The organism is Nonomuraea sp. CA-141351 (assembly GCF_050944675.1).
In the GTDB taxonomy this organism is placed as follows: domain Bacteria; phylum Actinomycetota; class Actinomycetes; order Streptosporangiales; family Streptosporangiaceae; genus Nonomuraea.
The window spans coordinates 1,163,380-1,388,468 of the sequence record NZ_CP191982.1 but is presented as its reverse complement, the minus strand read 5'-3'; the positions used below and the strand labels follow the sequence as shown (position 1 = coordinate 1,388,468).

The window sequence follows — 225,089 nt, the reverse complement described above, 5'->3', positions numbered from 1 at the left end:
TCGAAGATCGCGATGTAGAACGACTCCTGCTCCTTGTACTCCAGGGAGCCGTACACGCGGCCGTCTTTGGCGTTGAAGTCGAGATCGCCGAGGTGCCCGGTGAAGCCCGTCACCGACCCGATGAGGTTGCCCTTGAGGTCGGTCTTGACCAGGACGTTGGTGAACGAGAAGTACATGTACCCCTTGCGCTGGTCGATGGCGATGCCCTGGACGTGCCCTTCGGTCCAGGCGCCCCCGTAGATGTCGGCCGGCAGCTCCTGGGGGCGGTTGTCGGCGGCGGCCGGAACGGCTAGCAAGGCGAGCGAGGCGGTGGCGGCCACGGCTAGCGTCAGGACTTTGCGCATGTTGCGGTACCCGTCTTCAGTTAAGGAACAGACCGAAACCAGACGTTATACCGGCCAGATGCCGTTGTCTGACATATGCATGAACTCGCAGTGAAGTACCCCAAACTGCCCATCCAGCTCCTTACGGCCGATACAGCCGCTCGAGCCCGACCAGAGCCACACGAGGGTCATCACCGGCAGCCGCGCCCAACTCATCGCTGAATCCGGACCCTCCATAGCAGGTGAGCACGGTGTCGCGCGTGTCGTATCCCTTCTGTCCCAGCAGCTCGCGCGCCCTCGCCAGCCGCTTCAAGTGGTGGCGACTCATCACCTCCCCCCACTTGGCCTCACCGAGCGACAAGATCCGCCGCGGCCGCCCCGGCTCCTGCGCGGCCAGCACCACCACGTCCACCTCGATCTGACTCCTGTTGGCCGGATCGGGCACGACACCCGCTCCGATCTCGGCCGGGAAATCACCGAAAACGGAGTCCCCGGCCTCCAGCGCGAAATCACGGCACAGCGTCTCGAAGTGCGGCCCGACCACCTGGGCGAGAAACGTCTGCCTGACGGCCTGCCATACGGTTTCGGCCCGGTGGATCTCCAGCTCTGACCAGCGACGCCGCATGATCGCCTCATAGAATGTGATCAACGGCTCCACGATGCGGTAGCGGGCCCGCCCCGAGCGGAACAGGTCCGGCTCCCGCCTGACCAGGGCACAGTCTTCCAGCACCGTGAGCGGATGCGTGATCTGATCGGACCTGCGCCCCACATAGTTGGCGATCCCCCCATTGGTGGAGTTCCCGCTCGCAATCGCTGCCAGCACTGAGTGATAGAGCGCCGGATCGCGAATGTCCGACTCTTCCGCAAGCAGATACCGCGCCTCGCGAAAAAGCGGCATCTGTGGATTGAGTACGGTGCGGACAACCCAGGAATCGAAGTCGTCGAGACTCTTGGGCACGTCACCCTGCGTGAACTCGTACCTGTAGGCAGGCGTGCCACCGACGATCGCGTGCACCTGTACGGCCAGCCGAGGATCCATGATCCCCCAGAACTCCGCCGCGTCCCGATAGCGAAACGGATGAATCATGAGTTCCAGACCAGCCCGTCCGCGCAGTGGCGCGGACCCGGAAAGAAGCCTGCCCATCACGGACATGGCCGATCCACAGAGAATCAGCCGTGCGGCGCTCTCCTGCCCGCTTCCGCCAGGCCCGAGCTCTCGCTGAATGATCGACGGCAGCGCGGGCGAGGCTCTGAACAGGAACGGAAACTCGTCGATGATCAGCGGCACCGCCCGGCCGCGAAAGGTGCGGAACATGTAAGGGATGGCGTCGTTCCAGTCCCGGAAAGGCAGCTCCACAACCTGCCGGGTGAATCGTGTGAGAGCTTCAGTGAAGAACCGCAGCGATTCGGCCTCCGTCGCCTCGGTGGCAGCGAAATACAGTCCATCGGTCGCTTCCGCCAGGGCCTGCAGCAGGAAGCTCTTCCCTTGCCGACGTCGCCCGCTGACAACCCCGAGCGTCGCGCCGGGCATTGCGACCGCTCGGTGTCGCGGTGCTACGAAGTTTGCCAGGCCCTGCCACTCCCTCACGCGGTCGAAGACGCGCTCCGGCTTCCGGATCAAGACCCCTCCAACTGTGACGACTCTACAGAAGTATGCCTCTCAGAAGTACAGTTCTGTGATTTGCGCCACTCACTGGGGCTACCCGCATTCGGCCGGTCGCTCCGTCACGGAACCTCAGGTGCCTGGTGCGTCAGCGGCGACCAGTTCGACCTCGAACCCGTCCTTGTCCTCCAGATAGGCGGCATAGTGCTGCTCCCCGCCGGCATGAGGGTGACGGTCCGGGAACATCAACGTCCAGCCGTTCGCGGGCGCCTGGTCGACCAGGGCATCGACCATGGTGCGGCTCTCCACATGGAAGGCCAGATGGTTCAGACCGGGCCGGCGTCGGTCGTGCCGGTCGGCGCTGAGCGCGGGCGACTGCTCCAGGACCAGGTACGTGACCCCGAGCCGCCAGCTACGGCCGTGACTCCAATCCTGGAAGACGGTGTAGCCGAGGGCCTCCAGCAGCCATTGCCAGCTCGCGACGGCTCGTGGCAGGTCGGGCACCCAGATCTCGACGTGGTGCAACATTCCAGTGGTGGGCTCGCCGCTCACGCCTTGCCTCCATCCTGTCGTTGACCGAATGCCAACGATCACGGCGATGATGCCGCGAGTCACCGAAGGGCCGCTAATCCTGAGGAAGGGTCATCGAGTCGGCGTCATCTCGTGACGGGGCGTTTCTGCGGCGGAGGTAGTGCAGGAGATCGAGCTCGCTGCCGATGCCGAGCTGGGCCCGGCTGTGCCGCAGCGTCTCTGATACCCGCATCCCTCGATGATGACGCGGGAGCAGTGGGTCAGAGCGCGCAGCAGATTGACACGAATCCAGTGGCCGGATGCGGACACCGTCGATCGCCAACCTCGGAATGGCCGCAATCGTCCCATTGATGTCACGTTCCATCTCTAGCTCTTTGGAGCCCATAGTGCTCAAGCGTCTACTCGCGGCGACAGGCGTCGCGGTCGTGGTCCTACCGTCGGCCTCTACGTCCGCTCAGGCCGCGACCCCGGTCGTTCAGATCGTCAAGGTCTACTACGACTCGCCGGGGTCCGACCGGGGCGGCAACGTCTCCCTCAATGGCGAATATGCGGTGCTGCGCAACACGTCCAAGAAAGCCATCCAGCTCGAGAAGTGGATCCTGCGGGACGAGACCGGTTACAAGTACAGATTCCCGAGATTCACCCTCAAGCCGGGCAAGTCGGTGACTGTGCGCTCGGGTCAGGGGGCCGACAGCACAACCACCTTGCATTGGGGACGTAAGTGGTACGTCTGGAACAACGACGGGGACTCGGCCAGCCTCTATCGAGGCAGTGACCTCAAGAAGATCGACACCTGCACTTGGGGACGCGGGGGAATCTCCACCCTCTGCCAGTAGCCCGGCAGAGCGCTGAACACCACTCCCACGGGATCAGGCGCTTTGATGACGACCCACCTGGGATGACTTTCAGCGCCCCTCTGAGCTTCTTCTTTATCCGTACAGTCGGGCGCCGCCAACTCGGTCCCGAGGCAATGCCCGTCAGCCTGTGGGGGCGCCGACCTGGTTGCCCTCGAGCACGGAGCGCAGCTTCGCGAGGGCCTGCGCGGCGGCCGCTACCGCGGAACGGTCGAGGGTGCCTCCGATCAGCTCGGCCAGTGCTTCAGTGAAGGTCTCCTCCGCCGCGTTGACGAGCTGCGAGCCGTCGTCGGTCAGAGCCAGCAGTGAGGACCGGCGGTCGGATGGGTTCGGCTGCCGGACGGCCCATCCCTGCTTCTCCAGACGGTCGGCGCTCTTACTGGTCGCCCCGATGCCGATGGCGAACTCGGCGGCAAGGTCAGCCACGCGGGACCCGGGGTGGTCGCGCAGGTAACGCAGGGCCTCGAATTGCGAAGTGACGATCCCGTGCCGTTCACGGAGACGGTCATTGAGGGCGTTGTACAGACGCGTCTCGCATCGGACCAGGTCGGCGAAGAAGCTCGGGAGGTCGAACGTGTCGCCGCTCAAACTAGATGCCATAGCATATAGTGTAGTGGAAGATACTTCCTAGGAGAGCATACGTGAGCAAGGAACAGCGCGCCCAGGTCGACGCGATGATGCGGCAGCCGCGTCCCGAGGGCCCCCGGTCGGTCGAGGCGATCCGAACCGGCTTCAAGGCGCTGATGGCCCAGATGATCGTGCCCGACAGCATCAGCACCACGCAGACAACGCTCGGCAACCGACCTGCGCTGCATGTCGAGCCGGACAACGGGCCGCGCGCCGGGACGATCCTGTACTTCCACGGCGGCAGCTGGGTGTTCGGCTCCCCCGAGACCGCCCTGCCGCTGACGGGCCACCTCGTGGCCAAGACCGGCTTCGAGGCGTACTCGCTGGATTACCGGCTTGCCCCCGAACACCCGTTCCCGGCCGCGATCGAAGACACACTGGACGCCTACCGCGCCCTCCTCGACAGCGGCCAGGACGCTTCGACCATCGCGTTCGCCGGGGACTCCGCCGGCGGCGGCCTCACCGTCACCACCTGCCTCGCCGCCCGCGACGCGGGCCTCCCCCTGCCCGCCGCCATCGTGGCGTTCTCCCCGGGCCTGGACGCCACCCGAACGGGCAAGAGCATGGACACCAAGGAAGGCATCGACCCGATCTTCACCCGCACGGCCGTTGAACACACCGGAGCCATGTACCTCGCCGGAGCCGACCCGCACCAGCCCCTGCTCAGCCCGGCCATCCTTGCCGACCTGACCGGCTTTCCCCCGCTGCTGATCCAGGTGGGCACCAACGAGATCCTGCTGGACGACTCCACGCGCCTGGCCGCACGTGCGAGAGAGGCCGGAGTGGACGTCATCCTGGACGTCACCGCCGACGTGCCACACGTGTTCCAGGTGTTCACCGGTGTCCTGGACGAGGCAGACGAGGCACTGGACCGCGCGGCCCTCTTCCTCAGCCAGCGCATCCACGCCGGGGGCACAGCGCACACGTCAGCAGGGTAGGGCCGACCCCAACCTCACTCGGGCTACGACCTCCACCCCGGGCCTTGCTCGCCATTCCCTTCCAGGCCGTCGGCCCGGGGCCTGTGCGGCTGCAAGAAGGGACTTCCGGCGGATCGTCACGACAGGTGGAGGTCGTCAGAGCAACGCGGCGAGATCCGCCGGTCGCGAGAACATCGGCCAGTGGCCGGTCGGCAACTCGACAAAGGTCCATTCGGGCGTGCCGAGCGGGGCGAACGCCGGGTTCCCTGAAGCGATCAGCTCGCGGATCATCGCCGTCGGCATCGTCGAGGCGACCATGGTCTTCGGCGTCGCCGGGATCTGCTGCGGCCGCAGCACCGACTGGGTGACCGCGCCCCACGGCTGCGGCGTCGCCTTCGCGCGGATCTGCGCCCAATACTCCTCGGTCAGTCCCGCGAACTTCCCCTCCCCCCGCTCGAAGGAGGGCACGTCGAGCGCATAACCGTCCCCGACCTGAGCGCGCCAAGCCTTCTGAGTGTCCTCGTCATTGAAGTCGATCACCGCCACACCGGACGGCAGCGGCGCGGTGTCGACGTAGACGACCCGGCTGAGCCGCTCGGGATGCCGGTCGGCGACCGCGGTCACCGGGACACTCGCCCCGCTGTGCCCGACCAGGACAACCTCCTCCCATCCGTCCATCGCCGCGAGGATGTCGACGACATGGGTCTCTACGCCGACCTCCGGCGACAGCTCCCCAGCCCTCTCCGCCAGCCCCGTCAGGGTGACCGCCCGCACCTGGTGTCCGGCGGCGCGCAGCTTCTGCGCCACCTGGTCCCAAGCCCAGGCGCCGAGCCAGAAGCCGGGAACCAGCACGTAGTTCGCCATCTCATCGTCCTTCCAGTGAGCCGATGTCGCTACGCTAAAGCCGATAGCGGACAGAAACCGCCCGGATTAAGTGGGTGACCTATGTCATATCCGGCGACCCGGATGCTGGCGATGCTCGAACTGCTCCAGGCGCACCACGGACTGGGCGGCCGCGACCTGGCGCAGCGGCTCGGTGTGGACGAGCGGACCGTCCGGCGCTACGCCGCCCGACTCGCCGAACTGGGCATCCCGGTCGCAGCCGAGCGTGGCCGCTACGGCGGCTACCAACTGATGCCCGGCTACAAGCTGCCACCGCTGATGCTCACCGACGACGAGGCCACCGCCGTGGTTCTCGGCCTGCTCGCCGGACGCCGCCTGGGCCTTGCCGCCGAGGCCACCGAAGCCGCCCTGGCCAAGATCCGGCGGGTGCTGCCGGCCACGCTGCGAGAACAGGTCGGCGCGCTGGAGGAGACCTTGGACTTCACTCTCGCCGAACGTGCGGCGCCAACGCCCGCGAGCCGGGCCGTGCTGACCCTGGCCGCCGCGATCCGCGACCGCCGCCGGGTCACACTGCGCTACCGCTCCTGGAAAGGCGCGCAGACCGAACGCGAGCTGGACGGCCACGGCCTGGTCTTCCACTCCGGCCGCTGGTACGTGACCGGCCACGACCACCGGTCCGGCGAGATCCGCACCTTCCGCCTCGACCGGATCTCCTCCGTCGTGCCAGGGACGGCTTCCTATGAGATCCCCGAGGAGTCCGACCCGGTGCGGCAGGTCACCGCGTCGCTGGCCCAGGTACCGTATGCGCACATTGTCGAGGTCATTCTGCACGCTCCCCTCGCCGAGGCGTCCCGCCGCATCCCGCCGTCGGTGGCCACACTCACCGAAACACCGGACGGGGTCCTCCTGCGGACGCGTGCCGAGTCTCTGGACGGCATGGCCGCCATGCTCGCCGGGCTCGGCTTCCCGTTCACGATCTTGTCGCCGCAGGAACTACGCACTGCCGTCCGGCGCCTGGCCGAGTGCCTGCTGGAACAGACATTGGAATGAACACTCCCTGCGACGGCCGCCGGGAAGCTGACGGATACACGAAAACCCGGGACCGTACGCGCTCAGTCCCGGGTTTCTGCAGGTCATAGACCTACTTGAGGAGCTGCCGGGCCATCACCATGCGCTGGATCTGGTTCGTGCCCTCGTAGATCTGGGTGATTTTGGCGTCGCGCATCATGCGCTCCACCGGGAAATCCTTCGTGTAGCCGTAGCCCCCCAGCAGTTGCACCGCGTCCGTGGTGATTTCCATGGCCGCGTCCGAGGCGGCGCACTTCGCGGCGCTGGACAGGAACGTCAGGTCCTTTTGGGGCTCGCCGTTCATCGCCCGCTCCGACTTCGCCGCCGCGTGGTACGTGAGCTGCCTGGCCGCCTCGAGTTTCATGGCCATGTCGGCGATCATGAACTGCAGGCCCTGGAAGTCGGCCACCGGGCGGCCGAACTGCTTGCGTTCCTTGACGTAGCCGATCGCGTAGTCCAGGGCGCCCTGAGCGATCCCCAGGGCCTGGGCGGCGATGGTGATGCGGGTGTGGTCCAGCGTGGCCAGGGCGGTTTTGAAGCCGGTGCCAGGGGCGCCGACCATGCGGGTGGCCGGGATACGGACATTGTCCAGGATCACCTGGCGGGTGGGCGAGCCCTTGATGCCGAGCTTCTTCTCCTTGGGACCGAAGGAGACGCCCTCGTCCGATTTCTCCACGACGAAGGCCGAAATGCCCCTGGCGCCGGCTGACGGGTCTGTCACGGCCATCACGGTGTAGTACTCCGAGACCCCGGCGTTGGTGATCCACATTTTGGTGCCGTTGAGCACGTAGTGGTCGCCGTCCTGTACGGCCTTTGTCTTCATGGCCGCCGCGTCCGAGCCCGCCTCCGGCTCCGACAGCGCGTACGAGAACATGGCGTCGCCGCTCGCCACCCCGGGCAGGTAGCGGGACTTCAGCTCCTCCGAGGCCGACAGGAGGAGGGGGACCGTGCCGAGCTTGTTCACGGCGGGGATCAGGGACGAGGAGGCGCAGGCACGGGCCACTTCCTCGATGACGATGACGGTGGCCAGAGCGTCCGCCCCGGCGCCCTCGTACTGCTCAGGAATGTGTACGGCGTGCAGGTCCGACGACACGAGCGCCTTGTAGACGTCCCAAGGGAACTCCTCGGTCTCGTCGGCCGCGGCGGCGTGCGGGGCGATCTTCTCGTCGGCCAGGGCCCGGACCGTCTCCCTGAGCAGGTCGTGCTCTTCGGCGGGCGCGTAAAGAGGGAAGCTCATGCGCTAGATACTAGGATGTCCGAGCATTTGTTACCAGCTAGTACGGTTTGCGAAGAGGTGCAGGTGGCACGTAGGAGAGCGAGGACCGGTAGCATGCCTGCGCGACCGAAAGGAGCTCACTCGTGCCATATCGCCTCACGGTGATCGGGACCGGATACCTGGGCATCACGCATGCGGCGTGCATGGCTGATCTTGGATTCGAGGTCCTTGGCCTTGATATAGACGCAGACAAGATCCGCCAACTGAACCAAGGTGAGCTTCCGATCCATGAGCCCGGGCTCGAACCGGTGCTCCGCCGCGGGCTCGAATCCGGCCGTCTTCGCTTCACCACCTCCTACGAGGAAGTCGCCGCCTTCGGCGACGTGCACTTCATCTGCGTGGGCACACCGCAGAAACGCGGCGAGTACGCCGCGGACGTCACGTACATCGACAGCGCCATCGAGACCCTCGCCCCGCTCCTCGACCGGGAGTGCCTGGTGGTCGGCAAGTCCACCGTGCCCGTCGGCACCGCCGAGCGGCTCGCGGACAAGCTCGCCCGGCTCTCCCCCGCCGGAGGCCAGGCCGAGCTGGCCTGGAACCCCGAGTTCCTGCGTGAGGGGTTCGCGGTCGAGGACACCTTGCGCCCTGACCGCATCGTGCTCGGCGTTCGCACCGAACGAGCGGAGAAGGTGCTGCGCGAGGTGTATGAGCCGCTGGGCGAGGTTCCGTTCGTGGTGACGGATTTCGCCACCTCCGAGCTGGTCAAAACTGCCGCCAACGCCTTCCTCGCCACCAAGATCTCCTTCATCAACGCCATGGCCGAGGTCTGCGAGGCCGCTCACGCCGACGTCAAGCAGCTCTCCGAGGCGCTGTCGTACGACGACCGGATCGGCGGGCGGTTCCTGAACGCGGGGCTCGGGTTCGGCGGCGGCTGCCTGCCCAAGGACATCAGGGCGTTCATGGCGCGGGCCGGGGAGCTGGGCGCGGATCAGGCGCTGACGTTCCTGCGCGAGGTGGACGCCATCAACAAGCGGCGCCGTGCCCGCATGGTCGACCTGGCGAGGGAGCTGGCCGGAGGCTCGTTCCACGGCTGCACGGTGGGCGTGCTGGGCGCGGCATTCAAGCCCAACTCGGACGACATTCGCGACTCCCCCGCGCTGGACGTCGCCGTGACCATCGGCCACCAGGGCGGACAGGTCACCGTGTACGACCCGATCGCGCTCGGCAACGCTCGTAAGGCTCACCCCGAGCTGAACTATGGCGAGTCGGCCCTTGAGGCGGTCCGCGGGGCACACGTGGTGCTGCTGCTCACGGAGTGGCAGGAGTTCGTGGAGCTCGATCCGGAGGAGCTGGGCGCGGTGGTCGCGACCCGGCGCATCGTGGACGGGCGTAACGCCCTGAACTCCGAGACGTGGCGGTCCGCCGGATGGCACTACCGCGCCCTGGGCCGCCCCTAGCTCTGCAGGGGCCGGGCGGCCGCCCTAGCTCTTCAGCTGGGCGGCCTCCGCGCGGAGCTTCTCGCCCTTGGCGTACGCCTGCTCCTTCAGCCGCGCCTGGAACTCCTCCATGCGCTCCCGCAGCTTCACGTCCGACGCGGCGAGGATGCGTACGGCCAGCAGCCCCGCGTTGCGAGCGCCGCCCACCGCCACCGTGGCCACCGGCACCCCGGCGGGCATCTGGACGATCGACAGCAGGGAGTCCATCCCGTCGAGGTATTTGAGTGGCACCGGCACCCCGATCACCGGCAGCGGCGTGACGGAGGCCAGCATCCCGGGCAGGTGCGCCGCCCCTCCAGCCCCGGCGATGATCACCTGGAGGCCGCGGGAGGCGGCGCTGCGGCCGTACTCGATCATCTCGGCGGGCATGCGGTGCGCCGAGACCACGTCCGCCTCGAAGGGCACGCCGAACTCGGCGACGGCCTCCGCGGCGAGCTTCATCACCGGCCAGTCGGAGTCGCTCCCCATCACTATGCCGATGGTCATGTGTACTCCCCGGTGGTGAGGTAGACGGCGGCGTGGTGGGCGCGGGCGCGGACCTCTTCGAGGTTGGAGCCGAGGGCCGTCACGTGGCCGATCTTGCGGCCGGGACGCACTTCCTTGCCGTAGAAGTGCAGCTTGATGCCCGGATCGTGGGCCAGCACGTGCTCGTACCGCTTGAACAGGTCGGGCTCCTCGCCCCCGAGCAGGTTGGCCATGACGACGACCTGGGCGGTCATCTTGGGTGAGCCGAGCGGCAGGTCCAGCACCGCCCTCAGATGCTGCTCGAACTGCGACGTCGTCGAGCCCTCGATCGTCCAGTGGCCGCTGTTGTGCGGGCGCATGGCCAGCTCGTTGACCACCAGCCCGTTGGGGGTGTCGAACAGCTCCACCGCCAGCAGCCCGGTCACGCCCAGCTCGTGGGCGATCTTCAGGCCGATGCGCTGCGCCTGCGCCGCCCCCTCGGGGTCCAGCCCGGGGGCGGGCGCGATGACCTCCACGCAGATGCCGTCCTGCTGCACGGTCTCCACGACCGGGTAACTGACGCCCTGCCCGTGCGGCGAGCGGGCCACCAGCACCGCGAGCTCCCGCTCGAACGGCACGAACGCCTCGGCGAGCAGCTCGACTCCGGTCGCGAACGCCTCCGCGACGTCCTCCGGGGACCGGCACACCCACACGCCGCGGCCGTCGTAGCCGCCGCGCACCGACTTCAGCACCACCGGCCAGCCGTGCTCCTCCGCGAAGCGCGAGGCCTCCTCGGCCGACGACACGCGCGCCCAGGCCGGGCAGGGCACGCCGATCGCGGTCAGCCGCTCGCGCATGACCGCCTTGTCCTGGGCGTGCACGAGCGCGTCGGCACCGGGATGCACGGCGTGGCCGGCGGCGGCCAGGGCCCGGATGTGCTCGGTGGGAACGTGCTCGTGGTCGAACGTGATCGCGGCGCAACCCTTGGCGAACTCGCGTAGATCGCCCAGATCGCGGTAGTCTCCGATGCGCGTGTCGACGATCACACGTGCGGCGCTCTCTTCAGGGGTGTTGGCCAGCACCCGCAGCTCGATGCCGAGCGCAATGGCGGGCGGCTGCGACATCCTGGCCAGCTGGCCCGCGCCGACGATGCCGACGACCGGTCCGATGGGGCTGTAGGAACTCACGCCAGGTGAGCTTACCGGGACGGAACGACTTTCCCGGACGCTCCCGGGCTGGGCGGCCGTTCCGGGTCGCCTTCGCAGGCACGACCGCCCAGCGCTCTCCCCTGCCCGCGTATGCCGGATGGCACGGGAGGTTGCAACGCAGCGTAATGCCCGTCTTTCGTAAATGCCGGGCATAGGACGGTATTTCTAAGCAGGATGTTCGCGAGGCGGACTTCGACCCTACATCGTGACCGGTACGCTGAAGGGGTCAGGCGCCGCGAGGGAGAGGACCGAGCAGAGACGTGAATGTCGTAAGACGCCTCTACGAGCGGTTCGCGGCCCTCGTCTATGAGCTGGCGAAGTTCGGCAGCATCGGGGCCATCGCCTTCGTGATCGACTTCGGCATGCTCAATCTCTGCAACGTCGTTGTGGGATTGGGCCCGCTGACGTCCAAGGTCGTGGCGACGGCGATCTCCACGACGTTCGCCTACCTCGGCAACCGCTTCTGGACCTTCCGGCACCGCGAGCAGAGTGGGCTGGGGCGCCAATATTTCCTGTTCTTCCTGCTCAATGGCATCGCCCTGCTGTTCGGCATGCTGACGATCGGGTTCACCACCTACACCCTCGACCGGCACGACGCCCTCAGCATCAACATCGCCAACATCGTGGGCGTCGGGCTCGGCACGCTGTTCCGCTACTGGTCGTACAAGAAGTGGGTGTTCCTGGAGGCCACCGAGCCCATCCCGGTGGAGCTGCCCGAGGCCGGGGTCAAGCAGGACCGCTGACCACCCTGCCCCTGTTGCCGTCGTCCTCCACCGGGCGCAGGAAGATGGCGAACGTGGCGGGGCGGCGCCGTACCAGCTCCAGCCTGCCGCCGTCGGCCGCGGCCAGCGCGCGGGCGAGTGTCAGCCCCAGGCCGGTGCCCCCGCCGCCGCTGACGTTCCGTTCGAAGATCTTGGGGGCTATCTCGTCGGCGATCCCCGGGCCCTCGTCCGAGACCTCGATCACCACGTAGTTGTCGCCGCTGGTGGTCGTGACGGTGACGGCGCCGCCGCCGTGGCGCAGGGAGTTCTCCAGCAGGGAGGCGATCACCTGGCCGAAGCCGCCGGTGGTGGCCAGCGCCTTCAGGCCGCGCCCGCCTTCGAGCCGCAGGAGGCGTCCGGCGCCCTTGAACACCGGGTCCCACTCCCTGATCTGCTGGATGAGAACCTCGTCGACGGCGATCGGCCCGGCCTGGGCGTGTCGCTGGCGCCGGGCCGCGGCCAGCAGCTCGTCGATCACGGCGGTGAGCCGCTCCGCCTGCACGATCGCCGCCTCACCCTCCTCTCTTACGACTTCGGGCTCGTCCGCGGCGGACACGATCTCCTCAAGGCGCATGGTGAGACCGGTCAAGGGGGTGCGGAGCTGGTGGGAGGCGTCGGTGGCGAACTCGCGCTCGCGGGTGAGCAGGTCGGAGATACGGGTCGCGCTGCGGTCGAGCACCTGCGCCACCCGGTCCAGTTCGGGGATGCCGTAGCGGTGTTTGCTCGGCCGTGCGTCGCCCGAGCCGAGCCGTTCGGCGATCTTCGCCAGGTCCTGAAGGGGTAGCGTCAATCGCCGGGACTGTACGACGGCCAAGCTCACGGCCACCGCAAGGGCGGCGACGGCCAGGGCCACGATGAGCAGGAGACGAGCCCGTACATCCTGCTCGACCTTATCCCTGTCGCGACTTATCCGAACGTAGACGCCGGTGTTGGTCTGCGCGTCCTCAGTCATGAGGTGACCGGACGGCGGCGCGGTGCCGACGACGGTCACCCTGAGGGGGGTTCCGCGCTCCCATATCTGTATGTACCGGCCCGGGTATTTCTGTTCCAGCTGCTGGGGGTCGAGCGGTGTCTCCTGAACACGGGCATACTCGACCTCTCCCACGAGGCGTTTGGCTTCCGCCCCGAGCTCCTGAGCCGCCTCGTCGACGATCAGACGACTGACGACGACGCCCAGGGGGACCCCCAGCAGCAGGACCGCGATGACCGCGACGAGCAGCGTGGAGGAGAGCAGTCGGCGGCGCATCTCCTACTCGCGTTCGAACCGGAAGCCGACTCCCCGGACCGTAGTGATGTAGCGCGGTTTCGCGGCGTCGTCGCCGAGCTTGCGGCGCAGCCAGGAGATGTGCATGTCGAGTGTCTTGGTCGAACCCCACCAGTTCGTGTCCCAGACCTCTCGCATGATCTGCTCGCGGGTGACGACCTTCCCGGCGTCACGTACGAGCACGCGCAGCAGGTCGAACTCTTTCGTCGTCAGATGCAACTCCTTGTCTCCCATCCACGCACGGCGTGAATCGGCGTCGATACGCACGCCCTGGACGACGGGCGTCTCGGAGGTGCCGCGGCGGAGCAGCGCGCGTACCCGGGCGAGCAGCTCAGCCAGCCTGAACGGTTTGGTCACGTAGTCGTCCGCGCCGGCGTCGAGTCCGACGACCGTGTCGACCTCGTCGACGCGGGCTGTGAGAATCAGTACCGGGGTGCCGTGCCCCTCGGCCCGGATCCGGCGGGCGACCTCCAGCCCGTCCATTTCGGGCAGGCCGAGATCAAGAACTATGAGGTCTATACCGCCCGACAGTGCCCGCTCCAGTGCTTGCGGGCCGTCCGGGCTCACCTCGACCTGGTAGCCCTCGCGGCGTAGCGCACGCGCGAGCGGCTCCGAGATCGAGGTGTCATCCTCGGCGAGAAGTACGCAGGTCATGAAGCGATCGTAGGACCTTAGGCGATCGTTTCCCGGGTACAGCGCCGGGTTTGACTCGTCGTTGACCTATCCATTGACCTGGGCAAACGCGGCTAAATATCGGTTAGTCCGGATTAAATTACCGCTGTTGGGAGGGGTAGCGGGACGCGCCGATCATGGCGTTAGCGTTCCGCGTCATGACCAACCCTCCCGATGATCTTACCCTCGGGCACGACACGCCGGCGACCGGTGGGGAGAGCCGGGCTGTCCCCGATCAGAACAAAAGGGGAATTGCGCGCGTCTCAATGATCAACAGCTCGCAGAAAGGTCATCGACGTGGTTGCCATTCCCAAGAAAATCTTCGCCGTCGCCGCGACCGCCGCCATGGCGCTGTCCCTGGCCGCCGCTCCCGCCTCGGCGGCGAGCAGGTCGCGCCTGATGAACGCCGCCACCGGGCTCTGCCTGGCCGTGGGCAAGAGCGAGGTGAAGGCGGGCAAGAAGGTCATCCAGTGGACGTGCTCCACCAACAAGGACCAGCAGTGGATCTACAAGGGGCGCAAGCTCATCAACGCCAAGACCGGCATGTGCCTGGCGATCGCGCGCGGCGCCCAGGTCAAGGGCAGGTACGCGATCCAGTGGCCGTGCACCGACGGCGGTCTCGAGCAGGAGTGGATCTACGACAACCAGCAGCACCTGCAGAACAAGGCCACCGGGATGTGTCTGGCGGTCGGTAAGAGCGAGCGCAAGCCGGGCAAGTGGATCATCCAGTGGACCTGCAAGGACATCTCCGACCAGGTCTGGATCATGCGCTAGAGCCGGCTTTCGGGTGGGCTTCGGCAGGCCCACCCGGCAACCGTGGTCAGTCGTCGGACGGCGACGGCGGCTCGGCGTAGCGGGCCAGGTAGAGTTGCTCGCCCAGGCTCCGGATGAGCTCGAGCTCCGTCTCCAGGTAGTCGATGTGCTCTTCCTCGTCCTCCAGGATCTCCTCGAAGATCCGGGCGGAGGTGATGTCGCCCTTCTCGCGCATGAGCGCGATCGCCGGGCGCAGGCGCTGCACGACCGAGAGCTCGACCTCGAGGTCCGCCTTGAGCTGCTCCTCGACGGTCTGGCCTATGTGCAGCGTCCCCAGACGCTGGTAATTGGGCAGGCCTTCGAGGAAGAGGATGCGATCGGTGAGGCGCTCGGCGTGGCGCATCTCCTCGAACGACTCCGCGCGTGTGTGCTCGGCGAGCTTGGTGTATCCCCAGTTCTCCTGCATCTTGGCATGAAGGAAGTACTGGTTGATCGCGGTGAGCTCAGCGGTCAGCTGCTCGTTGAGCAACTCGATGATCTGCTTGTCGCCCTGCATGAAACGGGCCTCTCGCTATGCGGTCGTCAGTTCTTCAGACCTTTTCAGGATCGCACAGATCTTCCGCACACATCGGGCACAGTCACCACCGGCACCAGTGGTGTCGCGGATCTGCTTCGCGCTCGTGGCCCCGGCGGCGATGCAGTCGTGCACCTCATTCTCGGTCACAGCACGACAAATGCACGCGTACATCTGGGGGCAGGCCTCTCGACAAGCGGAACTAAGGTGGTGGCGCCTTTAGGTTAGGCACACCTAAGGTAGCTCACTTTGGTAAGGCTTGCCTACGTTAGTTAGGCCACACTCGGCTATCTGAGCTGTGAAGCCTCCGCGCCGATTGTGGTCGAGTCGCCGTGCCCCGTGTGCACGACGGTCTCAGGTGGCAGCTTCAGCAGCCGTTCCCTGATCGACTCCATGATCGTGTCGAACGAGCTGTACGACCGCCCGGTCGCCCCGGGCCCGCCCTTGAAGAGGGTGTCGCCGCTGAACAGGGCCCCGAGGTCCGGCGCGTACAGGCACACCGCCCCGGGCGAGTGACCGGGCGTGTGGAGCACCTCCAGCGCGATCCCGCCGACCTCGATCTTGTCCCCGTCGGCCAGCGGCTGGTACGGCACCGCGTCGCCGTACTGCTGCTCCCACAGCACCTGGTCGGCGGGGTGGAGCCGGATCGGCGCGCCGGTGAGGTCGGCGAGCGGCTTGGCGGCGTTGATGTGGTCGTTGTGCGCGTGGGTGCAGACGATGGCCTTGACCGTGCGCCCGCCCACCCGCTCGGCGATCCGGGCGGCGTCGTGGGCCGCGTCGATGACGATGACCTCGCGGGCGCCGCCGACCAGCCAGACGTTGTTGTCGACGTCCCAGGTGCCGCCGTCCAGCGAGAACGTGCCCGAGGTGATGACTCTGTCGATCATCAGAACGTCACCACCGAGCGCAGCACCTCGCCGCGGTGCATCTTCGCGAACGCCGCCTCGACCTGGTCGATCCCGACCGTCTCGGTCACGAACTTGTCGAGCGGCAGCCGGTTCTGCAGGAACAGGTCGATGAGCATCGGGAAGTCGCGCGACGGCAGGCAGTCGCCGTACCAGGAGGACTTCAGTGAGCCGCCGCGTCCGAAGATGTCGAGGAGCGGGAGCTCAAGGGTCATCTCGGGGGTGGGGACGCCCACCAGGACGACCGTGCCGGCCAGGTCCCGGGCGTAGAAGGCCTGCTTGTACGTCTCCGGGCGGCCCACGGCCTCGATGACGACGTCGGCGCCGAAGCCGCCGGTCAGGTCGCGGATCGCCGTCACCGGGTCGTTCTCGCGGGAGTTGACGGTGTGGGTGGCGCCGAAGTCGCGGGCCCAGGCCAGCTTGCGGTCGTCCACGTCCACGGCGATGATCTTCGCGGCGCCGGCCAGCGAGGAGCCGAGGATCGCGGCGTCCCCCACGCCACCGCAGCCGATGACGGCGACGGAGTCACCGCGGCTCACCCCGCCGGTGTTGATCGCGGCGCCGAGGCCCGCCATGACGCCGCAGCCCAGCAGGCCCGCGACCTGCGCGGGCGCCTCGGCGGAGACCTTGGTGCACTGCCCGGCGGCGACCAGCGTCTTCTCCAGGAACGCGCCGATGCCCAGCGCCGGCGACAGCTCCGTGCCGTCCTTGAGCGTCATCTTCTGGGCGGCGTTGTGGGTGTTGAAGCAGTACCAGGGCCGGCCGCGCAGGCACGCGCGGCACTGTCCGCACACCGCGCGCCAGTTGAGGATCACGAAGTCGCCGGGGGCCACCTCGGTGACGCCGGGGCCGACGGCCTCGACGACGCCCGCCGCCTCGTGCCCGAGCAGGAACGGGAAGTCGTCGCTGATCCCGCCCTCGCGATAGTGCAGGTCGGTATGGCAGACCCCGCAGGCCTGCACGTTCACGACCGCCTCGCCGGGGCCGGGGTCCGGCACCACGACCGTTTCGAGTGAGACTTCCTGGCCCTTGGCTCGGGCGATGACGCCCTGCACTTCGTACGGCATGCCAGCCATCTTGTGTCAGGAGGATGATCTCCGCAAGACATAGGGCTGCACCACGCCGAGGCCCCTTGCGGGACGACGTCTGATCTTGTGGATCTCGAACCCGTCGAGCCCCTCGGCCAGCGAGGAGTCGACCAGGATCGTGCCCGGCCTGGCGATGGCGGTGAGCCTGGCGGCCAGGTTGACGGTGGTGCCGAACACGTCGCCCATCGTGGGCAGGACGGGCCCGTACGCCATGCCGATGCGCAGCTCGACACCCGACTCGACCAGGTCGAGCGCGATCTCCGCGGCCTGGGCCGCGGTCGGCGCGGTGAACAGCACCTCGTCGCCCAGCGTCTTGACCAGCCTGGCGCTGTGGGAGGTCACCACGTCGGAGGCCCGCGCCTCGAACCCCTCGACCAGCTCGGCCAGCTCCTTCTCGTCGAGCTCGCGGGCACGCCTGGTGAACGACACCAGATCCGCGAACCCCACCGCCATCGACACCCGTGTCGGCACCAGCTCGTCGTTGCCGTCGGCGATGGCCAGCAGCCGGGTGCCGGCGGCGGCGAGCTGGGCCCGCCAGACATGGATCAGCACCTGCTCGAAATCGGGCCTCAGCTCCAGCGCCGCGTCGAGCACGTGGGCCAGGTCGTCCTCCGAGGGCTCCTGCGGCAACATCGCGCCGATGATGATCTCGGCCTGCCACTGAGCCAGCCTGGCCGTGGTCTGGCCGAGCGCGCGGGCCATGCGGATGACCGTCTGCTCGTCGAGCACGCCGCTGTCGAGCATCCTGCGCACCCGGCGCAGCGCGTCGACGTCGGCGTCGGTGAACGCCACGGCGCCGTCGGCCGGCTGCGCGAACCCGAGCGCGCGCCAGATGCGCTCGGCCAGCTCCTGCGGCACGTCTGCTTTGTCGGTGATCTGGTCTTTCGTGAAGCGGGCCGGCGCGCCGACGAGCATCCGCTCGATCTCCTCGGCGGTCGGCCTGCCACGACTGGAACTGCTCACGCGTCAGCGGCCGTCGATATCGCCGTCGGAGGCGTCCTCGACGAGCCTGAACAGGTCGGTGCGGACGTCCTGGATCCTCGGGATGTCGCGCAGCACGATCTCGCCCCGGTCGCCCGCCGACTCGACGGTCAGCGTGCCGCACCCCAGCAGACGCTCGGGGAACGTCTGGTCGGAGCTGACCGTGTTGACCTTGGCGATCGGGATCTCGTCGGTGGACTTGTTGAGCACGCCCATGCTGATCGTGAATCGGTGGGTGGTGAGCACGTAGCCGGTGTTCACCCAGCGCAGGTACGGCACGAGCGTATAGATCGTCAGCAGGATGAGGCCGATGACGACGGCGGCGATCCTGGCGTAGAAGGCGTACTCCCACTCGCCCGGGATGAAGAACAGCGCCGCGCCGACGGCCCCGACGATGAGGATCAGCGCGAGGAAGGGGCCGATGAGCCGCTTCCAGTGGGGGTGGAAGGATCGGACGCGCTGCTCACCCTGCGTCAGATGGTGGTCGGGAAGGGTCATGGCCCAAATCGTGCCATCATCGCCGCCCGGCGGCCATGCTCATTCCGCTGGACGTACATGTACGACATCTCCGGCGCTCAGTGTGTAGCGCTCGCCCTCCGACTCCACCTGCAGGTGCCCGGCCGGGTCGATGCCCGTGGCCAGCCCGATCACCGCCTGCTCTCCCGGCAGCTCCACCCTGACCCGCCGCCCTACCGTGGCACTGGCCGCCAGGTACGCCGAGCGCAGCCCCGACGTCTCCGCGTCGCCATCGGCCGCCGTCCACTCCCTGTAGTGGCTCTCGACCTCCCTCAGCACGGCCCTGAGCAGCGGGTCCCGGTCGACGCAGGCCGCCTTCTCGATGGCCAGCGACGTGGCTGTCTCGACGGGCAGCTCCTCCTGCCTGAGCGACACGTTCATGCCCATGCCGATGACGACGGCGTCATCGGCCCGCTCGGCCAGGATCCCGGCCAGCTTGCGCTCGCCGATCAGCAGGTCGTTGGGCCATTTGAGCCGTACGTCCACCTCGGCCAGGCGGCGCACCGCCGAGGCGGCAGCGACGCCGTACAGGAGGGGCAGCCAGCCCTGCGTGGCGATCGGCAGGTCCGGCCTGAGCAGGATCGAGAACGTCAGGCCCGCGCGCGGCGGCATCGACCAGCTGCGCCCGAGCCGGCCGCGGCCCGCGAGCTGCGACTCGGCCACCAGCACCGCCCCCTCACGCGCTCCGCCGACGCCGGCCTCGGCGAGGTCGGCGTTGGTGGAGCCGGTGCTCTCCACGACAGTGATGCCCGTCCACAGGGAACCGGGGTGGACGAGCGCGCGGTTGAGCGCCGTCTCGGAGAGCGGCGGGCGTTCGAGGTCGGAATAACGCGAGTCGGGCATCCCCCTATCTTGGCAGGTGGGAGGAAGATAAAGAGATGAGCAAGCCTTTGGATCCGCGTAACTGGGCGTCCTGGCGGCCGTTCGGCATCGGGCTGCGCAAGCCGAACAACTACCTTGAGCTCTGGAAGGCGTTCAAGTCGGTCAAGGGCAACCGGCGCTACGCCTGGCGGATACTCAACCAGGGCACCTGCGACGGGTGTGCGCTGGGCACGCAGGGCATGCGTGACTGGACGATGGACGAGATCCATCTGTGCAACATCCGGCTGCGGCTGCTGCCACTGAACACCATGCCCGCCCTGGACACCTCACTTTTGAGCGACGTCTCGGAGCTCGCGGGCAAGAAGAGCGCCGAACTTCGCGAGCTGGGGCGGTTGCCGTACCCGATGCTCCGCAAGCAGGGCGAGCCCGGCTTCACCCGGATCAGCTGGGACGAGGCGCTGCGCATCGCCGCGAACGGCCTGCGCGACGCGCGCTTCGGCGCGTATCTGACCAGCCGCGGCATGCCGAACGAGAACTACTACGCGGCCCAGAAGGCCGTGCGCGCGCTCGGCACCAACAGCATCGACAACGCCGCCAGGATCTGCCACTCGCCCTCGACGGTGGCGCTGAAGCAGACTATCGGCGCCGCGGCCACCACCTGCTCGTACACCGACTGGATCGGCTCCGACCTGATCGTGTTCGTCGGCTCCAACCCGTCGAACAACCAGCCGGTCGCGATGAAGTACCTCTACCACGCCAAGAAGGCGGGCACGAGGATCGCGATGGTCAACGCCTACCGCGAGCCCGGCATGGACAAGTACTGGGTGCCGTCGAACGCCGAGTCCGCCCTGTTCGGCACGAAGATCACCGATGAGTTCTTCGGCGTGAACGTGGGCGGCGACATCGGCTTCCTCAACGGCGTGCTCAAGCACCTGATCGAGAACGACTGGGTGGACAAGGAGTTCGTCGACCAGCGGACGACCGGCTTCGAAGAGCTACGCGCGAAGGTCGCGGGCCAGTCGTGGGACGAGCTCGAGGCGCTGTCGGGGGCGTCCAGGGACGACATGTACCGTCTGGCCAGGCTGCTGGGCGAGGCGAAGTCGGCGGTGCTGGTGTGGTCGATGGGCATCACGCAGCACACGTACGGCGAGGACAACGTCCGCGCGATCGTGAACCTGGCACTGGCCAGGGGCTTCGTGGGGCGGGACAAGTGCGGGCTGATGCCGATCAGGGGGCACAGCGGCGTGCAGGGTGGGGCGGAGATGGGCGCGTACGCGACCGGGCTGCCCGGCGGCCTGCCGATCACGCCAGAAAATGCCGCGAAATTTACGGACATGTGGGGATTCGACGTCCCGACCACGCCCGGCCTGACCGCGACCGACATGATCGACGCCGCCCACAGCGGCGACCTCGACGCGCTGGTGTCGAGCGGCGGCAACTTCCTTGAGGTCCTGCCCGACCCGGCCTACTGCCGCGAGGCCCTGTCGCGGCTCAGGCTCCGGGTGCACATCGACATCGTGCTGTCGTCTCAGATGCTCGTGCCGGGCGAGGGCGACGTGCTGCTGCTGCCCGCGCAGACCCGCTACGAGATGGTCGGCGGCGTGACCGAGACCTCCACCGAGCGGCGGATCATCTTCTCTCCCGAGGTCGAGGGCCCGCGGATCGGCGAGGCGTGGCCGGAGTGGAAGATCTTCACGGAGCTGGCCTCCCGAACACGTCCCGAAATTTCGGCAAAAGTTCGCTTCGCTGGCACCCCGCAGATCCGCGCCGAGATCGAGCAGGCAGTCCCCTTCTACCGGGGCATCGCCGACCTGAGGAAGTTCGGGGACAACGTCCAGTACGGCGGGCGCCACCTGTTCGCCGACGGCCGCTTCCAGACCTCCGACGGGATGGGCAGGTTCTCCGCCGTCGCGCTGCCCGCGCTGAAGCGCCCCGACGGCGCGTTCATGGTGGCCACCAGGCGCGGCAAGCAGTTCAACAGCATGGTCCACGAGCGGCTCGACGGCTTCAACGGCGCACCGCGCGAGGCCGTGCTGATGAGCGAGTACGACGCCGACCGCCTGGGCCTGGCCGACGGCACCCCCGTCGAGCTGCGCTCCGGCGAGCGCTCCTACCAGGGCAAGGTCCTGCGGGCCCCGCTGATGCCGGGCAACCTGCAGATCCACTGGCCGGAGGGCAACGTCCTGCTGGACGAGTCCCGCCGCTCGCCCGACGCGCGGATCCCCGACTACAACGCCCTCGTCACTGTGCGGCCGCTGTGAAGTCGCGCCCGGGACCCACCAGCCGCATCAGGATCAGGGAGCTCTCCGGCTCCGCCGCCAGGGACCGCCGCGACGACCTGGCCACGGAGGAGCCGCTGGAGATCCGCCTCACCGCGCCGGACGGCACGCGCAAGACCGTGGCCATCACCATGCGCACCCCCGGGCACGACTTCGAGCTGGCCGCCGGGTTCCTGCACGGCGAGGGCCTGGTCGGGGCCGGCGAGATAGCGGCCATCGCGTACTGCGTCGACGAGGACCTCCCGCCCGAGGCCCGCTACAACACGGTGACGGTACGCCTGAACGGCCCCATCCCCGACCTGCCCGCCCTCGACCGTCATTTCCTCACCTCGAGCGCCTGCGGCGTCTGCGGCTCGGCCAGCCTGGAGGTGCTGCACGACCGCTGCAAGCCGGTCCCCAGGGGCCTGCTCGAGCTCACTCCCGAGCTCCTGTACGGCCTTCCCGGCCGGCTGAGGGAAGCACAGGGTGTGTTCGGCAAGACGGGCGGGCTGCACGCGGCGGGGCTGTTCTCGGCCGCCGGGACGCTGGTGGCGCTGCGGGAGGACGTGGGACGGCACAACGCGGTGGACAAGCTGGTCGGCTGGGCGGCGCTGACCGGGCGGCTGCCGCTGGCCGAACACGTGCTCATGGTCAGCGGCAGGACCAGCTACGAGATCATGCAGAAGGCCCTGGCGGCGGGCATCCCGGTCGTGTGCGCGGTGTCGGCGCCGTCGTCGCTGGCGGTCGAGCTGGCCAGGGAGTTCGGCATGACGCTGGTGGGCTTCCTGCGCGGCGAGCGCTGCAACGTCTACGCGGGCTCTGAACGGATCCTTGTGGAATAAAGCATTCCGTTCTGATACTCTTGGAACAGAACGAACCGTTCCCCTTCTCAAGAGGAGCTTCGCCGTGAGCATCCGCCCCTTCCGCATCGAGATCCCGCAGGCCGACCTCGACGACCTCCAGGCCCGCCTCGCCCTGACCCGCTTCACGGACGAGATCGCCGGCGCCGACCAGGGCGTCAGCGTCGAGCGAGTGAAGCGCCTGGTCGGCTACTGGCGCGACGGGTTCGACTGGCGCGCGCAGGAGGCCAGGCTCAACGCGTACCCGCAGTTCACCACGGAGATCGACGGACAGAACATCCACTTCATCCACGTTCGCAACGACAACCCCGACGCCCTGGCGCTGATCCTCACCCACGGCTGGCCCGGCTCCATCGTCGAATACCTCAACGCCATCGAGCCCCTGTCACGCCACTTCCACCTGGTCATCCCGTCGGTCCCCGGCTACGGCTTCTCCGGCCCCACCCACGAGCTGGGCTGGAACAACCTGCGCATCGCCAGGGCGTGGGCCGAGCTGATGGCCCGGCTGGGCTACGAGCGCTACGGCGCGGCCGGGAACGACGGCGGCTCGATGATCTCGCCCGAGGTCGGCAGGATCGACCCGGACCATGTCGTTGGCGTGCACGTCACCCAGCTGTTCTCCTTCCCCTCCGGCGACCCGGCGGAGTTCGCCGGCCTCAGCGAGGAAGAGCAGGCGGGGCTCGCCGTGCTCGACTGGTTCTGGAAGGAGAAGGGCGCCTTCAACGTGCTGCACTCCCAGCAGCCGCAGACCCTCGCCCACGCCATCGCCGACTCCCCCTCCGGGCTGCTCGGCTGGCTCGCCCAGCTCTTCGAGGAGGACCTGGACGACGACTTCGTCCTGACCAACGCCTCGATCTACTGGTTCACCGGGACCGCGGGGTCGGCGATCCGGCAGTACTGGGAGAATGCCCGCATGGAGCAGCCCAAGGAGCCCACCACCGTGCCGACGGGGCTGGCGATGGGCGAGGGCGACTTCGCGTCCATACGCCGCTTCGCCGAGCGGGACCACTCCAACATCGTCTCCTGGAAGACGCTGCCGGCCCCGGCGCGCGGGCACTACACCGCGCACACCGCGACCGAGACCCTCACGTCCGACGTCATCGCCTTCTTCGAGGGGCTCGGCTAGAGCGCCGGCCCGCGCTCCTCCGCGACCCGCCGGGGGCGGCGCTGATCGCTCACAGCGCCGCCGGAACCGTGACGGGCCGGCTCAGCCGGTGTTCTGCAGGCCCGCCGCGACGCCGTTGACCGACAGCAGCAGGAGCGTGGACAGGCGCTCGCGCTCCTGCTCCGACGGGTTGCCGGTGCGCAGCGCGCGCAGGGCACGCAACTGGAGGTGCGACAGCGCGTCCACGTACGGGTCGCGGAGCTGGACGGCGCGCGAGAGCACCTTGCGGTTCTCCAGCAGCCGCGTGTGGCCCGTGACCCGCAGCACCAGGTCGCGGGTCCTGTCGTACTCCTCCAGCACCTGCCGGCTGAAGTCGTCCCTGCCGCCGAGCGCCAGGTAGCGCTTGGCGATCGAGCGGTCGGTCTTGGCCAGCGACATCTCCGCGTTGTCGAGCATCGCGTTGAACAGCGGCCACTCCGCGTACGCCGCCCGCAGCTCGTCGAGGGAGCCGACCGAGGCCAGGCCGGTGCCGAGGCCGTACCAGCCGGGCAGGTTGACCCGCGTCTGCGCCCACGCGAACACCCACGGGATCGCCCGCAGGTCGTCGAGCGAGCGGGGCGCGCCGAGGCCGCGGCGCGCGGGGCGCGAGCCCAGGCGGAGCGTGCCGATCTCCTCCAGCGGGCTGACGAGCCCGAACCACTCGGGGAAGCCCGGCGCCTCGGTCAGCGCGCGGTACGCCTCCTCCGACGCCGTGGCCACCTGTTCGGCCAGCCCGCGGAAGCGCTCGGCGGCGGCGGAAGTACGGTCGCTGACGGTGGGCGAGGAGGCCAGCAGCACGGCGTTGGCCACCTGCTCCATGTGGCGGCGGGCGATCGCGATGTGGCCGTAGCGGGCGAAGATGACCTCGCCCTGCTCGGTGACCTTGAACCGGCCCGCGACCGAGCCGGGCGCCTGAGCCAGCACCGCGCGGTTGGCCGGGCCGCCGCCGCGCCCGAGCGCGCCACCGCGGCCGTGGAACATGCGCAGCTTCACGTCGTGCTTGGCCGCCCATGCGGTCAGCTCCTCCTGCGCCTCGTAGAGCCGGAGCGTGGCGGCGGCGGGGCCGAGCTCCTTGGCCGAGTCGGAGTAGCCCAGCATGATCTCCATGCGCCTGCCGGTGGTCGCCAGCCGCACCTGCACCTCGGGAATGTCGAGCATGCCGGTCAGCACGAGCGGCGAATTGGCGAGGTCCTGGCCCGACTCGAACAGCGGCACCACGTCGAGGACGGGAGCCCGCTCACCGAGCGCGTGCCTGGCCAGCTCGTAGACGGCCGCGACGTCGTCGGCCGAGCGGGTGAACGAGACCACGTACCGGGAGCAGGCCGTGACGCCGAACCGCTCCTGGATCCAGGCGATCACCCGGATCGTGGCCAGTACCTCCTCGGTCCGCTCCGACAGCTCGCCGCCGGCCCGCAGCTCCTCCAGGGCCGCCGCGTGCACCTGGGAGTGCTGGCGCACCTCCAGCTCGGCCAGGTGGAAGCCGAACGTCTCGACCTGCCAGATGAGGTGCTGCAACTCGCCGTACGCCTGACGGGGCGCCGAGTCGGCCAGCGACTCCTGCACCAGGCGAAGGTCGGCCAGCAGCTCGGCGGGCGAGCGGTAGGCGAGGTCGAGGTCACGGCGGTGGGTGGCGGCGATGCGCGCGGCCACGAACAGCAGCCACTGCCGGTGCGGCTCGCGCGGCGAGCGGGTGGCCAGCTCGGAGACCACGTCGGGGTAGGCGTCCACGGCCGCGGCCAGCCCCGACTTCAGCCCGGGCGAGGGCGGGGCGAGCTGGACGGAAGCGGTCAGCGTGCGGGCGATGCGCGTGCAGGCCGTCTCGAGAGCCGACAGCACGTGCTCCGACTGGATCTGGATCGTCTCGCGGGTGACCCTGGCCGTGACGTTGGGGTTGCCGTCACGGTCGCCGCCGATCCAGCTGCCGTACCGGATGAACGGCCTGGCCTGCGGCGCGCGGGTGCCGGTGTGCTCGTCGAGCGCCGCGTCCAGCGAGCGGTAGACCTGGGGCACCATGCGGAACAACGTCTCGTCGAAGGCCGCCATGGCCGTGCGCACCTCGTCGAGCGGGTCGAGCTTGGTCGAGCGCAGCTGGGCCGTACGCCACAGGACGTCGATCTCCTCCAGCAGGCGGCGCTTGCTCTCGGCGCGCTCGGAGGCGCCGCGGCCCGGCGCGTTGTACTCGGTGAGCTGGCCGCTGATGCGCTGGATGGCGGTGACGACCGCGCGCCTGCGCGCCTCGGTGGGGTGCGCGGTGAGCACCGGGTGCAGCTCCAGTCCCTCCAGCAGCTCGGTCACGCGCTCATGGCCCAGCTGCTGGACGGCCTGGGCCAGCGACTCGCGCTGGACCCTGCCCTCGGCGTCGCGCTCACGCAACGTGCGGATGCGGTAGTGCTCCTCGGCCAGGTTGGCCAAGTGGAAGTAGCAGGTGAACGCGCGGGCGACGGCCACCGCCCGCTCGATCTCCCATCCCTCGACCATGGCGGTGATCTCGTCGGCGGATACCTCGCCCCTGCGTGCTGCTATGACGGCCTTGCGCAACCGTTCGACGTCTGACAGCAGGTCTTCGCCACCCTGTTCGGCGAGCACCTGGCCGAGCAGTTTGCCGAGCAGGCGCACATCGTGGCGTAGCTCGTCCGGCATCTCGGTAACGGCGGCGCTGCGACGCTCGAACCCCTGGTCAATCATGTTTTGAAGGGTATCGAGTCGTTCGGGGAAGCCGTAGACCGGTCTCGCCCATTGGACTAGACCACTGCTCAGGAGCCCTTCGACACGGCTCCGACCAGGTCCGGCAGCCGGGCGTGGCCAATCTTGGCGGCCAGCCGCCGGCCGAGCATCTCGGCCAGCAACCCGTAGAACGGCGCCGGCGCGCACACCCACAGCCAGCCGAGCACCAGTGGCACCACGAACGGCAGCGAGAGCAGCGCGATGCCGAGCGTCGCCCCCATGGCCGAGACGAACGCCTGCCCGCCCTGGCCGGGCGCGGCGCTGCTGAAGGCGTTCATCCGCTCGGGCACGGTGTACGGAACCACCACGCTGGTCACCGAGCCGACGCCGAGCCCGACCCCGAGCGCTCCCCACCCGGCCAGCACCGCGGGAAGGATCGTGCCGGGATGGCCGGTGAACAGGCCGGTGGCGACGGCGATCATGGCGAGCAGCGGCACGGCGATCAGCGCGTTGGCCAGATGGCGCCCGGCCAGGTCGGTGGCCAGGCCGCGCTCGGAGCCGAAGGCCACGGCGTTCATCCACAACGAGCGCCCGTCGATGCCGAACGCGTTGCCCGACTGCAGCGCGATCATCAGGGCGCCGACGGAGGTCAGCACGATCGGCAGCCCCTCCCCGGCGTCCGCGTTCCTGGTCAGCGAGAACGCCAGCACGGCGGTGACCACGACCGAGCTGAACCAGCCGACGCGGAACCTGGGCTCGCGCCTGATGTACTTCAGCTCCTTCGTCACCACGGCCGCCAGCGGCCCGTCCGGCAGGAACCTGTCGACCAGCCCGCTCTCCTTGCGTACGGAGGCGGCCTGGGTGGAGACGTCCGGCGTCACAAGGGCCCTGCTCAGCGACTTGATCCACAACCAGCCGAGCACCACCACGACCACCGCGACAAGAGCCAGCTCGGCCAGCCCGACCAGGCCGCCGTCCGCCATCGCGTGCGCGGCCATGCCCGGCGGGGTCCACCTGAGCACGCCCGCCAGCCGGTCGATCATGGCCGCCGGGTCGCCGAGGCCGCCGTTCATCACGAGGTTGGGCAGCTGCGCGAGCACCACCACCAGCAGCGCGGCCACGGCCAGCACGTCGCGGCCACGCCGGGTGCGCAGTGCGCTGGAGAGCGAGGTGGTGATCAGCCGCGACGTCACCACGCAGAGCGCGAACTGCAGCAGCACGGCCGGCACCCCGAGCAGCACGCCGCCCACGCCCGTCGCCAGGCCGACCAGCGCACCCGCCGTGACGACCAGCATCGCCACCGGCCAGACGCCGGTCACGGACGCGGTGAACATGCCGATCGCCAGCTCGCGCGTGCGCAACGGGAGCAGCGACAACTTCGCCGGGTCGAGCGTGTCGTCCAGGCCGAACGCGAGCAGCGGCACGGTCATCCAGCCGATGAGGAAGATCCCGAACGCGATGATCACCAGGTCGGACGCCGTGTCGTGGGGCGCGAGCCGGAGCAGGCTCATCAGGAAGAAACCCAGCACGGCCAGGCCCGTGGCGGCGATCAGGGTGAAGACGAAGCCGAGCTTGCGCTGGAGGTCGCCGCGCAGGTTTCCGGCCAGCAGCCGCAGCTTGAGCCGCGCGAAAAGAGCGACGGTGGTCACTGGTGTTCCCCGGACCTGGCGCCGAGCCAGGTGAGGCCGGCTTCGCCGTTGTCGCGCGGGCCGCCGACCAGCTCCAGGAACGCCTGGTTGAGGCTGCGCCCGCCGCGCACGTCCGCCAGCGGCCCCTGAGCCACGATGTGGCCCGCGCTCATCACCGACACCCAGTCGCACAGCCGCTCGACCAGGTCCATCACGTGGCTGGAGAAGATCACTGTCGAGCCGGACGCGGTGAAGCGCCGCAGCACGTCGGTGAGCGTGTTGGCGCTGACCGGGTCGACGCCCTCGAACGGCTCGTCGAGGAAGAGCACCGACGGATTGTGCAGCAGCGCGGCGGCCAGGCCGATCTTCTTCCGCATGCCGGTGGAGTAGTCGACGACCAGCTTGTCGGCAGCGCCGGCCAGGTCCATCACGGCAAGCAGCTCGTTCGCGCGCTGCTCGACGTCGGCCTTGGGGATGCCGCGCAACCGGCCGTTGTAGAGGAGCAGCTCACGGCCCGACAACCGCTCGAACAGCCGCAGGCCCTCCGGCAGCACGCCGATGCGCGCCTTGACCTCCACGGGGTCGCGCCAGACATGGAACCCGTCGATCTCGGCCGAGCCGCCGTCGGGACGGAGTAACCCTGTGATCATGCTCAGTGTGGTCGTCTTGCCCGCGCCGTTGGGTCCGACCAGCCCGGCGAAACTCCCCGCCGGGACCACCAGATCGACGCCCGCCACCGCGACCTGCGGCCCGTACCGCTTGAAGAGACCATGCGTGCGAACCGCATCCGTCATGGATCCACTCTAGGAGGAGGGACTAGCCTTGCGCGCATGAGCACTGCCGCGGAACCTCTACCAGAACAGCCGGATATCCACACCACCGCCGGAAAGATTGCTGACCTGGAGCGACGGCTCGACGAGGCTGTGCACGCCGGCTCCGCGGCCGCGGTGGAGAAGCAGCACGCCAAGGGCAAGATGACCGCCAGGGAGCGGGTGCTCGCGCTGCTGGACGAGGGCTCGTTCGTGGAGTTCGACGAGTTCGCCAGGCACCGGTCCACAATGTTCGGGCTGGAGAAGCGGCGGCCGTACGGCGACGGCGTCATCACCGGGCACGGCACGATCGACGGCCGGCAGGTGTGCGTGTTCTCGCAGGACGTGACGGTGTTCGGCGGCTCGCTCGGCGAGGTGTACGGCGAGAAGATCGTCAAGGTGCTCGACCTGGCGATCAAGACCGGGTGCCCGATCATCGGCATCAACGAGGGCGGCGGCGCACGCATCCAGGAAGGCGTGGTCGCGCTAGGCCTCTACGCGGAGATCTTCAAGCGCAACGTGCACGCGTCCGGCGTGATCCCGCAGATCTCGCTCATCATGGGCGCCGCGGCCGGCGGGCACGTCTACTCCCCCGCCCTGACCGACTTCGTCGTGATGGTGGACCAGACGTCCCATATGTTCATCACGGGGCCCGACGTGATCAAGACGGTGACGGGCGAAGAGGTCACGTTCGAGGAGCTCGGCGGGGCGCACGCGCACAACACGAAGTCGGGTGTGGCCCATTACCAGGCCGCCGACGAGAACGACGCGCTGGAGTACGTGAAGGCGCTGCTGTCGTACCTGCCGTCGAACAACCTGGACGAGGCCCCGACCTTCGAGGCCGCCGCCGACCTGGAGCTCGACCCCGAGCTCGACGAGGTGATCCCCGACTCGTCGAACCAGCCGTACGACATGCACCAGGTGATCGAGCACGTGCTGGACGACGGGGAGTTCCTGGAGGTCCACGCGCTGTTCGCGCCGAACATCGTGGTCGGGTACGGCCGCGTGGACGGCCAGCCGGTCGGGGTCGTGGCCAACCAGCCCATGCATTTCGCGGGATGTCTGGATATCCACGCATCGGAGAAGGCAGCCAGATTTATTCGAACATGTGATGCTTTTAATATTCCGATACTGACTTTTGTTGATGTACCGGGATTCCTTCCCGGGACCGATCAGGAATGGAACGGAATCATCCGCCGGGGCGCCAAGCTCCTCTACGCCTACGCCGAGGCCACCGTGCCGCTCATCACGGTGATCACGCGCAAGGCGTACGGCGGCGCGTACGACGTCATGGGCTCCAAGCACCTCGGCGCGGACGTCAACCTGGCCTGGCCGACCGCCCAGATCGCGGTCATGGGGGCACAAGGCGCGGTCAACATCCTCTACCGGCGCGAGCTGGCAGCCTCCGACGATCCCGAGGCCGAGCGCGCGCGGCTCGTCACCGAGTACGAGGACACGCTGGCGAACCCGTATATCGCGGCGGAGCGCGGCTACGTGGACGCTGTGATACGGCCATCCGAAACCCGGTCCCAGGTCGTCAGGGCGCTGCGGGCGCTCAGGAACAAGCGGGCGACGCTCCCGCCGAAGAAGCATGGGAACATCCCGCTATGACGGCAGATCTGCGAATTGTCCGGGGCGACGCCACGCCCGAGGAGATCGCGGCGTTGGTGGCCGTACTCGCGGCACGACAGAGCCCGCAGGCCCAACCGGAGAAGTCTCCAGTACCGCGTCGCCAAACATGGCGAAACCCGGCCAGAGGTATGCGTAAGCCTGTCGTCCCAGGGAAGTCGGCTTGGCGGATGAGCGCACTACCCTAGATAGATCCTGGGAATCGGGTGTCAAGGACTCCGGGAGTTGGGACTATCTAGAGAAAGTAGGCGTATATAGTCGGCCGATCAACTAACACCGCGGCCTGGAGGACGACATGGCCATCCCAGACCTCATGCCGCATCCTGTGGCAGCCAAGTACGCCGTCCTAGTGGATGTCGGTTATCTGTACGCGGCGGCGGGTGAAGTGCTGCTCGGTGCGAAGGAGCGCAAGGAATATCGGGTGGCCGCCGATGAGCTCATCCAGAGTCTACAGAAACATGCAGAGGAACGTATTTCCGGCGAACTTCTGCGGATCTATTGGTATGACGCAGCCCGCGACCGCGTGCCCACCGTCGACCAGCGAGTCATCGCCCAACTGCCCTGGGTCAAGGTGCGACTTGGCAACCTGAACGCCCGTGGCCAGCAGAAAGGCGTGGACGCGCAGATCAGGAGTGATCTGGAGGCACTGGCGAGACATCATGCGGTCACCGACACGATCCTGCTGGCGGGCGACGAGGACATGGTTCCGGCGGTCGAGGCTGCGCAGGCGTACGGCGTGCGCATCCACTTGTGGGGCGTCGAGCCGCCTTATGGCACCAACCAGGCCGAGCGCCTGGTGTGGGAGTCCGACACCGTGGAAGTGATCTCCGCTGATTTCCTGAGGCCCTTTTTCAGCCGTGCTCCACAGCCCGTCCCGGTCACCCCGCCCGTCGCCGCTCCCTCGCCCGCGCAGGTCTTCGCCGGGCGCACGCCCGTCAAACCGCACGCCAAGCCCGGTCAGGTGGCCAAGCTCGGGCCGAGCCGCCCCCGCGTGGAGGACGTGGGCGAGCACGTGGCACAGAAGTGGATTCTCACCCGTGGCCGCGACAACATCCGCGACCTGCTGCCCGGGCCGATCCTGCCGACCGTGATCGACACCGAGCTGCTGATCGAGGCGGAGAAGGAGCTCGGCCACTCGCTGCGGCCGTATCCGGAGGCCCGGGTGTGGCTGCGTGACGGCTTCTGGGCGAGGGTCTACCGGGAGTTCGACCTGGGAGTGGGGGTCTCGTCCAAGTAGGGGTTCTCAAGGAGGGCCTCGGCTATCGCCGTACGGGCGTACATGACGTACCGCCCCGTACGGTGGGCCGAGCACAGTCCGGCCTGGGCGCGCTGCTCGCGGGCGCGCTCGGCGAGGTTTGGGGCATACGTTCAGCGCTGTGGCTCGGCGCGCTGATCATGGCCTTGAGCTGGATCCCGTTCCTGTTCTCCCCGATCCGCCGCCACCCCTGAGCAGTGACGTCCGATTCCCGCCAGTCACCGCCTCCGACCTGCTGACCTGCTATTTGACGTTGACGTCCGATTTCCGCCAGTCAGGGCCCCTGGGGAGCGAATAATGTCGGAGGCATGTCACCACTAGAGCTCGACTTCGACTCCTGCTACCGGGCCGTCTCAGCCAGGGACGCCCGGTTCGACGGGCGCTTCTACACGGCGGTGACGACAACACGCATCTACTGCCGTCCGATCTGCCCGGCCCGCACGCCCTCGTCCCGCAACGTGCGCTTCTACCGGCACGCGGCGTCGGCCGAGGCCGCCGGGTTCCGGCCATGCAAGCGCTGCCGTCCCGAGCTCTCACCCGGCGATCCCGGCTGGGACTTTCGGGGCGACCTCGTCGGCCGGGCTCTGCGGCTCATCGACGACGGCGCGGCCGACGACGACGGCGTCGCAGGGCTGGCCAAGCGGCTGCACATCACGGAGCGGCACCTGCACCGGCTGTTCGTGGCCGAGCTGGGCGTCGGGCCGTTGGCGGTCGCGCGGACGAAGCGGCTGCTGCTGGCCAAGCAGTTGCTGACGGAGACGGGACTGCCGGTCACGGAGGTGGCGTTCGCTTCGGGGTTCGGGAGTGTGCGGCAGTTCAACTCGACGATGCGGGAGACGTACGGCTTCACGCCCAGCGAGCTGCGTGCCACGGCCGGCCCCCGGGTGTCCGACGCGACGCTCCGGCTCCGGCTGCACCGGCGGGAGCCGTACGACGTGGACGGGGTCTTCGCGTTCCTCGCCGCTCGCGCCATTCCCGGACTGGAGGAGGCGACGCGTACGTCATACGCACGAGCCGTACCAGGCGGGACGATCACGCTCACACCCCGGCGAGACCACATAGCCCTGGACGTGGCGGTGGAGGACACGCGGCAGCTCGCCCGCATCGTGGCGCGCTGCCGCCGCCTCCTCGACCTCGACGCCGAGCCCGGCGCCATCGCGGAGATCCTCGGCCAGACCTCGCTCGGCCCCCTGGTGGCGGCCCGTCCCGGGCTGCGGGTGCCGGGGGCGTTCGACGGCTTCGAGCTGGCGGTACGCGCGGTCGTGGGCCAGCAGATCTCGGTGGCCGGCGCCCGTACCCTCCTCGGGCGCATCGTCGCCAGGGCCCCCGGCCCCCTCTTCCCCACTCCCGACGAACTCCTGGACACCGACCTCACGGGCCTGGGCCTGACGACCCGCAGGATGGCCACCCTCAAGTACCTGGCCGCCCACCTGGCCGATGGCCGCATCGACCTGGACGGCGGCCAGGACCCGGGCGAGGCGGTGGCGGCCCTGCTCGAAGTCCCCGGCATCGGCCCGTGGACGGCCAGCTACATCGCGCTGCGGGCGCTCCGCGACCCGGACGCGTGGCCCACGGACGACCTCGTGCTCAAGAAGCGCATGGCCTGCTTGGGCATTCCCGACGACCACATCGAGCGGTGGCGGCCCTGGCGGGCCTACGCCGCCCTGCACCTTTGGAGCTCATCATGATCGCAGCCCAGCTCGTACCGACCCCCATGGGGCCGCTGTCCCTGCTGTCCCGCGAGGGGGTCCTGGTGGCGGCCGGCTTCACCGCCGACCCCAAGGAGATGTTCGTACGCCTCACGCCTGCCCTGCAGTCGGAGGGCCTGGAGGTCGTGGACGACCTCGGGGACGCCGCATCGGCGGCCCGGGCGTACCTGGCCGGAGACCTGGACGCCCTGGACGCCATCCCGGTCTCCCAGCCCGGCACGCCCACCCGCAAGCGCCTCCACCAGGCGCTGCGCGAGGTCAAGGCCGGGACCACCGTCTCGTACGCGGAACTGGCCGAACGCGCCGGTCTCCCGCGGACGGCCGCCCGGGCGGCCGGGTCGGCCTGTGCGCAGAACCTGATCGCGCCCTTCGTGCCGTGCCACCGGGTGTTGCCCAGCGGCGGGGGATATGGCGGGTATTACTACGGCGTACCGGTCAAGGAGTGGCTTATTGCCCACGAAAACGGAGGAATCGCCAACGTAGAGTAGTCGACCGGAAACATTCGGTAATGTGTTCGCCATGCCGACGCAGGAACACGAGTTCCTCATAGAACTCGTACGCCAGCGCCCGTCTCTCGTCGTCACCCTGCTGACTGAGACGGGCGTCTCCGTACCCCCCTTCCAAGTGGCCCAACTGGCCAACTGCGACTTCACCAGCTTCAGGCCGACCGAATACCGGGCCGATTCGGTCGTCGTGCTGACGCAGGACGGCAGGCCGGTGTCAGCGGTCGTGCTGGCGGTCCAACGCTAATACGACAAGCGGAAACGCTGGTCCTGGCCCGTCTATCTCGCGACTCTCCGCGCCCGCCAGAAGTGCCCAGCGTTACTCCTGGTGTTCTGCGACGACGCGGCGACAGCCCGCAAGCACACGGAGCCCATCGACATGGGACACCCGGGTTGGGTGCTGCACCCGATCGTCATCGGCCCGGGCGAAGTGCCCGTGATCACCGATCTGGCCTGGGCCGTGTCTGCCCGATTCGATGAAGATCAAGGTTAGGGAGTTCGTGATGACCATGGCACCTGAGTCCAGAAGCGAACTGCTTCTCGAGTGGGTCGCCGAAGGCGAAGCCAAGGGCGAGGCGAAGGGCGAGGCCAAGTCGATCCTCCTCGTCCTGGAGGCACGCGGCATCTCCGTCCCCGACGAGGCACGGACACGCATCACCGAGTGCACCAACCTTGACACCCTCGAAGCCTGGATCCGCAAGGCCGCCACCGCCAAAGGCGTCGACGAGTTGTTCAACTGAGCCGATCAGGGCTGGAGCGGCACTCCATACCAGCCCTGATCGTGGTCAGGCGGGCACAAGGCGGCGGGCCTGGACGCCCGCCGCTCCCGCCACCGCCAGCCCCACCAAGCCCAGCAGGGCGGCGGTCCAGGCCGGGGCCGTGTAGCCGAGGCCGGCGTCGATGGTGAGGCCCGCCGCGAAGGAGCCGATGGCGTTGCCCAGGTTGAAGGCGCCGATGTTGGCCGCCGAGGCGAGGGTCGGCGCGCCGGCGGCGGCGTCCAGGACGCGGGTCTGCAGGGGCGGGACCGTGGCGAAGGCGGCCACACCGAACAGCGTGATGGTGACCACGAAGGCCACCTGGCTGCTCGACACCAGGGCGACCACCGCGGACAGCACGGTGAGGAGGGCGACCGAGCCGTAGATGCTGGGCATGACGGCCCGGTCCGCCAGCTTCCCGCCGAGCAGGTTGCCCACCACCAGGCCGACCCCGAACAGGGCCATGACCACGGGCACGGCTCCAGGCGAGAAGCCGCCCACGCCGGTCATGATGGGCGAGATGAACGTGATCACGGCGAAGACCGGTGCGAAGCCGAAGACGGTCATGGCGAGGGCCAGCCACACGCCGGGGTTGCGGAACGTCGACAGCTCCCGCAGGACACTGCCGGACGGGCGCGGCCGGCGAGGGACGAGAGCCAGGACGCCGGCGAGGCCGGCCACGCCGATGGCCACCACGACCCAGAACGTGGCCCGCCAGCCGAACGCCTGACCGATCCACGTCCCCAGGGGCACGCCCACGACGTTCGCGAGCGTGAGGCCGGTGAACATCAAGGCGATGGCGCTGGCCCGCTTCTGCGGCGCCACCAGGTCGGCGGCCACCACCGAGCCGACCCCGAAGTACGCGCCGTGCGCGAAGGCCGACAGGAAACGCCCGGCCATCAGCACCGCGTACGAGGGCGCCAGTGCCGACAACAGGTTCCCCAGGATGAACAGCACCATCAGCGACAGCAGCATGGTCTTGCGCGGCAACCGCCCGCCGAGCATGGTCAGTGGTGGCCCGCCGACCGCCACGCCCAGGGCGTATCCGGACACGAGCAGCCCGGCGGCCGGGATCGTCACGCCGAAGTCGGCCGCCACGTCGGGCAGCAGCCCGTTGATGATGAACTCCGTGGTCCCGATGCCGAAGGCGCTGATCGCGAGGGCGAACAGGGCGAGAGGCATAGACTACTCCTCAGACGACGTTAGTAAGCGTACGCATTATTTGCACGCGCTGACTAACTGACCATACAAGCACAACGAGGAGGCCGTCACATGCCCCTAGCCGATGACGCCGTGGAGGCGCGCGCCCAGGGGTGGCGCACCCTCGCGGCGTTGCACGCGAAAATCGAGGACAGGCTGGAGAAAGCGCTCCAGAAGGAGCACGAGCTCAGTGTGAGCGAATACACCGTGCTGGACGCGCTCGCCAGGCAGGACGGCTGGCACATGCGCATGCAGCAGCTCGCCAGGGCCGTCGTGCTGAGCCAGAGCGCCACGACGCGGCTGGTCACCAGGCTGGAGAACCGCGACCTGCTCAGGCGCTACCTGTGCGAGGACGACAGGCGCGGGATCTACTCGGAGGTCACGCAGGCCGGGTTCGAGCTGCTCGGCCGGGCACGTCCCACGCATGACGCCGTGCTGAAGGAGGTGCTGGACGAGGCGGCCGAGCTGCCCGAACTGGCCCCGCTGGTCGCGGTGGTCAGGGCTTGACGTTGCTCTGGATCTCGCCGACCGGCACGTCCCGGGTGGCGCCGACCTCCACGGGCGCGAACTGGAACGGCACCACGTTGTCGGTCACCTGGACCGGCCAGACGGTGGTGACCGTGAGCGTGTACTTCTCGCGCGGCTGGTCGATCGACGAGCGCAGGTAACGCACGCCGCACGAGAACTCCGCGCCCTTGGTGTACGGCTTCCCGGACGTCCCGCAGCCGTCCTCGTGCACCTCTGCCCGATCCTTGGTCGTCCCCGGGTCGATCTTGATGTCCTGGAGCGTGGCCACCACGGTCGCGCTCATGACGCCGGGGATCGTCGCGGTCACCGACCGGCGTGGCTCCCCGATGCCCTCCAGCCACACCCAGGTGGGCAGGTTGACGTAGCTCTTGGCGTCGGGGTTCAGCTTGACCGTCGGCTCGGGCACGGTCAGCGCGGCTCTGGCGATCTCGGCCAGCTCCTGGATGGTGATGCCGGCCGGCGGCGTGGTGCCAGGTGGCACGAAGACGAACGGGTCGAGATCGGCGAAGCACGCCTCGCCCTTCGGGTCGGAGGCGTTGTACGCGGGCCCCCACCATCGCCCGGCCTTGCCGACCTTGTCCTCGAACTGCTTGAGGAACTGCTTGAACTTGTCATCGCTGGGATTCTTGGTGAACTTGAAAAAGTAGTCCCGCAGCCCCTCCTGCGTCTTGAGCATCTCGGTGGCATCCAGGCCCGGCTCGTACCAGCATGGGCGTTTGAGCACGTAGCCGTCTCCCCTGCCACCCCTGGCGCCGTTGCCCGAGATGACGATCTTGGAGTTGAACAGGTCGACGCCGACCGTCGAGCCGTCCTTGAAGGCCCTGCCGTCCGGCTGGTCGTCCACGTGGCCTCCCAGCATCGTCAGGGCCGCGACGGCCAGCGGGATCAGGCGGTTCATCCGGTGCACCCTTTCATGTCGTAGCGGAGTCCCCTGATCCGCCACACGCCGTCGTCGCCGCGGTGGGCGAGCGCGGCCTGGAGGTACGGTGTGCGCACCCAGTCGGGCTGGGGCACGACCGCCTTGCCGGTGCGTGTGGAGATCACGCGCGTCTTCGACTCGTCGACACACGCGTTGATCTGCGCGCCTTTGCCGACGACCGCGGCGACGCGCAGGTTGTAGAGCCGGGCAGCGCCTTTCACCGTCTTCTCCTGTTCGGTGTATCCGTGCACCCAGTCGTACGTGTCGCGGGCCGCCGTGAGTTCGAAATCCAGATCCTGTAGGTATCGATCGCTTCCGGAGACGAGCGCTTTCCTGGAGGCGAGGTAGTAGTCGGTGATGACCTTGAGGAGGGGATCACGTTCGGCGGGCCAGTCGATGTTCACCCGAAGCCTGCCGCCGATCGTGATCGTTTCAGGCCCGGACACGGTGGGCTGGGGCCTGGTCTCGCTCTTCGGGGGTGTGCTCGAAGCGGGCCCCTGGGGTGCGTACGGGCGTTCGGCCTGTCCGCAGCCCGCCAGGACGATCAACAAGAGCACCAGGACTCGTCTCATGCCGATGACTCCCTCACCACATGGATGCGCCACGTGGGCAGCAGTTCCTCGATCAACGCCTCGGTCTCCGGGGCCATCCCGCCGCCGTACGGGTGCGAGGCCGCCCTGCGGCTCAGCCCCTCGACGACGGCGCGCAGACGTACCGAGTCCTCGGTCGCGTGCGTGGCCCGCAGCAGGTCGCGCCAGAGGCCCTCGTCGTCGGCCGCCAGCAGCAGCGCCGCGCGTAGGGCCGCCACCGCGGCATCCGGCTGGCCGTGCGCGAGCCTGAGCTCGCAGAGCTGGTGTGCCGCGTCGGCCACCTCGGCGGCCACGTCGTACTCCAGGTCCTCGGCCGCCAGCCAGGCGTACCTCCCCGGCTGGCGGCCGGTCAGCAGGGGGCCCCTGACCAGGCCGAGCGCTTTTTCCAGCAGGACGGCCCTGGCCGTCGGGTCGCCGTGGGAGCGGCGTACGAGCTCGCGGAACAGCGCCCAGTCCGTACGCACCTCGGGCCCCAGCCTGAGCCGGCCGGCCTCGTCGGCGAGCAGGTGGTCGGGCCCCAGCCATTCGGCGACCCTGGCGATCGTGGCGTCCCTGACCATGGGCTGCACGCCGCGCGGCCACAGCACCCCGCCGAGCACCGAGGGATGCACGCCGCCGGGATGGGTGGCGAGGTAGACCAGCAGCTCGGTGGCCAGCGCCATCCGGCCCTCCTCCAGCGGCCGCAGGCCCGTGACCTCGATGGGGCCGAGGATCCTGATCTCGACGGCGGGCGGGTGGAGCCCTTCCAGCGGCTCGGCCTCGGGGACGGGCTCGCCGTCGACCCGGTCGGCCGTGCGGAAGAGGTCGACCAACGCCTGGTAGTGGCGGCGCGGCAGGAGCTGGGCCTGCACGTCGAAGCCCAGCTCGGTGATCCTGGCCCGGCCGTCGTCGCCGATCTCCAGCGTCCAGGTGGCGTGCGGCACGTCGCCCGCCAGGACGTACCCGGCGGTGTCCCTGCGGGCCAGCAGCGCGAGGCGCCTGGCCTCCTCGTGCGTGGGCGCCACCGCGGACAGCAGGTAGTGGGCGTCGCGCGGGCTGCCGGTGACTCGCCCGGTCAGCACCTCCCTGCGCGGGGCCGCGCTCGCCTCCAGCTCGGGCAGCACCTCTGCCAGGCCGCCGACGGACCTGATCCGGTCGGGCGCGATGGCGGTCAGCTCCTCTCCGAAGCCGACGAGGGTGATGCGCATGCGGTCGGACCAGCGGTTCGTGGCCAGCTCGACGGCGAGCGCGGCCAGCGCGGCCGTGGTCTGCGGGCCGCGCACGTTGATCAGTCCCTGCGCGGCCTCCAGGTCGATCAGCACGCGCCCGCTGGCGTCCGTGCCGATGGAGACCAGCCCCGGGTACGGCGCACCGCCCGGCTGATCCTCCAGGAGCCGGCCCTCGTGGGCGGGCAGCCGCCAGACCTGGCCTCCGTCCTGGGCCGTCCATGGCGCGGGCGCGTCGCCGTCCGGCGGATGGATCCACAGGTCGAGCGTGCGTGCCGACAGGTGTGCCCCGTACACGGTGGGCGGGGTACGGTTCTGGGCGGCCAGCTCGGCGCCGAGGAGCCGGAGACCGATGTCCAGGATGCGGGCGCCCGGCGCGTCGCCACCCAGCCTGAGCGCGACCTCGGCCTGGGCGGCGTCGTCGCGCGGGCGTACGATCCTGCGGCCGAACACCCTGCGCCACAGTTGCTCGCGCCGCCGCCTGGCCAGCACCAGCAGCAGGCCGGCGGCGGCCAGCGAGGCCGTGGCGAGATAGTCGGTGAAGTCGGCCTGGCTCTCCTGGATGATGGGCTGCTGTTCGGCCCGCTGCTCCGGCTGGCGATGCTTGGCCTCGGCCTTCTTCTCGGCCCTTTTCTCGGCCCTTTTCTCGACATGGTCGGTCTTCGAGCCGTGCTCAAGGTTCCGGTCCACGTGTGCTCTGCCGGGATGCTCGCGCAGCGTCTCCTCGCGGGGCTGGTCGGCGGGGACGATGTGGGCGTTTCTGGCGTCGTCCGGCATGTCGAGCACCCAGCCGGGCCTGATCAGGTCGGCCATGCGCAGCCGGCTGCCGTCCGGCTGCTCCTTCGCCTGGTTGAGCCGGTAGATCTCGGGATATCGGCGGCCGTCCCCCAGGCATTTCTCGGCGATCTCCCACAGGCTCTCGTGGTGCCGGCCGTGCGGGGGCTGCACCACGTACACCTTCTTGGTCTTGTTCGTCTCGAGCGCCTTCTCGACGATCGGCGCCGAGTACGCGACCGCCGTCACGGGCGGCGCGGCCGGGGTCGGCGTCAGCTTCACCAGTGGCGCGATCATCGCCCCCGTCGTGAACAGCAGCAGCACGGCGCTGACGAGCTTGTTGGCCAGCGCCTGCGTCCCGCCCGAGAGCGGTACGCGGGCGGGCATGCCGACCCTGCGGACCCCTGCGTACACCTCGACCAGCACGCACACGAAGAGCTGGAACCAGGCCAGCCACACCAGCAGCACCAGCACGGCCACGATCGTGCTCGGGCCGACGCGGCTGGTGAGAAGGTCGAGGTCGAGCAGCTCGGGCGCGATCGGCGGGCCGACGAAGGTGAGCAGCGCGTACGGCACGCCGCCCACGAGCGCGACCAGCACGATCAGCGACGCGATCCCGGCGAGCACGTCGCCGGCGCTGCGCCTGGCCTTGACGCGCACGGGCGTGTGACGTCCGTGCGGACGCGCTGGCTCTCGCGTCGCCATTGTCTCTCCCTTCCGCCGTCCAGCGTCGTGCCTCGCACGTTCGCCGATCCATCGAGTGGTGCGATTCGGTCTATCTCGCTTCGGGCGCGGCGACCGCCTGTCCGGTCATCTCGGAGCCGGGGAACCCGATCGCGCTCAGGAAGAACGCCTTCCATTGCACCGACACGGTGACCGTCACCTGCGCCTGGCCGACGGTGCACTGGCCGCGGGTCACGTCGTCGCCGCCCTGGGCCGTGACGATCTCGTCCGCTCTGGCGCACACCTGGTCCTCGCCGAGCAGCCGGGTCTGTCCGGTGGCGCGGAGGTGGTCGACGTCGATCTGGTCGGCGCCGGCCCGCGCTGCCTGCTCGGCCACGTCGGCGGCGCGCAGCCGGGCGTTGATCGCCGAGCCGCCGTCCACGAGCAGCCCGGCCAGCAGGAACACGACGACGGAGAAGAGCACGGTGAAGACCGACATCGACCCCCGCTCACTCATCGACCCTCCTGAACTGCTCGATCGGCACCACCGCCGTGCCGGTCATCCGCTTGGCGCCGCCGAACCCCAGGAAGCCGAGGTCCAGCTCGCAGCTAACCTCGGCCTGGACCTCGCCGCCCTGCTCCCACGCGGAGCCGTCCAGCGACACGGACGGGGACCCGCAGGGGCCGGTCAGCGTGCTGTCGGCGACGGCCTTGGCGGCGGCCTCGGCGTCATCGAACGAGCGCTGCACCGACGCGGCGCGGGCCGCGTCCCTGGCCGCCCCGTTGACCCGGCCCTGCGACTCCACCAGCACCCCCGCCCCGGCCAGGAACATGAGGAACAGCAGGAAGACCGGGGCCAGCATCACCGTCTCCACGGCCATGGAGCCGCGCTCTCCCCCGCTCATGAGCAGTCCTCGCCGCCGTTGTCGGGACGGAAGCACTCGACCGGCCCGCCGGCGGTGGCGGTGATCGTGAACGTCAGCTTGGGCAGGAGCGGGATCACCTGTACGGCGCTGCCGGTCACGGTGACGAAGCGCTCGTCCGGATCCTTTTCGGAGGTCGTGGCCGTGGCGCCCTGGAGCAGCTTCGGGCCGACGGCCCGGATGATGTCGGTGGCCTTCGCCGTGGCCTGGCCCGGCCAGTCACCGGAGTCGAACGGCGCCGCCCTGGCCACGCGCGCGCCCTCCTGAGCTGCCGCCTCCGCGACCTGGCGGGCATGGAACCAGAGCGCGACCTGCACGATGAGCAGCGCGACCGCCAGGATGACCGGCATGAGGATGGCCAGCTCGATCACCGTCGCGCCCCGCTCGCTCTTTTTACGGGTTGCCACCGGTGCCGCCGCCACCGCCGAAACTGCCTTGGATGTCGGTCTGCTTCTGCTCGACCAGCGTCTTGATCAAGGTGGCCAGGCCGAGCGCGACACCGGCGATGATGGCGGTGATGATCACCCACTCGACGGCGGAGGCGCCACGGGTGGGAGCGGTGCGGGCGCGGTGGATGCGCACTCCGAGGTATGCGGTGAGATACACGATCCAGGGATGGTTCATCAGGACCCCAACATCTTCATTGCGGCGGGAAAACTGAGAAAGATCACGAAACCGGCGCAGAGCAGGAGCTGGGCGACGAGCATCGACTGCGACCGCTCGCCGGCCCTGCCCTCGATCTCCGCCAGTTCGCGGCGGCGCAACGTGGCGGCTCTGGCCGTCAGCGACGCGCGTACTTTGGCGCCGTCGTCGGCCACCAGGCCGAGCGCGGCGGACAGGTCGCGCAGCTCGTCGACGTTGATCTCCTCGCCGAGCTGGCCGAGCGCCTGCCATGGGGTGATGCCGACGATCCTGGCGCCGCTGAGCGCGTCGCGGATGCGGCCCATCGCCCAGTTGGGCTGCTCACCGCTGACCGAGACGGCCATCATGAGGGCCTCGGGGACGCCGCGGCCGCCGGCCAGGTTCATGGAGACGAGGTCGAGGAACGCCCCGACCACATGGCGGAAGTCGCGCCGCCTGGCCGCCGCGTCCTTGCGTACCTGAAGGTCGGGCAGGAAGAAGAACAGCAGCGCGACGAGCACGGCGGCCCAGAACGGGATGGCGAGCGAGGTGCCCCACTCCATGAGCACCAGCCAGCCGAGCAGCAGCGGGAAGGCCAGCAGGCCGCTTGCCGCCAGCAGCACCTTGCTGGCCAGGTACGCCTCGAACGAGCGGCCGAGCAGCGCCAGGTCCGCCTTGATCGACTTGACCTCCCAGCCTCGGGCTCCGTACAGGCGGGCCAGCCGCTCGCCAAGACCGCGGCGGAAGGCGCTGACCTCCTCGTCGGGCAGCACGAGCTGGATGCGGGGGCCTCCCGCGTCCTCGCGCACGGCGTCGAGCGCGAGCAGCCGCGCCACCAGCCCGGGGCGGGCCGGGAAGAGCGCCCTCAGCAGCACGAACAGGCCGAGCCCGAGTACGGCCCCGCTCAGCGCGCCCTCAACCATTGCCGCCTCCTCCCATGAGCAGCCGCGTCGGCTTGTCGAACCTGGCCAGCCGCCTCATCCAGGCGAACCCGGCCCCGAACAGCCCGGCGACGACCACCAGGACGGCCTGGCCGAGAAAGCCCTTGTACTCGGCCACGTACGAGGGGTTGAACACGATGAGGAGCCCGGCGAAGACCAGCGCGGTGATCACGACGATCTGGACGCTGCGCCTGGTCGAACGGCGTTCGGCCTCGACGCGACGGCGCATGTCGAGCTCCTCGCGGGCCGAGACGGCCAGCGCGCCGAGCACGTCGCGCAGACCCGGGCCGCGCAGCCGCGAGTTGAGTATGAGAGCGGCCACCACGAGGTCGGCCGAGGGGTCGTCGAGCTCGTCCGCGAACAACGCCAGCGCCTCGGGCAGCGCCATCCTGGTGTGCAGCCGGTCGATCATGGCCCGCAGGTGGGGCCTCAGGGTGGGTGCGGCGGCTCTGATGGACGAGGGGATCGCCTGCTCGAGCCCCGCCGCGCCGGCGATCGTGTCACGCAGGGACTCGGTCCAGGCGGCGAGCCCTTCGAGGCGGCGCATGGCGGCGCGCTCCTCGGCGGCCCCGCCCGACAGGCCCCGCCAGGCGAACACCAGGAGCACCGTGCCCGCCGCCATGACCGGCCAGCCGGTGATGATCAGGACCAGTCCCGCGGCCACGGCCGCCACCGCGGTTCGGGTGGTCAGCATCTTGATCAGGTGGCGCTTGGGTTGGGGCGGGCGGGGGCGCATGCCGTACAGGGACATGAAGAACAGGAACAGGCCGCCGCCGGCGGCCGCGCCGGCCAGCATCGCGAAGGGGTCGAACACCACCTCTCACCACCCCCCTGGCGTGTAGCCGTGCGCGGCGAGCTCCTCCAGGCAGGAGACCGGGGCGTGCGGGACGGCGGTGCCGTCGGGGCCCGGCGTGAACACCTCGCTCGACAGGACGCGGCCGTCGCAGCCGTTGACCTCGCGGATGCTCGAGACGTAGCGGCGCAGGGTGCCGCCGACGTTGTACTCGTTGCGCTTCTCGATGAAGACGACGAAGTCGATGGCGCCCGCGATGAGCATGTGGGTGGCGTCGATGGGGAGACGTTCGCTGGCCTGCAGGGCGTAGGTGGAGATGCGGTTGAAGACCTCCATGCTGGAGTTGGCGTGGATGGTCGACAGGGAGCCGTCGTTGCCCTGGGTCATCGCGTTGAGCATGGTGACGATCTCGTCGCCGAGGACCTCGCCGACGATGACGCGGCTGGGGTTCATGCGGAGGGAGCGTCTGACCAGCTCGGCCATGGAGATCTCGCCCTGGCCCTCGGAGTTGGGCAGGCGCTGCTCGAAGGCGACGACGTTGGGGTGGAGCTCGGGGAACTGGTCGAGGCCGAGCTCCAGGGCGCGTTCGACGGTGATGAGACGCTCGCTGGGCGGGATCTCGTTGGCCAGGGCTCTGAGCAGGGTGGTTTTGCCGGCGTTGGTGGATCCGGCGATCATGATGTTCTTGCGGGCGGCGACGGTGGCCGTCAAGAACCTAGATACGTCCCGACTTATCGTGCCGTTGCCCGCTAAGTCGGACAGGAAGACTTTGCCGAGGCGGGCGCGGCGGATCGAGACCGCCGGCCTGACGGTGACGTCCATGACGGCGCTCAACCTGGAGCCGTCGGGGAGGCGCAGGTCCAGCTGCGGGTTGGCGGTGTCGAAGGGCCTGCTCGACAGTCCCGAGTACGCCGCCAGGATCTGGATGAGCTCGGTCAGCTCGTCATCGGACTCGGCAACCGGGTCGTGCATGACCTCCTGGCCGTCGGCGTAGCTGACGAACACCTTGTCGCAGCCGTTGATGTCGATGTTCTCGACCTCGGGGTCGTCGAGCAGGGGCTGCAGCCTGCCCACGCCGAACAGCGCGGCGTGGATGCCGGCCGCGAGCGCCTCTTCCTCCTCGACCGTGGGCGGCGTGCGGCCGAGGCCGATCTCGTTGCGGGCGTGCTCCTCGAGCACCTGGGAGATCAGCGCCCTCGCGAACTGGCGCTCGTCCTCCCCCGTCATCGGGGGCAGCCCGTTGGCCTGGTCGAGCCTGCGCTGGTGGGCCAGGCGGTCGCCGACCTCCTGGCGGAAGCGCTTGACGAGCGAGTGGTCGATCATCGATGGCTCACCAGCCTCGTCGCCAGGTCTCTTGCCGTACGGATGAGGAGCGAGCGGTCGAGGCGGCCGCCCCACTGGCCGCGCAGCAGCTCGGCGCCCTTGGGGTCGTGGGCGAGGCCGTACACGTACTGGACGGCCGGGCCGACGATCCTGCGCACGTCGTCGATGGAGGCGCGGTAATTACGGGGGTCGGCGATCACGGCCACGCCGTGGGCCTTGGTGATCTGGAGGCGTTCGCGCAGGTGGGCGACGTGGTCAAGGGTGGCCCTGGTGAGCAGGACGATCTGCTCGGCCTCGGCCATCAGGTCGCCCAGCTGCGGGTGCGCGCCGAGCCGGCCGCAGTCGGCGATCACGTCGGCGTCCGGGATGGCGGCGAGCGACCTGCCCAGAGGCCCCCACAGCCAGGTGAGCCCGGCGGCCTGCTCGCCGTGTGTCAGCCCGACCAGCACGTCGAGCCCTCCGACGATCTTCTGGGTGTGCTGGTGGATCTGGGCGGGCTCCAGTCCGCGCCGCGCCGTGGCGCCGAGCGTGAGCAGCCCTTTCCCCGGGTTGAGCACGCCGCCGTCCACGGCCGGGAGCCGGTAGGCGAGATCGCCGCCCGCCGGGTCGCATTCGGCCAGCAGTACGGGCCGCGGCCACACCGCCGCCAGGGCCGTCGCCGCAGTCGTCACACCCGGCGCGCCTTTGTCGGCGGCCAGTACGATCAGCGCCACGTCAGCGTGCCCCCGGTAGCTCGGCCACCGCGATCTCTCCGCTGGAGGCGAACGCCACCATTTCCGGCGATGCAGACGCATCCACAACCACGGTGATCTGACCGGAACTTCCCGTCCTGGATCTGTCGCCGACCGAGAAGACAAGCGCGCTTTCCGCGAGTACGCGTGTTTGTCCCTGACTTGAACGGCTCGGCACATATACCACTTGGACGCGGTCGCCCGGCTCCACTCCCGCAGGCATTTGCCCCGGCTTAAGGGACAATCCGACGGTCGCCTTTCCCTGGCTCAGCTCGGTGCTCGCCTTGACGCCCATATTGTTCGTCAGCAGGGTGCCGGGGAGGATGGTGACGGCCGCGAAACTGTTGGTCACCTGGCCGCGCTGCGACCAGCTCACGTAGTCGACGCCGCTGTCCGCCGCGATCTTGACCTCTTCGAGCGCCTTGTCGGTGAACTTCTGGCCTGCGCCGACCTGCTGGGTGACGCGGATGGCGGAGACCCTGTCGCCGCTGCGCAGCACGAACAGGGTCGTGGCCAGCGCGCCGCCGAGGATGAGGAGAACGGCGAGGGCGGCCAGGGCCGGCTTGCGTTCTCGAGGGGGCACGGGGAGCTTGCGCGAGGCCGGGCCGGACAACCCCGCCGCCGCGTTGACGGCAGGCTTTTCACTGGTCCTCATGGGTGGGGGGCTCCCAATTGAATCGTGGAATTCCCGCCATTATGTGGGGCTGGGCGGGTGCGCGGGGGCGGAATGCGAGGACCCATGCTTGTTTCGCAGGTGGCGGGATGTCAATAGGAAATAATCGATGCTTCTTGTTTCTATCTGGTTGACGGGTGGCGACTTTTCCGGCTAGTCGACCCCTGAATAACATCCGTCACAATATTCACGAGCCTTTACGCCTTTACCACCGCACGCCCCCACAACCCACCCGTCCTGTCCCGGCGCTCCGCACTCCGCGAGCCAGGACGGGCCGACGGCCGTCCCGGCTCCCGGATCGGCGGCGCGGCCACATCCACGCCTTACGCCGCCCCGGCCATTTGCCTTACGCCGGCGCCCACCAGCCCTCAGCGCATCCATGCGAGCAGTGTCGCCGCCACTCGCACCCTCACCCACCGGCGCCGCGTCGGCGAGACGGTGGACGGACGCAGCCCGGCGCAACACCCACGGCGCCCAGGCACCGACCGGTTGTCCACAACCGCCCGGAGCGCCAACCCACCCTCATCCACAGCAGCGGCCAGCCATGCCATTGCCGTCAACCAACGGGCCTAGCGTCGCTTCGGGCGCTACCTTGGGGCGCCCGGGGTCCGAGCGAGGAGACGACACCATGCGGATCATGCTCACCGTGCTCGGCGGGCAGGGCGACCGTGACGTCGTGATCGAGGGTGACGACGTCGCCACGGTGGCGGCGGTGAGCGAGGCGCTCAGCGATCACGGGCCGCTGGCGAAGGTCGTCCGCCTGCCCAGATCTCGAGCACCCTATGGGATGTCGGCCCCCGACGACACGGGCGCCCGCGTGTCGCATCCCCGCATGCCGGCGCGGGCCGACGTACCGGCGAAATCCCGGGCCGTACCGGCGGGTCCCCGGGCAGGCGTATCGGCGAATCGTCCTGGGGCGATGCCGGTGCTGTGGCGTGACGGCCGCCCGCTCGATCCCCGCGCTCCGGCCGTCGCCGTGCTGCGCGACGGCGACAAGGTCACCCTGGAGCCTCAGCTGGCCCGTGCCACGGTCGTAGAGGAGCCAGGCGGGGTGGCCGAGGTACGCGTGGTGGGTGGTCCGGCGGCCGGGACCGTGCACAGGCTGGGCCTGGGCGTGCACGTCATCGGCTCCGACCCGATGTGTGCCATGTCCACCACCGACCCGGCAATGGCTCCGGAGGCGGTGACCGTACGCGTGACACCGGAGGCGATCACCGTCGAGCGCGCGTGGCGCCTTCCCGGCGAAGCGCCGAAGCTCAGGCTCAAGGGCAGATGGGCCGAGGAGGTCGCCGAGCTCACGGCCCGGGTCGCGGAGCGGGAGGCGGCCGAGCTGGCCGCCGACTACGGCGAGGTCCCCGAGCTCGATGGCCGGCCGCTCACCGAGCGTGTGGAATGGCCCGATCAGGCAGTGCTGAACTGCGGTTCGTCGGTGTTCGTGCTGACGTCCATCGAGCCCAAGGACGCGCACCTGGCGCCCAGGAGCGAGGGCGGCGTCTCCTACAACCGCCCGCCGAGGCTCCGGCGTCCCGAGCCGGAGCGCAAGTTCGTCAAGCCGAAGGAGCCGTCCAGAAACGAGGGCCTGCGCCTCCAGCTGCTCGCCGCTCTCCTCCCCGCCGCGCTCGGCCTGACGCTGGCGTTCGCCCTGAAGCAGCCGTACTACCTGCTCGTCGCCCTCATGACCCCGGTCATCATGATCGGCCAATGGTGGAGCGATCGCCGCCACGGCAAGAAGCAGCACAAGAAGGCGATCAAGGAGTACAACGAGCAACTCCAGGAGTACGACGAGGCCGTCGAGCGGGCAAAGGCGGCGGACGAGGCGGCCCGCAGACAGGACGCTCCGGATCCCGCCCAGGTGCTGCTCACAGCCACGGGCCCGCGCAGGCGGCTGTGGGAGCGCAGGATCCACGACTCCGACGCGCTCAGACTCAGAGTGGGGCTCGCCGACCTGCCCGCCGACCTGGAGCTGTCGGAGGAACAGGGCGGGCCCATCGACCCGCCGATCTGCCGCTCCGTGCCCGTGGCGCTGCCCATGCGCAGGCTCGGCGTGGCAGGCGTCACGGGCCCGCGTACGGAGGCGACGAGCCTCGCGAGCTGGCTGATCGCCCAGGCGGCGACCCTGCACAGCCCTCGCGACCTGGCCATCGTGGTCGTGTCCGCGCACGCCGACGGCGAGCGCCGCTGGGGCTGGATGCGCTGGCTGCCGCACTGTGCGCCGCGCGCCGGCGAAGAGTGCGTGGCGCTGGTCGGCACCGATCCCGAGTCGGCCGCCCGCCGGGTCTCCGAGCTTGCCGCCCTCATCGACGAACGCCAGAACACCTCGATTCCCGAGCTGGGCAAGATCCCCACCGGCTGGGACGACCTGGGCGGCCCGGAGAAGCCCACGTTCTCCTCGTACGACGTGCGCCCGTACGACGTCCTGGTGATCCTCGACGGCGCCCAGGTCCTGCGCGGACTGCCGAACATGCCCCAAGTGCTGCGTCAGGGCCCGCGTTCGGGGGTGTTCACGCTCGCCATCGACGACGACCAGCGCCTGCTGCCCGAGGAGTGCCAGACCGTGGCCGCGTGCGGCAACGACGGTCTCGTACGCCTGCGCGGCGGCGGTCTGGACGTCATCGGCCCCATCCTGGCCGACCTCGTCTCCCCCACCTGGTGCGACCGCCTCGCCAGGGCTCTGTCCCCGATCCGCGACGTGAGCAGGGACGACCTCTCCGGCAACCTCCCAGATGCCGTCCGCCTGCTCGACCTGATGGGCCTGCCCGACCCGAGCGGCCGGGAGCTGGCCGCCAAGTGGCGCGACCGCGGCTCCACGCAGGCGCTGATCGGCGTCGGCCCGGACGGTCCATTCTCGGTGGACCTCAGGCTCGACGGCCCCCACGGACTGATCGCGGGCACCACGGGTGCGGGCAAGTCGGAGCTGCTGCAGACGTTGATCTGCGCGCTGGCGGTGGCCAACCGGCCGGACCAGCTCACGTTCGTACTGATCGACTACAAGGGCGGCGCCGCCTTCAAGGAGTGTGTACGCCTGCCGCACACGGTCGGCATGGTCAGCGACCTCGACGGCCACCTGACGCAGCGCGCCCTCGACTCGCTGGCTGCCGAGATCCGCCGGAGAGAGCGCCTGCTGCGGGACGCCGGGGCCAAGGACATCGAGGACTACACGGGCCCTGCGATGCCACGCCTGGTGTTGATCATCGACGAGTTCGCCGCCCTGGTGGCCGAGCTGCCTGACTTCGTCGCGGGCCTGGTCGACATCGCCCGCCGAGGCCGTTCGCTGGGCATCCACCTCATCCTGGCCACCCAGCGGCCCGCCGGCGTGGTCACGGCCGACATCCAGGCCAACACGTCGTTGCGCATCGCGCTGCGGGTGACCGAGCCCGCCGAGTCGGCCGACGTCATCGACCTGCCCGACGCCGCCCACATCTCCAAGTCGACACCCGGCCGCTGCTACGTGCGTTCCGGTGTCGGGGCGGCCACCGCCGTACAGACGGCCAGGGTAGGCGGCCGCAGCCCCGCGCCACCGGCCCATTCGAGCGGGCCGTTCACGGGGCCGGGCGCCAACATCAGGGTGCTCGAGGTGAGCTGGCGTACCTTGGGCAAGCCCTTGCCACCGCCCCCGGAGCCGGAGGAGGACTCGACGGCCACGGACCTCACCCTGGTCGCCGACGCCCTGATCGAGGCCACGCGCCTGGCCGCCGTCCCCATCCAACCCAGCCCCTGGCTGGATCCCCTCCCCACCCAGTTCGTCCTGGATCTCCCGGCCCTCGACCCGCCGGGTTCCCCTGCACTCAGAGCACCAGGGACCACGTCCCCGAACCAGCCACAAGCCGCCGCGCCCCACGACCCGATCCAGGCACTCGGGAAAGGCTCGGGCCAGCCCGCCCTCGGCGTCCCCAGGCACCCGTCCCTGAGGCATCCGGCGCATCTTCCCGCGCCAACCCAAGACCACCTGGCCTCAACAAGCCCCGTCCATCACGCCCCTCACTCTCCGGGGAACGCGGGAGGACCCACATCCGGAAGCGCGGGCCGTTCCGCATCGGGAGGCTCGGACCGTTCCGCATCGGAGAGCGCAGGAGGACCCGCATCGCGAGGCCTGCGCGGTCCCGCCTGGGGGAACACGGGTCATCCCGAACCGGGAGACGCGGGCGGTTCCGCATCAGGAAGCGCGGACGATTCCGCATGGGAGGGCGTGGGAGGCCCCACATCGGGGAGCACCGGTCGCCCCGCCCCGGGAAGCGTCGATCGTCCCGCTTCAGGGGGCTGGGAGCATCCCTCAGCAGGGGGCCGTGAAGGCTCCTTGGCTGGAGGTGCCCGCCGGCCCTTCCCGGCCGGTCCGGAGCGCCACGCACCGTCACGTTCAGGGACGTTCGTCGAGGTGGCGCCGGTGCCGTTCGGTCTGACCGACCGTCCATGGGCGCAGGACCGGCACCCTCTGGCGCTCGACCTCCCCCATGGAGGTCACCTGCTCATCGCGGGTGCCGCCCGCTCCGGCAGATCGACGGCACTGCGTACGATCGCGGGCTCCATCGCGGCCCATACGTCTCCGGGGGACGTACACATCCATGCGGTCGACTGCGGCTCGGGCGCGCTCCTGCCCCTGGTGGCGATGCCACACTGCGGCGCCGTCGTGACCCGCGACCAGCTCGACCGGGTGGAGCGCCTGCTCACCCGCCTCCGCGCCGAAGTGGGCCGACGCCAGCAACTCCTGGCCGAAGCCGGGCACGCCTCCCTGGCCGAATACCGCCAAGCCGGACACCGCCTGCCCTGGCTGGTGTTCATGCTCGACCGCTGGGAGGGCTTCGTCGCCGCCTTCGAAGGCTACGACTACGGCCGGCTGATCGAGGCGGTGCTCCAGCTCCTGCGTGAAGGCCCCGCGGTGGGGCTCAGGGCTGTGGTCACCAGCGACCGTTCCGGCCTGCTCGGCCAGGTCTCGACGGTCTTCGACGACCGCCTGCTCCTCCGGCTCTCCGACCCAGCCGACTACGGTCTGGCGGGCTTCCCCCTCAAGGGCCTGCCCTCGTCAATGCCGCCCGGCCGAGCCCTCTCGATAGGCGAGCACGGCATCGTTGAGCACCACATCGCCCTGCTGTCCCCCGATCCCTCAGGCCCGGCGCAGGTTGCTGCCCTCCAATCCCTGTCTCGGGCCGCCGCCACTCCATCTACGTCCCGCACGACGGGCTCCGATGGCTCGGGACGCTTCGATGGCTCAGGTGGCCTCGGCCCGGCTCACGAGCGGTCCGTGGCCGCCGGGCGGGGCGGGTGGCATTGGGAAGGTGAACCGCCGTTGCGGGTGGACGCGCTTCCGATGCGCATCACGGTCTCCCAAGCGCTCGCCCTGGATACGGCGTTCACGCCCCCGTCCCCGTTGTGGGCGCTGGTCGGTGCCGGTGGTGACGCACTCGCGCCGCTCGGTCTCGACTTGCTGGCCCACGGACCCGGGGCCGTGATCGCCGGTCCGTCCCGTTCCGGCCGCTCGTCCGTCCTGCTGACCGCCGCCCATTCGCTCATCGCTCAGGGCACGCCCGTCATCGCCGTGGCCCCCAGACGCAGCCCGTTGAGGGAGTTGGAGGGGGCGCTGGCCGTGCTCGACGGCAACGCCACCAACCTGCCGGAGCTGGTCGCGGATCGGCAGCAGTACGTCGTGCTGGTGGACGATGCGGAGTTGATCAATGCGGACGGTCCGTTGGGGATGGCGTTGGAGGAGGTGCTTCGGTCGGGCCGGGATGGGGATCACGGGTTGCTGATCGCCGGTGCGACTGGGGATCTGGCCGTGGCATATCGCGGGTTCGTGGCCGAGACACGTAAGTCCCGTACCGGTGTGCTGCTGGCGGTCCAAAGCCAGGCCGACGGTGACATCTTCTCGATCCGCCTGCCACGCGGAACGGTCGGAGGTCCACCGGGGCGAGGCTTCCTGGTGAGGACGGGCACGATCACCCCCATCCAAGCGGCGCTTCCAGACAACGACTGACCGGCTGGCCGTCAGCGGGGTCACGGGCTCCCGCGTAGACGCCTGGACGTGCCGGGCTCCACGCTTCGTCAGCATGCGGGCGGACACCTCGCCGAGCCCCCGATCCGCCCCGGCGACTGCCGGTGTTTCGGGATGCGGTGCTGTTCAGGACTGCTTACGCCTTCGGCCTGCGCCGCAACGAGATCCGGATGCTGGATGTGGTCGATTCAGGCCGCAACCCCCACGGGCCGGAGCACGGCGAGTACGGCATGCTTCATGTCCGGCAAGGCGAAGCGCAGAAAGGCTCATCGCCCAAGCGGCGCAGCGTCCTGACCGCCTGGCCATGGGCAGCGGACATCCTGGAACAGTGGGACGCGGAGGTGCTACCGCTGCCCCGGGCGCGTTGTGGCCTTTGAGCGAGGCCGGCGGATCGGGCTCTCCCAGATCAACGCCCGCTTCACGGCCTACCGCACCGCGCCCGGGCGGCGGGTCGGCAACGAGGGTCAGGCGTTGATCGACTTGTTGAGGGCGCTGCCCGCCACCCACTCCTCCCACGACTTCGCCCAAGGCGTCGGCCCGTTGCCGAACTGGAGCTTGCGCTTCGTCCCTCTGATCTCGATGATGTCCCCCAGCTGCGTGAACTTGTAGAACCAGCGGGCGTTGGCCGAGCTGGCGTTCACGCAGCCGTGGGTGACGTTGCGGCTGCCCTGCGCGTCGGTCGACCAGGGTGCGGCGTGGAAGTACGTGCCGCTGTAGGTCATCCTGACGTTCCACTTGGTGTGAGCGTAGTACTCGCCCGGCCTGCCGATGGTGGCCGAGTCCATGAGGACATCCGCGGCCTTCTCCTGGGCGATCATGATGCCGGAATAGCTCTCGTCGCCCGGCTTCCCCAGGCTGATCGGGATGGTCTTGACGACCTTGCCGTTCTTCCGCACGACCGCCTGGTGGGTCGAGTTGCGGATCTTGGTGATGTGCTCGGGGCCGACGGTGAAGGTCAGGTTGTGGTCCTTGGTGCCCCACAGGTTCCGTCCGGCACGCAGGCCGGACAGGTGCGCGACCACCGTGACCTTCTCCCCGGCCGGCCAGTACTCGCGTGGCCTGAACATGACCTCCCGATTGCTCACCCAGCTCCACGCGCCCTCGACCGGCTTGGACATCTGCACCTCCAGCGACCGCTCGACCGCGGCCCGGTCATTCTGTTCGGTCACCGGCTGCGACAACCGGAGCTGGACCGGCATCCCGACGCCGACCTTCTCACCGTTCGCGGGCGACATGCTGGTCTCCAGCACCCGCTTCGGCTTGAGCGTGGTGAACTTGGCCTGCGCCGTGACCTGCTTGCCGTCCGTGCCGGTCGCCTGCGCACTCACCGTGTACGCGGTCGACGGCTTCAACGGCCACCTGGGCCGCCACGTCCCGTCCGCACCCGCGCTCCCGCTCACCTCGTTTCCCTTGGCGTCGGCGACGGTCACCTTGGTGACCTTGCCATCGGTGACCTTGACGCCGATCCCGGTGTCCGGGGCGACCTTCTTCGTGCCGTCGGCAGGCGTGATCGACAGCTTGGCCACCGGACCCCGCTCCTGCTGCTTCTCGGGCGGCGTGTTGGAGCCGCCCGAGCTGCAGCCCGCGGCAAGAAGCAGCACCACCGTGAACGTGCTGACGAATATGGTCCCGCCATTCCGCATCGCCGATGCCTCCAGTCCCCCGACAAATGGGCGTATTTCAGGCTAGACAGCCCATTAATGATACGGAGAGCCTTATTCCCATGACTGTCGGTAATCATGCGGAGATGCCTCGATCGGTGGTGATTTGATGCGAGATCCGCCCTGGCCGAGTGCGTGCCGCCGGAGCCGGCGCCGCTGTGACGGCTTGGGGCAGGTCCTCGCCGGCACCCCTTGGGACACGTCGCGGCCGCCCTGGAGCGCGTCGGCCATCAGCCGTGCCAGGCGCTGTCCGCCGTCGCCGAAGTAGTACTCCACCAGGGCGGGGTTGTCGGCGGCCAGGACGTCCAGCGTGCTGCCGCCCACCCGGCGGGTGTGATGCCGTCGCCGGCGGAGAGGCTGTTTCCGGCGTCCAAGTCCACCCCGCCGGCCGCGCTCACTCGATCGCGTGCACTTCAGGACAGCTTCGTCGCCGACCGGCTACGCGTGGTCGGCGCGAGCTGATGCTGGATCCGTGCGGCAAGGGCGCACATGGACTGGGCGTCGGCCGTGTCTTCGGAGTCGTTGTAGGCGGAGATCCGCGCCCACCGGTGCAACGAGTCCGCGATCAGCACCCAGTGGGCTGACGGGAGCGGCATCGTCACCATCTGCCCGGGTGCGGCCGCTCGCGGAAGCCCTGTTCGTCGGTGGGCCAGTCCGGGATGCGGTCCCAGCCAGATGCTCAGCAACTGTTCGATTGCCGCCCCATCGCCTGTGACGGTGGCGTCGATGACGAGCCAGTCCTGCACGGGCAGCGCGAGGGTGACGATGTGGGCCCCCTCGAGCTCCAGTCGACCGTCCCTCGCTTCTCAGAACGGCATGCACGGAGTTGGTCCGCCGGAAGGTCCGGCCGGGGGATGAGGTCGAGGGCGGCCGTCTGCAAGACGGCCAGGACGGCGAGCAGGCTGGGGTAGGAGCCCGCGGTGGCATGCCTGTTGCTGACCCCGCTCCCAGCCGAGGGGCGACGATGTTCTCAAACATCAAAATCATGCTTGTATAACACCCCATAGGTTTTACGTGTTGTTTGGGCTTAAAGAGGTAACTGTCAATATCTGGTGTGGGTATGTCTGCTTCCGTCCGAGTGCCTGCTGAATCTGAATGCCCGCCGAAATGGTGGGTGCCGGATTTCGGGCCTATCCATCCAATGAACGGAAACGAGAGAACGTGAATACTGAAAGTCGGCGGTCACGGACCCCACGCCATGGGCGGTTCGCGGCACTAGCTCTTACCGGCGCGGTCGCCGGTGTTATGTTCCTTCCGCTCGTCCAGGGGGTAGCCGGAGCGAGCGCGGGATTCCCTGGCGTCCAGGCCGGTGGCCCGCCGGCGCCGGCACCGGCACCGGCGCCGCGCGTCTACGTCCACAAGGAGCGGTTCGTGCCCCCTCCGCCCCCCCGCCGGCACCGCGAGGACACCGACGTCCACGTCTTCAACCGCAACTTCAACTTCGGCCACAACAGGGACCGCTTCGATAATCGCGACTTCGAAAAGGAATTCGAGCGCTACAAGTTCGACCACAAGGACCGCAACCACGACCACGACCATGACCACGACCACGACCTGTCAGATTGACACCATGCCAGCCGGCAGACCGATGCGGGTAGGCGAGAAAGAGACGCTCGCACAGATGCCGGCCGCCTGCTGACGGGCTCCGAACGCAAAAACGGCCCGCCCCTCCCCGAGGAGGAGCGGGCCTTGCGATGCCCTTATGTCAGCGCGTCCTTTACCGCGTTCTGCAACCCTGCCGCCACTGCATCTCGGGGCTCCTCGCGTACCTGATCGTCGCGCAGAAGACAGACGTCGGTGTGGGTGCGCTGAGTATTGTGCCGCGGCCTCCCGTAAAGCGACTGAACGCTGCGGCGAATTCGGCCGCTGCTGTACACCCCGAAGCGCAGTGCCGAGCAGGACGTCCCGTCCGACGTCGTACCGAATGCCGTCGACCCGGAGTCGGCACAGCGACTTCGGGAGCTGAGCGAGCGGCGCGAATCACGCCAAGCCCATCTCCCGGTCCCGATCGATCTTCCTTCCGCGCCGCCAAGATGATGAGTGCCCGGAGACGACTCCGCGAAGAACGGGGATGGCACAAGCAGGACACCCCCAAGATCAGGTACGGCCTGGGCATCTTCGAGGACCGTCTGGGGCCTTCCCTGCCAGCCCAGGAAAAAGGTTGGGGCGGGCGTGGCGTCGGCGAGACGCACATCACATTCGTCTGGCTGTCACCTCTTGCCGGGCTGTTCCGTCAGTGGGGTGTAACAGCCAAGACGGCAAGGAGATCACCATGGACGCCCGTTTCAACTACTACGGCAACCCGGTCGGGACGAAGTTCCAGAAGTACATCAACTCCGCGGGCAAGGTCGTGACGGACTCGACGCTGCCGACCGCGACGCAGGAGCTGGTGAAGATCCGCGCCAGCCAGATCAACGGCTGCGGCTTCTGCACCGACATGCACACCAAGGACGCCGCGCACGCCGGGGAAATCTCCACGCGCCTCAACCTGATCGCGGCCTGGCGGGAGGCGAAGGTCTTCACCGACGCCGAGCGGGCCGCCCTGGAACTGACCGAACAGGGCACCCGCATCGCCGACGCCGCGGGTGGCGTCACGGACGAGGCCTGGGCGAACGCCGCCAAGCACTACGACGAGGACCAGCTCGCCGCCCTGGTGTCCCTCATCGCCCTCATCAACACCTACAACCGCATGAACGTCATCATCCAGCAGCCCGCCGGCGACTACCAGCCCGGCCAGTGGGCGTAACCAGCGATCATCGAAGTCGACTCGACCTTTCCCTGGCCCGATGTTCCACATGATCATCAGGCACCAGTCCGCACCTGGTGGAGGACCGACGAGCTGAGTACCTGCCCGGAGGGCCGGCGGCCGTCTCGCACGAGCACGCGCGCCCTCGGGCCGGGACCAGCGTCCGGACGGCGCCGTACGAGCAGGCGGTTGGCTCAGGACTCGTCGGCGGGAAGGGTGAAGAGGCGGACGTAGACGGGGCGGGCGTCCGGAGGGGCGTCCTCGGCCCGGTGGCTGTACTTGAGCAGCAAGGCGACGTACTCGTCGTGGAACTCGTTCAGCTCCTCCTTCGTCATGCGAGCCAGGCCTCTCGAGCCCTTCGCCCAGTCGGGGTCGGCGCGGTAGGCCGCCGGGAAGCGCTCCATGAGGGCGCGATCCTCCTCGAACCCGATCCGGTGGAACTCTTCCAGGACCGCCCGATCCTCCGGGGCCAGTTGCTCGGGAGCGGGGGCGCGCATGTCCCTGGGGATCCGGGCACGGCGCCACCAGCGTTCGCGGCCGGACGAGCGTTCGGGAATCTCCTCGATGAACCCGTACTTCTCCAGCTGGCGCAGGTGGTAGCTCGTGGTGCCGGTCTTGGCGCCGAACAGGTCGCCCAGCGTGGTCGAGGTGGCAGGGCCGTGGATGTTGAGGTGGGTCAGCATGCGGCGGCGCATGGGATGGGCGAGGGCCTTGAGCCTGCCCGGGTCGTCGAGGATGAACGGCTCGTCGTCATCCCTCGTCTCGTCCTCCTTCATGAGGAGGAGCGTAGTCCTCAAGAACGATATCTGCAGACTCTTCTTTGCCGAGACTTCTCTGCAGAGTATGTTCGGCGGCATGCGAACAATTCTTGTGATCCTCGCCGCCGCTCTCCTGGCGGCCGGCCCCTCCGGCGGCTCCTTAGCGCTCGCCTCGTCCATCAGCCCTTCGGCGGCCACCACCTCGTCAGCGTCCGGCTCCACGGCACGGCTCGATGGGGCGCTGGACGTACCCGACGACCTGACGGCCACTGAGGTGAGCTTCCGAGGCAGTGCCGGACTGGTGATGCACGGCAGCGTGATCAGCCCGGTACGGGCACGGAGCGGGCGGGCCGGGGTTGTGCTGGTGCACGGAGCGGGCGCTGGAACGAAACGGGACAAGCTGCTGGGCGAGGCCGTGGCGTTCGCACGCCAAGGACTGTCGGTGCTGATCTACGACAAGCGTTCCGAGGGGTACTCGCTGTTCCAGAGGTCGTACTCGCAGCTGGCCGACGACGCCCTGGGGGCCGTGGAGACACTGCGGCGGCAGCCGGGGATCGATCCGGCGAAGGTCGGGATCTGGGGGCTCAGCGAGGGTGGATGGGTGGCGCCGCTCGCGGCGTCGCGGTCCGGGAACATCGCGTTCGTGATCCTCGTGGGCGCGAATGCGCTGCATCCGCTGCGGCAGCAGACCTGGGCGGTGGCGGCCGGGTTGCGGAAGGCGGGGGTACGCGGGTCCTTCGTCGACCGGGCCGAGCCCACGCTGTACCGGGTGATCGCTGATGGGGGGATGTTCCCCGAGCCCTACTACGATCCGGAGCCGGTCATCGCGAGCGTGCGGCAGCCCGTGCTCGGGATCTGGGGCGTACACGACCTTCTGACGCCTCCCAGGGAGACGCCTCCCATCTTCGCCAGGGCCTTGGAGCAGGGAGGGAACCGGCGGTACACGTTCCGGTTCTTCGCGGACGCCGATCATGCCGCTCATCGGACGCCTGACGGCGGCGTCACGCGGTTGCCCGAACTCGCTCCTGGCTACGCGGAGCTGGTCGGCGGCTGGGTGGGAGCGGTGACCTCGGGGCGGGCCCCCGTGGCGCAGGTGACCGGGCCCGCTCCGGTCCAGGCGGAGAACACGGTGGGGGTGCCGCCTGCCGAGTGGTGGGAGTCGGCAGGCGTTCAGGCGGCGGCGCTGGTGTTGTTCCTGGTGGCGTTCGGGGGGTATCCCGTGGTGGCCCTGGTACGCCGAATGCGACGGCGGGGCGGCGTTCCGGCTGTCAAGGCGGCGCGGCTGGTCAGTGCCGGCGGGCTCGTGGTCGTCGTTGGAGGGTTCGCCTATCTCTTCTACGCGATCATGACCGGGGGGAAGCTGTCCTCGCCGGGACCCATGGTGGCGGACAGGCCGCTCGTCTGGCTGGCGCTCCAGGCTCTCGCGGTGGCGACCGTCGTGGGCACTGTCCTGACCTGCGTACGGTGGCGCCGGTCCGCTGCGCCTGGCGAGAGGGTACGGCTCGGGTTGCTGGTCGCGGGCGGCGTCGTGTTCGTTCCGTGGGCGTTGTACTGGGGGCTGCTCCTCCCCTGACTATCCACGGGTTGGATTGGGGTGTTTGGGGCGCATGGGGTTTACGGGAGTTTATGCTGATGCGCGGATTCTGAACGGGGAGGCGCTGTGCAGACCAAGAAGGACCTCTATCAAGCACACCGCTTGATGCAGCAGAGGCTTGGCATGGCGCTCCTGCAAGCCGAGCCCGACGTCCCCGAGTCCCCCATGCGGCGCCAGAACGTGGCCACGTTCGGCGGGATCCTGATCGGGGTCCTGGTCATGGCGGTGTTCGGGATCTGGGGGCTGGTGCGGCCCGGGAACGCGACCAAGCTGACCGACCCGGGGCAGTTGCTGGTCGAGGAGGAGAGCGGGGCCAAGTTCATCTACAGCGACAAGCAGCGTCGGCTGCTGCCCGTGGCGAACTACGTGTCGGCCAGGCTGGTGCTGGACGCCGGGCAGATCACGACCCGGAGCGTGAGCGCCGCCTCGCTGGCCGGGTACGCCCGGGGGCCGCTCATCGGGATCTCCGGAGCGCCCGACTCACTGCCCGAGAGGACGAAGCTGGTCAAGGCGCCGTGGTCCGTGTGCGTGGTGGAAGGGCCCGACAATGTGGGCGGGCGCAAGCCGTACACGACCCTCGTAGGGGGGATGGACATCGGCGGGCGGCCCGTGGGCGGTGACGCGATGGTGGTCTCCGACGGGCAGCAGAACTGGGTCATCTGGGGCAATCGCCGCATGCGGGTGAGCGAGCAGGGCGTGCGGGCGCTCAACGCGCAGCCCAGGAAGGTGCCGGCGGCCTGGCTGAACGCCCTGCCGGCCGGCCACGACTTCAAGGGCCCGTACGTGGCGAACCGCGGCAAGAAGGTGCGGGCCAACGGCAAGGTCGCGGCGGTGGTGGGACAGGTGTTCACGGTCCCGGCCATGCCGGGCACGGCGCCGCGGTGGTACGTGCTGCTCAACGACGGCCTGGCGCCCATCTCCGCCGTCCAGGCCAGGCTGCTCCTGGAGGACCCGGCCAGCAAGGTGGCGTACGGGAGGCGCGCGGTGCAGGCCATCCCGATCGACGCCGCGTCGGCCAACGCCTCGCCCTCGCGCCAGAACGTCCTGGACACCACCCTGCCGACGACCATGCCCAAGGTGATCAACGTGTCCGGCTCGGTGCCGCTCTGCTCGGTGTATGCGAACACGGCGACCGGCTCGGTCGTGGCCACGGTGACGGTCGGCAGCAAGGTCGCGATTCCGACGCCGTCGAGCTCGGGCGTGCAGGACCGCTTCGACCAGGTGCTGCTCCCGCCGGGCAGCGCCGTGGTGGCCGGGGTGCTGCCCGGCGAGGGGCAGCTCGGCGCGGTGGCGAGCACGCTGTCGTTGATCAGCGACCAGGGCGTGCGCTATCCGATCCCGTCGGCCGACGTGCTGGCGAAGCTCGGCTACGACCCCGCGGACATCGCGCCCGTGCCGTCGAGCATCATGCACGCGATCCCGCAGGGGCCGGCGCTGGACCCGGCCGCGGCCTGGGTGCCCCTGACCGTCGGCAGCCGGTAGGGCCCGGTCCGATGGGCGGATCCAGCGGCTAGAAGCCGATCTCCGGAAGCAGCGACGGCTGGTCCAGCCCGGTGGTCGGGATATCCGACTGCGGGTCCTTGACGATGTCCGCCTTGGAGGGGTCCCAGATGGCACTGGCCTGCACCAGGTTCGGCGTGCCGGTGGACGGCATGGCCTTCAGGAACGGCAGATCCTTGGTGAACTGGTTGAACGCCGTTCCCGCGAGCCCCAGCATGAGGGTGACCTTCATGATCATCTTCCAGTGCGCCTTGAACACGCTCAGCAGGGTCCTGTAGACAGTCATCACCCATTTGATGGCCGCGAGGTCCCATGCCTGGCCCCCCGGCACGAAACGCACCGCCGCCACGATCCCTGCCATCACCGTCAGGAGACCGGCGACGATGTCGCAGATCACCGCCACGACGTGGAACGCGGTGGCAGAGCACTTGAGCGTGTCCCCGCAGGCGACGCGGTTGCTGTCAAGCGTGTCCAGCTGCTTGTCGAGCTCGTTGACCTTCTCCACGAACGACGAGTAGCCCCGACCGGCCCATTCCTTGCTCTCACCGATCTCTTTGGTCATCCGCTTCAGTTCGCCGCGCAGATAGGCGAGGTCGCTGCTACCCCCCGTCGAGGACGCCGGGACGAGCACGCCCAGCGGCTTCTGCGTGGCAGGCGTGACACCCGCCGCCATCGGCGGATGCCACCCCTTGTTGTCGGCCTGTTGGATGTTGACCGGCGTCTTGTTGTCCCACTGCTCAGCTGCTCGGTGCTGCTCAGCCGGGTCCGCGATCAGCAGGCTCATGAGCCCGACGATGGGCAGCGCGTACGGCATGATGACCGCTGCCAGCCCCGCGGCCGCCAAGGCGCTGTAGAACATCGCCTTGTCCTCTTCGTAAGCCACCTTGCTCGCCTACTCTTCCCTGCCGAGCACCGCCGGCGTGATGTCCTCGTCCGTCTCCCAGACCGACTCGTCCTCGCCGACGTGCGGACCGCGCTCGCGATCCTTCTCTTCCTGGCCGGTCCCGGCGCCCATCCCGGGCGTCATGGGATAGAGCGGCGTCCCGGTGTTCAGCGCGCGGGCGATGCTCCCCGGCGCGCCCACACCTGACGCGCCGCCCCCGGCTCCGAGGCTGCCCTCCGGGATGCCGACCGACGTGCGCGGTATCGACATCGACGCGCGCGGGTCGATCCCCGTGGTGCCGGGGATCTGCGGCGTGGTCGAGTTCGGCAGGCTGGGGTTGAGGCCTTCCAAGTTGGTCTTGGGCGTCTGGTTGAGGTCGCTCAGGTCGGGGGTCTTGACATCCGGCTGCTTGATGTCGGGCTGATTCAGGTTGGGTTGATCGATGTTGGGCTGGTCGACGTTGGGTTGATCGATATTGGGCTGATCGACGTTGGGCTGCGGGATGTCCGGATTTCCCAGGTCGTCCGTCGAAGGCTTGTCGATCTTCAGGTCATCGGGGTTGATCCCGTTGTTCTTGGGCAGGTCGCCCAGGCCCTTGGGCAGGCCGCCCGCGCCCAACTTGGGCACGCCGCCCCCGGGGACCGTGGGCAGGCCGCCGCCCTTGTCCTTGGCCTTGCTGGCCTCCTCGGCCTCCCGGGTGTTGGTGGCCGCGTCGGCGAGCGCCTGCTTCCATGAATCCAGCACCTCCTTGGCCTGCGACAACGCCTCGGCGGCGTTGTCGCGGACCGAGCGGTGCGCCACGTTGAGCCCGCCGCCGATCACGCCGAAGGTGAGCTGGTGCATGTCGATGGCGCGGGTCTTCTGGCTCATCGAGGTCAGGTCGTCGCCGTAGCTGCCCACGTTCTTCCCCAGCGTCGTGACGCTGGAGTGCTTCATCGCGAAGCCGGGATCCTTGGAATGCGGGTCGACGGTCGCGTCACCGAGCCCGCTGAGGAGATTCGAGTAGGGATTGCTGCCGTCGGTCACGTGCCCCCCTTGTCACGATCGCCCCATAGGTTACGCCAGCCGCATAGGTGCCGTACAGGCAGATACGGACCGTTACTACTCGCCAGGAACAAGGCCCCAAACAAGTACATTCTGTCAATACACCTACGATCCGCCCCGATGATATGGAAAATTAACGCGATCACATGCGACGCTAGTGGTGGATGTTCACTAATGTGACCAAACAGGCCGACTTCAGTAGTCGGCTGGAGTCAGCCGACCAGCAAGGGAGGGAGACCCTGTGGGGGCAGAACCGCAGACTCAAGTAAGTGAAGCCGATCTCAAGGCCGCGATCACCCTCATCGAGGACGCCGCCGAGCGCCTGCGTGGCATCCAGCTGAACCTCGACACCGCCGGCATCACGCTCAAGCACCACTGGGTCGGCCAGTCGCAGGCCGCGTTCGACGCCGTCCACAAGAAGTGGCACGAGCGGATGGACGTCATCCTCGGCAGCCTGCGCCGCCTGGCCGAGAACATCGGGACGAGCAACACCAACTACGCCTCGTTCAACCAGGAGCGCACCGAGGCGATCAACCAGATCGCCAACCTGATCAACGCCGCGCCGCTGTCGCGTTGACGAGCGCCCCATAGGTGACGAGGACCAGCTAGCAGCACAGGAGGCCACGATGCCCGCAGAAGACATATTCGATATCACAAAGGTCAACTACGCCGGCCTCGGCGAGGGTGAGGACGCCTTCGCCAGGGCGTTCAACGACATGGTCACCACCCTGGACAACCTGGAGCGGGACCTGCTGGCCAAGAGCGCGATCTGGCAGGGCCAGACCAAGACCGTCTTCGACGAGGTCAGGCAGCTCTGGGAGCGCGAGGCCAACGACATGTCGCAGTTCATCGACCTGATGAAGAAGAACATCAACATCACGAACATGAACATGCAGCAGGTCGAGAAGATCAACTCGCAGATCTTCGACGGCAGGTAAGGCGTAGAGCGGGGGCCGACACCAAAGGGGGAACATGGGCAGCGACAACGGTGGAGTAGAGCTCAGCCGGAGGGCGATCAAGGCGGCCAAGGCGGACCTGGAAGAGGCCCTCGCCATGCTGGACCCTGACAACAAGGCCGGCAAGGCGGGCGGCCAGGGCGCTGTGAAGGCCATCTTCACGGACTCAGGCCCGGCCATCCGGCTCAGCAGCGACTACGACGCCCTGGGCGGGTTCTGGCCTGCGGCCATGGGCTTCCGGCAGAGCACCACCAACGCCGTCACCGCCGTCACCGGGACCTACTCGAACATCAGCGGTCAGGTGGCGAACGTCATCGGCCTGCTCGAGCAGGCGTTGAAGAACTACGACGGTGTCGAGGTGGACAGCGAAGGCCGGTCGAAGCAGGCGCAGGTCTGATGGCCGAGTATCAGGCGACCATCAGGGGCCACATCGGCAGCATCGAGTTCGAGGGCGCGACGCTCGATCTGCTCCGGGACACGCTGGCCAAGAACAATCCCCAGCTCATCGGCCAGGCCGCGGGCGAGTTCCTCGAGGCCAAGGTACGGCTCGACCACCTCGTCGAGGTGGTCGACAAGCACCTGCGGGAGCTGGACAAGCACTGGACCACGGGCGAGGACGCCAAGACCGTCAAGACGCAGCTGCGCAAGCTGCGGGAGGCGGCGGCGGACATCTCGACCGCGATCAGCGACCAGCCCGTCGATCCGAAGAATCCCCCGAAGAACCCGCACGGTGCCGCCCCCGCCCTCATCGTTCACGCCCGGACGTTGGCGGTGGCCAAGGGAGACGTGCCCGACAATCCCGGCAGCGACATCGACTTCGGGGAGGCCGCCGTCACGGGCGGCATAGCCGGGGCTGCCATCGGCTCCTTCTTCGGTGGGGTGGGAGCAGTGCCGGGGGTGGTGATCGGCGCCGGTGTGGGCCTCCTCGTCGGCGGCATCACCCGCTTCATCAGCGACATTCCGTTCGTGAACCTCTGGGGTGACTCCAAGGAGGAGAAGGACCGGAAGAAGGCGGCCGAGGCCATCAAGCTGCTGAGCCAGGACACCAAGCTCAACAACGAGGTGTTCCCGCCCGAGCTCAGAACTGACATCCCCCAGTTCATGGCGCTTTCGCCGAAAATTCCCACCGACCCGTTCAACGGAAGAAATGGGATAAACGGCAATATTCCGGACGGCCTCAATCAGCCGTTCGACCCGACGAACCGCCTCAACGGTCTGAACCAGGACGGCCTGCAGGACCCCAGCCAGCACCAGATCCCCGGCCTCGACACCACCGGCACCCCGGTCAGCACGTTCCCCAACGGCACGGACGGGACCGGGGGCACGGGAATCGGGAACGGCCAGAACGGGACCGGAGCGGACGGCCAGGGCGGCAACATCCCCGGCCTGAACGACCCCTCCGCCGCGAACGCGAACCCGAACGGCTCTCTCAACTCCAACACCGGCGGCCCGAGGACGTCCCTGGCCGGGATAACCGATCCGTCCCTGTCCACCCCGTCCACCGGCTCGCCCACCACGGGCATCGGCAGTCCGTACGGCGGATCGGGCGCGGGAGGAAGCGGCTTCGGCATCGCCGGCGCGGGCAACAGCGCGAACGCGGCCGGCCTGCGCGGCCTGGGCAACGGGTCGATGGTTCCTGCGGTCCCACTGTCCGGCGGCCGGGGCGGCGGCGAGGAAAAGAAGGAGATGGAGCGGACCACGTTCCTCCTGGAGGACGAGGACCTCTTCAGGAGCGACGTGACGACGACGAACCACCTGATCAACGGTGACTCGAAAGGCAAGGCATGAGCGCCCCGAGCAAAGACCCGTCGGATCACGGTCTCAAGCTCGCCAAGGACTTCCCCGGCCTCGGTGAGGGCGACAACCGCGGGCCGTACGTCGACCACACGGCGGTCAGAGAGGTCCTCTCGCAGCTGCGCAAAGACCTCGGCGGCGTGCACGGCAACCCTCAGCCGTCGATGAGCGCCACCTGGAGTGGCCCTGGCACGCTCGGCGAGGTCCAGGGAATCGGGAACGTCGGGCCGGAGGCGACCGGCACGTGGGAAGTCGCCAGCAACTTCGGTGGCAACTTCGAATCGGCCTACAAGGTGTTCGGCGAGAGCTACAGCCAGCTCGTCGACTACATCGAGGAGTGGGCCTCCGCAGTCGAGCGGGCCATCGCCAACTACGAAAAAGGGCACACGGACAGCAGTGCGACATGACTGCAGGGATGGCGTAGATGGGTAACGAGTGGAAGCCGATCAAGGTCCATGACAACCTCGGCAATCCCAAGCCCGGCATCTTCGTCACCAGGTCCACGGTCGTCTCCTATCTGAAGAGCACCGACCCGGACCGCATCGAGAGTGCCGGCAACAGTTACATCAAGGCGGCCGGACTGGTCCACGGCAAGGACGGCCTCGAGGGCAGGATCCTGAAGGCCGCCGAGGGTCTCGCCGCGGTCTGGCGCGGCTCGGGGGCCACCACGGCGTTGGAGGCGCTGCGGCTGCTGCACGCGAGCGCCGCCGCGCTCGGCGACGCCATGGAGAAGACCGGCAAGCCGATGGTCGAGTACGCCCAGCAGCTCCGGACGTCGAAGACGACGATGCCCGCGGGCGACGCCAGCGATCGCAAGACCAACGTCGACAACGAGCCCACGACCAGCACCACCGCTCCCCAACCGAACTTCCAAGTACCGAGCCTCCAAGCACAGCTCGCGGACATGGCGGCCCGGGGACACCTGGAGCAGCTGAACAACAAAATAATCGAGCTGAACGGGCAGATGGCCGACGGCCTGGCGTTCCAGCTGCCCAAGATCGCCCCCATGGTGGTGGACACCCAGAAGGCGCCGCACATCGACCCCGGGAGCGGCACCAAGACGCCGTCGGGCCAGACGAAGTACTGGAACGGCGACGGCTCCTCCGGCTCGAACGGTTCGGACGGCTCCGGCGACACCGGCGGCCAGAAGGGCTCAGACGGCAAGGACGGCCAGGATCCCGGCAAGAGCCAGGACCCGGGGCAGGATCAGGGCCAGGACGACCCGGGCAAGGGCCAGGACGACCCGTCCACGGGCACCCAGGATCCGGCGAACCCCCAGCAACCGGGCAGCGACCCGGCGCAGAAGCCCGGCGACCAGGACCAGAGCGTACCTCCGGTGATCGGCGCCGACAGCCCGAAGACCCAGCTCGCCGACGCCGGCAACCCGCCTCTCACCACCACAACCCCGCCGACCACGGGTTATCCGCAGGCCACACCCAACCTGCTCACCCACACACCGACCACCCAGATGCCGACGAGCACCCCGTTCCCCGGGCTCCCCGGACAGGGCGGCTCAGGCGGCACTTGGTACGGCACGGGCGGCGCTGGGTCAGGGGCCGCTCCGGCGGTGCTCCGTGGCGGCCCGGGGACCACGGGCTCGGGGCTCATGGGGTACCCGCCGGGGGGCATGGGCGCGGGCAGCGATCAGGGCACCGAGCGCAACCGTGAGATCTACGACCCCGAAGGGGACGTCTGGTCCCCCGCGCACCAGATCAGCCCCGACCGCATCGGTTGACGGAACCCAACTAAAAGGCCCGGCCCACCTCGTGTGGACCGGGCCTTTTGCGCGCTCTCAGCCCTCCATGCGCTGCCGGATCCTGTCCAGCTCCCCCATGAGGTCCTCGTACGTGCGGTTGTAGGCTGCCTCGGCCTCCCGCAGCACTTGCATGCCGCCCTCGGGGTCCTGGGCGAAGCGCATGGGATTGTTCTCCTCGCCGAAGACGGCGCCCATCTCCTCGGATACTCGCCGCTGCAGGTCAGCGGTGGCCTCCGCGATGACGGCCTTGATGCGTTCGGCCAGTTCGCCGGAGTTCAGGCGCATGGCCTTGGGGTGCAGGATGAGCTCCTTGAGCCCCGCGCTGCCGCACTCGACCGTGACGAGCCCGTCCGGGTCCTGGGCCTGGCCCGTCAGCTCCTGCAGGACCTTCTGGAACTCGCCGGCCCGCGCCATCTGCTGGTCGGCGTTCCTGAGGAACCTGTCGATGTCCAGGCCCCCGAATTCCCCCTCGGTCATCCCTCATACCCCACAAGACACAGAAGCGGCTTTTCTCCCCACCCTATCCTCAGGGCCCGGAGATCTCCCGCTTCGGCTCGATCCAGTCGAAGTCCTGGTAGCGCGGGGGCAGGCCGTGCTTCTTGGCGGGCTCCGAAAAGGAGGGATACTTGTTGGCGTCGATCACGATCGACTTGAAGTCGACCGCGGCGTCGCCGTTCGGCGTGATGTAGTTCCACTGGTGGTTCCGCTTCACCATGGTCGACAGCACCTCACCGCCCTCCTTCAGGGTGCTGGCCATCGTGGTGGCCAGGAGGAGTGTCGCGATGTTGACCTCGGCCGTGATGTATTTCTCCATCAGCACCCCCCACACCGCGCTTTGCGGCGCCCGCTGCAGCGCCTTGGCGACGACGAGTACGCCGAGCGCGGTGAGCGCCGCGCGCATGACCCAGGTCCAGAAGCTCCGGTAGGCCGCCGCGACCTCGTCGAGCGAGCTGCCGCCCGTGTTCAGGACGTTGCGCAGCACCTCGGACTCGCGCTGGAAGGTCCAGAGCACCCGGTCGAACTCGTCGCGGTCCATCGCGATCCAGCCGTCTTTGGCCGTGTCCCGCAGCTGTGGGAGCAGGTTCTTCATGCCGCCGTCGAGCCGTTGGGCCATGCCGCTCTGCCAGACGCTGACCGCCTGGGCCATGCCCGGCTCGTTGGCGAGCATCCCACCGCAGATGGCGATGGCGGGAGACAGACCCAGGGTGAGCTTGCCCGCCCTTTTCAGCAGTTTGAGCGCCTTCTCCCCCAGCGACGACACGGACGAGCGCAGCGCGGGGGCCTCCGGAGCCCCACCGAACCTGGCTGTGCCCAAGTGCCCGCGCGGGGCGCCGTTGGCGGCGTAGCCCTGGGGAGTAGCGGGGCCTACGGGCTGGTTCGGCGAGGGGTACCCGCCGTAGGGGTTGCCGGGAACGGGCCTGGGCTGCGTCCATGGCTGGTACGGGCCCGTCGTCGGACTGGTGGCCGTCGGGCCGTAGGAATTCGGGGCGGCGTACGGGTTGGAGTACGGATTGGCGGGCACCGGCTGGCCGGGCGTCGGGGCCCGGGTGTGCGCCCAGGGATCCGGGGCAGTCGGCTGCGTCGGCGCGGCCGCCCGGGCCTGTGCCCAGGGATCCGGGGCGCTCGGCTGTGCCGGCGTGCCGTAGGGATTGCCTGGCGGGGCTTGAGCGGCCGGTGGGGTTTGGGTGTGGGCCCAGGGGTCCGGGGCGCCGCCCCAGGGGTCTGGGGTGCTCATCAGCTGCGGTACCTCACGATGCTGGCCTCCTCGGCCGCCCGCCAGTTGCGCCTGGCCCGTTCCAGGGACGTCGACCAGCTCTGCACGGCGTTCTCCATTTCGGTGAACGTGGTGTCCGCCCAGCGGCGAAACTCCTCGTACGCGCCGCCGATCATCACGCCGCCGATCGCCCCGAAGCCGATCCCCTCCACGGCCGTGTGCGTCAGGAGCCCGTGGATGAACTCCACGTCCGGATGCAACTCCTCGTCGACACGCGTCCGGGTGTGCGCGATGGTGGACGACGTGACGTAGATCTCCTGGCGTGCTTTCTGCTGGTTATTCGCCACAAAACACGATTGTTGTCCAAATTTGGCGATCAATGGGCGAGCTGCTGTGATCTTCATGATTGGTTCAACAACGCGCCAGGCGGAGATCGCCTTCGGTTAACCGGCCGCCGATGGCGTGGCGTGTCATGGACTACACCGAGGATGACGTGGACAAACTTCTGAGGGACAACGAGCGCGAGCTCGCGCGTCTGGCCGCGGCGGCTGCCGAGCTGCAGCTCATCACCGGTAAGGGGGAGAGCCGCAGCGGCCTGACCACCGCGGTCGTGAACGCCGAGGGCATGCTCCAGAGTGTGGACTTCTCGCCGCGTGTGCTGCGCCTGGACATCAGAGCCCTGGCCGAGGAGGTCGTCCAGGCGGTGCGTCAGGCGCAGGAGGACCAGGGGCGCCAGGCCCAGGAGCTGCTGGCCGTGCCGCAGTCGCAGATCATCGGGCTGGAGGAGATCCAGCAGCAGTTCGCCGAGTTCCAGGACATGTTCCGCGCGGAGACGGCCGACAGGAACGACCGGCTCCGGCGGCTCGGCGAGCGGGACCCCCGCGACGGCTAGCCCGCCGAAGTGGCCGGCGGCCTGGCCTGCGCGACGGCTACCCCGCCAGGCCGCGGATCCACGTGTAGACGTCGAGGACGCCGAGCGCCAGCGGGAAGAGCGCGATCAGCAGGATGACGTCCACCACCTCGCCCGCGCGCCCCCAGAACGGCGAGAGCCGCCCGGACGGCAGCCACAGGCCGAGCCCGACGACCAGCATCGCGAGCCAGAGCACGCCCATCACCACTGCCGCGGCGGCCACCGTGCCCGCGCCCGCGCTCAGCTCGATCCCCACCGCGATCAGACCGCTCAGGCCGGTGCCCAGCAGCCAGAGCCGCTGGCCGAGGCCGTGGAAGACGCGGGCACGCAGCAGCAGGACCAGCGAGAGCACGACGGTCATCGAGACCGCCATCCAGGTCGGCGTGGTGACCAGGAAGAGCATCGCCCCGATGGCGGTGAGCACGATCCCGACGACCATGCCGGTGGCGTACCGGCGGGCCTGCGCGGTACGGCCCAGGACGCCCTCGCTGTCCAGCCGCTGGTTGTCGGCCCGCAGTTCCTCGGCGTTGGTGGGCAGGGCCGGCAGCGGCACCCTGGCGATCCTGAACGACAGTGTGGGGATCAGCGGGCTGAACGCGATCAGGATCGTGACCGTCATCGACGCCACGCCCGCGGGGGGCAGGCCGAACACCATGACCACGCCGGAGGCGATCGCCCCCGCCACCGCCGCGATGGCCGTGCCGAGGAAACCCGCCACTCCGTCGGCGACCACCGTGCCGCCGATGGTCGCCACCAGCGCCGTACAGGTCAGTGCGGCCAGCAGGTGCGGTGCGCCGAGCCCGGTCAGGGTGGAGCCGCTGACGAGCCCGTACAGCCCGGCCAGGAACGCGTAGGGCAGCGCCGCGTAGCCGATCAGCGCGCCCGCGGAGGAGTCGCCGACGGCTCTCGACAGGGCCGCGCTCACGCCGACCAGCAGCAGCGCGAGCATGCCCGCGACCACGGCCACGCCCAGCGGCGCGCTCCCGGACAGCACCAGCGCGGGAGCTCCGAGCGCGAGCATGATGGCCGCAGCTCCCGCTCCCATGGCGCGGGTGTGGCGGGCCTCCCATTTGCCCGAGCTGTCCTTGACGCCGGTGGCCACCACGTCGGCCACGTCGTCGAAGAGCGCGGGCGGCAGGGTGAGCTCGCGCGGCCGCAGGTAGAGCAGCTCGCCGTCCAGCACGCCCAGCGACGCGAGCGTCTGCCCGAGGTCGAACGGCGCGCCCCCGAGCCGCTGGAGCACCCAGCCGGGCGGGCCGGCCGCGTCGCCGCCCGCCTCACCGACCGCGCGCAACAGCCCGGGCAGCACGTGCGGCAGCGGGATGTCGGCAGGCAGCGCCAGATCGACGCGGCGGCGCGGGGCGACGATCGTGACGTGGCACAGCGGCGCCAGCGGTGCGCGCACCTGCGGCTGAGCGCCTGGTTGCATCGGCGGCCCAGGCGGCCCAGGCGGCATCGGCCGCATGGGTTGCATCGGCTGGTGGGCGAGCGAGGTCACGGCCACTCCAGGTCTGACTGACTAAATCCGATATGCCGAACATATAGGGATGATGTGTCTGGTAAGAAAGTGTTCCAGGTGACAGGAGGGTTGTCCCGTCAGTGAGCATTGTTGTCGTCCGGCGCCCCGAGCGCCGTCCCAGCCCCCAACCACCCCGCGGGGAGATCCTGCTGGAGTCTCCGCCGGAGATCCCCGAGGTGCAGCCCGCCGGGCTGGGTGGCGTCCTCATGTACGTCCCGATGCTGGCGGGCGGTGCGGCCATGGGGCTGATGTTCACCGCCGGCGGCAACTCCAACCCCATCATGTACGTGGCCAGCGGCCTGTTCGCGGTCTCGATGCTGGGCATGACGGCCGGCCAGTTCGGCCGCAACGCGGGTGAGCGCAAGAACCGGCTCAACGGCCTGCGCCGCGACTACTTCCGCTACCTCTCCCAGATCCGCAAGCGCGTCCGCAAGGCCGCCATCCAGCAGCGCGAGGCCCTGGAGTGGAGCGGTCCGGCCCCCGAGACGCTCTGGTGGGTGGCCATGGGGCCGCGCCTGTGGGAGCGCAGGCCCCGTGACGACGACTTCGGCACGGTACGGCTGGGCACGGGCGTGCAGAAACTGGCCGTGCAGCTCATCCCACCCGACTCCAAGCCGGTCGAGGACCTCGACGCGCTGACAGCGGGCGCGCTGCGCAGGTTCGTGCGGGCGCACTCCACGGTGTCGGGGCTGCCCGTGGCGGTCGCGCTCAACTCCTTCGCGAAGATCCAGCTCACCGGGGACCCGCGGGCCGTACGCGGCCTGGTACGGGCGATGATCTCCCAGCTTGTCACCTTCCACTCCCCCGACGACATGCGGGTTCTGGTGTGCGCGAGCAAGGAGTGGATGCCCCACTGGGACTGGGTCAAATGGTTGCCGCACGCGCTGCATCCCGAGGAGATGGACGCGGCCGGTCACGTGCGGCTGATGAGTGAGAACATGGGCCAGCTCGACCAGCTCGTGGGCGACGAGCTGAAGGAGCGGGCCAGATTCCGTCCGGGCACGGCGGCCGACGCGCTGCCGTACCACGTGGTGATCGTGGACGGCGGGCACGTGCCGCACGACTCCCAGCTCGGCTCCGACGCCATCCAGGGCGTCACGGTGATCGACCTGTCGGAGGCGACGGGGCCGATCGAGGAGGCCAGCACGCTGCGGCTGGAGATCCTGCCCGACGGGTTCCACATGGTGAAGATCGACCACGCGGGCAAGCGGTCCACCACCCGGCTGGGCGATCCCGACAAGCTGGACTACGCGCGCGCGGAGGGCCTGGCCAGGCAGCTCGCGCCGCTGCGGGCCTCGGCGGGCTCCGGCGGCGAGTCGCAGGACGTGCTCGGCGCCAACACCACGCTCACCGACCTGCTCGGCGTGGGCGACCCCGCCAGGCTCTCACCCGTCGTAACGTGGCAGCCCAGGGCCGGCCGCAACAGGCTGCGCGTGCCCATCGGCATGGGCGCCGACGGCCGGGTCGTCGAGCTGGACATCAAGGAGTCCGCACAGGGCGGGATGGGCCCGCACGGGCTGGTCATCGGCGCGACCGGCTCGGGTAAGTCGGAGCTGCTGCGCACGCTCGTGCTGGGCCTGGCGATCACCCACTCCTCCGAGATCCTCAACTTCGTGCTGGTCGACTTCAAGGGTGGCGCGACGTTCCTCGGGCTGGAGGACCTCTCCCACGTCTCCGCCGTCATCACCAACCTGGAGGACGAGCTCCCCCTGGTCGACCGCATGCACGACGCCCTGCACGGCGAGATGGTGCGCAGGCAGGAGCTGCTGCGCGCGGCGGGCAACTTCGCCTCGCTGCGCGACTACGAGCGGGCCCGCGAGCAGGGCGCCGACCTGCGGCCGATGCCGACGCTCTTCATCGTGCTCGACGAGTTCAGCGAGCTGCTGTCGGCCAAGCCCGAGTTCATCGACCTGTTCGTGATGATCGGCCGCCTGGGCCGCTCGCTCGGCGTGCACCTGCTGCTGGCCTCCCAGCGGCTGGAGGAGGGACGGCTGCGCGGCCTCGACACCCACCTGTCCTACCGGATCGGCCTGCGGACGTTCTCCGCCATGGAGAGCCGGGTCGTGCTGGGCGTGGCGGACGCGTACGAGCTGCCGTCGGCGCCGGGCAACGGCTACCTGAAGTTCGACACGACCGGCATGACCAGGTTCAAGGCCGCCTACGTCTCCGGAGCCCACCTCGACGACCCCGCGCAGGCGGTCGCCGTCGACGGCACGGCGGCGATCCGCGAGGTCGTGGAGTACGGCCCCACCTACATGCCGCTGCCCGAGATCACCACTCCCGTCCAGGTCGCGACGGAGCAGGAGGAGGACGAGCCCGCGGGCAGCAACCAGCGCAGCCTGCTCGACGTCGTGGTCGGCCAGCTGTCCGGGCACGGCCCCGCGGCGCACCGCATCTGGCTGCCGCCGCTGGCCGAGCCGCCTACTCTGGCGCACCTGCTGCCCCCACTCTCGGTCACCCCCGAACACGGCCTGACAACCGCGGGCTGGCAGGGCAGGGGCAAGCTGCACGCCGTCATCGGGATCATCGACAAGCCGTTCGAGCAGCGTCGCGACCCGTTCTGGCTGGATGTGTCCGGCGCCGCCGGACACATCGGCGTGGCGGGCGGCACGCAGAGCGGCAAGAGCACCGTCGTGCGCACGATCGTGGGAAGCATGGCGCTCATGCACACGCCGCGCGAGGTCCAGTTCTACTGCCTCGACTTCGGCGGTGGCGCGCTCGCCTCGCTCGAAGGTCTCCCGCACGTGGGCGGCGTGGCCACCCGCCTCGACGCCGACCGGGTACGCCGTACGGTGGCCGAGATCGGCGCCATCCTGGAGCAGCGCGAGCGGGACTTCGGCGAGCACGGCATCGAGTCGATGGCCACCTACCGGCGGATGCGCGAGGAGGGCACGATCGAGGGCGACGGCTGGGGCGACGTGTTCCTGGTCGTGGACGGCTGGCTGACGCTCAGGCAGGAGTTCGACTCGCTGGAGCCGACCATCACCGACATCGCGGCACGCGGGCTCGGCTACGGCATCCACCTGATCGCCGCGACCAACAAGTGGTCGGAGTTCCGGCCGAGCATCCGCGACCTGCTCGGCACCAAGATCGAGCTCAAGCTGGGCGACGCCTACGAGTCGGAGGTCAGCAGGAAGAAGGCGCTCGCCGTGCCGGAAGGGGCGCCGGGCAGGGGGCTGACGAAGGACGGAGCCCACTTCCTGACCGCGCTGCCCAGGATCGACGGGGTGCAGAACGCGGCGGACCTGGCGGGCGGAGCGCGCGGGCTGGTGCAGGCCGTACGGGACTCCTGGCAGGGGCCGCCGGCACCGCGGGTCAGGCTGCTGCCCGCCGTCCTGCCCGTCTCAGCGCTGCCGGACGACCGGGAGCGGATCCCGATCGGCATCGACGAGGCGGCGCTGGCGCCCGTGGCCCTCGACTTCGACTCCGACCCGCACTTCGTGATCTTCGGCGAGAACGAGAGCGGCAAGTCAAACCTGCTGCGGCTCATCGCCGAGGGGCTGGTGCAGCGGAAGCAGCCCAGCGAGGCCATGATGATCGTGATCGACTACCGTAGGGCGCTGCTCGACTCGGCGGCGACCGCCCACCGCATCGGCTACGCCGCCTCCAGCGCGGCCGCCACCGAGCTGATCAACGACGCCAAGGGCGCCCTGCTGAGCCGCCTGCCCCCGGCCAACCTGTCGTCCGACCAGCTCCGCGACCGCAGCTGGTGGCAGGGCTCCGACCTGTACATCGTCGTCGACGACTACGACCTGGTCGCGACCTCGTCCAACCCGCTGCTGCCGCTGGTGGACCTGCTGCCGCAGGCCCGCGACATCGGACTGCACATCGTGCTGGCCCGCCAGATGGGCGGCGCGGGCCGCGCCATGTTCGACCCGGTCATCCAGCGCATGAAGGACATGGCCACACCGGCGCTGCTGATGTCCGGCAACAAGGACGAGGGCTACCTGTTCGGCAACGTACGGCCACAGACGCTGCCGCCCGGCCGCGGTTTCCTGGTCGACCGGCGCTTCGGGGCGCGCCTGACGCAGACGGCATACCTGGACGCGGACAACACACGGGGAGAATGATGGCGGATCTCGAGATTCACCTCTCAACACTGGACAAGTGCCGCACAGCCATCCACAAGGCCGCCGGCCAGTACGAGACCACGCTGCACGAACGCAATCCGGGGGCGCTCACCTACGACGACAACGGTGAGCCGCGCAACAACCGCACCCCGGTCAGCGCCGACACCTTCGGTCACCTGGACGACTCCGGCACGCTGGCCCAGGCCGCGAACGGCGTCTGGACCGCGTTGATCGGCGAGATGGACCAGGCCCGCAGGAAGCTCAACGACGTCGAGCGAGGGCTGAGCAACGTGGAGGAGAACATCCGCAAGGCACACAAGGCGACCTCATGAGCGTCGCAGACCTGCCCGGAGGCCCCGACCTCGAAAAGATGCTGCAGCAGGTGACCGGCGACCCCGGCGCGATCGACAACCTCGCCACCGCCTGGCGCGCCGTGTCAGGCGACATCAACGAGTTCGCGGGCGGGCTGGGAGCCGCCGTCCAGGTGGTGGACAACGCCTGGAAGGGCCGCTCCGCCGACCAGTTCGACACCTATATGCGCAAATACGGGTCCGCGGCCGAGGACCTGAACCTGGCGATGTCCAACTCCGCCTCCTCTCTCGACGCCGCCGCCTCCGCGCTGCGCACCTCGCACACCGAGATCAGCTCCATCTGCCGGGATCTGCGCACCAACGCCGACAACTACAAGACCAAGTACAAGGCCGAGCACCCCAACGCCACAGAAGCCGACATGAAGCCGGGACTGGAGAAGCTGGTCAACACGGCGAAGACCGAGGCTCAGAAATCGCTGAACTCGGCGCAAAAGGCGATCACCAAGGCCAAGAACGACATCAACGGGTTCCTGAACGACCGCGGGCTCACTTTTCACGCCATTCCCGAAGTGTCCACGCAGGAGTTCACACCGACGCCCGGGAAGAAGATCGACTGGAAGCCGGATCCCACCTACCAGCAGCGCACCACCCTGCAGAGCGGCGGGCGCGGGCCCGGCGGCGGCCCGACCGGCTTCGGGGGCTACGGCCCCAGCGGCCCGCCGCCCGCGGGCGGAGGGCCCGCACCGACGGGCCAGGTCAAGGACTGGATCGAGCAGGCCATCGCGATCCTGGAGAAGAACGGCGTGCCGGCCTCCAAGATGAACGCCAGCGACATCTGGATGATCATCAAGCACGAGTCCGGCGGGAATCCCAACGCCATCAACAACTGGGACTCCAACGCGTCCAAGGGCACGCCGTCCAAGGGCCTCATGCAGACCATCGACCCGACGTTCAACTCGTACGCGCTGGACGGGCACAAGAACATCTACAACCCGGTGGACAACATCATCGCCGGCGTCCGGTACGCGATCTCGCGCTACGGCTCGGTGTCGAACGTGCCCGGTGTGGTCAACAGCAAGCGCGGCCTGGCCTACGTCGGCTACTGACAGGCTTGTGGGCCCGGATCTCGTGATCCGGGCCCACAAGGGGGTGAGACTCAGCTGCCGCAGCTGCCCCAGTCGGAGCTGGTGCTCAGGCGGTCGGCGCTGCCGGAGTAGCGCACGCACTTGCCCCTCGCGGCCAGCTTGACCGGCCCGGCGTAGTACTCGTAGCTACCGGAGTCCGTCTGGCTGCCGCCGCCCTGAACCTCGAGCGTCGCGCTGACAGGGGTCTTCTTGCCGATGTTCGTGGTCTTGATGGTGACCACACAGTTCTGCCCGGTGCTGTTGTTCCAGAGCTGGTACGTCGTTCCGCCGCCGAACGGGCTGGACCGCTGGACCGAGAAGCCCGCGCCGCACACCTGGGTAGGCGAGTACGGGTTCGTGGCCTGCGTCGGGGTCGGCGTCGGCTTGGCCGTGGTCTTCGTCGGCGTCGGAGCCGGCTTGGCCGTCGTCTTCGTCGGCGTCGGCGTCGGCTTAGCAGTGGTCTTCGTCGGCGTCGGCGTCGGAGTCCAGGTCGGAGTCGGGGTGGGGGTCGGAGTCGGAGTCGGGGTCGGCTCCGGGGACCGCGTGGGCTCCTCGGTCGGCGTCGGGGTCGGCGTAGGCGTCGGCTCCACCGTCTTGGTGACGGTCGCCGTAGGCCTGCCGTGCTCCTTCTTGCTGGGACTTGGCGTCGACTCGGCCGTCTGGGTCGCGGCCGGCGGCTGCGAGGCGGTGGGGATCGCGACCGGCTGCGTGGGGATCGGAGCCGGGGTGGTGGGCGGGGTGGTCAGCTCGGGCACCTCAGGCGCGGTCGAGGACCATTCGGTGGGCAGCGTCAGCGGGCCGACACCCGAGTCGTCCGGGTTGGTCGTGGCGCCCCAGGGCACCGTGGCCTCGGGCTGCGTCTGCTGCGGATCAGTGCCGCCGCCGAGGGTGTCGGTTCCTGTTCCCTGCGAGCCGGGGGTCGCCCGGGCGCTGGCGGGCAGCGGGATCTCGTTCCCGTCCGCCTGCGCCACGGAGGCCGGGTTGACCTGCTGCAGCTTCACGTACCTGTTCGCGCCCCAAAGGCCCAGGGCGGAGATGAGCCCGACCACGGCGACAGCGGCGATCAGCCCCAGCGGGACGCCCCTGCGCGGCTTCTGGGAGGCGGGCCTGGAGGGCACGGCCTCGAGCCTGATGTGCTGCGGCGGCTGTTCCGGCTCCGGCGGGCCCCACATCGGCGCTTCGGGCTGGTGCTGATGCGGCACCGGCACGCCCTGCATGGGCTGACCCTGCATCGGGGGGCCCTGCATGGGGGGACCTTGCAGAGGCGGGCCCTGGACGGGCGGAGGCCCCTGGAAAGGCGGGCCCTGAAGCGTCGGCGGACCCGCGACCAGCGTGTCCTGCGGCGGCACCGGGGCACCGCCCTGGCCGGGCACGCCGGGAATGGGGATCCCCTGGATCGGCACGCCCTCGATGGCGGTCTGCGGGGCCGTGGGCGGCTTGGCCGCGTTCGTGCCTCCGAGCAGCTGCATGAGCGCGCTGTACGTGGTCGGCCGCTTGCCGACCTCCTTGGACAGCGCCGCCATCACCACCCTGCGCATCGGCTCGCCCTCGATGTCCACCTCGGGCTCGCCGGTCAGCACCGCGTCACGATCGGCGAACGGCGCCTTGCCCGTGCCCGCGAACGCGATGGTCGCCGCCCAGGCGAACACGTCCGCGTAGGGGCCGTACTGCAGGCCGAGAAGCTGCTCGGGCGCCTGGTAGGCGATCTCGCCCGCCGGCTCGCCGATCCCGGCGTCGGTCACCCGCGGCCCCTCGGGGCCCAAGATCACGTTGTGTGGCGTGAGCGACTTGTGCGAACGACCGGCGAGGTGGATGGCCGACAGCGCGGTCAGCACGCCGACCGCGACCCGCTCGAGCGCGTCCCCGCTCAGCGGCCCGTCGTCGGCCACCGCCTGGGCCAGGCTCTTGCCCTCGACGTGCTCTCTGACGACGTAGGGCCGCCCCTCGTGCAGACCGGCGTCCAGCACCCGGGCCACGTACGAACTGGAGACCTGTTGGGCCCCCAGGTGTTTCGCAGGCGCGTCAGGGCCGGCGTCCGGATCGGCTGGGAGCAGCTTCACCGCGACGATGGGTGCGTCCTCGGATTCGCGGCCAAGGAACACCTCGCCCCGAGGCCCCTCTCCCAGCCGGCCGATAATGCTGAGATCGCCGATCCGCTCGGGATCACCAGGGCGCAAAGGGTGCATGACTAAACCTTTCACGGCAAAGCATGATCTGGTCACATTGAACCAGATCTTTCACACCCGCATCAGAAGTTTCGGCCCGTACCAGACAATTCACCGTTTTGTTTCCTTGCAGCCCCAGTTACTCGGGCCTGCCGGGCCGCCATCCCCTGCGCCGCGCCATCGGGATCATGATGCGGGCGACCGCCACCACCATCGCCAGCCCGAGCGCGGACCCGGCGACGATCAAGGCCAGCTGGATCGCGTCGTGGTCCACGGGCGGGACCTTGGCCACGGCGTCCGCGGGGAGCGGGCTGGGCGGAGGAGGCGCGACCACAGGGGCGTCTGCGGGCTCGTACGGGAGGATCGCGCTGAGCGCGAGCATGGGGTTGACCATCCCCGCGCCCTTGCCTCCGCCCGTGGCGCCGTCGGCCGTGGCGATGATGCGCTGGCGCACCTGGGCCTCGTCCAGCTTCGGGAAGCGGGCCCTGACGAGCGCCGCCACGCCGGCGACGTAGGGGGCGGCGTAGCTCGTGCCGTTGAGGTCCTTGTAATAGGAGCGGCCCGGCCAGGTGGACGTGATGCCCTGGCCCGGCCCGAGCACGGCGACGGGCGTCTTGACGTTGGAGAAGTCGGACAGGATGCCGTTCGGACCCGCCGCGCCCACCGCGAGCACCCCGTCGTAGGCCGCCGGGTAGGCGGGCACAGGGGTGCCGTCCTCCTTCTTGACGTTCCCGGCTGCCGCCACGATCAGCGCGTCCTTGTCGAGCGCGTACTGCACCACCTCGCGCAACTCGGGCAGGTCGCTCGTCGACACCGACACGTTGATGACCTGGGCGCCCTCGTCGGCGGCCGCCTTTATGGCCTTGACCAGCAGCTTCGGGTCGCCGTCCCGTTCGGAGTCGGTCTGCTTGTACGACAGCAGCCGCGCGCCCGGCGCCATGCCGTAGAACAGCACTCCCTGCATGTACTGTGCGCCGATGATGCCCGCCACCGCGGTCCCGTGTCCCACGCAGTCGCGGTAGCCGGCCCCGGTGAGGTCGGCCCTGCCCGCGAGGCGGATCTGCGGATGCTGCAGGTCGACGCCGCTGTCGACGATGGCCACCTTCACGCCCGCGCCGGTGGACAGCGACCAGGCGCGTTTGGGGTCGAGCCGTTTCTGGGCCCAGGACTCGCCCACCTGCATGGTGCCCCTGGGCGGCTGGCAATCGTCGCTCACGGCCGCGGGCACCAGCGGGACCTGCAGGGCGAGCGCGCTCGCCATCAGGGCGCGACCAATCATGGGGGAAAAGCGTAGCTTGCCGGGATCACGCGATCGCGTCGCCTGCCGAAATCAGCGGAAGAAGCCCCGGCACCCTCGCCAGGGCCCCTGTCCGTTGCTCATTTCGTTGCGGACTCGATGTTCTGGCGGTAGGTGCCGATGACCCGCGAAGCCTCCTGCAGCTCCTCGGTCATGCGCTGGAAGGCCGTACGGTAGTTCTGCCACGCCTGCTGGAAACGCTGGGCGCCCGGCCCCGTCCACGCCGTGCCGACCTTGGCGGCCTCACGGTCGAGCGCGGTCATGGTGGTGCGGACCGCTTCCGACTGCTGCGTGAACTGACTGGCCATCTGCTGCATTTCGGCGAGGTCGCCGCCGAACATGCTCTGGCTCATGCATACCTCCTGGAACATGTGAAAGCGCCCTCAACTTAAAGGGGAGCCACCGGCCGTCGCCCGCGTTATACCGAGCGGCTATGGTCTACCCGAGGATTGTTCGGATTCGTCCCTGGGAGCTGTCCGTCTCATGCGCGAGGTTGTGGTGACCGGCGGAGGCACCGGCATCGGTTACGCCGTCGCCGCCGCCTTCGTCTCGCTCGGCGACCACGTCACCATCACCGGCCGCCGCGAACACGTGCTGGAGGAGGCCGCGTCGCGGCTCGGAGCGGCGTACGCGGCGTTCAACGCGGCCAGCCCCGTCGCGGTGAAAGAGGCGCTCGACAGCCTGCCGCAGCACGTGGACGTGCTGGTCAACAACGCCGGCGGCAACACCAACCTCGACCGCAGGCAGCCCGGCGAGCTGATGGACGTCGCCGAGGCCTGGTGGGCCAACCTCAACGCCAACCTGATGTCCGCCGTCCTCGTCACGACCGCGCTGACGCCGCGTATGAGGGACGGCGGCCGGATCGTCTCCATCGGCTCGATCGCGGCACGCGGCACGGGCTCCGGCTCGTACGGCGCCGCCAAGGCCGCTGTGGAGTCCTGGACCGCCGACCTGGCCGCCGAACTCGGCCCCCGGGGCATCACGGCGAACGTCGTCTCCCCCGGTCTCGTCCTGGACACCGAGTTCTTCCGCGGGCGGCTGACGAAGGAGGGCATCAAGGCCCGCGTGGAGAACACACGCAACGGCCGCCCTGGCACTCCGTCCGACGTGGCGGATACCGTTCTCTATCTGGCCTCCGCGGGAGCCAGGCATGTCACCGGGCAGGTGCTCCACGTGAACGGCGGCGCGTACCTGGGCCGCTGAACTCTCTCAGGAAGGACATTGGGTCGGTGCGGAAGGTTCTGATCGCCAATCGCGGCGAAATCGCCGTACGTGTGGCACGCGCGTGCAAGGACGCCGGGATCGGCAGCGTGGCCGTCTACGCCGACCAGGACCTCGAGGCCCTGCACGTCAAGGTCGCCGACGAGGCGTACGCGCTGAGCGGCCAGTCCCCCGCCGAGACCTATCTCCACATCGGCAAGCTGCTCGAGGTGGCGCGCCGCTCCGGGGCGGACGCCGTGCACCCCGGATACGGCTTCCTGGCCGAGAACGCCGGCTTCGCCCAGGCCGTCATCGACGCGGGCCTGATCTGGATCGGCCCGCCGCCGTCCGCCATCGCCGCGCTCGGCGACAAGGTGCAGGCCAGGCACATCGCGCAGAAGGTCGGCGCGCCGCTGGTCGCGGGCACCAAGGACCCGGTCTCCGGAGCCGGCGAGGTCGTTGCGTTCGCGGAGGAGCACGGGCTGCCGATCGCGATCAAGGCGGCGTACGGCGGCGGCGGGCGCGGCATCAAGGTGGCGCGCAGGCTGGAGGAGGTCGCCGAGCTGTACGAGTCGGCCGTGCGCGAGGCCGTCGCGTCGTTCGGGCGGGGCGAGTGCTTCGTGGAGCGCTACCTCGACCGGCCCCGCCACGTCGAGACGCAGTGCCTGGCCGACTCCCACGGCAACGTGGTCGTGGTCAGCACGCGCGACTGCTCGCTCCAGCGCCGCCACCAGAAGCTCGTGGAGGAGGCGCCGGCGCCGTTCCTGACGGAGGAGCAGGTCGAGGTCCTCTACTCCAGCTCGAAGGCCATCCTCAAGGAGGCCGGGTACGTCGGGGCCGGCACGTGCGAGTTCCTCGTCGGCCAGGACGGCACGGTCTCGTTCCTCGAGGTGAACACTCGACTTCAGGTCGAGCACCCGGTCACCGAGGAGGTGGCGGGCGTCGACCTGGTGCGGGAGATGTTCAGGATCGCCGACGGGGAGGCGCTCGAATACGGCGACCCGGCGCTGCGCGGCCACTCGATCGAGTTCCGGATCAACGCCGAGGACGCCGGGCGCAACTTCCTGCCCGCTCCCGGGACGCTGACCGTCATGCGCGCGCCTTCCGGTCCAGGGGTCCGGCTCGACGCCGGGTACGAGGCGGGGATGACGGTTCCGCAGACGTTCGACTCGCTGGTGGCGAAGCTGATCGTCACGGGGCGGACGCGGAACGAGGCGCTGGAGCGGGCGCGGCGGGCGCTGGCGGAGTTCGAGATCTCCGGCATGCCCACCGTGCTGCCGTTCCACCGGGCCGTCGTGTCCGATCCGGCCTTCGTCTCCGCGCCGTTCTCGGTGCACACGCGGTGGATCGAGACCGAGTGGGAGAACACGGTCGCGCCGTACGACGAGGAGGCCGCCTCGGGGCCTGGCGCCGCCGCGCGCGAGACGGTGACGGTCGAGGTCGGCGGGAAGCGCCTGGAGGTCGTCCTGCCCGCCGGTCTCGGCACCTCCGCGGCCGGCCCTTCCGCCCCGGGCAAGGCGCCACGGCGCGGCGGCGGTTCCAGGAAGGCGTCGGCGGCGGGCGGTGACTCGCTGGTCAGCCCGATGCAGGGGACGATCGTCAAGATCGTGGCCGCTGATGGTGACGTGGTGAACGAGGGCGACACGGTCGTCGTCCTGGAGGCCATGAAGATGGAGCAGCCGCTGGCGGCGCACAAGTCGGGCACGGTCACGGGGCTCACGGCGACCGTCGGGCAGACCGTCACCTCCGGCGCCACGATCTGCGAGATCAAGGACACCTGACCGGCAATCCATGGCTCCAGGCTCTTCGCTCACGGTGTGCGCTTGCGAGCTCCCCTACGGGTAACGTGCGCAGTGAGGAACTTTGCCGACCGCCCGTTCGTCCTCATGGGCGAAGGAGGCTTGCTGCCAATGACCCATTCGCTGCGCCGAGCAGGGGCCGCGATCGCGGCTCTGATCGCCGGTCTATTCGTCGTTCTTGCGCTGTCCCCTGCCGCCAACGCGGCGGCACCCCCTGATGCTCAGTCGGTGGTGTCCAACTGGAAGAAGGATCCGCTCTATGTCGTGTCCGGCTCGTCGTTGACGTCGGACCAGCAGAACGAGATCAGTGACGCGTTGAAGGGGGCCGACAGCAAGATCTACGCTGTGGCGCTCCCAGACGGCACGGTGGACAACTCCAGCATTGCGTCGTACATGAGCTCGCTCAACTCCGCTCTGGTCTCCGCGGGCCGCAACCGCGCCACCATCGCCGTGCTCGACGGCCAGACACTGTTCGCCGGCTCCAGCGCCATCCGCCAGTCGGGCGTCGCGGGCCGGTTGGCCGAACTCTCGGTCTCCGCGAGCTCGGGCAATGTCGTGGATGGGATGAAGGACTTCGTCAACCGCGTGGACTCCGCCGTCAAGGGCAAGTCGGGTCCCGCGCTCGACCCCGACAGCCAGGCCAACCCCGGTGCCGGTGGCACGGCCGCGCTGATCGCCCTGGGCGGGCTGGTCGTGGTCGGCGGTGGCGGCTACTTCCTCTACTCCAGCAACAGGAAGAAGAAGCGGGCCATCCAGGAGGCCAAGGACCTGGCGGCCGTCAAGCAGACCGTGGACGAGGACGTCACCAAGCTCGGCGAGGAGATCACCGCCCTCGACACCGACGTGACGCTCGCCGGCCAGGGCGGCAGGCACATCGAGGAGTGGCAGCAGGCGCTCGACTCCTACGAGAAGGCCAAGACCCAGCTGGCCACCGTCCAGCGGGCCGACCAGGTCCGCGACGTCACCCAGACCCTCGAGGACGGCCGCTACGCGCTGGCCGTGGTCAAGGCCAAGGTCAACAACGAGCCGGTCCCCGAGCGGCGCGCCCCCTGCTTCTTCAACCCGCAGCACGGCCCCTCCATCCGTGACGTCCGCTGGGCCCCGCCCGGCGGCGCGCTCCGCGACGTACCGGCCTGCCGGATGGACGCGGAGGCCGTGGAGCGCGGCTTCGACCCGCAGATGCGCGAGGTCATGGTCGACGGCCACCGCCGCCCGTACTACGACGCGGGCCCGGCGTACCAGCCGTACGCTTACGGCTACTACGGCGGCTTCGGCGACATCATGACCGGCATGTTCATCGGCACCATGATGGGCAGCATGCTCAGCGGCGGCTTCGGCTACGGCGGCTACGGCGCCGGCTATGCCGAGGGCTACGCCGACGGCGGAGGCGGCGACTTCGGCGGCGACTTCGGCGGCGGGGACGCCGGTGGCGGCTGGGGCGACTTCGGCGGCGGAGGCGACTTCGGCGGCGGTGACTTCGGCGGCGGCGACTGGTAAACGCAGGGCCCAGGAGCATGGGCCTTCACAGGGAGGCGCTACGCGCGGATCAACTCCGGGCAGCGCCTCCCAAGGGGGGCAGGCCCCCCTTTCGAACCCCCCAAAGGCGAGGTCCTCGCACGGAGACGCGCTACGCGCGATAGAGAGCTCGGGCTGTGCCCTGTGGGGGCAAGCCCCCACAGGTCTCCCGACCCCCAGACCCCCGGCGTTGACCGGCTATCGCGCCTTAATACGGCTGCCTACGAAATCAGGATCCTTGGCCGTACCTGATAGAGAGGCTTACCAGGTTGTGAGCCCAAGGCGTGCGGGCTTGCAGTCTGGCTGACGGGAGGTCAGCAGGCAGCGGCGAGGACGATGACGAGTTCGGCGTTCGTCCGTCGCCTCCTGGCCACAAGATCAAGCCATCTGACGCAGGCGTTCGCGCCAGGGATATGCGGTGTGCTTGATCTCCAGCGCCTCCTCCAGCCAGCGCCGCTGCCTGTCACTCAGCAGCGGGAGGACCGCCTCGAAATCGTCCTCGTCCTTCGGCCGCGCGCCCTTGGCCTTGTAGAGCAGTCGCACCTCCGGGGCAAGCCGGTGGAAACCGTCCTGCTCAACGGTCAGCCCTGCCAGCGGGCGGCGGATCTGTGGGGCACGCCGGTAGATCCACTCCTCTCCGTCGGCCTCGTCCAGCATGAGCTGGAACCGCCATGGCCCGTCCGGATGCTCGCATACCCAGATGTCGTGCGCCTGCTCGGGCAGCACCTCGTCCAGCGCCCATGGCCGCAGCGTCTGGGGCACGACCGCGGCGTGGACGTCCCAGCCGTCCAACAGGCCGCCGCACTGCGAGCTGGACCCGACGCAGCAGCGCGATATCCACGTCCTCATGCTGGCGATACGGACGGCCCACGGACAGCTCGATTGCGTAACCGCCGGCCACCCACCACGGCGCCGCCAGCCTTGGCATCAGCGCGACGACCTCGTCAAGCGGCGCCGGCTTCCCAGGGCCCCCACGGCGTCTCGATCCTTATCATCCTGAGATCACGCGTGATCGCAGCCTCCGTCGTCGCGCTCGTGAGCACTTCGAGTCAAGAGGGCGCCAGGATCACTTCGGATGAGAGTTCACAACAAGGCCAAACCGTTCCGGTAAAGACAAGTTGAGCTACGGGATGTGTGTAAATCGAGTTACTGGTGCAAGCGTAAATCGACTTGCAGTTCCAGTTAGATAGCACACGTCGCCGGGATGCCATGGCGAGGGAGGCGCGCCGCACGAGCACAGATCCGGCGGCGAACTGCCAACCTTCCGCGCATTTCAGGCAGCATGAAGTCCATGCTCATCGTCATCGGCGGCCTCCCCGCGACAGGCAAGACGACGCTCTCCCGGCTCCTGGCCACCCATCTCGGCGCGGTCCACGTGCGGATCGACACCATCGAGCAGGCGATCGTCCGCGCCGGCCTGGCCCGCCAACCTCTCGGCCCCGCGGGCTACATGGTCGGCTACGCACTGGCTGGGGAGCACCTGCGCCAGAGGCTGGGCGTGATCGCGGAGTCGGTGAATCCCCTGGGCGTCACCCGTGACGCGTGGCGGGAGGTCGGGGTCAAGGCAGGCGTACCGGTGGCCGAGGTGGAGGTGGTCTGCTCCGATCGGGAGGAGCACCGGCACCGCGTCACCTCGCGCTCGATCGACATCCCCGACCTGCGGCCGCCCACTTGGCAGGAGGTCGTCGACCGCGAATACGAGCCGTGGGACCGCGAGCGCATCGTCGTGGACACCTCCGGGCAAACACCGGATGAGTCGCTCGGCGTGCTCCTCCGAAGCCTTGATCGATTTGTGGGGTGAGGGCACGTGAGTATCCGGGTGCTGTGTCTGCGTCACGCCGAGTCGGAGAACGTCGTCGCCGGGGCCGCCGGGGCGCTGCCTCTCGCGGAGCTGACGTCGAAAGGGCGGGAGCAGGCGGCAGAAGCGGCCGAACTCCTGCGCGAAGAGGGAATCACCCGGATATATGCCAGCACCGCGCTCCGCGCCCGGCAGACCGCCGAGATCATCGCGAATGCGCTCGGGCTCGCGGAGGTGGTATTCCTGCAGGGGCTCGTGGAGCTCGGTGTCGGGCGGCTGGAAGGCGCCACCGACCCGGCGACCCGGGCCCGTACGGCCGAGGTCCTGCGCGCCTGGATCGTGAACGGGCGGCTGGACGAGGCGGTGGCGGACGGCGAGGACGGGCACGCGGTCACCGCACGCGTCGTCGCCGCTCTCGCCTCCATCGCGGCCACGCACCCGAAGGGGACGGTCGCCGTCGTCGGCCACGTCGGAAGTCTCACCGCCGGGCTCAGCGCCCTCTGCGGGCTGGGCGAGCGGGTGTGGGGGGCGCCTCTCCCGCATGCCGTGCCGTTCCCGATCGAATGGGATGGACAGTCCTGGCGGTGCTTATCCTGGCCGTCTTTGACACAAGATCGATAAGTGACCTACCTCGCCGAAGGAACCCGCGTCGGGATCCGCCACATCAGCCGCCGGGACCGCGCCGAGTTCCTGGCCCTGAACCGGGAGAGCGCCGACCTGCTCGCCCGCTGGATGCCCGGCGACCCCATCACCACCGACGAGGCCTTCGAGGAGTATGTGGCGCGCTTCGACGGACCGTCCAACGAAGGCTTCGTCATCTGCCGCCTCGACACCGGCGCGATCGTGGGCCGGGCCAATATCAACAACATCGTCCGGGGGTCACGCCAGGACGGCACCCTCGGATACTGCGCGTACTCGTCCACGACCGGCCGCGGCTACATGACAGAGGGCCTGCGGCTGCTCGTCCGGTACGCGTTCGACGAGCTGGGGCTGCACCGCATCGAGGCGAACATCCAGCCCGCGAACACCCCGTCCCTGAGCCTGATCAAGCGTGCCGGCTTCCAGCGAGAGGGCTATTCGCCGAACTTCCAGTTCATCGACGGGGCGTGGCGGGACCACGAGCGGTGGGCGATCACCGTGGAAGAGGCCGGTAAGGGCCCGGATGGCGCATGACCCAGACGGTGCCGCGGGCGATGGACTCCTTGAAGGCCGCCGAGGCCCGGCCGGTGAGCACGGCGTCGACCGGGCTGTCGTCGGACCGGGTGAACTGGGTGACCCCGTCGTGCCGGCCCAGGCTGATGTTCTGCCAGACATACCGGAACCTCGCGTGCCGCGGCTTCCGCCCGGTCAGCAGGTCGGCCACCGCCTCGCCCCCGTAGAGCCCCATGGGAAGGCCCGTCTGGCATGCCATCCGGGTCGGCCGGCCGCTCCGGTCGGCAGCGGCGGCGTCGCCGATGCCGAACACCTCCGGATGCGACACCGACCGCAGTGACCGGTCCACGAGCATGCGGCCGTGCCTGTCCGTGGCCAGCCCCGCCGTAGCGGCGAGATCGGGCACGCGGAACCCGGCCGCCCACACCACGGTCTCGGTACGCAGTTCGTCCCCGTCCTCCAGCAGCAGACCGTCGGTGGCGACCTTGGCGACCGGCGCGTGCTCGCGAACGGCGATGCCCATGCGGGAGAAGGCCCGGTGGAGGTGGCGGCGGGCCCGTACGGACAGCCCCTCCCCGATCAGACCGGCGGAGACGAGGGAGACGCGCAGACCCGGGCGGGTGCAGGCGAACTCGGTCGCGGCCTCGATGCCGGTCAGCCCGCCGCCGACCACGGTCACCTCGCCGCTGTCGATCAGGTGTGCCCGCAGCCGGACGGCCTCGTCGACGGCGGCCAGCGTGTACGCGTGCTCGCGCACCCCCGGCACGCGGTCCAGGTCCGCGGCGCTCCCGAGCGCGTAGACGAGCACGTCATAGGAGAGGTCGTACGGGGGCGCGTCCAGGCGCACGGTCCTCGCCTCCGGGTCGATCCCGATCACCCGGGCGACCACCAGCTCGATGCCGGTGTCCTCGAGCAGGCCGGCCAGCGGCAGGTCGGGCAGGCGCTGGCCCGCGGCGAGCTGGTGGAGTCGTATCCGCTCCACGAACCGGTCGCCCGCGTTGACCAGCGTCACTCGGGCATCGGCGCGCCGCAGCCGCCGCGCGGCGCGCTTGGCCGCCCCCAGCCCGGCGTATCCGGCTCCCAGCACCACGATGTGGTCCGTCATGGTTCCTCCTATCGAGTCCCCACTTGAACTGGCGAGCCCGCCCATCCGTGACGGGATCGGCGTGTGATCGAGCTCACACCTCGGTCAGGCGAGCTGTGCGGTGGCGAAGGCGAGTTTGGCCGGGTTGACCATGGTCCGTATCGCGACGACGCGGTCTCCGGCGACCTCCAGAGCCATGATCGCCACCAGGTCGCGGTCTGACGAGCAGATCAACACCGCAGGCTCGCCGTTGATGTCCAGGATCTCGACCATCGCGCCGACCGCCTCCGGCCGTGCGAGCAGCCCTCCGAGGTAGCGGACCACCTTCGGCAGCCCGCGCACGGGCCGCCGCGCCGCGGACGACATGCCGCCGCCGTCCGCCCAGGCGACCACGTCGTCGGCGAGCAGCCGTTCCAGGGCGGCGACATCCCCGTTCATGGTCGCCTCCAAGAACCCCTTCAGGATGCGGCGGTGATGCTCCCGATCGCTCTCGAACCGCTTGCGCGGCTCCCCCACGTGCGTCCTGGCCCTCCGGTGGAGCTGCCGGGAGTGCGCCTCGTCGATGCGCAGGATGTCGCCGATCTCCGCATGGCTGTGCCCGAACGCCTCCCGCAGCACGAACACCGCCCGCTCCGTCGGCGTCAGCCGCTCCAGCAGGATCAGCATGCCCAGCGACACGGATTCGCGCTGCTCGACGGTCTCCAGCGGCCCGAGCGCGCCGTCGCCGGTGAGCACCGGCTCCGGCAGCCACGGCCCCGCGTAGCTCTCCCGCTGCCGCCGCGCGGAGGAGAGCTGGGTGAGGCACAGGTTGGTGAGCACCCTGGTCAGCCACGCGGCGGGCACCGCGACCGGCCCGGTGGCCTGACTCCACCGCAGGTATGTCTCCTGCACCATGTCCTCGGCCTCGGAGGCGGAGCCGAGCAACCGGTACGCCAGCCCGAACAGCCGCGCCCGCTGCCCCTCGAACACTTCCGCCGACCCCGCGCCGGCCATACGGCCATCCACGCGACCGATGCTAACTTGACGCGACTTCGCCCTGCTTTGCGGCATGGACAGGGGTGATCAGAGAAGCGTGCCGAGGGGGCCAAGGTCCAGGTTGAGATCCTCGGGCTCCAGGCCGAAGCGGTCGCACACGTCGGCCATCGCCTCCTCCAGGCGCATCAAGGTCACCCCGAGCACCTCGACCTGCTCGTCCGACAGGTCTCCCTGCTCCATGCGGCGCACGCACTGGCGCTCCACGAGCTGGCGGATCAGCTCGACCAGCGTGAGCACGAGCCGGCTCAGGTCGCGCTCGATCGTCTCCGAGTCGGCGGCTATGCGCAGGCGGGGACTGTCCGTGCTCACGCGACTTCATCCCCCTCGATCGACACGATGAGCGTACGGAGCGAGATGCGTACGAGGTCCACGTCCGCGATCGACAGGACCAGGTCGCCGGTCACGACGACACCGCCGGCCAGCAACCGGTCCAGCAGGTCCACGAGGGCCACGCGTTCGGGCGGGATCCGGTCGTCGACCACCACGTCACGTCTCAAGATGTCTCCAGGACCGTGAAGGAGTACGGGGCCCACGGGCCGGTGAGGTGCACCTCCACCCCGTCCCCACCGAGGCTGCCGGCCGTCGCGGCGAACTCCTCGTCGCGACCCTCGTCCACGAGGTAAGCGCCGTTCAGCAGCATCACCTCGTCGCGGCCCGAGAGTTGCGGGTCCTGGGCGCGGTGGCGGCAGCTCGCGGCGGCGAGCGACGACAGGGTGGCGTGGATGTGGTCGGCGCGGCCCATGATCTGCCGGCGGGCCTGCTCCCGGCCGCGCAGGCTCGCCCGGCGGCGCAGGAGGTAGGCGGTCCCGGGCTTCCCCACGTCGTCCCCGGCTCCCCCATCGCCCTCCTCCGTCGCAGGGGAGGCCGCGCCCGGGCCCACGTACGCCTTGACGCCCCATTCCCTGCGCCCCGTGACATGGGAGAGCACTTCCAGGAAGTCGTCCCTGCGCCGCTCCAGCAGATCGCGCACCTGGTCGTCGTCCGCGTACACGGTGACGAGCCGGACCGGCGCCGTCGGCGTGGCGGTCGCCACGACGTCCACCACGCGGTGATGGGCGCGGGCCGTCACCGCCAGCCAGTCCAGGTCCTCCAGGGAGCGGCGCAGTGGCTCCTCGCCGAACTCCGCCAGCGGCACCGTGCTCACATAGGCCACCAGGCCGGCCCCGGCGATCGTCCGCACGGGAGCGACGCCTTCAGGGCATTCGACGGCCGAGCGGGCGACCGCGTACACGTACGTGCCGGCGTCACTCATCCCCGCCCCTCACGGCGAGGAGGCGGCGCAGGCGGCGGTTCTCCTCGATCAGCTCGCGGTCCCGCCCGGACAACCAGGGGTCGTGCTCCCACCAGTCGATGCCCAGTTCCCTGGCCGTGTCCACCGAGGCGATCAGCAGGCGCAGCTTGATCGTGAGCAGCTCGATGTCCAGCAGGTTCACCCGGATGTCGCCGGCGATCACCACACCTCTGTCGAGCACGCGCTCCAGGATGTCCCCGAGGTTGGCCGGCTCGCGGCTCGCGCCGCCGTACGGCTGGCGCACCACAGGGGCCGCCGTTCCTACTCTGTCCATGGTCACAACGCCTCACCGGTGTCGGCGTTGGAGCGCCGATATCGCCGTAGCCTCCGATATGACAGCAAGTTCCCCTCCGTGTCGATCTCGACCTGGTAAAGGGCGAGGATGTCGCCCGAGGAGGGGATGCGGCGGTCTTCGACGACCTCCACGCCGACCTTCCAGCCGTCCTCGGCCGGTTCGACGGCCGTCACCCCTTCGACGTGCTTCGTGGTCAGATCGGCGATATGCCGGAACCCGACCTCACCGGCCGTCATGGCCGTCAACCCCTTCGGCCGGGGCTCACGGACTTCACGAGCCTCACGAGGCCGGGGCTCACAGGGTTCGCGAGCCTCACGAGGCCGGGGCTCACGGGGTTCGCGAGCCTCACGGGGTTCGCGAGCCTCACGGGGTTCGCGAGCCTCACGCGGCCGCGTGGCGGTGGCGCGTTTCTCGATCATGCGATTACCTCCGCCCCGCGGCCATCAGCTGGAGCACCCGCTCGACCGCCTGGCTCTCCTCCTCCTCGGTGATCTCCCCGGCCTCCCTGGCCGCCTCGATCTCCTCCAGGTGCCGCCTGACCGAGGCGGGGTTCGCGAGCCTCACGGGGTTCGCGAGCCTCACGGGGTTCGCGAGCCTCACGCGGCCGCGTGGCGGTGGCGCGTTTCTCGATCATGCGATTACCTCCGCCCCGCGGCCATCAGCTGGAGCACCCGCTCGACCGCCTGGCTCTCCTCCTCCTCGGTGATCTCCCCGGCCTCCCTGGCCGCCTCGATCTCCTCCAGGTGCCGCCTGACCGAGGCGGGGTTCCTGGTCTCCATCTCCACTTGTTCCTGGAACAGCTCGGCGAGCCAGAGCAGCCCGCGGAAGGGCGCCAACGGCCACCCGAAAATCAGCCCCAGCAGGCCCATGGGTCATGCCCCCTGCTCCTGCGCGACGACGAAGTCGTAGGGCGCCAGCGGCCCGAGCAGCCGGAGGTTCACCCGTCCCTCCCAGCGCTCGCCCAGCCGGCCCAGCGCCTTCTCGAGCGCCCTCTGCTCGTCGACCTTGGCGAGCATGGCCACGTGCACGGCGTCCTGCTCGTGCGTCGGCTCACGTACGACCGCCGTCGAGTAGAGCGAGGCCAGCGCGTCCAGCAGCATGCGCGTGTCCATGTCGCGCTTGGCCTCGATCCCGGCCGCGATGATCTCCCCGAGCCTGATCCGCTCGTTCCTCGTCACGTCCTCCGAGCGGCCGCGGATGGCCTCGCGCAGGCCGGCGGCCTCCGGGTTCTCCGCGAGGATCTCCCCCATCACCGCGGACTCCACGTAACGGCCCTTGACGATGTACTCTGCCTGCCCCGCGAGCTCCCGCAGCGCGCCGAGGAACTCGTCATGGAACGGCTTGAGCAGCTCCTCCACGACCGCTTCCGGATTCGCCATCACGGCGCCGAAGCGGAACGGGAGCACGGACGCCTTGGCGGCGACGGAGTCGAGCAGCCGCTCATAGGCCAGGAAGTCGCCGGGCTGGCCCAGGGGCTGGTCCACGTTCACATCGCTCACGAGGACGGCGATCTCGCCGTGCCGTAGGAGCTGGACCTCGCCGGCCGGGTCACCGAGCCCGCGATCGTCGGGCGACAGCTTCGTGTCCCCGGGAACGACCCCGTAGAGGTATGACGCGATGTTCTGCTGCCGGCGCGTGGCCTGCTTCGGTACGGAGGCTCCGGAAACCTTGGTGGATCGTCCCATCTCCCTCACTCTTCCTCTTCGCGCCGGCGAGGAGCCTTCTTCTTCATGCCGTGGCTCTCGACGATGTCGGTCAGCTTCTCGTCCGCCGCCTCCAGCACCCCCTGAACCACCTTCTTGGAACGATCCACACTGGGAACGCCCTTCGTCGTCTCCAGAACCTCGGGCAGGCCCTGCTCCCCGGTCTCGGCCATGTCGAGCCGGTTTGCGGCCTCCGCGAAGCGCAGGTACGTGTCGACGCTGGCCACGACGACGCGCGCGTCGACCGTGAGGACCTCGATGCCGACGAGCGAGACCCTGACATAGGCGTCGATCACGAGACCCTTGTCGAGAATCGTGTCGATGACGTCGGCCAGGCCCGTCGGAGACGGACGTCCGGCCATCTGGCCGGTCGCCGCCGGTTGCACAGACGTAGTCATCATCCCTCCCCTTGCCTCCGCCAGCCTGCCCTGAAAAGCGACACTGAACCACATAGAACGCAAAAACGGACAGGGCTTGACGTACTCGGATGACTACGGTCCGCAATCTTTGGCGAGGGGGTACTTACGTCAGGTGCTCGAGCGGACGGCGAGGAGAGGGGTGAGAAGGGTGGAGTCGGGCACCGCGCGGCCTTCCAGCTTGTCCATGACCAGGCGGACCGCCTCGCGGCCCACTTCCTCCGCGGGGATCAGCACCGAGGTGAGGGGCGGGCTGGCCCGCTCGGCCACGTCGTCGGGGCAGATGGCGACCACCGCCACGTCGTGCGGCACCCGCCGGTCGAGCTGCCGCAGCGCCGCCAGCACGTGGCCGACCGCCGCCTCGTTGTGCACGACCAGGCCGGACAGGCCGGGGTGGTCGAGGAACAGGTCGCGTACGGTCTCGTAGACCTCGTCGAACGTCTCCTCGCACGGCAGCGCGACACCCTTGAGCCCGTGGGCCTCCACCGCCTCCACGAACCCCTCGCGCGTCCGCCGGGCGAACCCCGTCCCCCGCTCGTACACCACAGAGGGGGCGCCGAGCAGCGCGATCTCCTCGTGGCCGCGCTCGGCCAGGTGCGCCACGCACCGCGCGCCCGCGGCGGCGAAGTCCAGGTCCACGCAGGTCACCCCGGCCGGCTCGGCGGGGAAGCCGATGAGCACGCTCGGCTCGGCCAGTTCGCGCAGCAGCGGCACCCTGCGGTCGTCCAGCTCGACGTCCATGAGCACCAGCGCGTCCACCAGCGCGCTCGCGGCCACGCGCCGGATGCCGGCCGTGCCCTCGTCGGCGGTCAGCAGCAGCACGTCGTGGTCGAAGCGGCGCGCGGCCGTCACCACGGCGCTGGCGAAGCGCATCAGGACGGGCACGTGCATGCCCGCCCGCAGCGGCAGCACCAGCGCGATCACGTTGGAGCGTTTGCTGGCCAGGGCGCGGGCGCCGGCGTTGGGGTGGTAGCCGAGCGCGCTGATGCTGTCGAGCACCCGCCGCCTGGTGTCGGCCGAGATCGTCCGCTTGCCGCTGAGCACGTAGGAGACCGTGCTGACGGCCACGCCCGCGTGCTTGGCGACCTGGGCGATCGTGACCGTGCGCCCGCTCAAGCCCCGGCTCCGAAGTCGAGCCGGGCCAGTGTCATGCCGTCGTTCTCGAACACCACATACAGATCGTGCACCCCGTCCACTGCCGGGAGCGAGGCCGTGATGGCGTGATAGGCGTAGCGGTCGGTCCTCGGCACCGGGAACGTGGCGAGGGACGGTCCGTAGAGAGGGTCGCCGCGGCGGATGGTGATCACGCCGCCCTCCGTGCTGCCCGCCGTCGCCACGCAGGCCGTCGCGCCGGCGAGGTTCACCTGCCGGAACAGGATCCACGCGCCCTCCGCGTCGGACCTGACGGCGTCGCCGTCCACCTTGGTCTCGTCCACGAACGTGATCGCGTCGTACTCGTCGTGCGCGGCCGCGCTCAGCAGCCCCGACTGGGGCGGGATGATCTCGCCGTCGACCTCGAAGCGGGCGCTCAGGCGCAGGTCGGTGGCGCTGCGGCCGACCATGAGCTGGTGCGACGAGCTCTCCACGGCGAACCTGCCCCTGGTCACGTCCCAGAAGGCCAGCTCGGAGACGGGCAACGTCAGGGTGACGGTACGGCTCTCGCCGGGCGCGAGGCGTACCTTCTCGAAGCCTCGCAGGCGGCGCAGCGGCTGCTTGACGCGGGAGCGCTGCTGGTGGGTGTAGAACTGGACGACCTCGACGCCCGGCCTGGTGCCGGTGTTCGTCACGGTGGCCTCGGCGCTGACCACGTCGCCTTCCAGATGTACGCGCAGGTCCGCGTACTCGAAGGCGGTGTAGCTGAGGCCGTGGCCGAACGGGTGGAGCGGGACGCCGCGGAAGTACAGGTACGTTGCGTCCGAGGCGATGATGTCGTAGTCGAGCAGGTCGGGCAGCTCCTGCTCCGAGCGGTACCACGTCTGGGTGAGGCGGCCCTCCGGGTCGGCGTCGCCGAAGAGCACCTCGGCGAGGGCGTGGCCGTACTCCTGGCCGCCGTGCGCCGACCACAGCACGGCCGGGATCTCGTCGTCGGTCCAGGTGAGCGGGTAGCCGCTGGTGACGACCATGACAGTACGGGGGTTCGCCTTGCGGGCGGCCCGCACCACGGCGTCCTGGGCGGGAGCGAGGGCCAGCGTCATGCGGTCCTCGGTCTCGCGGCCGTTCACGAGCGGGTGGTCGCCGACCACCACGACCGCGACGTCAGCGGCGGCGGCCAGCCGGGCGGCCTGCTCGGCGCCGCTCCTGACCACGTCCATGGCCAGCCAGACCGCCTGGTCGGCGTCGTCCACCAGGCGCAGCACGCCGTCGTCGCCCGCGCCGACGTAGCAGCCGGTCGAGATGTGGCGCAGGGCGAGGGTGCCGCGCGGCCGCTCTTCCATCCTGAACGTCTGGCGCACCTCCCACCCGTTCGGCCCAGGCTGGTCGTTCACCAGCGTGACGCCGTCCACCGACACGAACCGGCCGGTCGCCACGGCGCGCAGCGCGTAAGCCCCGCCGCCCCAATCGAACAGGTCGAACAGCTCGAACATGCCCGGCTCGGCCCCGCTGACGCTCAGCGGCCCGCCCGCGGGATCGGCGGCCACGGGCCCGGCCTCGGACGACAACGTCACCCGGTCGACGGCCTCGCAGAACACGGTCTCGCACCGCTCGGCCAGCCCCTGGCGGGCGGTGACCGCGTACGGGAGCGTGCCGCTGTACCAGTCCTCCATGAGCGCGTCGCCGAGCTGCCCGATCACCGCGATCTTCGTCACGCCTTCGAGCGGCAGCACCCCCTCGTTCTTCAGCAGCACGAAAGACCGCCGCGCCGCCTCCCTGGCCAGCGCCTGGTGCTCGGCGCAGTTGACCACGTTGCCGTTGACGTCGTCGTACGGCGTCGCCGCGTCGAACTCCCCCAGCCGGAACCTGATGGACAGCGCGTGGCGGATGGCCCCGTCGATGTCCTCCTCGCTCAGCAGCCCCTTCGAGAGCGCCTCGCGCACGTGGCCTAGCGTGGCCTCGGAGCGGTCGTCGTCCTGGGTGAAGCTGTCCAGCCCCGCCTTGATCGCGTGCGCGTACGCCTCGGCCAACGTGTCGTGGTACCCCTGGAGTGTGGTGAGGTTGCCCGGCGCGTACGCGTCGCTGACCACCAGCAGATCGTCGGGCGCCCACGCGCGCAGCACCTGCCCGATCAACGGGCTGAGGTGGGCAGGACGGCCGTTGACCAGGTTGTACGACGGCATGACGGCCACGGCCACGCCCTGTTCGATGGCGGGCCTGAAGGCGGGCAGCTCGTACTCGTGCAGCACTCTCGGCGGCAGGTTGCTGGAGGTCGTGCAGCGGTCGGTCTCGTTGTTGTAGGCGAGGAAGTGCTTGAGCGTGGGGGCGGTCTTGAGAGTCTGGGGAGCGCTCCCACGTAGCCCGCGCGCGTAAGCCGCGGCCATGACGCCGGTCAACCACGGATCTTCGGAGTAGCCCTCTTCGTTGCGCCCCCAGCGGGGGTCGCGCAGCGGGTTCACCACGGGCGCCCACACGTTGCGGCCCGCGCCCGCCGGGTCCTTGTGGTGGAAGGCCAGCACCTCGTCACTGGTGGCCTCGCCCACCCTGCGCAGGAGGTCGGGGTCCCAGGTCGAGGCGAGCCCGACGGCCTGGGGGAAGACGGTGGCCGGGCCGAGCCAGGCCAGCCCGTGCAGCGCCTCCGTGCCCGTGCGGAACGCGTCGAGGCCCAGCCGCTCGACCGGCGCCTGGTACTGGTGCAGCAGGCCGACCTTCTCCTCGAGGGTGAGCCGGCGCACCAGGTCGTCGATCCGGTCGGGAATCGGAACCGCTGGGTCGCGGAAGGATTCTTGCATGGTCATCCCTCTGAGAGTGTCGAAGCGCTTCGACGACCGGCCTGGCGAAGTTACGCGGACATTTCGGTGGATTGACTGAAGAGTGCACGCCTCCGTGACCAAGGTCAAGGGACTCGGGGCAATCTCCCCGAATCTATGGAGTCCAGCACCCTCGCGACACCGCCGAGCGCCGCCGCGTCATGGCCCAGCGTCGAGGCCACGACCTGGCAGCCGCCGGCCTCCGAGGCGATCACGCGGTCGTCCATCTCGTCCTGGACGGCGGGCAGCAGCCACGGCGCCAGCGGGACGTAGTAGCCGCCGAGAATCACCACCTCGGGGTTGAGCAGGTTGGCCAGGATCGACACGCCCTTGCCGAGGCTGCGGCCCACCGACTCCAGCGTGGCCAGGGTGCCCGCGTCGCCGGCGCGGGCCAGGCGTACGGAATCCTCGATCTCGACCTGGATCTCGGCCGGGGACGGATCCTTGCCCAGCACGGCGCCGATCCCGGCCATGACCTCCAGGCAGCCGCGGCGCCCGCAGTGACACGCGGGGCCGTCGGGGTCGAGCTGGACATGGCCGATCTCGCCACTGAACCCGAGGCGGCCGTGGCGCAGCCGCCCGTCGAGGATGATGCCGGCGCCCACCCCGATCTCTCCGGTGAGGTAGATCAGGTCGGAGGCACCGGCGTGCGCGCCGAAGCGCTGCTCGGCCAGGGCGGCGAGGTTGGCGTCGTTGTCGACCTGGATGGGGAAGCCGGGATCGCGCAGCGCCTTGGCCAGGTCTCCGCCGAGGTCGGCGTCGCGCCAGCCGAGGTTGGGCGCGATGCGTACGGTGCCCTGCACGTCGACCAGCCCCGGCACGGCCACGGCGAGACCCAGGACCTGGCGCTCCTCCTTGGCCATGCGGTTGACCACGCGCCTGATGATCGCGCCGACGCCCGCCACCCCCTGGTTGACGGAGTCGCCGGCCGAGAACGCGCGCCGCCACGTCAGCAGCCGCTCCCCCGCCAGGTCGGTGGCCACGGCGGACACGTAGTCGACATTGATCTCGACACCGATCGCGGCGTACGGCGAGCCGTCCAGCACCAGCATCGTGGCGGGCCGGCCGACCCGGTTCTCCGTCAGCCCCGTCTCACGCACCAGCCGCCGGTCGATGAGGTCCGCGACCAGGCTGGACACCGTCGCCTTGTTGAGCCCGGTGGAGGCCGCGATGTCGGCCCGCGAGCAGGGCGCGTGCTCCCGGACGAACCGCAGCACGACCGCGAGGTTGGTGGCCCGTACGTCGGCGAAGTCGGCCGGCTGCGGGCCGGTCGTAGAAGTGATCAATATCAGCCCCGTTCCCGCCAAGAGATGACCCCAGCATGCCGCATCGTGGGCTCCCTTCACCAACCTGTGACCGTCGCGATCCCTTGTGGCTACGGTCACAGTCTACTAATTTGTTTGGCCGGAATACCAACTAATTTTTATGAGGCCATCCCTACTCCGAAAGAAGGGAGCGAGCCATGGCCACCAACACGACTCGCCGCGGATTCCTCACCCTGGCCGGCCTGACGCTGATGTCCGCCGCATGCAGCCAGCCCGTGGCCCGCAAGGGCACAGGAAAGGCCGAGGCCGTCGACAAGCTGACCCAGCTGCTGCCCAAGCACATCCCCTACAAGGGCGTCACCCCCGACGTGAACACGCCGATCGCGATCGGCTTCAATACCTACCCGAGCGACCTGGTCAAGGCCGTCCCGCAAACCCCCGGAGCCGGCGGGAGCTACACGGCGATCACCCCCCTCTGGGGGCCGCCGCCGCCGAGCCCGAACCCCTACTACGACCTGGTCAACAAGTCGCTCGGGGCCACGGTCAAGTTCCAGATCATCGATGGCAACAGCTTCGCGGACAAGATCGCGCCAATCCTCGCGGCGGGCAACGTCGGCGACCTCACCGCCATCCCCAGCTTCATCATCCAGAAGCTCGGCGACTTCAACCGCCAGGCGGACAAGCTCTTCCTCGACCTCGGCCCCTACCTGTCCGGCGACAAATCGGCGCAGTACCCGATGCTCGCCGCGATCTCCGAGGAGGCCTGGGCGTTCGGCGTGTGGAACGGCAAGCTCATGTCCGTCCCGCACCCGGGCCAGGGCCCGGCCCGCATGACGTACTACCGCAAGGACATCTTCGACACGCTCGGCGCCAAGCTCTGGAACAACGCCGACGAGCTGTTCGAGCTGGGCAAGCAGCTCACCGACAAGTCCAAGAAGCGCTGGGCGTTCGCCACGCTCCACCAGGAGATCGAGCGGGCCTTCCGGGTGCCGTCGAAGTGGCGGCTGGCGAACGGCAAGCTCGAACACAAGTACGAGACCAAGGAGTACGCCGACGCCGTCGCCTTCATGCGCAAGTTGTTCGATGCGGAGCTGGTCCACCCCAAGGTGGTCGCGGCGGGATCCGCCAACGACCCGAGCAAGGAACTGTTCGAGGGTGGTCAGGCACTGATCTTCGATGACGGGACCGGCGCCTGGCACGAGGCCATCAGCCGCCAGGCGGGGGTCAACCCCGACTTCAACATGCAGCCCCACAACTGGACCGCCGACGGCGGCAAGCCATACGGGTGGTACTCCGACCCGGCCTGGATGTTCGTCTTCCTGAAGAAGGACCTGCCCAAGGAGAAGGTCGAGGAGCTCCTCCGCATACTGAACTGGCTGGCCGCGCCCATCGGCACGCAGGAGTACCACACCTGGAAGTACGGCGTGGAAGGCACGGACTGGAAGGACAAGGACGCCAACGGCTTCCCCGTCTACACCAAGAAGGGCCAGCAGGAGGCGCAGCCGGCCACCTACTTCTTCCTGGCCAACCAGATCGAGCCCATGGCTCCCTACACGCCCGACTACATCAAGACGTACGGGGCCTACCTCGACGTCTGGTCCCAGAGCGTGGAGAACTACCCGTTCAAGGGCCTGCGCACCCAGGACCCGTCGCGGATGGCCGCCGCGCAGCAGCCGCTGGAGGACAAGGTCCTCGACATCGTCAAGGGCCGCCGCCCCCTGTCCGACCTGTCGACCGTCGTGCAGCAGTGGCGGGACGCGGGCGGCGAGGAGGCCCGGACGTTCTACACGAAGGTGCTGAAGGACAATGGCCGCATCTAGCGGCCAGACAGCCGTGGACACCGCCGTTCCCACCGCGGCCACCACGCGCAGGAGGCGGAAAGCCGGGGTCCTGCGCAGCAGGCTGCGGCGGGACTGGCAGCTGCTGCTCCTGACGCTTCCGGCCCTCGCGCTGCTCCTGGTGTTCCACTACGTCCCCACGCTGGGGAACGTCATCGCGTTCCAGGACTACTCGACGGTGGACGGGATCCTGGGCAGCCCGTGGGTCGGGTTCGGCAACTTCGTCTACCTGCTCGGCGATCCGTCCTTCTGGCAGGCCGCGCGCAACACCCTCACGATCACCGCGTTCCAGCTCGTCTTCTACTTCCCCGCGCCGATCGCGCTGGCGATCCTGCTCAACAGCGTGCTGCGGCCACGGTTGCGGGCGCTCATCCAGAACGTCGTGTACCTGCCGCACTTCTTCTCCTGGGTGCTGGTGGTCACGGTGTTCCAGGACATGCTGGGCGGGGCGGGGCTGATCGCGCAGGAGCTCGACAAGCACGGGTTCGAGGGCTTCGACCTGGCCACCCAGCCCAAGACGTTCCTCCTCCTGGTGACGGCGCAGTCGGTGTGGAAGGACGCCGGCTGGGGCATGATCATCTTCCTGGCCGCACTCAGCACGATCGACCCGAACCTGTACGAGGCGGCGGCGGTCGACGGAGCGTCCAGGTGGCGGCGGATGTGGCACATCACGCTGCCGGGCCTCCGTCCGGTCATCATCCTGCTGCTGATCCTGCGGTTGGGCGACGCGCTCAACGTCGGGTTCGAACAGTTCCTGATCCAGCGGTCCGCTGTGGGCGCCGACGCGGCGGAGGTGATCGACACCTACGTCTACTGGCTCGGCCTGCAGACCGCCGACTACAGCATCGGGGCGGCAGCCAGCCTCTTCAAGGGCCTGATCGGCCTGGTCCTCATCCTGATCTCCAACAAGATCGCACACCGGCTCGGCGAACAGGGAATCTATCAGCGCTCATGACAGTATTTCCCGACGACCTCCTGCGCTCCGCTCCTCGTCCGCCGGCGCTCCCTGCGATGCTCACTCCGGAGGCCGTCTCATGACGTCCATCACACGCTCGCGGCTCCGACCCACCTGGGACGACGAGCCGTCCATCGCCGGCAAGCTCACCAAGGCGGTCGGCCTCGTCATCATGGTGCTCGTCATCGTCTTCCCGATCTACGTCGTGGTGCTGACGAGCATCTCCTCCGGGAAGGCCATCAACGAGGCGGGCGGCCTCGTGATGATCCCCGACGGGTTCAGCTTCCAGGCCTACGCCGAGGTGCTCGGCGGCGGCGTGGTGATCAAGGCGCTCCTCGTCAGCATCGGCGTCACCGCCGTCGGTACGGCCATCAGCCTGAGCGTCACGGCCATGGCCGCCTACGGGCTGTCGCGTCCAGGCTCGTTCCTGCATCGGCCACTGCTGTTCACGGTGCTGGTGACCTTCCTGTTCGGACCCGGCATCATCCCCTCATACCTGCTGGTCAACAGCCTGGGTCTGATCGACAGTTACTGGTCGCTGATCCTCCCCGGCGCCATCTCGGCCTTCAACCTGGTCGTGCTGCGCTCGTTCTTCATGGGCATCCCCGGAGAGGTCATCGAGAGCGCCAAGATCGAGGGAGCGAGCGACTTCCTCATCTTCCGCAAGATCGTGCTGCCGCTGTCCAAGGCGGCGCTGGCGGTGATCGGCCTGTTCTACGCGGTGTCGTACTGGAACGCGTTCTTCAACGCCATGCTCTACCTCAACGACAGCGCCAAGTGGCCCTTGCAGCTGGTGCTGCGGACCTACGTGCTGGACGGCGCCCCCATGCAGACCGCCTCGGGCACGGTGGACCCCAGCAGCCTGGGCCTGGCCGCCGTCCCGGTCACCTCCGTCCGGATGGCGGTCCTCGTGCTGGCCATGATCCCGGTCGCCGCCATCTACCCGTTCGTCCAGCGCCACTTCGTCAAGGGCGTCATAGTCGGCGCGGTCAAAGGCTGATTGTCAGCTCTCTGCGATAGATCGACGAGCTGTTCGCCGGCGAGGGCTGAGACCGAAGCCTCAGCCCTTTATCGTGATCAGCTGGGACGCCGATCGTCGTGGCCGTCCTGGTCAGCCCCCGCCCTGATCATCTACCCCTTCGTCCAGCGCCATTTCACCAAGGGCGTGATCGTGGGCGCCATCAAGGGCTGACCGCTCCGGCGCCCATCGCGCTCCGGACCGCGGCAACGAGGTTCGCGGCCCTCAGGTCCGGCACCCCTTCCACGACGTGGTTCATGACGTAGCCGAACGCGAGGCCGGTCGCCGGGTCGGCGAAGCCGAGCGACCCGCCGCGGCCGGGGAATCCGAAGGCGGTCGGGGAGTACCAGAACGCGTCCGGTGTCGGGAGGCCGAAACCGGTGCCTATGCGGACGGGCACGCGCAGGATGCGGTCGATGCCACTGACCTGTTCCGCGGTCGCGGCGGCCAGGGTGCCGGGCGTGAGAATGCGGTGCCCGTCGACCTCGCCGATGAGCGCGGCGTAGAAGCGGGCCAGAGCGCGGGCCGTGCATATGCCGTTGGTGGCCGGCATCTCGGCGGCCTGCTCCTCTGGTCTGTTGTGGTCCAGCGGGGGCGTGACGACGCCGATCGAGCGCCTGGTCAACGACGTCGGGTCGGCGAAGGCCGCCATGACCTTGCGTATGGGTTCGGGAAGGGCGTTCAGGTCGATCCTGCCCAGGGCCTCGAAGTCGGGCGGGGTGTCGATGATCCGGCTGACCCGGTGCTGCTCGGTCTTCGGCAGCCCGATCCACAGGTCCAGCCCGAGCGGCGCGGCGATCTCCTCCGCCAGGAACGTGCCGATACTGCGGCCGGACACCCGGCGGACGACCTCTCCGACGAGCCAGCCGTAGGTGAGCCCGTGGTAGCCGTGCTCCGTGCCCGGCTCCCAGTACGGGCGCTGGGCTGCCAGCGCGGTCACCATGGGCTCCCAGGCGATCGCCTCCTCCGGAGTGATCGGGTGATCGATCGCGGGCAGCCCGGCCTGGTGAGTGAGCAGCCAGCGGACCGGGATGCGGTCCTTCCCATTGGCCGCGAACTCCGGCCAGAACTCCGCCACGGGCGCGTCGAGGTCCAGCTCGCCCCGCTGGGACAGCAGAAGAGCGCAGGTCGCCGTGACGGCCTTCGTGGTGGAGTAGACGAGCTGCAGGGTGTCGCGCTCCCAGGGTCGGCCGGTCCCGGGGTCGGCGATCCCGCCCCACAGGTCGACGACCTTCCGGCCGTGCAGGTAGACGCTGACCGCGGCACCTGTTCCCTGCTCTCCGGTCAGATCGGACGCGAACACTTCGCGTACTGCTTCGAATCCCGGTGCGGTGTCTCCGCCGATTTCGGGCATGCGTCATCGCCTTCTGTGCTGATGGGTTTTTTGGGGGAAGGGGGTTTCAGCCGCGCCATTTCCCGACGAGCCAGGCGCAGAGCTCCGGCTCGGTCATCTCGGGAAACTCCTCGGTGAACGCGGCGAGCGCGCGTATGGCCTCGTCCCGGGTCAGGCCGCGCAACGCCGCTTCCTTGAGGTACTCCTGACGGGCGAGAGAAGGACGACCCCCGCCCGCGCCGCGGCCGGGCAGCCGCTCGCGCCACTGCACGATCTCCGTCAGCCGATCGGGCCGCCAGCCGGGAGCTCCGTCGACCTCGACGTCCGGCACGGGGAACGGGTGATCGGAGTCGTCCGAATAGCGGCTGCGCCACTTGTGCACCGCATGACGGCTCACGCCCAGGGACTCGGCGATGCCGAGGACACCGAGGTAGCGCTCGGTCATGGGTGCACCTGCTTGTCTGTGCGGCCTCCTTCGCGGATTTCAACTACTACCACGCCCGATGTGGAGATCTTGCGCTGGAACGTCGTCTCCGACGAAGACAACGTTAGCGCTCGAAGGAAACATCGTCTACAAGAGAGACGAGCTTTTCTGCCGACAGGCCACCTGCTCCACGACACGGGGCGTGCCAGGGATACGAAGAAGCAGTGCCGCAAACCATAGTTATGCCCGTTTTAGGCGTAATGTGGGCATTTGGGGAGTATGCCCACACGGTTGATCGGGAATACCACCATGAATCTCTCAAAGGGGGCGACACCGTGACCTTCCCGCGTTATATGTCGGCTGCGAGAATCTGCCTGCTTGTACCCGCCGAGCCTCCGCCCAATCCGGTGGGGCCGCGCAGGAGGATCAACAGCGACAGCAGTAGCCGTTCCAGTCACCGCCGCAGCCGTCGTCGTTGAACGACACCTGATTCAACCACCAGCCTGGCCGTCCGCTCCCGCAGGAGCGGCGGCCGCCGGCGGAGGATGGCGTCATTCAAGGCGTTGGCGGTCGAGTTCGCTGAGGATTCCGACGAGGCCCAGCTCGAAGCGGTGAGTGAGGCCGGGGCGGGCGGTCAGCTCGTCCGCGACGGCCGTCAGGTGTGGGTAGCGGTCGGCGGGTAGGTCGCGGAGGAAATCGGTGATCTGCGTGAGGCGGGCATGGTTGGCGGGGCCCTTGCCGAAGGCGATCTCCTGGCCGGCGAAGCCGACGACATAGAAGAGCAGAAGCAGATAGCCGTAACCGGCCAGGCGGTTGTCGAACCCCGACTGGCGCAGGATGCCGATGATGTGGTCGGCCAGCCGTAGCCCGTTCGGCCCGAAGGGGACCCTGCCCGGCAGGAGGCGGGTGACCGCGGGGTGGGCCAGGAGGACCTGCCGGAGTTCGAGGCCGATGCCGACGAGCCGCTCGGCCCAGGGACGGCCGGCGTCGGCCGGCAGCGGGCATTTGCCCACGACCACGTCGATGAGCAGATCGAACAGCTCATCCTTGCTGCGGACATGCCAGTAGAGCGACGGCGACTTGATGTCGAGCGCGACGGCGAGCTTACGCATGCTGAACGCGTCGAAGCCCTGTTCATCCAGTAGATCCAGCGCCGCCTGAGCGATCTGGGCGCGGTCCAGCCGCGGCTCGGCCTCGTCGATGCCGCCGGGAAAGCCGGAATCGTGACGTGCCATGCGGGACTCCCCTGTCTCTGCACGTCCCAATCTAGCAGTGCAAGGGAATCCCTAGCGGTGTTAGGCTTTCCCTTGCACTGCTAGGGAACCAAATCGAGGAAGGGACGGCTGGAATGCCGAGTCCGCATGTGATCGTCATCGGTGCCGGGCTGGGTGGACTGTGCCTGGCGCAAGGGCTGCGACAGAGGAACCTCAGCGTCGCCGCGTACGAGAGCGACGACTCACTGACATCCCGGCAGCAGGGCTACCGCATCCACATCGACGGGCACGGCGACCGGGCCCTGGCCAGGAACCTGCCCGCGCATCTCCACCGGTTGTTCCGGGCCACCGCCGGAATCCCGCGTGCCGGCACGCCGGTCTTCGATCACCGGCTCGAGCGGCTGGCGCTCCTGGAACCGTCCGACGACGGCGTGCACCTGGCGGTCAACCGGTTGACGCTGCGGCAGATCCTGCTCGCGGGCTTAGAGGACGTGGTCCGGTTCGGCAAGCACTTCACGCACTACCGCGTCGGCGCCGGCGACCGCGTCACCGCGTACTTCTCCGACGGCACCACCGCGACCGGCGACGTGCTCGTGGCGGCCGACGGCGTGAACTCCCCGGTGCGCAGGCAGTACCTGCCGCACGCACGCGTGGTGGACACGGGCCTGCGGCAGCTGTACGGCAAGGTGCCGCTCACGGCGCGGACCCGCGAACTGTTCCTGGACGACATGTTCGCCGTGTTCACCCCGATCATCGGCCCGGACGGCAGCTTCGTCGGCGTCGCTCCGGTGGAGTACCCCGAGCCCGTCCGGCAGGCCACCGCCAGGCTCGCCCCCGAGGTCGGACTGCACGACACCCACGACTACATGACCTGCTCCTTCGGAGCCCGCCGCGAGCTCCTGCCACCCGATGACGAGCTGCGCGCGATGTCAGGGGGCGAGCTGCGCGCCATGACCCTGCGAATGATCGAAGGCTGGCATCCCCAGGTGCGCGCGATCATCGAACACTGGGACACGTCCACGGTCTTCCCGCTGGTCCTCCGCACCAGCGTGCCGATCGAGCCCTGGCCGGCCGGCAACGTCACGCTGCTCGGGGACGCCATCCACGCGATGAGCCCGGCCGGCGGGGTCGGCGCGAACACCGCCCTGCGAGACGCGAGCGCGCTCGCCGCCGCACTCGGTGAGGCCGCCGCCGGGCGACCGCTCGTTCAGGCGCTGGCCGAGTACGAGGCCGCGATGGTCACCTACGGCTTCGCCGCCGTACGTGCCTCCGCCGAGAACGGGCAGCGCCTGCTCGGCCAGGACCCTCTTCCCGCAGCCTGAGAGCACCTAGATCCTCTCGAAGAGCATCCGCCGAAGCCCATCCGGTCATCCCGTCATGAAGCCGAGGCATTGCCAGGTCGCGTCGTCATCGGCGACCAGGTGGCGACGGTGGATCGGCCCAGGGACCACTGAGGGGCTCTACGTGTTCTTTGATTGTGCCGTCCACGTCCTCCCTCGCGCATGACTTGCAACTCGATGCGACTGAGGGACCACGACCCACAGCCGGGAGAGCACGTCCGAGCGACAGCGAGGTCCGCTCGGGGCGGGCTCCAGCAGGCCCGGTAACAGGGCAACAGGCGGGTGACCGGCGAGCGTAGCGAGCGGGGTTTCGGGCTTCGAAAGGGCGGGTGACCCCGGGAGGCGGCACAGGGCCTCCCGGGGTTGCCTGCTTACGCTGGGGTGCAGGTTAGGGTGGCGGGTGGGGTGTTGGAGCCGGTGTAGGTGGCGGTGAAGCCGAACGAGGTCGTCCCGTTCGGTGCCAGGGAGCCGTTGTAGCTAGCGTTCGCGACGCTGACGGCGGCGCCCGTCTGGGTCGGGGTGCCGCTCCAGAGCTGGGTGATCTTCTGGTCTCCGGCCCAGGTCCAGGTGACCTTCCAGCCCGAGATCTGCGCCGTGCCCGCGTTCTTGACCGTGACCTCCGCCTGGAAGCCGCCCGACCACTCGTTCACTCCCTTGTAGGTCGCCGTGCAACCCGACCCGGTGGTCGGCGTGACCGTGGGGGTCACGGTGGGCGTGACGGTCGGGGTGACGGTGGGTGTGACGGTTACCGGTGGGCCGGTGCGGTCGCCGTACAGGATGCCGCGGCCGTTCGTGCCGACGTAGACCCGGCCGTACACGCGCGGGTCGCCCGTCAGGGCCTCGCCCATGTTGCCCCACTGGTGCTTGTCGTCGTTGATGCGCACCCAGCTCGCTCCGGCGTCGTCCGAGCGGTACAGGCCCGTGACCCCGCCGATCGTGGCAACCGTGAAGACCGCCATGTACGTCCCGCCGGGCGCCGCCTTGCCGAAGCCGACGTTCACCGAGCTCGTGATCCCGGACACCTTGGTGAAGGACGCGCCGCTGTCGGTCGAGTGCCACAGGCCGCCGTCACCGGCCAGCCACAGGTCGCCCTCCTTGCCGGGGACCGCCTTGACCTTGCCGCTAGTCGGCAGGCCCGTGGCGGCGGTGGCGGTGAAGGTCGCGCCGCCGTTCGTGCTGACGTACAGGCGGCCGCCGTCGAAGCCGTAGAACTTCGACGCGTTGACCCGGTCCGACTCCACGATCGCGCCGGTGGGCAGGCCGGAGGCCTGCTGCCAGGAGTTGCCGTAGCCCACCGAGTAGACCGGCGTGACGCCCTTCGGCGCCCAGACGAAGCGGGAGCCGTCGGCGGCCGCCGCCACCGTGCCGCCCTCGTCGATGCCGCCCGGCTCCGTGCCCTGGAACCAGTTGGCGCCGCCGTCCGTGGAGAAGGCCACGTGGCTGTCGTTCGGGCGGTCGGCGTCCTTGAAGCTGCCTGCCCTCACCATGATCGACGGCGATTTCTCCGCGTAGTCGAGGCTGGTGGTCGTGGTGAAGATGGGAGCCGTGAACATCGTCGACGGTACGGCGTCCAGGTTCGTGTGCCGGAAGCCGCCGATGTCGCCCAGTGCGCTGACCAGGGGCGCGCCGCTCGGCGGGCTGATCAGGTCCAGGACGGCCGTCTCCTCCAGGCCCTTGGCCATGGGCTTGATGGTGAACTGGGTGCCCGAGTCCCACTTGGTCAGGTCCTCGGTGCCGTAGACCGTGGCGCCGGTGCCGTACATCATCCTGTTGGAGTCGAACGGGTCGATCTCCAGGGACTCCGTCATCCAGCCGAGCTTCGGCGTGACCTCAGGAGGCTGCGGGTTGGTGCCGAACGTCAGCCACGGGTCCTCCGTGACGTCCTGCTTGTAGCGGAAGCTGCGGTTCGGGTACGAGGTCCAGTCCCACACGCGGGTCCAGGTCGCGCCCGAGTCCGTGGACCGGAAGAAGATCACGTCCGGCCACCACGAGACCTGCGTGGCCACCATGATCGTGCCGGGCTTCTGCCGGTCGACGGTCAGGCCGCTGTAGCCGAAGTAGTCGTCGGAGCTGGAGGACGGGATGGGGCTGATCTGGGTCCAGGTGCCGGTCGCCGTGGCGTAGCGCCACACGTCGCCCTTGGCCCCGTCGTACGGGCCGCCCGTGTCGCTCGTCGCGATGTAGAGGTAGCCGTTGACCGCATCCAGCACGCCCTTGTGGGCGAGGTAGCCGGTCGGCTGGCCGGCCACACGCGACCAGGTGGCGCCCGCGTCGGTCGTGCGGTAGACGCTGTTCTCCTTGTCGGCGACGCCCACGTAGATGGTCTTGGTGGTGGTGCCCTTGGTGGACGAGCGCGGGTCGTAGGTCACCCAGACCACGCCCGGCTTGTGGCTCAGGTAGCCGTTGGAGTCGTTCGGGTCCTGGGCGTAGTTGCCCGCGTTGGGGAAGCTGGCCACCTTGGCCCAGGTGGCGCCGTAGTCGGTGCTGCGCCACAGCCCGTTGCCGTTGGGGGTGCCGAAGTAGAGGACGCTGTTGTTGTTCGGGTCCACCGACAGTGCCTCGCCCATGCCACGGCCGGGCATGTTCCCGCCGAGCTTGAACGGCAGCGGCGTGACCTGCCAGTTGTCGCCCTTGTCCGTCGAGCGCAGGATCGCGCCGTTGTTGGGGTCCCAGCTGTTGGTGTACATGCCGACGGCGGCGTACACGCGGTTGGTCTGAACGGGGTCGGTGGCGAGGCTGATCACGCCGTTGTAGCCATACTTGTCCCATCCGACCCAGTCCAGCAAGGGGGTCCAGGACTTGGTCGACTGGTTCCACCGGTACGCCCCGCCGATGTCGGTGCGGGCGTAGATGAGGTTCTTCTCCGTCGGGTTGAAGATGATCCCGGGTACGAAGCCGCCGCCGTCGATCCTGACGTTCTTGTAGGCGTACGGGTCCGAGGCGACGGCCGAGACCGGCGACATCCGCACGACCGCCGCCACGAGCAGGACGGCCGCAGTCGTCAGCAGGACGAATAATCTTCTTCGCATGCGCGGCTCTTCCTTTCCAGGCGCGCCAGCAGGCGCCCCAAAGGCTTCAGATGACCGCCATGCACGAGCAGAGTGCAGAGACCCTGACCGTCACCGCGCCTTCGCGCATGAGCTCTACCAGAAGGCTCACACACGCGCGCATCGAAGGTCAATAGTTTGGATAGACAACGAATTAACGACGCCCGATCCCGGCCGCCCACAGCGCGATGGCGATGTAGACGACCTGTTCGGGGATCCGCTGCCACAGCGGCGTAACGTCCTGGCCGGCGAGCGCGGCGTACACGTTCGCCGGGAGCAGGCCCACGAAGAGCAGCGCCAGGCAGATCCCGGCGGCCTTGCGAGTCTTTTCAAGCACGAGCCCGACCGCCCCGGCCAGCTCCAGCACGCCGGTCAGATAGACCATCAGGGTCGGGAACGGCACGAACGGCGGCACCATGGCCACCATGTCGGCGTGGTTGGGCATGAAGGTCACGCCCGCCGGGACGAAATGCGCACCGGCCGTCACCACCAGCATGACGGCCAGCCCATGAGCCGCGCTCACCCTCCAGGTGTCGAACCGCTTGGCCCTGGACAGCCGGAACGCCAGCGTGGCGACCAGCAGCACGATCACAATCACCGAAGCCTCCTTGGATAGCAGTGCTATCGATAACACTACTATCCAAGGCTTTCATCCCGCTATCTGATTCTTCGGCGGCGCGGAGATGCGGACGCGGGAGCCCCACCCCGTGTAGCGGGTCTCGGTGCTGAACCGGCCGTCACCGACCTCCACGCCCTCCGCTACGTGAGAGGAGGCCAGATGGGAGGTGACGAGCTTGCTGGGCAGGTTGTCGGACCCCAGCGTGAGCTGGTACGTGATGACCGTCTTCTCCTTCGAGCTGAACGGCGAGGAGGCGCGGAACCACGGCGACACTTTCGCGAGCGCGCTGTAGGTGATCTTCCCGGAGTACGTACGGCCCTGCTTCTTCCCCCTGAGCAGGGCTTTCAGCGTCGCCGGCTCGGCCGGGTTGACGAGCTGCGAGAACGTCCCGACCCAGCCGCCGGTCGTGCCGAGGATGTCCCTGGCCCACTTCTTGCCCTCGGGGACCTCGCCGAGCATCGGGCTGGTGGTGTAGCTCTTGTCTCCGATCATGATCGTCCGTCCGGACTTCAGGTTGTACATATGGTCGAAGATGCCGCCCTGGTACCGGGTGTAGTCGGCGGTGATGTCGGACGCGGAGATCCCCGACTTGCCGAACTGCATCGTTCCAGTGCGCTTGAGGAACGTCGTCTTCTCCGAGTCCTGGAGTAAGGAGGTGACGTCGGTGAACTTCACCCCCTTGCCGGCCACCAGCTTCGCCTTGAGCGCCCTGACGGGATCGGCCGGAGCCGCCTCGGCGGGAGTGGCGGCCACGAGCATGGCCATGGCCGCCACCACTGCACCTGCGATCGTCCTCTTCACTGAGATTCCTTTCGATGAGGGGATCGCAGATTCTGCCGAATGTTGATCACGACCTGGTCAACGCGAAGTCCTTGATCCGCAGGTCGCCCTTGAACACGACGTACAGGTTGCCGGTGCCCGCCTTGACGGAGGCGGTCGCCGTACCCCACTGGTAGATCCCGCCGGTGGCCGGCACCTGGACGGTCCCCAGCAGGGCGCCGGTCGGCGAGCCCGAGCGCAGCTCGATGGCGCCGCCGCTCACCGACGACACCCCGGCCGTGAAGCGGGCGCCGAAGGAGGCGCGGGTGAAGGAGATCCAGTCCCCCGCCGACCCTTCCACGGCCTCGCCGCCGGCCTTCGTCTCGTCCGCGAACGCCACGCCCGAGTAGTCGTCGAAGTCCATGGCCCGCGTGGTCCTGGCCAGGTCGCGCACGGGGATGGTCTCGCCGGACACGCGCAGGGTCGTGGACAGGCGGATCTTGTCCGAGGACGAGCCGACGAGGACGTCGTGGGTGGCGCTCTCGACGGCCCACTTGCCCCGGGTGTAGTCCCAGACCGCCAGGTCCGACTTCTTCAGCGTGAAGGTCACGGTACGGGTCTCGCCCGGGTTCAGCGTGACCCGCTGGAACCCGCGCAGCTGCTTGACCGGCTGCTGGAAGCGGGACTCGTGCTGGTGGGTGTAGAGCTGGACCACCTCGTCGCCCTTCACCTTGCCGGTGTTGGTGACCTTCACGCTCACCTTGTCGCCCTTGACGGTCAGTCCCTGGTAGCCGAACGAGGTGTAGCTCAGGCCGTGCCCGAACGCGTAGAGCGGCTTGTCCTTCCCGTACAGGTACGTCATCCCGGTCTTGGCCAGGTCGTAGTCGTAGATGCTCGGCAGGTTGTCACTGGCGGGCCAGGTCTGGGTGAGCCGGCCGGTCGGGTTGACGGCGCCGAAGAGCACGTCCGCGACGGCGTGACCGGTCTCCGCGCCCGCGTGCGTGGTCCACAGCAGGTTCGGGGCGTCCACGACGACCGGGTAGCTGGTCTCGAGGACGACGACCGTGCGCGGGTTCGCCTTGCGCACGGCCTCGATCAGCCGCCGCTGCCCCTCGCCGAGCTGCAGGTTGGCCCGGTCGTGGAACTCACGCGCCGCGACGAACGGGTGGCTGCCCACCACGACGACCGCCACCTCGGCCTTGGCGGCCTGCGCGGCGGCCGCGGCGACGCCGTCGGAGACGACCTCCTTGCCGAACTTGGCCGCCTGCGCCTTGGGGGCCAGGCCGAGCGTTCCGTCGGCGGAGACGGTCACGTACGGGTCCGGCAGGCCGTACCAGCCCTCCATGTTCTCGTAGCCGGCGTACCTGATCAGGTAGCTGCCGTCGGACTGGCGTTCCAGGGAGAACTGCTGCTGGACGTACCAGCCGTTGGGCTGGTCGTCGTCGGTGTCGAGCGAGCGCCAGTCACCGCCGAGCAGCTTGCCGTTGCCCGCGTTGCGCAGGGTGGACACGCCGCCGGTCCAGTCGGTCAGGTCCCACTGGGAGGCCGCGGTGGGTGCCGCGTCGACCAGGGCCGCGTTGTCGTCGGGCCCGGTGCCGGTGGCGGTGATGTACTTGCCGGAGGACAGGTGCTTGAGCGCGATCCGCTCCAGGCCCGCGCCGGTGCTGACGTCGGCGACGCGCTCCTTGATGCCGTCGAGCGGCGTGACCTGGTACGGCAGTTTGCCCGCGTACCAGTCGCTGTACAGCCCCCCGGCCAGCGGCCCGACCACGGCCGCCGACTTCGGCGAGCTCAGCGGCAGCACGCCGTTGTTCCTGAGCAGCACCGCCGCCTTGCCCGCCGCTTCCCGGTTGAGCCTCTGGTTCGCGGCGCTGTTGATCACGTCCTTGGTGATCTTCTTGTACGGCCCGCCGTCCGGGTCGAAGTGCCCCAGCCGGGTGCGGATGGTCAGGACGTCACGCACGGCCCTGTCCACGTCGGCCTGGGTGATGAGCCCCTGGTCGAGCGCGGCCGTGAGCTGCTCGGCCAGCGGCCCGGCGTTGCTGTCGTCGATGGTGTAGCTGTCGAGCCCGGCCTTGAGCACCGCGGCGAACGCCTCGGGCTTGTTGTCGTAGTACTTCTCCAGCTCGGTGAGCGCGTACGGCCCCCAGGCGTCGCTGACGTTGTAGAGCGTCTTGTCCGTCCACGACCTGACCGTGGTGCCGAGGTCGGGGTTGACGTGGTTGGGCCGCCCGTTGACCAGGTTGTACGACGCCATGACCCCGGTCGCGGCGTTGGCCGAGATGGCCGCCTTGAACGCCTGCTCGTAGTACTCGTGCTTGAGCTTGGGCGTCAGGTTGGAGGAGCTGGTTCCGCGGTTGGTCTCGTTGTTGTACGCGAGGAAGTGCTTCAGCACGGGTGCGGTCTTCAGGTAGAAGGGATCGTCACCCTGCAGGCCCTTGCCGTAGGCGGTGGAGATGGCCCCGGTCAGGAGGGGGTCCTCCGAGTAGCCCTCCTCGTTGCGGCCCGCCCGCGGGTCCCGCAGCAGGTCCACGACGGGCGCCCACACCTGGAGGCCCCACAGGGCCGGGTCCACGGCGTTGTAGCCGCGGACCTCGTCCCCGACTGCCGACCCGACCTTCTTGATCAGTGCCGGGTCCCACGTGCTGGCCAGCCCCACGGCCTGCGGGAACACGGTGCCGCTCGCGAACTTCTGGCTCCACTTGTCGTTGAGGTCGTTGGACCAGCCGACGCCGTGCAGCGCCTCGGTGCCGTTCTTGTGGTACGCGATGCCCAGCCGCGGGATGGCCGCCTGCGACTGGTGCAGCAGCCCCAGCTTCTCCTGGAGCGTCAGCCGGCCGAGCAGGTCGTCGACCCGCTGCTCCACCGGCAGGCTCGGGTTCTGGAACGGGTAATCAGCGGCCTGGGCGGCAGGCGCCGCCAGCAGCGAGGCCGCCAGGGTGAGGGTGGCTAATAACGGGATCTTTCGCATAAAGGGGTTCTCCATCACTTGATGGCGCCGACCGTCACACCTCGGGTCAGCGTGCGTTGGAAGATCAGGAAGAAGGCGATCGCCGGCACGATGCCGAGCAGGGCCGAAGCGCTGGACGTGGTGGCGTCCATGTACTTCTCGCCCTGCAGGACACCGAGCGCGACGGGCACCGTCTGGGTGTCGTTCGAGATCAGGAAGATCAGCGGGAGGAAGAACTCGTTCCAGGTCCAGATGAAGAAGAAGATCAGCAGGACGTTGAGGGTGGGCCGGCTGATCGGCACCACGATCCGCAACAGAGACCGCAGCCGCCCCGCGCCGTCGATCGCCGCCGCCTCCAGGATCTCCTTCGGGAACTGGCCCAGCACCGCGCTCAGCAGGTACGTGCCGAACGCCGCCTGGATCACCGACATGACGATGATCACGGCCAGCTGTGTGTCGTACAGCCCGACGGCCTTGGCCAGGTAGTACAGCGGGTAGGCCAGCGCCTCCTGCGGCAGCGTGTTGGCCACCAGGAACAGCACCAGGATCGACAGGCGGCCCTTCACCCGGCCGATGCCCAGCGCGTACGCGTTGAGCACCGACAGCACGACGGCGAGCACCGCAACGGAAGCGCTGATCAGGAAGCTGTTCCAGAGCTTCGTGCCGAACTCGACCCGGTTCCAGAAGTCGACGATCCCCTGGAGGTAGAGCCCGTCGGGCAGGCTCAGCGGGCCCTGCGAGCTGTACTCAGCCGGCGACTTGACCGCGTTGATCGCCACGATCGCGAACGGGAACACCATCACGACCGCCAGGACGACCAGCGCGAACAGCACCGCCCAGCGTCCGGGCCCCCTCATTGCTCACGCTCCTGGACGCGCAGGAACAGGAACGTCACCACAATGATGATCACGGCCAGCACGGTCGCGATGGCGGAGCCGTACCCGACGTTGCTCTTCTGGAAGAAGTTCAGGTACGAGAAGTACGACGGGACCATGGTGGCGTTGCCCGGGCCGCCCCGCGTCAGCACGAAGATCGGCCCGAACACCTTCAGCGCGGCGATCGTGCACGTCAGCAGCACCACGAAGATCTCCGGCCGGATCTGCGGCAGCGTGATGTGCCAGAACCGGCGCCACCACGAGGCCCCGTCTATCTCGGCCGCCTCGTAGTAGGCCGGGTCCACGCGCTGCAGCCCGGCCATGAAGATCACGACCGGGTAGCCGAGCTGGAACCAGACCATGACCGCCATGACCGTGGCCAGCGCCAGGTCGGGATCGCCGAGCCAGTCGAGGTCCAGGCCGAAGATCTCGTTGACCGCGCCGTACGACGGGTGCAGCATCCAGCCCCACACCACGCCGGCCACCGCCACCGGCAGCACCTGCGGCAGGTAGTACATGGCCCGCAGCGCGGAGGCCGTACGCGGCCCGAACCGCTTGGCGATGTAGTCGAACAGGGCGGCCGCCAGCACGAGGCCGATCGCGGTGGGCACGATGGCCATGGCCACGATCAGCCCCACGTTGTGCTGGAACGACTCCCAGAACCGCTCGTCCTTCAGCAGCCTGACGTAGTTGTCGAACCCGATCCACCTGGGCGTGCCCACCCCCGACCAGCGGGTGAAGCTCGCGCCCACGTTCATGAGGAACGGCACGACGATGACCACCAGGAACAGCAGCAGGCTGGGGGTCAGGTAGAGCCAGTACCCCCTCGTGCGCACTCTCATCTAGTTGCCAATGTCGGCGAGGTTGTCCTCATACGGCTTGGCGATCTCGTCCAGCACCGCGGCAGAGGTCTTGCTGCCGTTGATGAGCTCCTGCACCCCGGCGACCAGCACGTCGTAATAGCCGGGCGCGGGCCAGTCGGGGTAGAAGGCCAGACCGTCCTGACTGGTGAGCTTGTTGAACGTCTCGATGAGCTCCTTGCTCTTGGCATCGGTGATCGCGTCCGGGTCGGCGGCCACGGGGACACCGCCGGAGTTGCCCAGGAGGTTCTGGATGTCCTTGCTCATCGTGATGTCGATGAAGTCGTAGGCCAGGTCCTTGTTCTCCGACTTCTCGGGCACGACCCAGAGGTTGCCGCTGGAGCCCGGGGCCATCGTGGCGCCCGGGAAGAGGAAGTGGTCCCACTCGAACTTCTTGATCTCCGAGGCGAAGCGGCCGTACCACCAGCTACCGCTGATCATCATGGGGAACTTGCCGTTGATGAACGCCACGCCCATGTCCTCGGCCTTGAGCCCTGAGGAGTTCTTGGCGATGTAGCCCTTCTTCACCCAGTCGGCGAACGTGTCGGCGCCGTAGGTGAACTCAGGGCCGTGGAAGTCCACCTTGCCCTTGTAGGACTGGAAGGCGTCCAGCCACGGCTTCTGCGCCTTGGTCAGCGCGAGCTGGTAGAAGATCTGCTGGGCGGGGTACTCGGCGCCGGCGGTGTCGAGGGGGGTCACCCCTGCCTTGACGAACGTGTCCATCGCGGCCGTGAACTGCTCGAACGTCGTCGGCACCTGGACCTTGTACTTGTCGAACAGGTCCTTGTTGTAATAGACCATCACGAACTCGCCGTAGTTCGGCACGCCGTACCACTTGCCGGAGCCCATGACGCCACGGTCGTCGTACTTGGCGGTGGTCTGCAGGCCGCCGGGCAGCAGCTTGTCCCAGCCGCGCTTGGTGGCCTCCTCGCTCAGGTCGGTGAGCAGGCCCTGCTTCGACAGCAGACCGGCGGTGGCGTTGCCCTTGTTGTACTCCATGATGTCGGGCGCCTCATCGGAGTTGAGCACCATGCTGGCCGTCTTCTGGATGTTCTCGAAGCCCTTCGCCTCGAACTTGACGGTCACGTTCGGGTGCGAGGCCTCGAACTTCTTGATCGCTTCGGCCCACGCCTTGCCCATGGCGCCGTCGGCCGCCTCGTAGTGCCAGAGCTTGAGCGTGCGCGGCTGACTGCTGTTCTGGGCAGCCGGGGTCTCCGACCCTCCCGAACCGCACGCCGACAGAACCAGGACCGCGGCGGCCAGCACCACCGCGGCTCTTGACTTGACCATGATCCCTCCAGGGGGGTGTTACGAGATGACGGCCCGTACGGGAGCTCCGGCCACCGGGGCGATCTCGACCCCGGTGACGCGCTTCGGGCCGGTGACGGCGACACGCAGCACGTCGCCGTCCGTGGTGGCGACGGCGATCGTCACGCCGTCCTCGTCGTGGATTTCCGCGGTCGCGTCGCCGCCCCCGAAGGCGACGAGAGTGATCTCGGCCGGCACGTCCACCGTGTCTCCTGGTGTGGTGACCGGGATGAGCGCGCCGTGCCGTACGAAGAGGGGGATCTGGTCGAGCGGCTTACCGACCGTGATGTAGCGGGCGCCTTCGAGCACCTCACCCGTCCAGTAGTCGACCCACGCGCCGCGCGGCAGGTACACCCTCCTGGTGCCCTCGGGCGCGGTCATGGGGGCGACGAGCAGGTCGCGGCCCAGCAGATACTGCAGGTCGGCCTGCCAGGCCACCGGGTCGTCCGGGTAGTCCACGCACATCGCCCGCATCATGGGCGCGCCGGTGCGCGCGGCCTCGACGGCCGCCGAGTAGATGTACGGCATCAGCCGGTAACGCAGCTTCAGAGCGTCGACGGCCGGCTCCTCGACGGCGGGGAACTCCCACGGCTCGCGGGTGGTCGTGCCGTGCAGGCGCAGCAGCGGGGAGAGCGCGCCGAACTGGGTCCAGCGCACGTACAGGTCGTCGGTGGGCCTGCCGGTGAAGCCGCCGGCGTCGTGGCTCCAGAACGGCACGCCGGACAGACCGTGCGCGAGGCCGCCCCTGATCGTGCTGCCCATGGCGGCGTAGCTGGTGTAGGTGTCGCCGCCCCACTGGGCGCTGTGGCGCTGGCCGCCGAGGTACGAGGAGCGCGCCCAGACGAGGTCGTGGCCGTGGACATCGCGGGTGACGGCGGAGACGGCGTCGTTGAACAGCAGGGTGTAGACGTTGTGCAGGTCGGTGCCGATCATGCCGTTGAAGGCGACCGAGTCGGCGGGCACGCCCTCGGCGAAGTCGGTCTTGAACGCGTCCACGCCCTGGCGCAGCAGGTCTCTCAGCAGCCCGGTGAACCACTCGACGGCCCGCGGGTTGGTGAAGTCCACGATCCCGCACGGCGGGAAGGAGCCGTGCCAGCAGTCGGCGACGTAGGTCTCACCCGACTGATTTTTCAAGAAATATCCGGCTTGATCGCCCTCGGAGAAGGCGGGGCTCAGGTGGGAAATATACGGATTCATCCACAGGCAGACCCTGAACCCCATGTCCTTCAACTCGGCCAGCATCCCCTCGGGGTCGGGGAAGTTCACGGGGTCCCATCGCAGATCCGACCAGTGCCCGTCGGTTTGCCAGTACGTGTCCAGGTGCAGCACGTCGCACGGGATGCCGCGCTCCCTGATCGTCCGCGCCCTGGCCAGCACCCGCTCCTGGCTGTCCACGCAGAACCCGGACGAGATCCAGGTCCCGAACGCCCACTTCGGCGGCAGCGACGGGCGGCAGGTCAGCAGGTCATAACGGTCCAGGACGTCGGAGGGCGTCGGCCCCGCGATCACGTAGTAGTCCATCACGTCGTCGGGCACGATGATCTGCACGACGCTGTGCGTGGACTGGCACACGTCGAACTCGGTCGGGGCCCCGCTGTCGACGAGGACGCCGTAGCCGCCGCTGGAGACGTACAGGGGGATGTTCTTGTACGCCCGCTGCGACTCGGCGCCGAACGCGTCGAAGTTCCACATGAGCGGGCGCTGGCCGCGCTTGTCCAGCCGCGTGAACGACTCACCGAAACCGGCGAAGGCCTCGTCGGGGGCGGCGGCGAAGCTCTCGTGGTAGGCGACGGGGACGCCGTTGGAGCTGGAGCGGCCGAAGGGGAGCGTACGCAGCCGTCCGCTGATGTCGGTGTGCCCGCGATCCTGCTCGACCAGCGTCTTACCGGCGGCGTCGGTGAAGCGCAGATGCCACGGCGCCAGGCTGATCTCGGCCCGCAGCGAGCCCGCGTCCACGACGATCGGCTCCCCTGGCTCGACCCCGGCACGTGCCCCTGGATACGTGCCGGGGGTCACCAGCGAGATGGCCCCTTCCGAGCGCGGCCTGGCGGTCGCGTCCTCCGACAGCCGCACCCGGATGACTCCCTCACCGGCCACTCCCACCTGGACGACCAGCGTCTCCTCCGCCGTGGTGACCGCTTTCACCATCACCTCGGCACCGTCGGCCGCGACCAGTTCCGCGGCGGTCACCGCCGACAGACCACCCTCGCCTCGTGCGCGAACCGGAAGCTCGGGCGGGTCCGCGACGAAGTACTCGTGCGTGACCAATGGGGGGCGATAGGGCATGGAAGCTCCTTTGAACGGCTGCGCCAACTCGTGAATTAGTTTGCTGTCCATACCAACAAACGTCAACGGTCAGCGGCCCACTTCGTCCAACCCCACCGCCCTCGAGCACCGCGCGCGGGACGATCACGTACCCAGCTCAAGAACGAGTCTTCATCGGTTGTAGAGCCTCCGTGCCCACAGGTATCCGGCCAGGGCGATGACCGCGCTCCAGACGGCCGCCTCCACGAAGCTGGAGCCGGCCTGGCCGCGGACGCAGGCGGTGAACTGTTCGGCGGCGCGGCGGTAGGGCAGCCGGGCGGTGGCGGTGCGCCAGACGATGATGTCGGCGGCGCCACCCTTGCCCCGTACCTTGGCGTGGCGGTTGCGCAGATCCAGCTTCTCGACGTCGAGGATCTCTTCAGCGCTGGCGGCGGTCTCGTATAGCGAGCATCCGAAGCAGCGTCTTGTCGCGCGGCGGCAGTTCCGGCCGGGCCGGCAGCGCCTGCAGGTGGGGCGGTCGGGGGTGCGGGGCGGGCGGCGGATGCGCCGCAGGTAGGGGGGCCTTATGTCTATAACTCGTTAGCAGAGGTAATATTCTAGGCGTGAGCCTATCGGATCTACCTGAGTCCTTGATCTCCGTCATATCCGGCATCCAGCGTCTTGTCCGGCGCAAGCTGCGCCCCGGTGTGACAGGTCCGCGGCTGTCCGGCGCCCAGGTCGAGCTGCTGCGCCTGGTCGCCGCCACACCCGGCATCGGGGTGTCCGCCGCGGCCAAGGAGCTGTATCTGGCGGGCAACTCGGTGTCCACGATGGTCAACCAGCTCACGGCCGCCGGGCTGCTGCACCGCGAGCCCGGCCACGAAGACCGCCGCTCCGCGCGGCTACTGCCGACCCCGCAGGGCGAGGCCCGGCTGCGCGACTGGCGCGAACGCCGCGCCGCGCTCGTCCGCGCGCACGTCGACCGGCTCGACGAGACCGACAAGCAGGCGCTCGCCGCCGCGGTTCCCGCCCTCCGCAGACTCGCCGACGGCTTGCGCGAGGAGGTGGCCCGGCCATGAGTGACGCCCTGACCTGCGACGGTCCACGGAAGGAGGTTGGCGAGCCATGAGTGACGCCCTGACCTGTGACGGCCTGCGCTATTCCTTCGGCCAGACCAGAGCCGTCGACGATCTGGACCTCTCGGTCACGTCCGGCGAGATCTTCGGCCTGCTCGGCCCGAACGGCGCCGGCAAGACCACCGCCATCCGCTGCGTGACCACGCTCCTGCCGGTCCAGCCCGGCATGGTCCGGGTCTTCGGCCGCGACGCGGCCACCGAGCCGATGGCCGTGCGCCGCCTGCTCGGCTACGTCCCGCAGCAGCTGTCGGCGGACGGCCGCCTCACCGGCCGCGAGAACGTGTCCCTGTTCGCACGGGTCTTCGACGTCCCCCGCCGCGAGCGCGCCGCCCGCGTCGCCCAGGCGCTGGAGGCGGTCGGGCTCGCCGACGTCGCCGACCGGCTCGCCGAGACGTACTCCGGCGGCATGGTGCGCCGGCTGGAGCTGGCCCAGGCGCTGGTCAGCGCGCCACGGCTGCTCATCCTGGACGAGCCGACGATCGGGCTCGACCCCATCGCCCGGGCGGGCGTGTGGGAGCACATCCAGGCGGTACGCGCCGCCGTCGGCATGACGGTCCTGGTCACCACCCACTACATGGACGAGGCCGACCAGTACTGCGACCGGGTGGCGCTCATGCACCAGGGACGCGTCCGGGCGGTCGGCACGTCCGAACAGCTCACCGAGGAGCTGCGCGCCCGTCGCGGCGACGATTCCACGCCGACGCTGGAGGACGTCTTCAGGGATGTCGCCGGCAGCGGCCTCCACGAGGAAGGAGGTGAGTTCCGCGATGTCCGGCGTACCCGCAACACCGCCTCCCGCGTCGGCTGACCGCCCACGCGGCACGGGGCTCGACCTGCTCACCACCCCACCGCCCGAGCGCGCGCGATGGCGCGTCCTGCCCGCCAGGGTGATCGCGATGTGCGTGGTGGAGCTGCAGAAGCTCCGTCATGACCGCACCGAGCTGTACACCCGCGCGATCCAGCCGGCCCTGTGGCTGCTGGTCTTCGGCGAGACCTTCACCCGTATCCAGGCGATCCCGACGAACGGCGTGCCGTACCTCGACTACCTGGCTCCCGGGATCATCGCGCAGTCCACGATGTTCATCGCCATCTTCTACGGCATCCAGATCATCTGGGAGCGCGACTCGGGTGTCCTGACGAAGCTGCTGGTCACGCCCACCCCGCGGTCGGCGCTGGTCACCGGCAAGGCGTTCGCGGCCGGGGTGAAGGCGGTGATCCAGGCCGTCGTGGTGATCGCCATCGCGGCGCTGCTGGGCGTGGCCATGACGTGGAACCCGCTGCGGCTGGCCGGGGTGATCGTCGTCGTGGTGCTCGGCTCGGCGTTCTTCTCCTGCCTGTCGATGTCGATCGCCGGGATCGTCCTGACGCGCGACCGCCTGATGGGCATCGGCCAGGCCATCACCATGCCGCTCTTCTTCGCCTCCAACGCCCTCTATCCCACCACCGCCATGCCCGCCTGGCTGCAGGCCATCAGCACGGTGAACCCGCTCAGCTACCAGGTCGACGCCCTGCGCGGCCTGCTGCTCGGCACGCCCGCGCACCTAACGCTGGACGCCGCCGTCCTGCTGGCTGCCGCCGTGCTCGGCATCGCGGCCGCCTCCCGCCTGCTACGCCGCCTCGCCCGCTGAAACCCACGCCTGCCGGCGGCCGAAGATCGAGATGGCCGAAGCGCCTGGAGCCGAATGACGACCGTCAAATACCCCACGCCGCTGCACGAGCGCGTACTCGCTGAAGTGCTGGCCGACCTCCGCGCCGACCCCAATGTGCGGGGTGTGATGCTGGGCGGGTCACTCTCCCGCGGAACCGCACGCCGCGATTCCGACCTGGACGTCTACGCGGTCACCGCAGAGGACGACGGCGACGCTCGCTGGCGCCGCCAGGACCGCCTGCTGCCCGTCGACCTGCTGGCGTACACAGCCGAGGTCTGGAGGGCGCGCTTCTCCCCAGACCGCGTAGGGGATGAGTCGTGGGGATACGCGTTCCTGGACGGCGTGGTGCTGAGCGACCCGGACGGAGTCGTCGCCCAGCTCCGCATCGACGCGGCAGAGATCCACGCGTCCTACCGCGTTCCGGCGCACATCAGGGCCCACTACGCGGGGCTGTGGGAGCATCTGCGCCCCAAGATGCTGGCCGTGCTCCATCGCGACGATCCAACCGAGATCGGCTGGGCGGCGGCCGTGATGACCAACGAGGTGGTCCGGACCGTCTGGGCCGCGAACGACCTGCCCAACCCCTCCCTTGACCTGGGCACCTTCCAACGGCACCTGGACGATCTCACCGTCCCTCCCGACGCTCCTGACCGGCTGCGCGCCATCCTCCAGGCCCCGCGCAAGCAGGCGCTGCGACTACAGCTGGACCTGCTCGCGCTGGTCGAACCACACCTGCCGCTCGCTCCCTGACCGCGCCACGTGTAGGCCACGCGGTCTCTGGCATGGTCTCATCGTTGAGACCAACTGAAGCGTTGGTATCAGCACATGGCCTTCATGGCCCTCATTCGTGTATTGGTCTCACGAATGAGACTTAAGGAGCCGTGTCCCGGGGGCCGCGGCGGCCAGGACGCCTCGAGAACGGGCTACAGACCCAGGGAGGTGGAAAGGTCGGCCTTCAGGGCGGCGAGATCGTCCGCGGCGCGCGAACGGGCCTCCGCCACCTCGCCCGTCACCGGAATGACGACCTCCAGGTAGCACTTCAACTTGGGCTCCGTACCCGAAGGGCGGACCACCACGCGGGCGTCGCCCGCCAGCCGGTACCGCAGCCCGTCTGTCGGCGGCAGGCCCCCGTCGCCCTTCGTCAGGTCGTCCGTACGCACGACCGCCCGGCCGCCCAGTTCGGACGGGGGATGGGCGCGCAGGCGGGTCATGGCGTCGGTGATCAGGGACAGGTCGCTCACGCGGAAGGAGAGCTGCGAGGTCGCGTGGAGGCCGTAGCGGCGGGCCTGGTCGTCCAGGAGGTCCAGCAAGGTACGGCCCGAGCGCTTGGCCGCCGCGGCGATGCCGGCCACCGTGAGGGCCGCCCCGATGCCGTCCTTGTCACGGACAGGGAGGCCCGCGTCGGAGCCCACGCTGTAGCCGATGGCCTCCTCGTAGCCGAAGACCAGCCCAGGACCCGCCTTGATGATCCACTTGAAGCCGGTCAGCGTCTCGCCGTAACGGACCCCGTGCGCTTGGGCGATCTTGCTCAGGAGGGTCGAGGAGACGATGGTGGTGGCGACCATGCGGTCGCCGGTGGTGTGGGTGATCACGTGCTCGGCCAGCAGGCCCCCGGCCTCGTCCCCGGTCAGCATGCGGCACGTCCCGTCCGGCAGCGGCACCCCCACCGCGCACCTGTCGGCGTCCGGGTCGTTGGCCAGGACCAGGTCGGCGTTCAGCTTGGCGGCCAGCGCGATGGTCAGGTCCATCGCCCCTGGCTCCTCCGGGTTGGGGAAGGAGACCGTGGGGAAGTCGGGGTCGGGGTTGCGTTGTTCCTCGACGGCCACCGGGTTCTCGAAGCCGGCGGCGAGGAAGGCGCCCGTGAGCGTGGCGCCGCCGACCCCGTGCAGGGGCGTGTACGCCACGCGCAGGTCGCGGGCGTCGCCCAGGGGCAGGGACGTCACGGCGGAGATGTAGTCGTCGACGATGCTCTCGCCCAGCTCCGTCAGCGTGCCGGGACCGTGCAGGGGAAGCAGGTCGACGCGGCCCACGGTGTCGATGGCGACCGAGATCTCGCGGTCGATGGGGGGCACGATCTGGGAGCCGTCGCCCCAGTAGACCTTGTAGCCGTTGTCCCGCGGCGGATTGTGGCTGGCCGTGACCGTCACCCCGGCGTCCGCGCCGAGGTGCCGTACGGCGAAGGCCAGGACGGGGGTGGGCAGCGGGCCGGGCATGAGCGAGGCGTGCAGTCCGGCGCCCGTCAGCACGGCGGCCGTGTCGCGGGCGAAGACGTCGGATTTGTGGCGGGCGTCGTAGCCGATGATCACGTGCTTGCCCGGGCCCAGCACCTTGGCCAGGCCGGCGGCGGCGCGCATGACGGTGACGCGGTTCATCCGGTTGGGGCCCGCCCCCAGCTCGCCGCGCAGGCCCGCCGTGCCGAACTCCAGCTTCGCCCCGAAGCGGTCCTGCAGCGCCGGGAGGTCCCAGCGTTCGAGCAGGTGGGAGAGCTCCGCCCGGGTCTCCGGGTCCGGGTCCTGGGCCAGCCACTCCCTGACGGCCCGTTCAAGCATCACAGGCCCTCCTTCGTCAGGCCTGTGATGAGCATGCTGTGTCCATTGGTTCGCTCGCTACGCTCACTCACAGCTTGTCCACCACCTTGGCCAGGAGGACCCCCATGCGGGCAGCTGTGGCGCGGCCGACCTCCAGGACCTCCTCGTGGTTGAGCGGCTCGCCCGACAGTCCCGCGCCCGGATTGGTGACCAGGGAGACGCCGAGCACCTCCAGGCCGGCCTCGCGGGCGGCGATGGCCTCCAGGACGGTGGACATACCTACCATGTCGCCGCCCAGCGTGCGCAGCATGCGGATCTCGGCCGGCGTCTCGTACGTGGGCCCGCGGAAGGCCACGTAGACCCCCTCGGCCAGGCTCGGCTCGATCTCGTGCACCAGCTCGCGCAGGCGGCGCGAGTAGACCTCGGTGAGGTCGATGAACGTGGTGCCGGTGATCGGGTTGGCCCCGGTCAGGTTGATGTGGTCGCTGATCAGGACCGGGTCGCCGACGTTCTGCGTCTCGGGGCGCAGGCCGCCGGCGGCGTTGGTGAGCACGAGCGTGCGCACGCCGGCCGCCGCCGCCGTGCGTACGCCGTGCACGACCGCGTCCACCCCGAGCCCTTCGTACAGGTGCGTGCGCCCGAGGAACACCAGCGCGTGCCGCTCCGCCGAGGTGCGCACGACGCGGATCTTGCCGCCGTGCCCCGCCACGGCGGGCGCGCGGAAACCGGGCAGGTCGGTGAACGGCACCTCGCTCACCGTCTCGCCGATCGCGTCGGCGGCGGGCACCCACCCCGACCCCATGACGAGTGCCACGTCGAAGGTGTCGAGGCCGGTCGCGTCCCGAAGGGCCGCGGCCGCCTCGGAGGCCAGGGTGTATGCGTCGATGGTCACAGCTCAGTAGTTTAGGAGCAGCCTGTCCAGCACCCGCACCCCGAACTGCAGGGCGTCCACCGGCACCCGCTCGTCCACACCGTGGAACATCGAGGCGAAGTCCATGTCGGCGGGAAGCCGCAGCGGCACGAACCCGAACCCGCGCACCCCGAGGTCGGCGAAGAACGTCTTGTTGTCGGTGCCGCCCGACATGCAGTACGGGATCGCGCGCGCCGCCGGGTCCTCGGCCTTCAGCGCCGCGATCATCGACTCGACCAGCGCCCCGTCGAACGAGGTCTCCAGCGCGATGTCGTGGTGCACGAACTCCCGCCGCACCTTCGGCCCGAGCAGCGAGTCGACCGTCTTGAAGAACTCCTCCTCGAACCCCGGCAGGAACCGCCCGTCGATCACCGCCGTGGCCTGGCCGGGGATGACGTTCGACTTGTAGCCGGCGTTGAGCTGGGTCGGGTTGACCGTGTTGCGCAGCGTCGCGCCGACGAAGCGCACGAGCGGCCCGATCTTGTCCAGGACCGGCCGCGGGTCGTCCTCGTCGAACGGGATCCCGAACGCGTCCGCGACCTCGGTGAGGAACTGCCGCACGGTCGGCGTGTAGGTGAGCGGCCAGTCGTGGTCGCCGATCCTGGCCACCGCCTTGGCGACCTCGGTGACGGCGTTGTCGGAGTTCAGCATCGAGCCGTGCCCCGCCGTGCCGTCGGCGATGAGCTTCATCCAGGCCAGGCCCTTCTGGGCGGTCTCGATGAGGTAGAGCCGCAGCGACGGGTCGACCTCCAGCGAGTAGCCGCCGACCTCGCTGATCGACTCGGTGACGCCCTCGAACAGCTCGGGGTGGTTCGCGGTGAGGTACTTGGCGCCGTACACGCCGCCGGCCTCCTCGTCGGCCACCCACGCGAACACGATGTCCCGGCGCGGCTTGCGTCCCTCGCGCTTCAGCTGGCGCAGCACGGCCAGCATCATCGCGTCCATGTCCTTCATGTCCACGGCGCCGCGGCCCCAGATGTAGCCGTCGCGCACCTCACCGCCGAAGGGGTCGACGGACCAGTCGTCGGCGTTGGCGGGCACCACGTCCAGGTGCCCGTGTACGAGCAGCGCGGGCAGTGAGGGGTCGCTGCCCTCGACGCGGGTGATCACGTTGCCGCGGCCTGGCTCGCTCTCGATGTACGTGGACTCGATCCCGACCTCGGCCAGCCTGGCCATGACGACCTCGGCCGCGGCCCGCTCGCCGGGTCCGCTGCCGTCCCCGTAGTTGCTGCTGTCGGCGCGAATCAGCTCCACGCAGAGGTCGGCGACTTCTTTCTCGGCGGGTGTCATGGCGTTTTCTCCCAACGGTGATCCAACGTGAGCAGTCCGGACTTATGGAGATGACCGCGCTTGTAGGCACGGGTGATCAGGGTGAGGTCGCTGTCGGTGATCTCGTCGTACTGTCCGACGACGCGGGTCATGAAGCGGTAGAGGTCGGCCTCGTGCGCGGCCACGACCTGCACGATCAGGGAGTGATTGCCCGAGGTGGCGGCGCAGTAACGCACGTCAGGGTGCGCGGCCAGCCGCTGGCCGACCAGGTCCAGCGCGTACGGCCGGACCTTCAGCCAGAGCATGGCCTCGACCTCGAGCCCGAGCAGCGCGGGCTCCACCTCGGCGCGGGGCAGCAGCAGCCGCCGCTCGATCAGCGAGGTCACCCGCCTGCGCGCGGTCGGCACGGAGATGTCGAGGCGCTCGGCGACGGTGGTGAAGGCGATCCTGCCGTCGGCGGCGAGCAGCCGGGCGATCTCCTCCTCCAGAGGTGACAGGCCCTCCTCGTCGGGCAGTCCCTCGGGGGCCGGCGTCGGCCGCAGCTCGGCCACCTCCTGCTCGCTGAGGTACGGCGCGTGCCACTCGGCCACGGTCCTGAACGTGTGGAGCACGACTTGAGCCTGCGTCTGCCGCACACCGTCGATCTCGGAGACCTGCGTGGACAGGATGTGGTGCAGCTGCTCGCGGGACGGCGAGACCAGCTCGCAGCCGATGTCGGCGGCCCCGGTCAGCGCGTAGACCGATCGCGTGTCGGGCCGGTCGGCCAGCGCCTCGGCCACCTTGCCCGCCGTGCCGGGGCGCACCTGGACGTGGAGGTGCACCGGACGCCCGTGCCCGGTGCGCAGGTCGTCGTAGATGGCCGTGACCCGCACGATGCCCTCGGAAATCAGGCGCTGCAGCCTCCTGGCGACCGTGCGCTCATGCTCGCCGACAGCCCTGCCGATCTCGCCCCACGAGGCGCGCGGGCTGACTTGGAGCGCGGCGACGAGGCGCCGGTCGAGAACATCCACCTGCAACCTGTTCTGTGTCGGGTTTGTAAATATCTGGCCAGAGATTTGACTGTTTCGGTCGTCCAACTGCACAGTAAGCCATCTCCGCACTTTGCAGCAAAGGAGCCCCCCGTGGCGACCTCCCCCGTGGCACATTCGCCAGTCGGCATCCCCAAGAGCCGCGTCCGCCAGCTCATGGCGGCCAGCATCGGCAACGTCGTCGAGTGGTACGACTGGTACGCCTACACGTTCCTCGCGACGTACTTCTCCGCCCAGGTCTTCCCCAAGAGTGTCGGCGGCCTGGTGGCGCTGCTGAGCGCCTACGGCGTGTTCGCGGTGGGCTTCTTCATGCGCCCGCTGGGCGGCCTGCTGGTCGGCGCGTTCGCCGACCGGTTCGGGCGCAAGGCCGCGATGACGTTCACGATCGTGCTGATGGGAGCGGGATCGCTGCTGCTGGGCGTGACTCCGACGTACGAGTCCGTGGGCATCCTGGCGCCGATCATCCTGACCCTCGCCCGCCTCATCCAGGGCCTGTCGGTCGGCGGTGAGTTCGCCGCCGCGACCACGTTCCTGGTGGAGTCGGCCCCGCCCGGGCGGCGCGGCCTGTTCTCGAGCTTCCAGTACGTCAGCACCACCATCGGCCAGCTCGTGGCCTCCGGGCTGGCCGCGCTGCTCGCCTCGGGCCTCGCCGAGGAGAACATGGGCTCGTACGGCTGGCGCATCCCGTTCATCGTGGGCGCGCTCATCAGCCTCGTGGGCCTGTGGATCCGCAAGGGCGCCGACGAGACCTCGGCCGTGGCGGAGGAGATCCAGCGCGGCGAGGTCAAGCGGCCGCGCCTGTTCGAGTTCCTGGTGAGCTACCCCAAGGCGGCCGCCACGATCGTCGGCATCACTGTCGCGGGCACCGTGGCGTACTACACCTGGACGAGCTTCCTGCCGATCTACGCGCAGATCACGGTCAAGTTCGACGCGGCGGAGTCGCTCAAGGTGGGCACGATCTCGCTATTCTTCTTCATGCTGCTCCAGCCGCTGCTCGGCCTGCTGTCGGACCGCATCGGGCGCAAGCCCATGCTGATCACCTTCGGCGTCGCCTTCGTGGTGCTGCCGGTGCCGCTGCTCGGCATGCTGTCCAACTCGTTCGTCAGCCTGCTGGCCGTGCAGCTGATCGGCATGCTGTTCCTCGGCTGCTTCACCTCGATCTCCGCCGCGGTGAACTCCGAGCTCTTCCCGACCAGGGTGCGCGCGGCCGGGGCGGGCTTCCCGTACTCGCTGACCGTGGCGCTCTTCGGCGGCACCGCGCCGCTGATCGGCACCGCGCTCAAGGACGCCGGGAACGTGCAGGTGTTCCCGTACTACATGTCGGCGCTGGCGCTGATCTCGACGCTGGTCTACATCTTCGTGCTCAAGGAGACCAAGGACCAGCCGCTGAGCTAACCGCCGTAAGAGGTGCAGGGGCGCTCCCGCAGCTCCTTGACGTAGTCGTCGGGGGCGCCCGCCCGCTCGGCCGCCTCGGCCAGGCTGCCGAGGTAGCGGGCCGAGGGCAGGCCGCCCTCGTAGCCGTCGAGCACGTAGAACCAGGCCACGACCTCGCCCTCGAGGGTCTGCACGCGCAGCCGCACCTTGTGGTAGGCCCCGCGCACCGCGCCCTCCCACTGGTCGAGCGAGGTCTCCTCCCAGTCGGGCACGTCGTAGAGCACCACGAACACGTGCTCGCCGGGATCCTCCACGATCGTGGCGACCGCGCCGTCCCAGGCGAGGTCATATCCGCCGAACGTCAACCGCCAGCCGGTCAGCCAGCCGTTACCCCAGATCGGAGAGTGCGGGGCACGCATGGCCATCTGCTCCGGGTCCATGTTCGAGCCGTACGCGGCATAAAGCCGAAGATCACTCGGCTTGCCTGAAGGACCTGAAAGCCACACCACGATCCACCCCTCTCACCGGGTGCCGCTCGTCATCCAGCTACCGCGCCATCCTGTCACGCTGGACAGCCGTCTCGGTCCATCGGCTTCAGACCGAAGGACGACGTGTCATCCTTCGTCACCAAAGCTCCATGCCCTCTCTTGACACCCGATGGGCCAGTTGCAGCCTTACCGAGCTCATGCGGGACAATGGGTTATGTGACGAGGATCGTGATCATTGGTGGCGGACCAGGCGGCTACGAGGCGGCGCTGGTGGCCGCCCAGCTAGGCGCGCAGGTCACGATGGTCGAGCAGGACGGCCCGGGTGGCGCGTGCGTGCTGACCGACTGCGTGCCGTCCAAGACGCTGATCGCTACCTCGGTCCGTAAGCAGGCCCTGCTCGACGCGCCGTCGCTGGGCATCTCCTTCGACGGGGGGCCCGACGGCGAGGCAGGCACGGTCGGCATCGATCTTCCCCTGGTCAACAAGCGAGTGAAAGAGCTGGCCCAGGCCCAGTCGGCCGACATCGCCACGCGGGTGGAGGCCGAGGGCGTCGAGATCATCAGGGCGCGCGGCCGGCTGGTCGATCCGCAGGTGGTCAAGGCGGGCGACCGTACGATCAGGGCCGATGTGGTGATCGTGGCCACCGGCGCGACGCCGCGCGTGATGCCCACCGCCGAGCCCGACGGCGAGCGCATCCTCACCTGGCGCCAGCTTTATGACATCGAAGAGCTGCCCGAGCATCTGATCGTGGTCGGCTCGGGCGTGACGGGCGCGGAGTTCGCGGGCGCGTACCGCTCGCTGGGGTCGGAGGTCACTCTGGTCTCCAGCCGCGACCGGATGATGCCCAACGAGGACGCCGACGGCGCCGAGGTGCTCGAAGAGGTCTACCGCCGCCGCGGCATGAACGTCATGGGCCGTTCGCGTGCCGCCGGCGTCAAGCGCACGGCCGACGGCGTGGTCGTGACCCTGGAGGACGGCCGCACGGCCGAGGGGTCCCACGCGCTGATGACGGTCGGCATGATCCCCAACACCGCGGGCATCGGTCTGGAGGAGGCCGGGATCCAGCTCGACAAGGGCGGCTTCGTCAAGGTCGACAAGGTCTCGCGCACATCCGCGCCCGGCGTCTACGCGGCCGGCGACTGCACGGGCGTGCAGATGCTGGCCTCGGTGGCCGCCATGCAGGGGCGCATCGCGGTCTGGCACGCGCTCGGGGAGGCCGTCCAGCCGCTGCGGCTGGCCACGGTGGCCTCCAACATCTTCACCGACCCGGAGATCGCGGCGGTCGGCGTCGCGCAGCGGGTGATCGAGGCGGGCGAGGTCGAGGCGAACGTGGTCAAGCTGCCGCTGGCCACCAATGCCCGGGCGAAGATGCAGGGGTTCAACGACGGGTTCGTCAAGCTGTTCTGCCGGCCGCACACCGGGATCGTGCTGGGCGGCGTGGTCGTGGCGCCGCGGGCTTCCGAGCTGATCCTGGCGGTGTCGGTGGCGGTGCAGCAGCGCCTGACCGTCGACCAGCTCGCCCACACGTTCGCCGTTTACCCGTCGATGTCCGGGTCGATCACTGAGGCGGCCCGCCGCCTGATGCAGCCGGGCGTGGCCATCTGACCTGTTCCTCCCGCCGAGGTGTGGCGGAGTGGGGCGCCGAGGCCCCGAGGGGCCCCGGCGCGCGCTCAAAGTCAGGCCAGGCGGAACTGCAGGTCGATGTCCCAGTTGTTCATGTCGGGCTCCACCAGCGGGTTGGTCTTGTAGAACTCCAGGCGGCAGCCCCAGTGCTCCGTCCCGTCCTTCTCGGTCATGTCCCAGGTCAACCCCTGCTCCTCGGCCCACTTCAGCAGCGATGAGATGACGCCGGCCAGCTGGTCGGGGTGGCCATGGTGGGAGACCGTGACGTAGCGGCCCGCGGGGAGGACGTCGGCGAAGATCTCGCCCTCCCCCTCCACCGTCGCACCGACCGGCACTCCGGCCTGCACCACCAGCCGGTCCTCGGCCATGTTGATGCTGTCGTACCTGAAGAACGGGGCTTCGGCGGGGGCTACCCCGCGTTCGGCGAGCCAGCCGATCAGGCCCGCGATGCGGTCCCCGACCAGGCCGAAGCTGGTCATGGTGATGGTCTTGCGGATCCCGATGTAAGGACGGTCCGGGAATTCAATGATTTGTGGCATGTTTCCTCCTTCACCCCTCAGTACGGAGCGCGTGCGCGAAACTCATCGGCAGATCGAAGAAGGGGAACAGGCCGGGGTCCAGGTACGTGGTCGTGCCCGCGATGCGGCCATCCACGATGTCCAGGATGACCAGCGCGAACGCCTTGCCGTCCACGTACTGGCCGAAGGCCGGGGAGCCGTTGGCCCAGGCCGGCAGGAGGCGGGCGCCGGCGCACGGCGCGTCCGACGCGAGCAGGACCGCCCGGATGTTCTCGCGGCCCCGCAGCCACCACGTGAACGGCGGCATCGACATCGTGGCGTCCTCGTGCAGCAGCGACACCAGGGCGTCCACGTCGTACCGCTCGAAGGCCGACACGTAGCGGGACAGCAGTTCCTCGTCCACCTCCAGGTCGGCGGGTCCCACAGCGGGGAGCTTGGCGCGGGCCCGTTGCAGAGTGCTGTTGACGGACGTGACCGTGGTCGACAGGAGGCTTGCGGTCTCGGCGGCGGTCCATTTGAGGACGTCGCGGAGGATGAGAACGGCGCGCTGCCGGGGCGGGAGGTGCTGCAGGGCCGCCACGAAGGCCAGGCGGATGGTCTCGCGGGTCACCGCCAGGTCCTCGGGGCTGACGCGACTGTCCGGGATGGGGTGGATCCAGCGCTCGGGAGGGAGTGGCGCGCCCAGGTCGGCGCCCGGTGTGGCGGCGGGGCCGAGGTCGATGGCACGGGCGCGGCGTTGCGGACCGCGCAGCATGTCGAGGCAGACGTTCGTGGCCAGGTGGAACAGCCACGAGCGCAGGGGGCCGCGCGCGGCATCGTACGTGCGCCACGCCCTGACGAACACCTCCTGCACCGCGTCCTCGGCCTCGAACCCCGAGCCCAGCATGCGGTAGCAGTAGCCGGTCAGCTCGCCCCGGTGCCACTCCAGCTCAGTCGCGTCCACTACGCCGAAGTCACCTCGATCTGCAGCTCGGTGACCCATTCGTCCTTGTTCTCCGGGCAGTGCAGGGAGATCTCCCTCGCCAGGCCCAGGGATTGGTAGCCGTTCTCCTCGATCCAGTGAGCCAGCGCCTGGAACGTCGGCAGCGCCGCGTCCATCGACCCATGGTGGATGATCGTGGCCGCCGTAGGCATCGCGGGCAGGTCCACGATCTGGAAGTCGTACGGGTCGCCGGGCGACGCGGCGACCGGCAGGCAGGCGTGGATGAGGACGGAGCCGTCCTCCTCTGCCTGGTAGTAAGCGAGCCCGGGGCCGGTGATCCGCACGGCGGCGGCCTCCACACGGCGGCAGAGCTCGCCGAAGAGCGGCGTGATCACGGGGCCGATGTGCTCGCTCCCGTAGCCGGCCGCCCGGGCACTCAGCTCCCCAGCCCGGACCGGGCTCACGGCCTTCAGGACAACCTCCGCCGTCTGCAAGTGACCCTCCCGCTCGATGGTGCGCAATCGCGCCTCGACGCCTCGGAGCCTGGCCAGGTCGGCGTTGATCTGGGCCTCGAGCTGGGCACGGCGCAGCCGTACCATGCCGTGCAGCTCCTCCGCGCTCACCTTCTCGTCCAGGATCGTCCTGACCTGCTCCAGCGTGAAGCCGAGGTCCTTGATCGCGACGATACGGTTGAGCCTGGCCAGCTGCGCGGCCTGGTAGGAACGGTAGCCGGTGGCCGCGTCCACGTGCGCGGGGCGCAGCAGGCCGATGGCGTCGTAGTGGCGCAGCATGCGCACGGACACCAGCCCGAGCCTGGCGAAGTCTCCGATGCTGAACATGACGCCTCCAGGTGTAGGGCCTGACACGGTGTCAGGGTCAACCTATGGCGATTTAGGGATCCGTGGGATATTTTCGAGGCATGGGCAACCGAACGTTCGGTAGGTCCGTTCTGGACCTCACCGACCGGGACGCGGATGCGAGCCGGCGGATCAGGACGGCGGCGGTGTTGCTGTTCGCCCAGCGGGGCTACGCGGCCACGAGCATCCGCGACTTGGCCAAAGCCATCAACATGACCAATGCCGGGATCTATCACCATGTATCGAGCAAGGAGGGCCTGCTCGCGGATCTCATGCGCGTCGCCCAGCAAGGGCTGATCGACGCCACAGAGCACATGCTGCGCGACGTCGAAGGCCCCGCCGACCGCCTTGCCCTGCTGATCAGCTCGCTCACCGCCGTCCATGCCCTCAGCCCCATGACCACGCGTGTCATGGACGGCGAGCTGCGCTCTCTGACGCCCGGCTCCGCCGCCCACGACGAGATCATCGCCCTGCGCGACGCGTACGAGGACTACTGGAAGGACACCCTCGCGCGAGGCGTCGAGACCGGAGCGTTCCGCGTCGCCGACCAGAAACTGACCCGCCTGGCCCTGATGTCCATGTGCACCGGCACCAGCGAGTGGTACCGCCCCGACGGGGACTCCTCGCTGGAGCAGGTGTGCGCCGAGTTCGTCACGATCGGCCTGGCCGCCGTCCGCGCGCCCGCCCAGGCCACGACAGCCCTCGATCTCTCACTGCTGCCCGACTTCCCGTGGGAGCCGCCGGATGCGCCCAACGATCCCCGACCTGATGAGGCACGCCGCTAGCACGTACGGCACGCGCGAGTTCCTCCGTTTCCCCGACACCTCGCTCACCTTCGAAGACGCCGACGCCCGGTCCGACGGCCTGGCCGCCGCCCTGATCGACAAGGGCGTCCGGCCCGGCGACCGCGTGGCGATCATGATGGACAACATCCCGGACTGGCCGCTGAGCTGGCTGGCGACCCTGAAGGCGGGCGCGATCACCGTGCCGGTGAACGTCCGGTATCGGGCCGCCGACCTGGAGCACGTCCTGCGCGACTCGGGCGCCGTGGCCACGCTGACCACCGAGGAGCACGCCCCGCACATCCCGGGTACGGTCTACGTCCTCGATTCGGCCACACCCGCAAGAATCCCGGCCAGAACCTACGATGTCGCGAATTTTCAGTACACGTCGGGGACGACCGGATTTCCCAAGGCCTGCATGCTCACCCACGACTACTGGCTCAGGACCGCCCGACTGGTCGCCGACCAGGTCCGCCTGCGCGACGACGACGTCATGCTGATCGCCCAGCCCTACTCCTACATGGACCCGCAGTGGGTCACCCTCCTCTGTCTCATCGGCGGCATCCCCCTCGTGGTGCTCCCCCGCTTCTCCGCCTCCGGCTTCTGGGCCTCGGCCAGGGAGCACGGCGCCACGCTCACGTACGTGCTGGGCTCGATGCCCCTCCTGCTGCACAAGCAGCCGCCACACGGCGACGACGGCGCCGGCCGGATGCGGCTCGTGCTCTGCTCGGGCATCCGCCCGGACCTGCACAGGGCGTTCGAGGAGCGCTGGGGCGCGCCGTGGCGCGAGCTGTACGGCTCCACGGAGAGCGGCCCCGACCTGGGGGTGCCCATCGACGCCGAGGAGACGGTCGGCACCGGCGCCATGGGCCTGCCATATCCGGGCAAGGAGGTCACGCTGGACGAGGAGACCAGCGAGATCCTGGTCAAAGGCGAGCCCATGATGAAGGGCTACTGGAACCACCCGGAGGCCACCGCTCATGCCTTCAGAGGCGGCTGGTACCACACCGGCGACCTGGGCTTCCGCGATGAGCACGGCTACATCCACCACGCCGGTCGACTGAAGGACATGGTGCGCAGGGGCGGCGAGAACATCTCGTGCTCCGAAGTGGAGAGCGTGCTCACCCAGCACCCCGCGGTTCTCCAGGCGGCCCTGGTGCCCGTCCCCGACGACCTGTGGGGCGAGTTGCCGAAGGCGTTCCTCCAGCTCCGCCCCGGCCACGCCGCCGACGCGGACACGGCCATGAGCGTGATCGAGCATGCCAGGGAGCACCTGGCCCGCTTCAAGATCCCGGAGTACGTGGAGTTCGTCGAGGAGTTCGCGCTCACCCCGTCGGCCCGCATCGAGAAGCGCCACCTGCTCCACCCGGACCGCGACCAGCGCGCCGCCCCAGCCATCGCAATCCCCAAGGAGAGATCGTGATCGAAGTAGCCGAACGCGACGAAGTGGCCGTGATCACGCTCGTGCGTCCCGAGAAGCTCAACGCCCTCACCGCCGGCATGCGCAGGGACCTGGCGGCGGCCATCCGCGCGCACGGCAGAAGTGTCAGGGGCATCGTGGTCACCGGCACCGGCCGGGCGTTCTCGGCCGGTGAGGACATCCACGAGGCGGCCGGCAAGTCGCTGGTCGAGGAGGTCGAGCTCTTCCACGACATGACCAGGGCGGTCCTGGAGACGCAGGTCCCGGTCGTGGCGGCGGTCAACGGCCTGGCCGTGGGCGGGGCCGCCGAGTGGACGCTGAGCTTCGACGCCCGCATCGGCACCCCGGCGGCCGAGTACTTCCTCCCGGAGAACCACATCGGCCTGTCGATCTCCAACGCCTCCAGCTACCTGCTCCCCCGCCTGGTGGGCGCCAAGGCGCTGAGGCTGGTGCTCGACTCCACCCGCATGACCGCCGACCAGGCCCTGGCCACGGGCCTGCTGGACGAGATCGTCGCCCCGGATACGCTGCTGGACACGGCGATCGAGCGCGTGCACCACTGGACGCGGCCGGGCTCCGCCACGGCGGTGCACCTGGCGTTGCTGCGGCCACCCGTCGACGAGGTCGAGCGGGCCTTCGCGAGAGAGACGGAGGCCGCCAAGCAGGTGGAGGAGTCGGGGATCGCCCAGGCGGGCATGTCCCGCTTCGTCAACAGGCCTAGGCGATGACGATCGCCACGACCACCAGCACCACGGCCGCCACCAGCACCGCGATCGAGTCGTAGGACCACGTGACCCGGCCCGGCGCCGCCTCCTGCTCACGGTGCCTGGCCGACTCGGCGCGCTCGCGGATCTGCTCGCCCACCCAGTCGGCGTGCGTCTTGCCCGCGAACGCTTCCACCGCCGCCTGCTCCGCCTTCGACAGCGTGGGCTCGGCGCTGAGGCGCCCGCGCTGCTGCCTGGGCATCCCGCGCCGCTGCGCCCTGGCCCGCTCCCGAGCGCTGCTCATCGGCGTCCAGAGCCGCAGCACCTGCCTGTCGCCGTACTGGACGTTGATCGAGTGGGACACCGTCACATCCTCGACCGAGGCCCACGGCAGGAACGTGGTGCGGAGCGGGTTGCGACCCACCAGCCCCTCCTCCGTGAACACGGTGGCGGGGCGCAGCGCGATCACGTAGACCAGCGCCGTGATCGCGCCCAGCACGGCCAGGGCCACCAGCGACGACTTGCCGGTGTAATGGGCGATCAGGTCCCACACGTTGAAGGCGACGAAGGCCAGCCACACCCACGCCAGCACGAAGGCGGTCCTGGACCGGTAGGTCTGCTTCACGGCTGCCACTTGAGCTGCGCGAACCCCGGCTTGATCACACCGTTGATCAGCGCCAGCCGCTCGTCGAACGGGATGAACGCCGACTTCATCGCATTGACCGCGAACCACTGCAGGTCATCCCAGCCGTAGCCGAACGCCTCGACCAGCTTGGCGAACTCCCGCGACACGCTGGTCGAGCTCATCAGCCGGTTGTCGGTGTTGACCGTGACCCGGAAGTGCAGCCGCCGCAGCAGCCCGATGGGATGCTCGGCGATCGACGCGGCGGCCCCGGTCTGCAGGTTGGAGGTGGGGCACATCTCCAGCGGGATGCGCTTGTCACGCACGTACGCCGCCAGCCTCCCCAACTTGGCGGACCCGTCCCCGGACACGGAGATGTCGTCGATGATCCGCACACCGTGCCCGAGCCGGTCGGCGCCGCACCACTGGATCGCCTGCCAGATCGACGGCAGCCCGAACGCCTCGCCCGCGTGAATGGTGAAGTGGGCGTTCTCCCGCTGGAGGTATTCGAACGCGTCGAGATGCCGCGTGGGAGGGTAGCCCGCCTCGGCCCCCGCGATGTCGAACCCCACCACGCCGACGTCGCGGTAGCGCACGGCCAGCTCGGCGATCTCCATCGAGCGTGCCTGGTGCCGCATGGCCGTCAGCAGCGTGCCGACCCGGATGCCGCGCCCCTCGGAGCCCTGCCTGAACCCTTCGAGCACCGCCTCCACCACCTCGTCGAGACTCAGCCCCGTGGTGGTGTGCTGCTCGGGCGCGTAGCGCACCTCGGCGTAGACGACGCCGTCGTCCGCCAGGTCCTGAGCACACTCGGCGGCCACGCGCACGAGCGACTCGCGCGTCTGCATGACCCCGACGGTGTGCTCGAACGTCTCCAGGTAGCGCTCGAGAGAGCCCGAGTCGGACGCCTCCTCGAACCACTGGCGAAGGTTGTCGGGGTCGGTGGTGGGCAAGCGATCGTAGCCGGTCTCCCTGGCCAGCTCGACGATCGTCTCGGCGCGGAGCCCGCCGTCGAGGTGATCGTGCAGCAGCACCTTGGGAGCCCGCCGGATCTCGTCAAGCGTGGGACTCATCTCGCCATGATAGGGCGTCCGTCCCATACGACTCAGTCGCGACCGGCGCTCTCCGGCGAGAAGGCGGGCAGGCACACCGCGATGTACTCGGCACCCTCGGGACCCACGCTGTAACGGACCTTCTCCCCCGGCGACGTCACCACCGACTGCCCGGCCGCGACCTCCGTCGTGCCCTCGGCGTGCTCCACCAGCACCAGGCCGCGCAGGACCACGGTGTACTCGGTGAACCGCGGCGTCTGAGACGGCTCCTCCCAGCCGGGCGGGGCCGTCATGTGGGCTATGGAGATCGCGTCGTCACCGCTGCTGACGCGTCCGATGTGCTCGTCGATGAGCTTGCCGCCGGGAACGGGTATGCGGGCCGGGGCCTCGATCTTTCTCACCACGTGGTCAGTGTGCCACGTCGATGATCAGGCGGCTGGGACCGCCCTGCTCGTTGAGCTGGAACGCGGCCTGCCTCGCCAGCACCAGGCCGATGCCGACGTGGCCCTCGAAGTCGCCGGTCCTGACCACCTCGGTGAGGTTGCCCAGCTCCGCGGGGAAGACGGGGCCGCCGGCCCATGTGGGCTTGCCCTTGTCGTCGTGCGCATCGGCCGGGGAGAGCATGACCTGGAGGTACGCGCCGCCGCGCACGTCGATGGGCTTGCCCGAGCCCTCCTCCAAGAACTGCTCGACCCACCTGACGTTGTATCCGGGGACCTCGCCCTTGAGGTCGACGATCACACGGTCGTACGTGTCGTGGCCGGCCCACCGCACCCCGGTCACGATGGCGGGCTCCATGCCGTCGCGCTGCACGTCCACCTCGGCGGTGCTCGTCGGCGCGCCGGAGTCATGCCGGGTGGCGGACGGGGTGTCCGTCAGAACGGCCCGGGTGCCCGTGCCGCAGCCGGTCAACAGGGCCAGGCAGACGAGCGGGACGACGGCGCGGCAGCGCGACCAACGGCGCGCGGGCGGGGATGACGAGCGCATGCCCGGTAGATGCCCAGGTTACGGGCCTGCAAGCGGCGGAACGGCCCGGTTTCCCGGCCTTCCGCGGAACCGAGCCGCCCTCTACGCTGAACTGCCCCCAAGGAGTCATATACGTGAAAAATCCGATAATTTATCGATCTTTCCGGCCGATTACGCGCCCTCGTTCGCCCGGACCGCGTACCTGCTGACGGGCGACGCCGACCAGGCACGTGAGCCGGCGGTCGGCGCGCTGAAATGAACGAGGGCCCGCCGGACTGGCGGGCCCTCGCGGTGAGAGACGGTCAGACGGTCTCGTAGACCTGCACGTTCTCATCCTCGACGACCGCGGCCTTGCGGGCGCGCAGGCCGGTCGCCGCGATCGCCAGCCCGACCAGGGCCAGCACCAGCGACACCACGATCGCCGAGCGCAGCGAGCCGATGGACAGCGTCTCGCCGCCGCCCGAGGTGAGCACCGCGGTGACCACGGCCAGCACGATCGCGCCGCCCACCTGGCCGGAGGTGTTGAGCAGCCCCGAGGCCAGCCCCTGCTCGTCGTCATGGACGCCGCTGGTGGCCTGGATGTTCAGCGAGGGGAACGACAGCGCGAACGCGATACCCATGAGGATCATGCCCGGGATCACCATGCCGCCCAGGCTGGGTGTGCGGTCGATGCCGAGGAAGATCGCGTACCCGCCGGCCAGCGCGGCGGAGCCGATGACGATCAGCTTGCCGGTGCCGAACCTGTCGGCGAAGTCGCCCATCTTGGTCGAGGTGACCGCGACCAGCACGCCCGCCGGCAGGAATGCCAGGGCGGTGCCCAGGGCCGACCAGCCGAGGAGGTTCTGGAAGTACTGCATGGCCACGAACTGGAATGCGACGTACGAACCCATGAGGATCAGCAGCCCCAGGTTGGCGCGCACGATGTGGCCGGAGCGCAGGATGCCGAGCCGCACCAGCGGGTGGCGCATCCGCAACTCGGCGAAGACGAACAGACCGAGCAGCACGGCCACGCCGACCAGCGAACCGATCGTCTGCAGCGAGACCCATCCGGCCTCGGGCGCCTGCACGACGGTGAACACGAGCAGCAGCATGGAGGCGGTGATCAGCACGGCGCCGATCAGGTCGTGGCCGCCCTCCGCCCGCTCGTCACGGCCACGCGGCAGCACCTTGAGCGCGGCGACCAGCGCGATGATCGCGACGGGCACCGGCATCAGCAGCGTCCACCGCCAGCCGATCTCAGTGAGCAAGCCGGACAACACGAGGCCGAGCGAGTAGCCGCTGGCGCCGCAGGCGGTGAAGATGCTCAACGCCCTGTTGCGCTCCGGCCCTTCAGGGAAAGTCGTCGTGATGATCGACAAAGCCGCCGGCGCGGTGAAGGCCGCGGCCACCCCCTTGATGAACCGGGCCGCGATCAGCAGACCGCCGTCGTCCACAACACCACCGAGCAACGACGCCACAGCGAAGACACCCAAGGCGACCAGGAACACCCTGCGCCGCCCGAGCAGGTCGGCGGTCCTGCCCCCGAGCAACAGAAGACCGCCGTAGCCGAGCACGTAGCCGCTGACCACCCACTGCAGAGAAGAGGTACTCAGACCCAGGTCGTGCTGGATGGCGGGCAGGGCGACACCCACCATCGAGACGTCCAGGGCGTCAAGGAATATCACTGCGCAGAGCACGGCGAGCGCGCCCCAACGGGATGAGGAAGAGGACATGGCTCAGAACAATACATGCAGACGCATCTTATGCAAACGCATTTAATTCCGTTGCATGAGATTTAGCGAGGTGGTAACCTCCGCGACATGGACGAGGAGTTCGTGGTCGACACCTGGCATTACGTCCTGGCCAAGCACGCCAAGGCCATGTGCGCGCTGGAGCGCGAGCTTGGCGATCGGCACGGGCTGGGACCCAGCGAGTTCGAGGTGCTCGATCGGATCGTCCATCACGACAGACAGCTGCGCATCCAGGAGCTCTGCGACGAGGTCCACCTGAGCCAGAGCGCACTGTCCCGGGTGGTGGCCCGCCTGGAGAAGGGCGCGCTCGTGTCGCGCGGGGTCTGCGACGTGGACCGGCGCGGGGTGTTCGTCTGCATCACCGACGAGGGCCGCGCCCGCCACGCCGAGGCCCTGCCCACGCAGCGGGCCGTCCTCGCCGAGATCTTCGCCGACGCCCCGGCCCTGGCCCGCTGACGGCCCCAGCGGCGCGTCCCCCGAAGGACGCCCGCGCACGTCGGCGGCATGCCCCTGCGACGGGCCAGACGGCCCTCTCCGGCCCGCGCCTCTCTCCCCCTCAAAAGGACACCCGCGCACGCCGGCGGGACGCCCGCCGCGCGGCAAGGGGCGCTACGAGGCCGTTATGCGGTCGATGACCAGGGGAAGCAGCTCCCCACCTGCCTCGCCCACCGCGTAGGCGCCCTCCAGCGCCTCCAGCGCCCGCGAGAACCGCGACGTCTCGTCCGCGTGCAGCGTCATCAACGGCTGCCCCTCGCGCACCAGGTCACCGGGCTTGGCGTGCAGCGTGATGCCGGCGCCGAAGGACACCGGGTCCTCCTTGCGCGCCCGCCCGGCCCCCAGCCGCCACGCCGCCTGCCCCACCGCGTACGCGTCCAGCCGGGTCAGCACCCCGGACGACGGCACCTCCACCGTCAGCGTCTCCGCCGAGCGGGGAAGCAGCGCATCGGGATCGCCGCCCTGGGCGAGGATCATGCGGCGCCAGGCGTCCATGGCCGACCCGTCCGCCAGAGCCTTGGCGGGGTCCTTGCCGGACACCCCTGCGGCCTCCAGCATCTCCTGCGCCAGCCGTACGGTGAGCTCCACCACGTCGGCAGGGCCCCCGCCCTGGAGGACCTCGACTGCCTCCGCCACCTCCAGCGCGTTCCCCACGGCCCGGCCCAGCGGCCGGTCCATGGCCGTCAGCAGCGCCACCGTGCGCACCCCGGCGTCCGTCCCCAAGGCGACCATGGTCTCGGCCAGCTCCCGAGCCGCCGAAGGGGTCTTCATGAACGCGCCGGAGCCCACCTTCACATCGAGGACGAGCGAGCCGGTCCCCTCGGCGATCTTCTTGGACATGATCGACGAAGCGATGAGCGGGATGGACTCGACGGTGCCGGTGACGTCGCGCAGGGCGTACAGCTTCTTGTCGGCCGGCGCCAGCCCGGCACCGGCGGCGCACACGACCGCGCCCGCCGAGCGCAGGACGTGCAGCATCTCGCCGTTGGAGAGCGAGGCCCGCCAACCGGGGATCGACTCGAGCTTGTCGAGCGTGCCGCCGGTGTGCCCGAGGCCGCGCCCCGAGAGCTGCGGCACGTACGCCCCGCAGGCCGCCACCAGCGGGGCGAGCGGCAGCGTGATCTTGTCGCCGACGCCGCCCGTCGAGTGCTTGTCGGCGGTCGGCCGGTCGAGCGCGGACCAGTCCATGCGCTCGCCCGAGCGGATCATGGCCTGCGTCCAGTCGGCGATCTCGCGCCGGTTCATGCCGTTCAGGAGGATGGCCATGGCCAGCGCGGACATCTGCTCGTCGGCCACGCCGCCGCGGGTGTACGCGTCGATCACCCAGTCGATCTGGGCCGTGGTCAACTCCCCGCCGTCACGCTTGGCGCGGATGACCTCGATGGCGTCCATCAGGAGCTCCGGCTGAGATCCTGCGGGCCGAACGCGTACGGCAGGATCTCAGCCATCCGCTTCGGCCCGTCCACGGTCTCGACCAGCAGGTCGTCGCCGCCGAACTCGTAGAGGAGCTGGCGGCAGCGCCCGCACGGCATCAGCAGCTCGCCGTGACCGTCCACGCAGGTGAAGGCCACCAGCCGGCCGCCGCCCGACGCCTGGAGGGCCGACACCAGGCCGCACTCGGCGCACAGGCCCACGCCGTAGGAGGCGTTCTCGACGTTGCAGCCGCTGACGACCCTCCCGTCGTCGACCAGCGCCGCCGCTCCCACGGGGAACTTCGAGTACGGCGCGTACGCGTTGCGCATGGCCTCCGCGGCCACGTCGCGCAGGCCCTCCCAGTCGATGGTGCTCAATGTTGCTCCCCCCGGCGATAGCGCACGCCGTCGGCCTTGGGCATCCGCAGCCGCTGCGAAGCCACCAGGAGCACGAGCAGCGTGAGCACGTGTGGTGTGATGAAGACGAATTCGTTCGGCAGCTGGTCGACGGTCAGCCAGAGCCAGAAGAGCACGACCATGGCCACGGCGGCGACCGCCATCAGCGTGTAGTCCTTGGCGGTCGTGGCCGCGAGGTCGGCGGGCCGGGCGAGCGTCCTGCGGACCATGACGCCCAGGTAGACGAGCAGCAGCACGGCGCCGAACAGGAAGAACGAGGTGATCGCCCCGGTGCTGCGCAGTTGCAGGCCGTCGGCGTAGCCGAACAGCGAGGCGCCGATCGCGAGCCCGCCGGGACGCCAGTTGCCGAAGATCATGGCGGCCAGGCCGATGAAGCCGCGCCCGGCCGTCTGGCCCTCCACGTACTTGGTGGAGACGAAGACCAGGAACACGCCGCCGAGCCCGGCGAACGCGCCGGAGATCACGACCGCGATGTACTTGATCAGGTAGACGTTCACGCCCAGCGACTCGGCCGCCCAGGGGTTCTCGCCCGCCGAGCGCAGCCGCAGGCCGAACGCCGTGCGCCAGAGCACGTAGAACGTCAGGGGCAGCAGCAGGACCGCCAGGATGACCAGCACGTTCACATTGTGCGTGAGCCCGCGCAGGATGCCCGCGAGGTCGGAGAGCAGGAACCAGTGCGTCCCTTCCAGCTTGCCGAGCAGGTCAGGACCGTCCGACAGCAGCGGCAGGCTGATAGACGGCGCGGGCGAGGTGATCGCGGGCGAGCTGGTGATCCCCGCGCCCGCGTCCCCCGCGGGGGTGCCCTCCTTGTAGAGGACCTCGGACAGGAAGCGCGTGACACCGGGGCCGAGCAGGTTGATCGCGACGCCGCTGATGATGTGGTCGACGCCGAACGTCACGGTCGCGACGGCGTGGATGAGGCCGCCGAGCGCGCCGCCGAGCAGCCCGGCCAGCAACGCGGCCACGGCTCCCCACTGGTATCCGGCCCAGCCGGCGAACCAGGTGCCGAGCACCATCATGCCTTCGAGACCGATGTTGACCACGCCGGCCCGCTCGGCCCACAGGCCGCCGAGACCGGCCAGGCCGATCGGCACCGCGAGCAGCAGCGCGGCGGCGAACGTGCCGGACGAGGTGATGTCGTTCTGGCCGGACGCGATGCGTACCAGCGACATCAGCAGGATGAGCGCGGCCACGCCGACGAGCGCCACGTGGTACTTGCCAAGCCTGGTCATGCGGCCACCTCAACCGGAGTGTTCCTGCCGAGCTGCTGGGCGGCCCGCTGTTCTTCGAATCTGAGCGCCAGCCGGTTCGTCACCTCATTGGCCACGACGACGAGCAGGACGATCACGCCCTGGATGATCGTGACCACGGACGCCGGCACGTTCGCGAACTGCAGCGCGCCCTGCGCCCTGTCGAGGAAGGCGAACAACAGCGCGGCGACCGCGATGCCCACCGGCTTGTTCCTGCCGAGCAAAGCCACCGCGATGCCCAGGAATCCCAGGCCGGCGGTGAAGTTGGAGTTGAAGGCGCCCTTGTCGCCCAGGATCTCCGGCAGGCCGATGAGCCCGGCGATCGCCCCGGACAGGACCATCGCCGCGATGACCATCTTCTTCGGATCGACGCCCGAGGCGAGCGCGGCCGGGCCGTTGAGGCCGCTGGCCTTGATGTTGAAGCCGAAGCGGGTGCGTTCGAGAACCACCCAGATCGCCACGCCGAGGACGACCGCCAGGAGCAGGAAGCCCCACACGCCGCCACCTCGGGTCGGCGAGGGCTGTCCGAACCAGTCGAAGATGAAGTTGAGATTGGGGAACATGGCCGAGTCCCCCAGCGCGGGCGTGGTCGTGGTGAGCTGCCCCTTGGCGCGTTCTCCCGCGAACGGGCCGCGCACGAGATAGGCCGCCAGGTTGATCGCGATGTAGTTGAGCATGATCGTGGCGATGACCTCGTTCACGCCCCTGGTCACCTTCATGACCGCGGGGATCAGCGCATAGAGGCCGCCGACGACCGCCGCGACCAGGATGATCACTGCGATCTGGATCGGCTTGGGCGCTGTGAACGTCGAGCCCACGTATGCGGCGCAGATGGCCGCGAGCCGGTATTGGCCCTCCACTCCGATGTTGAAGAGGTTCATGCGGAAGCCGACGGCCACCGCCAGACCGGCGATGAACAGCGGCACCGCCCGGTTGAGGAATGTCGCGACGCCGTTGACCACCGCCCGTGGGGTCTCACCGAAGTTGAAGAAGGCGGCGAACGCGTCCAGTGGGCTGCCGCCCGCGGCGATGATCGCCACACTGCAGATCGCGATGGCCAGGACGATGGCGACGACGGCGCCGGCGACGGTGAGCAGCGCCCGGTTGAGGCCCGCGGGCATCACGACTCCTCGGTGCCGGCGATGGCGCCGGTCATATAGCCGCCCAGCCGCTCGGGCGTGATGTCGGAAGGATCGAGCGTGGCCACCAGCCGCCCCCGGTAGATCACCCGGAGCGTGTCGGACAGGCCGATCAGCTCGTCGAGGTCGGCCGAGATGAGCAGCACGGCCAGCCCGGCCGCCCTGGCGTTGCGCAGGTGGTCCCAGATGGCTGCCTGCGCGCCGACGTCCACACCACGGGTGGGGTGCGCGGCGATGAGGAACTTCGGCTCGCCGCTCATCTCGCGGCCCACGATCAGCTTCTGCTGGTTGCCGCCCGACAAGGCCAGGGCCAGCGTGTCGACGCTGGGCGTGCGTACGTCGTAGTCCTTGACGATGCGCTCTGTGTCGGCCTTGGAGGCCCGGCGGTTGATCCAGATGCCGCTGCGGGCGGGCTTCCTGGTCTGGTGGCCGAGCACGCGGTTCTCCCACAGCGACGCCTCGAGCAGCAGCCCCTGTCTGTGCCGGTCCTCCGGAATGTAGCCGATTCCGGACTCCCTGCGCCTGAGCGTGGACCAGTCGCTGATGTCCTGCCCGTCCAGCCCGATGCCGCCGTGCGCGGGCCTGATGCCCATGATCGCCTCTATCAGCTCGGACTGGCCGTTGCCCTCGACCCCGGCGATGCCGAGGATCTCGCCTCTGTGGATCTCGAACGAGACGTCGTCGAGGAGCAGCCTCTTGCCGAGGTCGGCTCCCTGGTCGTGGCCGTCGGCCGCCACGGTGAGGTGCTCGACCTTCAGCGTCACGATGTCGGTCACCGTGGACTCGCGGGTCTCGGGCGTGGGCAGCTCGCTGCCGACCATCAGTTCGGCGAGCTGACGCGCTGTGACCTCGCCGGGGTCCACGCTCGCGACCGTGGTGCCGCGCCTGATCACGGTGATCGCGTCGGCGATGCCGAGCACCTCGTCGAGCTTGTGCGAGATGAAGATGACGGTCAGGCCGTCGGCCTTGAGCTCGCGCAGGTTCTGGAAGAGCTCCTCGACCTCCTGCGGCACCAGGACAGCCGTCGGCTCGTCGAGGATCAGGATGCGGGCACCGCGGTAGAGGACCTTGAGGATCTCCACGCGCTGGCGGTCGCCGACGCCGAGGTCCTCCACGAGCCTGTCGGGATCGACCCGCAGTCCGTGGCTCTCGGCCAGCTCGGTGATGCGTTTCCTGGCGGAGGCGGTGTCCAGCCTGCCGCCCTTCTTCGGCTCGGCGCCGAGGACGATGTTCTCCAGCACGGTGAGGTTGTCGGCCAGCATGAAGTGCTGGTGGACCATGCCGATGCCGACGCCGATGGCGTCGCTGGGCGTGCGGAAGCTCACTTCCTCGCCGTTGACCCTGATGGTGCCCTCGTCCGGCTTCTGCATGCCGTACAGGATCTTCATCAGGGTGGACTTGCCCGCGCCGTTCTCCCCGACGATGGCGTGCACGGTGCCCTGTTGGACGGTGATGCGGATGTCGTGGTTCGCGACGACACCGGGGAAACGCTTGGTGATGCCCTCCAGCTCTACGGCGGGTTTCACCGTGGCCAGGGTGTCAGCACTCATTTCGCCTCTCCTAGCGGGGGGCGGGGGATAGACGGAAGGCCCGAAGTGGGGACTCCGGGCCCTCAGCTGTCACTCCTACCCCGATTACGGCTTCGACGGAACCGTGATTTTGCCGTCGACGATGTCCTTCTTTGCCGCGTCGAGCTTGTCCTTGATGTCGTCGATCTCGCCGCCGGTGGTGGACAGGCCCACGCCATCGACCTTGAGGTCGTAGGTGACGTTGGTGCCGCCCTTGGCGCCGCCCTGGAAGGCCTTGATGAACTCGAAGACGCCGACGTCGACGCGCTTGAGCATCGAGGTCATGATGACCGGCTGCAGGTCGGCTTCCTTGACCGTCTGGCGCTGGTCGGAGTCGACGCCGATGGCCTTCTTCTTGGCCGCGGCCGCCGCCTGGAACACGCCGAGGCCGGAGTCGCCGGCGGCGTGGTAGACGATGTCCGCGCCGTCCTGGTACATCTTCTCGGCCGCGACCTTGCCCTTGTCGGGGGCCTTGAAGCCGGAGAAGTCACCGTCGGGGGTGAGGTACTTGATGTCGATCTTCTCGTCCGGCTTGACCGACTTCACGCCCGCCACGAAGCCCGCCTCGAACTTCTTGATCAGGTCGTTCTCGACGCCGCCGACGAAGCCCACGTGGTTGGCCGTGGACTTGGTGGCCGCCGCAACGCCCGCCAGGTAGGAGCCCTGCTCCTCGGCGAACAGCAGGCCGGTCACGTTGGGCCCGTTGGAGGCGGAGTCGACCACCGCGAACTGGATGTCGGGGTATTCGGCCGCCGTCTTCTTGATGTCGTCGCCGTAGGCGAAGCCGACACCGATGATGGGGTTGTAGCCCGCGTCCGCGAGCTGGCGCAGCAGGTCACCGCGGTTGGAGCCGTCGGCCGCCGGGCTCAGCTCCTTGATGTCCGCGCCGAGGTCCGTCTTGGCCTTCTCCAGGCCGGCGTAGGCGGCGTCGTTGAACGACTTGTCACCCCGGCCGCCGACGTCGAACGCCAGTCCTACCTTGAGACCGCCCTTCGGCGCCTCGCTGCTCGCACCGGCGCTGCTGGGCGCCTCGCTGGCCGTGGTACCCCCACCACTGCCGCCGCAGGCCGCCGCTGCCATGAGCATGACGCCGGCCACAGAGCCGATCGCCACCCTGTTGAATCGCTTGCCGAGCAAGGCGACTCCCTTCCATTTCCCCGTCGTCCTCGCCGCTGTCAGGCCCAAAGAACGTACGGCACCTGCACGGAAGATAGTTGCTTGACCAGGGCGAACCAAACTGGCACACAGGGTCGAAACCGCTCCGTTATCGACATCACTCGCGTCCGTGACCTGAAGCACGATTCGGACACACGTTGCGACACAGGGAAAGATTTGCCCAACTTTGACCTCTTGTGTCAGCGCGAATCATGACGGAGATTCCGACAGACGGTGGAAGTCTCATTTCGGAGCCCGCATGCGCCCTTGGAAGTCACTGACCGTATCTCTGGCCGCGCTGCTCGTCGTGGCCTTGAGCGGCACCACGCCCGCCACGGCCGGCACCCCGGCCATCAAGATCGAGAACAACGCCACCCAGCCGGTCTTCTCCAGGGCGGATGCCGTGAAGCAGACGGTGTTCGTCGAGGTCGCGGGGACCGACAGCGACAACGACGGCAAGCCCGACCGGGTGGCCGTGGACATCCTGCGGCCCAAGGAGACCGACCAGGGGCTGAAGGTCCCGGTCATCATGGAGGCCAGCCCGTACTTCGCCGGCGGCAACGACGTCGCCAACCACCCCGTGGACGTGGACGAGAGCGGCAACCCGCTGCCCGCCATGAGCGCATTGGCGAACAAGCTGGCCGCCGAGCCGTTCGACGGCTACTACGACAACTACTTCCTGCCCCGCGGGTACGCCGTCGCGCTGGTGGAGAACCTCGGCAGCGGCCGCGCCACCGGCTGCCCCACCTCCGGCGACCGCAACGAGACGGCCGGCCCGAAGGCCGCGATCGACTGGCTGAACGGCCGCGCCAAGGGCTTCGACGCCGACGGCAACCCGGTCGAGGCCACCTGGTCCACGGGCAAGGTCGGCATGATCGGCGTCTCGTACAACGGCACGCTGCCCAACGCGGTCGCCACGACAGGCGTCGAGGGCCTGGAGACGATCGTCCCGATCGCCTCCATCTCCAGCTGGTACGACTACTACCGCGCCAACGGCGGCGTCCTCGCGCCCGGCGGGTTCCAGGGCGAGGACCTGGACGTGCTCGCCAAGTACGTGCTGACCAGGGAGAACGGTCAGGAGGCCTGCGGCGCACTGGTCGACCGGATCACCGCCGCCGAGGACCGCGTCACCGGCGACTACAGCCCCATGTGGGACGCCCGCAACTACCTGAACGACGTCGGCAAGGTCAAGGCCAGCGTCTTCCTCGTGCACGGGCTCAACGACTGGAACGTCAAGACCAAGCAGTTCGCGCAGTGGTGGTACGCCCTGGCCAAGCGGCACGTGCCGCGCAAGATCTGGCTGCACCAGGGCACCCACATGAACCCCTTCAACCTGCGCACGGTCGAGTGGCTGCGCCAGCTGCACGGCTGGTTCGACTACTGGCTGTACGGGATCGACTCGGGCATCATGCGCGAGCCGCAGGCGGACGTGGAGATCGCGCCCGGTCAGTGGGCCCAGCACGCCTCCTGGCCGCTGCCCGGCGCGGCCACCGTGCCCCTCTGGCCGGGCTCGGGCTCGAAGCTGGGGCCGGCGCCGAGCCCGCGATCGGCCAAGGAGACGTTCACGGACCAGAAGGTCAGGACGGCCGAGCAGTTGGTGGAGGCCACGGGGGCCGATCCGAACCGGCTGGCGTACGTGACCGGTGACCTGCCCGCCGACGTGCGGATCTCCGGCACGCCCACGGTGTCGGTGCGGGCCTCGCTGAAGGACGGCGCGTCGCCGTATCTGACGGCGTTGCTGGTGGACTACGGCACGGACGTCCGCGCGAACGGCACCCTGCTCTCAACGGGCCAGACCTACTGCTACGGCCAGGGCATCCCGGGTGACACGGGCTGCACGACGCTCAGGACGCTCGGCACGGCCACGACCCCGTACAAGATCGTCACGAGGGGGTGGCTGGACGTCCGCAACCGGCACCGCCCGGACAGGACGGAGGCTCTTCGCCCCGGCAAGGAGTACACCTTCACCTGGGACTTCCAGCCGACGGACTATCTGTTCAAGAAGGGCCACCGGCTGGGCCTGGTGATCATTTCGACCGACTACGACTACACCCTGCGGTACCCGCCGGGCACCAAGATCACAGTGTCGCCGGGGCAGTCGTCACTGCGACTGCCCGTGGCCCTCGGCAGAATGCCGCAGGTCTAGGCCCGCAATCCCACAAAGACCCCCCGCCGAAAGCACGGCGGGGGGCAGGAGCGCCGCGACCTCAAAGGGAGCGCCCAGACCCTTTCCCTCTCTCCCCCAAAGGGACCCCGCCGAAGTGCGGCGGGGGCGGGGAGGGCGGTGAGGGGCGTAAACGGGGTTCAGGCCATCGCGGTGGTGACCGAGTCGAGCGGCCCGACCTCCCACAGCGCGGTCAGCGCGGTGGCGGCCATGACGCGCACGCCCATCGCGATCGCCTTCTCGTCCACGTCGAACGTGCCCTGGTGGATGTCGTACGTCAGACCGCCGGGCGAGCGGGTGCCCAGGCGGGCGAAGGCGCCGGGGATCGACTCTAGGTACCACGCGAAGTCCTCGCCGCCGAGCGACTGCTGGGTCGGGACCACCGCGCCCGCGCCCAGCACGCGCTCGGCGGCCTCGGCCAGCATCTCGACGCTGACCTCGTCGTTGACCACGGGCGGCACGCCGCGCGTGTAGTCCATCGTGGCCTCCACACCGTAGGCGGAGGCGACCGACTCCAGGAGGGACTTGATCAGGTCGGGCGCGGCGTGCCAGGCGTTCTCGTCGAGGCAGCGGACCGTGCCCTCGGCGACGCCGTCGTCGGGGATCGCGTTGGCCGCCGAGCCCGCCTCGACCCTGCCCCAGACGAGGCTGAGCGAGGAACGGGGGTCGACGCGGCGCGACAGGGCGGCGGGCAGCTCGGTGAGGATCTTGGCCAGGGCGAAGACCAGGTCGGCCGTCAGGTGAGGGCGGGCGGTGTGGCCGCCGGGGCCGGAGACCCTGACGGTCAGCTTGTCGCAGGCCGAGGTGATCGGGCCGGGCTTGAGCCCGACCTGGCCGACGTCCACGCGCGGGTCGCAGTGGAGACCGAAGATGCGGTCGACGCCGCTGATGCCGCCCTGCGCCATGACCTCGAGCGCGCCGCCGGGCAGCTCCTCGGCGGGCTGGAAGATCAGGCGCACGCGGCCGGGCAGCAGGCCCGCGGCGGCCTGCTGGGCGAGGAAGAGCGAGGTGCCGAGCAGGACCGTGGTGTGCACGTCGTGGCCGCAGGCATGGCAGGCCCCGGCCACGGTGGAGCGGTAGGACACGTCCTTCTCGTCCTGCAGGGGCAGCGCGTCGATGTCGGCGCGCAGCGCGATCGTCGGGCCGTCGCCGCTGCCCACGTCACAGATCAGACCGGTGCCGCGCGGGAGCACAGAAGGGGCCAGGCCGGCGGCAGTGAGCCGCTCGGCGATCCGCTGCGTCGTGCGATATTCGGCGAAGGCCAGCTCAGGGTGCGAGTGGATGTCGCGGCGAAACGCCACGAGGTCCTGTTCGGTCTCCGCCAGGAACGCGTCGAGTTCGCCCCGCAGCTCACGTCCCCTCATATGTCACCATCCCGTCCATGCCGCGCGCCCCAATATGTCCGACCATCGCGGCTCGTGCGCTCTGAAAGCTCGTACGCCCGCCGTGGCCCCCCGGTCGAGCGGCCGCTCGGCGAATCAAAAAACACACCCACTTGTCGGGGTGCGCGAGATCGTCAGCATGGGCTTGCGCGTCGTCAGGCGCGAGTGCCGCTGCAGCCCGGGAGCACAGCGGTCGGCCGTGAGCCCGATGGCGATGCTTCGACTTTATCGCCCTCACGAGAGTTCTCGGCGACGGATATGCCAAAAACTCCCCCCAGCATGGCCCCTAAACCTCAGGTGACCATGCTCGCGAGCACACGCCGGATCCGGAAATAGTTACAACGGATCAGTAGATCGTGACCCGATGTCGCCACTTCCAAACGTGGTCAGCGATTCCGAATCCTGTCACCTTCTGTCATGGTCATCACACTTCGGCGGTGGCTGCATTTGAGAAGAATGCGTGTTTCACTCGCTATATGATCACTAATATCCCGTTCGGGGAGAAGTATGCTGGGTTGAGCATCTTCAAGCCGAGCGAGGGGACCATGGTGGTCGTACCCTCGCTCTCGCTTCCGCAGGACGAGCTTCGCCGGATCACCGGAGCCAGATCGTACGAGGAGCGCCTGCTCTTCCTGCTGCTCACGCTGCGCGAACCCGGGATCAAGGTGGTCTACCTCTCCACCGCGCCCGTCGATCCCGACATCGTCGAGTACTACCTCGGGTTCCTGCCCGATCCGGATGACGCCGCCAAGCGGCTCACGCTGATCAGCCTCGACGATCCCTGGTCCCAGCCGCTGACCAAGTCCCTGCTCGCCCGACCCGACGCGCTGGAGCAGTTGCGCGCGGCCGTCGAGGGCGACGCCTGGCTGGTGCCGTTCGTCCTGAGCGAGCTCGAGGAGGAGCTCGCCTCGTTACTCAACGTCCCCCTCTACGGCCCGGCCACCTCTCTGGCCTATTACGGCTCCAAGAGCGGGTCGCGCGAGGTCGGTCACGAGGCGGGCGTGCCGATGGCACGGGGCTTCGGCGACGTGCGGAACGTGCTGGAGATCGAGGAGGCGATCGAGGCCCTGCCGGGTGAGCGGGTGATCGTCAAGCTGAACGACGGCTACTCCGGACTCGGCAACGCGATCGTCCCCAAGGCCGACAGGTCGCAGACCAGCTTCTCGGCGGCCGACGAGACCTGGGACAGCTTCACCGCGAAGATCAGGGACCGCGGGGCGGTGGTCGAGGAGTTCATCGAGCACCGGCCGCTGTACTACCCGAGCGCGCTGGCCCAGATCACGCCCGGTGGCGACGCGCAGGTCCTGGCCACGCACGACCAGGTGCTCGGCGGGCCGAACGGCCACGTCTACCAGGGCTGCACGTTCCCTGCCGCGCCGGAGTACCGCGCCGAGGTGGGCGCGGCGGCCGAGAGGATCGCGCGGGTCCTGGCCGGGCGGGGCGTGGTGGGGCTGTTCGGCATGGACTTCTTCGCGCTGAAGGCCGACGCCGGGTACGCGGCGCTGCTGTGCGAGATCAACCTGCGGATCGGCGGCACCACGCATCCGCTCGGCGCGGCCGTGCTGACGACCGGCGCCTCGTACGATCCGGCCAGCGGCCTCCTCATGTCCGAAAATCAGCCGAAGTTCTATACGGCGACCGACAATTGCTCCTCCTCCTGCCTGCGGGGGCGCGCCCCCGGCGAGATCATGCGTACGGCCGAGCGGCTCGGGATCGGCTTCGACGCGGAGCGGCGCACCGGGAACGTGTTCCATCTGCTCGGGGCCATCCCCGAGCACGGCAAGCTGGGCTTCACCTCGATAGGCGACTCACGTGAGGAGGCCGACGAGCTGCACGCCCTCACCCGGCGTCTCCTGTGCGGCCCTTGACGGGCTGCGCACCCGGCGCCTGCTTCGTGGCGCCCTGGAAGCCACGCCAGCCGATGATCCCCAACACGACGGCGAGGATGATGTTCACCGCGATCAGGATGCCGTGGACCACGTAGAAGCTGGTCGGATGCCCGTCGGCCAAGTTAAAACCCAGGTTCACCCATTCAAAGATCATGAATACGCCCAGGATGATGAGGAATCCGGCGATCTTTCGCGACATCAGTGCCTCTCTTGTATCAAAGGTGGATCTTCGGGGGATGTGTCGCCACATGGGCATTCACACGAAGCTACGCTGAGACCGCCATGTGGACGAAAATCCTGCCGGTCACGGCACTCATCGCCTCGGTCTCGCTCACCGGGGGGACCGCATATGCCGCGCCGACGACGCCGGTCGGCGGCCAGGCGCTGGGCAGCCACGGTCTCGTGACGCCCGCGGGCGTCAAGGAGCCGCCCAAGACCCAGGCTACGTCGTTCGTCATCGCGGACGTGGAGACAGGTGATGTGCTCGCCGCCAAGGACGCCCACGGGCGATACCTGCCGGCCAGCACGCTCAAGACACTGACCGCGCTCACCCTCATTCCCAAGCTCGACAAGAACCGCAGGATCCGCCCCAGCGACAACGCCTGCAACCAGGAGGGTACGGCGGTCGGCCTGTCGGTCAAGACGACGTACAAGATCGACGACCTGTTCAGGGCGATGATGATGTCGTCGGGCAACGACGCGGCCATGGCACTTGCCGAGACGAACGGCGGCCTGGCCAAGACCATGCGTGACATGAACGCCGAGGCCAAGCGGCTGCAGGCGTACGACACCGTGGCGAAGACGCCCAGCGGGCTGGACAAGCCGGGGCAGAGCAGCTCGGCGTACGACCTGGCGCTGATCGCCCGCGCCGGCCTCGCTAATCCCGCATTCCGCGGATATATCAGTACAAAGACCGCTAACTTTCCTGCCCCCAAGGGCCACTACGAGATCAGCAACCACAACAAGCTGCTCTGGCGCTACAAGGGCATGATCGGCGTCAAGAACGGCTGGACCTCGAAGGCCCTGGGGAGCTTCGTGGGTGCGGCGAACCGCGACGGGCACACGATCGTGGTGAGCATCATGCGCCACGAGGGCTACTTCTGGGACGAGGTGGCCAAGCTGCTCGACTGGGGCTTCTCGGTCAGAGGCAAGGCCCAGCCGGTCGGGAAGCTCGTGGACCCGATCCCGGACGCCCAGGCCGCCCCGCGGGCTTCGGCGCCTGCCTCGCACGTCACGCCGGCCGCCCAGCCGCCGCTGCTGGACAGGGCCGCCAAGCAGAGTGACTCCACCAAGCTCATCGGGTCCGTGGTGATCGGTGGAGGGTTGCTGTTCGGGCTGATCTGGCTCGGGTACGGCATCCGCCGCCGTCGCCGCGACAGGTCACGCGTCTGAGGTCGTCGCAGGTCCGGAGGCCTTGCCGTCCGGCCGGGGTCGCGTACGCGGCTCTGACGCCCGCTCCGGGCCGCATGCCTTGTGCGGCTCCTGCCCCTCGTCCGGCCGCGCGCCCGAGGACGGGATCGGAGAGGGGGACGGCGGCGGGCAGTAGCCGGCGGTGGCCGTCCAGGCGGCGACATAGAGCACGAGCCTGGCCGAGAAGTTGATCCAGATGAGCAACCCGACGATGACGGCGAACGTGCCGTAGATCGGGTTGCTCAGCGTGTGCCCGAGCAGCAGCGTCGCCACCTGCTTGAGCAGCCCGAATCCGATCGCGCCCAGCAACGCCCCCTTGGCGATCACCCGGAACGGCTGGCTCGGCCTGGCCACCCAGCCGAGCAGGATCACGAACAGCAGCCAGTCGGCCCCCACGCTCGCCGCGACGGCCGCCGCCCGCAATCCCCAGGTGGTCACTTCCGACTCGCTGCCGAAGACGAGGTGCATGACCTTGTCCGTGGCCGTGGTGGCGAACCCGGCGACCAGCACGGACGCGATCATCGTCACCCCGATCAGGATCAGCGAGGCCAGGTCGCGTAGCTTGCCCAGGAAGAAGTTGAGCGGCGGCGTGGTGATCATCGACATCTCGCGCAACGCCCCGCGCAGCGCGTCCAGGGCGCCGAGCCCGGCGTAGAGGAGACCGAGCAGGCCGATGATCCCCGCGGTCTCCTTGGCCATGCCGATGGCCTCGAGGTTGAGCTGGCCGGCGATGCCGGGCAGCCGTTCGACGATGGCCTGTTCCAGGGCCTTCCTGGTGGTCGCGCTGGTCGCCACCACGAACCCGAGCACCGCGTACGAGAGGGAGATCAGCGGGAAGAACGACAGGAACGCGAAGTACGTGACCGCGCCCGCCAGCCGGTCGCCGTTCTGGACCTGGTAGCGCTGGATCGCCCTGATCAGATGGTCGAACCACCGCCGGCGGACCCGCCAGGAGTCCACCTTGCCGCGGCCCCAGGCCTTGATCGCCTCGATCCGCTCCGTCAAGCTGGCCATCACGCGCCTCCCGGCGACCCACTGCGGCGGTCAGGTGGCGACGACCGTACCAGCCGATTCGGTGAGGGCCGCGAGGACCGCCGCCAGGTCATGGTGGAGCAACTGCCCACCACGCTTGACCACACGCCCCGCGACCAGCACGGTGTCCACCGAGCTGGTGTCGGCGTTCAGCACGACGGCGCCGATCGGGTCGTGGGCCGCCGCCATGCCGAGGGTGTCGGCCCGCAGCAGCATCAGGTCGGCCTGCTTGCCCGGCCGCAGCGAGCCGACGACGTCCGCCAGGCCGAGCACCTCGGCGCCCTCGATCGTGGCCATGCGTAGCGCGTCGCGGGTGGTGAAGCTCATCCCCGCGCCACCCGGGCGGCCGCGTTCGAGCAGGTGGACGGTCCGCATCAGGCTGAACATGTCTCCGGGCGCGCACACCACCGTGTCGGCGCCGAGGCCCGTCGGGATGCCCGCCGCCCTGGCGCGGCCCGCGGACGGGTAGCCGAGCCCCAGGTTCATCTCGTCCACGGGGGCGAGTGAGGCGGTGCCGCCGGCGGCGGCGATGCGCTTGAGCTCCTCGTCGCTGTAATGCAGCGCGTGCACGAATGTCGTGGGGGTGGCGAGCAGCCCGTTCGACTCCAGGAACGAGAGCCCCTGAGCGGCGCTCTCAGGGCCGTGGCCGCCCAGGTGCGCGGTGACCGGGAGGCCGAGCTCGGCGGCCACGCGCCACTCCTCCAGCGCCCGCTCCTCCCCCGCGATCTCCGGGCCGAGGGCGGCGACCGCCATCGTGACCAGGCCGGATGCGCTGGAGAGCACGTCGTGCACCCTCCGGGTCTCCCTGGTCAGCTCGCCGGGCTGACCGCCGTGGCAGTAGCCGAACACGGCCCTGATGCCGGATTCGTGCAGCGCCCGCACAACGGCTTCGGTGTGGCCGGGGCTGAACTGGATGTGCGACCAGTCGAGCAGCGTGGTGATGCCCGCGTCCAGGCACTCCAGCGCGCCCGCCAGGTTGCCCGCGTAGACGTCCTGAGGGCGGTAACGGGGGGCGAGCTCGGTGAGGACCCGGCGCAGGTAGCCGTCGAACGCGATGTCGGGCGCGACGGCCCTGATGCCGGCCTGCCAGGTGTGGCGGTGGGTGTCGACGAACCCGGGGAGCACGATCCGCCCGGTCGCGTCGATGACCTCGGCCCCCGGGCCCTCGGGGAGGCCGGGGCCCACTTCTGCGATGGCGCCGTGCTCGATCCGTACGTCCACCCGGCCCAGCACGACGGGTTCGGGCTCGGTGTCGACGACGACGCCGTTCTTGATCAGGATGGTGGATGCCATGACCAAAAGCTTAATGAAAAGCTTTTTTGAAAGCAATCCGCTGCTCGGTATGCTCGATGGCGTGCAGCCCGACGAGATCGACGCGATGGTCCCCCGGTGGGAGGAAGCAGGCCTGTCGCCGTCGCTCATCGCCGCGCTGGAGCTGGGCAAGCGGATGTCGCGGCTCCATCTGACCTTCGACCAGGCGGTCAAGGCCGAGCTGGCCGAGCTGGGGCTGACATACGCCGAGTTCGACGTGCTGGCCGCGCTGAGCCGGGCGGCAGCGCCGTACCGGATGAAGCCGAGTGAGCTGTCGAAGGCGCTGTTCCTCACCTCCGGAGGGATCAGCAACGTGCTGCAGCGCCTGACGGCGGCGGGATACGTCGAGCGCGAGGCCAACTCGGGTGACGCGCGCAGCCGCTGGGTCCAGCTCACCGACGAGGGACGGCGCGTGACGGATGCCGCCCTGGAGGCCTCCGGGCGGGCCTACAGCGAGGTGGCGTCCGGGATCCCGGACGAGGTCGTACGGGGGGCGGCCGACGCGCTTCGCGAGGTCCTCTCGCACGTCGGCCGCCGCCGCTACCGCTGACCCGCCGGCTGGATCAGCTCTCCCGCAACCCGTGGCGGGCCGCCCAGGCGTTGAGCGCGGCCGCGATGGCCTCGGGGCGGTCCTCCGGAGCGTGGTGGCCGGCCGGGCCACAGTGCTCGACCTCCAAGGCGGCGATGTTCTCCACGCACCAGGCCGCCATCTCCTCACCGATCAGCAACGTCGGCGAGGAGTCGAAGGTGAGCAGCAGCTTGGGCACCTCGAAGCTGCCGCCCAGCCACTTCCCGTACCCATCCACCCGATCCGCCACGTCGGCGGGCTCGCCGTCGAGCGGGAACGACCGGGCCCATTCCAGCAGCGGCCGCCGGCTCTCCCGGGTGGGGTACGGCGCCAGGTACGACTGCTTCTCCTCCTCGCTCAAGCTCGACAGCACCCCGCCCGTGAACGCCGTCTCCACGAGGAAGTTCTGATCGAGCGCCAGCGACTCCCCCTTGGCGCTCCTGATCAGCTCGGCACGGGCACGCGGACCTTCGCCCAGGTCATCCCAGCTCATCGTGCGGACGAAGGTCTCCATGAACGCCACGCCACGCACCCGTCCCGGATGCCGGGCCGCCCAGTCGAACCCGAGCGCGCCTCCCCAGTCGTGCCCCACCAGCACCACCTCGTCCAATCCGAGCGCGTCGAACCAGGCGTCGAGGTAGCGGGCGTGGTCACCGAACCGGTACGGAATGTCGGGCTTCCCCGAGCGCCCCATGCCGATGAGGTCAGGAGCCAGCAGCCGCCCGTCCACCTCCGGCAGCACGTTTCGCCACAGTCGGGAGGACGCCGGATTCCCGTGCAGGAACACGATGGGCAATCCGGAACCACTGGAGTCCTCGTAGTACATGGTCGAGTCGAGCACGTCGATCTCAGGCATGACGATCCTTCTTTCGTAAGTTGGACTAACGTTCGTCGCACTAACGAATATACATCGTTAGTGGCACTAACGCAACGGGATAGGATCGGGAAGCATGAACATGACGGACGACACGCCGGCCACCCCCGTCTCGCTGCGCCTCCTGCCCAGCAGGATGTTGTCGCTGGTCGCGATGCACTCCGACCGGCTCGTGAGCGAGGGCCTGGCCCGCGCCGACGCCCGCAAGTGGCACTACGCGGCGCTCGTCGCGCTGCGCGAGGCCGGCCCGGCGAGCCAGGCCGAGCTGAGCAGACGCACCGGCATCTACCGCAGCGACCTGGTCGCCGTCATCAACGAGCTGGCGGAGCGCGGGTTCGTGGAGCGCGCCCCCGACCCCGCCGACCGCCGCCGCAACGTCATCACCATCACGCCGGAGGGCCTCCGGCACGTCCGTCGACTGCACACGCTCATCGCGGGGCTTCAGGACGACGTTCTGGCCCCTTTGAGTCAACCGGAACGCGAGCAGTTCTCGGCTTTCCTGGCCCGCCTGCTGGAGCACCATTCGGGCCGTGGCAGCTCCCCTGAGCAGGACTGAATCCATGGCAGGCGATCTCCGGGAGCCCTAGCCTGAGGGAACGTTGAGACCGACCCAGGAGGCGCCACGCCTATGGCCGAAATCAGCACCGGACAGATGATCAGGCTCCAGCGCGAGCGAAGGGGCATGAGCACCACCGCGCTGGCGACCCAGTCCGGCTGCACCCCCAGGCACATCGAGCTGGTCGAGCACGGCAAGCGAACACCCTCACTCCCCCTGCTCCGGGAGATCGCCAAAGTGCTGGGCGTGCGCACGGCCGTGCTCTTAGGCGAAGCTCCGCGTGACTCGCACGAGCCCAGCAGGCCGCAGATCAGCGACATCGAGCGCGCCCTGTTCACCTGCCGCTCGCTGGAGCCCGACATCGAGCCGCCCGACGCCGACCAGCTCGCCGAACGCGTGGCGGCGGCGCGCAACGCCTGGTTCACCTCGACGCGCCGTTATTCGATCCTGATGTCGGCCCTGCCGTCCCTGATAACCGACGCCGAGAACGTCGCGCTCGAGGGCACGCCGCAGGCGCACAGCGTGGCGTCGGACGCGTACATGCTGGCCAGGGGCGTGCTCAAGCATCTGCGACGGGTGGACCTCGCGCATCTCGCGGCGGACCGGGCCATGCGCTTCGCGGAGGAGACGGCGGATCCGCTGATTCGCGCGTGGGCGTACTGGAATCTGGGACAGTCGATGCTGGCCGACGACATGCACCAGATCGCGTACGACATCGCCCGGCGTGGTCTGGAGATCCTTGAGCCGCACGTCGCCGACGGCGACGACCGCCACATCAAGGCGCTCGGCGCGCTGCACCTGCTCGCCGCGGTCAGCGCGGCCCGCGGGGGCAACGACGACGAGGCCAGGGAGCGGGTACGCGGGCCCGCCGCGCAGCTCGCGCAGCGCGTGGAGGACGGGTCCGGCGTCTACGACCTGGCCTTCTTCGGGCCCACCAACGTCGCCATCCACATGGCCGGCATCGAGAGCGACACCGGCCGTCCGGAGGCGGTGCTGCAGATCGCCGACGACATCGACCTGCGGCGGACGCCGTCCATCGAGCGGCGCACCACCCATCTGTGCCAGGTCGCCCGCGCCTGCGAGGACGTGGGCGACGACGCCGCCAGCCTGCTCCACCTGCTGCGGATCGAGCGCGAGAGCCCAGAGGAGCTCGACCACAAGCTGCTGCTGAGGGAGATGGTGCGGTCGCTGGCCCGGCGGGCGCGGCCGTCGTGGGCCCCGGAGGTCCGCCATCTCGCCGAACGCCACGACATCGCGAACTAAGAGTTCGGTCGCGGCGAACAGGGAGATCTCTTGCTCGAGTTCGTCACGGAACGGGGCGAGAGTGACACGCTGCGCTCATGACCAGTGCGCCGAGTGCCGATTTCGTCATGGAACGACTGCTCCAGGAGGCCACGAGGGAGTTCCCGGGGTGGTCGTTCCAGCGGGATCGTCTGGGCTGGACCGCCACTCACGGCGACATCCAGCTCACCAGGCCGACCCTGGCCGCCCTGCGTGCCCTGCTGCGGGTTCACCGGGCGGCACCGAGCCAGCCTGGGCAAGCCCTGCGCGGCTAGGACCACGGTCCCCCTGCCGCCATCCTCACGAAGGGTCCGGCAATTCATACTTCCGCCCGATTTTCAGCCGCCGGGAGCCGGTTGAAGATCAGTTCATGCGTAGATTCGCAGCATTGTTGTTCGGGCTCTTAGCCCCCGTCTCCCTTCTCACGCCGATGGCCGCAGCCACGACGCAGGCCGCCTCGGACACGATCTCCTGGGCACCCTGCCAGGAAGATCCGGCCGTGGAATGCGGGACGCTCACCGTACCGATCGACTGGAGCCGACCGGCGAGCGGCACCTTCGACGTGGGCGTCGCCCGCCGCAAGGCCGCCGATCCGGCCGCCAGGGTCGGCGCCCTCGTCCTGGGGGCGGGCGGTCCTGGCGGTTCGGGGGTGAATCTGGTCAGCCAGAGCACGCGGATGCTCAGCCCCGAGGTCCTGCGCCGCTTCGACATCGTCGGCCTCGACCCGCGCGGCACGAACCGGAGCCACCCCGTGGTCTGCTCCACTGACCTGCTCATGCAGGCCCCGGATCCGATCTTCAAGAGCCAGGCCGACTTCGACCGGGCGCTGGACTACAACGCGCGCCTGCGTGCCGACTGCAGGGCCCGCACCGGCCCGCTGTTCGACCACGTCGACTCCCTCAGCACCGCGGCCGACCTCGACGCCTTCCGCGCCGCGCTCGGCGAGGAGAAACTGACCTTCTGGGGCGGCTCCTACGGCACCCTCCTCGGCCAGCTGTACGCCGAGCGCTACCCGGAGCGTGTCCGCGCCTTCGTCCTCGACAGCACGATGGATCACAGTCTGGGCACGCAGGGCTTCATGGACACCGAGGCCTGGGGCGCGCAGGACGCCTTCAACGAGTTCGTGGCCTGGTGCGGCCGGGACAGCCGCTGCCTGCAGCACGGCAACGACGTCCGTGCGTTCTGGAGGGATCTGCTGGCCCGCGCCGATCGCGGCGAGCTGCACGTGCCGGAGGAGCCCGGCACTCAGGTGACCGCGTTCATGCTCATCAGCGCCGCCGTGGGCCACTTCTACGATCCGGCCAACTGGCAGCCGTTCTCCCAGCTGCTCGCCGATCTCGACAGCGGCCGGTCGCCGAGCCCGGGTGCTCTGCCCATGTCGGCCGACACCACGCAGGAGGTCAGCCCCAACCCGATGCAGATCTTCTGCCTGGACTTCCGGCTGCCCATCCGCGACTACAGGGAGTACGCCAAGCACCTGCGCCGCCTGGCGAAGATCGCGCCCGACATGCGGTACAGCTCTCTGTCGCTCGGCCCGGTCATCTCGTGCCTCGGACAGCCTGACCCGATCCCCAACCCGCAACATCGCCTGAAGGTCCGTACGGGCACGCCGGTGCTGGTCGCCAACTCCCTGCACGACCCGGCCACCGTCTACCCGTGGGCCGTGAGCACCGCCCACCAGCTGGGCCGTTCGGGCCGACTGCTCACGTACGAGGGCTGGGGCCACATCGTCTACCGCCGCGGTACGTGCGCCACAGAGGCCATCGACGCCTACCTGATCTCGCGGACCCTGCCGTCGCCGGGCGCCCGTTGCCCGGCCGTCCCGCCTGCCGAGGTCCGGACACTCAACGAGCCCGTCAAACCGCTTCCCGGCACGCCGGGGTGGATGCCTTCCAGGCTCTTCGGGTGAGCTCCGGATGAAGTACGGCTCGTGCGCCTCGTGTGCGCACGAGCCCGCCCGCCTGAGGACCTCAGGAGTCCGGATGAGCCAGGCGGCTGAGCAAGGCCAACGCGTCGTCACGTACCACCGGCTGGAAGAAGGACGCGTCGACGCTCTCGACGGCGGCGATGGCATGCGGAGCCGGCTCGGCGCCGGCATCGGTGACACCCGGCTCACCCAATCCACCCTGGCGGCCCTACGCGCGCTGGTGCGGCTCCATCGGGGGGGCCCGGCGGAACTGACCGAGGAGCCTCAACGGCCGGCGGGGACGCGGCGACTTCGGCACCTCAGCGGCCGGGTTGGTCGAGCACCTTGGCGGCGAAGGCGTCGATGACAGCGGCGACCTGGCCAGGAGCCTTGGCCTGGGCGGCGTGCCCCTGCCCCCGCAGCACCACCCGATCCACCCGCGGCATCACCCGCTCCAGCGCGTCGAGCCTCTTCCCGAGATGCGCCGGACTGCGATCACCACCGAGCAGCACGGTGGGCACCTCGATCCCCGAGTAGGCGTCGAGCCGCACCCCGAGCGAGTCCATGCCCGCGTTGTCCTCGATCTGCGACGGAACGAGCGCCCGCATCCTCGGAACCACCGTCACGAACACCCCGGCCGCGAAAGCCACCCATGCGGGAACCCGCACGGAGCCCCGCAGGAAAACGCTTAATGCCTTCCCCGGCCGACCGGCCGCGATCGCCGCCCTGGCCCGCGCGTGAACCTCGCCGTGCGGCCCGCCGAGCGGCGCCCCGATCACCGTGGGCGGCTCGTACAGGACCGCCCCCGCGAACGCCGACGGGTCGGCCACCAGGGTCTCCAGCGCGATCACGGCACCTGAAGAGTGCCCGACGAGCACCATCGGCCCGCCGCCCAGCGCCGCCACCACCGCCAGGACGTGTTCGACCTCCTGAGCGACCGTGCAGGACACGCCGCCGATATCGAGCCGGTACCGGCGCCGGTGCAGCCGCACGACCTGATGACGCGCGGTGAGCCGGGCGGCCACCTCCCGCCAGGACGAGCCGTCGTCGAGGCCGGGGTGGAGAACGAGCACGATCGGGCCCCGTCCTTCGTCAACAGCCCGCGCCTCTGTGCCGTCGGCCGTCATCACCTTGATCACCAGCTACCCCCTAGCGACGCGAAGGCGAAATTAGCATCGCCAAGGCAGAGCGGCTACTACTCGTCCGGTGGCTTCTCCTCGGTTCGCAGGCGAGCCGCGTCCTGGTACGCCCGTGTCACGGCGGCGATCATGGCGAGCAGCGCGACGACGGGCGCGACGAGCCAGCCGATCTCCCCGGAGACGTACCAGGCGGGAAGCAGTTGCGCGGCGGCCAGGAAGACCCAGAAGCCGGGTGTTCCAGGGACTCTCAAAACCGGCTCTCCCATACGTACCAGGGGCCTTCGAGGTGCGTGTATCCGGTGTGGGACTCGGCCGGCGGCTCCCCGCCGGGGCTCCACGCGAAGCCGTAATGGTCAAGGAACCCGCTGCCGCTCACCAGGAACCGCGCCCCGCCCTCGATCCGCTCGATCGACGTCAGCGGGTAGAGCCCCACCCATTGGTCGGTGTGCTCTGCGGACTCGGCCCCCGAGGTGACTGTCCGGGCGAAGCGTTCCAGGCTCGCCTCCGAGAGCGCGAAACGGGCGGTGAAGGGCAGGTCGGCGTACACCAGGCCGACCACGGTCATGCCTATGACCGGCGCGCATGCCCAGCGCACCCAGTGCCGGCGCAGCCCGGAGCGGCCGTCAAAGCGCAGCAGGGCCACGACGAACCGGGCGGTCCAGACGACGATCGTGGCGAGCCCCAGCATGGGGCCCAGCAATATCAGGGGGAAAAGACCGCCGCCCGGCGTGCTCCAGGCGTTCAGGATGACCAGCGCAAGCAGGGCGACCAGGGGAAGCAGCACCTTGCCGGGCGGACCGGTCAGGATCCGGGTGAGCTCCGGTAACGGAGGTTGCGTGGTGGCATCGTCGGACACGCCGCGAGCGTATCGCGGCCTGCCCGCTACAGCGTGGGAGGAACTGCCGGCCCGCGTCGAATTGCACATCGTGGGCGGGCCCGCCACCGGCCGCTAATGGTCGGCGACCTGGTGGTACGAAAGCTCCTGGATCAAAGCCTACTCAGGCCACCCTGAGAAAACCTTGATGCCTTTCGGGAATTGCATCAAGGGTGGCAGTGGATGACTGGGGCTACGTCGTAGGGACGGGACATTCTCAGCACTCCAGGCACGAGCCGGACCCCCTCCGGCGCCTTGCCACAACTGGACGGCCCCTGATGCCCTTGAGCGGGTCAGCGCAGCCCGAACATGAGCGGGGTCCCAGCCGCACATGCCCCGGACGGCTGCACCGTCACGGCCCGCCCGCTGATCTCCTCGGGCAACAGGGCGACCTTGGGCGATAGCGCGGCCGAAGGCCGCCCGAGGAAGAGCAGCCCGAGCGACAGCGAGGACCGCTCGGGGGGCTCCAGCAGGCCAACCCGGTAACAGGGCAACGGGTGGGTGGAGCCGCGCAACCTACTACAGCGTGGGGAGGAAGCCGACCTTGTCGCGGACCTCGGCCATGGTCTGCCTGGCCACCGCCGACGCGCGTTCCGCGCCGATGGCCAGCAGGCGGTCGAGCTCGGCCTCGTCCGACAGCAGCTTCTCCGTACGCTCCCTGATGGGCGTGAACGCGTCGACCACCGCCTCCGCCACGTCCTTCTTGAACGTGCCGTACCCCTGCCCCTCATACCGGGCCACCAGCTCGGGAATGGGCGTCCCGGTCAGCGCGGACTGGATGCGGAGCAGGTTGGAGATGCCGGGCTTGTTCTCCTCGTCGAACAGCACCTCGGAGCCGGTGTCCGTGACCGCCCGCATGACCTTCTTGCGCAGCGGGCCCGGCTGCTCGAGGACGTCGAGGATGCCGGCGGGGCTCGAGGAGGACTTCGACATCTTCGCCGTCGGGTCCTGGAGGTCGGTGATCTTCTCGACCTCCTTGAGGATGTACGGCTCCGGCAGCGTGAACGTCTCGCCGAAGCGGTGGTTGAAGCGCTGGCCCAGGTCTCGGGTGAGCTCCAGGTGCTGCTTCTGGTCGGCTCCCACCGGGACCCGGTTGGCCTGGTAGAGCAGGATGTCGGCGGCTTGAAGGATCGGGTACGTGAAGAGGCCGACGCTGGCCGCGCTCTCACCGAACTTGGCCGACTTGTCCTTGAACTGGGTCATCCGGGCCGCCTCGCCCATGCCGGTGAGGCAGATCAGGATCCAGGCGAGCTCCGAGTGCTCGCGTACGTGCGACTGCACGAAGACGGTGGACCGCTCCGGGTCGAGGCCGGCGGCGAAGAGCTGGGCGGCGGCCACGCGGCTGCGGCGGCGCAGCGCGTCGGGCTCGGTCGGCACCGTGATCGCGTGGAGGTCGACCACGCAGTAGAAGGCGTCGTGGGTCTCCTGCAGGGTGACCCACTGGCGGACGGCACCAAGGTAGTTGCCCAGGTGGAAAGAGTCCGCTGTGGGCTGGATGCCGGAGAGAACACGAGGTCTGGCCATAGCAGGCAATTGTGTCAGGAATCCCGCTCTGGCGGCGACTCGACTGCCGGACGGTGTTTCACTCTCACCCTGGAGATACGGCGCCCGTCCAGCTCGGTTACTGTCATCTCAAATCCCGTTATTTCCACCTTTTCCCCTACAGATGGCACATGCCCCAGCATCGCCATGACGAATCCGGCCAGGGTCTCGTACGGGCCGTCGGGCAGCCGGATGCCGGTCTCGGTGGCGAAGTCGTTGAGGTTCGTGAGGCCGTCGATCTCGATCTCCCCGGCGGGCAGGACCACGATGTCCTCCTCGACGTCGTATTCGTCCCTGATGTCCCCGATCAGCTCCTCGACGAGGTCCTCCATGGTCACGATGCCCGCCGTGCCGCCGTACTCGTCCACCACGATCGCCAGGTGCTGCCCCTCGTCGCGCATCTCGTTCAGGGTGCTGAGCAGCCGCTTCGACGCGGGCACGAACTTCGCCGCGCGGATCGGCACCACCGCGCTGATCGGCTCGGTCTGGCCGGTGAGCTCGGGGTCCAGCAGGTCACGTACGTGCACGAACCCGATGACCTCGTCGTACGTGTCGCGGTATACGGGGAAACGCGAATGCGGCAGCCCGGCGGCGAGGCGGGCCGCCTCGTCCAGCGGAGTGTCGGCGTCCATGAACTCCACCTCGGTACGCGGCAGCATCACCTCCCTGAGCTGCCGCTTCCCCGCCGCGAACACCTCGCCGATCAGCTTGCGCTCGTCGGCGGTGAGATCGGTGTGCCCGACCACCATGTCGCGCAGCTCCTCGGTGGTGACCTCCTCGCGGCCGGCCTCCGGGTTGCCGCCGAGCAGCCGGACCACGAGGTCGGTGGACTTCGACAACATCCAGATGATCGGCCGCGACAGCGACGCGATCCGGTCGAGGAACGGGGCCACGTACAGCGACAGCCCCTCGGCCCGCTGCAGTGCCAGCCGCTTGGGCGCCAGCTCACCCAGCACCAGCGACGTGTACGAGATCGCCAGAGTCACCAGCACGAGCGCGAGCACGGGAGCGACGGCCTCGGGCACCCGCCAGCGTACGAGCAGGGGCACCAGTTGCCCGGAGAGCCGGTCGGCGCCGAACGCGGCCGACAGCATGGTGGCCACGGTCACGCCGATCTGGACGGCGGACAGGAAGCGGTTGGGGTCGCGGGCGAGCTTGGCCACCCGCTCTCCCCGGCGGCCCCGCTGCGAGAGCTTGCGGACCTGGCTGTCCCGGAGGGAGACCATCGCGATCTCGGCGGCGGCGAAGAAGCCCCCGATCAGGATGAACAGCAGAACCAGGGCGACGTTGGCCGCGACGGTGTCAAACATGGTGGTTGGCAGCGTACTCGGCGGCTTTCCCGCGTATGCTGAACGGCAAGCCGTACAAAATCAAACATATTTGAACAGGAGCACACATGAGGCTATTGGTGACCGGGGGTGCCGGGTACGTCGGCAGCGTCGTCGCGGCGCAGCTCATTGAGGCAGGACACGAGGTGACGGTACTCGACGACCTGTCAACGGGGCATCAGGACGCGGTGCCGGAAGATGCCAGATTTGTCCAAAAAAGCATCACCGAGGCCCATGACGCGCTCGACGGCATGGACGCGGTGCTGCACTTCGCGGCCAAGTCGCTGGTCGGTGAGTCGGTGGAGAAGCCGGGACTCTACTGGTCCAACAACCTCGGTGGCACGCTGGCCCTGCTCGACGCCATGCGGGACAAGGGGGTGGGCAGGATCGTGTTCTCCTCGACGGCGGCCACGTACGGCGAGCCCGAGCGCTCCCCGATCGAGGAGGACGACCCGACGCGCCCGACCAATCCCTACGGGGCCTCCAAGCTGGCCGTCGACACCGCACTGAGCGCGTATGCGCGGATCCGCGGCCTCGGCGCGGTGAGCCTGCGCTACTTCAACGTGGCCGGCGCCTACGGCCGCTACCGTGAGCGGCACACGATCGAGACCCACCTCATCCCGAACGTCCTGAAGGTCGCGACCGGCGAGCGCGAGTCCGTGAACGTCTTCGGCACCGACTACCCGACGCCCGACGGCACCTGCGTGCGCGACTACATCCACGTGGCCGATCTGGCGCGGGCGCACCTGCTGGCGCTGGACGCGATCGTGCCGGGCGAGCACCAGGTCTACAACCTGGGCAGCGGCAGCGGCTTCAGCGTGCAGGAGGTGATCTCGGTCTGCCGTGAGGTCACCGGCCACGAGATCCCGGCCGTCGTCGCGGACCGCCGCCCCGGCGACCCCGCCGTGCTGGTCGCGTCGTCCGCGAGGATCCAGCGAGAGCTGGGCTGGAAGGCCGAACGGCCCTCGCTGCGCGACATCGTTTCCGACGCGTGGGACGCGCTTTCCGCAAATGCGTGATACGGCGCCGCAAAATGTGCTGTGATACCCAAATGTGAGGAACTTTTCACCAAGGGTCACGAAGCTGCTCTTCGGTGTCCTCATTGTGGCGGGTTGCCTTCTGGCCGCCGCAGGCGTGACCTTCGCCACGCCGCAGGCCGCTCCCGCCGTGCAGCAGGTGTCCTGCCCGCCCTGAAGCCCCCCGCGTGAAGCGGGGGGCGGGCAGGCCGGACTCGAGGACTCAGATGAGGCCGAGGTCCTTCACCGCGTCGCGCTCCTCCGCCAGCTCGCGCACGCTGGCGTCGATCCGGTCGCGGGAGAACGCGTCGATCTCGAGACCCTGGATGATCTCGAACTTGCCGTTGGCCGCGCGCACGGGGAACGACGAGATGAGCCCCTCGGGCACCCCGTAGGAGCCGTCGGAGACGACGGCCGCGGAGGTCCACTCGGTGCCGTTGACCCAGTCGTAGACGTGGTCGACCGCCGCGTTGGCCGCCGAGGCGGCCGAGGAGGCGCCACGGGCCTCGATGATGGCGGCGCCGCGCTTGGCCACCGTCGGGATGAACGTCTCGCGCAGCCACTCGGGGTCGACCTGCTCGGCCGCGACCTTGCCGCCGACCTCGGCGTGGAACAGGTCGGGGTACTGCGTCGCGGAGTGGTTGCCCCAGATGGTCATCTTCTTGATCTCGGTGACCGGGACCTGCAGCTTGGCGGCCAGCTGGGACAGCGCGCGGTTGTGGTCGAGCCTGGTCATCGCGGTGAAGCGGTCGGCCGGCACGTCGGGCGCGTTCTGCTGGGCGATGAGCGCGTTGGTGTTGGCCGGGTTGCCCACGACCAGGACCTTGATGTCGTCGGCGGCGTGGTCGTTGATCGCCTTGCCCTGAGGGCCGAAGATGCCGCCGTTGGCGCCGAGCAGGTCGCCGCGCTCCATGCCGGCCTTACGCGGCATGGCGCCGACCAGCAGGGCGACGTTGGCGCCGTCGAAGGCGACGTTGGGGTCGTCGGTGATCTCGATGCCGGACAGCTGCGGGAACGCGCAGTCGTCGAGCTCCATGGCCGTGCCTTCGGCCGCCTTCACCGCCGCCGGGATCTCCAGCAGGCTGAGCTTGACCGGGACGTCGGCGCCGAGCAGCTGCCCCGACGCGATGCGGAACAGCAGTGCGTAGCCGATCTGACCGGCTGCTCCGGTGACGGTGACCTTGACGGGCCCCATGGCCTTCCCCTCACTCGCGGGATATTCGCTGACTTTGGGATGTTACCCGCTCGTCATCAGCAGGTTTCCATCGCGGGCACCTTCAGCTCAGGTGCGAAGTCGACCTTGGCGAAGTGCCTGGTCAGGAGCTGCTTCATGAAGCCCGTGCGGTAGAGGTCGGCGATCACGGCCTTGACCGCCTTGCAGGTCTTCACGTCGCCGTTCCTGATGCCGACGGCGTAGCGCTCGTTGTTGAGCTTGACGCCGAGGATCTTGTAGCGCATGTTCTCGCGCGCGGCGAACCCGGCCAGGATCAGGTCCTCGCCAGGGACCGCGTCCACTTTGCCGCTCCTGAGCAGGTCCATGCAGAGGGCATAGTTGGCGGCGTTGACGGGCTCGACCTTCACCTTGTCCTGCACCTCACCGACGGACGGGCTGTCGGGCGCGCAGAGCTTCTTGCCCTCCAGGTCGTCGAGAGAGTCGATACCGCTGCCCGCGCGGACGAGGACGTCGTGGTGCGCCAGGTAGTACGGCCCGGCGAACTGAGTCTCGCTGTTGTCGACGGAGTATGTGGCCACGACCAGGTCGACCCTGCCGTCGGCCAGGGCGCTGGCCCGGCTGTCCCTGCTGACCTGGAGGAACGCGGTGTCCTTCGCTCCTAACTCCGCGGCGATGCGCTTGGCGACCTCGATGTCGAAGCCCGAGAAGCCGTCGCCGTCCGACAGCCCGACGCCGGGCAGGTCACCCTTGACGCCGATCACGATCTTCCCCGTCTGCGCCACCTTGTCCATCACCGTGTCGAACGTGCTGGGAACCTCCTGCCCAGACGTCTCCGTAGGCTTCGGCTGCTCGCCGAACGCCAGCGGCCAGCCGTTCAGCGCCAGCGCGACGGCCGCGGCGGCGAGCAGGACGATCGCGGTGACCAGCGCGAGCCACACCTTCGCGCGGCGCGACCGCGCGGGCGCGGCGCGCTCGGTCACCGGGTACGGCGCCTCGGGCGGCGCCGTCACGGCCGGCTCGTTCCGGAAGGGCGGCGCCGCCGGGGCCACGTCCTTCTGGGAGGGCGGCACCGTCGGGGCGGCCTCCTTCCGAGCGGGCAGGTCCGTGATCGACCCGGCCGACACCCTGCTGAACGGCGTGGTGTCGTCGCCGGCCACCTGCACGCCCCGGGTGAGCACCGCCGTGGACGCCCCGGCGGTGGACGGCTGGCCGAGCAGCCGCAGCAGGATCTGGTCGGCGGACGGCCGGTCGGCCGGCGACTTGGCCAGCGCGGAGCGCACCACGCTCTGCAGCGGCTCCGGCATCATGCCGACGTCGACCTCGTGGTTGAGAATGCGGTTGAGCACCACCGCGATGGACTTGCCCTCGAACGCCTGTTTCCCGGTGGCCGCGAACGCGATGGTGGCGCCCCACGAGAACACGTCCGTATAGGGCCCCACGTCGTCGCCCGCGATCTGCTCGGGCGCCATGTAGGCGGGCGTGCCGATGGCCCGGCTGGTGATCGTGCCGGTGGAGTCGATGATCCTGGCGATGCCGAAGTCCACCACGCGCGGCCCGTCTGGGGCGATCAGCACGTTGTCGGGCTTGAAGTCCCTGTGGACGATCGCGGCGTGGTGGATCGCGGTGAGCGCGGTGGCGGTGCCGATGGCCAGCCGGTCGAGCACGGTGCCGGTGATCGGCCCGTCTGTGTCGACGATCTCCCTGAGCGGCCGGCCGTCGATGTACTCGCTCGCGATGTAGGGCGTGTCGCCGTCGAGATCGGCCTCGATCACCCGGGCCGTGCAGAACGACGCCACCCGCTGCGCCGCCTTCAGCTCCCTCGCGAAACGCGACCTGGCGATCGTGTCACCGCTGAACTTCACATGCAGGAGTTTGATCGCGGCGTTCTCTCCCCTGTCGTTGACGCCCAGGTAAACGATGCCCTGACCGCCTTCTCCGATCCGTCCGGACAGCCGGAAGGACCCCAGGTGGGCGGGATCGCCGGCGACCAGCGGCGAGATTTGCGGCATTCGTCATCCCCACGTGTGCTGAACCCCAACCACGCAAACTTTACGACGGTCAGCAACTCCTCAGGGAACCGTTAACCGTTCGTGACGTCACGGTTTTACTCACCGGCTTGCCCGCGCCTGCGGCGATCCCGGCTCCGCGCCGAGTTGCGCGCGCGGCCCTTCACGTGGAGGCTCGGGATCATGGATCGCCCCTTCGACATCGTGCTCTTCGGAGCCAGCGGCTTCACCGGCGCGCTCACGGCCGCCTACCTCGCCGAGGCCGCGGGCCCCGGCGCGAGGTGGGCGCTGGCCGGGCGCGACCGCGCCAAGCTGGAGCGGCTCGGGCTCGACGTGCCGATCCTGCTCGCCGACGCCACGGATCCGGCCTCGGTGGCCGGGCTGGCCCGCCAGACGCGCGTCCTGGCCACGACGGTCGGCCCCTACGTCACGTACGGCGAGCCGCTGGTGGCGGCCTGCGCCGAGGCCGGCACTCATTACCTGGACCTGACGGGCGAGGCCGAGTTCGTGGACCGGGTCTACGTCCGCTACCACGACAGGGCGGCCAGGAGCGGCGCCAAGCTCGTGCACGCCTGCGGCTTCGACTCCATCCCGTTCGACCTTGGTGTGCTCCAGACCGTCGGCCACCTCCCCGAAGGCGTCCCGCTCAAGGTGAGCGGCTTCCTGCGGGCGAGCATGAGCCCGTCGGGCGGCACCCTGGCCACCATGATGTCCATCTTCGGCCGCGCACGGCAGATGGTCGAGCAGGGCACACAGCGCCGCTCGGCCGAGCCCAGGCCCGCCGGTCGCAAGGTGAGCTCCCTGCCCGGCGGCGTCCGCTACGTGGGCGGCTGGGCACTCCCGATGCCGACCGTCGACCCGTTCATCGTCGGCTACTCCGCCCGGCTCCTCGACCGCTACGGCCCGGACTTCACCTACCGCCAGCACTACGCCGTCAGGACCTTGCCCGCGGCCCTGGCCACGGCGGCGGGCGCGGGCGCCTTCGCCGCGCTCGCCCAGATCCCGCCCGTACGCGGCTGGATCCAGGGCCGGGTGCGGCCCGGCGACGGCCCTTCGGCCGAGCGGCGCGCGCGGAACTGGTTCAAGGTCACGTTCTTGGGCGTGGGCGGGGGCGAGCGCGTGGTGACGGAGGTCGCAGGCGGCGACCCGGGCTACGGCGAGACCGCCAAGATGCTCGCGGAGTCGGCCCTCTGCCTCGCCTTCGACGACCTGCCGGACCGCGCGGGCCAGCTCACGACGGCCTCCGCCATGGGACAGCCGCTCATCGACCGGCTGCGTGCGGCAGGCATGACGTTCGCCAGGAAGCAGTGATCCGGCAGGCGCCGGGCACGCGTCAGTAGGGCAGGCTCCACTTCACGAAGGCCTTGCGCAGGTACGGGGTCTTGAACTTCGGATACGCCACCGTGCTCACGTCCCCGTCCGAGGTGTAGATCATGTCCGGGTTGGTCTTGAGCCAGTCCAGCCAGGCCTCCGAGCAGAACTGCTTGCAGTCGCCCTTCTTCTCCATGACCTTGATCCTCGGGATCCCCACCGGGTCGAACGCCTTGCTGAATGGCGACGCCGCGGGCGTGTACCCCGCCAGGAACGCGCCCTGGTGGTTGTAGAGCTTGCCGCCGTGCAGGGCCCATTCCCTCTTGCTCGGCTGGTTGCCGTACGGCAGGGCGATCGTGACCGGGTTGATGTGGGTCAGGGAGTTGATCTGCTTGCCGATCGAGCCGATCTGCTCCTCGACCTCCTTCTGCGAGCGTCCGCGCAGGTTGATGTGGTCGCGGGTGTGGTTGCCGATGTCGAAGCCGTTGTCCTTGAGCCAGACCAGCGTCTGTGCCTGCTCCTCGGGCACGGTCTTGCCGAACATGTCGCGGGTCACATAGAACGTGGCCTTCGGGCGGAAGCCCGGGTGCTTGGCGGCCACCTCCTGCAGGATCGCGACGGCCGTGTTGGGTGCGGGTACGCCCACTTCGTTGAGCGTGAGCTGCGATGGGGAGGAATCATCGAATGTCAGGACCACCGGGTGCTTGCCGGCCGGGATGTCGATCTTGCCGGTCACCATCTCGGCGGCCGTGATCGGCACGTACCCCTCCCTGGCCAGCCGCTCCAGGTCCGCGCGGAACTGCTGCGGCGTCCTGTCGTCCGTCGAGCCCGGCTTGTCGATGATCCGGTGGAACATGAGCACCGGGATCTGCCCCAGCTCGTTGGCCTTGATCTTGGCCGCGAACTGAGCCTTGGCCACCTTGCTCGCCTTGAGCTTGGCGGCGGCGTCGGCCTTGGTGTCGGCCAGCTTGACGGTGCTGGGCTGCGAGTCGCAACCGCTCAGGATCGTTGCGGCGGCCAGCAGGCCGAGTCCACTGAGAATACGCAGTCGCATCCGAACCCCCCGAGACGCGTACGACTGTTACGAGGAGGCTCTTACCCAGCTGATCAACTACGGCACGCCGTCGCACCGTCAAGAGATGGTCTGGGAACAACGAAAGGGCCGCCCGCGGGCGGCCCTTCGAGGTGCAACGGTCAAGAGGCCATCTTCTTCTTGAGGTTCTCGTCCAGCGCCGCCAGGAAGTCCTGGGTGGTGAGCCACTTGGCGTCGCCGCCGACCAGGAGCGCCAGGTCCTTGGTCATCTGGCCGCCCTCGACGGTCTCGACGCAGACCTCCTCCAGCTTGTTGGCGAAGTCGGTCACGGCGGGGGCGTTGTCGAGCTTGCCACGGTGGGCCAGGCCGCGCGTCCACGCGAAGATCGAGGCGATCGGGTTGGTGGAGGTGGGGTTGCCCTTCTGGTGCTCGCGGTAGTGGCGAGTCACGGTGCCGTGCGCGGCCTCGGCCTCGACGGTCCTGCCGTCGGGGGTCATCAGGACCGAGGTCATCAGGCCGAGCGAGCCGAAGCCCTGGGCCACGGTGTCGGACTGCACGTCGCCGTCGTAGTTCTTCGCGGCCCAGACGTAGCCGCCCTCCCACTTCAGCGCCGCGGCGACCATGTCGTCGATGAGGCGGTGCTCGTACGTGAGACCGGCCTTCTCGAAGTCGGCCTTGAACTCGGTCTCGAAGACCTCGGCGAAGATGTCCTTGAAGCGGCCGTCGTACGCCTTGAGGATCGTGTTCTTCGTGGAGAGGTAGACCGGGTAGTTGCGAGCCAGGCCGTAACGCATCGACGCGCGGGCGAAGTCGCGGATCGACTCGTCCAGGTTGTACATCGCCAGCGCGACGCCGCTGCTGGGGAAGTCGTACACGTCGAGCTCGATCGGCTCGGAGCCGTCCTTCGGCGTGAACGTCAGGGTCAGCGTGCCCTCGCCGGGGATCTTCAGGTCCGTGGCGCGGTACTGGTCACCGAACGCGTGACGGCCGACGACGATGGGCTTGGTCCAGCCCGGCACGAGGCGCGGCACGTTGGACATGATGATCGGTTCGCGGAAGATGACACCACCGAGGATGTTGCGGATGGTCCCGTTGGGGGACTTCCACATCTTCTTGAGACCGAACTCCTCGACCCGCGCCTCGTCCGGGGTGATGGTGGCGCATTTCACACCGACGCCGTACTTCTTGATGGCGTTGGCGGCGTCGATGGTGACCTGGTCGTCCGTCGCGTCTCGGTGCTCGATGCCGAGGTCGTAGTACTTCAGATCGACGTCGAGGTAGGGAAGGATCAACTGGTCCTTGATGAACTGCCAGATGATCCGGGTCATTTCGTCGCCGTCAAGCTCGACGACCGGACCCTCCACCTTGATCTTGGGCATGCGAATGGTTCCCCTTCAATGAATTGATGCGTTGAGGCTATCGGACCGTCCGTCATCGGGCGAAAAGGGACAGGATCAGCGCCTTGAGCTCGTTGTTGTAAAGCAGAAGCGAGGTCAGGACCAGCACGAACCCGAACCCGGCAAGCGTGATGACGTCGACCCTCTGGCTTCGTACGGACAGCTGCCCGCCGTACCCGGCGAAGCGGAGAGCGGCGGCCATCATGATCACGCCGCCCAGCACGAACCCGCCCCAGCGCAGGTCCGCGAGAAGGATCACGAGCACGCCGACGACCGCACCCGCCAGTATCAGCGGGTACGGTCCCCAGCTCTCACGCTCAGTCCGATGATCGCTCAATGCTCTTGCTCAACGCTCGTGCTCAACGCTCGTCGATCGGCTTCCACTTCTGGTCGGTCTCTCCGATGTACTCACTGTCGGGCCGGATCAGCCTATTGTCCGCATGCTGCTCGATGACATGGGCCGTCCAGCCGGCCATGCGGCTGACAGAGAAGACCGGCGTGAAGAGGTCGGTCGGGATGCCGAGATAGTGGTAGACCGAAGCTGCATAGAAGTCCACGTTCGGATAGAGGCCCTTCGTCTCGAAGACGACCTCCTCCATTTCCTTCGACATCCGATAGTAGGTGTCATCGCCGCTCGCCTCAGCCAGTTCGGCGGACATCCTGCGCAGATGCGTGGCGCGCGGGTCCTCGGTCTTGTAGACACGGTGCCCGAAGCCCATGATCTTCTCGTGCGCCGCGAGCTTGTCGCGCACGGTCTGGGCCACCTGGCCAGGCGGGATCGACTCCAGCGTCTTCATGACCTGCTCGTTCGCGCCGCCGTGCAGCGGGCCCTTGAGCGTGCCGATGGCGGCCACGATCGCGGAGTGCATGTCGGAGAGGGTCGCGGCGCAGACGCGGGCGGCGAACGTGGAGGCGTTCATGGTGTGGTCCGCGTGCAGCACCAGGCACTCGTCGAAGATCTCGACCTCGCGGGGGCCGGGGGCGCGGCCGGTGATCTCGTGCAGGAAGTTCGCGGCGATGCTCAGGGACGGGTCCGGCTCGGGGACGCTGCCGCCGGTGCGGGCGGCGTGATAGCGGGCCACCAGGAGGGGTTGCTGCGCGGTCAGCCGGGCCGCCTTGCGCAGGTTGGCGTCGGGGGCGATGGAGTCCTTGTCGGGGTCGTCCGCGCCGGAGAGCGACACCAGCGAGCGCAGTGCCTCCATCGGTTTCTGTTTCTCGGCGATTTCGGCGATGTTCGCGGACACGAGGGCGCCCAGCTCCCGGCCCTGCGCCAGCTCCTCGCCGTAGGCGTCGAGCTCGGACCGGTTGGGCAGCTTGCCGCGCTGAAGCAGGTGTGCGGTCTCCTCGAACGTCGCGCGGCCGGCCAGGTCGTGGATGTCGTATCCACGGTAGAAGAGCCGACCGGCCTTTCCGTCGATGTCGCTCAGCGCTGTGGACGCCGCTACGACATCGGCCAGACCTTTCGTGGGCTTGTCCGCCATGAGTGTTTCCTCCGCTTATCTTCGACCGAAGTCTACCCGTGAGCAGGCAAAACCGTCCGCAAAGGTCCAGACCAATTTCACGTCGGATTCTCCTTTCAGCAAAGGAGATTCCGCATCCCCTCGTTTGGGTAAGCCGGAGCTGTAGTAATAGTTACGGCGGGCTACCTGGGGAGGAACTGCCGTGCCCAGGAGGAGGCGTGCCGTTCATACGCTGCCTCACAAGGGGAGGAACCGCCAGTGGAGGGGCCGTTCATACGCATCGAGGACACTGGCGAGGTGGTCCCGTTGCGCCCCGAGATCACGACGGTCGGGAGGGGCCGGGGAGTCGACATCCGGCTCACCGATCCCAGCGTGTCCCGGCTCCATGCCGAGTTCGTCAGACGAGGACCCTACCTGTACGTCGTCGACCTGGGCCTGTCCAGGAACGGCACACGGGTGAACGGCAGGCCGATCGCCCGGAGGGTCCTTGACGACGGTGACGTCGTCTCGTTCGGCGCGGCGCGGGGTCGCATCGGTGGAGTCCCCCGTGAGGACTTCACCCCCGAGGTCGAGCTGCGCAGGGCGGCGGCGCCCGAGCTGACCAGGCGCGAGGTCGACGTGCTGACCTCGCTCTGCAGGCCGGCGCTGTCGGATGAGGCGTTCGTCGCCCCGGCGACCGCACGCGAGATCGCCGACGACCTGGTCGTGACCGAGGCCGCGGTCAAGCAGCATCTGCTGCGGCTCTACCAGAAGTTCAGGATCCCCGAGGGCACCAACCGGCGCACGCGCCTGGCCAACGAGGTCGTCGCGCTCGGTCTGGTACGCCCGACCCCCGTGGTGCCACCACAGCGGTCGTCGGGCGCCCCCGCCGAGCAGCCGTCGACGACGGCTGGGCGAAGGGCTTCCTAGGGACGGAGCTTCTTGGAGACGGCTCTTGGGCCTGATCGCGACCGGGGCTTCGGCGAGGGGTTCCGGCAGCGTCGGAACCTGAGTGCCACAGTGCCCGCGACCACGGGAAGCGGGCACGTCGCCGGCCGGGAGAACCGGCCGGCGACGCGAGCAGGCGTAGCACGCCCTCAGATCACCCTGAAGCCGTTGCTCGGCTTGCTGGTCCGGTTGGCCCGGTCCACCGCCATCACGTAGTAGTGGTCGCCGCGCTTCCCGTCCGGGTCCGTCCAGCGGACCTGCCGGTCGCCGGGCACGACCGCGACGAGGTTGCGCGCGTCGGCGAACGCGTCCGAGGAGGCGTGCCCGTCGAAGCGGAAGATCGCGAACAGGAACGGTTCGTCCCTGCCGGTGGCCACGGCCCGCACCTCGACGCCGCCGGAGCGGCGCAGCGCGTACGCCAGCACGGGCCTGTGCGGCGGCTCGCCGTTCGCCAGCCTGGGCAGCACGGGACCGAGTGCCGGCCGCTGGTAGTGGTCGTTGACGGCGGTCGAGATGGAGCCGATCCTGTCGACCTTGACGTCGTTGGCGTTGTACCAGATGTCGCCGCTGACCTCGGGATGGTCCCTGTTGAGCGTCAGATGGGCGGACAGCTCGCCGGGGGCCTGCCACTGGGCCACCTGTGCCGGGTCGCCCGCCTTGTAGGCGGCCTGGCCGATCCACAGCAGGGTGTTCGTGCCGCTCGCCACGTCGGACCACCACGGGACGAGCTTGGAGTAGTCGGCCGGCGGCTGCCCGATGTACCAGTAGAGCTGCGGCGCGATGTAGTCGAGCCAGCCCTTCTTGACCCAGCCGCGGGTGTCGGCGTGCAGGCTGTCGTACGACTGGCCGCCGTTGGTCTCCGAGCCGAGCGGGTCGGTGGCCTTGTTGCGCCAGATGCCTGACGGGCTGATGCCCCACGCGATGTCCGGCTTGGCTTCGAGGACCCGCTGCTGCATCTCCTGGACCATGAGGTCGACGTTGTTGCGCCGCCAGGAGGCCAGGTCGGGGAAGCCGGCGCCGTACTTGGCGAACGTGGCACTGTCGTCGAAGGCCGTGGTGTTGGTCGGGTAGAAGTAGTCGTCGAAGTGCAGGCCGTCGATGTCGTAGCGGGTGACCGCGTCCATCATCGCGTCCTGGCAGAACTTCCGTACCTCCGGCAGGCCCGGGTTGTAGTAGAGCTTGCCGCCGAACGGCAGGATCCAGTCGGGGTGCTTGCGCCCGGGGTGGTCGGGGTGGAGCTTGGCGGGGTCGGACTGCATCGAGACGCGGTACGGGTTGAACCAGGCGTGGAAGGCCAGGCCGCGCTTGTGCGTCTCCTCCACGGCGAACCCGAGCGGGTCATAGCCGGGGTCCTGGCCCTGGGTGCCGGTCAGGTACTGTGACCAGGGTTCGAACGGTGACGGCCAGAACGCGTCCGCGGTCGGCCTGATCTGCACGAACACCGAGTTGAGCTTGCGCTGCACCGCCACGTCCAGCCAGGCGAGGAACTCGGCTTTCTGTTGCTCCGCGGTCAGTCCCGGCTTCGAGGGCCAGTTGATGTTGACTACGGAGGCGATCCACATGCCGCGCATCTGGTGCAACGGCGGAACGTAGTCCGCCTGCGCTAAGGCGGGCAGCGGCACCGCGGAAGCGGCGGCGGCGAGGGCGAGACCCTTGAGGAGAGTCCTTCTGCTGGGCATTGGGGGGTGGCCTCTCGAAAGTGGTTGTATCGAAGGCGACGATGACAGAAAATTACCTTCAGATCAACAACTGTGAAGGAAAATGCCGATGAGCGGAGACCTGTCCAGGCTCGCGATGACCGTGCTGCATCCAGGGTACGAGGGGACCTCCGTTCCCGACTGGATGCGGCGCGCCCTGAGCGATGGTCTCGGCGGGGTCGTCCTGTTCGCCCGCAACGCCATTGACGCACAGCTCGTACGGCATTTGCGCGCCGAGAACCCGGGCGCCGTCATCTCCATCGACGAGGAGGGCGGCACGGTCACCCGGCTGGAGGTCCTGGCCGGCAGCTCCTTTCCGGGCAACAGGGCGCTGGGCGTGGTGGACGACGTGGCCCTCACCGAGCGGGTGGGCCGCCAGATCGGCAGGATGCTGGCTGAGCTGGACATCACGCTCAACTACGCGCCCGATGCCGACGTGAACTCCGACCCCGCCAACCCGGTCATCGGCGTGCGTTCGTTCGGTGCTTCCCCCGATCTGGTGTCCCGCCACACGGTCGCGTACGTGAACGGGGTGCAGGGCGCGGGCGTGGCCGCGTGCGCCAAGCACTTCCCCGGCCACGGGGACACGGTCACCGACTCCCACCTGGCGCTGCCGACCGTGCACGCCTCCCGTGAGGTGTTCTTCTCGCGCGACCTCCCGCCGTTCCAGGCCGCGATCGGCGCGGGGGTGCGCGCGGTCATGTCGGGCCACCTGCTCATTCCCGCTCTCGATCCGTCGATGCCGGCGACGCTGAGCCGTACCGTGATGACCGAGCTCCTGAGGGGCGAGCTCGGCTTCGACGGGATGCTCACCACCGACGCGATCGAGATGCAGGCGGTGGCCGCCATGTTCAGCCCCGGCGAGATCGCGGTGAGAGCCCTGAACGCGGGCGCGGACGCCATCTGCGTGGGGATCTGCACCGAGGGGATCGTCCACGAGATCCATGACGCGATCGTCGCCGCCGTGCGCGCCGGCGAACTGCCCGAGGAGCGGCTCGCCGAGGCGGCCGGGCGGGTGCTCGCGCTGTCCGAGTGGTACGGCGCACAGGCGGCGCTGCGTGACAAGGCCCGGGGCGACGTCGACCGGCGCGTGGGCCTGGAGGCCGCCAGGGCGGCGCTGACCACCTCGGGCACCGCCACGCTCGACCGGGGACCGCTGGTCGTCGAGGTCAACACCCGCCTCAACAAGGCCGTGGACCCCTCCACGCCGACCGGCATCACGGCGGCGCTCACCTCCCTGCTGCCGAACACGGCCCGGCTGCAGCTGGACCCCTCGGGTGAGCTGCCGGATCTCGCGAACGACGAGCGACCGGTCGTGCTGGTGGTGCACGACGCCGCCCGCCACGACTGGGTGCGCTCGACGGTGGCCCAGGCACTGGAGATGCGGCCCGACGTGATCGTGGTGGACACCGGCGTCCCCGCGCCCCCGGGCAAGGCGGTCCACGTGGCCACTCACGGGATCTCCCGCGTGTCCGCGCAGGCCGCCGCTGAATGGCTGACTCAGTGACCGCCGAATCCGCCAACCCGGTCGCCGCCGTACGTGCCGTGCTGCCGTCGCTCACGCCGGCGGCGCAGGGCATCGCCCGCATCATCCTGGACGATCCCGGGCTGGTGGTGCGGAGCACGATCACCGAGTTCAGCGCGGTCTCCGGGACCAGCGAGGCCACCATCGTGCGGACCGCTCGCGCGCTGGGCTTCACGGGGTACTCGCAGATGCGCTTCGCGCTGGCGGCGGCCGTGGCCAAGGAGCCGGAGCGGCTGGTGCCCGGCGACCTCGGGCCCGACGACCCCCTGACGGACGTGATCGCCAAGGTGGCCCGGGCCGAGTCGGAGGCGCTGGCCGACACCGCGGCGCAACTCGATCCCGATCAGCTGGGCGAGGTCGTGAAGGCCATCTCGGTGGCGCGGCGAGTGGACGTGTACGGGGTCGCGGCCTCGGGACTGGTGGCGGCGGACATGTCGCAGAAGCTGCTGCGGATCGGGCTGTCGAGCCATCCGTTCAGCGACGCGCACCTGGCCCTGACCAGCGCCGCGCTGCTCCGGGAAGGCGACGTGATCGTCGCGATCAGCTGCAGCGGGGAGACGCCCGACGTGCTGGTCCCCGCCCGGACTGCCGCAGAGGCCGGGGCGCTGGTCGTGGCGATCACCAACAATCCGCGGTCTTCGCTGGCCGAGCTGGCCGACCACACGCTGGTGTCGGCGGGACGGGAGACGGCCTTCCGCCCTGGGGCGCTGGCCAGCCGGATCAGCCAGCTGCTGATCGTGGACTGCATCTTTGTGGGGTTGGCGCAGCGGACGTACGACTCGGCCGACGCCGCCATCCGCGCGACCCGCGAGGCCACGGACCGCTACCGCAACCGCTGAGGGCCGGTCAGGCGCGGGCGACCGACAAGGCGGCCAGGTCGGCTTCGATCTTGGCGGCCGTGGCCAGCAGCGGGGGGAGCAGGTCGCGCCGGGCCGCCTGGAGGGTCGTGCGGCTGGCGTGGGTCGAGACGTTCACCGCGGCCACCGTGCGGCCGGACCGGTCGCGGACGGGCGCGGCGATCGAGCGCAGCCCCTCCTCCAGCTCCTGATCCACCATCGCCCACCCTCGCTCCCGCACCTTGTCCAGCTCCGCGCGCAACGCCGCGGGCAGCACGATCGTGCGGGAGGTGAGACGGCGCAGCCCGGCCCGCTCCAGGTAAGCGTCCAGCTCGGCCGGAGGGAGGGCGGCGAGCAGCACCCGCCCCATCGACGTGCAGTAGGCGGGGAACCGGGTCCCGATGCTGATCGTCACGCGCATGATCCGGGCCGTCGCCACCCGGGCCACGTAGACGACGTCCTCCCCGTCCAGCACCGCCACCGAGGCCGACTCGTGCACCTCGGCCGCCAGGCGTTCCAGGTGCGGATCGGCGACCTCGGGCAGCGACAGGCTCGACAGGTACGCGTATCCCAGCTCCAGCACCCGGGGCGTGAGCGCGAACAGCCGCCCGTCGCTGCGCACGTACCCGAGGTCCTCGAGCGTGAGCAGGAACCGGCGGGCCGCCGCCCTGCTGAGCCCGGTCGCGCGGGCCACCTGGCTGAGCGTCAGCTGGGGCTCCGTGGCGCTGAACGCCCGGATCACCGCGAGCCCCCGGGCCAGCGACTGCACATGATCAACCATCGTGATCCCCTTGACATGGGCGGACAAAGGCGTAAGTTCCGCGATACGGGGCTGTTCGGTCAGAGAATACATGTGCGCATTGCGAACAAATAGGAGCAACCGTGCGTCGCTCTCTCATCGTCCTCGCCGCCTTACTCGTGGCCGCCTGCGGCGGCACGCAACCCGCCGCCTCGCCAGGGCAGGCCAGGCAAGCAGACAAGGTCAACGCCGGAGTGATCGCGATCGTCGACACCGCTCCGATCCACCTCGGCAAGGCCAAGGGCTTCTTCAGCGAGCAGAACATCGACCTCACGATCACTCCCGTCCAGGGCGGCGCGGCGGCGATCTCGGGGGCGGTGAGCGGGCAGTTCCAGTTCGCCTTCGCGAACACGACCTCGCTGCTGACCGCCAAGCAGCAGGGCCTCGACGTCAAGGTGGTCGCCAACGGCGTCTCCTCCACCGGCCAGCAGGGCAAGGACTTCAGCGCGGTGCTGGTCAAGCAGGACAGCCCGATCAAGACGGCCAAGGACCTGGCGGGCAAGAAGATCTCGGTCAACCAGCTCAAGAACATCGGCGACACGACCGTACGCGCTTCCGTGCGCAACGCGGGAGGCGACCCCACCGGCATCCAGTTCGTGGAGCTGCCCTTCCCCGACGCGCCCGCGGCGCTGCAGAGCGGCCGGGTGGACGCCATCTGGGTGGTCGAGCCGTTCGTCAGCCAGGCCATCAGTCAGGGGGCGCGCCCCGTGGCCTGGAACTTCGCCGACGCCGCACCCAACCTGACCGTCGCCATGTACTTCACCACGAGCCGGACCGACCCCGACCTGACCAAGCGGTTCGCGGCGGCGATGCGTAAGTCGCTTGAGTACGCCGACTCGCATCCGGACGAGGTCAGAGAGGTGCTGAAGACGTACACCAAGATCGCCCCTGAGGTGATCGCGAAGATCTACCTGCCGAAGTGGCCCGTCGAGGTGAACAAGGCGTCCGTGCAGACCGTGGCCGACCTGGCGCTGGCGGACGGGGTGCTCAAGCAGAAGGCCGACGTATCGGCGCTGGTGCCGTGACCGGTGCGCTGACGAGGATCGGGTACGGCCTCGCCGGGCTCGGCGGGCTGCTGGCGCTGATGGAGGCCGTGCCGCGGCTGGGCCTGGTCGACGAGCGGTTCCTGCCGCCCGCCTCGCGCATCCTGGGCACGCTCGCCGCGGAGCTGGCCACGCCCGAGCTGTGGATCGCGCTCGGCGAGACCATGCGCGGCTGGGCGCTGGGGCTGGCGCTGGCGTTCTGCGCCGCGGTCGTGGCGGGGGTGGTCATCGGCATCGTGCCGGGGCTGCGCGCGCTGACGAACTCCACCGTCGAGTTCCTGCGGCCCATCCCGTCGGTCGCGCTGGTGCCGCTGGCGACGCTGCTGTTCGGGCCGTCGCTCGGCTCGACGCTCATGCTCGTGGTGTACGCGTCGTTCTGGCAGGTGCTCATCCAGGTCCTGTACGGCGTCGCGTCGGTGGACTCCGTGGCCTTCGACACCGCCAGGTCGTACGGGCTGTCGGCCTGGTCCAGGGTCAGGCACCTGGTGTGGCCGACGGCGCTGCCGTACGTCATGACGGGGCTCAGGCTGGCGGCGGTGGTGGCGTTCATCCTGGCGGTGACGGCGGAGCTGGTGATCGGCAGCCCCGGCCTGGGAGCCGAGATCCAGGTGGCGCAGAGCAGCGGGGCCGTCCCGACCGTGTACGCGCTGATCGTCCTGGCCGGGCTGGTGGGCATCGGGGTGAACGTGGTCGTGCGGCTGCTCGAACGGAGAGTGCTGGCCTGGCATCCGAGCGTCCGGTCGGAGGTGGCCGCATGAGAGTCATCAGGCTGCTCGCCCTGCCCGTGCTGCTGGTGCTGGTCTGGTGGGCGGTCAGCGGGAGCACGTTCTACCTGCCGAGCCCCGGCGTGGTGGGGCAGGCGTTCGCCGAGACCTGGTTCTCGGAGCGCCTGGTCGAGGACGTGCTGCCGAGCGTCGGGCGGCTACTGGCGGGGTACGCCTTTGCGGGGCTGCTCGGAGTGGGCCTCGGCGTGCTGATCGGGTCGTCGTGGCGGCTGCGGGCCACGCTGGAGCCGGTGCTGGAGTTCTTCAGGGCCATCCCGCCGCCCCTGCTGGTGCCGCTGATCATGTTGCTGGCCGGGATCGACACCCCCATGAAGGTGCTGGTCATCGTGTCCGGCTGCGTGTGGCCGATCCTGCTGAACACCGTGGAGGGCGTACGTGCGCTGGACGAGGTCCTCGCCGACACCTGCCGCATGTACGGCGTACGCGGCGCGTCCAGACTGCGGCGGTTCGTGCTGCGCGGCGCCAGTCCGCAGATCATGACCGGGCTGCGGCAGGCGCTGTCCATCGGGATCATCCTCATGGTCATCAGCGAGATGTTCGCCAGCTCCAGCGGGCTGGGGTTCACGATCGTGGTGTTCCAGCGGCAGTTCCAGATCGCCGAGATGTGGAGCGGGATCCTGCTGCTCGGGCTGCTCGGCCTGGCGCTGTCCTTCCTCTTCCGCCGCGTGGAGCGGCGGGTGCTGTCCTGGTACTACGGCAGTGGAGCCGCCCGTGCTTGAGATCTCCTCGTTGAACAAGGTCTATGAGAGCCCGGGGCGCCGGGTGGAGGCGATCCGCTCGATCACCTTCGGCGTCGGCGCCGGTGAGCTGGTGTGCATGGTGGGGCCTTCCGGGTGCGGCAAGACCACGTTGCTGAGGTGCGTCGCCGGGCTGCTGCCGGTCAGCGGGGGCGAGGTGCGGGTGGACGGCGCGATCGTGACCGGGCCGCCGCCGCGCATGGCCGTGGTCTTCCAGGAGTACGGCCGGAGCCTGTTCCCGTGGATGACCGTGCGGCAGAACGTCGAGCTGCCGCTGAAGGAGAAGAAGGTGCCCGCCGCGCGGCGGCGTTCGCTGGTCTCGGACTCGCTCGAGGCCGTCGGACTCGGCGACGCCGCCGACGCCCATCCCTGGCAGTTGTCGGGCGGCATGCAGCAGCGGGTGGCCATCGCCAGGGCGGTGGCGTACGAGCCGCAGGTGCTGCTGATGGACGAGCCGTTCGCCGCCGTGGACGCCCAGACCAGGGCCGACCTGGAGGACCTGATCCTGCGGCTGTGGCGGGACCTCGGGGTGACCACGCTGTTCGTCACCCACGACATCGACGAGGCCGTGTACCTGGGGCAGCGGGTGATCGTGCTGTCCTCGTCGCCGACCGTGATCATGGAGGACCTGAAGGTCGACCTGCCCCCCGAACGCGATCAGCTCACGACCCGGTCGCTGCCTCGCTTCGGGGAGCTGCGCGGGCACGTCTACCGGCAGATCCAGCGGGCGAGGGGCGAGCGATGACCACGGTCAGGGACGCCACGTTCGACGTGCTCAGGCAGTACGGGCTGACCACGATCTTCGGCAATCCCGGCTCCACCGAAGTGACGCTGCTGACCGGGCTGCCGGACGACCTGCGTTTCGTGCTCGCCCTCCACGAGGGGTCGGTCGTGGGGATGGCCACGGGGTGGGCGATCGGGCATGAGGCGCCCGCGCTGGCCGTCCTGCACACCACGGCAGGGCTGGGGAACGCGGTGGGCGCGATCGCCACCGCCCGGGTGAACCGGGTGCCGCTGGTGATCCTGGTCGGGCAGCAGGATCGGCGGCATCTGGCACTGGAGCCGTTCCTGACCGGAAGGCTCGCCGGGCTGGCCGGGGACTATCCGGTGTGGGTCGATCAGCCGGTGCGGGCGCAGGACGTGCCGGGGGCGGTGGCGCGGGCCTTCCACGAGGCCACGACCTTCCGCGGGCCCGCGCTGGTGGTGGTGCCGATGGACGACTGGGAGGCGCCCTTCGCCTCGGCGACGGTGGCGGCGCCCGTTCGGGTGGCGCGGCCTGCCGGCGTCTCGGACGATGACCTGGCGCCGCTGGTGGGGCTGCTGTCGGGGGCCCGGTCCCCGGCGATCGTCGCGGGCGCGAGGGCGGAATGGGAGTCGCTGGTCCTGCTGGCCGAGCGGCTGGGGTGTCCGGTGTTCCAGGAGTCGTTCGGCGGGCGGGCCGGGTTCCCGCAGGACCATCCGCAGTACGCCGGGGTGCTGCCGGCCGACCGGGGCCGGCTGCGGGAGGTGCTGGCCTCGCATGACGTGGTGCTCGCGGTGGGGGCTCCGGTGTTCCGGCAGTACCCGTACGCGCCCGGTCCGTTGGTGGCGCCGGGGACGTCGGTCGCGGTGGTGACGGACGACCCGGCCGAGGCGCATCGGAGCCCGGCCTCCCTGGCCTACCTCGCGTCGCCGTCGGCCGTCTGCGCTCGCCTGGCCGCGCTGCTTCCCTCTCGTTCCCCGGCCGTACGGCTGGCGGACGTACCCGACATTCCCGAATTGCCAGCGGCAGGGCGGCCGTTGCGGGCGGCGCACGTGCTGCGCGAGCTGGGCCTGCGGCTGCCGGCCGACACCGTACTGATCGAGGAGACCCCGTCCTCCCGCCCCGACCTGCACCGGCTCGTGCCCGCCAGGACCCCGCTCGGCTTCCTGTCGGCGGCCATGGGCGGGCTGGGGTTCGCCGTGCCCGCCGCGGTGGGCCTGCGGATGGCGCTCCCCGGCCGTCCCGTGGTCGCGGTCGTGGGCGACGGGTCGGCGCTCTACGGCATGCACGCCCTCTGGAGCGCCACGCACTACCGGGTGGGCGCGCTGTTCGTCGTGCTCGCCAACGGCCGGTACGCGGTCATGGACCGGCTGGCCGACAAGCAGGGCGGCAAGGCGCCGTGGCCGCCGTTCACCGAGGTGGACATGGGCGGCCTGTCCAGGTCACTGGGGTGCCCGGCCAGACGGGTGGACGCGTACGACGAGCTGACGGCGGCGCTGGACGAGGTACTGCCGTCGCTCTCCACCCGCGAGGAGCCGCTGCTGCTCGACGTGACCGTGACCGTGGATCCGGATTTCCAGCCTTAGGAGGCTCACCATGACGTTCCTTGACCCCAAGATCTGGACGGGGCAGATCTTCGACGGCGGATGGACGGCCTCGCGGGCCGGTGATGCCCCGGTCATCGAGCCCGCCACCGGCAACGAACTCGGCCGCGCGGGCACGGCCGGCGCCGACGACGTGGCGGCGGCCGCCGTACGGGCTCGATCCGCGCAGCGGGCGTGGGCCGCGACGCCGTACGAGGAGCGGGCGGCACTGCTGCGGCGGGCCGGGCGGCTGTTCGAGGAGCACGAGCAGGAGATCCAGGACTGGATCGTCCGCGAGTCCGGCGGCGTGCCGGGCAAGGCCGGGTTCGAGACGCACGTGGCGGCGCAGGAGTGCTACGAGGCGGCGGCGCTGGCCTCGCAGCCCCTCGGCGAGGTGCTGCCGACGGCCCGCAAGCGGCTCAGCTTCGCGCGGCGGGTGCCGGTCGGGGTGGTGGGGGTGATCGCGCCGTTCAACTTCCCGCTGATCCTGGGCATCCGGTCGGTCGCCCCGGCGCTCGCGCTGGGGAACGCGGTCGTGTTCAAGCCGGACCAGCGTACGGCCGTCTGCGGCGGGTTCGCGATCGCGCGGGTCTTCGAGGAGGCCGGGCTGCCGAGCGGGCTCCTGCACGTGCTGCCCGGCGGTCCCGAGGCCGGTCAGGCGCTGGTCGCCGACCCGAACATCCCCGTGATCTCCTTCACCGGCTCCACCGCCGCCGGGCGCAAGGTCGGCGAGGCCGCGGCGCGCCTGCTCAAGCGGGTGCACCTGGAGTTGGGCGGGAACTCGGCGCTGGTCGTGTTCGACGACGCCGACCTGGGTCCTGCCGTGTCCGCGGGCGCGTGGGCGTCGTTCTTCCACCAGGGGCAGATCTGCATGACCTCAGGGCGGCACCTCGTGCACGAGGCCGTGGCCGAGGAGTACGTCGAGCGCCTCGCCGCCAAGGCCGCGGGGCTTCCGGTCGGCGACCCCGCCACCGGGCAGGTCGCGCTCGGGCCCCTCATCGACGCCGGGCAGCGCGACCGGGTGCACCGGCTGGTCACCTCGAGCGTGGAGGCCGGGGCCCGGCTCGCCGCCGGAGGGACGTACGAGGGGCTGTTCTACCGGCCCACCGTGCTGGCCGGGGTGCCGGTGACCGCGCCCGCGTACGCGGAGGAGGTGTTCGGGCCGGTGGCTCCGGTGACGACGTTCTCCACGCTGGAGGAGGCGGCGGCGCTGGCCGCGGACTCCGAGTACGGGTTGTCGCTGGGCATTCTCACCCGCGACGTGATGAAGGGCCTGGCCCTGGCCGACCTGGTGCCGACGGGGATCGTGCACATCAACGACCAGACCGTGGACGACGAGGCCGTGGCGCCGTTCGGCGGGGTGGGGGCCTCGGGGACGGGAGCTCGGTTCGGCGGCACCGGGGCGAACGTCGACGCCTTCACCGAGACGCAGTGGGTCACCATGCAGGGGGACGTCGCCGCGTACCCGTTCTAGGTCGTGGACTCGGGGACGATCCCGTCGTGGACCGCTCCTCGAACAGCCGGGCGGCGGAGTCGTGGCCCGCCGCCCGCTGGAAGCGTTGCGTGGCTCAGTGGAGGCGCTCGGCGGCCTCTACCACGTTGGACAGGAGCAGGGCGCGGGTCATGGGGCCGACGCCGCCCGGGTTGGGGGTGAGGAAGCCCGCGACCTCCGCCACGTCCAGCGCCACGTCCCCGGCGATCTTCCCGTCCACCCGGGAGACCCCCACGTCGAGCACGGCCGCGCCGGGCTTGACCATGTCGCGGGTGATCAGGCCGGGCACTCCTGCCGCCGCCACCACGATGTCCGCCCGCCGCACGTGGCCGGCCAGGTCCTGGGTGCCGGTGTGGCAGAGGGTCACGGTGGCGTTCTCGCTGCGGCGGGTGAGCAGGAGGCCCAGCGAGCGGCCCACCGTGATGCCGCGCCCGACCACGGCCACCTCCGCGCCCTTGATCGGCACGCCGTACTCCTGCAGGAGCAGCACGATGCCGTGCGGGGTGCACGGCAGCGGGGCGTCGACCATGTGGACGAGGCGGCCGAGGTTGACCGGGTGGAGGCCGTCGGCGTCCTTGGCCGGGTCCATGCGCTCGAGCAGGGCCATCGTGTCGAGGTGCTTGGGGAGCGGCAGCTGGACGATGTAGCCGGTGCACTCGGGTGAGGCGTTGAGCTCGTCGACGGCCGCCTCGACCTCGGCCTGGGTGGCGGTCGCCGGGAGGTCGACTCGGATGGAGGCGATGCCCACCTCGGCGCAGTCGCGGTGCTTGCCCGCGACGTAGATCTGGCTGCCGGGGTCGTCGCCCACCAGCACGGTGCCCAGGCCGGGCGTGATGCCGCGTTCCTTGAGCGCGGCCACCCGGGCTGTGAGGTCTGCCTTGATCTTGGCGGCGGTCGCCTTGCCGTCGAGTTTCACTGCGCTCATGCCGCAATCCTTCCATGTCCGCTTCCACCTTCTGCACGCCACCCGACCGACACCGCCATCGTCAGGCAGCGTGTCTAGACCAAGAGTTATCCACAGGCGCCAGGCAGCCCAGGTCAAGTTATCCACAGGCAATCGTTGACATCGTTGTCATTGATCTTTGAAGGGCTTAGTGTTGCGGGCGCCAGCAACATGCTCAGGAGGTTCCCCCTTGCCTTGCCGCCTGTTGTCCGCAGAGTCGACCGACCTGTTCGTGGGCTCCCACGACGTGCCCCACCAGGTGCTGAGAGTCACCGTTGCCCAGGGAGATCACGACTCGCCGCTGGAGCTGCGCGGCGAGGGCGTGCGACTGGCCGAGCCGGTGACCGTGCCCCCCGCCGCCGCCGTTCTCGAGGTGCCCCTGGCCGTGTCCGTGCCGCCGGGCAGCGCCGTGCCCTGCGTGATCACGCTGGGCGACGAGTCGCTGGAGGTCACGGTCACGGCCGAGGAGCCGGGCTGGACGATGTACATGGTGTCCCACTTCCACTACGACCCGGTGTGGTGGAACACGCAGGCGGCCTACACCAGCCCCTGGGAGCTGCTCTCCGGCGACGGCACCACCAGACCGCTGTGGGAGCGAAACGCGTTCGCGCTGGTCGAGGCCCATATCGAGCTGGCGCTACGCGACCCCGACTACCGTTTCGTGCTGGCCGAGGTCGACTATCTCAAGCCGTTCTTCGACACCCACCCCGAGCGGCGGGCCGACCTGCGCGCGCTCATGGCCGAGGGCAGGGTCGAGCTGATCGGCGGCACGTACAACGAGCCCAACACCAACCTGACCGGCGCCGAGACGACGATCCGCAACCTCGTCTACGGCATCGGCTACCAGCGCGACATCCTGGGCGGCGACCCGCGCACCGCTTGGCAGCTCGACGTGTTCGGCCACGACCCGCAGTTCCCCGGCTACCTTGCGGCGGCGGGGCTGACCGGCAGCGCGTGGGCGCGCGGGCCGTTCCACCAGTGGGGGCCGATCAGCAAAAACTTCAAGCAGGCCAAGAACGACGCCGCGCTGATGCAGTTTCCCAGCGAGTTCGAGTGGATCTCGCCGTCCGGCCAGGGGGTCCTGACGCACTACATGCCCGGCCACTACTCCGCGGGCTGGTGGATGGACTCCTCGCCATCCCTGGACGAGGCCTGCCGGGCGGTCTACGACCTCTACCGCTCGCTCAAACCGGTGGCCGCGACCAAGAACATCCTTCTCCCGGTCGGCACCGACTACACCCCGCCCAACAAGTGGGTCACCGACATCCACCGCACGTGGGCGAGCCGCTATGTCTGGCCCAGGTTCGTCTGCGCCACCCCCCGGGACTTCCTGGACGCCGTCCGCGCCGGCATGTCGTCGTTCAGTCCTCAGACCCGCGACATGAACCCCATCTACACCGGCAAGGACGTGTCGTACATCGACACCAAGCAGGCCCAGCGCGCCGCCGAGGTGGCCGCGCTGGACGCCGAGCGGCTCTCGACGTTCGCGGCCCTTCTCGGGCTCGGCCGCTACCCGCACACGGCGCTCGACAAGGTGTGGCGTCAGCTGGCCTACGGCGCCCACCATGACGCGATCACCGGCTCGGAGTCCGACCAGGTCTACATCGACCTGCTGACCGGCTGGCGAGAGGCATACGACCTGGCCACGACCACTCGCGGCAACGCCCTCGCCGCGCTGACGGGCCGGATCGGCGTGGACGCGCCGAGCGTGGTGGTGACCAACACCCTCCCCTTCGCCCGCGACGGCCTGGTCCGCGTGCCCCTGCCGGCCGGGCAGACCCTGGCCGACCCCCTGGGCGCCGAGATCCCCGCTGTCCGGGAGCACGGCACGCTGACCTTCCTGGCCCGCGACGTTCCGTCAATGGGCTGGCGCACGTACCAGATAGTGAACGGCTCCCCCGCCACCTGGCGAGCCGAAGACCTCACCGCCAAGGCCGCCGCCCCAGGTGAGGACCTCACCACACGCGTGGCCGACGGCGCGCCGGCGATCGGCCCGATCACCATCCAGAACGACCGATGGCGGGTCACGGCCGATCCCTCCCGAGGCGGTGCGCTCACCTCGATCCTCGACCGATCATCCGGCCGGGAGCTCCTCACCGGACTCGGCAACGAGCTCCGTCTGTACGACGAATATCCCCAGCACCCGGACATGGGCGAGGGCCCCTGGCATCTCCTCCCCACGGGCCGGGCCGTAGGCTCCGCCGACACGCAGGCAGTCACCGCACGGACCGACGCCAGCCCGATAGGCCGGCGCCTGACCGTCACCGGCCAGGTCGGCGAGATCGCCTACGAGCAGACCGTCACCCTGCTGGCCGGCTCCGACCGGATCGACTTCACCACCCGCGTGCTCGACCACACCGGCGCCGACCGCCTGCTCCGCGTCCGCTTCCCGGCCCGCGTCGATGGCGCGCTACCGGTGTCCGACGTCTCCGGCGCCGTGGTCGGCCGCGGCTTCGCGCTCCCCGACGTGGACTCGGCCGAGCACCCGTGGACGCTCGACAACCCGGCCAACACCTGGTTCGGCCTGTCCGCCACGGCGAAGGTCGATCTCGGTGAGGCGGGGGCCCGGGCATTGGGCGTGGCCGAGGTCGTGGTGCCCACCCTGGAGGACGCGCCCGAAGCCCGCGACCTGGTGGTGGCCCTGGCCCGCGTGGGCGTGACCGCCACCACCTCCTCCGCTCCAGGCACGAGGTACGGCTGGCTCGACGTCGACTCGAACCTCCCGGACGTACGCATCATCCTGGGCGGCCCCGACACCAACCCGCTGGCCGCCGAGGTCCTCTCCCGAGCAGACCCGGCCTACCTGGACGCCCTGAAGTCGGGCGCGTCCCGAGTGTGGGTCCCGGCCGAACGCCCCCTCGCGGAGGTCTGGCAGCCGAGCGCCGACCTACGCGACGTACGCGCCCTGCCGGCCCTGATCGTCAACGGCCCGGTCGCCGACCTGGTGGCAGACCTGAGCGACGCGACAGTCGAAGCGGTGTGCCCCCTGGGCACGGAGCGCCTCGACAACCGCACGGTCGCCCTGCTCGCCTACGGTCTTCCCGGCTTCGCGGTCGACCCGTCGGGCGCACTACACCTGTCGTTGATGCGCTCCTGCACGGGCTGGCCATCCGGCATCTGGCTGGACCCACCTCACCGCACGACGCCAGACGGCTCAGGCTTCCAGCTCCAACACTGGACGCACGAGTTCTCATACTCCCTGGTCGCCGGCGAGGGCGACTGGCGAGCCCAGCAACTCCCCGCCAAGGCCCAGGAGCACATCACGCCTCTGCTCCCGCGCGCCATCACCACCCCCCAGACCGGCGATCTCCCCCAAACCCACTCCCTCCTGACTCTCGCCCCTGCCCGAGACGTCCTCCTGGGCACCCTCAAGGCCACCGGCAACCCCCACGCCCACGGCCACACCACCGGGCCCGGCCAAGGCGTGACGCTCCGTCTGGTCGAATCCACCGGCCTGGGCTCCACAGCGGAGATCGTCTCCCCCCTCCTCCCTCTGCACTCCCTGACCCACTCCGACCTCCTGGAACACCCCGGCGCCCCGGTCACGGGCCCCTCCCTCCCCCTGACCGGCTCCGAAATCGCCACGTACGTGGCCACCACTTCACCCACCAAGCCGGACACCCCTTCGGACCGCGGCACCGAGTCGACCCCGGATCTCGGCCCCACAGCAGAGCAGGCCCAGCCCGTCTTCACCCGCTACTGGCTCCACAACAAGGGCCCGGCACCGCTCGGCTACCTGCCGATCTCTCTGGCGATCAGCCCCGGACTGGTCAGCCCGTCGGACGGAGAGCCCTTCGACGTGGACGTGGTGCTCTCATCCCACCTGACGGACGAGCCCCACGAAGGCCTGGTCACCCTCCGCGTCCCGGAAGGCTGGAGCGCCACCCCGGCCCAACGCGCCTTCCGCCTCCCCCCGGGCGGCCACCTCCGCTTCCCGGTCACCGTGACTCCGCCCACCACGCCCGCGGCCGACGGAAGCGCCCACCCTTCCACGGGCCTGCACTTCATCTCAGCCCGGACCTCGGTAGGCGGCCAGCTCATCGAAGACGTCACCACAGTGGCCCTCGGCAGCACCCCCGAACTCCCGGTCCAGGACCAACCGCCCTCGTCCGCCAGGGCCGACCGCGGCACCAAGTCCGCCGAGGCCCGCCCCACCGGCCTGTCCGTCTCCCCTCTCACCGACGCTCTCGCCCTCCGCCCCGGCACCAGCACCTCCCTCGTACTGAGGCTCTCCAACACCACCTCCGACGAGATCCGCGGCGAGTCCCAACTCGCGTCCCCCTGGGGGACGTGGCACCTGCTCCCCGAGGTCATCCAGGGCTTCACGGTCGCGGCGGGGGAAACGGTGGACGTGTCGTTCCCGGTGGAGGTGCCCGAGGACGCACCAGCCGGCCACGCCTGGGCCCTGGCCAAGGTCATGTGGTTCGGCCGCTGCCAGTACAGCCCGGCGATCCGCCTGGAGGTGGCCCGGTGACGACCCCGTACGTCCGGGGGGGAGGTGACCCCGTGACCATCCGCACACATCCGGAGGGAGACGACCGGATGACGGTTCCCGCGCACGCGCCAGGAAGTGACCCCGTGACGACCCCTGCGGCAGATGGGCGGAGGAGGGCTCCCGCGCATGCGCCGGGAAGTGACTCCCTGACGAACCCTGTGGCAGCTGGGCGGGGGGCGGCTCCCGCGCACGCGCCGGGAAGTGACCCGGCAACCATGCACGCACACGCATCCGGAGGTGGCCCGGTAGCGGTGCGTGTGCGTCCGCCTGCCGCCGGCGCGGCCTCGGCACCCGGTGTGGGTGCGGTGGCCGGGTGGGTCGACGGTCGTCCGATTCCCCGTGAGCGGCTGGAACGACGCATCGCCGAGCTGCGCAACGGGCCCTTCCGCGCGACGTTGCCAGTGCCCGGAAGCTCGGAAGACCGTCAACTAGCCAGGTGGCTGACCCAGGTCATCCTCACGGAAGCGCTGTGCGAAGCGGTGGCATCGGACCTGGGGCTCGATCCGGTGGAGGCCGAGCCGTTCGAGGGCGTGGCTGCCGTCGAACTGGGCTCCATCAACACCGCCGCCTACAACGGCAACCCGTGGGTACGCGCCGTGTTCGAGCACGTCACCGCCGCTGCGGAAGCCCCACCGGAGTGGCGATCCCCCGCCTCCGCCGAGCGCTCCCCGCAGTACCTCATCCGGCACCGCCTCTTCCCTGATCACTCGAGCGCCCACCGCGCGACGCCCGATGCCCTCGATTCGCTCGGCCCGGCATCGCTCGACTCCCTGCCTGCGGCAATTGCCGATGCGCTCCGACGCCATCCACATGGCACTCTGGTCGGCCCGGTGCAGGACACCTTGGGCTGGCACGTCGCAATCGCCACCCCCTTCGAAGAGCGAGGAGCCGCCCTACGGCCAGCACCAAGGCCTCCCCTACCGACCGCATGCGACACACCCACCTCAGCGGAGCAAGCCATCGCCCCGACCCAACAGGACCGGAGTGGAGCGACGCTGCTGGATGCCGCGCGGCGGAGGACCTTCGCGCGCTGGCTGGATGACATGCGTGCCAAGAAGGTCCAACTCGTGCCCGGACTGGAACACCCTGGCGATCCTCGCCAGCCCGACAACCACCACAAACATTGATGACCTACGTACTTGCCATTGACATCGGAGGAACCAAGCTCGCCGCCGCATTGGTGGACGAGGAGGGTTCCGTGTTGCGTTCCGGTACGCGGCCCACGCCACGTACGGACGTCATGTCCGCCCTGGCGGCGCTCATCGCGGAAGTGACCGAGGGCGGTCCGCCACCGGAAGCCGTCGGGATCGGGTGCGCCGGGCCGCTGGACCTCGCCACCGGGACAGTGAGCCCCGTGAACATGCCCAGTTGGCGCGGCTTCCCCCTGCGCGAGGAGGTGCGGAAGCTGACGGGGCTGCCCACCGTTCTCGCGGGCGACGCGCAGTGCTTCGCGCTCGGGGAGCACTGGCTGGGGGCGGGACGTGACAGTGCCTCGTTGCTCGGGATCGTGGTGTCCACCGGGATCGGCGGTGGGCTGGTGATCGACGGCATGCCGCTGCTGGGGCCGACCGGAAACGCGGGACACGTCGGCCACATGTCCATCGATCCCAACGGCGAGCGGTGCGAGTGCGGCGGCCGGGGTTGCGTCGAGCGCTACTCCAGCGGACCTAATCTCGCCCGCTGGGCCCTGGACAACGGCTGGTCGCCGGCCCCGGATGAGCAGGCGGACGCGCGAGCCCTCGCCAGGGACGCCGCGGCGGGCGATCCGGTCGCGGTGGCGGCGTTCGAACGCGGCGCGCGAGCGCTGGCCGGGATGATCGCCTCCACTGCGGCCGCGGTCGAGATCACCACGGTGGTCATCGGGGGCGGGGTGTCGGCGGCAGGGAAGGTGCTGTTCGACCCGCTGGAGCGCATGCTGGACGACGTGGCGGGGCTGGCGTTCGTCCGGGCGGTACGGGTCCACCAGAGCACGCTCGGCGTGCACGCGGCCCTGGCGGGAGCCGCCCGCTTGGCCTGGCAGCGCACGTAGCCCGGCAGCGCACGTAGCCCGGCAGCGCACGTAGCCGGCCCGATAGTGCTGTGACCCCCTCGACGGGCCGAGCAAGCCACCGGTGGGAATGGGCAGCACACCGGCCGCGGGGCTTGTGCTACTCGCGCTCGGCGGCCTGGGCTTCGCGGCGCTCGATGATCCGGCGGGTGAACGGAATGATCTCGACGACACGGCTGCCGAGGTAGGCACCGATGAAGGCGAGCACCACGAGGATGAAGGGGCTGGTGGCGAAGCCGTTCATGGTGACGAATGCCTGCAGGATCGGATCGAGCAAGGGGAACTCCGTGGGGATCAGCAAGGTAAAGGGGCCATCAGGCTAACCGCATCTCACGAATGCTTGCCTCCAAAACGGCTAAAGAGCGACATGATTGGCTATGTCGCCCCTTAATGGACGATCAACGCACCTTGGACAGGCGCTCCTCTGAGCGGGCGAGGCAAGCGTCTTGCACCGGATGTACCGGCCCACCTGAAGCGGCGGTCGGCCGACCATGTCCCGCGTGGCGGGTGAAGAGCGGACACGCCCTTGGCGGGCATGCCCGGGGGCCCGTCATGGGCGGCCCGAGCCCCCTACGGAGGGCCGCCGCCTTGGTCCGAGCACCTCGTAGGGGGCGGGTCGGGGCGCCTCGTAACGGCAGCCCGGGTCTCCCATAGCGCGCAACCCAGGGCCCACGGTGGCGGACCCCCACACCCGTAGCGGGTCGCCGAGCGCAGCCTTGGCACGACTTGGGTGCCCTCGGCCCACGACCCGTCTCCCCGAGGCGCACAGACGCGCCCCCGTCCCGTAGCGGGTCGCCGAGCGCAGCGTAGGCACGACCGGGATACTCCGCGGCCCACCGACCCGTCTCCCCGTGGCACGCCCCGTAACCGATCATCCGAGCGCCGCGCAGGCACAACCCGGAGGCTCCGCGGCCCACCGACCCGTCTCCCAGTGGCACGCCAGCACGCCCCGTAGCCGATCACCCGAGCGCCACGCAGGCACAGCCCGCGACCCGCGACCCGTGTCCGTGGTGGCGGGCCATCCCCGATCCAGGCGTCCCGTAGCGGGCGACCCGAGTCCCAAGTGGTGGGACGGGCTGAGTGGCTGCGTAACGGCGGTCCGGGCGCCCGGGTAAGGGCGGCCCGGGTGCCCGGGTAAGGGCGGCCCGGGTGCCCGGGTAAGGGCGGCCCGGGTGCCCGGGTTAGTGGAAGAAGTGGCGGGTGCCGGTGAAGTAGAGGGTGATTCCAGCCTTCTCGGCGGCCTCGATGACCAGTTCGTCCCGGATGGAGCCGCCGGGCTCCACGATGAACCGTACGCCGGCGTCGATCAGCACCTGCGCCCCGTCAGGGAACGGGAAGTACGCGTCCGAGGCCGCGACCGCACCAGCCGCCCGGTCCCCCGCCCTCGCGACCGCCAGACGGCACGAGTCCACCCGGTTGACCTGGCCCATGCCCACGCCCACGGTCGCCCTGTCGCTGGCCAGCAGGATGGCGTTGGACTTCACCGAGCGGCATGCGCGCCAGGCGAACTCCAGGTCGGCCAGCTGTTCGGGCGAAGCAGGCGCGCCGGTCTTGAGCTCCCACTGCGTGGCCGAGTCGCCGGGCGCGTCCACCTTGTCCACGGTCTGCGCCAGGAGCCCGCCGTCGATCTCGCGGAACTCGGTCTGCCGCGACGGCCCTTCGGGGCAGCGCAGCAGGCGCAGGCTCTTCTTGCCCCGCAGCACCTCCAGCGCCTCCGCCTCATAGGACGGCGCGATGACGACCTCGGTGAAGATGTCGAAGATCTGCCTGGCCAGCTCGACCGTGACCTCGCGGTTGACGGCGATCACGCCGCCGTACGCCGACACGGGGTCGCACGCGTGCGCCTTGCGGTGTGCCTCGGCCACGTCGGCGCCGACGGCGATGCCGCAGGGGTTCTGGTGCTTGATGATGGCAACGCACGGCTCGGCGAAGTCCCAGGCGGCCCGCCAGGCGGCGTCGGAGTCGAGGTAGTTGTTGTACGACATCTCCTTGCCGTGCAACTGCTCGGCGTTGGCCAGACCGCTCGCGCCACCCGTGTAGAGCGCGGCGCGCTGGTGCGGGTTCTCGCCGTACCGCAGCGTGGCCTTGCGCTCGTACGTGGCCCCCGTGAACTCGGGGAACTCGCCGTCCCCGTGCGTGCGCGCGAACCAGTTCGCCACAGCCACGTCGTACGAGGCCGTGTGCGCGTAGGCGATGCCGGCCAGCCGCCTGCGCTCGGTCAGCGTGAAGCCGCCCTCGGCCAGCGCGTCGCGCACGTCGCCGTAGAAGGCGGGGTCGACCACGACCGTGCAGGTGTTGTGGTTCTTGGCGGCGCCCCTGATCATGGCGGGCCCGCCGATGTCGATCTGCTCGACGCACTCCTCGTCGGACGCGCCGGAGGCCACCGTCTCCTGGAACGGGTAGAGGTTCACCACGACGAGCTGGAACGGGTCGATCTCCAGCTCCTCCAGCTGGGCGACGTGGTGCGGCTTGGTGACGTCGGCCAGCAGCCCGGCGTGCACGCGCGGGTGCAGCGTCTTGACCCGCCCGTCCAGGCACTCCGGGAACCCGGTCAGCTGCTCGACCTTCGTCACCGGGATCCCGTAGGACGAGATCGCGGCGGCCGTGCCACCGGTCGAGACGATCTCCACCCCTGCGCCGTCGAGGGCCCTGGCCAGCTCCTCGAGCCCGGACTTGTCGTAGACAGCGATCAGCGCGCGCCGGATGGCGATGCGAGTCACGTGCTTTCCCCTCCTGTTTAGTTGCCGATGCGGACGATACGTCCGCTGACCGTCCAGCCCTCGCGGACCATCCGGCCGACGATGTCGACGAGCAGGCGCCGCTCGACGGTCTTGATGCGTTCGTGCAGGACCGTCTCGTCGTCGTCCGGGAGTACGGGAACCGCCTCCTGGGCGATGATCGGCCCGCTGTCGACGCCCTCGTCGGCCAGCATCACCGTGCAGCCGGTCACCTTGACCCCGTGGGCCAGCGCGTCCCGCACGCCGTGCGCGCCGGGGAACGACGGCAGCAGCGCCGGATGGGTGTTCAGCACGGGAAAGGCGTCCAGCGTCGGCGGACCCAAAATTTTCATGAAGCCCGCCGACACCACCAGGTCAGGCTCGTATTCTGCGATCCTGGCCGCGATGGCGGCATCCCACTCCGCCCGTGTCGCGTAATCGCCCAATTTTTCAACAAAAGTTGGTACGTTCGCCCTCGCTGCCCTGGCCAGCCCCTCAATCCCATCCCTGTCCGCGCCGACCGCGACCACGCGAACCCCGTACGACGGGTCGGCAGAAGCGTCCAGCAGGGCCTGTAGGTTGGTTCCAGAGCCGGAGACGAGGACGACGAGCCGCCCAGCCTTAGACACGCGCACTCCAAAAAGGAAACAGGGTGGGGCTGACAGGCTATCGGTTCCTCGTCCGGCGACGCAGAGGAGGTCAGGTGTCGACACCGGTGAAGGCACCGGCAGGCCAGCAGCCCGCTGATTCGGCGGGCCGCCGAGCGATCTGGTTGTCCATTGCAGCGCTGGCCATGACGTTCATGTTGCCGCTCGCCGGACTGGTCATGGCGTTGTTCGCGCTGATGGCCGGGATCCGGGCGTTCCCGCTGCTGAAGGCCTCGGGCCGGTCCATGGGCGCCGCCGTGGGCGGCATCACCATCTCCTCGATCGCGCTGGCGCTGTCGGCCCTGGCCACGGGGATGCAGCTGTACCTGATGGACGAATACTCGGCCTACCAGGAGTGCATGAAGGGCGCGGGGACCGTTTCCGCGCAGGGCGAATGCTTCGCGCAGTTCAGGGAGGCGGCACAGCGCAAGCTCCCCGCCGACGTGCTGGAGATGCTCGGGGCCATGCAGCCGTAGCCGGGGGCGCGTCCCGGGGGCAGATGCCCCGGGCTCGGGTCCGTGGGGCAGGGACGACGTTCGCGGGGCGCGGAAGAGGCGACGCGCGGGCGCCCGGGTGTGTCGCCGGGCGCCGCCTCGGATGGAGCGCTGAGCGTACGTGGAGGACGTGCGGCCTAGTCGCGGTCCCAGGCGTACGGGTCGACGTAGATCACATGGCCGCCGCGGTCGTCCGACTCGTCCACGATGTCCTTGCGCGGTGGGCGGGCCGACTCCGGGGGACGCGGGCGGGCCTGGGCCAGGGTCTCCGCCTCGGCCGAGGCGTGCTCGTCCTGCCAGTCGTCCCTGATGACCGGGATCTCCTGGGTGTCGGCCTCGGTGGCGTCCATCCAGTGGCCGGGCAGCGGTCGTGGGTCGGACTCGGCCAGACCCACCTTGCTCGCCGCCTTGGCGATGGCGGCCCCGGCCTTGCGCACAGGAGCGGCCGCCTTGTCGAGCGGCGCGCGAGCGCGCTTGTTGAGCAGCAGCAGGTTGGTCACGCCGGCGGAGATGCCCGCGGCCACACCGACCTCGAGCGCCACCGACAGCGCCACCTCCCAGGGCGAGGGCCCCACCGTGGCCAGCCGGCCGCCGCCGATGGGCCCGCCGGACAACGCCGCCAGCACCCCCGCCACGAGGCCGGTGACGACCCCGCTGAGGAACCCCCAGAGCGGCGCGGCCTCATAGGACGGCGACGGCGAGATCCTGGCCACCATCACCCCGGCCACGGCCCCCGCCGCGAACGGCAGCGCGATCACCGCCATCATCCACCCCGGCACCGTCCCGCTCTCCGGCAAGGCCCCCAGCAGCGGCAGGCTCGGCACCGTGCCGAGCTGCACCCCGGTGGGTGCGACCAGGGTGTCGGCCCCGATCGCGAACCCGGGCCCGGCGATGTAGGAGGAGGCCCAGATGACGGCGTTCAGCAGATAGAGCACCTGCAGCAACAGCAGCAGCACCCCGCCGACGAATCCGGGCGAGAGCACGCTGGACAGCTCCTTGACCTGCCCGAAGTTCAGCACGACGGCGAGCAGCACCAGCGCGAGCCCGGCCACGAGCAGCACGGTCGTGGCGACCGCCGTGCCGACGGTGAGCGCGCGTATCCGCTCGGGCAGCAGCCGCAGCATCACCCGCCAGGGGCCGATCATCCGCGCCGTCGCCAACGCCCCCGCCAGGAACGCCAGGACGAAGTGGCTGAGCAGCGCCTCGCCGATGTACGGCTGGGTGATCTCGTTGCTCGCCGCGAGCGCGATCAACCCCGCGAGCAGCGCGTACGGGGCGGCCAGTGACACCCCGGCCTGGACCACCAGGGCGAACTGGGCCCGCCGGCGGGCCCCGGCCTGCTCCTTCGGGCTGTTCTTCGGCAGCCGGGCGGGCAACCGCAGTCGCAGGTCCGCATCGCGTGCCATCCACCGGCCGGCGCGATAGAGCAGCACAGTAGGCAGGATCATCAGCCCCAGGGGCAGCAGCCCGACCCGTCCGGAAGGTATCGCGAACCCGGCGTGGTGCGCCGCCAGCCAGAGCTGCGCCGCGGTGCGGAACACGCCCGGCAGCCCCGCCCCCAGCGTGCCGCGCGGCGCGGCGATCCAGCCGACGAGGGTGAGCGTGGTGAGTGCGGCCAACCCGACGCCCAGTGTGCAGGCGGCGGCCAGCATCCCCGACACGGGTAGCGGCCGCCTCGTCTCGTCGTCATCGCTCGAGACCCCGGGGAGCTTGCCGAGCACCGACCGGGGGGCAGTGCGCAACTGGTCGAGAATCGCCGTCACAGTAGGCGATTTTCTCAAGGTTTCACGACCAGCGCTTGGTTGACGCGCCGCCCCTCGCCCACTTTGTGACCACGAAAGCTCCCGGTTCGCGGGTACGGAGGCGGCTCAGGGGGTTCGGCCGCCGCGGGAGACGGCCCACGGAGTCGCCATGGAGGCGGCCCAGGGTGCGCCGTTACGGTGGCCGGCCGCGTGCGGGTCAGCGAGCGTCACCCTGGAGGCCCTCAGCCACGTGCGGTGGGTGGGGCCCACCGTGCTCCGCCGTACAAGATGATGGTTTTCAAACACAGACCACCGACGCAGGGAGCTGGGATGCGTGTATTGGTTACTGGTGGGGCCGGATATATCGGGAGCACTGTCGCGTCCGCGTGCCTCGACGCCGGGATCGAGCCTGTCATTCTGGACAGCCTCGTCACGGGCAGGCGGGAGTTCGCTCAGGGGCGGGTGTTCTATGAGGGGGATATCAGCGACGGGCCGCTGATTGACAAGATATTTGCCGAAAATCCGGATATCGAGGCTGTCGTCCACTGCGCCGCGCTCATCGTGGTGCCGGACTCCGTGGCCGACCCCATCGGTTACTACCGCGCGAACGTCGCCAAGAGCCTCGAGTTCGTCGATCACCTGCTCCGCAACGGCCGCACCCGGATGATCTTCAGCTCTTCCGCGTCCATCTACCGCACGGGCGACGACCACACCGTGAACGAGGAGTCACCGCTCGACCCGCAGAGCCCTTACGCGCGGACCAAGGCGGTGTGCGAGTCCATGTTCGCCGACATCGCCGCCGGTCACCCGATCAAGATCCTCTCCCTGCGCTACTTCAACCCGATCGGCGCCGACCCCCAGATGCGCACCGGCCTGCAACTGCGCCGCCCCAGCCACGCCCTCGGCAAGATGATCGAGGCGTACGAGGAGGGTGTGCCCTTCCAGGTCACCGGCACGAACTATCCGACCAGGGACGGCACGGGCATCCGCGACTACGTCCACGTCTGGGACCTGGCCACCGCCCACGTCGCGGCCCTGCGCCGGTTCGACGCGCTGGAGGCCGACGTGATCAACCTGGGCACCGGCGCAGGCACCACCGTCCGGGAGCTGGTCGATGCGTTCAACCGCGTCGTCGACCGCCCGATCGAGGTCGTCGAGGCGGCCCCGCGCCCCGGCGACGTGGCCGGTGCCTACACCCGCAGCGACCTGGCCGGTCGCCTGCTGGACTGGCAGGCCGGCCACTCCGTCGAGGACGGCATCAGGCACTCGCTCGAATGGGCGCGCATCCGGGAGTCCCGGCTCGGCTAGACCGGGACCGGTCGCCGGAGTACGATTCGTATACGAACAGTTCGTACACGAAAGAAGCGATGGAAGAAGCGGAGGCGGCCCGAGAGGTCGCGCGGCTTTACCCGGCGATCTACCGGCGGTTCAAGGCGTCCAAAAGACCGATCGCGGCCGGGCTGACCGCCAGGATGCACGCCGTGCTCGGTCACCTGCAGGCCGCCGGGCCGCTCACCCTGAGCGAGCTGGCCGAGCACCTCCAGCTGTCCAAGGCCGCGACGACCGAACTGGTCGACCGCGTCGAGGAACGCGGCCTGGTGGCCAGGATCAGGGACGAGCGCGACCGGCGGCGGGTGTTCGTCTGGGTCACCGACGAGGGGCGGGCAGCCTTCGCCGCGGCCTCACCGCGGGTGCTCGAGGACGACCTGCTGGCGCGGGCCGTACGGAACATGACGCCACAGGAGCGCGAGGGGCTCGTGACCGGGCTCCGCGCGCTGCTCAGAGAGGAGGAGCCATGAACTGCGAGAGCTGCGGAATGCCGATGGAGACCGCCGACGACCACGCGCCGGGACACCGGGACAGCACGTGGTGCCGGCTGTGCTCCAAGCCCGACGGGACGCTGCAGGACTTCGACGAACGGTTCGAGCGCATGGTGCAGTGGCAGACCCAGCGCAACGGCCGGTCCAGGGCCGAGGCCGAGGAGGCCACCAGGGCCTACATGCGCTCGATGCCCCTCTGGCGTGACCACCCATGAGGGTCCTCGGCGTCGACAACATCCTGGTCGGGGCGGGCGACCCGGTGCGGGCCAAGGAGTTCTACGGCGGCGTGCTGGGGCTGGAGGAGAAGTTCTCGACGGAGGAGACGGCGCTCTTCGCGATCGGGGAGGAGACCCCGGGGCTGCTGGTACGGGTCCAGGAGGGCAGGCCGGGGTCCATGCGCGTATGGCTGGAGGTTCCCGACGCCCGCGCGGCGGCAGATGAGCTGGGGCTGGAGCCGTTCGAGGTGTTCACGGGCTGGACGGTCGAGGTTCCCGACCCCTGGGGAAATGTCATCGGCCTGACCGACTACACCAAGCAGCCTCACCTGGCGCGCGCGGGCTGAGCATCGCCCACCGGGAGGCGAGCGCCTCGTTCGAGATGATCTGGAGCTCGTCCAGCGCCTCGTCGAGGGTGGCGCTGGCGTCCTCAACGTCGATCACCTTCTCCTCCGGAGGAGCTTCGATCGTCACCTTGTGACCCCAGATCGGGCGAGTGCTCACGCTCGCCTTGGCCGCGTCGTCCATACGCAGCCAGGCCTCGCCTTCGGACACCTGCTCATCGAACCCGTCACCCTGGACGTAGATCTGCTTCTCGTCGACCACGAACCGGGGGCGACGGACGAAGACTTCAGCAGGCCCGGACGGTCAGGTCGGAGGCAGCGGCCACCGCCGCCGCCAGAATTCGCTTCATCTTGGTCCCTTTTCCAGGGAGACTCCGTCTTTCAGGACGGAGAGAAGCCTGCAGAGTGTCAATGAGTGATGCCATGGTTACGCACGGGTGATGGACGGGGCCAAAGGCACCGGCAACCGAGAAATGGCTCCTGGCCTGATATCGGCCATCACTCCATCGCGGGCGGCATGCCGCCTGGGGCGTAGTCAACCGCCCAGACGCTACGGTCGCCCGGCATCCAGCCGGAAGTCTTGAGAGCAAGCCCCCTCCCTCCGGGTGGGTGCAGTTGACACGCATCCTTCTCACCAGAAGGCCTCCTCCCGCCCCACCGAAGCGAGAGGAGGCCGGACGGGGCTAGTTGGCGAGCGAGTTCAGGGAGTTGTTCGGGATCTCCTGCGGGACCTGGCTGTCCTCACTGAGGTCCGCTACGTCGATCCACAGGTCCTTGTCCGGAGCCTTGATCCTGACCTTGGAGCCCCACCCGATGTACCGGGTCTCGGTGATGGAGCGGGTCTTGCCCAGGACGCCGAAGTCCATGCTCCAGCCCGAGGTCAGCTGGGTGACCAGGCCCTTGGAGTTGACCTTCAGCGCATAGTCGATCTTGGTCTTGCCGATCGCGCCGCTGACCTTCTGCCCGTACACCTTGGCCAGCTCTTTGTAGGTGAGCGCCCCCTTGTACGTGCCGCCCTTGAAGCTCTTGGCGTGGGAGACGATCGCCTTCAGCACCTTCGGCTCGAAGATGTCGATGATCTGGTTGTAGGTGCCGCCACCGGCCTCCGCGGCGTAACGCACCCACTTCTTGCCCTCGGGCAGGTCCTCACTGAACAGCCCGCCCTGGACGTAGCTGTGGCCGCCGACCGTGATGATGCGCGGCGGGGCGAGCGCGGACGCCAGGGACTTGTCGGAGCCGGCCGCATGGTTCTTGAGATCGGTCGCGACGATCCCCTTCTTACCGAACTCAAACGTTCCAGTCGTCCGGGTGGTGGCGCCGATGCTCTTGCCGTCCAAGGTGAGCCGGGTCTTCTCGGAGATCCGTACCCCGTGCCCCGGGACGAGCTGCTTCTGCAGCGCCTTCACCGGATCCACCGACGCGGCCTGCGCGGCAGGCGTCGCGGTCACGAGCGCGGCAGCCGTGGTTAACGCCAGGCCCGCGAGAATTCGCTTCATACGTTTCCTTCGGATTCAAAAAGGAGAGGGAGGAGAAGCCTGCCAATTGAAGATCACGAACATATATCGAGAGCCGGGTCGTACGCCGTCAAAACGGTGCACTTTTCGTGCAGAGTGTGTCCTGGAGAAGTGAGATGACCGTCACACAGCGGGAGAACCATGCCCCGATGACCTGGGCAGGTCAAGCTTCGGGCTAGGCTTCACTGGCGGAAACGCCCGGCACGCACTCCCGAGCGTAGGAGCTCGCCGCGAGAGAGCGAGGAACGATGCCATCGAGCGGCGAAGCGGACGCGACCACCAGCGCAGTTGCCCGGGGCCGTCGAACATCAGTCGGAAAAGCAGGGCGCGAACCCGGCAGAGGGCGAGCGACCAAGGGAAGAGGACGGACCCTCGTGGACCTGTTCGAACATCAGGCGAAGGAGCTCTTCGCCGACTACGGCATCCCGGTGCCACGCGGCATCGTCGCACACAACGTGGAGGAGGTGCGGTCGGCCGCCGAGGAGCTGACCGGCCGCGTTGTCGTCAAGGCCCAGGTCAAGACCGGCGGCCGTGGCAAGGCCGGCGGTGTCAAGGTGGCCGACGACGCCGCCGACGCGGTCACCAAGGCCGAAGCCATCCTCGGCATGGACATCAAGGGCCACACCGTTCACAAGGTGCTCGTGGAGGAGGCCAGCGCTATCGCGGAGGAGTACTACTTCTCCTTCCTGCTCGACCGCGCGAACCGTACATTCCTCGCCATCTGCTCCGCCGCGGGCGGCATGGACATCGAAGAGGTCGCTCACACGGCGCCCGAGAAGGTCGCCAAGGTGCCGGTCTCGGCGCTGACGGGCATCGACCGTGCCAAGGCCCGCGAGATCGCGGTCGCCGGCGGCCTGCCGGAGAAGGCGCTCGACGGCGCCGCCGAACTCATCGAGAAGCTCTGGTGCTGCTTCGTCGACGAGGACGCCACCCTCGTCGAGGTCAACCCCATGATCCTGTCGGCCGACGGCCAGGTGAAGGCCCTCGACGGCAAGGTCACGCTCGACGACAACGCCACCTTCCGCCAGGCCGACCACGAGGCGCTCGCCGACAAGGCGGCCGAGGACCCGCTCGAGGCCAAGGCCAAGGAGAAGGACCTCAACTACGTCAAGCTCGACGGCAACGTCGGCATCATCGGCAACGGCGCGGGCCTGGTCATGTCCACCCTCGACGTGGTGGCCTACGCGGGCGAGGAGTTCGCCGGCAAGCCGTCCCCCGCCAACTTCCTCGACATCGGCGGTGGCGCCTCGGCTGAGGTCATGGCCGCCGGCCTGGAGATCATCCTCTCCGACCCGAGCGTCAAGTCGATCTTCGTGAACGTCTTCGGCGGCATCACCGCCTGCGACGCCGTCGCCAACGGCATCGTCTCGGCGTTCAAGCTGCTGGAGAGCCGTGGCGAGGCCGTGACCCACCCCCTTGTGGTCCGCCTCGACGGCAACAACGCCCTGCTCGGGCGGCAGATCCTGGCCGACGCCGCACTCCCGCGGGTCGAGCTGGTAGACACGATGGACGACGCGGCCAAGCGGGCCGCCGAGCTCGCTGCGGTAGGTGCGTGACCCATGGCCATCTGGTTGACTGAGAACAGCAAGATCATCGTCCAGGGCATGACGGGTGGCGAGGGCACCAAGCACACCCGCCGCATGCTCGCCTCCGGCGCCCGCGTCGTCGGCGGCGTGAACGCCCGCAAGGCCGGCATCACGCACGAGGGCCTGCCCGTGTTCGGCACGGTCAAGGAGGCCATGGAGAAGACCGGCGCGGACGTGTCGGTCGTCTTCGTGCCGCCGGCGTTCACCAAGGACGCGGTCAAGGAGGCCATCGACGCGGAGATCCCGCTCTGCGTGGTGATCACCGAGGGCGTGCCGGTGCACGACTCGACCGAGTTCTGGGCCTACGCCGTCGCCAAGGGCAACAAGACCCGCATCATCGGCCCCAACTGCCCCGGTATCGCCTCCCCCGGCGCCTCCAACGCGGGCATCATCCCGGCCGACATCACCACCGCCGGCCGCATCGGCCTGGTCTCGAAGTCGGGCACGCTCACGTACCAGCTGATGTACGAGCTGCGTGACTTCGGCTTCTCGACCGCGGTCGGCATCGGCGGCGACCCCGTCATCGGCACGACGCACATCGACGCGCTCCAGGCGTTCCAGGAGGACCCGGGCACGGACGCGATCGTGATGATCGGCGAGATCGGCGGCGACGCCGAGGAGCGGGCTGCCGCGTACATCGAGCAGCACGTCACCAAGCCGGTCGTGGCCTACGTCGCGGGCTTCACCGCGCCGGAGGGCAAGACCATGGGGCACGCGGGCGCGATCGTGTCGGGCTCCGCGGGCACCGCCCAGGCCAAGAAGGAGGCCCTGGAGAAGGTCGGCGTCCGCGTCGGCAAGACCCCCTCCGAGACCGCCCAACTCATGCGCGAAATCATGCAGGCTCGTTGATCGCTTGAGTTTCAAAGCCCCGTGCGGTTCTCCCCGCACGGGGCTTTTCCATTTACGCTTGCGGCTGCCCGTCCTCCATCTTTTACGGCAGAGCACGGGCGACCCACCCGCCGCACGTGGCCGGGCTCTGTCCAGGGAGACGGTCATGTGGTGTGCGGGGCCGGCCGCCGTTACGCCGCCCCGTGGGCCCACTCCGTGGTGACAACCTGACCAACTCCGCACGGCCCCCCTGGACCCACTCCGCACGGCACAACTCTGACCAACTCCGCACAGCACACCCTGTGCCCACTCCGTGACAACTCTGACCAACTCCGCACGGCACACCCTGTGCCCACTCCGTGGTGACAACTCTGACCAACCCCGCACGGCACACCCTGGGCCGACTCCGCGTGGCGTGCCGTGGGCCATTACGGCGGCCCACAATTCCGGGCCCCTTAAAGCCGTGAGCCCTCTGGCGCGCCGCTTCCGGGCCCGGGGGTCTGGGGTCCTTCGCGGGCTCTTTGCTCTGGTCTTGTTGGCGTTGGCGTGCGACATTTCCTGGTATGGGCAGGGACGTGCCAGTCGTCGTTTTCAGCCGGGATGACCGCCGGAAATATCGGGAAAAGGTGCGTCGATGTCTCGACGTCTTCGCCCAGATGCTCCGCGAGTCCCGCTTCGAGTTCGAACGCCCCCTCGCCGGCCTGGAGATCGAGCTCAACATCGTGGACGCGTACGGCGAGGCCGCCATGCGCAACGCCCAGGTGCTGGCGGCCATCGAACAGCCGGACTGGGCGACGGAGCTGGGACAGTTCAACATCGAGATCAACATCGAGCCCCAGGAGCTGGGCGGCGACGGCGCGCTGCGCCTGGAGGACGACGTCAGGGCACGGCTCAACCACGCCGAGGAGCGCGCCCGCTCCCAGGACGGCCACCTGGTCCTGATCGGCATCCTGCCGACGCTGCGCGAGCAGGACATCGGCGAGGGCACGCTCTCCGCGAACCCCCGCTACCGCCTGCTCAACGAGCAGATCTTCGCGGCCCGCGGAGAGGACCTGCACCTGGCCATCGAAGGAGTCGAACGCCTGGACACGCACGCCGACAGCGTCGCTCCCGAGGCCGCGTGCACCAGCGTGCAGCTGCACCTGCAGGTCAGCCCCGAGGCGTTCGCCTCCCACTGGAACGCCGCCCAGGCCATCGCGGGACCTCAGGTGGCGGTGGCGGCCAACTCCCCTTACCTGTTCGGCAAGGAGCTGCACCGCGAGACCAGGATCGCCCTGTTCGAGCAGGCCACGGACACGCGGCCGGCCGAGCTGAAGGCGCAGGGCGTGCGGCCAAGGGTGTGGTTCGGGGAGCGGTGGATCACGAGTGTTTTCGACCTCTTCGAGGAGAACGTCAGCTACTACCCCGCCCTGCTGCCGCTCTGCGAGGACGAAGACCCGCGTACCGAGCTCGAACAGGGACGCATCCCGCACCTCCACGAGCTGACCCTGCACAACGGCACGATCTACCGGTGGAACCGGCCGGTGTACGCGGTGGTGGACGGAGTGCCGCACCTGCGCGTGGAGAACCGTGTGCTGCCTGCCGGGCCTTCCGTGGCCGACGTCGTGGCCAACGCCGCGTTCTACTACGGGCTGATGCGCGTGCTGCCGTACGCCGAACGGCCGATCTGGAGCCAGATGTCGTTCCAGGCGGCGGAGGACAATCTCAGCGCGGCGGCCCGGCAGGGGCTGGACGCGCGGCTGTACTGGCCGGGAATGGGAGAGGTGCCCGCGTCCGAGCTGATCCTGCGCCGCCTTCTGCCCATGGCGCACGAGGGGCTGGCCAAATGGGGCGTGAACGGTCCCATCGCCGACCGGCTGCTCGGCATCATCGAGGGCCGCTGCCTGACGGGTCGTACGGGGGCGAGCTGGCAGGTGGAAAGCGTACGGGCGCATGGAGGAGATCGTCACGAAGCATTGCGATCCATGACACTTGGGTACATCGAGCGCATGCACGCCAATGAGCCAGTCCACACGTGGGACGTGTGATGCCCCGTGAAGCGCATCCTGATCATCGTCCTCGTCCTGCTGCTCGGCGCCTGCGGCCTCTCGAGGACGCGGTCCATGGACGCACAGGGGGCCGATTCGTTCGAGGATGACGTGCGTGCCGCTCGTACGCTGACGGAGGAGTTCTGGAAGCAGGACTTCCAGCAGCTCGGACTGACTTATCGGCCTATCACCGATTTCGTTCCCTATTCCGGGAAATCCGGCCCCAAGTGTGGGAACCAACCGGCCGCCCCGAACAACGCCTTCTACTGCCCCGCCGGCCACTTCATCGCCTATGACCAGGACTGGATGGAGTCGCTCTGGAACCAGATGGGCGACGGGTCTGTCTACGTGATCATCCCGCACGAGTTCGGGCATGCCGTGCAGGCGCAGCTCCAGACCAATTTCGAGCTGAACGTGCAAATGGAGCTCCAGGCCGACTGCTACGCGGGCGGCACCCTCTCGGCCCTGGTCAGCTCGGGCGCGCTCAAGGCACAGTCGGGCGACGAGGACGAGCTGCTCCTGAGCCTGGAGTCCGCCGGCGATCCGACGGACGACTGGCTGAACCCGTCCGCGCACGGGACGGCCGAGCAGCGTCAGGCGTCGTTCGCGACAGGTTGGAGGAACGGAGTGGACGCCTGCTGAGCAGGGCGGTTGGGACCTCCGTGGATGTGCACACCCGTGCACGGATCGGACTCGAGGATGTATCCACGGGTCAACCCAGAGGATGATGTGTCTGATCATGACCACGCTCTACCTTTGACCCATGCCTTTGGAGGAGATCGGCTGGCTGCGCAGGGGCGCGTGCAGGTCCAGCGACCCAGACCTCTTCTTCCCTCTCGCCCCCACCCCCTTGCAGGAAGCCCGCGCCAAGGCGGTGTGCGCGCGCTGCCAGGTCATTGACGAGTGCCGCTCGTACGCGTTACGCGCAGGCGAGTCAGAGGGCATCTGGGGCGGTCTCACCCCAGAGGAGCGCCGCCGCACTCGCTTCCCCACCGGCTGGCGCCGCCCCGCCGCCTCCTGACGCTCTCGCCCTTCGCCACTCTTCGGCAGGAGAGGCCGGGCTCTCGCATGCCGGAAAGCGATGACCGCGCGGGAGTGGCTCGACGTAGCCTGCAAGGGTGTTGTTCCGCTCGATCGCCGTGCTCACCGCCGCCAACATCATGAACAACAAGGTCGCCCCCCGCCTGGCGCCCCTGACCTCGGCCGCCGCGACCGCCGCTCTGGTCGCGATGGCTCGCCGGTCCGGCCTGTCATGGCAGGAGCTGGGGTTCGAGCATGGCCGCCGGGGCGCTCTGGCGGGAGGTGCCTTGGCGGCGGCGGTGGCGGCCGTTTACACCGTCGGCATCACCAACCCCCGCACCAGGCCGCTCTTCCGCGACGAGCGCGCCCTGTCGCTCTCGCGCGCCCGCGCCCTGGAGGAGGCCCTGCTCCAGGTCCCGATGGGCACTGTCCTGCTGGAGGAAGTGGGCTTCAGGGGCGCCCTGTACGCCATGCTGCGCCAGCGCCACGGCACGGTCGCCGCCACGGCGATCTCCTCGGCGCTGTTCGGGCTGTGGCACATCCTCCCGGCCATCGACATGGCCCGCGCCAACCCCGCACTCGGCGCCCTGACGGCCTCCGAGTCCCCCAGCCACCTCGACACCGCACGGGTGGTGGCGGGGAGCGTGGTGTCCACGGCGGCGGCGGGGGTCCTGTTCTGCGAGCTGCGCCGCCACGGCGGCCTCCTGACCCCGGCCATGCTGCACCTCGCCACCAACTCCCTCGGCTACCTCTTCGCCCGGATCGCCGCCAAGCGAAAGTAGGGCTTTGCTCCGGTTGGCTACACAAAGTGAGCAACGCACGGTGGATCTTTGATATGCCGGGCATGAGGGAGCTCCCTCGCCGGTGGAAGATCCTTCACCTTTCTCCTGGAGCGTTCCATACATGCCTCATCCTCATGCTTTAACGTCTCTCCGGCGCGCTCCTCGGGCTGGTGCCGAATGAGGAGTGTGTATATCAAGATCACATATTCTGATATACGATGGAGGCACGGAGGTGGTGCTGTATGCGTACGGTAATCGACATCGACAAGGACCTTCTGGAAGTCGCCCAGCAAGAATTGGGGACCTCGACCATGAAGGAGACGGTCAACGCGGCCCTCGAGGAGGTCGCCCAAAGGGCAAAGCTCCGCGAAGCGTTCGAGTACTGGCGCACCCGGGACAATACCGATCTTCTGGATCCGGAGATCATGAAGCATGCGTGGTAGCCACCGGCGTGGTCTACCTCATCGACAAGAGCGCGCTGGCGCGCATGCCGCACCCGGCGGTCCACCAGGCACTCGAACCGCTCATGCTCGATAAGATGCTGGCCATCTGCGAGGTCACGCAACTCGAGGTCCTCTACAGCGCGCGCAACCCGGAGGGCTACGAGCGCGACGCGTACTACCTGCGCGAGGGCTTCCGCCTCCTGTCCATCCACGAAAAGGAGGTGGCCACCCGGGCACTGGACGTTCAAGCGATGCTTGCCCGCAAGTCGCACCACCGGGCAGTCGGGCCGAACGACCTGCTGATCGCCGCCTGTGCGGAGGTGCACGGGGCGACGATCCTGCATTACGACCGCGACTTCGACGTCATCTCCGAAGTCACCGGGCAGCCCTCGCTCTGGGTCGTGCCCCCAGGGTCGGTGCCCTAGGCGCCCAGGACAGAGGTCAAGCCGTCGGGACGACCTGGAACCCCTCCGCGTAATGGCCGGCGGGGAAGCCGGCCTGTTCGGCCCAGGTGGCGAAGCGCGTCTTGACGAAGTCGATGAAGCCCTCCACATGGGAGATCTGGCTCACATGTGACTGCAAGGCCGCGAGCTTGCGGTCCATGGCCTCGGTGATGTCAACCCAATGGTTGGGTGTCAAGCCACCGGTCAGCCACACCTCGCGTACGGTCCACGCCTCCAGGCCCTCATCCTTGATCAGCTCAGGGAAGGCATAGGGGTTGCGGGCGTCCGGGTAGACGGCGTCCATGGCCGAGCCGCCCACCGCGCGATGGTCGGGGTGGCTGGGGGCGACGTGCTGGTAGTTGCGATCCGGGTGATGGGTGATGACCAGGTCCGGCCTGACCTGGCGGATAACGCGCGAGATGTCGCGCCTGAGCTCCAGCGAGGGCATCACCTGCCCGTCCGAATAGCCGAGGAAACGCACGTCCGTGACGCCGACCGCCTTGGCGGCGGTGCGCTGCTCGGTCCTGCGGAGCTCGGCCATGCCGGAATTGTCGAGAGTACGTTCGTTGCCGCCCGCATCACCGTCCGTGACCAGCAGGTACGTGACCTCGGCACCCCTGTCGACGAACAACGCCACGCTGCCCGCCGCTCCGAAATCGACGTCATCTGGGTGGGCGGTCACCACAAGGACCCTGTTGATCTCGGCTTCCGGCAGCATGGCTCCCCTTTCTGATGTTCCATGAAGGACAACCGCACGCCCCTCGGATGGCATTCCGGGCAACGATTGTCGGTGGGGCGTCTTAACCTAGGTACGTGCCCACCCAAGTCTCTGTAGACCACCCCCTGCTCGACGGCCTCAACCCGCAGCAGCGCGAGGCCGTGATCCATCATGGCAGTCCGCTGCTCATCGTGGCAGGGGCGGGATCCGGGAAGACGCGGGTGCTCACGCATCGCATCGCGTACCTGCTGGCCGAGCGCGACGTGCATCCGGGCGAGATCCTGGCGATCACGTTCACCAACAAGGCCGCCCGCGAGATGAAGGAGCGCATCGACAAGCTCGTCGGCCCACGGTCCAAGGCGATGTGGGTGATGACGTTCCACAGCGCCTGCATGCGCATCCTGCGGCGGGAGGCCAAGCGGCTGGGGTTCCCGTCGAGCTTCTCGATCTACGACCAGGCCGACTCGCAGCGGCTGATGGCGATGGTCTGCAGGGAGATGGAGCTCGACCCGAAGCGCTACCCGCCGCGCTCGTTCTCGGCCCAGGTCAGCAACTTCAAGAACGAGCTGATCGACTACGAGACCGCCCTCGACAAGGCGGGCTCGCACCTGGAGAAGACGCTCGCGCAGGCGTACAAGGCCTATCAGCTCAAGCTGACCGAGGCCGGCGCGATGGACTTCGACGACATCATCATGAACACGGTGACGTTGTTCCAGCTCTTCCCCGAGGTGGCCGAGCACTACCGGATGCGGTTCAGGCATGTGCTGGTGGACGAGTACCAGGACACCAACCACGCCCAATACATCCTGATCAGGGAGCTGGTCGGGCATCCCGAGCTGCGCACGACCGACGGCGAGCTGGTCCGGTCGGGCGGCGGCATGTCCGAGCTGTGCGTGGTGGGCGACGCCGACCAGTCCATTTACGCCTTCCGCGGCGCGACGATCCGCAACATCCTGGAGTTCGAGCGCGACTATCCGGATGCACGGACGATCCTGCTGGAGCAGAACTACCGCTCCACCCAGAACATCCTGGCCGCCGCCAACGCGGTCATCGCCCGCAACGAGTCGCGCAAGCCCAAGAACCTCTGGTCCGACCAGGGCGACGGGCCCAAGATCGTCGGTTACGTCGCCGACAACGAGCACGACGAGGCCATGTTCGTGGCCCAGGAGGTCGACCGGCTCAGCGACGAGGAAGGCGTCAAGCCGGGCGAGGTCGCCGTCTTCTACCGCACCAACGCCGCCTCCCGTGTGTTCGAGGAGATCTTCATCCGCACCGGGCTGCCGTACAAGGTGGTCGGGGGCGTGCGCTTCTACGAGCGCAAGGAGGTCAAGGACCTGCTGGCCTACCTGCGCGTGCTCGCCAACCCGGCCGACGTGGTGTCGCTGCGGCGCATCCTGAACGTGCCCAAGCGCGGCATCGGCGACCGCGCCGAGGCGATGATCGAGGCGCTGTCGTCGCGCGAGCGCATCTCGTTCTGGGACGCGCTGCGCCGGGCCGACGAGGCGTACGGGATGGCCACGCGCTCGCTCAACGCGGTACGCGAGTTCGTCGCGATGCTCGAGGAGCTCATCGCCAAGGGCGAGGGCATGCCGCCGTCGGCGCTGGCCGAGGAGGTGCTGGTGGCCACCGGCTACCGCGCCGAGCTGGAGGCGTCCGAAGATCCGCAGGACGAGTCGCGTCTGGAAAACCTCAACGAGCTCATCTCCGTCGCCTCCGAGTTCGAGGAGGCCAATCCGGAGGGGACGCTCGTGGAGTTCCTGGAGCAGGTGTCGCTCGTGGCCGACGCCGACCAGATCCCCGAGGCGGACGGAGGGCAGGGGGTCGTCACCCTGATGACCCTGCACACGGCCAAGGGGCTGGAGTTCCCGGTCGTCTTCCTGACGGCCATGGAGGACGGGGTGTTCCCGCACATCCGGTCGCTCGGGGAGCCCAAGGAGCTGGAGGAGGAGCGGCGGCTGGCATACGTCGGGATCACCCGGGCGCAGCAGCGGCTCTACATCACGCGGGCAGCCGTACGCAGCTCGTGGGGGGCGCCGTCGTTCAACCCGGCCTCGCGGTTCGTGAACGAGGTGCCGGTGCAGCTCATCGACTGGCGTACGGACCCGGAGAAGTCCGCCTGGAGCGCGGCCACCCGCCGGGAGCCCGCCGCCCGCCCCGCACCCGCCAAGAGCGGTGGGCGCAAGGTGCCCTCGCTGGCGCCTGGTGACCGGGTGACGCACGACGCGTTCGGGCTGGGCACGGTGGTGTCCGTGGACGGGGTGGCGGAGAAGACCAAGGTGAAGATCGACTTTGGCAGCGGCGGGGAAAAGACGCTGCTGCTGGCGTACGCCCCGCTCGAGAAGCTCTGACCTGTCATACCCCGCCCTCCCCGATGGGAAAGGGCGGGGCCGGCGGGATCAGCTCTTCAGGGCGCTGCCCTTCTTCCACTGGGTCCAGTTGAGCTGCCAGTAGCTCCAGCCGTTGTTCCACTGCAGCTTGCGCTTCGTACCGGTGATCTTGACGACGTCGCCGCGCTGGGCGATGCCGTAGAACCACTTGGCGCCGGCAGGAGTGGCGCGTACGCAGCCGTGGCTCTGGTTGGAGCGGCCGAGGAACTGGTAGTAGCCGGCGCTCTGGTGAACGTACTCACCGCTGTCGGAGATGCGGACCGCCCACGGGATCTCCTCCTTGTAGTAGCGCGGGTCCTTCGGGTCCGTCACGCCCATCCAGGAGGAGGTCATGGTCTCCATGGTCTTCTTGCCCATGGTGAGGTGGACGCCGCTGGTGGTGAGGTAGACGTCCACGCCGTTCCTCATCAGCCCGCCCCGGCCGGCGCTGATCGGGATCTTCTTGGTCAGCTTGCCGTCGCGGTACACCCTCATCTGGTGCTTGCCGGTGTTGACCACGGAGATGTTCTGCGTGCCCACGGCGAAGCGGCGCGAGACGTCCTTGGCACCGGTGTTGCCGGGGAGCTGCGACAGGCGGGCGGTGAAGAGCACCTTCTGGTGAGGCTTCCAGTACGTCTTCGTCCGGTAGATGACCTTGCGCGCCGACACCCAGCGCCAGGCGCCCTCGACCGGCTTGTCCGCCTGTACCTCCAGCAACTCCTCCACGGCCGCCTTGTCTTTGACGTCGCGGTCGAACGTGACGATGATCGGGAAGCCGACGCCTACCTTCTCGGACTTCTCCCCCATTGGGGTTATGTCGGCAATATCAAGCGTGACCTTCTTCACCGGCGCCGTGACGCCTGCCGCACCGACGGCTCTCACCGCCGGGGCTTGCGCTTGCGGGACGTGGACGCTCTCCGCCGCACAGGCCGTCAAAGCGGCCAATGCGACCAGGGCCGGCAGCATCCGGGGGACGCGATTCAAAGGGGCACTCCTGGACTATGTGTTTTTCTCCTTTATGTGTGACAACTGAGACGGGAGATTTGTAGGCGGATCAGCGATAACTATCCCGTAACGGTCCAACCTCCTCACGGATGACCAGCCACCCATAGGGGAATCGGCGGCGCCACACCATGCCGCGGCGGGGACGCGGCACGCACCGTGGGCGCGCGCGGCACGCCGCATGTCGGCGCAGCGCACAGGGCTAAGACGCACAACCGGAGCAGCGTCGCCGCGCACAGTGCACCACGGGCGGAAACGCGCGGCGCGGGGCACCGCACGAGGCACGGCACGGCATGGCGCGTGGTGGGGCGCGACACGGCGCGGGGGCGAGGCGGGTCGCGCAGCGGACGGAGCCCGGTGCGCGGCTGGGGGGCGATGAAGCGCGGGGAACCGGCGGGGCCTTGTTCCTGTGCAGCGGTGATCAGAAGCGCCCTGACGTTCTCGCCGATTTTCCGTGGCCAGGGCTTGACCTTGCCCCTGGGTCAAGCTTCGACGATATTCCGTATGAACAACAACGCACTGCACACCGTCGAAGCCCAGATCCGCGAGCAGATCGCCGCCCACTGCGAGTCCAACAACGTCCCCGGATTCGTCGCCGGCGTCTACCACGCCGGCGAGCAGATGGTCGTCGCCCACGGCACCGCGAACGTCGCCACCGGCGCACCGATGCTCGACGACACCGGATTCCTCTTCGGCTCCGTCACCAAGGTCCTGACCACCACGCTGGTCCTGCAGCAGGTCGACCGTGGACTGCTGGACCTGGACACGCCGGTGGTGAAGTACCTTCCCGAGTTCGGCCTGACCGCGCCAGGCGCGGCGGACAAGATCCTGGTCCGGCACCTGATCTCCCACACCAACGGCATCGACGCGGACCTGTTCTTCCCCGACGCCAAGGGCCGCGACGCTCTGAAGACCTACGTCACCGGCCTCGCGAGCAACTGCGGCACCCTGTTCGAACCCGGCGAGCAGCTCAGCTACTCCAACGGCGGCATGATCGTCGCAGGGCGCCTGCTGGAAGTGGTCACCGGCACGCCCTTCCCCGACCTGCTCGAGCGCGACATCTACGCATCCGTCGGCATGGAGAACTCCTGCACCTCAGCCGAGCAGGCCATCCTGCGCAGCACGGCCGTCGGCCACTTCCTGGACCCCGAGACCATGACGGCCAAGCCCACAGGCATGTTCATGCTGCCCGACACCTGGGGGCCGGCAGGCGGCACGCCGATCGGCACCATCGCCGACCTGCTCGCCTTCGGACGCACCCACCTGGCGGGCGGTGTGTCCCCATCCGGCACACGCGTCCTGTCGGCCGAGTCGACCGCGCTGATGCAGCAGACCTCGCACGACATGGCGACCCCAAACGTCCCGCCGATGGGCCTGGGTTGGGTGCGCTACCCGTTCGGCGACACGACCGTGCTCGCCATGTCCGGCGCGTCACCCGGCGGCGTGTCCATCCTGTGCGTAGTGCCCGAACACGACCTGGTCTTCACCGCCTTCGGCAACACCTCGGGGGCGATCATGTTGCAGGACGAGATCCTGCAGCGGCTCCTGAGCGAGTATCTCGGCGTCCAGATTCCCGCTCTGATCGCCGAGGTGGAGCAGGACGTCGACCTCACCCCATACGTGGGCACCTATCGCTCCAATCAGCTCCGTGTCGACGTCCGTATCGTCGAAGGCCAGCTTGAGGAGCAGACGACCTACGAACCGGCGGACGAATCGCAGGAGCAGATCTTCACCGCGTTCGCCGGCGGCATGATCTCAGCCCCGCCGCAGCGCTATGTGCCGATCCGGCCCGGCCTCTTCGCGCCCGCCGGATACCCGCTGGAGACGTTCAACGGATACCTGCGACTGCTGCTCGTCTCCTACCATGACATCCGCGATGGCCAAGCGCGCTTCCGCAACGGCGGCGGCCGCCTTACCCGACGGGCCTGACCGTACCGACTGACGGGCCGGGTGGAAGGATGGCCAGCATGATCACGATCGGACAGTTGGCGGACTACGCCGGAGTGACCATCAAAGCCATCCGCCACTATCACGAGCGCGGTCTGCTCCCCGAGCCCGGCCGCGACTCCTCCGGCTACCGGCGCTACACCGCCAAAGACGCCATCGACCTTGTCAAGATCAGGACCTTGGCCCATGCGGGCGTGCCACTGGCCCGCATCAAAGACCTTCTTGACGCGGGTCCCGACGCGCTCACGGCAGCCATCGCCGAGATCGACCACAACCTCCAAGACCGCATCGCGCAGCTGCAGCGGACCCGCGATCAACTCGCCCAGCTGCGCGGCGACGACCGGCTTTTCGTTTCCCCGGAAGTCGCCGACTATCTCGACGACCTGCGCGAACTGGGCGTCAGCGAACGCCAGATACACCTGGAACGCGACGGCTGGATCCTCATGCAAACCGCCTCACCCGAGGACGCCTCCCTCTGGATCGCCGAAAAACGCGAACTCATGGCCGATCCCGACTTCCGCGCCCTCTACCTCGAACATGACGCCGCCTACGACTGGTCGCCGAACGATCCTCGCCTGCCCGGCCTCGCCGACCGTACCCGGAACTGGTTCACCCATCACCACAGCCGATCCGAGACCCGCCCCGTCCACAATCCGACTATCGCGCGATTGGCCGAGCAATCCCAGCCCGGAGCCTCATCCCCAGCGTGGGACCGCCTTGCCCAACTGACGAAAGGCTAGCCTCGAATTTGCGCGCTGCTCGGTTGGGAGCCAACACTCGCGCCGACGTCTGTCGCTTGGACTGCGGACCCCAACGCGGAGGGTCACCTCAGCTGACGATCAAGTCTTCTGACCGGCGGCTCAGTGGCTCACTGCCCCTTCTCTCGTACGTGGTCCGCCCCCAAGCGGGGAGGGGAGTTAGACCAGGCGGCGGGCAGTGGCCCAGCGGGAGAGTTCGTGGCGGTTGGAGAGCTGGAGCTTGCGAAGGACCGACGAGACGTGGGTCTCCACGGTCTTGACCGAGATGAAGAGCTCCTTGGCGATCTCCTTGTACGCGTACCCGCGCGCGATCAACCGCAGCACCTCGCGTTCCCGCTGCGTCAGCGAGTCCAGCTCCGGATCGATGGACGGCGCCTCCGACGAGGCGAACGCGTCCAGGACGAACCCCGCCAGCCGCGGTGAGAAGACCGCGTCGCCCTCGGCCACCCGGCGGATGGCGTCCGTCAGCTCCTTGCCGCTGATGTTCTTGGTCACGTACCCCCGCGCCCCGCCCCGGATCACGCCGATGACGTCCTCGGCGGCGTCCGAGACCGACAGGGCGAGGAAGCGCACCTGGGAGCCCGAGCCCAGCACGCGGCGCAGCACCTCCTGGCCTCCGCCGCCAGGCATGTGCACGTCCAGCAGGACCACGTCGGGCTTGTGCTCGGCGATCGCCTTGACGGCCGTCTCCACGTCCTCGGCCTCGCCGACCACCTCGATCGAGTCGCCCAGTTCCGCGCGTACGCCCGAACGGAACAGCCGGTGATCGTCGACGATCAACACGCGCGTCATGCCTTCTCCACCTTCATCGTCAACATCACTTCCGTGCCCTCGCCCACCGAGGTGCGCACCCTGGCCACGCCCCCGTGACGCTCCATTCTCCCGATGATGGACTCTCTGATGCCCATCCTGTCGAGCGGCACCGCCTCGAGGTCGAAGCCCTTACCCCGATCCTTCACGAAAATCGTGACCTCTTCACCCTCCACTTCCGCATAGACGGAAATGGACGGACTCTCAGAGTATTTGGCCGCGTTGACCATCGCCTGCCGGGACGCCTTGAGTGTGGCGGCCAGCTTGCCCGCCGGGTCGAGGGCGATGTCGCCCACGCAGACGACCTCGATGGGCACCCCGTGCGCGTCCTCCTCCTCGGCCGCGATCCTGCGTACGGCGGCCGCCACCGTGGCGTCGGCGTCCTGGGCGGGCTGGTAGAGCCAGTTGCGCAGCTCGCGCTCCTGGGAGCGGGCCAGCCTGGTGACCTCGCGCGAGTCGTGGGCGACGCGCTGGATGAGCGTGAGCGTGTGCAGCACCGAGTCGTGCACCATGGCGGCCACCTCGGCCCGCTCCTCCTGCCTGATGCGCTCGCGCCGCTCCAGCTGCAGCTCTTTCCACAGACCGGCGAGCCAGGGTGCGGCGATGACCGCCAGGCCGCCGACCACCACGACGGTGAACAGCAGACCGGGCCTGGCCTGCGCCAGTTCGCCCTGGGCATACAGGAAGCCGGCCGCGCCGATCACCACGAGGGCCACGCCGAGCAGCGTGCGAACCCGGTTCTTCCCGATGCTCGTGGTGGCCCCGCGCACCCAGTTCTTGCGGCGTTCCGGGTCGGCCTGCTGCCAGAGGATCAACGCGCCGATGCCGCCCACGGCGACCGGCAACGTGCCGATCCCGCCCTTGGAGGCCCCCGTGAGCCAGCCGAAAGCGAACAGCGCCACCCCGATCGCGCTGAAGGCCGCGAGCTGGCTCCAGTCCCGCTGCGGCGGCTGTCCCTGGTACGGCTGCCGCGGCGTGACCATCCACAGCACGGCGTACGCCACCATGCCGACCCCGTCGACCACGCTGAGCAGCACGAACATCAGCCTGATCACCACGGGATCGAGCGAGAGCTGTGCCGCGAGCCCCTGGGCGACGCCGCCGAGCAGGCGGCCCTCCATAGGGCGCATCATGCGCCGGTAAGGCGCGTCGCCGGTCGGCTCGGCGAGAGTCTTCTGGTCAGCCATAACATGGCCATAGTCACATGTCCGGGGCACTGCGGGCATCAGGGAACAACCCCCGGGTCGGGTCAGGGGTGTCCCGGATGCGGGCACACCGCGCATAGGTCCACGATGGTTCCATGACAGAAGCTCCGCCCAGAGAACCGGCCGCCCCGCCCCGGGCGCTGCGACGCAGCAGCGAAGGGCGCTTCCTCATGGGCGTCTGCGCCGGTCTCGGGCGGCACACCGGCATCGACCCCGTGGTGTTCCGCGTGGGCTTCGTCGTGCTCCTGGTCGGCTCCGGCATCGGGCTGTTCCTCTACCTCGCGGCGTTCCTGCTGATGAAGGAGCCGAACGGCAAGCCGGGGATCATCGAGCAGTGGACGCGCCGCGACTTCGACGCCGAGGCCGTCATGGCGCTGCTGACGGCGGTGCTGGCGTTCGGGCTCGCGCTCAACCTGGCGACGGCCTGGCTCAGCACCGGCTCGCTGGTGGTGGGCGTCCTGCTCGCCGTCTCCCTGCTCGCCGCGCACTCGAGTGGAGTGGACCTGCTGGGGTTGGCCCGCTCGATGCCCGAACGCCTGAGCAGGAGACGCAGCACCCTTGCCGGCGCGGCTCCCCCCAGTGCCCCTCCCCCCAGTGCCTCTGGCTGGGCAGCGCCCCCGGTCAAGGGAGCCGAGCCGGTCCAGGAGCCCACCGCCTCGGAGCCGGTCCACCAAGCCGCCGTCCCGGAGACCGCAGTCCCGGAGCCGGTCCAGGGGCCGGTCCAGGAGCCGGTCGAGGAACGGACGCAGGAGCCGCCGGCCCGGGTGGACGAGGCCACCGAGCAGGCGCACGCAGCCGAAGCAAGAGCCGCCGAAGCAAGAGCTGCCGAAGACGCCAAGGCGACCGCCCAGCATCCCGTCCCGCCGTACCAGCCACAGCCCAAGACCCGCGTCGACTACGCCTCGCACGGCGAGCCCTTCGCGCCGAACGGCCCCTTCCGGCCGCTCGACCCGGCCAAAAGGTCCGGCTACTCGCCGTACGACCCCGTCCTGTACGGCCGCCCGGTCCCCAAGACGGAGCGGAAGCCGCGCCCGAGGTCGTTCATCGGCGGCATCACCATCCTGCTGGCATTCATCATTGGAGGGATCGTCGTGGCGGTCCAAGCCAGGTCGGCCGCCGGAGTGAGCCCGACCATCGTCGGCGGCGCCATGCTCATCACGATCGGCGCCGGACTGTTGATCGCCGCCTGGTGGGGGCGCGGCGCCGGTCTGGTGGCCTGGGGCACCATGGTCGCGCTCATCGTGGGCCTGGGCCTGTTGCTCGGCGGCGTGCCTCGGAACCTGGGCGATTCGGAATGGGTTCCGACGAGCGTGGCAGAGGCGGGCAGGCTGTACGACGTCGGCGTCGGCGACGGCAAGCTGGACCTGTCCGAGATGACGCTGGACCCGGGGACCACGGTGTCGTTCAAAGCGTCGGTGACAATGGGCGAGCTGGTGGTGATCGTGCCACCCACGGCACGGGTGGAGGTGCACGCCACCAACAAGGTCGGCGACATCAAGCTCGACCACTCGATCAAGGGCGGCGTGGACGTACGCTGCGACAAGGTCCTGGAGCCCGAGATCAAGCCGGACGGCAAGGTCTCCACCATCGTGCTCAAACTGAGGGGCGGCGTCGGCGACATGGAGGTGCGGCGTGCCGCATGAGGTGGAGCGGCCCCGGCGCCTGCACAGGACGGACTGGATGGCCCTGCTCAGCGGTGTGCTGTTCATTGTTCTGGGCATCTTGACTGTGACACACGCGATCACGGATTGGCTGGTTCTGATCGGGGTCTTGGTGCTGGGATTGGCGTTCGCGGGGCTGGTGGCGATCATCGCCAGGGTGTTCCGCGGTAAGTAACCCTTGACCGGGATAAACACCGGCGTAGGTTCGGGTGTGTCCGCCAATCCCCTGCTCCTGAGGGAGGACGTATGCCCCGAATCACCGTCACCGTCGACGGGATCAAGTACGAGGAGGACGTGGAGCCGCGGCTCCTTCTCGTCCATCTACTACGAGAACGGCTGGGCAAGACCGGCACACCGGTCGGCTGTGACACCAGCAACTGCGGCGCCTGCACGGTCATGCTCGACGGCAAGAGCGTCAAGAGCTGCTCCGTGCTCGCCGTGCAGGCCGACGGCTGCGACGTCGTCACGATCGAGGGCCTGGGCGTCAACGGGTCGATGCACCCGATGCAGCGGGCGTTCCACGAAGAGCACGCCCTGCAGTGCGGCTACTGCACGCCCGGCATGGTCATGGCCGCGATAGACCTGCTCAGGGACGATCCCGAGCCGTCGGAGGAGGCGATCAGGGAGGGCCTGGAAGGCAATCTCTGCCGCTGCACCGGCTACTGCAACATCGTCAAGGCCGTCCGCCGAGGCGCGCAGGAGATGGGGCAGGGGGTGACCACGTCATGAGCGAGATAGACGCCGGCATGGTCGCCGAGCAGATAGCGCAGAGCGATCAGATCAGCGAGCCGGCGGGCACGTCCGAGGTGGGCAGGCCGCGTCGGCGCAAGGAGGACGCGCGGCTGCTGACGGGGCGCACCCAGTGGACGGACAATCTCTCCCGCCCGGGCCTCCTGCACGTGATGTTCCTGCGCAGCCCGATGGCGCACGCGAGGATCACCAGGGTCGACGTGTCGGGGGCGCGCGAGCTGCCCGGGGTCGTGGCCGCGTTCAGCGGACAGGACTTCGCCGCCGAGCAGGGCAGCCTGCCGTGCGCGTGGCCGGTGAGCGAGGACATCGTGATCCCCGACCACCCGCCGATGGCGGTGTCCGAG

220 protein-coding genes and 1 pseudogene (2 of these 221 only partly in view) are annotated in these 225,089 nt (G+C 69.2%); 97 read left to right on the top strand and 124 right to left on the bottom strand.

From position 1 onward, the window contains the following. The 4 genes from ACQPWU_RS07145 to ACQPWU_RS07130 form a co-directional block, all read right to left on the bottom strand. Positions 1–344, bottom strand: partial view of a hypothetical protein gene (locus tag ACQPWU_RS07145; protein WP_433437818.1) — the start only. 790 nt of this gene lie to the left of the window's left edge; 344 of the gene's 1,134 nt are visible here — the first part of the coding sequence; its start codon is at positions 342–344; its stop codon lies beyond the left edge, outside the window. 121 nt (positions 345–465) lie between these two features. Further along, entirely contained in the window at positions 466–1,944 is a 1,479-nt protein-coding gene (locus tag ACQPWU_RS07140) for an ATP-binding protein (protein WP_433437817.1), read from the bottom strand. Positions 1,945–2,058: 114 nt separating this feature from the next. After that, positions 2,059–2,478, bottom strand: a complete 420-nt coding sequence (locus ACQPWU_RS07135) for a VOC family protein (RefSeq protein WP_433437815.1) — start codon at positions 2,476–2,478, stop codon at positions 2,059–2,061. Between the two features lie 73 nt (positions 2,479–2,551). Further along, on the bottom strand, positions 2,552–2,689 hold the full coding sequence (locus ACQPWU_RS07130) for a hypothetical protein (RefSeq protein WP_433437814.1): 138 nt from the start codon (positions 2,687–2,689) through the stop codon (positions 2,552–2,554). A 154-nt stretch (positions 2,690–2,843) separates the two neighbouring features. On the opposite strand from ACQPWU_RS07130, the gene ACQPWU_RS07125 reads away from it, so the two are divergent. Further along, positions 2,844–3,293: a lamin tail domain-containing protein gene (locus tag ACQPWU_RS07125; protein WP_433437813.1), complete on the top strand. Its 450-nt coding sequence runs from the start codon at positions 2,844–2,846 to the stop codon at positions 3,291–3,293. Positions 3,294–3,434: 141 nt separating this feature from the next. On the opposite strand, the gene ACQPWU_RS07120 is transcribed toward ACQPWU_RS07125, so the two are convergent. Beyond that, positions 3,435–3,911 (bottom strand): MarR family winged helix-turn-helix transcriptional regulator, encoded by a 477-nt coding sequence (locus ACQPWU_RS07120; protein ID WP_433437812.1) that lies wholly within the window; start codon positions 3,909–3,911, stop codon positions 3,435–3,437. Between the two features lie 41 nt (positions 3,912–3,952). Between ACQPWU_RS07120 and ACQPWU_RS07115 the strand changes: the two genes are divergently transcribed. Further along, positions 3,953–4,876, top strand: coding sequence for an alpha/beta hydrolase (locus ACQPWU_RS07115; protein ID WP_433437811.1), 924 nt, complete (start codon positions 3,953–3,955; stop codon positions 4,874–4,876). Positions 4,877–5,011: 135 nt separating this feature from the next. Here ACQPWU_RS07115 and ACQPWU_RS07110 read toward each other — a convergent pair whose 3' ends face one another. Continuing rightward, positions 5,012–5,719, bottom strand: a complete 708-nt coding sequence (locus ACQPWU_RS07110) for an alpha/beta fold hydrolase (RefSeq protein ID WP_433437809.1) — start codon at positions 5,717–5,719, stop codon at positions 5,012–5,014. Positions 5,720–5,800: 81 nt separating this feature from the next. Between ACQPWU_RS07110 and ACQPWU_RS07105 the strand changes: the two genes are divergently transcribed. After that, positions 5,801–6,748 (top strand): helix-turn-helix transcriptional regulator, encoded by a 948-nt coding sequence (locus tag ACQPWU_RS07105; RefSeq protein WP_433437807.1) that lies wholly within the window; start codon positions 5,801–5,803, stop codon positions 6,746–6,748. 91 nt (positions 6,749–6,839) lie between these two features. Here the strand turns inward: ACQPWU_RS07105 and ACQPWU_RS07100 are convergent, their stop codons facing one another. Next, positions 6,840–8,003 carry an acyl-CoA dehydrogenase family protein gene (locus tag ACQPWU_RS07100; protein WP_433437805.1) on the bottom strand — a complete coding sequence of 388 codons (1,164 nt, stop codon included), beginning with the start codon at positions 8,001–8,003 and terminating at the stop codon, positions 6,840–6,842. A 122-nt stretch (positions 8,004–8,125) separates the two neighbouring features. Here ACQPWU_RS07100 and ACQPWU_RS07095 point away from each other — a divergent pair, with 122 nt between their 5' ends. Further along, positions 8,126–9,439 (top strand): UDP-glucose dehydrogenase family protein, encoded by a 1,314-nt coding sequence (locus tag ACQPWU_RS07095; RefSeq protein WP_433437803.1) that lies wholly within the window; start codon positions 8,126–8,128, stop codon positions 9,437–9,439. 24 nt (positions 9,440–9,463) lie between these two features. On the opposite strand, the gene purE is transcribed toward ACQPWU_RS07095, so the two are convergent. Beyond that, positions 9,464–9,964 (bottom strand): 5-(carboxyamino)imidazole ribonucleotide mutase, encoded by a 501-nt coding sequence (gene purE, locus ACQPWU_RS07090; protein WP_433437802.1) that lies wholly within the window; start codon positions 9,962–9,964, stop codon positions 9,464–9,466. Further along, positions 9,961–11,109: a 5-(carboxyamino)imidazole ribonucleotide synthase gene (locus ACQPWU_RS07085; protein WP_433437801.1), complete on the bottom strand. Its 1,149-nt coding sequence runs from the start codon at positions 11,107–11,109 to the stop codon at positions 9,961–9,963. Before ACQPWU_RS07085 ends, purE begins: the two co-directional genes overlap by 4 nt. A 281-nt stretch (positions 11,110–11,390) precedes the next feature. Here ACQPWU_RS07085 and ACQPWU_RS07080 point away from each other — a divergent pair, with 281 nt between their 5' ends. Further along, positions 11,391–11,873, top strand: a complete 483-nt coding sequence (locus ACQPWU_RS07080; RefSeq protein ID WP_433437799.1) for a GtrA family protein — start codon at positions 11,391–11,393, stop codon at positions 11,871–11,873. On the opposite strand, the gene ACQPWU_RS07075 is transcribed toward ACQPWU_RS07080, so the two are convergent. Beyond that, the gene (locus ACQPWU_RS07075) at positions 11,857–13,137 is read right to left on the bottom strand and encodes an ATP-binding protein (RefSeq protein ID WP_433437798.1); all 1,281 of its coding nucleotides are present in this window, start codon (positions 13,135–13,137) and stop codon (positions 11,857–11,859) included. The two genes, ACQPWU_RS07080 and ACQPWU_RS07075, sit on opposite strands and share 17 nt — an antisense overlap. A 3-nt stretch (positions 13,138–13,140) precedes the next feature. Then, positions 13,141–13,809: a response regulator transcription factor gene (locus ACQPWU_RS07070; RefSeq protein ID WP_012888073.1), complete on the bottom strand. Its 669-nt coding sequence runs from the start codon at positions 13,807–13,809 to the stop codon at positions 13,141–13,143. 315 nt (positions 13,810–14,124) lie between these two features. Here ACQPWU_RS07070 and ACQPWU_RS07065 point away from each other — a divergent pair, with 315 nt between their 5' ends. Further along, the gene (locus ACQPWU_RS07065; RefSeq protein WP_433437796.1) at positions 14,125–14,601 is read left to right on the top strand and encodes an RICIN domain-containing protein; all 477 of its coding nucleotides are present in this window, start codon (positions 14,125–14,127) and stop codon (positions 14,599–14,601) included. A 46-nt stretch (positions 14,602–14,647) separates the two neighbouring features. Here ACQPWU_RS07065 and bfr read toward each other — a convergent pair whose 3' ends face one another. The 7 genes from bfr to ACQPWU_RS07030 all read right to left on the bottom strand — a co-directional run bounded on the left by bfr (position 14,648) and on the right by ACQPWU_RS07030 (position 19,487). Further along, a complete protein-coding gene (gene bfr / locus ACQPWU_RS07060; protein ID WP_433437795.1) occupies positions 14,648–15,136 on the bottom strand; it encodes a bacterioferritin in 489 nt (162 codons plus the stop codon). Between the two features lie 15 nt (positions 15,137–15,151). Further along, entirely contained in the window at positions 15,152–15,328 is a 177-nt protein-coding gene (locus tag ACQPWU_RS07055; protein WP_433437793.1) for a (2Fe-2S)-binding protein, read from the bottom strand. 113 nt (positions 15,329–15,441) lie between these two features. Next, positions 15,442–16,041 carry an MBL fold metallo-hydrolase gene (locus ACQPWU_RS07050; RefSeq protein ID WP_433437792.1) on the bottom strand — a complete coding sequence of 200 codons (600 nt, stop codon included), beginning with the start codon at positions 16,039–16,041 and terminating at the stop codon, positions 15,442–15,444. After that, positions 16,041–17,126 (bottom strand): S-(hydroxymethyl)mycothiol dehydrogenase, encoded by a 1,086-nt coding sequence (locus ACQPWU_RS07045; protein WP_433437790.1) that lies wholly within the window; start codon positions 17,124–17,126, stop codon positions 16,041–16,043. The genes ACQPWU_RS07050 and ACQPWU_RS07045 overlap by 1 nt, the downstream gene beginning before the upstream one ends. Positions 17,127–17,141: 15 nt before the next feature. After that, complete coding sequence (locus ACQPWU_RS07040) at positions 17,142–18,062, bottom strand: adenylate/guanylate cyclase domain-containing protein (RefSeq protein WP_433445169.1); 921 nt, start codon at positions 18,060–18,062, stop codon at positions 17,142–17,144. A 51-nt stretch (positions 18,063–18,113) separates the two neighbouring features. After that, positions 18,114–18,626, bottom strand: a complete 513-nt coding sequence (locus ACQPWU_RS07035; RefSeq protein WP_433437788.1) for a PH domain-containing protein — start codon at positions 18,624–18,626, stop codon at positions 18,114–18,116. A gap of 39 nt (positions 18,627–18,665) precedes the next feature. Beyond that, the gene (locus ACQPWU_RS07030; RefSeq protein WP_433437787.1) at positions 18,666–19,487 is read right to left on the bottom strand and encodes a biotin--[acetyl-CoA-carboxylase] ligase; all 822 of its coding nucleotides are present in this window, start codon (positions 19,485–19,487) and stop codon (positions 18,666–18,668) included. Between the two features lie 35 nt (positions 19,488–19,522). Here ACQPWU_RS07030 and ACQPWU_RS07025 point away from each other — a divergent pair, with 35 nt between their 5' ends. From ACQPWU_RS07025 to ACQPWU_RS07015, 3 genes are all read left to right on the top strand, one after another. Then, positions 19,523–21,727: an FdhF/YdeP family oxidoreductase gene (locus ACQPWU_RS07025; RefSeq protein ID WP_433437786.1), complete on the top strand. Its 2,205-nt coding sequence runs from the start codon at positions 19,523–19,525 to the stop codon at positions 21,725–21,727. Further along, complete coding sequence (fdhD, locus tag ACQPWU_RS07020) at positions 21,724–22,566, top strand: formate dehydrogenase accessory sulfurtransferase FdhD (RefSeq protein ID WP_433437785.1); 843 nt, start codon at positions 21,724–21,726, stop codon at positions 22,564–22,566. Before ACQPWU_RS07025 ends, fdhD begins: the two co-directional genes overlap by 4 nt. 64 nt (positions 22,567–22,630) lie before the next feature. Next, positions 22,631–23,710: an epoxide hydrolase family protein gene (locus tag ACQPWU_RS07015; RefSeq protein ID WP_433437783.1), complete on the top strand. Its 1,080-nt coding sequence runs from the start codon at positions 22,631–22,633 to the stop codon at positions 23,708–23,710. A gap of 81 nt (positions 23,711–23,791) precedes the next feature. On the opposite strand, the gene ACQPWU_RS07010 is transcribed toward ACQPWU_RS07015, so the two are convergent. The 3 genes from ACQPWU_RS07010 to ACQPWU_RS07000 all read right to left on the bottom strand — a co-directional run bounded on the left by ACQPWU_RS07010 (position 23,792) and on the right by ACQPWU_RS07000 (position 28,814). After that, on the bottom strand, positions 23,792–26,413 hold the full coding sequence (locus ACQPWU_RS07010; protein WP_433437782.1) for a phosphoenolpyruvate carboxylase: 2,622 nt from the start codon (positions 26,411–26,413) through the stop codon (positions 23,792–23,794). A gap of 68 nt (positions 26,414–26,481) precedes the next feature. After that, the gene (locus ACQPWU_RS07005; RefSeq protein ID WP_433437780.1) at positions 26,482–28,041 is read right to left on the bottom strand and encodes a hypothetical protein; all 1,560 of its coding nucleotides are present in this window, start codon (positions 28,039–28,041) and stop codon (positions 26,482–26,484) included. Beyond that, complete coding sequence (locus ACQPWU_RS07000) at positions 28,038–28,814, bottom strand: ABC transporter ATP-binding protein (protein WP_433437778.1); 777 nt, start codon at positions 28,812–28,814, stop codon at positions 28,038–28,040. Before ACQPWU_RS07000 ends, ACQPWU_RS07005 begins: the two co-directional genes overlap by 4 nt. Positions 28,815–28,850: 36 nt before the next feature. Between ACQPWU_RS07000 and ACQPWU_RS06995 the strand changes: the two genes are divergently transcribed. The 9 genes from ACQPWU_RS06995 to ACQPWU_RS06955 all read left to right on the top strand — a co-directional run bounded on the left by ACQPWU_RS06995 (position 28,851) and on the right by ACQPWU_RS06955 (position 34,665). Further along, a complete protein-coding gene (locus ACQPWU_RS06995) occupies positions 28,851–30,440 on the top strand; it encodes an acyl-CoA carboxylase subunit beta (RefSeq protein ID WP_433437776.1) in 1,590 nt (529 codons plus the stop codon). Further along, on the top strand, positions 30,437–30,646 hold the full coding sequence (locus tag ACQPWU_RS06990; RefSeq protein WP_433437774.1) for an acyl-CoA carboxylase subunit epsilon: 210 nt from the start codon (positions 30,437–30,439) through the stop codon (positions 30,644–30,646). Before ACQPWU_RS06995 ends, ACQPWU_RS06990 begins: the two co-directional genes overlap by 4 nt. Before the next feature lie 107 nt (positions 30,647–30,753). Beyond that, positions 30,754–31,695 carry an NYN domain-containing protein gene (locus ACQPWU_RS06985; RefSeq protein ID WP_433437773.1) on the top strand — a complete coding sequence of 314 codons (942 nt, stop codon included), beginning with the start codon at positions 30,754–30,756 and terminating at the stop codon, positions 31,693–31,695. A 62-nt stretch (positions 31,696–31,757) separates the two neighbouring features. Next, positions 31,758–31,907, top strand: coding sequence for a hypothetical protein (locus ACQPWU_RS06980; RefSeq protein WP_433437771.1), 150 nt, complete (start codon positions 31,758–31,760; stop codon positions 31,905–31,907). Positions 31,908–32,021: 114 nt separating this feature from the next. Continuing rightward, positions 32,022–33,401, top strand: a complete 1,380-nt coding sequence (locus ACQPWU_RS06975) for an AlkA N-terminal domain-containing protein (protein WP_433437769.1) — start codon at positions 32,022–32,024, stop codon at positions 33,399–33,401. Then, entirely contained in the window at positions 33,398–33,910 is a 513-nt protein-coding gene (locus ACQPWU_RS06970) for a methylated-DNA--[protein]-cysteine S-methyltransferase (RefSeq protein WP_433437768.1), read from the top strand. The genes ACQPWU_RS06975 and ACQPWU_RS06970 overlap by 4 nt, the downstream gene beginning before the upstream one ends. A gap of 31 nt (positions 33,911–33,941) precedes the next feature. Beyond that, the gene (locus tag ACQPWU_RS06965; protein ID WP_433437766.1) at positions 33,942–34,172 is read left to right on the top strand and encodes a hypothetical protein; all 231 of its coding nucleotides are present in this window, start codon (positions 33,942–33,944) and stop codon (positions 34,170–34,172) included. Positions 34,173–34,253: 81 nt separating this feature from the next. Further along, positions 34,254–34,418, top strand: a complete 165-nt coding sequence (locus ACQPWU_RS06960) for a hypothetical protein (RefSeq protein WP_433437765.1) — start codon at positions 34,254–34,256, stop codon at positions 34,416–34,418. 10 nt (positions 34,419–34,428) lie between these two features. After that, positions 34,429–34,665, top strand: a complete 237-nt coding sequence (locus ACQPWU_RS06955) for a hypothetical protein (protein ID WP_433437763.1) — start codon at positions 34,429–34,431, stop codon at positions 34,663–34,665. Positions 34,666–34,710: 45 nt separating this feature from the next. Here ACQPWU_RS06955 and ACQPWU_RS06950 read toward each other — a convergent pair whose 3' ends face one another. Beyond that, positions 34,711–35,862: an MFS transporter gene (locus ACQPWU_RS06950; protein WP_433437761.1), complete on the bottom strand. Its 1,152-nt coding sequence runs from the start codon at positions 35,860–35,862 to the stop codon at positions 34,711–34,713. Between the two features lie 90 nt (positions 35,863–35,952). On the opposite strand from ACQPWU_RS06950, the gene ACQPWU_RS06945 reads away from it, so the two are divergent. Next, complete coding sequence (locus ACQPWU_RS06945) at positions 35,953–36,387, top strand: MarR family winged helix-turn-helix transcriptional regulator (protein WP_433437759.1); 435 nt, start codon at positions 35,953–35,955, stop codon at positions 36,385–36,387. Here the strand turns inward: ACQPWU_RS06945 and ACQPWU_RS06940 are convergent. The 12 genes from ACQPWU_RS06940 to ACQPWU_RS06885 form a co-directional block, all read right to left on the bottom strand. Then, the gene (locus tag ACQPWU_RS06940) at positions 36,377–37,306 is read right to left on the bottom strand and encodes a hypothetical protein (RefSeq protein WP_433437757.1); all 930 of its coding nucleotides are present in this window, start codon (positions 37,304–37,306) and stop codon (positions 36,377–36,379) included. The two genes, ACQPWU_RS06945 and ACQPWU_RS06940, sit on opposite strands and share 11 nt — an antisense overlap. Then, entirely contained in the window at positions 37,303–37,899 is a 597-nt protein-coding gene (locus tag ACQPWU_RS06935) for a hypothetical protein (protein ID WP_433437755.1), read from the bottom strand. The genes ACQPWU_RS06940 and ACQPWU_RS06935 overlap by 4 nt, the downstream gene beginning before the upstream one ends. Continuing rightward, positions 37,896–40,601 (bottom strand): BTAD domain-containing putative transcriptional regulator, encoded by a 2,706-nt coding sequence (locus tag ACQPWU_RS06930; protein ID WP_433437754.1) that lies wholly within the window; start codon positions 40,599–40,601, stop codon positions 37,896–37,898. Before ACQPWU_RS06930 ends, ACQPWU_RS06935 begins: the two co-directional genes overlap by 4 nt. 70 nt (positions 40,602–40,671) lie before the next feature. Then, complete coding sequence (locus ACQPWU_RS06925) at positions 40,672–41,076, bottom strand: flp pilus-assembly TadE/G-like family protein (protein WP_360688761.1); 405 nt, start codon at positions 41,074–41,076, stop codon at positions 40,672–40,674. After that, the gene (locus ACQPWU_RS06920; RefSeq protein WP_433437751.1) at positions 41,069–41,464 is read right to left on the bottom strand and encodes a TadE/TadG family type IV pilus assembly protein; all 396 of its coding nucleotides are present in this window, start codon (positions 41,462–41,464) and stop codon (positions 41,069–41,071) included. Before ACQPWU_RS06920 ends, ACQPWU_RS06925 begins: the two co-directional genes overlap by 8 nt. Next, complete coding sequence (locus tag ACQPWU_RS06915; RefSeq protein WP_433437750.1) at positions 41,461–41,889, bottom strand: TadE family protein; 429 nt, start codon at positions 41,887–41,889, stop codon at positions 41,461–41,463. Before ACQPWU_RS06915 ends, ACQPWU_RS06920 begins: the two co-directional genes overlap by 4 nt. Beyond that, positions 41,876–42,106: a hypothetical protein gene (locus ACQPWU_RS06910; RefSeq protein ID WP_433437748.1), complete on the bottom strand. Its 231-nt coding sequence runs from the start codon at positions 42,104–42,106 to the stop codon at positions 41,876–41,878. Before ACQPWU_RS06910 ends, ACQPWU_RS06915 begins: the two co-directional genes overlap by 14 nt. After that, entirely contained in the window at positions 42,106–43,026 is a 921-nt protein-coding gene (locus ACQPWU_RS06905) for a type II secretion system F family protein (protein ID WP_433437746.1), read from the bottom strand. The genes ACQPWU_RS06910 and ACQPWU_RS06905 overlap by 1 nt, the downstream gene beginning before the upstream one ends. Continuing rightward, positions 43,019–43,861, bottom strand: a complete 843-nt coding sequence (locus tag ACQPWU_RS06900) for a type II secretion system F family protein (RefSeq protein WP_433437745.1) — start codon at positions 43,859–43,861, stop codon at positions 43,019–43,021. The genes ACQPWU_RS06905 and ACQPWU_RS06900 overlap by 8 nt, the downstream gene beginning before the upstream one ends. A 3-nt stretch (positions 43,862–43,864) precedes the next feature. Next, positions 43,865–45,160, bottom strand: a complete 1,296-nt coding sequence (locus ACQPWU_RS06895; RefSeq protein WP_433437743.1) for a CpaF family protein — start codon at positions 45,158–45,160, stop codon at positions 43,865–43,867. After that, the gene (locus ACQPWU_RS06890; RefSeq protein WP_433437741.1) at positions 45,157–45,873 is read right to left on the bottom strand and encodes a hypothetical protein; all 717 of its coding nucleotides are present in this window, start codon (positions 45,871–45,873) and stop codon (positions 45,157–45,159) included. The genes ACQPWU_RS06895 and ACQPWU_RS06890 overlap by 4 nt, the downstream gene beginning before the upstream one ends. A gap of 1 nt (position 45,874) precedes the next feature. Further along, entirely contained in the window at positions 45,875–46,546 is a 672-nt protein-coding gene (locus ACQPWU_RS06885) for a hypothetical protein (protein WP_433437739.1), read from the bottom strand. 646 nt (positions 46,547–47,192) lie between these two features. Between ACQPWU_RS06885 and ACQPWU_RS06880 the strand changes: the two genes are divergently transcribed. Together ACQPWU_RS06880 and ACQPWU_RS06875 are read left to right on the top strand one after the other, a co-directional pair. After that, entirely contained in the window at positions 47,193–52,529 is a 5,337-nt protein-coding gene (locus tag ACQPWU_RS06880) for an FtsK/SpoIIIE domain-containing protein (protein ID WP_433437738.1), read from the top strand. A gap of 137 nt (positions 52,530–52,666) precedes the next feature. Beyond that, on the top strand, positions 52,667–52,924 hold the full coding sequence (locus ACQPWU_RS06875; RefSeq protein WP_433437736.1) for a hypothetical protein: 258 nt from the start codon (positions 52,667–52,669) through the stop codon (positions 52,922–52,924). A gap of 87 nt (positions 52,925–53,011) precedes the next feature. On the opposite strand, the gene ACQPWU_RS06870 is transcribed toward ACQPWU_RS06875, so the two are convergent. From ACQPWU_RS06870 to ACQPWU_RS06860, 3 genes are all read right to left on the bottom strand, one after another. Then, positions 53,012–54,190 (bottom strand): L,D-transpeptidase, encoded by a 1,179-nt coding sequence (locus tag ACQPWU_RS06870; protein ID WP_433437734.1) that lies wholly within the window; start codon positions 54,188–54,190, stop codon positions 53,012–53,014. Positions 54,191–54,262: 72 nt separating this feature from the next. After that, the gene (locus ACQPWU_RS06865) at positions 54,263–54,532 is read right to left on the bottom strand and encodes a hypothetical protein (RefSeq protein ID WP_433437732.1); all 270 of its coding nucleotides are present in this window, start codon (positions 54,530–54,532) and stop codon (positions 54,263–54,265) included. A gap of 89 nt (positions 54,533–54,621) precedes the next feature. Then, complete coding sequence (locus tag ACQPWU_RS06860; RefSeq protein ID WP_433437730.1) at positions 54,622–54,954, bottom strand: hypothetical protein; 333 nt, start codon at positions 54,952–54,954, stop codon at positions 54,622–54,624. Positions 54,955–55,579: 625 nt separating this feature from the next. Between ACQPWU_RS06860 and ACQPWU_RS06855 the strand changes: the two genes are divergently transcribed. Beyond that, the gene (locus ACQPWU_RS06855) at positions 55,580–55,774 is read left to right on the top strand and encodes a hypothetical protein (RefSeq protein WP_433437728.1); all 195 of its coding nucleotides are present in this window, start codon (positions 55,580–55,582) and stop codon (positions 55,772–55,774) included. Positions 55,775–56,480: 706 nt separating this feature from the next. Next, positions 56,481–56,954, top strand: coding sequence for a carboxymuconolactone decarboxylase family protein (locus ACQPWU_RS06850; protein ID WP_433437726.1), 474 nt, complete (start codon positions 56,481–56,483; stop codon positions 56,952–56,954). A 194-nt stretch (positions 56,955–57,148) separates the two neighbouring features. Here the strand turns inward: ACQPWU_RS06850 and ACQPWU_RS06845 are convergent, their stop codons facing one another. Then, complete coding sequence (locus ACQPWU_RS06845) at positions 57,149–57,730, bottom strand: ArsR/SmtB family transcription factor (RefSeq protein ID WP_360688675.1); 582 nt, start codon at positions 57,728–57,730, stop codon at positions 57,149–57,151. Positions 57,731–57,809: 79 nt separating this feature from the next. Between ACQPWU_RS06845 and ACQPWU_RS06840 the strand changes: the two genes are divergently transcribed. Beyond that, positions 57,810–59,285 (top strand): alpha/beta hydrolase family protein, encoded by a 1,476-nt coding sequence (locus ACQPWU_RS06840; protein WP_433437724.1) that lies wholly within the window; start codon positions 57,810–57,812, stop codon positions 59,283–59,285. Between the two features lie 87 nt (positions 59,286–59,372). After that, complete coding sequence (gene eccB / locus ACQPWU_RS06835) at positions 59,373–60,788, top strand: type VII secretion protein EccB (RefSeq protein ID WP_433437723.1); 1,416 nt, start codon at positions 59,373–59,375, stop codon at positions 60,786–60,788. Positions 60,789–60,816: 28 nt separating this feature from the next. Here the strand turns inward: eccB and ACQPWU_RS06830 are convergent, their stop codons facing one another. Further along, the gene (locus tag ACQPWU_RS06830; protein ID WP_433437721.1) at positions 60,817–61,689 is read right to left on the bottom strand and encodes a hypothetical protein; all 873 of its coding nucleotides are present in this window, start codon (positions 61,687–61,689) and stop codon (positions 60,817–60,819) included. Positions 61,690–61,698: 9 nt separating this feature from the next. Continuing rightward, positions 61,699–62,715 carry a hypothetical protein gene (locus ACQPWU_RS06825; RefSeq protein ID WP_433437720.1) on the bottom strand — a complete coding sequence of 339 codons (1,017 nt, stop codon included), beginning with the start codon at positions 62,713–62,715 and terminating at the stop codon, positions 61,699–61,701. 259 nt (positions 62,716–62,974) lie between these two features. Here ACQPWU_RS06825 and ACQPWU_RS06820 point away from each other — a divergent pair, with 259 nt between their 5' ends. From ACQPWU_RS06820 to ACQPWU_RS06795, 6 genes are read left to right on the top strand one after another with little or no spacing between them, the layout of a single operon-like run. Then, positions 62,975–63,310, top strand: a complete 336-nt coding sequence (locus ACQPWU_RS06820) for a WXG100 family type VII secretion target (protein ID WP_433437718.1) — start codon at positions 62,975–62,977, stop codon at positions 63,308–63,310. 49 nt (positions 63,311–63,359) lie between these two features. Further along, a complete protein-coding gene (locus ACQPWU_RS06815; protein WP_433437716.1) occupies positions 63,360–63,671 on the top strand; it encodes a WXG100 family type VII secretion target in 312 nt (103 codons plus the stop codon). A 34-nt stretch (positions 63,672–63,705) separates the two neighbouring features. Next, positions 63,706–64,086: a hypothetical protein gene (locus ACQPWU_RS06810; protein ID WP_433437715.1), complete on the top strand. Its 381-nt coding sequence runs from the start codon at positions 63,706–63,708 to the stop codon at positions 64,084–64,086. After that, a complete protein-coding gene (locus ACQPWU_RS06805; protein WP_433437714.1) occupies positions 64,086–65,477 on the top strand; it encodes a hypothetical protein in 1,392 nt (463 codons plus the stop codon). Before ACQPWU_RS06810 ends, ACQPWU_RS06805 begins: the two co-directional genes overlap by 1 nt. Then, positions 65,474–65,890, top strand: coding sequence for a hypothetical protein (locus ACQPWU_RS06800; protein WP_433437712.1), 417 nt, complete (start codon positions 65,474–65,476; stop codon positions 65,888–65,890). Before ACQPWU_RS06805 ends, ACQPWU_RS06800 begins: the two co-directional genes overlap by 4 nt. 17 nt (positions 65,891–65,907) lie before the next feature. Next, complete coding sequence (locus ACQPWU_RS06795; RefSeq protein ID WP_433437711.1) at positions 65,908–67,218, top strand: hypothetical protein; 1,311 nt, start codon at positions 65,908–65,910, stop codon at positions 67,216–67,218. 57 nt (positions 67,219–67,275) lie between these two features. On the opposite strand, the gene ACQPWU_RS06790 is transcribed toward ACQPWU_RS06795, so the two are convergent. Genes ACQPWU_RS06790 through ACQPWU_RS06780 form a run of 3 tightly spaced genes read right to left on the bottom strand, consistent with a single transcriptional unit; the run spans position 67,276 to position 69,300 of the window. Further along, on the bottom strand, positions 67,276–67,716 hold the full coding sequence (locus ACQPWU_RS06790; protein WP_433437709.1) for a YbaB/EbfC family nucleoid-associated protein: 441 nt from the start codon (positions 67,714–67,716) through the stop codon (positions 67,276–67,278). A gap of 49 nt (positions 67,717–67,765) precedes the next feature. Next, positions 67,766–68,974, bottom strand: a complete 1,209-nt coding sequence (locus ACQPWU_RS06785) for a hypothetical protein (protein ID WP_433437708.1) — start codon at positions 68,972–68,974, stop codon at positions 67,766–67,768. Next, positions 68,974–69,300, bottom strand: coding sequence for a hypothetical protein (locus ACQPWU_RS06780; protein ID WP_433437707.1), 327 nt, complete (start codon positions 69,298–69,300; stop codon positions 68,974–68,976). Before ACQPWU_RS06780 ends, ACQPWU_RS06785 begins: the two co-directional genes overlap by 1 nt. 110 nt (positions 69,301–69,410) lie before the next feature. Here ACQPWU_RS06780 and ACQPWU_RS06775 point away from each other — a divergent pair, with 110 nt between their 5' ends. Further along, positions 69,411–69,845 (top strand): YbaB/EbfC family nucleoid-associated protein, encoded by a 435-nt coding sequence (locus ACQPWU_RS06775; RefSeq protein ID WP_433437706.1) that lies wholly within the window; start codon positions 69,411–69,413, stop codon positions 69,843–69,845. 37 nt (positions 69,846–69,882) lie between these two features. Here ACQPWU_RS06775 and eccD read toward each other — a convergent pair whose 3' ends face one another. Then, complete coding sequence (gene eccD / locus ACQPWU_RS06770; protein ID WP_433437705.1) at positions 69,883–71,268, bottom strand: type VII secretion integral membrane protein EccD; 1,386 nt, start codon at positions 71,266–71,268, stop codon at positions 69,883–69,885. Positions 71,269–71,462: 194 nt separating this feature from the next. Here eccD and eccCa point away from each other — a divergent pair, with 194 nt between their 5' ends. From eccCa to ACQPWU_RS06755, 3 genes are read left to right on the top strand one after another with little or no spacing between them, the layout of a single operon-like run. Continuing rightward, the gene (gene eccCa, locus ACQPWU_RS06765) at positions 71,463–75,452 is read left to right on the top strand and encodes a type VII secretion protein EccCa (protein ID WP_433437703.1); all 3,990 of its coding nucleotides are present in this window, start codon (positions 71,463–71,465) and stop codon (positions 75,450–75,452) included. Continuing rightward, complete coding sequence (locus ACQPWU_RS06760) at positions 75,449–75,784, top strand: hypothetical protein (RefSeq protein ID WP_433437702.1); 336 nt, start codon at positions 75,449–75,451, stop codon at positions 75,782–75,784. Before eccCa ends, ACQPWU_RS06760 begins: the two co-directional genes overlap by 4 nt. Then, the gene (locus ACQPWU_RS06755; protein ID WP_433437700.1) at positions 75,781–76,869 is read left to right on the top strand and encodes a transglycosylase SLT domain-containing protein; all 1,089 of its coding nucleotides are present in this window, start codon (positions 75,781–75,783) and stop codon (positions 76,867–76,869) included. Before ACQPWU_RS06760 ends, ACQPWU_RS06755 begins: the two co-directional genes overlap by 4 nt. Before the next feature lie 50 nt (positions 76,870–76,919). On the opposite strand, the gene ACQPWU_RS06750 is transcribed toward ACQPWU_RS06755, so the two are convergent. From ACQPWU_RS06750 to ACQPWU_RS06740, 3 genes are all read right to left on the bottom strand, one after another. Further along, on the bottom strand, positions 76,920–79,073 hold the full coding sequence (locus ACQPWU_RS06750) for a serine/threonine protein kinase (RefSeq protein ID WP_433437699.1): 2,154 nt from the start codon (positions 79,071–79,073) through the stop codon (positions 76,920–76,922). Positions 79,074–79,191: 118 nt separating this feature from the next. Then, positions 79,192–80,331: a S8 family serine peptidase gene (locus tag ACQPWU_RS06745; protein ID WP_433437698.1), complete on the bottom strand. Its 1,140-nt coding sequence runs from the start codon at positions 80,329–80,331 to the stop codon at positions 79,192–79,194. Positions 80,332–80,429: 98 nt separating this feature from the next. Further along, positions 80,430–80,702, bottom strand: a complete 273-nt coding sequence (locus tag ACQPWU_RS06740) for a WXG100 family type VII secretion target (protein WP_344997026.1) — start codon at positions 80,700–80,702, stop codon at positions 80,430–80,432. Positions 80,703–80,832: 130 nt separating this feature from the next. On the opposite strand from ACQPWU_RS06740, the gene ACQPWU_RS06735 reads away from it, so the two are divergent. From ACQPWU_RS06735 to ACQPWU_RS06725, 3 genes are all read left to right on the top strand, one after another. Then, positions 80,833–81,552: an SDR family NAD(P)-dependent oxidoreductase gene (locus tag ACQPWU_RS06735; RefSeq protein WP_433437697.1), complete on the top strand. Its 720-nt coding sequence runs from the start codon at positions 80,833–80,835 to the stop codon at positions 81,550–81,552. 26 nt (positions 81,553–81,578) lie between these two features. Continuing rightward, positions 81,579–83,330 carry an acetyl/propionyl/methylcrotonyl-CoA carboxylase subunit alpha gene (locus ACQPWU_RS06730; RefSeq protein WP_433437695.1) on the top strand — a complete coding sequence of 584 codons (1,752 nt, stop codon included), beginning with the start codon at positions 81,579–81,581 and terminating at the stop codon, positions 83,328–83,330. 129 nt (positions 83,331–83,459) lie between these two features. Beyond that, positions 83,460–84,845, top strand: coding sequence for a hypothetical protein (locus ACQPWU_RS06725; protein ID WP_433437694.1), 1,386 nt, complete (start codon positions 83,460–83,462; stop codon positions 84,843–84,845). Between the two features lie 396 nt (positions 84,846–85,241). Here ACQPWU_RS06725 and ACQPWU_RS06720 read toward each other — a convergent pair whose 3' ends face one another. Both ACQPWU_RS06720 and ACQPWU_RS06715 read right to left on the bottom strand, forming a co-directional pair. After that, a complete protein-coding gene (locus ACQPWU_RS06720; protein ID WP_433445608.1) occupies positions 85,242–85,712 on the bottom strand; it encodes a hypothetical protein in 471 nt (156 codons plus the stop codon). 31 nt (positions 85,713–85,743) lie between these two features. Then, positions 85,744–85,791 (bottom strand): annotated as a pseudogene (locus ACQPWU_RS06715) (hypothetical protein); the annotation flags it as partial. Positions 85,792–86,154: 363 nt separating this feature from the next. On the opposite strand from ACQPWU_RS06715, the gene ACQPWU_RS06710 reads away from it, so the two are divergent. Genes ACQPWU_RS06710 through ACQPWU_RS06700 form a run of 3 tightly spaced genes read left to right on the top strand, consistent with a single transcriptional unit; the run spans position 86,155 to position 87,834 of the window. Then, entirely contained in the window at positions 86,155–86,664 is a 510-nt protein-coding gene (locus tag ACQPWU_RS06710) for an AAA family ATPase (RefSeq protein WP_433437692.1), read from the top strand. A gap of 6 nt (positions 86,665–86,670) precedes the next feature. Continuing rightward, entirely contained in the window at positions 86,671–87,282 is a 612-nt protein-coding gene (locus ACQPWU_RS06705) for a histidine phosphatase family protein (protein WP_433437690.1), read from the top strand. Continuing rightward, a complete protein-coding gene (locus ACQPWU_RS06700) occupies positions 87,283–87,834 on the top strand; it encodes a GNAT family N-acetyltransferase (protein ID WP_433437688.1) in 552 nt (183 codons plus the stop codon). Here ACQPWU_RS06700 and ACQPWU_RS06695 read toward each other — a convergent pair. From ACQPWU_RS06695 to ACQPWU_RS06630, 14 genes are all read right to left on the bottom strand, one after another. After that, on the bottom strand, positions 87,794–88,918 hold the full coding sequence (locus ACQPWU_RS06695) for an NAD(P)/FAD-dependent oxidoreductase (RefSeq protein WP_433437686.1): 1,125 nt from the start codon (positions 88,916–88,918) through the stop codon (positions 87,794–87,796). The genes ACQPWU_RS06700 and ACQPWU_RS06695 overlap by 41 nt on opposite strands. Positions 88,919–89,002: 84 nt before the next feature. After that, positions 89,003–89,902 (bottom strand): RNA polymerase sigma factor SigJ, encoded by a 900-nt coding sequence (sigJ, locus tag ACQPWU_RS06690; RefSeq protein ID WP_433437685.1) that lies wholly within the window; start codon positions 89,900–89,902, stop codon positions 89,003–89,005. Between the two features lie 57 nt (positions 89,903–89,959). Then, positions 89,960–90,241 (bottom strand): gas vesicle protein K, encoded by a 282-nt coding sequence (locus ACQPWU_RS06685; protein WP_360688589.1) that lies wholly within the window; start codon positions 90,239–90,241, stop codon positions 89,960–89,962. Continuing rightward, positions 90,238–90,429: a gas vesicle protein GvpJ gene (gene gvpJ, locus ACQPWU_RS06680; RefSeq protein ID WP_360688586.1), complete on the bottom strand. Its 192-nt coding sequence runs from the start codon at positions 90,427–90,429 to the stop codon at positions 90,238–90,240. Before gvpJ (ACQPWU_RS06680) ends, ACQPWU_RS06685 begins: the two co-directional genes overlap by 4 nt. After that, positions 90,426–91,184 (bottom strand): GvpL/GvpF family gas vesicle protein, encoded by a 759-nt coding sequence (locus tag ACQPWU_RS06675; RefSeq protein ID WP_433437683.1) that lies wholly within the window; start codon positions 91,182–91,184, stop codon positions 90,426–90,428. Before ACQPWU_RS06675 ends, gvpJ (ACQPWU_RS06680) begins: the two co-directional genes overlap by 4 nt. After that, positions 91,177–91,497 carry a gas vesicle protein GvpJ gene (gene gvpJ, locus ACQPWU_RS06670; protein WP_433437681.1) on the bottom strand — a complete coding sequence of 107 codons (321 nt, stop codon included), beginning with the start codon at positions 91,495–91,497 and terminating at the stop codon, positions 91,177–91,179. Before gvpJ (ACQPWU_RS06670) ends, ACQPWU_RS06675 begins: the two co-directional genes overlap by 8 nt. 2 nt (positions 91,498–91,499) lie before the next feature. Next, the gene (gene gvpO / locus ACQPWU_RS06665) at positions 91,500–91,937 is read right to left on the bottom strand and encodes a gas vesicle protein GvpO (protein WP_433437679.1); all 438 of its coding nucleotides are present in this window, start codon (positions 91,935–91,937) and stop codon (positions 91,500–91,502) included. Positions 91,938–91,941: 4 nt separating this feature from the next. After that, positions 91,942–92,118 (bottom strand): gas vesicle protein GvpG, encoded by a 177-nt coding sequence (locus ACQPWU_RS06660; protein ID WP_433437678.1) that lies wholly within the window; start codon positions 92,116–92,118, stop codon positions 91,942–91,944. A gap of 38 nt (positions 92,119–92,156) precedes the next feature. After that, the gene (locus ACQPWU_RS06655; protein WP_360688580.1) at positions 92,157–92,387 is read right to left on the bottom strand and encodes a gas vesicle protein GvpG; all 231 of its coding nucleotides are present in this window, start codon (positions 92,385–92,387) and stop codon (positions 92,157–92,159) included. A gap of 3 nt (positions 92,388–92,390) precedes the next feature. Continuing rightward, positions 92,391–93,203 (bottom strand): GvpL/GvpF family gas vesicle protein, encoded by an 813-nt coding sequence (locus tag ACQPWU_RS06650; RefSeq protein WP_433437677.1) that lies wholly within the window; start codon positions 93,201–93,203, stop codon positions 92,391–92,393. Positions 93,204–93,208: 5 nt separating this feature from the next. Beyond that, the gene (gvpJ, locus tag ACQPWU_RS06645; RefSeq protein WP_433437675.1) at positions 93,209–93,622 is read right to left on the bottom strand and encodes a gas vesicle protein GvpJ; all 414 of its coding nucleotides are present in this window, start codon (positions 93,620–93,622) and stop codon (positions 93,209–93,211) included. 126 nt (positions 93,623–93,748) lie between these two features. Continuing rightward, a complete protein-coding gene (locus ACQPWU_RS06640) occupies positions 93,749–94,753 on the bottom strand; it encodes a LacI family DNA-binding transcriptional regulator (protein WP_433437674.1) in 1,005 nt (334 codons plus the stop codon). Beyond that, a complete protein-coding gene (locus tag ACQPWU_RS06635) occupies positions 94,750–97,527 on the bottom strand; it encodes a glycoside hydrolase family 3 C-terminal domain-containing protein (protein WP_433437672.1) in 2,778 nt (925 codons plus the stop codon). Before ACQPWU_RS06635 ends, ACQPWU_RS06640 begins: the two co-directional genes overlap by 4 nt. A gap of 98 nt (positions 97,528–97,625) precedes the next feature. Beyond that, a complete protein-coding gene (locus tag ACQPWU_RS06630) occupies positions 97,626–98,825 on the bottom strand; it encodes an ROK family protein (RefSeq protein ID WP_433437670.1) in 1,200 nt (399 codons plus the stop codon). A gap of 176 nt (positions 98,826–99,001) precedes the next feature. Here ACQPWU_RS06630 and ACQPWU_RS06625 point away from each other — a divergent pair, with 176 nt between their 5' ends. The 3 genes from ACQPWU_RS06625 to ACQPWU_RS06615 all read left to right on the top strand — a co-directional run bounded on the left by ACQPWU_RS06625 (position 99,002) and on the right by ACQPWU_RS06615 (position 102,597). After that, positions 99,002–100,624: an extracellular solute-binding protein gene (locus tag ACQPWU_RS06625; protein WP_433437669.1), complete on the top strand. Its 1,623-nt coding sequence runs from the start codon at positions 99,002–99,004 to the stop codon at positions 100,622–100,624. Then, positions 100,611–101,597: an ABC transporter permease gene (locus ACQPWU_RS06620; RefSeq protein WP_433437667.1), complete on the top strand. Its 987-nt coding sequence runs from the start codon at positions 100,611–100,613 to the stop codon at positions 101,595–101,597. Before ACQPWU_RS06625 ends, ACQPWU_RS06620 begins: the two co-directional genes overlap by 14 nt. Positions 101,598–101,676: 79 nt before the next feature. After that, positions 101,677–102,597 carry a carbohydrate ABC transporter permease gene (locus tag ACQPWU_RS06615; protein WP_433437665.1) on the top strand — a complete coding sequence of 307 codons (921 nt, stop codon included), beginning with the start codon at positions 101,677–101,679 and terminating at the stop codon, positions 102,595–102,597. A gap of 181 nt (positions 102,598–102,778) precedes the next feature. On the opposite strand, the gene ACQPWU_RS06610 is transcribed toward ACQPWU_RS06615, so the two are convergent. From ACQPWU_RS06610 to ACQPWU_RS06600, 3 genes are all read right to left on the bottom strand, one after another. Next, entirely contained in the window at positions 102,779–103,969 is a 1,191-nt protein-coding gene (locus tag ACQPWU_RS06610; RefSeq protein ID WP_433437663.1) for a serine hydrolase domain-containing protein, read from the bottom strand. A gap of 46 nt (positions 103,970–104,015) precedes the next feature. Beyond that, positions 104,016–104,393 carry a hypothetical protein gene (locus ACQPWU_RS06605; protein WP_433437661.1) on the bottom strand — a complete coding sequence of 126 codons (378 nt, stop codon included), beginning with the start codon at positions 104,391–104,393 and terminating at the stop codon, positions 104,016–104,018. Positions 104,394–104,923: 530 nt separating this feature from the next. Beyond that, complete coding sequence (locus tag ACQPWU_RS06600; RefSeq protein ID WP_433437660.1) at positions 104,924–105,607, bottom strand: TetR/AcrR family transcriptional regulator C-terminal domain-containing protein; 684 nt, start codon at positions 105,605–105,607, stop codon at positions 104,924–104,926. Positions 105,608–105,720: 113 nt separating this feature from the next. Here ACQPWU_RS06600 and ACQPWU_RS06595 point away from each other — a divergent pair, with 113 nt between their 5' ends. Next, positions 105,721–106,908, top strand: a complete 1,188-nt coding sequence (locus ACQPWU_RS06595; protein WP_433437659.1) for an FAD-dependent oxidoreductase — start codon at positions 105,721–105,723, stop codon at positions 106,906–106,908. Positions 106,909–107,297: 389 nt separating this feature from the next. On the opposite strand, the gene ACQPWU_RS06590 is transcribed toward ACQPWU_RS06595, so the two are convergent. From ACQPWU_RS06590 to ACQPWU_RS06555, 8 genes are all read right to left on the bottom strand, one after another. Then, complete coding sequence (locus ACQPWU_RS06590; protein ID WP_433437658.1) at positions 107,298–109,955, bottom strand: cellulose binding domain-containing protein; 2,658 nt, start codon at positions 109,953–109,955, stop codon at positions 107,298–107,300. A gap of 172 nt (positions 109,956–110,127) precedes the next feature. Then, complete coding sequence (locus ACQPWU_RS06585) at positions 110,128–110,571, bottom strand: DoxX family protein (RefSeq protein ID WP_433437657.1); 444 nt, start codon at positions 110,569–110,571, stop codon at positions 110,128–110,130. Positions 110,572–110,622: 51 nt separating this feature from the next. Then, a complete protein-coding gene (locus tag ACQPWU_RS06580) occupies positions 110,623–111,393 on the bottom strand; it encodes a hypothetical protein (protein WP_433437656.1) in 771 nt (256 codons plus the stop codon). Positions 111,394–111,439: 46 nt separating this feature from the next. Beyond that, on the bottom strand, positions 111,440–114,322 hold the full coding sequence (locus ACQPWU_RS06575) for a glycoside hydrolase family 3 C-terminal domain-containing protein (RefSeq protein ID WP_433437655.1): 2,883 nt from the start codon (positions 114,320–114,322) through the stop codon (positions 111,440–111,442). Between the two features lie 14 nt (positions 114,323–114,336). Next, positions 114,337–115,158: a carbohydrate ABC transporter permease gene (locus tag ACQPWU_RS06570; protein WP_433437653.1), complete on the bottom strand. Its 822-nt coding sequence runs from the start codon at positions 115,156–115,158 to the stop codon at positions 114,337–114,339. Then, positions 115,155–116,018, bottom strand: a complete 864-nt coding sequence (locus tag ACQPWU_RS06565) for a carbohydrate ABC transporter permease (protein WP_433437652.1) — start codon at positions 116,016–116,018, stop codon at positions 115,155–115,157. The genes ACQPWU_RS06570 and ACQPWU_RS06565 overlap by 4 nt, the downstream gene beginning before the upstream one ends. Next, a complete protein-coding gene (locus ACQPWU_RS06560) occupies positions 116,019–117,326 on the bottom strand; it encodes an ABC transporter substrate-binding protein (RefSeq protein WP_433437650.1) in 1,308 nt (435 codons plus the stop codon). 18 nt (positions 117,327–117,344) lie between these two features. Next, complete coding sequence (locus ACQPWU_RS06555; RefSeq protein ID WP_433437648.1) at positions 117,345–119,630, bottom strand: TIM-barrel domain-containing protein; 2,286 nt, start codon at positions 119,628–119,630, stop codon at positions 117,345–117,347. Positions 119,631–120,211: 581 nt separating this feature from the next. On the opposite strand from ACQPWU_RS06555, the gene ACQPWU_RS06550 reads away from it, so the two are divergent. Genes ACQPWU_RS06550 through ACQPWU_RS06535 form a run of 4 tightly spaced genes read left to right on the top strand, consistent with a single transcriptional unit; the run spans position 120,212 to position 123,123 of the window. Further along, positions 120,212–120,667 (top strand): MarR family winged helix-turn-helix transcriptional regulator, encoded by a 456-nt coding sequence (locus tag ACQPWU_RS06550; RefSeq protein ID WP_433437647.1) that lies wholly within the window; start codon positions 120,212–120,214, stop codon positions 120,665–120,667. A 46-nt stretch (positions 120,668–120,713) separates the two neighbouring features. After that, a complete protein-coding gene (locus ACQPWU_RS06545; RefSeq protein WP_433437646.1) occupies positions 120,714–121,532 on the top strand; it encodes an ABC transporter ATP-binding protein in 819 nt (272 codons plus the stop codon). Then, complete coding sequence (locus ACQPWU_RS06540; RefSeq protein WP_433437644.1) at positions 121,492–122,352, top strand: ABC transporter permease; 861 nt, start codon at positions 121,492–121,494, stop codon at positions 122,350–122,352. The genes ACQPWU_RS06545 and ACQPWU_RS06540 overlap by 41 nt, the downstream gene beginning before the upstream one ends. Before the next feature lie 54 nt (positions 122,353–122,406). Beyond that, the gene (locus tag ACQPWU_RS06535; RefSeq protein ID WP_433437643.1) at positions 122,407–123,123 is read left to right on the top strand and encodes a nucleotidyltransferase domain-containing protein; all 717 of its coding nucleotides are present in this window, start codon (positions 122,407–122,409) and stop codon (positions 123,121–123,123) included. A gap of 173 nt (positions 123,124–123,296) precedes the next feature. On the opposite strand, the gene ACQPWU_RS06530 is transcribed toward ACQPWU_RS06535, so the two are convergent. The 4 genes from ACQPWU_RS06530 to ACQPWU_RS06515 form a co-directional block, all read right to left on the bottom strand. Beyond that, positions 123,297–124,922, bottom strand: a complete 1,626-nt coding sequence (locus tag ACQPWU_RS06530; protein ID WP_433445167.1) for a phospho-sugar mutase — start codon at positions 124,920–124,922, stop codon at positions 123,297–123,299. 67 nt (positions 124,923–124,989) lie between these two features. Further along, a complete protein-coding gene (locus ACQPWU_RS06525) occupies positions 124,990–125,793 on the bottom strand; it encodes a purine-nucleoside phosphorylase (RefSeq protein WP_433437641.1) in 804 nt (267 codons plus the stop codon). 3 nt (positions 125,794–125,796) lie between these two features. Then, positions 125,797–127,101 carry a M20/M25/M40 family metallo-hydrolase gene (locus tag ACQPWU_RS06520; RefSeq protein ID WP_433437639.1) on the bottom strand — a complete coding sequence of 435 codons (1,305 nt, stop codon included), beginning with the start codon at positions 127,099–127,101 and terminating at the stop codon, positions 125,797–125,799. Then, a complete protein-coding gene (locus tag ACQPWU_RS06515; RefSeq protein WP_433437638.1) occupies positions 127,098–128,090 on the bottom strand; it encodes an Lrp/AsnC family transcriptional regulator in 993 nt (330 codons plus the stop codon). Before ACQPWU_RS06515 ends, ACQPWU_RS06520 begins: the two co-directional genes overlap by 4 nt. A 111-nt stretch (positions 128,091–128,201) precedes the next feature. Here ACQPWU_RS06515 and ACQPWU_RS06510 point away from each other — a divergent pair, with 111 nt between their 5' ends. Beyond that, a complete protein-coding gene (locus tag ACQPWU_RS06510; RefSeq protein WP_433437637.1) occupies positions 128,202–129,503 on the top strand; it encodes an MFS transporter in 1,302 nt (433 codons plus the stop codon). Here ACQPWU_RS06510 and ACQPWU_RS06505 read toward each other — a convergent pair. Continuing rightward, entirely contained in the window at positions 129,500–129,988 is a 489-nt protein-coding gene (locus tag ACQPWU_RS06505; RefSeq protein ID WP_433445166.1) for a gamma-glutamylcyclotransferase, read from the bottom strand. The genes ACQPWU_RS06510 and ACQPWU_RS06505 overlap by 4 nt on opposite strands. Positions 129,989–130,186: 198 nt before the next feature. Between ACQPWU_RS06505 and ACQPWU_RS06500 the strand changes: the two genes are divergently transcribed. Further along, positions 130,187–131,575: an NAD(P)H-quinone dehydrogenase gene (locus ACQPWU_RS06500; RefSeq protein ID WP_433437636.1), complete on the top strand. Its 1,389-nt coding sequence runs from the start codon at positions 130,187–130,189 to the stop codon at positions 131,573–131,575. A 71-nt stretch (positions 131,576–131,646) separates the two neighbouring features. On the opposite strand, the gene ACQPWU_RS06495 is transcribed toward ACQPWU_RS06500, so the two are convergent. From ACQPWU_RS06495 to ACQPWU_RS06485, 3 genes are read right to left on the bottom strand one after another with little or no spacing between them, the layout of a single operon-like run. Beyond that, positions 131,647–132,132 (bottom strand): GyrI-like domain-containing protein, encoded by a 486-nt coding sequence (locus ACQPWU_RS06495; protein WP_433437635.1) that lies wholly within the window; start codon positions 132,130–132,132, stop codon positions 131,647–131,649. A 10-nt stretch (positions 132,133–132,142) separates the two neighbouring features. Beyond that, complete coding sequence (locus ACQPWU_RS06490; RefSeq protein WP_433437633.1) at positions 132,143–133,054, bottom strand: sigma-70 family RNA polymerase sigma factor; 912 nt, start codon at positions 133,052–133,054, stop codon at positions 132,143–132,145. After that, a complete protein-coding gene (locus tag ACQPWU_RS06485) occupies positions 133,054–133,872 on the bottom strand; it encodes a MerR family transcriptional regulator (protein ID WP_433437632.1) in 819 nt (272 codons plus the stop codon). Before ACQPWU_RS06485 ends, ACQPWU_RS06490 begins: the two co-directional genes overlap by 1 nt. A gap of 80 nt (positions 133,873–133,952) precedes the next feature. Between ACQPWU_RS06485 and ACQPWU_RS06480 the strand changes: the two genes are divergently transcribed. From ACQPWU_RS06480 to ACQPWU_RS06470, 3 genes are read left to right on the top strand one after another with little or no spacing between them, the layout of a single operon-like run. Then, positions 133,953–134,675, top strand: a complete 723-nt coding sequence (locus ACQPWU_RS06480; protein ID WP_433437631.1) for a TetR/AcrR family transcriptional regulator — start codon at positions 133,953–133,955, stop codon at positions 134,673–134,675. Next, on the top strand, positions 134,659–136,095 hold the full coding sequence (locus ACQPWU_RS06475) for an AMP-binding protein (RefSeq protein ID WP_433437629.1): 1,437 nt from the start codon (positions 134,659–134,661) through the stop codon (positions 136,093–136,095). The genes ACQPWU_RS06480 and ACQPWU_RS06475 overlap by 17 nt, the downstream gene beginning before the upstream one ends. Then, positions 136,092–136,820 (top strand): enoyl-CoA hydratase/isomerase family protein, encoded by a 729-nt coding sequence (locus ACQPWU_RS06470; RefSeq protein WP_433437627.1) that lies wholly within the window; start codon positions 136,092–136,094, stop codon positions 136,818–136,820. The genes ACQPWU_RS06475 and ACQPWU_RS06470 overlap by 4 nt, the downstream gene beginning before the upstream one ends. On the opposite strand, the gene ACQPWU_RS06465 is transcribed toward ACQPWU_RS06470, so the two are convergent. The 5 genes from ACQPWU_RS06465 to ACQPWU_RS06445 all read right to left on the bottom strand — a co-directional run bounded on the left by ACQPWU_RS06465 (position 136,810) and on the right by ACQPWU_RS06445 (position 141,148). After that, the gene (locus ACQPWU_RS06465) at positions 136,810–137,421 is read right to left on the bottom strand and encodes a PH domain-containing protein (RefSeq protein WP_433437625.1); all 612 of its coding nucleotides are present in this window, start codon (positions 137,419–137,421) and stop codon (positions 136,810–136,812) included. The genes ACQPWU_RS06470 and ACQPWU_RS06465 overlap by 11 nt on opposite strands. Continuing rightward, positions 137,418–138,491: an adenosine deaminase gene (locus tag ACQPWU_RS06460; RefSeq protein ID WP_433437624.1), complete on the bottom strand. Its 1,074-nt coding sequence runs from the start codon at positions 138,489–138,491 to the stop codon at positions 137,418–137,420. The genes ACQPWU_RS06465 and ACQPWU_RS06460 overlap by 4 nt, the downstream gene beginning before the upstream one ends. Before the next feature lie 32 nt (positions 138,492–138,523). After that, positions 138,524–138,874 carry a cupin domain-containing protein gene (locus ACQPWU_RS06455; RefSeq protein ID WP_433437622.1) on the bottom strand — a complete coding sequence of 117 codons (351 nt, stop codon included), beginning with the start codon at positions 138,872–138,874 and terminating at the stop codon, positions 138,524–138,526. Between the two features lie 4 nt (positions 138,875–138,878). Continuing rightward, the gene (locus ACQPWU_RS06450; RefSeq protein WP_433437620.1) at positions 138,879–139,457 is read right to left on the bottom strand and encodes an AMIN-like domain-containing (lipo)protein; all 579 of its coding nucleotides are present in this window, start codon (positions 139,455–139,457) and stop codon (positions 138,879–138,881) included. 281 nt (positions 139,458–139,738) lie between these two features. After that, positions 139,739–141,148, bottom strand: a complete 1,410-nt coding sequence (locus ACQPWU_RS06445; protein WP_433437618.1) for an MFS transporter — start codon at positions 141,146–141,148, stop codon at positions 139,739–139,741. Positions 141,149–141,235: 87 nt separating this feature from the next. On the opposite strand from ACQPWU_RS06445, the gene ACQPWU_RS06440 reads away from it, so the two are divergent. After that, a complete protein-coding gene (locus ACQPWU_RS06440; RefSeq protein ID WP_433437616.1) occupies positions 141,236–141,622 on the top strand; it encodes a MarR family winged helix-turn-helix transcriptional regulator in 387 nt (128 codons plus the stop codon). Positions 141,623–141,775: 153 nt separating this feature from the next. Here the strand turns inward: ACQPWU_RS06440 and ACQPWU_RS06435 are convergent, their stop codons facing one another. From ACQPWU_RS06435 to ACQPWU_RS06410, 6 genes are all read right to left on the bottom strand, one after another. Continuing rightward, the gene (locus tag ACQPWU_RS06435; protein WP_433437614.1) at positions 141,776–143,053 is read right to left on the bottom strand and encodes a thymidine phosphorylase; all 1,278 of its coding nucleotides are present in this window, start codon (positions 143,051–143,053) and stop codon (positions 141,776–141,778) included. Next, positions 143,053–143,451, bottom strand: a complete 399-nt coding sequence (locus ACQPWU_RS06430; RefSeq protein WP_433437613.1) for a cytidine deaminase — start codon at positions 143,449–143,451, stop codon at positions 143,053–143,055. The genes ACQPWU_RS06435 and ACQPWU_RS06430 overlap by 1 nt, the downstream gene beginning before the upstream one ends. Beyond that, positions 143,448–144,722, bottom strand: coding sequence for an ABC transporter permease (locus tag ACQPWU_RS06425; RefSeq protein ID WP_433437612.1), 1,275 nt, complete (start codon positions 144,720–144,722; stop codon positions 143,448–143,450). The genes ACQPWU_RS06430 and ACQPWU_RS06425 overlap by 4 nt, the downstream gene beginning before the upstream one ends. Next, positions 144,719–145,861, bottom strand: a complete 1,143-nt coding sequence (locus ACQPWU_RS06420; RefSeq protein ID WP_433437610.1) for an ABC transporter permease — start codon at positions 145,859–145,861, stop codon at positions 144,719–144,721. Before ACQPWU_RS06420 ends, ACQPWU_RS06425 begins: the two co-directional genes overlap by 4 nt. Beyond that, positions 145,861–147,429: an ABC transporter ATP-binding protein gene (locus tag ACQPWU_RS06415; protein ID WP_433437608.1), complete on the bottom strand. Its 1,569-nt coding sequence runs from the start codon at positions 147,427–147,429 to the stop codon at positions 145,861–145,863. Before ACQPWU_RS06415 ends, ACQPWU_RS06420 begins: the two co-directional genes overlap by 1 nt. An 84-nt stretch (positions 147,430–147,513) precedes the next feature. Next, on the bottom strand, positions 147,514–148,584 hold the full coding sequence (locus ACQPWU_RS06410) for a BMP family lipoprotein (protein ID WP_433437606.1): 1,071 nt from the start codon (positions 148,582–148,584) through the stop codon (positions 147,514–147,516). Between the two features lie 277 nt (positions 148,585–148,861). Between ACQPWU_RS06410 and ACQPWU_RS06405 the strand changes: the two genes are divergently transcribed. Further along, on the top strand, positions 148,862–150,748 hold the full coding sequence (locus ACQPWU_RS06405; RefSeq protein WP_433437605.1) for a Xaa-Pro dipeptidyl-peptidase: 1,887 nt from the start codon (positions 148,862–148,864) through the stop codon (positions 150,746–150,748). A 158-nt stretch (positions 150,749–150,906) separates the two neighbouring features. Here ACQPWU_RS06405 and ACQPWU_RS06400 read toward each other — a convergent pair whose 3' ends face one another. Continuing rightward, positions 150,907–152,130 (bottom strand): M20 family metallopeptidase, encoded by a 1,224-nt coding sequence (locus ACQPWU_RS06400; RefSeq protein WP_433437603.1) that lies wholly within the window; start codon positions 152,128–152,130, stop codon positions 150,907–150,909. A 533-nt stretch (positions 152,131–152,663) separates the two neighbouring features. Here ACQPWU_RS06400 and ACQPWU_RS06395 point away from each other — a divergent pair. Further along, positions 152,664–154,016 (top strand): peptide ligase PGM1-related protein, encoded by a 1,353-nt coding sequence (locus ACQPWU_RS06395; RefSeq protein WP_433437602.1) that lies wholly within the window; start codon positions 152,664–152,666, stop codon positions 154,014–154,016. Here the strand turns inward: ACQPWU_RS06395 and ACQPWU_RS06390 are convergent. Then, positions 153,988–154,236, bottom strand: coding sequence for an SCO4848 family membrane protein (locus tag ACQPWU_RS06390; RefSeq protein WP_433437601.1), 249 nt, complete (start codon positions 154,234–154,236; stop codon positions 153,988–153,990). The genes ACQPWU_RS06395 and ACQPWU_RS06390 overlap by 29 nt on opposite strands. 83 nt (positions 154,237–154,319) lie before the next feature. Between ACQPWU_RS06390 and ACQPWU_RS06385 the strand changes: the two genes are divergently transcribed. Beyond that, the gene (locus ACQPWU_RS06385; RefSeq protein WP_433437600.1) at positions 154,320–155,429 is read left to right on the top strand and encodes a D-alanyl-D-alanine carboxypeptidase family protein; all 1,110 of its coding nucleotides are present in this window, start codon (positions 154,320–154,322) and stop codon (positions 155,427–155,429) included. On the opposite strand, the gene ACQPWU_RS06380 is transcribed toward ACQPWU_RS06385, so the two are convergent. Together ACQPWU_RS06380 and ACQPWU_RS06375 are read right to left on the bottom strand one after the other, a co-directional pair. After that, the gene (locus ACQPWU_RS06380; RefSeq protein ID WP_433437598.1) at positions 155,418–156,461 is read right to left on the bottom strand and encodes a YihY/virulence factor BrkB family protein; all 1,044 of its coding nucleotides are present in this window, start codon (positions 156,459–156,461) and stop codon (positions 155,418–155,420) included. The genes ACQPWU_RS06385 and ACQPWU_RS06380 overlap by 12 nt on opposite strands. A 30-nt stretch (positions 156,462–156,491) precedes the next feature. After that, a complete protein-coding gene (locus tag ACQPWU_RS06375; RefSeq protein WP_433437596.1) occupies positions 156,492–157,772 on the bottom strand; it encodes an amidohydrolase family protein in 1,281 nt (426 codons plus the stop codon). Positions 157,773–157,833: 61 nt separating this feature from the next. On the opposite strand from ACQPWU_RS06375, the gene ACQPWU_RS06370 reads away from it, so the two are divergent. Then, on the top strand, positions 157,834–158,340 hold the full coding sequence (locus ACQPWU_RS06370) for a MarR family winged helix-turn-helix transcriptional regulator (RefSeq protein WP_433437594.1): 507 nt from the start codon (positions 157,834–157,836) through the stop codon (positions 158,338–158,340). Between the two features lie 13 nt (positions 158,341–158,353). Here the strand turns inward: ACQPWU_RS06370 and ACQPWU_RS06365 are convergent, their stop codons facing one another. Then, positions 158,354–159,214: a haloalkane dehalogenase gene (locus ACQPWU_RS06365; protein ID WP_433437592.1), complete on the bottom strand. Its 861-nt coding sequence runs from the start codon at positions 159,212–159,214 to the stop codon at positions 158,354–158,356. Positions 159,215–159,308: 94 nt separating this feature from the next. On the opposite strand from ACQPWU_RS06365, the gene ACQPWU_RS06360 reads away from it, so the two are divergent. The 4 genes from ACQPWU_RS06360 to ACQPWU_RS06345 all read left to right on the top strand — a co-directional run bounded on the left by ACQPWU_RS06360 (position 159,309) and on the right by ACQPWU_RS06345 (position 162,978). Beyond that, a complete protein-coding gene (locus ACQPWU_RS06360) occupies positions 159,309–159,788 on the top strand; it encodes a MarR family winged helix-turn-helix transcriptional regulator (RefSeq protein WP_433437590.1) in 480 nt (159 codons plus the stop codon). Positions 159,789–159,860: 72 nt separating this feature from the next. Beyond that, entirely contained in the window at positions 159,861–161,051 is a 1,191-nt protein-coding gene (locus ACQPWU_RS06355; protein WP_433437588.1) for a helix-turn-helix domain-containing protein, read from the top strand. 77 nt (positions 161,052–161,128) lie between these two features. Further along, positions 161,129–161,344 (top strand): hypothetical protein, encoded by a 216-nt coding sequence (locus ACQPWU_RS06350; RefSeq protein WP_433437587.1) that lies wholly within the window; start codon positions 161,129–161,131, stop codon positions 161,342–161,344. Positions 161,345–161,439: 95 nt separating this feature from the next. Beyond that, entirely contained in the window at positions 161,440–162,978 is a 1,539-nt protein-coding gene (locus ACQPWU_RS06345) for an alpha/beta hydrolase (RefSeq protein ID WP_433437585.1), read from the top strand. Positions 162,979–163,039: 61 nt separating this feature from the next. Here ACQPWU_RS06345 and ACQPWU_RS06340 read toward each other — a convergent pair whose 3' ends face one another. The 7 genes from ACQPWU_RS06340 to ACQPWU_RS06310 all read right to left on the bottom strand — a co-directional run bounded on the left by ACQPWU_RS06340 (position 163,040) and on the right by ACQPWU_RS06310 (position 167,840). Continuing rightward, complete coding sequence (locus ACQPWU_RS06340) at positions 163,040–163,189, bottom strand: hypothetical protein (protein ID WP_433437583.1); 150 nt, start codon at positions 163,187–163,189, stop codon at positions 163,040–163,042. 106 nt (positions 163,190–163,295) lie between these two features. Continuing rightward, on the bottom strand, positions 163,296–164,114 hold the full coding sequence (locus ACQPWU_RS06335) for an alpha/beta fold hydrolase (protein ID WP_433437581.1): 819 nt from the start codon (positions 164,112–164,114) through the stop codon (positions 163,296–163,298). Between the two features lie 56 nt (positions 164,115–164,170). Continuing rightward, positions 164,171–164,365, bottom strand: coding sequence for a hypothetical protein (locus ACQPWU_RS06330; RefSeq protein WP_433437579.1), 195 nt, complete (start codon positions 164,363–164,365; stop codon positions 164,171–164,173). Further along, complete coding sequence (locus tag ACQPWU_RS06325) at positions 164,362–164,970, bottom strand: hypothetical protein (protein ID WP_433437577.1); 609 nt, start codon at positions 164,968–164,970, stop codon at positions 164,362–164,364. The genes ACQPWU_RS06330 and ACQPWU_RS06325 overlap by 4 nt, the downstream gene beginning before the upstream one ends. A 311-nt stretch (positions 164,971–165,281) precedes the next feature. After that, on the bottom strand, positions 165,282–165,503 hold the full coding sequence (locus ACQPWU_RS06320) for a hypothetical protein (RefSeq protein WP_433437576.1): 222 nt from the start codon (positions 165,501–165,503) through the stop codon (positions 165,282–165,284). A 4-nt stretch (positions 165,504–165,507) separates the two neighbouring features. Next, complete coding sequence (gene trpS, locus ACQPWU_RS06315) at positions 165,508–166,512, bottom strand: tryptophan--tRNA ligase (protein WP_433437574.1); 1,005 nt, start codon at positions 166,510–166,512, stop codon at positions 165,508–165,510. 14 nt (positions 166,513–166,526) lie between these two features. Next, positions 166,527–167,840, bottom strand: coding sequence for a hemolysin family protein (locus ACQPWU_RS06310; protein WP_433437572.1), 1,314 nt, complete (start codon positions 167,838–167,840; stop codon positions 166,527–166,529). A gap of 86 nt (positions 167,841–167,926) precedes the next feature. Here ACQPWU_RS06310 and galE (ACQPWU_RS06305) point away from each other — a divergent pair, with 86 nt between their 5' ends. After that, positions 167,927–168,877, top strand: a complete 951-nt coding sequence (galE, locus tag ACQPWU_RS06305; protein WP_433437570.1) for a UDP-glucose 4-epimerase GalE — start codon at positions 167,927–167,929, stop codon at positions 168,875–168,877. 220 nt (positions 168,878–169,097) lie between these two features. Here galE (ACQPWU_RS06305) and ACQPWU_RS06300 read toward each other — a convergent pair whose 3' ends face one another. Together ACQPWU_RS06300 and ACQPWU_RS06295 are read right to left on the bottom strand one after the other, a co-directional pair. Then, positions 169,098–170,069 carry a malate dehydrogenase gene (locus ACQPWU_RS06300; protein WP_433437568.1) on the bottom strand — a complete coding sequence of 324 codons (972 nt, stop codon included), beginning with the start codon at positions 170,067–170,069 and terminating at the stop codon, positions 169,098–169,100. 56 nt (positions 170,070–170,125) lie between these two features. Continuing rightward, positions 170,126–172,057, bottom strand: coding sequence for a serine/threonine-protein kinase (locus tag ACQPWU_RS06295; RefSeq protein WP_433437567.1), 1,932 nt, complete (start codon positions 172,055–172,057; stop codon positions 170,126–170,128). 180 nt (positions 172,058–172,237) lie between these two features. On the opposite strand from ACQPWU_RS06295, the gene ACQPWU_RS06290 reads away from it, so the two are divergent. Next, positions 172,238–173,365 carry a saccharopine dehydrogenase family protein gene (locus ACQPWU_RS06290; protein ID WP_433437565.1) on the top strand — a complete coding sequence of 376 codons (1,128 nt, stop codon included), beginning with the start codon at positions 172,238–172,240 and terminating at the stop codon, positions 173,363–173,365. Positions 173,366–173,387: 22 nt separating this feature from the next. Here ACQPWU_RS06290 and ACQPWU_RS06285 read toward each other — a convergent pair whose 3' ends face one another. The 4 genes from ACQPWU_RS06285 to ACQPWU_RS06270 all read right to left on the bottom strand — a co-directional run bounded on the left by ACQPWU_RS06285 (position 173,388) and on the right by ACQPWU_RS06270 (position 177,276). Next, on the bottom strand, positions 173,388–174,419 hold the full coding sequence (locus ACQPWU_RS06285) for a polysaccharide deacetylase family protein (RefSeq protein ID WP_433437563.1): 1,032 nt from the start codon (positions 174,417–174,419) through the stop codon (positions 173,388–173,390). Between the two features lie 140 nt (positions 174,420–174,559). Next, a complete protein-coding gene (locus tag ACQPWU_RS06280) occupies positions 174,560–175,777 on the bottom strand; it encodes an NADP-dependent isocitrate dehydrogenase (protein WP_433437561.1) in 1,218 nt (405 codons plus the stop codon). A 52-nt stretch (positions 175,778–175,829) separates the two neighbouring features. Further along, positions 175,830–176,132: a DUF3017 domain-containing protein gene (locus ACQPWU_RS06275; RefSeq protein ID WP_433437559.1), complete on the bottom strand. Its 303-nt coding sequence runs from the start codon at positions 176,130–176,132 to the stop codon at positions 175,830–175,832. A 22-nt stretch (positions 176,133–176,154) separates the two neighbouring features. Then, the gene (locus tag ACQPWU_RS06270; RefSeq protein WP_433437557.1) at positions 176,155–177,276 is read right to left on the bottom strand and encodes a citrate/2-methylcitrate synthase; all 1,122 of its coding nucleotides are present in this window, start codon (positions 177,274–177,276) and stop codon (positions 176,155–176,157) included. A 237-nt stretch (positions 177,277–177,513) separates the two neighbouring features. Between ACQPWU_RS06270 and ACQPWU_RS06265 the strand changes: the two genes are divergently transcribed. Beyond that, entirely contained in the window at positions 177,514–178,164 is a 651-nt protein-coding gene (locus ACQPWU_RS06265) for an FHA domain-containing protein (RefSeq protein ID WP_360682823.1), read from the top strand. Positions 178,165–178,331: 167 nt separating this feature from the next. Here the strand turns inward: ACQPWU_RS06265 and ACQPWU_RS06260 are convergent, their stop codons facing one another. Beyond that, positions 178,332–179,861 carry a glycoside hydrolase family 10 protein gene (locus ACQPWU_RS06260; protein ID WP_433437555.1) on the bottom strand — a complete coding sequence of 510 codons (1,530 nt, stop codon included), beginning with the start codon at positions 179,859–179,861 and terminating at the stop codon, positions 178,332–178,334. A gap of 88 nt (positions 179,862–179,949) precedes the next feature. On the opposite strand from ACQPWU_RS06260, the gene ACQPWU_RS06255 reads away from it, so the two are divergent. Beyond that, complete coding sequence (locus ACQPWU_RS06255; protein ID WP_433437553.1) at positions 179,950–181,386, top strand: glycoside hydrolase family 3 protein; 1,437 nt, start codon at positions 179,950–179,952, stop codon at positions 181,384–181,386. Beyond that, positions 181,383–182,243: a MurR/RpiR family transcriptional regulator gene (locus tag ACQPWU_RS06250; RefSeq protein WP_433437552.1), complete on the top strand. Its 861-nt coding sequence runs from the start codon at positions 181,383–181,385 to the stop codon at positions 182,241–182,243. The genes ACQPWU_RS06255 and ACQPWU_RS06250 overlap by 4 nt, the downstream gene beginning before the upstream one ends. A gap of 7 nt (positions 182,244–182,250) precedes the next feature. Here the strand turns inward: ACQPWU_RS06250 and ACQPWU_RS06245 are convergent, their stop codons facing one another. Continuing rightward, on the bottom strand, positions 182,251–183,021 hold the full coding sequence (locus ACQPWU_RS06245; protein WP_433437550.1) for an IclR family transcriptional regulator: 771 nt from the start codon (positions 183,019–183,021) through the stop codon (positions 182,251–182,253). Between the two features lie 101 nt (positions 183,022–183,122). On the opposite strand from ACQPWU_RS06245, the gene ACQPWU_RS06240 reads away from it, so the two are divergent. Genes ACQPWU_RS06240 through ACQPWU_RS06215 form a run of 6 tightly spaced genes read left to right on the top strand, consistent with a single transcriptional unit; the run spans position 183,123 to position 189,403 of the window. After that, the gene (locus ACQPWU_RS06240; RefSeq protein ID WP_433437548.1) at positions 183,123–184,064 is read left to right on the top strand and encodes an ABC transporter substrate-binding protein; all 942 of its coding nucleotides are present in this window, start codon (positions 183,123–183,125) and stop codon (positions 184,062–184,064) included. Next, positions 184,061–184,840, top strand: a complete 780-nt coding sequence (locus ACQPWU_RS06235) for an ABC transporter permease (RefSeq protein WP_433437546.1) — start codon at positions 184,061–184,063, stop codon at positions 184,838–184,840. Before ACQPWU_RS06240 ends, ACQPWU_RS06235 begins: the two co-directional genes overlap by 4 nt. Further along, positions 184,837–185,586 (top strand): ABC transporter permease, encoded by a 750-nt coding sequence (locus ACQPWU_RS06230; protein ID WP_433437543.1) that lies wholly within the window; start codon positions 184,837–184,839, stop codon positions 185,584–185,586. The genes ACQPWU_RS06235 and ACQPWU_RS06230 overlap by 4 nt, the downstream gene beginning before the upstream one ends. After that, positions 185,579–186,349, top strand: coding sequence for an ABC transporter ATP-binding protein (locus ACQPWU_RS06225; protein ID WP_433437541.1), 771 nt, complete (start codon positions 185,579–185,581; stop codon positions 186,347–186,349). The genes ACQPWU_RS06230 and ACQPWU_RS06225 overlap by 8 nt, the downstream gene beginning before the upstream one ends. Beyond that, positions 186,346–187,932, top strand: coding sequence for a thiamine pyrophosphate-dependent enzyme (locus ACQPWU_RS06220; RefSeq protein WP_433437538.1), 1,587 nt, complete (start codon positions 186,346–186,348; stop codon positions 187,930–187,932). Before ACQPWU_RS06225 ends, ACQPWU_RS06220 begins: the two co-directional genes overlap by 4 nt. 10 nt (positions 187,933–187,942) lie before the next feature. Beyond that, positions 187,943–189,403, top strand: coding sequence for a benzaldehyde dehydrogenase (locus ACQPWU_RS06215; RefSeq protein ID WP_433437536.1), 1,461 nt, complete (start codon positions 187,943–187,945; stop codon positions 189,401–189,403). Between the two features lie 94 nt (positions 189,404–189,497). Here ACQPWU_RS06215 and ACQPWU_RS06210 read toward each other — a convergent pair whose 3' ends face one another. Further along, positions 189,498–190,346 carry a bifunctional methylenetetrahydrofolate dehydrogenase/methenyltetrahydrofolate cyclohydrolase gene (locus tag ACQPWU_RS06210; protein ID WP_360682801.1) on the bottom strand — a complete coding sequence of 283 codons (849 nt, stop codon included), beginning with the start codon at positions 190,344–190,346 and terminating at the stop codon, positions 189,498–189,500. 223 nt (positions 190,347–190,569) lie between these two features. On the opposite strand from ACQPWU_RS06210, the gene ACQPWU_RS06205 reads away from it, so the two are divergent. The 3 genes from ACQPWU_RS06205 to ACQPWU_RS06195 all read left to right on the top strand — a co-directional run bounded on the left by ACQPWU_RS06205 (position 190,570) and on the right by ACQPWU_RS06195 (position 196,888). Then, complete coding sequence (locus tag ACQPWU_RS06205; RefSeq protein WP_433437533.1) at positions 190,570–194,838, top strand: glycoside hydrolase family 38 C-terminal domain-containing protein; 4,269 nt, start codon at positions 190,570–190,572, stop codon at positions 194,836–194,838. 272 nt (positions 194,839–195,110) lie between these two features. Next, positions 195,111–195,986 carry a DUF7158 domain-containing protein gene (locus ACQPWU_RS06200; RefSeq protein ID WP_433437531.1) on the top strand — a complete coding sequence of 292 codons (876 nt, stop codon included), beginning with the start codon at positions 195,111–195,113 and terminating at the stop codon, positions 195,984–195,986. Further along, on the top strand, positions 195,986–196,888 hold the full coding sequence (locus tag ACQPWU_RS06195) for an ROK family protein (RefSeq protein WP_433437529.1): 903 nt from the start codon (positions 195,986–195,988) through the stop codon (positions 196,886–196,888). The genes ACQPWU_RS06200 and ACQPWU_RS06195 overlap by 1 nt, the downstream gene beginning before the upstream one ends. Before the next feature lie 118 nt (positions 196,889–197,006). Here the strand turns inward: ACQPWU_RS06195 and ACQPWU_RS06190 are convergent, their stop codons facing one another. The 3 genes from ACQPWU_RS06190 to purN form a co-directional block, all read right to left on the bottom strand. Continuing rightward, a complete protein-coding gene (locus ACQPWU_RS06190) occupies positions 197,007–197,183 on the bottom strand; it encodes a hypothetical protein (protein ID WP_433437526.1) in 177 nt (58 codons plus the stop codon). Between the two features lie 904 nt (positions 197,184–198,087). Next, positions 198,088–199,626 carry a bifunctional phosphoribosylaminoimidazolecarboxamide formyltransferase/IMP cyclohydrolase gene (gene purH / locus ACQPWU_RS06185; protein ID WP_433437524.1) on the bottom strand — a complete coding sequence of 513 codons (1,539 nt, stop codon included), beginning with the start codon at positions 199,624–199,626 and terminating at the stop codon, positions 198,088–198,090. Positions 199,627–199,643: 17 nt separating this feature from the next. Continuing rightward, positions 199,644–200,252, bottom strand: a complete 609-nt coding sequence (purN, locus tag ACQPWU_RS06180; RefSeq protein ID WP_433437521.1) for a phosphoribosylglycinamide formyltransferase — start codon at positions 200,250–200,252, stop codon at positions 199,644–199,646. Positions 200,253–200,326: 74 nt separating this feature from the next. Between purN and ACQPWU_RS06175 the strand changes: the two genes are divergently transcribed. Next, a complete protein-coding gene (locus ACQPWU_RS06175) occupies positions 200,327–200,746 on the top strand; it encodes a hypothetical protein (protein ID WP_360682783.1) in 420 nt (139 codons plus the stop codon). A gap of 155 nt (positions 200,747–200,901) precedes the next feature. Here ACQPWU_RS06175 and ACQPWU_RS06170 read toward each other — a convergent pair whose 3' ends face one another. Beyond that, positions 200,902–202,527, bottom strand: a complete 1,626-nt coding sequence (locus tag ACQPWU_RS06170) for a cell division protein PerM (protein WP_433437518.1) — start codon at positions 202,525–202,527, stop codon at positions 200,902–200,904. Between the two features lie 309 nt (positions 202,528–202,836). On the opposite strand from ACQPWU_RS06170, the gene galE (ACQPWU_RS06165) reads away from it, so the two are divergent. The 4 genes from galE (ACQPWU_RS06165) to ACQPWU_RS06150 are packed head-to-tail and all read left to right on the top strand — an operon-like array spanning position 202,837 to position 204,888. Further along, positions 202,837–203,814 (top strand): UDP-glucose 4-epimerase GalE, encoded by a 978-nt coding sequence (galE, locus tag ACQPWU_RS06165; RefSeq protein WP_433437515.1) that lies wholly within the window; start codon positions 202,837–202,839, stop codon positions 203,812–203,814. A 59-nt stretch (positions 203,815–203,873) separates the two neighbouring features. Further along, on the top strand, positions 203,874–204,305 hold the full coding sequence (locus tag ACQPWU_RS06160; protein WP_433437513.1) for a MarR family winged helix-turn-helix transcriptional regulator: 432 nt from the start codon (positions 203,874–203,876) through the stop codon (positions 204,303–204,305). Next, positions 204,302–204,541 (top strand): zinc ribbon domain-containing protein, encoded by a 240-nt coding sequence (locus ACQPWU_RS06155; RefSeq protein ID WP_433437510.1) that lies wholly within the window; start codon positions 204,302–204,304, stop codon positions 204,539–204,541. The genes ACQPWU_RS06160 and ACQPWU_RS06155 overlap by 4 nt, the downstream gene beginning before the upstream one ends. Continuing rightward, complete coding sequence (locus tag ACQPWU_RS06150) at positions 204,538–204,888, top strand: VOC family protein (RefSeq protein ID WP_433437507.1); 351 nt, start codon at positions 204,538–204,540, stop codon at positions 204,886–204,888. Before ACQPWU_RS06155 ends, ACQPWU_RS06150 begins: the two co-directional genes overlap by 4 nt. Here ACQPWU_RS06150 and ACQPWU_RS06145 read toward each other — a convergent pair. Together ACQPWU_RS06145 and ACQPWU_RS06140 are read right to left on the bottom strand one after the other, a co-directional pair. Then, on the bottom strand, positions 204,836–205,147 hold the full coding sequence (locus ACQPWU_RS06145; protein ID WP_433437505.1) for a hypothetical protein: 312 nt from the start codon (positions 205,145–205,147) through the stop codon (positions 204,836–204,838). The genes ACQPWU_RS06150 and ACQPWU_RS06145 overlap by 53 nt on opposite strands. A gap of 421 nt (positions 205,148–205,568) precedes the next feature. Then, positions 205,569–206,381 carry a hypothetical protein gene (locus ACQPWU_RS06140; protein WP_433437504.1) on the bottom strand — a complete coding sequence of 271 codons (813 nt, stop codon included), beginning with the start codon at positions 206,379–206,381 and terminating at the stop codon, positions 205,569–205,571. Positions 206,382–206,773: 392 nt separating this feature from the next. On the opposite strand from ACQPWU_RS06140, the gene sucC reads away from it, so the two are divergent. The 8 genes from sucC (at position 206,774) to ACQPWU_RS06100 (ending at position 213,510) form a co-directional block, all read left to right on the top strand. Then, on the top strand, positions 206,774–207,955 hold the full coding sequence (gene sucC, locus ACQPWU_RS06135; RefSeq protein WP_360682769.1) for an ADP-forming succinate--CoA ligase subunit beta: 1,182 nt from the start codon (positions 206,774–206,776) through the stop codon (positions 207,953–207,955). Between the two features lie 3 nt (positions 207,956–207,958). Beyond that, entirely contained in the window at positions 207,959–208,834 is an 876-nt protein-coding gene (gene sucD, locus ACQPWU_RS06130; protein WP_360682767.1) for a succinate--CoA ligase subunit alpha, read from the top strand. Between the two features lie 605 nt (positions 208,835–209,439). Next, positions 209,440–210,840 carry a glutamate--cysteine ligase gene (locus tag ACQPWU_RS06125; RefSeq protein ID WP_433437501.1) on the top strand — a complete coding sequence of 467 codons (1,401 nt, stop codon included), beginning with the start codon at positions 209,440–209,442 and terminating at the stop codon, positions 210,838–210,840. Positions 210,841–210,846: 6 nt separating this feature from the next. Beyond that, positions 210,847–211,482 carry a neutral zinc metallopeptidase gene (locus tag ACQPWU_RS06120; protein WP_433437500.1) on the top strand — a complete coding sequence of 212 codons (636 nt, stop codon included), beginning with the start codon at positions 210,847–210,849 and terminating at the stop codon, positions 211,480–211,482. A gap of 121 nt (positions 211,483–211,603) precedes the next feature. Then, complete coding sequence (locus tag ACQPWU_RS06115; RefSeq protein ID WP_433437498.1) at positions 211,604–211,861, top strand: WhiB family transcriptional regulator; 258 nt, start codon at positions 211,604–211,606, stop codon at positions 211,859–211,861. Positions 211,862–211,958: 97 nt separating this feature from the next. Next, positions 211,959–212,642: a lysostaphin resistance A-like protein gene (locus ACQPWU_RS06110; protein WP_433437496.1), complete on the top strand. Its 684-nt coding sequence runs from the start codon at positions 211,959–211,961 to the stop codon at positions 212,640–212,642. A 242-nt stretch (positions 212,643–212,884) separates the two neighbouring features. Beyond that, positions 212,885–213,085: a type II toxin-antitoxin system VapB family antitoxin gene (locus tag ACQPWU_RS06105; protein WP_433437494.1), complete on the top strand. Its 201-nt coding sequence runs from the start codon at positions 212,885–212,887 to the stop codon at positions 213,083–213,085. Then, the gene (locus ACQPWU_RS06100; RefSeq protein WP_433437493.1) at positions 213,079–213,510 is read left to right on the top strand and encodes a PIN domain nuclease; all 432 of its coding nucleotides are present in this window, start codon (positions 213,079–213,081) and stop codon (positions 213,508–213,510) included. The genes ACQPWU_RS06105 and ACQPWU_RS06100 overlap by 7 nt, the downstream gene beginning before the upstream one ends. Positions 213,511–213,526: 16 nt before the next feature. Here the strand turns inward: ACQPWU_RS06100 and ACQPWU_RS06095 are convergent, their stop codons facing one another. Further along, positions 213,527–214,246 carry a PIG-L deacetylase family protein gene (locus tag ACQPWU_RS06095; protein WP_433437491.1) on the bottom strand — a complete coding sequence of 240 codons (720 nt, stop codon included), beginning with the start codon at positions 214,244–214,246 and terminating at the stop codon, positions 213,527–213,529. A 125-nt stretch (positions 214,247–214,371) separates the two neighbouring features. On the opposite strand from ACQPWU_RS06095, the gene pcrA reads away from it, so the two are divergent. Then, a complete protein-coding gene (gene pcrA, locus ACQPWU_RS06090; RefSeq protein ID WP_360682955.1) occupies positions 214,372–216,594 on the top strand; it encodes a DNA helicase PcrA in 2,223 nt (740 codons plus the stop codon). A 48-nt stretch (positions 216,595–216,642) separates the two neighbouring features. On the opposite strand, the gene ACQPWU_RS06085 is transcribed toward pcrA, so the two are convergent. Further along, positions 216,643–217,596 (bottom strand): L,D-transpeptidase, encoded by a 954-nt coding sequence (locus tag ACQPWU_RS06085; protein ID WP_433437490.1) that lies wholly within the window; start codon positions 217,594–217,596, stop codon positions 216,643–216,645. Positions 217,597–218,118: 522 nt separating this feature from the next. Between ACQPWU_RS06085 and ACQPWU_RS06080 the strand changes: the two genes are divergently transcribed. Next, on the top strand, positions 218,119–219,543 hold the full coding sequence (locus tag ACQPWU_RS06080) for a serine hydrolase domain-containing protein (protein WP_433437489.1): 1,425 nt from the start codon (positions 218,119–218,121) through the stop codon (positions 219,541–219,543). Positions 219,544–219,581: 38 nt separating this feature from the next. Next, positions 219,582–220,301, top strand: a complete 720-nt coding sequence (locus ACQPWU_RS06075; protein ID WP_433437488.1) for a MerR family transcriptional regulator — start codon at positions 219,582–219,584, stop codon at positions 220,299–220,301. Positions 220,302–220,478: 177 nt separating this feature from the next. Here ACQPWU_RS06075 and ACQPWU_RS06070 read toward each other — a convergent pair whose 3' ends face one another. Together ACQPWU_RS06070 and ACQPWU_RS06065 are read right to left on the bottom strand one after the other, a co-directional pair. Beyond that, positions 220,479–221,111 carry a response regulator transcription factor gene (locus ACQPWU_RS06070; protein WP_360682749.1) on the bottom strand — a complete coding sequence of 211 codons (633 nt, stop codon included), beginning with the start codon at positions 221,109–221,111 and terminating at the stop codon, positions 220,479–220,481. Continuing rightward, complete coding sequence (locus tag ACQPWU_RS06065) at positions 221,108–222,316, bottom strand: ATP-binding protein (protein WP_433437486.1); 1,209 nt, start codon at positions 222,314–222,316, stop codon at positions 221,108–221,110. Before ACQPWU_RS06065 ends, ACQPWU_RS06070 begins: the two co-directional genes overlap by 4 nt. Positions 222,317–222,429: 113 nt before the next feature. On the opposite strand from ACQPWU_RS06065, the gene ACQPWU_RS06060 reads away from it, so the two are divergent. From ACQPWU_RS06060 to ACQPWU_RS06045, 4 genes are all read left to right on the top strand, one after another. Further along, positions 222,430–223,977: a PspC domain-containing protein gene (locus ACQPWU_RS06060; protein WP_433437483.1), complete on the top strand. Its 1,548-nt coding sequence runs from the start codon at positions 222,430–222,432 to the stop codon at positions 223,975–223,977. Next, positions 223,967–224,170: a hypothetical protein gene (locus ACQPWU_RS06055; RefSeq protein ID WP_433437481.1), complete on the top strand. Its 204-nt coding sequence runs from the start codon at positions 223,967–223,969 to the stop codon at positions 224,168–224,170. The genes ACQPWU_RS06060 and ACQPWU_RS06055 overlap by 11 nt, the downstream gene beginning before the upstream one ends. A 71-nt stretch (positions 224,171–224,241) precedes the next feature. Beyond that, positions 224,242–224,724, top strand: coding sequence for a (2Fe-2S)-binding protein (locus tag ACQPWU_RS06050; protein WP_360682741.1), 483 nt, complete (start codon positions 224,242–224,244; stop codon positions 224,722–224,724). 17 nt (positions 224,725–224,741) lie between these two features. Further along, positions 224,742–225,089 carry the 5' end (the start) of a xanthine dehydrogenase family protein molybdopterin-binding subunit gene (locus tag ACQPWU_RS06045; RefSeq protein ID WP_433445165.1) on the top strand. 2,061 nt of this gene lie beyond the right edge of the window, so only the first 348 of its 2,409 coding nucleotides appear in the window; its start codon is at positions 224,742–224,744; its stop codon lies off the right edge, out of view.

Excerpts from the sequence above, each read along its gene's own strand:
- ACQPWU_RS06460 (WP_433437624.1), bottom strand. The coding sequence starts at position 138,491 with ATGAGTCCCACGCTTGACGAGATCCGGCGGGCTCCCAAGGTGCTGCTG.
- ACQPWU_RS06695 (WP_433437686.1), bottom strand. The coding sequence starts at position 88,918 with ATGACGGACCACATCGTGGTGCTGGGAGCCGGATACGCCGGGCTGGGG.
- ACQPWU_RS06080 (WP_433437489.1), top strand. The coding sequence starts at position 218,119 with ATGAACAACAACGCACTGCACACCGTCGAAGCCCAGATCCGCGAGCAG.
- ACQPWU_RS06575 (WP_433437655.1), bottom strand. The coding sequence starts at position 114,322 with ATGCGAAAGATCCCGTTATTAGCCACCCTCACCCTGGCGGCCTCGCTG.
- ACQPWU_RS06285 (WP_433437563.1), bottom strand. The coding sequence starts at position 174,419 with ATGCGACTGCGTATTCTCAGTGGACTCGGCCTGCTGGCCGCCGCAACG.
- ACQPWU_RS07120 (WP_433437812.1), bottom strand. The coding sequence starts at position 3,911 with ATGGCATCTAGTTTGAGCGGCGACACGTTCGACCTCCCGAGCTTCTTC.
- ACQPWU_RS07045 (WP_433437790.1), bottom strand. The coding sequence starts at position 17,126 with ATGCCGTACGAAGTGCAGGGCGTCATCGCCCGAGCCAAGGGCCAGGAA.
- ACQPWU_RS06895 (WP_433437743.1), bottom strand. The coding sequence starts at position 45,160 with ATGATCGACCACTCGCTCGTCAAGCGCTTCCGCCAGGAGGTCGGCGAC.
- ACQPWU_RS06955 (WP_433437763.1), top strand. The coding sequence starts at position 34,429 with ATGACCATGGCACCTGAGTCCAGAAGCGAACTGCTTCTCGAGTGGGTC.
- ACQPWU_RS06720 (WP_433445608.1), bottom strand. The coding sequence starts at position 85,712 with ATGAGGACGTGGATATCGCGCTGCTGCGTCGGGTCCAGCTCGCAGTGC.
- ACQPWU_RS06805 (WP_433437714.1), top strand. The coding sequence starts at position 64,086 with ATGGCCGAGTATCAGGCGACCATCAGGGGCCACATCGGCAGCATCGAG.
- ACQPWU_RS06940 (WP_433437757.1), bottom strand. The coding sequence starts at position 37,306 with ATGAACCGCCTGATCCCGCTGGCCGTCGCGGCCCTGACGATGCTGGGA.
- ACQPWU_RS06280 (WP_433437561.1), bottom strand. The coding sequence starts at position 175,777 with ATGCCCAAGATCAAGGTGGAGGGTCCGGTCGTCGAGCTTGACGGCGAC.
- ACQPWU_RS06870 (WP_433437734.1), bottom strand. The coding sequence starts at position 54,190 with ATGCGGAATGGCGGGACCATATTCGTCAGCACGTTCACGGTGGTGCTG.
- ACQPWU_RS06590 (WP_433437658.1), bottom strand. The coding sequence starts at position 109,955 with ATGCGAAGAAGATTATTCGTCCTGCTGACGACTGCGGCCGTCCTGCTC.
- ACQPWU_RS06965 (WP_433437766.1), top strand. The coding sequence starts at position 33,942 with ATGCCGACGCAGGAACACGAGTTCCTCATAGAACTCGTACGCCAGCGC.
- ACQPWU_RS06985 (WP_433437773.1), top strand. The coding sequence starts at position 30,754 with ATGGCCATCCCAGACCTCATGCCGCATCCTGTGGCAGCCAAGTACGCC.
- ACQPWU_RS06845 (WP_360688675.1), bottom strand. The coding sequence starts at position 57,730 with ATGAAGGAGGACGAGACGAGGGATGACGACGAGCCGTTCATCCTCGAC.
- ACQPWU_RS06140 (WP_433437504.1), bottom strand. The coding sequence starts at position 206,381 with ATGAAGCGAATTCTCGCGGGCCTGGCGTTAACCACGGCTGCCGCGCTC.
- ACQPWU_RS06595 (WP_433437659.1), top strand. The coding sequence starts at position 105,721 with ATGCCGAGTCCGCATGTGATCGTCATCGGTGCCGGGCTGGGTGGACTG.
- ACQPWU_RS06880 (WP_433437738.1), top strand. The coding sequence starts at position 47,193 with ATGCGGATCATGCTCACCGTGCTCGGCGGGCAGGGCGACCGTGACGTC.
- ACQPWU_RS06625 (WP_433437669.1), top strand. The coding sequence starts at position 99,002 with ATGGCCACCAACACGACTCGCCGCGGATTCCTCACCCTGGCCGGCCTG.
- ACQPWU_RS06810 (WP_433437715.1), top strand. The coding sequence starts at position 63,706 with ATGGGCAGCGACAACGGTGGAGTAGAGCTCAGCCGGAGGGCGATCAAG.
- ACQPWU_RS06270 (WP_433437557.1), bottom strand. The coding sequence starts at position 177,276 with ATGGCGGACAAGCCCACGAAAGGTCTGGCCGATGTCGTAGCGGCGTCC.
- ACQPWU_RS06105 (WP_433437494.1), top strand. The coding sequence starts at position 212,885 with ATGCGTACGGTAATCGACATCGACAAGGACCTTCTGGAAGTCGCCCAG.
- ACQPWU_RS07055 (WP_433437793.1), bottom strand. The coding sequence starts at position 15,328 with ATGTACGCGTGCATTTGTCGTGCTGTGACCGAGAATGAGGTGCACGAC.
- ACQPWU_RS06435 (WP_433437614.1), bottom strand. The coding sequence starts at position 143,053 with ATGGACGCCATCGAGGTCATCCGCGCCAAGCGTGACGGCGGGGAGTTG.
- ACQPWU_RS06075 (WP_433437488.1), top strand. The coding sequence starts at position 219,582 with ATGATCACGATCGGACAGTTGGCGGACTACGCCGGAGTGACCATCAAA.
- galE (WP_433437515.1), top strand. The coding sequence starts at position 202,837 with ATGCGTGTATTGGTTACTGGTGGGGCCGGATATATCGGGAGCACTGTC.
- ACQPWU_RS06615 (WP_433437665.1), top strand. The coding sequence starts at position 101,677 with ATGACGTCCATCACACGCTCGCGGCTCCGACCCACCTGGGACGACGAG.
- ACQPWU_RS06485 (WP_433437632.1), bottom strand. The coding sequence starts at position 133,872 with ATGTTCAGCATCGGAGACTTCGCCAGGCTCGGGCTGGTGTCCGTGCGC.
- ACQPWU_RS06740 (WP_344997026.1), bottom strand. The coding sequence starts at position 80,702 with ATGAGCCAGAGCATGTTCGGCGGCGACCTCGCCGAAATGCAGCAGATG.
- ACQPWU_RS06380 (WP_433437598.1), bottom strand. The coding sequence starts at position 156,461 with ATGGCCAGCTTGACGGAGCGGATCGAGGCGATCAAGGCCTGGGGCCGC.
- ACQPWU_RS06925 (WP_360688761.1), bottom strand. The coding sequence starts at position 41,076 with ATGAGTGAGCGGGGGTCGATGTCGGTCTTCACCGTGCTCTTCTCCGTC.
- ACQPWU_RS06885 (WP_433437739.1), bottom strand. The coding sequence starts at position 46,546 with ATGAGGACCAGTGAAAAGCCTGCCGTCAACGCGGCGGCGGGGTTGTCC.
- ACQPWU_RS07025 (WP_433437786.1), top strand. The coding sequence starts at position 19,523 with ATGAGCAAGCCTTTGGATCCGCGTAACTGGGCGTCCTGGCGGCCGTTC.
- ACQPWU_RS06365 (WP_433437592.1), bottom strand. The coding sequence starts at position 159,214 with ATGCCTGAGATCGACGTGCTCGACTCGACCATGTACTACGAGGACTCC.
- ACQPWU_RS06215 (WP_433437536.1), top strand. The coding sequence starts at position 187,943 with ATGACGTTCCTTGACCCCAAGATCTGGACGGGGCAGATCTTCGACGGC.
- gvpJ (WP_433437675.1), bottom strand. The coding sequence starts at position 93,622 with ATGATGACTACGTCTGTGCAACCGGCGGCGACCGGCCAGATGGCCGGA.
- ACQPWU_RS06400 (WP_433437603.1), bottom strand. The coding sequence starts at position 152,130 with ATGAGGGGACGTGAGCTGCGGGGCGAACTCGACGCGTTCCTGGCGGAG.
- ACQPWU_RS07100 (WP_433437805.1), bottom strand. The coding sequence starts at position 8,003 with ATGAGCTTCCCTCTTTACGCGCCCGCCGAAGAGCACGACCTGCTCAGG.
- ACQPWU_RS06060 (WP_433437483.1), top strand. The coding sequence starts at position 222,430 with ATGACAGAAGCTCCGCCCAGAGAACCGGCCGCCCCGCCCCGGGCGCTG.
- ACQPWU_RS06745 (WP_433437698.1), bottom strand. The coding sequence starts at position 80,331 with ATGATTGGTCGCGCCCTGATGGCGAGCGCGCTCGCCCTGCAGGTCCCG.
- ACQPWU_RS06070 (WP_360682749.1), bottom strand. The coding sequence starts at position 221,111 with ATGACGCGCGTGTTGATCGTCGACGATCACCGGCTGTTCCGTTCGGGC.
- ACQPWU_RS07000 (WP_433437778.1), bottom strand. The coding sequence starts at position 28,814 with ATGACGGATGCGGTTCGCACGCATGGTCTCTTCAAGCGGTACGGGCCG.
- ACQPWU_RS06495 (WP_433437635.1), bottom strand. The coding sequence starts at position 132,132 with ATGCCACAAATCATTGAATTCCCGGACCGTCCTTACATCGGGATCCGC.
- ACQPWU_RS06350 (WP_433437587.1), top strand. The coding sequence starts at position 161,129 with ATGACCAGTGCGCCGAGTGCCGATTTCGTCATGGAACGACTGCTCCAG.
- ACQPWU_RS06910 (WP_433437748.1), bottom strand. The coding sequence starts at position 42,106 with ATGAACCATCCCTGGATCGTGTATCTCACCGCATACCTCGGAGTGCGC.
- ACQPWU_RS06950 (WP_433437761.1), bottom strand. The coding sequence starts at position 35,862 with ATGCCTCTCGCCCTGTTCGCCCTCGCGATCAGCGCCTTCGGCATCGGG.
- ACQPWU_RS06815 (WP_433437716.1), top strand. The coding sequence starts at position 63,360 with ATGCCCGCAGAAGACATATTCGATATCACAAAGGTCAACTACGCCGGC.
- sucD (WP_360682767.1), top strand. The coding sequence starts at position 207,959 with ATGGCCATCTGGTTGACTGAGAACAGCAAGATCATCGTCCAGGGCATG.
- ACQPWU_RS06480 (WP_433437631.1), top strand. The coding sequence starts at position 133,953 with ATGGGCAACCGAACGTTCGGTAGGTCCGTTCTGGACCTCACCGACCGG.
- ACQPWU_RS06050 (WP_360682741.1), top strand. The coding sequence starts at position 224,242 with ATGCCCCGAATCACCGTCACCGTCGACGGGATCAAGTACGAGGAGGAC.
- gvpJ (WP_433437681.1), bottom strand. The coding sequence starts at position 91,497 with ATGGACAGAGTAGGAACGGCGGCCCCTGTGGTGCGCCAGCCGTACGGC.
- ACQPWU_RS06065 (WP_433437486.1), bottom strand. The coding sequence starts at position 222,316 with ATGGCTGACCAGAAGACTCTCGCCGAGCCGACCGGCGACGCGCCTTAC.
- ACQPWU_RS06570 (WP_433437653.1), bottom strand. The coding sequence starts at position 115,158 with ATGAGGGGGCCCGGACGCTGGGCGGTGCTGTTCGCGCTGGTCGTCCTG.
- ACQPWU_RS06755 (WP_433437700.1), top strand. The coding sequence starts at position 75,781 with ATGAGCGTCGCAGACCTGCCCGGAGGCCCCGACCTCGAAAAGATGCTG.
- ACQPWU_RS06610 (WP_433437663.1), bottom strand. The coding sequence starts at position 103,969 with ATGCCCGAAATCGGCGGAGACACCGCACCGGGATTCGAAGCAGTACGC.
- ACQPWU_RS06310 (WP_433437572.1), bottom strand. The coding sequence starts at position 167,840 with ATGTTTGACACCGTCGCGGCCAACGTCGCCCTGGTTCTGCTGTTCATC.
- ACQPWU_RS06160 (WP_433437513.1), top strand. The coding sequence starts at position 203,874 with ATGGAAGAAGCGGAGGCGGCCCGAGAGGTCGCGCGGCTTTACCCGGCG.
- ACQPWU_RS06345 (WP_433437585.1), top strand. The coding sequence starts at position 161,440 with ATGCGTAGATTCGCAGCATTGTTGTTCGGGCTCTTAGCCCCCGTCTCC.
- ACQPWU_RS06970 (WP_433437768.1), top strand. The coding sequence starts at position 33,398 with ATGATCGCAGCCCAGCTCGTACCGACCCCCATGGGGCCGCTGTCCCTG.
- ACQPWU_RS06905 (WP_433437746.1), bottom strand. The coding sequence starts at position 43,026 with ATGGTTGAGGGCGCGCTGAGCGGGGCCGTACTCGGGCTCGGCCTGTTC.
- ACQPWU_RS06920 (WP_433437751.1), bottom strand. The coding sequence starts at position 41,464 with ATGAGCGGGGGAGAGCGCGGCTCCATGGCCGTGGAGACGGTGATGCTG.
- ACQPWU_RS07035 (WP_433437788.1), bottom strand. The coding sequence starts at position 18,626 with ATGACCCTTCCCGACCACCATCTGACGCAGGGTGAGCAGCGCGTCCGA.
- ACQPWU_RS06195 (WP_433437529.1), top strand. The coding sequence starts at position 195,986 with ATGACCTACGTACTTGCCATTGACATCGGAGGAACCAAGCTCGCCGCC.
- ACQPWU_RS07070 (WP_012888073.1), bottom strand. The coding sequence starts at position 13,809 with ATGACCTGCGTACTTCTCGCCGAGGATGACACCTCGATCTCGGAGCCG.
- ACQPWU_RS06300 (WP_433437568.1), bottom strand. The coding sequence starts at position 170,069 with ATGGGGCCCGTCAAGGTCACCGTCACCGGAGCAGCCGGTCAGATCGGC.
- ACQPWU_RS06775 (WP_433437706.1), top strand. The coding sequence starts at position 69,411 with ATGGCGTGGCGTGTCATGGACTACACCGAGGATGACGTGGACAAACTT.
- ACQPWU_RS06750 (WP_433437699.1), bottom strand. The coding sequence starts at position 79,073 with ATGCACCCTTTGCGCCCTGGTGATCCCGAGCGGATCGGCGATCTCAGC.
- ACQPWU_RS06440 (WP_433437616.1), top strand. The coding sequence starts at position 141,236 with ATGGACGAGGAGTTCGTGGTCGACACCTGGCATTACGTCCTGGCCAAG.
- ACQPWU_RS06600 (WP_433437660.1), bottom strand. The coding sequence starts at position 105,607 with ATGGCACGTCACGATTCCGGCTTTCCCGGCGGCATCGACGAGGCCGAG.
- ACQPWU_RS06255 (WP_433437553.1), top strand. The coding sequence starts at position 179,950 with ATGAGCGGAGACCTGTCCAGGCTCGCGATGACCGTGCTGCATCCAGGG.
- ACQPWU_RS06415 (WP_433437608.1), bottom strand. The coding sequence starts at position 147,429 with ATGAGTGCTGACACCCTGGCCACGGTGAAACCCGCCGTAGAGCTGGAG.
- ACQPWU_RS06620 (WP_433437667.1), top strand. The coding sequence starts at position 100,611 with ATGGCCGCATCTAGCGGCCAGACAGCCGTGGACACCGCCGTTCCCACC.
- ACQPWU_RS06725 (WP_433437694.1), top strand. The coding sequence starts at position 83,460 with ATGACCCATTCGCTGCGCCGAGCAGGGGCCGCGATCGCGGCTCTGATC.
- ACQPWU_RS06115 (WP_433437498.1), top strand. The coding sequence starts at position 211,604 with ATGCCTTTGGAGGAGATCGGCTGGCTGCGCAGGGGCGCGTGCAGGTCC.
- purE (WP_433437802.1), bottom strand. The coding sequence starts at position 9,964 with ATGACCATCGGCATAGTGATGGGGAGCGACTCCGACTGGCCGGTGATG.
- ACQPWU_RS06375 (WP_433437596.1), bottom strand. The coding sequence starts at position 157,772 with ATGGCATCCACCATCCTGATCAAGAACGGCGTCGTCGTCGACACCGAG.
- ACQPWU_RS06735 (WP_433437697.1), top strand. The coding sequence starts at position 80,833 with ATGCGCGAGGTTGTGGTGACCGGCGGAGGCACCGGCATCGGTTACGCC.
- ACQPWU_RS06210 (WP_360682801.1), bottom strand. The coding sequence starts at position 190,346 with ATGAGCGCAGTGAAACTCGACGGCAAGGCGACCGCCGCCAAGATCAAG.
- ACQPWU_RS06445 (WP_433437618.1), bottom strand. The coding sequence starts at position 141,148 with ATGTCCTCTTCCTCATCCCGTTGGGGCGCGCTCGCCGTGCTCTGCGCA.
- ACQPWU_RS06790 (WP_433437709.1), bottom strand. The coding sequence starts at position 67,716 with ATGACCGAGGGGGAATTCGGGGGCCTGGACATCGACAGGTTCCTCAGG.
- ACQPWU_RS06650 (WP_433437677.1), bottom strand. The coding sequence starts at position 93,203 with ATGGGACGATCCACCAAGGTTTCCGGAGCCTCCGTACCGAAGCAGGCC.
- ACQPWU_RS06530 (WP_433445167.1), bottom strand. The coding sequence starts at position 124,922 with ATGCTTGAACGGGCCGTCAGGGAGTGGCTGGCCCAGGACCCGGACCCG.
- ACQPWU_RS07040 (WP_433445169.1), bottom strand. The coding sequence starts at position 18,062 with ATGCTCGTCGGCGCGCCGGCCCGCTTCACGAAAGACCAGATCACCGAC.
- ACQPWU_RS06295 (WP_433437567.1), bottom strand. The coding sequence starts at position 172,057 with ATGCCGCAAATCTCGCCGCTGGTCGCCGGCGATCCCGCCCACCTGGGG.
- ACQPWU_RS06385 (WP_433437600.1), top strand. The coding sequence starts at position 154,320 with ATGTGGACGAAAATCCTGCCGGTCACGGCACTCATCGCCTCGGTCTCG.
- ACQPWU_RS06785 (WP_433437708.1), bottom strand. The coding sequence starts at position 68,974 with ATGAGCACCCCAGACCCCTGGGGCGGCGCCCCGGACCCCTGGGCCCAC.
- ACQPWU_RS06260 (WP_433437555.1), bottom strand. The coding sequence starts at position 179,861 with ATGCCCAGCAGAAGGACTCTCCTCAAGGGTCTCGCCCTCGCCGCCGCC.
- ACQPWU_RS06540 (WP_433437644.1), top strand. The coding sequence starts at position 121,492 with ATGTCCGGCGTACCCGCAACACCGCCTCCCGCGTCGGCTGACCGCCCA.
- ACQPWU_RS06475 (WP_433437629.1), top strand. The coding sequence starts at position 134,659 with ATGAGGCACGCCGCTAGCACGTACGGCACGCGCGAGTTCCTCCGTTTC.
- ACQPWU_RS06155 (WP_433437510.1), top strand. The coding sequence starts at position 204,302 with ATGAACTGCGAGAGCTGCGGAATGCCGATGGAGACCGCCGACGACCAC.
- ACQPWU_RS06230 (WP_433437543.1), top strand. The coding sequence starts at position 184,837 with ATGAGAGTCATCAGGCTGCTCGCCCTGCCCGTGCTGCTGGTGCTGGTC.
- ACQPWU_RS06990 (WP_433437774.1), top strand. The coding sequence starts at position 30,437 with ATGACGGCAGATCTGCGAATTGTCCGGGGCGACGCCACGCCCGAGGAG.
- ACQPWU_RS06425 (WP_433437612.1), bottom strand. The coding sequence starts at position 144,722 with ATGACCAGGCTTGGCAAGTACCACGTGGCGCTCGTCGGCGTGGCCGCG.
- bfr (WP_433437795.1), bottom strand. The coding sequence starts at position 15,136 with ATGCAGGGCGACAAGCAGATCATCGAGTTGCTCAACGAGCAGCTGACC.
- ACQPWU_RS06635 (WP_433437672.1), bottom strand. The coding sequence starts at position 97,527 with ATGACCATGCAAGAATCCTTCCGCGACCCAGCGGTTCCGATTCCCGAC.
- trpS (WP_433437574.1), bottom strand. The coding sequence starts at position 166,512 with ATGGCCAGACCTCGTGTTCTCTCCGGCATCCAGCCCACAGCGGACTCT.
- ACQPWU_RS06220 (WP_433437538.1), top strand. The coding sequence starts at position 186,346 with ATGACCACGGTCAGGGACGCCACGTTCGACGTGCTCAGGCAGTACGGG.
- ACQPWU_RS07030 (WP_433437787.1), bottom strand. The coding sequence starts at position 19,487 with ATGCCCGACTCGCGTTATTCCGACCTCGAACGCCCGCCGCTCTCCGAG.
- ACQPWU_RS06840 (WP_433437724.1), top strand. The coding sequence starts at position 57,810 with ATGCGAACAATTCTTGTGATCCTCGCCGCCGCTCTCCTGGCGGCCGGC.
- ACQPWU_RS06930 (WP_433437754.1), bottom strand. The coding sequence starts at position 40,601 with ATGGCGACGCGAGAGCCAGCGCGTCCGCACGGACGTCACACGCCCGTG.
- ACQPWU_RS06450 (WP_433437620.1), bottom strand. The coding sequence starts at position 139,457 with ATGCGCTCGTCATCCCCGCCCGCGCGCCGTTGGTCGCGCTGCCGCGCC.
- ACQPWU_RS06095 (WP_433437491.1), bottom strand. The coding sequence starts at position 214,246 with ATGCTGCCGGAAGCCGAGATCAACAGGGTCCTTGTGGTGACCGCCCAC.
- ACQPWU_RS06995 (WP_433437776.1), top strand. The coding sequence starts at position 28,851 with ATGAGCACTGCCGCGGAACCTCTACCAGAACAGCCGGATATCCACACC.
- ACQPWU_RS06420 (WP_433437610.1), bottom strand. The coding sequence starts at position 145,861 with ATGCCCGCGGGCCTCAACCGGGCGCTGCTCACCGTCGCCGGCGCCGTC.
- ACQPWU_RS06245 (WP_433437550.1), bottom strand. The coding sequence starts at position 183,021 with ATGGTTGATCATGTGCAGTCGCTGGCCCGGGGGCTCGCGGTGATCCGG.
- ACQPWU_RS06945 (WP_433437759.1), top strand. The coding sequence starts at position 35,953 with ATGCCCCTAGCCGATGACGCCGTGGAGGCGCGCGCCCAGGGGTGGCGC.
- ACQPWU_RS06520 (WP_433437639.1), bottom strand. The coding sequence starts at position 127,101 with ATGACACCCGCCGAGAAAGAAGTCGCCGACCTCTGCGTGGAGCTGATT.
- ACQPWU_RS06290 (WP_433437565.1), top strand. The coding sequence starts at position 172,238 with ATGGATCGCCCCTTCGACATCGTGCTCTTCGGAGCCAGCGGCTTCACC.
- ACQPWU_RS06850 (WP_433437726.1), top strand. The coding sequence starts at position 56,481 with ATGGACGCCCGTTTCAACTACTACGGCAACCCGGTCGGGACGAAGTTC.
- ACQPWU_RS06355 (WP_433437588.1), top strand. The coding sequence starts at position 159,861 with ATGGCCGAAATCAGCACCGGACAGATGATCAGGCTCCAGCGCGAGCGA.
- ACQPWU_RS06545 (WP_433437646.1), top strand. The coding sequence starts at position 120,714 with ATGAGTGACGCCCTGACCTGTGACGGCCTGCGCTATTCCTTCGGCCAG.
- ACQPWU_RS06390 (WP_433437601.1), bottom strand. The coding sequence starts at position 154,236 with ATGTCGCGAAAGATCGCCGGATTCCTCATCATCCTGGGCGTATTCATG.
- ACQPWU_RS06675 (WP_433437683.1), bottom strand. The coding sequence starts at position 91,184 with ATGAGTGACGCCGGCACGTACGTGTACGCGGTCGCCCGCTCGGCCGTC.
- galE (WP_433437570.1), top strand. The coding sequence starts at position 167,927 with ATGAGGCTATTGGTGACCGGGGGTGCCGGGTACGTCGGCAGCGTCGTC.
- gvpO (WP_433437679.1), bottom strand. The coding sequence starts at position 91,937 with ATGATCGAGAAACGCGCCACCGCCACGCGGCCGCGTGAGGCTCGCGAA.
- ACQPWU_RS06975 (WP_433437769.1), top strand. The coding sequence starts at position 32,022 with ATGTCACCACTAGAGCTCGACTTCGACTCCTGCTACCGGGCCGTCTCA.
- ACQPWU_RS06655 (WP_360688580.1), bottom strand. The coding sequence starts at position 92,387 with ATGGGCCTGCTGGGGCTGATTTTCGGGTGGCCGTTGGCGCCCTTCCGC.
- ACQPWU_RS06565 (WP_433437652.1), bottom strand. The coding sequence starts at position 116,018 with ATGAGAGTGCGCACGAGGGGGTACTGGCTCTACCTGACCCCCAGCCTG.
- ACQPWU_RS07010 (WP_433437782.1), bottom strand. The coding sequence starts at position 26,413 with ATGATTGACCAGGGGTTCGAGCGTCGCAGCGCCGCCGTTACCGAGATG.
- ACQPWU_RS06405 (WP_433437605.1), top strand. The coding sequence starts at position 148,862 with ATGCGCCCTTGGAAGTCACTGACCGTATCTCTGGCCGCGCTGCTCGTC.
- ACQPWU_RS06605 (WP_433437661.1), bottom strand. The coding sequence starts at position 104,393 with ATGACCGAGCGCTACCTCGGTGTCCTCGGCATCGCCGAGTCCCTGGGC.
- ACQPWU_RS07105 (WP_433437807.1), top strand. The coding sequence starts at position 5,801 with ATGTCATATCCGGCGACCCGGATGCTGGCGATGCTCGAACTGCTCCAG.
- ACQPWU_RS07130 (WP_433437814.1), bottom strand. The coding sequence starts at position 2,689 with ATGCGGGTATCAGAGACGCTGCGGCACAGCCGGGCCCAGCTCGGCATC.
- ACQPWU_RS06535 (WP_433437643.1), top strand. The coding sequence starts at position 122,407 with ATGACGACCGTCAAATACCCCACGCCGCTGCACGAGCGCGTACTCGCT.
- ACQPWU_RS06360 (WP_433437590.1), top strand. The coding sequence starts at position 159,309 with ATGAACATGACGGACGACACGCCGGCCACCCCCGTCTCGCTGCGCCTC.
- ACQPWU_RS06800 (WP_433437712.1), top strand. The coding sequence starts at position 65,474 with ATGAGCGCCCCGAGCAAAGACCCGTCGGATCACGGTCTCAAGCTCGCC.
- ACQPWU_RS06760 (WP_433437702.1), top strand. The coding sequence starts at position 75,449 with ATGATGGCGGATCTCGAGATTCACCTCTCAACACTGGACAAGTGCCGC.
- ACQPWU_RS06710 (WP_433437692.1), top strand. The coding sequence starts at position 86,155 with ATGCTCATCGTCATCGGCGGCCTCCCCGCGACAGGCAAGACGACGCTC.
- ACQPWU_RS07050 (WP_433437792.1), bottom strand. The coding sequence starts at position 16,041 with ATGATCGACAGAGTCATCACCTCGGGCACGTTCTCGCTGGACGGCGGC.
- ACQPWU_RS07110 (WP_433437809.1), bottom strand. The coding sequence starts at position 5,719 with ATGGCGAACTACGTGCTGGTTCCCGGCTTCTGGCTCGGCGCCTGGGCT.
- ACQPWU_RS06560 (WP_433437650.1), bottom strand. The coding sequence starts at position 117,326 with ATGGTCAAGTCAAGAGCCGCGGTGGTGCTGGCCGCCGCGGTCCTGGTT.
- ACQPWU_RS06795 (WP_433437711.1), top strand. The coding sequence starts at position 65,908 with ATGGGTAACGAGTGGAAGCCGATCAAGGTCCATGACAACCTCGGCAAT.
- ACQPWU_RS07075 (WP_433437798.1), bottom strand. The coding sequence starts at position 13,137 with ATGCGCCGCCGACTGCTCTCCTCCACGCTGCTCGTCGCGGTCATCGCG.
- ACQPWU_RS06555 (WP_433437648.1), bottom strand. The coding sequence starts at position 119,630 with ATGCCCTATCGCCCCCCATTGGTCACGCACGAGTACTTCGTCGCGGAC.
- ACQPWU_RS06150 (WP_433437507.1), top strand. The coding sequence starts at position 204,538 with ATGAGGGTCCTCGGCGTCGACAACATCCTGGTCGGGGCGGGCGACCCG.
- ACQPWU_RS06935 (WP_433437755.1), bottom strand. The coding sequence starts at position 37,899 with ATGAGACGAGTCCTGGTGCTCTTGTTGATCGTCCTGGCGGGCTGCGGA.